Here is a 162,859-nt window from a genome sequence, read left to right as displayed (position 1 = left end):
GGGGGGGGGGGGGATTGTTGGGCCCCCGCGGGGGGGGGGGGCCGCCGGGCGGGCGGGCGGGGCGACCCGAGGGTTCGAGCGACCAGGTTCAGTAGCCGTAGCGGCTCTTCAGGTGCCGCCACCAGTCCCGGAACATCCAGCGGTCGAACTCGGTGATCGACCGGGCGCTGCCGGCCTTCATGATGAAGCTGCTGACTCCGGTGGGGGTCCAGTCGTAGAAGTCGTCCAGCCCGTAGGTATGGCCGATCTCGTGCAGCAGGATGGTCATGTCCGCGGTGTTGAGGTTGTTCATGTAGTACTCGCGGCCCATCCGCTGGCCCCAGTCGCCGCCGGCACCGCCGCCGAAGCCGTCGGTCAGCCAGAGCGAGTGGTCGTAGTGCCGGGCCGCGCCGCCGGGACAGTTCGGGTACTGGCCGTTCTGGTTGAAGAACCGGCCACACGGGGCCGCGCACTGCGGGGCGTTCTCCCGGATGTCGTTGACGTAGATGTCCACCGAGTTGTCCGACCACTGCAACTGGGACCGGTTGCGGACCGCCCAGCCCACCACCCGGACCGGGACGTCCTGGTACGGGAAGGCGTTGTGCCCGACCATCACGTCCATCCACTTCTTGTACTGCCGGGCCAGGGTGGCGTGGATCTGGTCCCGCTGGGCGGCGGTGACGGTGGCCGAGGAGTCCCAGCGGACGCAGTAGTTGATGTAGCCCCGGTTGGCGAAGAGCTGGTCCCAGCCGTAGTTGCGGAACCCGTACAGGTTGCCGTTGTTGTAGGTCTGCTCCTGGTGCCGCCAGACCTGGTCCAGCGGGGTGACCAGGTTGGCCGGCGGATTCCAGGTGTCCAGGACGGTCGGGCCGGTCCCCTCGCGGTTCGCCGCCCCGTCGGCCAAGGGTGCGGTGTCGAACGCGCCGGCGCTCGCGTCCCGGGCCGGATCTCCGGCCGGCGCGGCCTGTGCGACCCCGACGCCGCTCACCAGCATGACCGCCGTGAGCAGTGGCACCAGGGCCTGCCACCATCGCCTCATCTTCGGTTCCTCCTTCGCTCAAGGGATTGATGATGATCAATTTCTTGGCGCCGGGTCCGCCGGAAGGGATCGGCGGGGTGGTGGGTTTCGGCGTTCAGCACACGATGGCGTACGAAAAGGTTTTCGGCAAGGTGTTGCGCATATTACGAGGACGTAACGCCAAGCCGGAAGGATCGCTGGGAGCAGCGTTTGATCTTCGCGGTTGTTCCGAAAAGGTTCTCGAAACAGTTTCGGAAAGGGCGTACCGGCAGGTGCCTCGGGCGTGGACACCGGCGGGTTGGGTAACCGGTGGACACCGGCGACCGGACGGGGCGGAGGAGGCACGGATGCCGACCGGAAAAAGCGGGCCGCCACCGCACCCGCCGGTCGTACTGACCGCCAACGCGGGCTCCGCCAGCCTCCGGCTCGACTACGTCCGGGCCGGCGAGGTCGCCGACGGCCTGGCCCGACCCGAGCCGCCGGGATCGACCGAGGCGGACCGGGCGGTACGCGACTTCCTCGCCGCCCACCCGCCGCCCGACGCCGTCGGCCACCGGCTGGTGCACGGCGGCGACCTGGTCCGCACCCCGACCCGGGTGGACGACACGCTCCGGACCCAACTCGACGGGCTGGCCACGCTGGCCCCGCTGCACCTGCCGCCCGCACTGCACCTGCTGGACCGGATCGCCGAACAGCTCCCCGAGGTGCCGCACGTGCTCTGCCCGGACACCGCCTTCCACGCCCACCTACCGGCGGCCGCCGCGACCTATCCACTGCCCGACCAGTGGCGCCGCCGGTGGGGGCTGCGCCGGTACGGCTTCCACGGCCTGTCGTACGCCTACGCCCTGCGCCGCTGCGCCGAACTGCTCGGCCGGCCCGTCGACGGCCTCCAGCTCCTGCTGGCCCACCTCGGCGGCGGCGCCTCGGTCTGCGCGGTCCGGGACGGCCGCAGCGTCGACACCTCGATGGGTTTCACCCCGCTGGACGGCATCCCGATGTCGAAACGCTCCGGGGCGGTCGACCCGGGCATGCTGCTCTGGCTGCTCGGCGACGACCGGCTCAGCCTGACCGAGCTGTCCGAGGGGCTCAACTCGCAATCCGGGCTGCTCGGTCTCTCCGGCGGCCTCTCCTCCGACACCCGCGATCTGGTCGCCGCCGCCCCGGACAACCCGGTCGCGGCCCTGGCGCTCGAGGTCTACGCCCACCGGGTACGCCGGGAACTGGCCGCCGCCGCCACCAGCCTGGACCGGCTGGACGCCCTGGTCTTCACCGGCGAGATCGGCTGGGACCAGCCCGAGGTGCGGCACGACATCTGCGCCGGGCTCGGCCTGCTCGGCGTCACGCCGCCGCAGGGCGGCAACCGGGAGGCCGACGCCGTGGTCTCGCCCCCGGGCGCCGAGGTGCCGGTGCTGGTCGTCGAGCCCCGGGAGGACCTCCAGGTCGCCGCCGAAACCCTAGCCGCACTGCGCTGACCCCGGCCCGGCCCCGGAGCAGCCGCGCCGAGACGCGGACGCGGGGGCGAACCATCCAGCGGAGTTCCCGCCGGTTGGCGGCCACGTCCCGGTGGATCGAGGGCTCCGCCCACCGGAGGGCCGGTCAGGCCATCAGTCGGGTCAGGAAGTCGCCGATCCCCTGGGCGATCGCCATCAGCACCGCCCCGATCGTCTCGACCAGCTCGGCGGCGCCGTCCGGCCGGAACGCGATGAAGAAGATCAGGAAACCCACGAACAGCCAGGTGAGGACCTTCTTGGCAAGTACCGGCATGTCTCCTCCGCTGGGGCATCCCCCGTCTCGTACGACCTCGGAAGTCTCGGTGTCACGAGAGCTGGCGCACTCCGGCGATCGAGTGCTTCGCATCCCCGTCCGGACCGGCCCGCAAACGACCCCGCCGGGCCGACCCGGCGCCCCCGGTCGGGTCCGGCGACCGCGCGCCACCCATCCGGATCACGCCGCTAGCCGGATACAGCAGTATTACAGCATCAAGCGGCATAAGGTGGTGATTATCCCTCATCATCCGCTTGCTGCCCGTAACGGCGGGCCGGCCGACCCCGGGTGGAGGCAGCGTGACCAGCCCTGGCGGGCGACCGGACGTGCTGCGCGGGCCGGAGGACTCCCGGGTCACCACCATCGAACTCTTCTTCGACGTGGTCTACGTGCTGGCCGTGACCCAGTTGACCGAGCTGTTGCTGCACCGGTTGCACCCGACCGGCGCGGCCGGGGCCGCGGTGCTGCTGCTCGCCGTCTGGTGGGCCTGGGTGGACACCGCCTGGATCACCAACTGGTTCGACCCGGACCAGCCCCGGGTACGGGTGCTGCTGATCGCGCTGATGGGGATCAGCCTGGTGATGTCCTCCGCGCTGCCCGAGGCGTACGGGGACCGTGGGCTCTGGTTCGCCGTGGCGTACGTGGCCCTGTCGGTGGGCCGCTCGCTCTTCGTCGCCACTGCCCTGGCCGCCCGCTCGGACCTGCACCGCAACTTCCAGCGCCTGGCCGTCTGGCGGGCCGCCTCCGCACCGCTCTGGCTGGCCGGCGGGTTCGCCTCCGGCCCGCTCCGGCTGGGCCTGTGGGTGGCAGCGGTGGCCCTGGACAGCTCCGCGGCCGCCTGCGGCTTCTACGTGCCCGGGTGGGGTCGGTCGAATCCGGCGGAGTGGGCCATCAACGGAGCGCACCTGGCCGAGCGGGCCCGACTCTTCGTGATCATCGCGCTCGGCGAGTCCATCCTGGTCACCGGCACCGTCTTCGGCGCCCTGGGACACGGTTGGACGACCCTCGCCGCGCTGGCCAGCGCCTTCCTGGGCAGCGTGGCGCTGTGGTGGATCTACTTCGACCGCAGCGCCGAGGCCGCCCGGCAGGTGCTCGTCGAGGCCGAGGAACCGGGCCGGCTCGGCCGGTCGGCGTACACCTATCTGCACATCCCGATGGTGGCCGGCGTCATCGTCACCGCGGTCGGGGACGACCTCGTGCTGCACCACCCGAACGGTGCGGCCGGTCCGGCGGTGACCAGTGCCGTACTCGGCGGCCCGGTGCTCTTCCTCGCCGGGTTCCTGCTGTTCAAGAACGCGGTCCTCGGCGTACGCTCCCGGACCCATCTCGGCGCCGTCGTCGTGCTCGTCGCGCTCGGCCCACTCGGGTTGGTGCTGAGCCCGCTGGCGCTCTCCGCCCTCTCGACCGGGGTGGTGGCGACCGCGGCGGCCCGCAGCACTCTGCTGGTGGCCCGGCGCGGTCGATTCCCGCCGGTTCCGCCGGCCGAGGAGCCGACCCGGTGAAAGTTCCGGAACTCCGCGCCCCGACGTGAGCCGCGGTCGCCCGGACCCACCGTCGCTCCACCCGGGGCGAGAGCGCCGGCGTAACTGGTCAGCGACGGAGTTTTGGTGACAGCAGAGCTGACGACGCGCACCGAAAGTGTTCCGGAAGCGTTGACCCCCGACGGCGGTGATGCAACACTATCCATCCATTAGGGTCGATTGGCGCCACGCCGCCCGTCCGCGATCGACGCTGGCGGATCAGGGTGACCCTCGACCGTTCCCGCACCGTGACGCCCGGACGGACCACCACCATGCGCCCGTCCGGCAATCCCGCCAGAAGGGGCAGAGATGATCAGGAGTTCCACCGACGGCGCCAGGGGTCCGAAACCGCGGTACCGGACCCGACTCGCGCTCGTCCTCGGCGCCGTGGGCATGCTCGCCACCGCCGGTGCCATCGCGCTGCCCAACACCGCCAGTGCGGCGAGCACCCTGGGTGCCTCCGCCGCCGAGCGAGGCGGCCGCTACTTCGGCACCGCCGTGGCGGCGAGCAGGCTGGGCGACAGCGCGTACACCACCATTCTGAACCGCGAGTTCAACCAGGTCACACCCGAGAACGAAATGAAGATCGACGCGACCGAGCCGCAGCAGGGCCAGTTCTCGTACGGCAACGCGGACCGGATCGTGCAGCACGCCCGCAGCCGGGGCATGCAGGTGCGCGGCCACACCCTGGCCTGGCACTCCCAGCAGCCCGGCTGGATGCAGAACATGTCCGGCAGCACGCTGCGGCAGGCCATGCTCAACCACGTCACCCAGGTCGCCACCCACTTCCGGGGCCAGATCGCCTGGTGGGACGTGGTGAACGAGGCGTTCGCGGACGGCAGCAGCGGAGCCCGGCGCGACTCCAACCTCCAGCGCACCGGCAACGACTGGATCGAGGCCGCCTTCCGGGCCGCCGACGCCGCCGACCCGAACGCGCAGCTCTGCTACAACGACTACAACATCGACAACTGGAACGACGCCAAGACCCAGGCCGTCTACCGGATGGTCCAGGACTTCAAGTCCCGGGGCGTACCGATCGACTGCGTCGGCCTCCAGTCGCACTTCACCGGCGGCTCGAACTACCCGAGCAACTACCGCACCACACTGTCCAGCTTCGCCGCCCTCGGCGTCGACGTGCACATCACCGAGCTGGACATCCGCAACGCACCCGCCGACGCGTACCGCAACGTGACCAACGACTGTCTCGCGGTGGCCCGCTGCAAGGGAATCACGGTCTGGGGCATCCGCGACTCGGACTCGTGGCGGTCCGGGGAGAGCCCGCTGCTGTTCAACGGCAGCGGACAGAAGAAGCCGGCGTACGACGCCGTACTCACCGCGCTGAACAACGGCAGCCCCGGCGGCAACCCGACGACCCCGCCGCCCGGCGGCAACCCCACCACCCCACCCCCGGGCAGCGGCGGCTGCACCACGTCGACCACGGCCGGTACGGTCTGGGGCGACCGCTACAACACCACGGTGACGGTCAGCGGCGCCAGCAACTGGACCGTGGTCGTCGCCGTCACCTCACCACAGTCGATCAGCAGCACCTGGAGCGGCAGCGCCAGCCTGAGCAGCAACAACACCGTACTGACGATGCGCTCCAACGGCAGCGGCAACAGCTTCGGCTTCACCACCATGATGAACGGCAACTCCAGCGCCCGACCACAGGTCAGGTCCTGCACCGCCGGCTGACCGGGTAACCCGGTTCCCCCGCCGGCCGCGTGGTGTCCCGCACCGCGTGGCCGGCGGCGTCGTTCGGCCGCGGCGCCCGCCGGGCCCGGTGGCAGCGGTCAGTCGGTGGTCAGTCGGGCCCGCCACGGGTGGGCCGGGTGCACCAGCGCCAGCGCGTCGTCGAGCCAGCGTCGCGCAGCGCCGTCCAGCAGCGGCAGCGCGGTGCCGAAGTCCGCCTCGTCCTTCGCCCGGGTGGCCTTCGCCTTGAACAGCAGCACCACCTCCGGCAGCAGGTACGGAACGCCGTCCGGGTCGTGCCGGACGATGTCGGCGTACGGGCGGCGGATCCGTGCGTCGCGCCGGCAGATCCAGACGTCCCTGTCGTGCGGCTCCCGGAACACGTCCAGCCGCCACCGTCCGACGGCCCGCTCGTACGCCCACGTCTGATGGCTGGTCCGCATCGACTCCGGCGTCGGTGGCAGGAGCCGCCCGTCGTGCGGTACGGCGAAGTCACAATCGCCGAGGCGCTCCCGTACCTCGTCGAACCGCTGGGCCGGGACGGCGATCTCCAGGTCGTCGTGCCGCCGGGAGGGTGCGCCCCGGAACAGGTCGATCGCCCAGCCGGCCGCCACGCACCAGGGCAGGTCGAGCCCGGCCAGCCGTTCGGCGACCACCGACGGCGGCCACGGGTCCCAGGCATCGAGGTCCGGAATCACCGACCGACGGTAGCCGACCCGGTACGCCGGCCGGAACCGGTGACTCAGGTCCCGATGCCCGGCCCGGACCGTCGGCGCCGGACTCAGGCCGACTGCCGGCGGACCAGGTGGGTGTCCAGGAAGACTGCCGGTGAGGGGATCTCGTCACCCCGGATCTGCGCGACCAGCAGCCGGGCCATCTCCGTCCCCATCGTGATCACCGGTTGGTGCACCGAGGTCAGCGGTGGATTGGCGTGCAGCGCGAGCGACGAGTCCTCGTACCCGACCACCGCCACGTCCGCCGGGATGCGCCGGCCGGCCTCGTGCAGCGCCTGCATGGCCCCCAACGCCATCAGGTCCGAGGCGGCGAAGACCGCGTCGATGTCGCCGCGCCGGGCCAGCAGCCGGCGCATCGCCTCGATGCCGCTGTTCGCGCTGAAGTCGCCGTAGTCGATCAGGTCCTCGGACGCCGGCCGGCCGTGTGCGGCGAGCGCCTCGCGGTAGCCGACCAGCCGAGTCACCCCGGCGCCCATGTCCTGCGGCCCGGCGACCGTGGCGACCGTCCGCCGGCCGATCCCGATCAGGTACTCGACCGCCTGCCGGGCGCCGCCCGCGTTGTCCACGTCGACGAAGTACGCCGGCTGCGCGCCCAGCCCCAGCATCCGGGCCGGCCGTCCACCGAGGACGGTCGGCAGGCCCCGCTCCATCAGCAGTCCCGGCAGCGGATCCGCGTCGTGCAGCGAGATCAGCATCACCCCGTCGACGTGCTGGTCGGTGAGCTGGTGCTCCATCTTCTCCCGCCCGCCCGGCGACTGGATCCAGGACAGCCACAGCTGCAGCGGGGTGTCGGCGAGTCCGGCGCTGACCCCCCGGGCGATGCCGGCGAAGAACGGTTCACCGAACGCCCGCTCGCCGGACTCCGAGATGACCAGCGCGACCGAGTCGGTCCGCTGGGTGACCAGGGCCCGGGCGGCACGGTTCGGCACGTACCCCAGCTCCCGGACCGCCGCCCACACCGCGGCCCGGACCGTCGGGCTGACCTGCGAGGAGTTGTTCACCACCCGCGAGGCGGTGCCGCGCCCGACGCCCGCTCGGGCCGCGACCTCGCTCAACGTGGGCCTGCCGAGGTCGCGGCGCTGAGATCTCATGATCTGCTCCCGGGACTTGCGTTGATCGACGGTGGATCCAGGGTAGGCGGGTGCCGAACGGACCCGTGCCTGGCCGGTGCGCCACGCCGAGGCGCCACTCGACGAGGTTGTTACATCGATGATGATATGGTTTCTGGCCGGCTTTCGGCCCCGGCCGTCTGGTCCGTCCCGCCACCGGTTCGACCGTCTGCCCGTCGGTGCCGCCGCCGGCACGGTCGGCTCGCCGAGCGGCAGCGGCCCCGGAGCGGTCCGCTCGTCGGACGGCCGGAGCGGCGTCGTCGGAGCCCGAGACGGCACCACCCAGAGCGGAGGAGCCCGGTGACGCGGTTCGGTTGGTTCCTCGGTCACGAGGAGTGGCAGCCCGAGCTGCTGGTGGCCCAGGCCCGCCGGGCCGAACAGGCCGGCTTCGACGCGATACTCGTCTCCGACCATCTCCAGCCCTGGGTGGACGACGCCGGTGCGGCCGGCCACGGCTGGGCCACGCTGGGCGCCGTCGCCACGGCGACCCGGAGCGCCACGCTGGTCTCGGCGGTGGCCTGCCCGCTGTTCCGCCAGCATCCGGTGCTGGTGGCGCAGGCCGCGGCCACCCTCGACCGGCTCTCCGGCGGCCGGTTCGAACTCGGGGTCGGCACCGGGGAGGGCATCAACGAGGCACCGCTGGGCCGGTTTCCGCCGTACCCCGAGCGGCTGGCCCGGATGACGGAGGCGCTCGGGCTGCTCCGGCCGCTGCTGGCCGGCGAGACCGTCGAACAGCCGGACGCGGCGTACTATCCGGTCTCCTCGATCCGGCTGCACAGTCCGCCGTCGACCGGCGTACCGGTGCACCTGGCGGCGGCCGGTCCCCGCTCGGCGGCCACCGCCGGTCGGCTCGCCGACGGGGTGGTCAGCTCGGTCAAGGACCCCGAACGGACCGGCCGGGAGGTGGTGGACGTGGCCCGGGCGGCAGCCTCGGCCGCCGGGCGTACGCCACCGAGGGTGGTGCTGAGCAGCTTTGTGGTAGTCGCCGACAGCGACGACGAGGCACTGCGGGCGCTGCGGCCGTGGCGCGGGCTGCGTACGCCCGGCCGGCTGGTGGCGGCGAGCCCGACCCGGTTGCGCCAGCGGGCCGACCGGCTCGGCCCGGCGGCGATCCTCGCCCGGTATCGGCGGGTCGGCGAGCCCCGGCAACTCCTGGATTTCTGCCAACTGGTGATCGACCGGCTCCGCCCGGACGTGCTCGCCCTACAGGTGGCCGCCACCGACGGCACCGCCGCACTCGAACGCTTCGCCGGACTCGCCGAACGGCTGCGCCAACGCGGCTGAGCTGCGAATCAACCCGGACGGCTACCACTGTGGACGACGGCCGACACCGCCACCCCGGGCACACGATTCGAACACTTGTACGATAGAATATCGAGGTGTACGACAGCCGAGACCAGGCCGGCGGCCGCGCCCGCCTCGCCGCCCAGCAGCCCACCGACCGCCGACTCGTCCTCGCCCGGGTGCACCGGATCGCCGCGGACTATGCCGGCGGCTATCGCGAGGGGTTGGTCCGGGCCACCGCCCTTGCCGAGCTCGCCGATCTCGCCGCCGATCCCGACCTGCTCGCCCAGGCCGCCGCCATGCACGCCGTCGCCGACAACTGGTATGCGATCAACGCCGTCGACCTGCTGCTCGAAGCCGGCGCCCCGCCGGAACTCCTGCACTCCTACCTGGACGCGCCCGCCTGCCCCGCCGAGCCGGCCCCGGCCGACCCGGAGACCGGTGCCCGGTAAATCGATCTTGAATTCGGTCGCCGGGCAGGGCTACATTCACTGCACCGTAACCCCGTGTTCCCGCACCGCGACCACGTTCTTTCGACGGTGACAATCCCCGCGGTCCGCACGCCGGTGATGTCGGCCCGGACCGGCGCAACCAGGAGGACCACATTGGAGAGCCGCCCTGAATCCCCCGCCGCCGAGGCCGAGGCTCCGGAGAAGTTCGCGGTCAGCCGACGCCGGGCGCTCGCGCTCGGTCTGGGCGGTGCGGCCGCCCTCGCCACCGCCAGCCCGGCCTGGGCGGTGACCGACCAGCGTCCGGGTGCGGTCCGTCCACCGAGCCTGGGCGTGCACGACCGGCTGGTCGCCGGCCGCGTCTCGGCCAGGCGGGCGCTGCACCACCTACGGCATCTCTCCGAGCGGATCGGCCCACGCATCGGCGGCACCTCCTCCGAGCGGACCGCCGCGAAATACCTCGCCGACGAACTCGACGACCTCGGCTACCGGACGACCCTTCAGCCGTTCACCGTCGCCGACAAGTTCCTCGGCCAGCTCAGCTCCCGTCCCGGCCTGCCCGACGACCTCAACTGGCAGGTCGGGGCGTCGCCACACGCCGCCCTCGACACCCGGGTCACCGGCCGGGTGGTGGACGTCGGCGCCGGCGCACCGGAAAACTACCCGGCGGACGTCGCCGGCAAGGTCGTCCTCGTCGACTACGTCGCCGCGCAGCGCGAGGCCCTGGTCGCCACCGCCGTGGCCAAGCGGGTGGCGGCGGTGGTCTTCCTGCCGGCCGACCTCGCGGAGCCGCGCCGCGCGCAGGCCTTCTCGCCCACCCTGCCCGGCTCGGCCAGCTCGCCGGTGCCGATCCCGGTGGTCGGCGTCGCCCAGGCGCAGAAGCACCGGCTGCGGGAGCGGCTCGCCGCCCGTTCGCTGACCCTGACCGTCGCCACCTCGGCGCACCGGGGTCTCACCTCGCACAACGTGCTCGCCGAGCGGGCGCCCAGGTGGGGTGGCCAGAACAGCCCGGTGGTGATGGTGACCGCGCACTACGACACCGTGATCGGCGCACCGGGCGCCAACGACGACGGCTCGGGTACGGTGCTCTGCCTCGAACTGGCCCGGGTGCTGCGCAGCCTGCCCGTCGACGCGACCGTCCGATTCGGACTGTGGGGCTCGGAGGAGCAGGGGCTGCTCGGCTCCCGCTACTACGTCGCCCAACTGCCGCAGGCCGAGCGGGACCGGATCGTCGCCGTCTACCAGAACGACATGGTGGCGACGAGCTGGGACCCGGCGACCCGGTACTGGCTGCTCTCCTTCGACGGCCTGGCGAACCGGGCCACCGACGAGGTGGCCGCCGCAGCGACCCGGCTCGGCTACCAGCCCCGGATCTCCCCGGTCACCCAGCGCGGTTCCAGCGACCACCAGTCGTTCCAGGAGGTCGGCATCGCCAGCGCCAACTTCTCCTGGCGGGGCGAGGAGTCTCCGGCGCTGCTGGAGCCGCCGTACCACAGCCCGGAGGACACCATCGAGAAAAACATCAGCCTGTCCCGGCTCCAGGTGTCGCTGGAGCTGATCGGCACCGCCGCGTACGCCACCGCCCGGCGCCCCTGACCGAGCCGCCGGCCCGGGTCGAGGACCGGGCCGGCGTTCCCGGCTGCCGGCCGCGCCGCACGGTCCAGCCATGCGATCCGCATGGTCGAACCGTGTGGCGCGCGCCTGCCGGTCGACCGGCAACGCCGACAGCCTTGAGCCATGACAGCCACGACCCCGGACACCACGGTCCGGAACACCGAATCCGCCGGCGTACCGCAGACCCGCCCCCGCGCCTCCGGTACGCCCCGGCACCGCCCCGTCCGGCACTTCCTGCGGCACTTCGCCGAGATGACCGTCGCGATGGTCGTCGGGATGTTCCTCTTCGGCCCGGTGTGGGAGGTGCTGGCCACCGCCGTCGACGCCGCCACCGGGCTCGACCTGACCCGCGTGCTCGACCGCCCCGACGTCGGCGCGCTGGTGATGGCCACCAACATGACGCTGGCGATGACCATCTGGATGCGTTACCGCGGACACGGCTGGGCTCCGGTCGCCGAGATGGGCGCGGCGATGTACCTGCCGTTCCTGCTCTTCCTTCCGCCGTACTGGCTCGGGGCGGTGAACGGGGAGTTCCTGATGACGGCCGGTCACGTGCTGATGCTTCCGGCGATGCTGCTCGTGATGCTCCGCCGGGTGGCCGAGTACAGCGGTGCGCATCCGGTCGGCGGTCACCCGACCTCGGCCGGCACCGCCCCGGACAGTGGGGCCGGCCGGGTGGTCGGGTTGCTGAAGCGGCGCTGGCCGACCTGGCTGGCCCTGGTGATGACCATCGACAACTGGACGAACCCACTGGTCCTGGATGCCTGGGTGATGCTGATCCTCCCCCTCGCCTACCTGGGGATCGGCGCGGTACGCCGGGAGTTCGGCGACCGGCGCATCCTCGCGGTGCAACTCGCCGGACTGGCCGGCTATCTGCTCCTGATCGGTGCCGCCCTGATGGTGCCGGACGATCTGGGCCACTACCTGGTCGGATTCGGCTGGCTGGCCCACTCGGTCTGGGACTACGCCCACCACCGGGCCAACCGGGTGGTTCCGCGCGCCTTCTCCGAATGGTGCGGGATCATCGACGTGGTCGCCGGGATCACGATCATCTTCCTGGCGTAGGGCGGTCGGTCCCGGCAGGGCTGCCGGGACCGACCTGCCGCGATGGTAGGTTAGCCTAACCTTCAGTTCGACCAGCGAGGGAGCCCGCGCGTGCCGACCGGCAGTCCCACGGCACGTACCGTGCTGACCGGCGCGATCACCGGCCAGCTCCGGCACGTACTGGCCAGCGCCGGGCTCAGCGCCAGTCACCAGGCCGGCGAGGCACTCGTACCGGTGCTGATCGGAGTCGTCATCGACCGGGCCGTCGGCCGGGGCGGGGCGGTCGACCTGATCGGCTGGATCGGCGTACTGGCCGTGTGCTTCGCGGTGCTGTCGACGAGCTTCCGGTTCAGCGCCCGTACCGGTGAACGCGCCGTCGAGCAGGCCGCACACCAGCTCCGGCTCTCGCTCACCCGGCGGATCCTGGACCATCGGGGCGGGGCGGAGACGGGTCGGCTGCCCGGTGCCCTGGTCGCCACCGCCACCGGAGACGCCGACCGGGTCGGTGCGGTGAACCGGGCCCTGGCCACCGCGATCGGGGCCTCCACCGGCCTGCTGGTCGGCGGCGTCGCCCTGCTGGTGGTCTCGGTGCCGCTCGGACTGTTGGTGCTGGTCGGCGCACCGCTGCTGCTCTGGCTGGCCCATCGACTCGGCCGCCCGCTGGAGCGGCGCAGCCACGCCGAGCAGGAGCGGGCGGCGTACGCCTCCGGGGTGGCCGCCGACCTCGTCGCCGGCCTGCGCGTGCTCAAGGGTCTCGGCGCGTCCCCGGCCGCCGCCCAGCGCTACCGGCGGACCAGCCGGGAGTCGCTGGCTGCCACGGTCCGGGCGGCCCAGGCCCAGGCCTGGTACGACGGCACCCTGCTCATCATCACCGGGCTCTTCGTCGCCGCCGTCGGCCTGCTCGGCGGCCGGCTGGCGGCGCAGGGCGACCTGACCGTCGGGCAACTCGTCGCCGCCGTCGGCCTGGCGCTCTTCCTGCTCGGACCGCTCTCCATCTTCGGCTGGGTGAACGCCGAGTTCGCCCAGGGTCGTGCCTCTGCCGACCGGATCGCCTCGGTGCTCGGCGCGGCACCGGCGACGCCCACCGGAGGCGGCTCCCCCGCCACCCCGGTACGCGGTCGCCTCGACGTGCGGGACGTCCGGCACGGCGCGCTGGACGGGGTCAGCCTGCACGTCGGCGCGGGTGAACTGGTCGGTGTCGTGGCGACCGATCCGGCCGTCGCCGACGATTTGCTGCGCTGCCTCGGCCGCGACGTGGACCCGGAGGGCGGCAGCGTCGAGCTGGACGGCGTCGGGCTGCACACCCTGGACCCCGAGCGGCTGCGCGCCGCGATCCTGGTCGCCCCGCACGACGCCGACCTGTTCGAGGGGACCCTGCGGGAGAACGTCGACGCGGCGACGAGCGCCGGCACCGACGTACGCCGGGCGCTGGCCGCCGCCGACGTGGACGAGGTGGCCCGGACGCTGCCGCAGGGGATCGACACGCTGTTGACCGAACGCGGACGGTCGCTCTCCGGCGGGCAGCGCCAGCGGGTGGCCCTGGCCCGGGCGCTCGCCGCCGGGCCTCCGGTGCTGGTCCTGCACGATCCGACCACCGCGGTCGACGCGGCCACCGAGGCCCGGATCGCGGTCGGTCTGCGGGAACTCCGGCAGGGCCGGACCACGGTGCTGGTGACGACCAGTCCGGCGCTGCTCGCCGTCACCGACCGGGTGGTGCTGCTCGACGACGGCGCGGTGCGGGCCGAGGGCAGCCATTCCGACCTGGTCCGGCGGGACGCCACCTATCGGTCGTCGGTGCTGCGGTGACCACCGGCCGCGGAATCCGGCAGCCTCCCCCGAGGATCGACGCCGGACTGGACGCCGACCGGGAGATCCGGGAGCCTTCCCCGCACGTCGACGGCGGCCGGGGAACCAGGACGCGAGGAGTTCCCCGATGAGCGAGTTCGGCGGCGCCGACCAGCCGGTCCGTGAGCTGCTGCCGACCGCGACCGGGCGGCAGGTCCGGGAGACCCTGGCCGCGTTGCTGCGGCCGCGCCGCTGGCTCGCCGGCCGCGCCCTCGGCCTGCTCGTCGGCTCGACCGCGGTCGGGCTGCTCACCGCGCCGCTGCTCGGGTACATCGTGGACCTGGTCGTCGAGGGGCGGCCGCCCGCCGCGATCACCACCCCGACGGTGCTGCTCGGGCTGGTCGCGGTCGTCCAGGGCGTCTCGCTGGCGCTGGGCCTGTCCCAGGTCGCCCGGCTGGGCGAGGGAATGCTCGCGGACCTGCGGGAAAGGTTCATCGACCGGGTACTGGACCTGCCGCTGGAGCAGGTCGAGCGGGCCGGGTCGGGTGACCTGACCGCGCGGGTCACCGGGGACGTGACCGTGATCGCCGAGGCGGTCCGGACCGCGCTGCCGCAGCTCGCCCGCTCCGGCCTGACCATCGTCCTGACCCTGGTCGGGCTCGCCGTCCTCGATTGGCGGTTCCTGCTCGCCGCGCTGCTCGCGGTGCCGATCCAGCTGCACACCGCCCGGTGGTACGCCCGCCGGGCCCAGCCGCTCTACGCCAGCCAGCGGGTGGCGCACGGCGCCCAGCAGCAGCAGTTGCTCGACACGGTCGGAGGTGCCCGGACGGTGCGCGCGTTCCGGCTCACCGAGCCGCACCTGCACCGGGTCTCCGGCAGTTCCGTCGCGGCGGTGGAGCTGACGCTGCGCGGAATCCGGCTGATGACCCGGTTCTTCGGGCGGCTCAACCTGGCCGAGTTCGTCGGACTCACCGCCGTGCTGGTGACCGGCTTCCTGCTGGTGCGCGCGGACGCGGTGTCGGTCGGTACGGCCTCCGCCGCCGCCCTCTACTTCCACAACCTCTTCGGCCCGCTCAACGCCGCGCTGAGCCTGGTCGACGACGCGCAGTCGGCCGTCGCCAGCCTGGTCCGGCTGGTCGGCGTCACCGGGTTGCCGGTGCGGCGGCAGCCGGAACACCGGCCCGTGCCGGTGGACGGCGGCGTCGAGGCGAAGGAGTTGCGGCACGCGTACGTGCCGGGGCACGACGTACTGCACGACGTGACGTTGACCGTGGCGCCGAACGAACGGGTCGCCCTGGTCGGGACGAGCGGTGCCGGCAAGACCACGCTGGCCAAGTTGATCGCCGGGATCCACCGGCCCAGCGGTGGCGGCATCCGGCTCGGTGGGGTACCGATCGAGGATCTCGGCGTCGTGGCCGGGCGGACCGTGGCGCTGGTCAGCCAGGAGGTGCACGTCTTCGCCGGGCCGCTCGCCGAGGACCTGCGGCTGGCCGGGCCGGACGCCACCGACGAGGAACTGCTCGCCGCGCTGGACCGGGTCGACGCGCTGGGCTGGGTACGTGCGCTGCCGGACGGGCTGGCGACGGTGGTCGGCGACGGCGGGCACCGGTTGACGGCGGCACAGGCGCAGCAGTTGGCCCTGGCCCGGCTGGTACTCGCCGCGCCGCCGGTGGCGATCCTGGACGAGGCGACCGCCGAGGCCGGCAGCGCGGGCGCCCGGCAGTTGGAGACGGCGGCGGCGCGGGCGCTGGATGGGCGTACCGGACTGGTGGTGGCACACCGGCTGACCCAGGCCGCCGCCGCGGACCGGATCATCGTGCTGGACGCCGGTCGGGTGGCGGAGACCGGTACCCACGACGAACTCGTCGCGGCCGGCGGACGGTACGCGGCGCTCTGGGCGGCCTGGACCGGCACCCGGGAGACGCCCCGGCCGGAGCCGGTGCCGGGGCAGCGGCAACCGGAGTCGGCGCCCAGCACCGACGGCTGAGACCCGGCACCCGAGGGCTGGCTCGGCGCCGGGTACCGGTTGAAACGATAGGAAGCCACCGGGTCAGGTGACCCCGCCCCGGGCCTGTCCGCCGGCTGGGCGCCGAGGGCCGACCGCGCCGGTTCTGCGCAGGAAAACGGCGAGCAACGATTGACGACACCCATACGACCGGCAACAATCTGCACCAGTGTGATCGCTAACATCGGCCGCTCCGGTAGGCGACCACCGGTACGGCGTCGTGTCGCCGTACTCACCGGAGCCCCGGATTGGTGCCTGAAACGGTTCATCGACTACTCCGGTCAGGAGGGGAACCATGCAAGGTCCGCCACCCGTCCCCCGGTCCCCGGGGCCGGCACTGAGCCGGCGCGGCGTACTGCTCGGCGCGCTCGCCGGTGCCGGCGCCGCGACCCTCGCCGGCTGCGCCACCCCGGTCGGCGCGGGACTGCTGAAGACCGACGCGGCGCCGGGCGCCGTCGAGTACTGGAATCTCTTCGGTGGCGGGGACGGCGTCCGGATGCAGCAGATCCAGGACGCCTACCGCCGGGCGAACCCCGACATCCCGCTCAAGGCCATCACGCTGGCCTGGGGCGACCCGTACTACACCAAGCTCTCCCTGGCCACCGTCGGGGAGGAGCCGCCGGACGTGGCCATCTCGCACCTCACCCGGATGAAAACCCTGGTCGACGCGGGACTGCTCCAGGAATTGCACCCCGAGGACCTGGCCCGGCACGGCATGGCGCCGGAGAAGTTCAACCAGCGGGCCTGGCAGGCCGGGCTGGTCGACGGCCGGGCGTACGCGGTCCCGCTGGACACCCACCCGTTCGTCCTCTTCTACAACACCGACATCTGCCAGCAGGCCGGACTGCTCGACTCCGACGGCCAGCTCAAACCGATCGTCGGCGAGGCGGCATTCGTCGACGCGCTCACCCGGGTCAAGCAGGTGACCGGCGGGTACGCCGCCACGCACGGCATCAACTCCGACCCGGCGTCGCCGTTCCGGTTCTTCCAGACCCTCTACTCCCAGCTCGAAGGCGAGATCCTGGCCGACGACGGCGCCCGGGTGGTGCTCGACGACGCCAAGGCGGGCCGGGTGCTCGACTACCTGCGCGCCCTCACCGTCGAACAGGGGCTGATTCCGGGCGGCGCCGACTACCCGGGCGCGATCGCGATGTTCGCCACCGGGCAGGTCGGCTTCCACCTGAACGGCGAATGGGAGATCAGCACCTTCCAGACCGCCAAGATGCCGTTCGGGATGACGCTGGTGCCCAACATCTTCGGTGGGCCGCACGCCGTACAGGCCGATTCGCACACCCTCGTCCTGCCGGCCCGCCCCGACTCCGACCGGGCCCGGCTGGACCGGGCGCTGCACTTCGTCCGGTTCGTTCTCGACCAGAGCCTCACCTGGGCGGAGGGCGGACACGTCCCGACCTGGCTGCCGTTCGCCGAGAGCGACGCCTACCGCCAGCTCAGTCCACAGTCGAGCTACGCGGCGGCGGCGGACACCGCCGTCTACGACCCGCCCGCCTGGTACTCCGGCTCCGGCTCCAACTTCGAGAACGTGATCGGCTCGGCGGTCGGTGCGGTGGAGGGCGGGCAGCTCAGCCCCCAGGCCGCGATCGCGCAGATCCGCACGCAGCTCTCCGTCCTCGCCCAGACCCCGTCACCGGTGTGACCTGACCTCATCGAGGAGGTATGCCGTGGCCACCACCACCCACGCCCCCGACCGGACGGATACCGGATCCGGCTCGCCACCGCCGATCGCCGAGCAGCGGCCCGGGCACGGCCGGCCGGCGCTGCTCTTCCTGGCCCCGTTCCTCGTGCTCTACCTGCTCTTCATCATCGGCCCCGCGCTCTACGGGCTGGTGATGAGCTTCTTCCACACGAGCCTGGTCCGACCCGGGCTCGGCGACTTCGCCGGCCTGCACAACTACGCCGAGGCGCTGAGCAGTCCCGACTTCTGGTGGGCGCTCTGGCACACCGCCTGGTTCACCCTGCTGACCACCCCGCCGCTGGTCCTGCTGGCCCTGGTCTTCGCGCTGCTGGCCGAGCGCGCCCGCCGGGGACGCTGGTTCTTCCGGCTGGCCTTCTTCCTGCCGTACGTGCTGCCCTCCGCCGTGGTGGCGTTGATCTGGCTGTGGATGTACACGCCGGAACTCGGCCTGTTCAGCCGGACCGTCGACGCGCTCGGCTTCACCGCGCCGAACTGGCTCGGCGACCCCTCCTGGGCGATGGTCTCGCTGGCGATCACCACCGTCTGGTGGACGCTCGGCTTCAACTTCGTGCTCTACCTCGCCGGCCTCCAGGACGTACCCCGGGACCTCTACGAGGCGTCCGCGATCGACGGCGCCGGGCCGTGGCAGCAGATCCGCCGGATCACCCTGCCGCTGCTGGCCCGCACCACCACGCTGGTGGTGGTGCTCCAGGTGATCGCCTCGCTGAAGGTCTTCGACCAGATGTACCTGATGACCAGCGGCGGCCCGAACTTCAGCACCCGCTCGGCGCTCCAGTACGTCTACGAGGTCGGCTTCACCGACTACCGGACCGGCTACGCCGCCGCCGCGTCCACCCTGTTCTTCCTGCTGGTACTGGCGGTCTCCACGGTCTGGCTGGTCATGACCCGCCGCCAGGAATCGGGGGTGTGAGGATGACGCTGCTCGAATCGACCCGCGACACCGACCGGGACCGCCGCACCGACGCGGGTAGCGCGGCCCTGGCCAACTCGGTCGACCGGCGACTCAGGCTCTTCAACCGCTGCTGCGTCGGAATCCTGGTCGCGTTCGCACTGCTCTGGCTGGTACCGCTGGCCTGGGCGGTGGACACCTCGCTGAAACCGAACGGGGAGACCACCGACCCGACCTGGTGGATCGAGAACCCGACGCTGGCCGCCTACCACACGGTGCTGACGCAGAGCGACATCCTCAGCTGGTACCTCTCCAGCTTCGTCACCTCGACCCTGGCCGCCGCCGGTACGGTACTCACCGCGAGCATGGCGGCGTACGCGCTGTCCCGGCTGCGGTTCCGGTACCGCCGGCTCGTCTACTGGTTCGTGCTCTGCGGCCTCCTGATCCCGAGCCAGGTGCTGATCGTGCCGCAGTTCCGGGAACTCGGCAGCGTGCACCTGCTGAACACCTGGTGGGCGGTGTTCCTGCCGCAGATTCCCACCGCCATCGCGATCTTCATCTTCAAGCAGTTCTTCGACGGGATCCCCCGGGACCTCGACGAGGCCGCCCGGATGGACGGCGCCGGCTTCTTCCGGACGTACCGTCGGGTCGTCATGCCGCTGTCCCGGCCCGCGGTCTCCGCCGTGACGATCTTCACCTTCGTCTGGAGCTGGAACAACCTGCTCTGGCCGCTGCTCGCCGTCACCGACCCGGAGCTGATGACCATCCCGGTCGGCCTCGCTGCCATCCAGGGCACCTACGGCATCCGCTACGCGGACACGATGGCGTCGGCGGTCCTCGGCGCGCTGCCGCTGGTCCTGGTCTTCCTGCTCTTCCAGCGCCGGATCGTCGAGGGCATCGCCGGCACCGGTCTGAAAGGCTGAACACCGTACCGAAGATCGACCGTTGGAGGTTTTGTGCACCAGGCCGCGTTGACCATCGATCCCGCGTTCCGGATCGCCGAGGTCGACCCGAGGGTCTACGGCTCGTTCGTGGAGCACCTCGGGCGCTGCGTCTACACCGGGATCTACGAGCCGGGACATCCGACCGCCGACGAGCACGGGTTCCGCCGGGACGTGGCCGAGCTGGTCCGCCAGCTCGGCGTCCCCGTACTGCGCTATCCGGGCGGCAACTTCGTCTCGGGCTACAACTGGGAGGACGGCATCGGCCCGCGCGAGTCCCGGCCCCGCCGGCTCGACCTGGCCTGGCGCTCCATCGAGACGAACGAGGTCGGGGTCGACGAGTTCGTCGGCTGGACCCGCCGGGTCGGGAGTGAGCCGATGATGGCGGTCAACCTCGGTACCCGGGGGGTGGACGCCGCCCGGAACCTGCTGGAATACACCAACCATCCGGGCGGGACGTACTGGTCCGACCTGCGGCGGCAGCACGGCAGCCCCGACCCGTACGACATCAAGTTGTGGTGTCTCGGCAACGAGATGGACGGCCCGTGGCAGACCGGGTTCGCCACGGCCCGGGAGTACGGCCGGCTGGCGGCGCAGACCGCACAGGCGATGCGCCGGGTCGACCCCTCGATCGAACTCGTCGCCTGCGGCAGCTCCGGCAGCGGGATGCCGACCTTCGGCAGTTGGGAGGCGACCGTACTGGAGGAGACCTACGACCTGGTCGACTACGTCTCGGTACACAGCTACTACCAGGAGCACGACGGCGACCGGGACAGCTTCCTGGCCAGCGCGGTCGACCTGGACCGGTTCATGGAGTCGGTGGTGGCCACCTGCGACCACGTCCGGGCGGTCGGCAAGCACCGCAAGCGGATCAACCTCTCGGTCGACGAGTGGAACGTCTGGTACCAGAGCCGGTTCGTCGGTGAGGAAAAGCTCGACTGGGCGGAGGCGCCCCGGCTGATCGAGGACGTCTACTCGGTGGTCGACGCGGTGGTCGTCGGCGATCTGCTGATCTCGCTGCTCCGGCAGGCCGACCGAGTCAAGATCGCTTGTCTGGCGCAGCTCGTCAACGTCATCGCGCCGATCCGCAGCGAGCCGGGCGGCCCGGCCTGGGTGCAGCCGACGTACCACCCGTTCGCGCTCACCTCCCGGCACGGTCGCGGTACCGTGCTCCGGGTCGAGCCGACCGGGCCGCAGCACGACACCGCCCGGCACGGCGAGGTGTCGACGGTCACCGCGACCGCCGTCCGGGACGACGAGTCCGGCGCGGTCACGCTGTTCGCGGTGAACCGCGACCAGCGGGAACCGCTCGCCCTCGACGTCGACCTGCGGGCCTGTTCCGGCCTCGTCGCCGGGGAGCATGTGGTGCTGACCGACACGGACCCGGAGGCGACGAACAGCGCGGAGGCGCCCGAGCGGGTGACGCCGAGCCGGCTCGCCGACCTCAAGGTCGAGGGCGGACGGGTCAGCGTGGTCCTGCCGGCACTTTCCTGGAACATGATCCGGTTGACCGCCGCCGGCTGAAGCGGGGTGGCGTCGGTGGCCCGGGGACGGGCCGCCGACGCCACAGGTTGCATAGTTTGGGTAGTTCCCATTGCCGATCCGACACAGTAAGGGCACCTATGCCCGTCAGCCCGGCTGATCCATCACCTGAAGTCTCGAATGTTGTACCGGATTGACGAGCCGACACTTGAGCAGTAGGCGTATGACCACGCCCAGTTGTTCCTCCAGGGACCATAAACCGTCTGATCGTTCACACACTCCGCGCCCGCGCGGTAACCGTTGTGAGCGGGGTTGTTTGCACAAGCCAGGCCGAAGGTGTTCACATCCCACCAGCTTTGACAGGGGATCGCGGCCGCCGTGGCCCCGGTCATCGTGGTAGTCCTCACCAGGGTGGACGATGCGGATGCGGACGCAAGTGGACTCCTGCCTCTTGTCTCCACCCTGAAGCTCTGCAAAAAGGAGCCGTAGGTGGAGCAGTAGGCGTACGACCAGCCCGACCGCTTCCACGGCCCCAGCGCGGTCGCTCCGTTCGCGCAGAGTGCCCGCGCGCGGTAGTCCAGGGCAAAGTCGTGACAGGCCACGCCGTACGTGAATGCGTCGAACCAGTCCTGGCACCACTGATCGGCGGCGACTGAATTGCCGCCCGCAGGGCCGGGACTGTCTGCGATGGCGGCCGATGGGGTCGCGAGGCCGAGCATAAGCACCAGGCTGAATCCTAGCGCCAGCAGGGCCGATCGGAGATTCTTCATAGCACCTCCCTTGAATTCGGTCGAAGAGCGCAGGCTGCCCTCTCGACTTCCGTCGATCCGCAGTGCGCTGCCTCTGCCTTGTCAGTATCGACAAACGTCGTGCAAGGAGCGTGCAAGGAGCGTGGAAGGAACATCCGTCAGCCCCAGCCCTTCGGCAACGGCCACGGTAGCCACAGAGTGGCCCGCAAACGCTGAAGTGTCATCACGTTGCGGGCGATGATCACAGGATGCAGGCTACTTCAATCTCCGACAGTCGTAGTAATCGCACAGTTACTTGGCGATCGGCAGTCGAAACTCGATCCGGCCGGCCGCCGATCAGCGATCCGGCTCCACGGTGGCACCGGCCATCCGCTCCTGGAGGCTGCGCGGGCGCAGGTCGGTCCAGTTCTCCTCCACGTACGCGAGGCAGGCGTCCCGGGACTGCGGGCCGTCCGCGCCGAACGCCACCGCCCAGCCGGCCGGTACGTCCACGAAGGACGGCCAGAGCGAGTGCTGCCCCTCGTCGTTGACGAGCACCAGGTACTGCCCGTCCGGGTCCTCGAACGGATTCGTGGTCATGAGCTGGTCCTTAGGTTCGTAGGGTCAACAGGTGGTGCTGCCGGCCCGAGCGGGTCGGGTCCGAGTGCCGAGAGCGGCAGTCCCGGCCGGGCGAGGGCCGAGGCGAGCAGCCCGAGCAGCTCGTCGGTGAGCCGGCGTGCGGTCGCCGGCTCGAAGAGCTCGACCGCGTACTCCAGTTCGCCGTGCACCGGGCCGTCGCCGAGCGGCTCGTAGAAGCTGACCGTCAGCTCGGCCCGGGTCGTCCCGGTCGGCACCGGCGCGAACCGCAGCGCCGCCACATCGTCCGGACCGTCCAGCCCGGCCTCCTCGTGGTGCACCAGCATCACCTGCGGCAGCGTCGCACCGGCCGGCAGGAGGCGGCGGACCGCGTGGAACGGGACGTCCTGGCGGTCGAAGGCGCTCAGGTCCGCCTCGCGGATCCGGCCGAGCAGCTCGGTGAAGGTCGGGTCGCCACCGGTGTCGGTGCGCAGCACCAGCGGGTTGACGAAGCAGCCGACCAGGTCGCCGAGGGCCGCCTCGGTCCGGCCGGCGACCAGGGTGCCGATCGGGACGTCCGGGCCCGCGCCGACCCGGTGCAGCAGCGCCGCCAGGGCGGCCTGGAACACCATGAACATGCTGGTCCCGGTCTGCCGGGCCAGCTCGTCGACGGCCCGGTGCGTCGCCGCGTCGAGGGTGAACTCGACCCGGCCGCCGCGCCCGGCCAGCGCCGCCGGTCGCGGCCGGTCGGTCGGCAGCGCCAGCCGATCGGGTACGCCGGAGAGCGCATCCCGCCACCAGTCGAGTTGCCGGGCCTGCCGGCTGCCGGGGTCGGCCGGATCGCCGAGCAGGGTACCCGCCCAGCGGGCGTAGTCCGGATAACCGACCGGCAGCGGCGCCCACTCCGGTGTCCGACCGGCGAGCCGGGCCGCGTACGCGGTGCCGAGATCCCGGGCCAGTGGCACCACCGACCATTCGTCGACGCCGAGATAGTGCATGGTCAGCAGCAGTACCCGATCGTCGCCCGGACCGGTCAGCAGCCGGGCCCGCAGCGGCGGCTCCCGGGTCGGGTCCACGCCGTCGCCGACCAGTTCGGCGACCCGGTCGTCGAGCGGCACTCCGGTCTCCGGCAGCACCTCCAGCAGTTCGCGGTCGACCACCGGCACCGGCACGGGTTCGCCGGCCGCACCCGCCGCGAGCGCGGTACGCAGTGGCTCGTGCCGCTGCGCCAGATCGGCCAGCGCCGCCTTCAGCGCCGGTACGTCCAGCCGCGCCGCCCCACCCGTTCCGTCGCCCGGTCCGCTGGCCGCGCGGACCGCCAGGGCGAGGTCCCAGCCGGTCCGGCCGGACGGCTGCCGTTCGGCTCCCGCCCGGTGCAGGTCCCACCAGGTCTGTTGCACCGGCGCCGCGACCGGAGCGGCCCCGTCGCCCACCGGGCGCAGTGCCGGCCGTTCCGCCACCGCCCCGGCGAGCCGGTCCGCCAGCCCGGCCACCGTCGGCGCCTCGAAGATGTCCCGGACCGCCAGGTCGACGCCGAGCACCGCCCGGATCCGGCCGAGCAGCCGCATCGCCGCCATCGAGTGCCCGCCGAGGGCGAAGAAGTTGTCCGAGGTCCCGACGCTCGGCAACCGGAGCACCTCGGCGACCAGGTCGGCGATGCGCTGCTCTGCCGGGCTGACCGGTGCGTCGTCGCCGGTCAGCGCCGCCCAGTCCGGCGCCGGCAGGGCACGCCGGTCCAGTTTGCCGTTGGCGGTCAGCGGCAGCGGACCGTCGAGGACCAGTACGGCGGACGGCACCATGTAGTCGGGGAGCGCTTCGGCGGCGTGCGCGCGTACCTCGGCGGGGTCGAGCGGGCCGCCGGCCGGCACGACGTGCCCGGCGAGTCGGGTCAGGTCGGCGTCGCGGTGCACCACCACCGCCGCCTGGCGTACCCCCGGGTGCCGGGCGAGCACCGCCTCGACCTCGCCCAACTCGATCCGGAAGCCCCGGATCTTCACCTGGTCGTCGACCCGGCCGAGGAAGTCCAGGATGCCGTCGGCCCGCCACCGCGCCCGGTCACCGGTGCGGTACATCCGGGCCCCGGCCGGGCCGTACGGGTCGGCGACGAAGCGCTCCGACGTCAGCCCGGGACGGCCCAGGTAGCCCCGGGCGAGTCCTCGGCCACCGACGTACAGCTCGCCGGCCACCCCGGGCGGTACCGGGCGGAGCCGCTCGTCCAGCACGTACGCCCGGGTGTTCGGGTCGGGCTGGCCGATCGGCACCGCGGCGGACCAGTCCGGCTCGGCCCGCCAGAGCGTGGAGTTCACCGTCGCCTCGGTCAGCCCGTACGCGGCGAAGAGCCGCAGCCGCCGGGCCCACCGCCCGATCACGTCCGGCGGCACCGTCTCGGTACCGACCAGCACGACCAGTCCGGCCGGCAGTTGGCAGTCCGGTGGCAGCGCGGAGACCAGGCTCGGCGGCAGGATCGCGTGGCTGACCCGCTCCCGCTCCAGCAGGTCCACCAGCGCCCGGCCGGGTGCCCGGGTCTCGTCCGGGGCGATCACCAGCCGGCCACCGACCCCGAGTGCCATGGCCAGCTCGAAGACGAAGACGTCGAAGCCGGTCGAGGCGAACTGGAGTACCCGGGAGGAGTCGTCGACCCCCATCCGGTCGACGGCGGTCGCGACCAGGCTGCCGAGACCCTCGTGCGACACCACCACGCCCTTCGGCCGGCCGGTGCTGCCCGAGGTGTAGATGACGTACGCGCAGTGGTCCAGTCCGGCCGGCACCGTCGGCCCGGTCACGTCCGGCACCGCCGGTACCGGCTCGGGCTGGACCGGCTCGACCAGCAGTCGGTCCACCCCGGACAGCTCCGGCAGCCGCTCGGCGACCTCCGACGTCGTCACCACGATCCGGGCGCCGGAGTCCTCGACCATGTATCCCAGCCGGTCCGCCGGGTGGCCGAGGTCCAGCGGCAGGAACGCGGCGCCGAGCCGGAGCACCCCGAGCACCACCGCCACGGTCTCCGCCGAGCGGGGTACCGCCACCCCGACCACCGTCTCCGGGCCGACCCCGTACCCGGCGAGCAGCCGGGCCATCCGGGCCGCCTCGGCGTCCAGTTGGGCGTAGGACAGGGTCCGCTGCCGGTCGACCACGGCGACCGCCTCCGGGGTCTGCGCCACCCGCCCGGCGAACATGGCCGGCAGGGTTTCCTCCGGCACCGCCCGGCCGGTGGCGTTGAAGTCGCGCAGCACCCGGTCCCGCTCGTCGCCGACGAAGACGTCGATCCTGCCCAGCGGCGCGTCGGGGTCGACGACGACCGCCCCGGCCAGCCGGCGCAGCCGCTCGCCGAGCAGCGCCACGGTTTCCCGGTCGAACAGGTCGGTCCGGTACTTCAGCAGGCAGCTCAGCGCCGCACCACCGACGCCGCCGGGCGGGTCGACGGACCCGACGCCGCCCGGCTGGTCGACGGACCCGACGGGAGGCTCGCCGGACTCGGCGAAGTCGAAGACCAGGTCGAACTTCGCGGCCGGGGTGTCGACCGGCTCGTCGGTGACGGTCAGTCCGGCGAGACCGCTCCACTCGGCGGTCCGGTTGCGGTGCACCACCATCACCTGGAAGAGCGGGTTCCGGGAGACCGAACGGGCCGGGTTGACCGCCTCGACCACGGCCTCGAACGGCACGTCCTGGGCGGAGAAGGCGGCCAGGTCGGTCTGGCGTACCCGGGACAGCAACTCGGTGAAGGTCGGCTCACCGGACAGGTCGGTCCGGAGTACCAGGGTGTTGACGAAGAACCCGACCAGGTCGTCGAGGGCCGCGTCGTCCCGCCCCGCGATCGGCGCGCCGAGCGGGATGTCGGTGCCGGCACCGAGCCGGTGCAGCAGAGCGGCGACCAGCGCGTGCGCCACCATGAACAGGCTGGTGCCGGTGCGGGAGGCGAGTCGGCGCAGCCCCGCGCCGACCTCGGCGGGCAGCGGCACGGAGAGCTCGGCACCGGCCGGATCCGGGCGCCCCGAGCGGGCCCGGTCGGTGGGCAGCGCCAGCTCCTCGGGCGCGCCGGCCAACGCGGTACGCCAGTAGTCGAGCTGCCGGGCCGCCCGGCTCCCCGGGTCCGCCGGGTCGCCGAGGAGCCGGCGCTGCCACAGGGTGTAGTCGGCGTACTGGACCGGCAGCGGTGCCCAGTCCGGCGCCCGTCCCGCCCGCCGGGCCGCGTACGCGGTGCCGAGGTCGCGCAGGAACGGCCCGTCCGACCACTCGTCGGTGGCGACGTGGTGCAACACCAGTACCAGGACGTGTTCCGGCGCCCCATCCGTGGCCGGGTCGACCGCGACGAGGGTGGCCCGCAGCGGCGGTTCGGTGGTCAGGTCGAAAGGGCTGCGTACCGCCTCCCGGACGATCCCGGCCACCTGGGCCGGAGTGGCGGCGACGGTCTCCAGCACCGGCCGGGCGTCGGCCGCCGGCAGCACCCGCTGGTACGGCTGGCCGTCCCGCTCGCCGAGCAGGGTACGCAGCGGCTCGTGCCGGCCGGTCAGGTCGGCCAGCGCGGCACGCAGCGCCGCGACGTCCAGCGCCCCGCGCAGCCGTACCGCGATCGGGAAGTTGTAGGCCGCCGACTCCGGCGCGAGCTGCTGGATCATCCAGAGCCGCTGCTGCGCGAAGGAGAGCGGCAGCACGGCGGGGCGCTCGGCCGGGACCAGCGCGATCCGGCCGGCGCCCTCACCGGCCGCGCCACCGGGCCCGGCGGCGTCGCCTCGGGTCGCGTCGCCCCGGGCCGCGTCGTTGCCGGCCGCCGCCTCGATCCGGGCGGCCAGCTCGGCGACCGTCGGCGCCTCGAAGAGGTCCCGGATCGCCAGCTCGGCGCCGAGCGCCACCCGGGCCCGGCTGACCAGCCGGATCGCCAGCAGGGAGTGTCCGCCGAGGTCGAAGAAGTTCTCCTCGACACCGATCTGCGGCACTCCGAGCAGGTCGGCGAAGAGGTCACGCAGCGCCTGCTCGGCGGGGGTGGCCGGCGGACGGGAGGCCGCACCGGCCCGGACCGTCGGGGCGGGCAGCGCCGCCACGTCGAGCTTGCCGTTCACGGTCAGCGGCAGCCGGTCCAGCGGTACCAGCGCGGCCGGCACCATGTAGTCCGGCAGCCGCCGCTTCAGCTCCGCCCGGACGTCGGCCAGCACCGTGTCGTCGTCCGACTCCGGCCACTGGGCAGCCCGGACGAGGTAGCCGGCGAGCCGGCGTACCCCGGGATCGGTGCTGGCGTCGACGACCACGGCGGCGTGCGCCACCAGCGGATGTTCGGCGAGCGCGCTCTCGACCTCGCCCAGCTCGATCCGGTACCCCCGGATCTTCACCTGGTCGTCGGTGCGCCCGAGGAAGTCCAGGTTCCCGTCCGGCCGGCGCCGGACCAGGTCACCGGTGCGGTACATCCGCTCCCCCGGCGCACCGTACGGGTCGGCGACGAACCGCTGCGCGGTCAGTCCGAGCCGCCGGTGGTAGCCGCGGGCCAGCCCGATCCCGCCGATGTACAGCTCACCGGGGGCACCGGGCGGGACGAGCCGCAGGTACGCGTCGAGCACGTACGCCCGGGTGTTCCAGATCGCCCGCCCGACGGTCGGGGTGGCGCTGTCCCCGGTCCCGCCGCCGAGGGTGTTGATCGTGTACTCGGTCGGCCCGTAGAGGTTGTAGCCGGCGGTACCCTCGGTGTCCCGCAGCCGGTTCCAGACCGCCTCGGAAACCGCCTCGCCGCCGAGCAGCACCAGTACCGGCCGGTGCCGACCGCGCCCGACCTCGGTCGACTCGGACCGGTCGAGCAGGCCCTCCTCGATCAGGTGGTGCGCGTAGCTCGGGGTGACGTTGACGACGTCGATCCGGTGCCGGTCACAGTAGCCGACCAGCGCCTGGGCGTCCCGGCGCAGCTCCTCGTCGCAGACGTGCACCTCGTGCCCCTCGACCAGCCAGAGCAGCTCCTCCCAGGACATGTCGAAGGCGAACGAGACGGTGTGCGCGATCCGCAGCCGCCGGCCACCGGCCGCCGCCACGGTCGGGTCGAAGATCGCCTCGCGGTGGTTGAGCTGCATGTTCGTCAACCCCCGGTACGGCGTCACCACCCCCTTCGGTCGCCCGGTGGAGCCGGAGGTGTAGATCAGGTACGCCGGGTGTTCCAGCCGGTCGGGATCGGTCCGGGCGAACCCGGCCGGGAGTTCGGCGTCGGTGAGCGCGGCACCGGAGAGTCCGGCCAGCTCGGCCACGACCGCCGGATCGTCGAGCGGAACGGTCGGGGTGTCGGTCGCCGGCAGCCCGGACCGGACCGGGGTCACCGTCAACAGGCACATCGGCGCGGTGTCGGCGAGCACGAAGGCCAGCCGTTCGGCCGGGTGGTCCAGCTCCAGCGGCAGGTACGCGGCTCCGGTGCGCAGTACCGCGAAGAGCGCCACCACCATCTCGATGGAGCGGGGCAGCGCCAGCGCGACCACCCGCTCGGGTCCGGCGCCCCGGGCGACCAGCAGCCGGGCCAGCCGATTGACCCGGGCGTCGAACTCGGCGTACGTCAGGGTGCGGCCGGCGAAGACCAGGGCGACCTCGTCCGGGGTCCGGGCGGCCTGCTCGGCGAGCAGGTCGGCGACGGAATCGGTGCCGATCGGATGCCGGGTGGCGGTCCACTCCGCCGCCAGCTCGGCCCGTTCCGCCCCGGTGAGCAGGTCGAGCCGGCCGACCGGCAGCTCCGGCTCGGCGACCAGCCGGGCCAGCAGCGCGACGAACCGGTCCAGCAGGCTCTGGGCCGCCGAGCCGGGTACGACGTCGGGGCGGTGGTCCAGGGCCACCCGGAGCCGCTGCGCCGGGGTGACCACCAGGGTCAGCGGATAGTGGGTGGCGTCCACCCCGTCGACGGCGGTGATCCCGTGCCGGTCCCGCAGCCGGGCCGACTCCCCCTCGTCGACGAAGTTCTGCAACACGTAGAGCGTGTCGAAGAGCCGGGCGTGCCCGCTGGCCCGCTGCACGGCGCCGAGCCCGAGGTGGTCGTGCGGCATCAGTTCGATCCGCTGCTCCCCCAGCCGGCGCAGCAGGCGCAGCACCGGTTCGCCGGGTTCGGCGGTGACGCGTACCGGCACGGTGTTCAGGAAGAGCCCGATGACGTTCTCCACGTGCGGCACGTCCGCGTGCCGGCCGGCGACCGTCATCCCGAAGACCACGTCGGTGCGGCCGAGGTGACCGCCGAGGACCAGTCCCCAGGCGGCGGTGAGCACGGTGTTGAGGGTCAGCCCGTGCCGGCGGGCCAGCCCGCGCAGCCGGTCGCCGAGCGCGGTCGGCAGTTCGGTCCGGACCCGGTGCGGGACCACCGGGGTCAGGCTCGCCTCCGGGGCGACCAGGGTCGGCTCGGCGAGTCCGGCGAGCGCGTCCCGCCAGGCCCGACCGGCCAGCTCGGTGTCCTGGGCGGCCAGCCATTCGAGATGGTCGCGGTAGGAGCCGGCCGGCGCCAGGTCCCGGTCGTCGCCGTCGCGCTCGTAGAGGGTGAAGAGCTGCTCGACGAAGAGTTCCTCGGACCAGCCGTCCCAGAGCACCAGGTGGTGGCTGACGACCAACCGGTCCCGGTCGTCGCCGAGCCGGAGCAGCAGCAGCCGGCACAGCGGCGGCCGGGTCAGGTCGAACCGGGTACGCCGGTCCTCCGCCATCAGCTCGGCCATCCGGGCCCGCTGGGTCTGCGGGTCGAGGCCGGTCAGGTCGACCTCGGTCACCGGCAGTTCGGGGCCCACCCCGACGACCTGTACCGGCTGGGGCAGTCCCTCGCTGACGAACCCGGCCCGCATGCCGGGGTTGCGGGCCAGCAGCGCGGCGCCGGCCCGGCGCAGCCGGTCGGAGTCCAGCCGGTACCCGAGGTCGAAGGCGTCCTGTGCGGTGTAGACGTCCAGCGCCGAGGTGTCGTAACTGGCGTGGAAGTAGAGGCCCTCCTGCAACGGCGAGAGCGGCCAGATCTCCGCCACCGGTACCGGGCTGGTCCGGATGATCCGGTCGACCTCGTCCGGGCCGAGCGGCAGCCCGGCCGCGATCACGGGCCGGTGCTCCGTCGGGTCGGGGCCGGTGCTGGCGGGCGGCTGTCCCACGGCGTCGCGGGGCGGCTGGCTCACGGCGTCGGTGAGGGCGCGTAGCGCGTCGAGCCACTCGGCGGCCAGCCCGGTCACCTCGGGCTCGTCGAGCACGCCGTCCGGCCACGTCCAGGTCGCGGTCAGCACCGGCCCGGCCGGGGTCTCGGTGGCGACCGCGTCGACCTGGAGCAGATGGGACAGGCCCAGCCCGCCGTTGACCACGCTGATCGCGTCGGACTCGGCGGCCGGCGTCCAGTCCTGGTCGGTGCCGCCGGGGAACCGGCCGTAGTAGTGGAAGAGGAGCTGGGCCGGGGAGAGTCCGGCCAGGATCGGCGCCGCCTGGGCGTTCAGGTACCGCAGCAGCCCGTGGCCGAGGCCGCCGTCCGGTACGGCCCGGATCCGCTCGCCGACCGTACGCAGCAGCTCGGCCGGGTCGGTGCCGGCCGGCAGGCGTACCGGGGCGACGCTGGTGAACCAGCCGACCGTGCGGGAGAGGTCGAGGTCCGGTTCGATCTCCTCCCGGCCGTGCCGCTCGAGGTCGACCAGCAGGTCGGCGTTACCGTCGCGGCCGTGCCGGTGCTGCCACCGGGTCACCGCGAGCCGCAGCGCCGCGAGGAGTACTCCGGTGACCTCGCCACCGACCGCCGGCGGTACGGCGGTGAGCAGCGGCAACGTCTGCACCGGGTCGAGGCGTACGACGTGCTGGCGGGCCGTTCCCGTCGGCCGGGTCCGCCCCGGCAGCAGTTCCGCGCCCGGGGCGAGCGTCTCGACCCAGTGCGGCAGCTCCGCCAGCCGCTCGGGGCGGTGCGCGTGTTCGCCGAGTACCCGGGCGTAGCGCCGCAGCGAGGTGCCGACCGGGGCGAGCCGGGGCGGCTGGCCGGCCCGGACCGAGGCCCAGGCGGTGGCGAGGTCCGTCAGGAGGATCCGCCAGGAGACGCCGTCGACCACCAGGTGGTGAGCGGCCAGCAGCAGTCGGCCGGGCCGGTCGCCGGAGTCAAACCAGACCGCCTGGAGCATTCTCCCCTCGTCCGGGGCGAGCCGGTCGGTGGCGGCGGCGGACTCGGCGGCCAGCACGGCACGCAGCCCGGCCCCGTCCAGTCCGGCGACGTCGACCCGGCGTACCAGGTCGCTCGCCCGGACGGTGCCGACCGGGGACGTCTGGAGCGACCAGAGCACCGAGGCGATCCGGTGCAGCCGCAGCCGCAGGCCGGCGTGCCGGTCCAGCACCGCCTGGAGTACGGCGACCAGTGAGCCGAGTTCCAGTTCGGCCGGTACGACCAGCAGGGTGCTCAGGGTGAACCGGTCGATCGGCAGACCGGTCTCCCGGAGCCAGTGCACGATCGGCAGCAGCGGTACCTCACCCGGCTCGTCCGGGTCCACAGCGGTTCCGGCGGTGGCGGCGGCCGGAGCCGGGACCGTCGCCGTCGGGGTGTCGGCCGGGGCGAGTGCGGCGTCGCCGCCGCCGACCTCGGCCAGCGCCCGTGGGGTGCGGTGTCGGAAGACGTCGCGCGGCGCGAGCGCCAGCCCGTGCCGGCGGGCCCGGCTGGAGACCGCGATCGAGAGGATGCTGTCGCCGCCGAGGGCGAAGAAGTCCCCGTCGGCGCCGACCTCGGCCAGGCCGAGCACCTCGGCGAAGACCTCCCGGAGCAGCCGCTCGGCCGCGCCGCCCCCGGCGGACCGCTCCGGACCGTCCACACCGGACGCCCCGGCCGGCACCTGCACGGCGGCCGGTGTGGCGGGGGCCGGCGTACCGGTGCGCTCCGGGGCGGGCAGGGCGGCGCGGTCGAGCTTGCCGCTGGGGGTCAACGGCAGCGCGTCGAGCACCGCGAGCCGGCCCGGCACCATCGACTCGGGGAGCCCGGCCCGGGCCGCCGCGCGGACCGTCTCGACGTCGAGCCGCCGCCCGGCGACCGGCACCAGGTAACCGACCAGACCGGTCCGGCCCCGACCGTCGACCCGGGCGGCGGCGACCGCCTGCGCCACCCCCGGCGCGGCCCGGAGCACCGCCTCCACCTCGCCGAGGTCCACCCGGTGCCCCCGGATCTTGACCTGGTCGTCGCTGCGGCCGACGTATTCGAGTACGCCGTCCGTACGCCACCGCACCAGGTCACCGGTGCGGTACATGCGCTGCCCCGCCGGCCCGTACGGGTCGGCGACGAAACGCTGCGCGGTCAGCCCGTACCGGGCGTGGTAGCCGTACCCGAGCTGGGTTCCGGCGACGTACAGCTCACCGGGTACGCCGGGCGGCACCGGCCGGAGGCAGTCGTCGAGCACGTACAGCCGGGTGTTGGCCACCGGGCGGCCGATCGGCACCGTCCGCTCCGCGCCGCCGTCGTTAGCCCACCAGGTGACCTGCACCGCCGTCTCGGTGGGTCCGTAGAAGTTGTCCAGCGCCGTGCCGGTGCGCTCCTGCCAGCGTCGGGCCAGTTCCGGGGCGAGTGCCTCGCCGCCGCAGGAGACCCAGCGCAGGCCGGCCGCCCAGCCGGGGTCGGCGGTCGGTTCGTCGGCGAGCAGGAACGCCTCGACCAGCGACGGTACGAAGGTGACCGCGGTGACCCGGTGCCGGCGGACCAGCTCGGCGAGCCGGCTGGGGTCACCGGCCTCGTCCTCGCCGGGCAGCACCACGGCGGCACCGGTGGAGAGCGGCCAGAAGATCTCCCAGACCGAGGTGTCGAAGCCGGCCGGGGCGAGTTGCAGCATCCGGTCGTCGGTGCCGAGCCCGAACCGCCGCTGTGACCAGGCGAGCTGGCTGACGATCGCCCGGTGGCCGACGAGTACCCCCTTGGGGCGGCCCGTGGATCCGGAGGTGTAGATCAGGTACGCCGGTGCTTCCGGGTCGCCGCCGGCACCGACCGCGCTCGACGGCCCCTCCGGTTCCGCCGTCGCGGAGACCAGCAGCTGCGGCACGCCGGCCGGCCGGGGAAGCCGGCCCAGCACGTCCACGGTGGACACCACGGCGCGGGCGCCGGAGTCGGCGAGGACCATCGAGAGCCGTTCCCGGGGATGCGTCACGTCCAGCGGCAGGTAGGCGGCGCCCGCCTTCATGACGCCGAGCAGCGCCACCACCAGCTCGGCCGACCGGGGTACCGCCACCGCGACGACGTCGCCGGCCCGGATGCCACGGGCGGCCAGCCGCCGGGCCAGTGCACCGGCCCGGCGGTCCAGCTCGGCGTAGTCGATCCGCCGCTCGCCGTCGATCAGCGCGACCGCGTCCGGTGTCCGGTGCGCCTGCGCGGCGACCAGGCCGGGCAGGGTCTGCGGCGGCACCGGGGCGACCGGGCCGGTGAGCCGGGTCAGCGCGGTGTCGCGGTCGGCGGCCGGCAGCAGGTCGATCCGCCCGACCGGTCGGTCCGGCTCGGCGACGAACGCGCCGAGGATCTCGGCCAGGCCGGTACGGAGCTGGCGTACGGTGGCGGCGTCGATCCGGTCCGGGTCGTACTCCACGGTCAGCTGAAGCGATCCGCCGGCCGCCGAGACCAGCAGGGTGACCGGATAGTGGGTCGCCTCCCGGAACTCGACCCCGGCCAGTTCCAGCCCGCCGGGATGGCGCGGGACCGCGTCGACCGGATAGTTCTCCAGCACCACCAGGGTGTCGAAGAGTTCCCCACCGCCGGCCAGCCGCTGGATCGCCGGCAGCCCGAGGTGCTGCGTGTCGAGGAGTTCGGCCTGCTCCCGCTGGAGCCGGCCGGCCAGCTCGGCCAGCGGTTCGGCCGGAGTCCAGCGCAGCCGCACCGGCAGGGTGTTGATGAAGAGCCCGACCATCGCCTCGACGCCGTCGAGTTCGGCCGGCCGGCCGGAGACCGTACTGCCGAAGACGACGTCGCGCCGGCCGAGGCGCCGGCCGAGCAGCACCGCCCAGGCGGCGTGCAGCACGCTGCCCAGGGTCAGCCCGGCGGCCCGGACCCGTCCGGCCAGTGCGCCGGCCACCTCCGGCGACAGCGCCACCCGGGCCCGTTCGGGCTGGAACATCCCGTCGAAGTCCTCGTCGGCCTCGGCGGCCAGCCGGGTGGGGCCGTCGAGGCCGGCCAGCGCGGTCCGCCAGGCGTGCTCGGCAGCCACCCGGTCCCGGCCGGCCAGCCACTCGAGGTACCGCCGGTACGGGGTGACCGGGGGCAACCGGTCCGGCTCGCCGTCCGGGGCGTACCGGGCGAGCAGGTCCCGCAGGGTCACCCCGGCCGACCAGCCGTCGGTGACGATGTGGTGGTGGGTGAGCAGCAGGCTGTGCCGCTGTGCGGTCCAGCGGACCAGTACGCAGCGCAGCAGCGGCGGTCGGGTCAGGTCGAACGGGGCGGCCCGCTCCGCCTCGGCCAGCGCCTCGAACTCGGCCGCCCGCTCCGGTTCGGGGTACCCGGTCAGGTCGACCTCGCGCCACGGCAGCCTGATGCCCTCCGCGACGAGTTGCACCGGTCGCCCGTCGGCGAGCTGCGGGAACGCGGCCCGCAGCGGGGCGTGCCGGTCGAGCACGTCCTGCCCGGCCCGGCGCAGCGCGGCGGCGTCCAGCGGCCCGCGCAGCTCGATCACCTGCTGCACCCGGTACGGGTCCCGCTCCGCGCCGGCAGCGACCGCGTGGAAGTAGAAGCCCTCCTGCAACGGGGTCAGCGGCAGCACGTCGGCGACCGCCGGTACGGCGGCGGCCAGGTCGTCCACTTCGTCCTGCCGCAGCGCCAGCAGCGGGAAGTCCGACGGGCTCGGCCCGCCGGCTCCCGGTCGGGCGGCGTGCCGGACCAGCGCCTCCAGCGCGGCGAACCAGCCCTGCGCCAGCTCGGTGACGTCCTCTTCGGACAGTAGCGCCGCCGGCCAGGCCCAGGTCACCCCGAGCCCGGGGCCGTCCGGCCGGTCCTCGGTGAAGGCGTTCACCTCCAGCGGGTACGGCGCCACCGGCATGGCCGCGTCGAAGCCACCGGCGAGCAGGCCGAGCCCGGGCAGCGCGGTCCAGCAGCCGTCCGGCGACGACTCCACGCCGAACCGGCCGAGGTAGTTGAAGCTGATCTGCGGCTGCGGCAGTCCGGCCAGTACGGCGGCGGTCTCCGGGTTGAGGTGCCGCAGCAGCCCGTACCCGAGCCCGTGGTCGGGGATGGCCCGCAGCCCCTCCTTGATCCGCTTCAGCGCCCGGCCGGCGTCCTCGCCACCGGCCAGCGCCTCGTCGAGGTCGATCGGTCCGGTGTCGAGCCGGACCGGGAAGATGCTGGTGAACCAGCCGAGGGTGCGGGACAGGTCGACGCTGTCGGCGAGCTGCTCCTCCCGGCCGTGCCCCTCCAACGCCACCAGCGCGGGTCCGGGCAGACCGGTCCCCCGTCGCCGGCGCCAGTCGGCGAGCGCCATGGCGAGCGCGGTGAGGAGTACGTCGTTGACCCCGGCGGAGAAGGCCGCCGGAATGCTGGTGAGCAGCGGTGCGGTCTGCTCGGCCGGTAGCCGCAGGGTGAGCCGGCGGACGCTGTCGAGGTCGCCGACCGGGTCGAGGGGGCGGTCCGCCAGCGCCGGGTCGTCGCCGCGGAGCAGCTCCGTCCAGAGGGGAAGTTCGGCGGTCCGCTGTGCCGACTCGGCGTCGGCGTGCACCAGCTCGGCCCAGCGGCGCAGCGGGGTGCCGACCGGCTCCAGCCGGGGCGGCCGGCCGGCCAGCACGTCGGTCCAGGCGGCGGCGAGGTCGGGCAGCAGGATCCGCCAGGAGACGCCGTCGACCACCACGTGGTGCACCACCACGACCAGCCGGCCGGCCCGGCCCGGTCCGGCGTCCAGCCAGACCGCCTGGAGCATCACGCCGGCCTCCGGGGCCAGCCGCCGGCCCGCCTCGTCCGCCTCGGCGGCGATCCGGTCGCGCAGCGCCTCCTCGGTCAGTCCCGTGACGTCGACCCGGTGCAGCCGGTCCGCCGCCGGCACCGTGCCGGGCGGTGGTACCACCAGCCGGCCCGGGCGCTCCGGCGTGGCCCGGTGAAGCCGGGACCGGAGTACGTCGTGCCGGTCCAGCACCGCCTGGAGCGCGGCGGTCAGCCGCTCGACGCTCGCCTCGGCCGGTACCCGGACCGCCAGCCACTGCGCGAAGGCGTCGATCGGCCCGCCGCACTCGTCCAGCCAGCGCATGATCGGGGTGAGCGGGAACTCCCCGACCCCCGCCTCCGGGTCGTCCTCGACATCCCGGGAGAGCGACTCGACCACCGGCGCCAGCTCGGCGACGGTACGGCGCTGGAAGACCTGGCGCGGCGTGACGACCAGCCCCGCCTGCCGGGCCCGGATCACGAGCTGGATCGAGACGATGCTGTCCCCGCCGAGGGCGAAGAAGTCGTCCTCCACCCCGACCTCCGGCAGCCCGAGCACCTCGGCGTAGAGGGCACAGAGCACCTCCTCGCGGGCGTCCCGGGGCCGGGCTCCGGTGCTCGCCGCCGCGAAGTCCGGCGCCGGGAGCGCGGCCCGGTCCAGCTTGCCGCTCGGCAGCACCGGCAGCTCGTGCAGCGGTACGAAGGCGGCCGGCACCATGTGCTCGGGCAGCCAGCTACGGGCGTACGTGCGCAGTTCAGCCACGAGCGCGGCGACGTCCCGGAACGGCGCCGGCCGGTTGGCGTACCGCTGCGGCGGGGCCGGCTCCGCCGGCAGGGCGGGCCGGTACGCCGGTCCGGCGGGCAGCGCGTCCGGGCGGCAGAAGAGCAGGTCGAGGCGGCCGTCTTCGCCGGTACCGGACCAGGTGACCTCGGCCCGGTAGCCGTGCCGCCGCGCCAGCTCGTACACCGCCTCGGGATCGACGGCCGACCCGGTCCCGCCCGCCGACCCGGTCCCGCCGGTCAGCTCCCGGTACGCGGCGAGGTCGGCGTCCAGCCGGGCGTTCGGTACCCCGGTCACCCGCAGCACGGCCGGCCGCGCCGGGTCGAGCCGCCCGGCCAGCCCGGCCAGCCCGTCGGGGTTGTCGTCCCAGGACAGCTCGACAGCGTCGTCCACGGTGGACTCCGTGCCGGCGGCGGTGCGCAGCACGGCGTCGTACCGGTAGCGGGTGAGTTCGTTGTGCGCCTGGCCGCGCCTGACCCAGCAGTCGACGCGGGTGATCGCCGGCACCTGTCGGGCCAGCGCCGGGAAGAGGTCGGGGTCGAGCAGCAGTTCGCCCTCCCAGTGCAGGGCCTGCTCGACGGCGGCGAGCGCGGCCCGCCGGTCGTCGGGGTCCGGGCGGCGGCGGCCCGCCTCGATCGCCGCGCGCAGGATGCGGTGCAGCCGCAGGTTGCGCACGTCGCCGACGAAGACGCTGCCGCCGGGGGCGAGCAGTTCGACGGCCCGGCGGAGCACGTCGGCCAGGTAGTCGACGCTCGGGAAGTACTGGACGACGGAGTTCAGCACGACGGTGTCGAAGAAGCCGGTCGGCAGCCCGTCGGTGACGTCGGCCGGCTGGGCGCGCAGCTCGACCCGACCCGCCAGCGCCGGCACCGCCGCCACCTGGTCGCGCAGCGCCTCGATCGCCGCCGGGGACAGGTCGGTGCCCCAGTACGACTCCACCTCCGGCGCCACCCGGGCCAGCAGCAGCCCGCTGCCGACACCGATCTCCAGCACCCGGCGCGGGCGCAGCGCGAGGATCCGTTCCACCGTCCGGTCCCGCCACTGGCGCATCTCGGCAAGCGGGATCGGCAGTCCGTCATAGCTGCTGTTCCAGCCGGTGAAGTTCTCCCCGAACCGCTCGGTACGCCCGGCGGTGTAGAGGAGTTCGTGCAGCCGCTGCCAGTCGGCCACCCGGGCCGACTCGGTGTCCCGGTCCGCCGGCCGGTCCAGCGCCGGTACGACGTACGCGGCGAGCCGCTGCTGACCGTCGCGCCCCGGCCGGGCCTGTACGGCGACCTGACCCACCGCCGGATGCTGGGCGAGTACCGACTCGATCTCGCCCGGCTCGATCCGGTACCCGCGGATCTTCACCTGGTCGTCGGCGCGGCCGAGGAACTCCAGCCGCCCGTCCGGCAGCCAGCGCACCAGGTCACCGGTGCGGTAGAGCCGCCCGCCCGCCGGCCCGTACGGGTCGGCGACGAAGCGCTGCGCGGTCAGCCCCGGCTGGCCGAGGTAGCCCCGGGCCAGCCCGGTGCCGCCGAGGTAGAGCTCGCCGGTGGCGCCGACCGGCACCGGTTGGAGGGCGGCGTCCAGCACGTAGCACCGGGTGCCGGGGTCGGGGCGGCCGATCGGCACCACGCCACCGGGCGGGGTGGCCGGGTCGCACTCCCCCAGCGTCGAGTTGACCGTCGCCTCGGTCGGCCCGTACGCGTTGAACATCGGCCGGTCCCGCGCCCACCGGGCGACCAGTTCCTGCGAGACCCGCTCGGTACCGGCCAGCAGGGTCGCCCCGGCCGGCAGGGTCAGTTCCCGGGGCATCGCGGCGAGCAGCGCGGGCGGCAGGATCATGAAGGTCACGCCGTGCCGGTGGGCGTACTCGGTCAGCGCCGGGCCGGGCACCCGGCGTTCGGCCGGTACCACCACCAGCCGGCCGCCGGAGAGCAGCCCGAGGCAGAGGTCCCAGAACGCCACGTCGAAGCTGGGCGAGGCGAACTGGAGTACCCGGCTGCGCGGCCCGACGCCGAGCCGGGCGCTCTGGGTGGCGACGAGTTTGGCCACCCCGGCGTGCGAGACGACGACCCCCTTGGGCCGGCCGGTCGACCCGGAGGTGTAGATGACGTAGGCGGCGTTCTCCGGGGCCAGTGCCGGCAATCCCGCCGTCGGGCCGGTCTCGACCTGATCGGTGTCGGTCAGCTCGTCGAGCAGCAGTCTCGGCAGGCCCGGTGTCTCCGGCAGCTCGCCGACCAGCGCGGTCGTGCTGACCAGGCATACCGGCCGGGCGTCGGCGAGCATGAAGCCGATCCGCTCGGCCGGGTAGTCCTGGTCCACCGGCAGGTAGGCGCCGCCGGCCTTGAGCACCGCCACCTCGGCCACGATCATGTCCACCGAGCGGGGCAGGCAGAGCGCCACCACCCGCTCCGGCCCGACTCCCCTGGCGCGCAGCGCCCGCGCCAGCCGGTCCGCCCGGGCGTCGAGTTCGGCGTAGGTCAGCTCGACGTCCTCGCAGACCACCGCGATCGCGCCGGGCGCCCGGCGTACCTGCCCGGCGAAGAGTTCCGGCCAGGTCGCCGGGGGTGCCGGCCGGACCGTGTCGTTCCACTCGACGAGAATCCGGTGCCGTTCCACCGTCGTCGGCCCGCCCTGCGTCGTCGGCCCGGCCTCTGCCGTCGGCCCGGCCTCGGCACGGTTCAGGTCACTTGTGGGCACGACGAGGTACCGCCTCTCGCGAGCGGGTGGGAACGGTCCGGGACGAAGGTGGTGTCGGGGATCGGCCGGCGGTCAGCCGTCGCCGAGCAGCGGCAGGATCTGGTCCAGCGCGTACGGGACGCTGAGTACGGTGCTGAACGAGAGGGCGCCACCGATCGGCGGGTTCTCGTACGGCAGGAAGACCGCCCGGTTCTGCTTCGCCACCTCGAGGGTGGCGTAGACCTTGTCCGCCTTGACCCGGGGCTCGGCGCTGGCGTCGGAGGTGAGGAAGAGCAGCTTGTCGACGTCGACCAGGTCGAGCCGCTCGGAGCCGATCTCGGCGGCGTACTCCTTGCCGACCGCCTGCACGATGCTCTCCGGCACCTTGAAGCCGAGCTGGGTCATGAAGACCACCTTCGGGTCGCTCGGCGCGAAGACCGCGTACTTGCCGGCCTCGTACGGGTCGACCACCGCGACGGTCTTGCCGGCGAAGCCGGGGTGCTCCTGCCGGGCCTTGGCGAACCGGGCGTCGACGTCGGCGATCAGCTTGTCGGCCTGCTCGGGCTTGCCGAGCGCGCGGCCGGCCTGCCGGGTCATCTCCTGCCAGGGTGCGGCGTAGTCGGCGAAGCCCTTCGGCTGGGCGACGGTCGGGGCGAGCTGGGAGAGCTTCTGGTACTGCTCCTGGGTCATCCCGGAGTAGAGCCCGATGATCAGATCCGGTCGCAGTGCCGCGATCTTTTCGAGGTTGTAGTCGTCCCGCTCACCGACGATCTCCGGCGGGGTGCTGCCCCAGAGCGGCTGCGCCCAGGGCCACTTGCCGTACGGCCGCTCCAGGAACCAGTCGATCGCGCCGACCGGTACGACGCCGAGGGCGAGCACCGGGTCCTGGTCGCTGAGCCCGAGCGTGACCACCCGGGTCGGCGCCTTGGTGATCTCGGTGCTGCCGTACTTGTGCTCGACCGTCACCGGGAAGGTGCCGGCGGCGCTCGCGGAGGGCGCGGGTTCGGCGCCGTCGTCGCCACCGCCGCAACCGGCCAGGCCGACCACGAGGACGGTCAGCGCCGCCGTGAGTCGGGCCAGCGGCCGTGGACGCGTCGTGCGGGCAGGTGTCGTGGACATCGGCTCCTCTTCGGGCTCTCTCGGGTCCCGTCGCGCCTTCGGCGGCCGGGCGGAATCGGTCTCGGTAGGGGTCCGGCGCTCCGCGCCGGCTCGGAATGTGGTCGCGCGACGTCGGGCGACGACTGCCCGGACCTGGGGCACGGCACCTTCGGCGGTTCCGATGACCGTGATAGTAAGGTAATCCTTACCTAACCTCAACAGGCTCGCCGGATCGGACCTCCCCATCCATCGAAGCCGTGAACTAAGGTATACCTACCCTAAGAAGCGAAGCCCCCGACACACTTCGGCGGAAGAAACCCGAGGACCGCGTGACAACCGACCAGGCAACACCGGTTAGCCGACCCGCGCCCGCCCGGGCGACGGGTCACCGATCCAGGCGTCCGGTCGGGCTCTTCCTGGTCGCCACGACCGTCCTGATCGTCCTCTCCGTGCTCTCCGTCGCGGTGGGCAGCCGGCAGATCCCGCTGGACCAGGTGGTGCAGACCCTGCTCGACCGGGCCGGCGCGCGCACCGCCGACCCGCAGATCGAGGCGATCGTCTGGGGCGTACGCCTGCCGCGCACCGTGCTCGGCCTGCTGGTCGGGATGGCACTGGGCCTCTCCGGTGCGCTGATGCAGGGGCTGACCCGCAACCCGCTCGCCGATCCGGGCCTGCTCGGCGTAACCGCCGGTGCCGCGCTCGGCATCGTCCTCGCGATCGCCTGGTTCGGCATCGCCACGCTCTACGGCTACATCTGGTTCGCCTTCGCCGGTGCCCTGCTGGCCAGCGTGGTGGTCTACCTGCTCGGCGGGCTCGGCCGGGGCGGTTCCACCCCGGTCAAGGTGGCGCTGGCCGGGGTGGCGATGACCTTCCTGCTCAACTCGGTGACCAGCGCCGTCGTGCTGCGCGACCCGGACGCGCTCAACCGCTACCGGTTCTGGGCGGCCGGCTCGCTCTCCGGACCGGACTTCGGCACCATCGGGCAACTGCTGCCGTTCCTGGCCGTCGGCACCGTACTCGCGCTGGCCTCCGCCCCGGCGCTGAACAGCCTCGCCCTCGGCGACGACGTCGCGGCCGCGCTCGGCCGCCGGGTCGGACTGATACGCCTCCAGGGCACCCTGGCGGTGACCCTGCTCGCCGGAGCCGCGGTCGCGGTCGCCGGCTCGATCGTCTTCGTCGGCCTGGTGGTGCCGCACGTGGCCCGGCTGATCACCGGACCGAACCACCGCTGGCTGCTGCCGTTCACCATGGTGCTCGCGCCGAGCCTGCTGCTGCTGGCCGACATCCTCGGTCGGGTCATCGCCCGGCCGAGCGAGGTCGGCGTCGGCATCATCGCCGCGTTCATCGGCGGCCCGTTCTTCATCATGCTGGTCCGGCGCCGCCGGCTCGCGGAGCTCTGACCCGATGACCCTCCTCGACCTGCGCCGCACCGGCGGCCGTACCCCGTTCCGGATCAGCCGGCCACCGGTCTCCGGCGTACTGCGGTGGCGGGTGCTGATCTGCTGCCTCGGGCTCGCCGTACTGGCGTTCGTGGTCTTCTGTGTCGGCATCGCCACCGGCGACTACCCGGTCAGCCCGCTGCGGGTGGTCCCCGCGCTCTGGGGTTCCGGCGATCCGGGTCAGGTCTTCATCGTCCGGGAGCTGCGGCTGCCCCGGGCGCTGACCGCCGTACTCGCCGGTGCCGCGTTCGCGGTATCCGGGGCGATCTTCCAGACCATCACCCGCAACCCGCTGGCCAGCCCGGACATGATCGGCATCAACGCCGGTGCCACCACCGCCGTCGTCGCCGCCATCGTGCTCGGCGGCGCCGGGCTGAGCCTGCCGGCGCTGGGCCTGGCCGGCGGGCTGGTCACCGCCGCGCTGATCTACCTGCTGGCCTGGCGGCGGGGCGCCACCGGCTACCGGATCGTGCTGGTCGGCATCGCCATCTCCTGGATGTGCGCCAGCGCCACCGACTACCTGCTGACCCGGGCCCAGCTCGCCGAGGCACAGGCGGCGCTCGGCTGGCTGGTCGGCAACCTCAGCGGTCGTGGCTGGGAGACGGTCGGTCCACTCTCCGTCGCCGTACTGCTACTGCTCCCCGCCGGGATGCTGCTCGGGCGGTGGACCCGGACCCTGCACCTCGGCGACGAGGTGGCCCAGGGGCTGGGCACGCCCGTGCAACTGGCCCGGCTCTGCCTGGTGGTGGTCGGCGTCGCGATGGTCGCGTTCGCCACCGCCGCCACCGGGCCGGTGCTCTTCGTGGCACTGGCCGCACCACAGATCGCCCAGCGGCTGTCGGGGCTCTCCGCCCCGCCGCTGCTGGTGTCCGCGCTGACCGGGGCGTTGATGGTCTCGGCCAGCGACCTGGTGGCCCGCTGGATCATCCCGGACGTCGACCTGCCGGTCGGCGTGGTCACCGGGGCGCTCGGCGCGGCGTTCCTGCTCTGGCTGCTCGTCCGGGCCAACCGCGCCGGTTCTGGAGGCTGACGTGACCGTGGATCTGACCATCGCCGACACCGTGTTCGACGCCCCGCCGCGCCGCGCCGCCGACCAGCCCGAACTGCGGGCCGAACGGCTGCGCCTGGCGTACGGCGAACGGGTGGTCGTCGACGACCTCGACCTGGTGATACCGGCGGGCCGGATCAGTGTGATCGTCGGCGCCAACGCCTGCGGCAAGTCCACCCTGCTGCGGGCGCTGGCCCGGCTGCTCAACCCGACGGCCGGCAGCGTCCAGCTCGACGGCCGGGCGATCCACTCCATGCCCACCCGGCAGGTGGCCCGGCAGGTCGGGATCCTGCCGCAGGCACCGGTCGCCCCGGACGGCCTGACCGTGCTCGACCTGGTGGGCCGGGGCCGCTCGCCGCACCAGACCTGGTGGCGGCAGTGGTCGCCGGAGGACGAACGGGCGGTGACCGAAGCGCTCGCCGCGACCGGGGTCACCGAGCTGGCCGACCGGCCGGTGGACGAACTCTCCGGCGGGCAGCGGCAACGGGCCTGGATCGCCATGGCGGTGGCCCAGCAGACCCCGGTACTGCTGCTGGACGAGCCGACCACCTTCCTCGACCTGTCGCACCAGATCGACGTACTCGACCTGGTGGTGGACCTGAACCGGCGGGACGGCCGGACCGTGGTGATGGTGCTGCACGACCTCAACCAGGCGTGCCGGTACGCCGACCACGTGATCGCGATGAAGGGTGGCCGGATCGTCGCCCAGGGCGCCCCGTCGAGCGTGGTCACCGCCGAGGTGGTCGACGAGGTCTTCGACGTGCGCTGCGAGGTGAGCCTCGACCCGCTGACCGGCACCCCGCTGGTGATCCCGACCAGCCGGCACCACCCCCGCCCACTGGTACCGGTGGCCGCCGGCGCCTGACCGGTCCTCCGTCGACCGGTGACGGACCTCCGGCGGCCACCGCCCTGGTCAGCCGGAGACGGTCACCCGCTGACGCAGGTCGTCGTCGCGAGGTACGGCCCGGTGCTGCTGCCCGGGTAGTACGGCGTGAGCGTGGTCGCCGGCCGGGTACCCGCCGGGCAGGTCTCGGAGAGCACCCAGCGCGGGGTGAACGGGTCCGGCGCGCACTGGTAGATCCGTTGGTCGTGCTCGACGGGATAGCGGCCGTACAGGCTGAGACCGTCCGCGCTGCACGGCCGGGCCTGCGCCGCCTGTGCCGGTGCGGCACCGACCCCGACCGCCGCCCCTGCCCCGACGAGCACCAGCACCGCCATCCTGGTGGCGAAACTCCTCATTGATCCTCCCCTTTCCCCGTCCCACCGATGGTGAGATCGTTGGGTAATTAAACAAAGTCGGTCGGGGTGAGCACAATGGACGGGGGCGGCATGGGACGAGGCACTGGCGTAGCCGGGCCAGCAGCGCCCGCCGGGCCGCACGACGGGCGCCGGATCGCCCGCAGCGGCGCGGCGGCACTGCTGGCGGTGCTGCTCGGCGTACTGGTCACCGCCGGCACCTCCGGCGCGGACCCGGTCGAAAGGTTCCCCTTCCAGGACCCCCGGCTGCCCGCCGGGCAACGGATCGACGACCTCCTCGGCCGGCTGACCCTGGACGAGAAGCTCTCCCTGCTGCACCAGTCCCAGCCGGCGATCCCCCGGCTGGGCGTCGACTACTTCAAGACCGGCACCGAGGCGCTGCACGGGGTGGCCTGGTCCAACGACGTCGACGACAACTGGAACGTGGTGACCGCCACCGGAGCCACCGTCTTCCCGCAGGCGCTCGGGCTGGCCAGCACCTGGGACCCGGAGCTGGTCCGGCGGGTCGGCGCCGCCGTCGGCGACGAGGTACGCGGCCACCACGCCGCCGACCCGACGGTCTGGGGGCTCCAGGTCTGGGCGCCGGTGGTGAACCTGCTCCGCGACCCCCGGTGGGGCAAGAACGAGGAGGGCTACTCCGAGGACCCGCTGCTGACCGGCGCGATCTCCACCGCCTACGGCCGGGGCCTGAGCGGGGACGACCCCGAGCGGCTGAAGACCGCGCCGGTACTCAAGCACTACGCGGCCTACAACCGGGAGGCGGACCGGAGCCTCACCTCGGCGAACCTGCGACCCCGGCTGCGCCACGAATACGAGGGCGCCGCCTTCCGGCCGGCGATCGCGGCCGGCGCCGCCACCGGGGTGATGGCCGGCTACAACCTGGTCAACGGACGGCCGAGCCACGTCAACCCGGACTTCACCGAGGTGATCCGGTCCTGGACCGACCGCGACCTCTACCACGTCAGCGACGCCTGGGCGCCGCACGCGCTGACCCAGCTCCAGGGCTACTACGCCGACGAGACCGAGGCGTACGCGGCGATGCTCAGGGCGGGACTGGACAGCTTCACCGTGGACGACGGCCAGCCCGCACCGATGATGGCGACCCTGCGTGCCGCGCTCGACCGGGGACTGCTCACCGTCGCCGACCTGGACGCCTCGGTCCGGCGGGTGCTGTCGATCCGGCTCCGGCTCGGGCACTTCGACCCGGACGGCGGCCCGTACGCCCGGATCGGTCCGGAGGTGATCGGCAGTCCCGCGCACCGGCGACTGAACCGGGAGGCGGCGGAGCGGGCGATGGTGCTGCTGCGCAACTCGGCCGGTACCCTGCCGCTCGATCCGAACCGGGTCCGGAACGTCGCCGTGATCGGGCCGCTGCACGACGCGCTGCACGGCGACTGGTACGGCGGCGCCCTGCCGTACCGGGTGACACCGTTGGACGGGATCCGGGAACGGCTCGGCGACCGGGCCAGGGTGACCGCCGTCGAGGCGCTCGACCGGGTGGCGCTGCGGGACCGGGCGACCGGGCGGTACCTGACCGCCACCGGCACCGCCCCGGGGCAGAACGTCGTCGCGGCGCCCGGTCCGGCCACGGCCGCCGCGCGGTGGGACCAGAACGACTGGGCCGGTGACGTCAGCACGCTGCGCAACGCCGGCAACGGGCGCTACCTCGCCGGCAACTGGGGGCCGTACCACACCGCGGAGACGGAGATCGGCGGCTGGTTCGTACCGCAGCAGTTCGCGCTGGAACGGCAGCCGGACGGGGCGTACCTCATCCGGTACGCGGGTTACGAGACCAACGAGAGCTGGTGGCCGTACCCGGGCCGGTACCTGACGGTCTCCCCGGACGGCGCGGTCGGCACCGGAGACCGCGCCGCCGCCGCCCGGTTCGACCGGGAGGTGGTGGAAAGCGGCGCCGCCACCGCCGCCGAGGCGGCCGCCCGGGCCGACGCGGTGGTGGTCGTGGTCGGCAGCCATCCGCTGGTCTACGGCCGGGAGAACTCCGACCGGCGCAGCCTGGCGCTCGGTGCCGGCCAGTCCGCGCTGGTCGAGGCGGTCAGCTCGGTCAACCCGGCCACGGCGGTGGTGCTGGAGACCAGCTATCCGGTGACCCTGGCGGCCGAGCCGGCGACGCTGCTCTGGACCACCCACGCCGGCCCGGAGACCGGGCACGCCCTGGCAGCCACGCTCTTCGGCGACCGCAACCCGGGCGGGCGGCTCAGCCAGACCTGGCCACGCACCGACGCCGACCTGCCGGCGGACCTGCTCGACTACGACATCATCCGGTCCGGGCAGACCTACCTCTACCGGCGGGGCGATCCGCTCTTCCCGTTCGGGCACGGCCTCTCCTACACCCGTTTCCGCCACGCGGACCTGCGGGTGAGCGCGCCGTCGGTCGAGCCGGAGGACGCCGTGACGGTGACGGTCGCGGTGACCAACACCGGCCGGCGGACCGGGGACGAGGTGGTGCAGCTCTACACCCGGCAACGCACGTCCCGGGACCGGATGCCGCTGCGGCAGCTCCGCGCCTTCGACCGGCTCACCCTCGCCCCCGGCCAGACCCGGCGGGTGACGTTCACCCTCCGGGCCGCCGACCTGGGCCACTGGGACGTGACCCGGAACCGCTGGGTGGTCGAGTCCGCCGAGCACGACCTGCTGGTCGGCGCCTCCGCGACCGACATCCGGCAGCGCGGCACGCTGCGGGTGCACGGCGAGACGATCCCGGCCCGGGACCTGTCCCGGCCGACCCGGGCGGAGAACTTCGACGACCACTCCGGCATCCTGCTGGTGGACGAGTCGAAGCCGCGCGGCACCGCCGTCGAGGGCGGGGCCGGCTCCGGCGGCTGGCTCGCGTTCACCGGCACCGCCCTCGACGCCCGGTCCGGCACCCTCACCGTCCGGGCCGCCAGCTCCGCGCCGGGCGACGCGACCGTCGAGGTACGCCTCGACTCGCCGACCGGTCCGCTGCTCGGCCGGGCCACCGTGCCGAGTACCGGCGACCGGTACGCGTACACCACCGTCGACGCGGCGCTGGCGGCCACGACCGGGGTCCGGGACGTGTACCTGCGGCTCGACGCCGGCCTGCGGCTCAGCGAGTTCAGCATCGGCCCGGCCACCGGTCGAGCCGGTCAGGGCATCGGGTGCAGCCCCTCGTGCCGGACCGTCCAACTTCCGTCGTCCGGGAAGCCGGGCGTCGACCGGCCGGCGTCCGCGTCCGAGCCCCGGGCCATCAGCGCGACGGCGGCCAGCAGCCCACCGTTGCCGGGCAGATAGACCGGCAGTGCGGCCGTCTGCCGGTTGTGCCCGTTGGGCAGGTAGCCGTTCTTCGCCTCGGGTCGCAGCAGCGCCTCGACGGCGGTACGCGGCTCGCCCAGCCGGGTCGCGGTCATCGCGATGGCCGGATAGTCCCAGCCCCAGGTCGACGGCCAGTCCCAGTCGGCCAGTACCCCGTGCAGGGTGGCCCGCATGACCTCCGGGTCGACCAGTTCGGTGGGCGGGACGAGGCCGAGCGCGTACAGCATCGAGGGATGGTCGTCCCGCACCGTGTACGGCGGCACGTCGACGGCGGTGTAGACCCCGTCCCGGACGTGTGGCCGGACCAGGTTGGCGGCGACCCGCTCCCAGGACGGCTCCGGAGGCAGGCCGAGCCGGGCCCGCCAGCGCTGCGCGATCCGCAGCCCCCAGCACCAGTACGCCAGCTCGAAGGTGGGATTGGTCAGGTTCTCCCGGGCGTCGGCGTACGACTCCTGGGCCGGGACCAGCGGCGGGCCGAGCTGGTAGCCGCGCTCACCTGGGACCGGGTGGTCGGCCATGAACGCCGCCGTGTCGAGGACGACGTCGGCGTACCGGCGCAGCGCCGCCTCGGGGTCGGTGGTGGTCCGCCGGACCAGCTCGGCGAGGAAGATCGGATGCGGCTGCTGCCAGAGCAGGAACGGCCCGATCGGGCTCGGACTCTCCCGCCCGTCCGGGCCGACCTGCTTGGGCCAGCGGGCCCCGGCACAGCCCTGCCGGCGGGCGGTCTCCCTGGCCCGCGGCAGGATGCCGGCGTACCAGCCGAGGCTGCGCTCCAGCAGGCCGGGCCGGCCCCAGAGCGGGAAGTGCGCCCCGTGCCACCAGTGCATCTCCAGATGGAACCGGCCGCGCCAGGAGTTCACCATCAGGCCGGTCTCCTGCGGGGGAAGCGTCCCGGCGCAGTGCACCGCGGTCAGGTACTGGGAGAGCACCACCCGCCGTTCCAGTTCGACCCCCCGGCCGTCCCGGCTGTCGGCCAGCTCGACCGCGCCGCCGCCGCGCCAGAACTCCGGCCAGTGCCGGGCGGACGCGGCCGCCACCTCGGGATACGACGGCAGCGCGGCGCCGGCCGCCGAACCGGCGCCGGGCGCGAAGGCGACGACCAGCTCGACGGCGGGCAGCCCGGCCCCGACGACCAGGAACTCGTGCCGGCCGACGTGCAGGATCCGGGCGCCGTCCGGCAGTCCGATCCCGACCGAGTACGCCGTGTCGTCGAGTACCCGGCGCAGCAGCGCCCCGTCCGGGGTCGGACGCAGGACGGACGAGTGCGCCTCCGGCCGGGACCAGTCGGCGGCGTTGCTCCACTCCGCCGAGCCGTACGGGAAGGCGATCCGGATCGCGAGGCCCTCGGCGAGCAGCGCCGAGCGGACGCGTACGGCGAGGACGTCGCGGTCCGGGTGGCAGACCGTGTCGACCTCCACCGGGGTGCCGGCCAGGCGGAACCGGCTGGTGATGGTGCCGGTCCACAGGTCGAGCCGCTGGTGCGGGTGGGTCACCTCGGCCGGCTCCGGTGCCCGGGCGCTGATTCCGGAGCCGGCCGGGCGGGTGGTCCAGACCAGCCCGATCCGGCCCAGGTCGAGCCGGTGCGGATTGCCGCGCAGCCACGACTCCGCCGGCGACTGCGGGGCCTCGGCGGTGCCGGAGAGCGCGCCGCGCATGTCGACGTACTCGACGGGGCCGCGCGGCGTCGGATAGGCCCGGCGGGTCTCCGCCAGGTCGTACGCCCGCTCGCCCGGCATGCTGTGCCAGCCCCACTGTGCCTGGGTGCCGAGCAGGGTGCCGGGCGTGCCGGTGCCGCCGGGATTGCGCACCGGGTGGTGCTCCGGAAAGGTCTGCAACCCGGTGACGTCGACGGTGTAGCAGAACTCGCCGTTGCCGACCGAGAGCGGGGACTCCGGCAGGATGCCGGTCAGCTCGACCGCGTGCCGGTCGACGAGGGCCTGCCGGTCGATCCCCGGCCCGGTCTGCTCCGCCCGCCGGCCGTCGTCCCCGCCCCGGTCGGAGGTCACTTGCCGATCGCCGCCTCGACCTGCTTGACGAACTCGTCCGCCGCGTCGGCCGGGGACTTCCGGTCGAAGAGCACCTCGGCGTTGAGCCGTTGCAGGATCAGCCGGGTGTCGGTCGAGCCGGTCGGGCCGATCACCAGCGGCGGACCCACCTGCGGGGTGACCTTCTCGATGAACTTGGCCTGGGCGGACTGGTCGGGGTTGAGCGCCGGCAGCACCGCCGTCAGCACCTCGGAGTTCGCCGGGATGCCCCGGTCGGTCAGGATGATCTTTCCGGCCTCCGGGCTGTTCACCAGGAAGTCGACGAACTTCGCCGCCTCCTTCGGGTGTTCGGTCCGGGCGTTGACGGTGTAGATCTGCGACGCCTGCAACCACATCCCGGCCCGGCCGCTCTCCCCCGGTGCCCGCAGCAGTTCCAGCGGCTGCCCGGAGGCCTTGCGCAGGGCGCCGAGCTGGTTGCTCCAGTCGAACTGCATCCCGGCCAGGCCCCGGCCCATCAGCGTCTGCTCCGGGGCCGGCTGGCCCTCCAGTTCGGTGGTGACCGAGGCCGGCGGGGTCGCTCCGGCATCGCGCAGCCCGGTGGTCATCGTCCACCACTCGGTGATGGTGTTCCGGCTGATCGCGACCTTGCCGTCCGGGGTGTAGAGCCCTTCGCCGCGCTGCCGGGAGTAGAGGTCGAACATGTCGGCGGTGGTCGGGTCGGCCACCCCGTAGGTGCCCTTCGGCGACTTCGCCGAGATCTCCCGGGCGATTCGGGCGAAGTCGTCCCAGGTCCAGCTGCTGTCGTCGGGCAGCGGCACGCCCGCCTTGGCGAAGACCGCCGGGTTGACCACCAGGGCGAAGGTGTTGACCCCGGTCGGTACGCCGTACTGCTTCTCCTCGAACCGCCCGTTGCCGAGCGCGGCGGCATCGATCTTGTCGGTCTTCAGTTCGTTCTTCACCCGGGCCAGGTCGAGCAGTGCGCCGCGGTCGCCGTACTCCCGGGGGTAGGCCCCGCCCAGCGTGATGACATCCGGCGCGTCGCCGGCCGCGACCTCGGTGGCGAGCTTGTCGAAGTACGCGTTGAAGTCGGACGACGAACCGGTGACCTTGATGTCCGGGTTCTGCGCCTGGAAGGCGTCGATCACCTTCTGGGTGGCCTGGGCCCGGTCGTTGTTCCCCCACCAGGAGAACCTCAACTCCACGGGCCCGCCGTCGCCGCCGGAGTCGCCGCAGGCGGCGACCGAGAGCAGCAGGGTGGCGGAGACGGCGACGGTGCCCAGGCGGGTCCGGATGGATCTGACTCTCATCGGAACTCCTTCGCGAACGGTGGGTGTGACGCGACGGGTGCTTCGGTTGCCGGCGACGGTGCCGGGACTGGTGGGTTGGAACGGTTCACTTGAGGCCGGTCGTAGCCAACCCCTGGGTCAGATAACGCTGCCCGGCGAGGAAAAAGCCGAAGATCGGCGCCAGTCCGACGATGGACATGGCGAAGAGCTGGCCCCACGCGGTCTCGCCCTGGCCGTCCATGAAGGACCGCAGCGCCACCGGCACGGTGTAGAGGTCGGGATTGGTCAGGAAGATGAGCTGGCTGAAGAAGTCGTTCCAGGTCCAGATGAAGGTGAACAGCGCCGAGGTGGCCAGCGCCGGCACGGAGAGCGGCATGATGATCCGCCAGTAGATCCGTACGTGCCCGCAGCCGTCCATCCGGGCCGCCTCGTCGAGTTCGCGGGGCAGCGAGCGGATGAACTGGACCATCAGGAAGATGAAGAAGGCGTCCGTGGCGAGGAACTTCGGCACGATCAGCGGCAGCGTGGTGTTGATCCAGTCGAGCTGCGAGAAGAGGACGTACTGCGGCACGATCAGCACGTGGATCGGCAGCATCATCGTGGCGAGCATCGCGGCGAAGAGGATCCGCCGACCCGGGAACTCCAGCCGGGCGAACGCGTACGCCGCCAGCGAGCAGGAGAGCAGGTTGCCGACGATCGAGGCGACCGCGATCACCGCCGAGTTCCACAGGTAGTGCTGGAACGGATGCTCCAGCGCGGTCCAGCCGCCGGTGTAGTTGCCGAGGTCGAACTCGCGCGGCCAGATCGACGGATCCCGGAAGATGACCTCGGTCGGCTTGACCGAACTGGAGACCATCCAGAGCAGCGGATAGATCATCACCACGCCGAAGACGATCAGCAGGGTGTGTTTGGTGATCCGCCGGGCCGGCGGGTCGGCCCGGTCGGTCGGGCGCACCGGGGCGCTGGTCGTCAGGTCAGTCACCGTAGAACACCCATCGCTTGGCGAAGAGGAAGTTGAGGCCGGTCAGTACGGCGATGATCACCAGCAGCGTCCAGGCCAGCGCGGACGCGTAGCCCATCTCGAACGAGCCGAAGCCGCGCTCGTAGAGGTAGAGCGTGTAGAGCAGGGTGGAGTCGGCCGGGCCGCCGCTGCCGCCGCTGACCACGAACGCCTGGGTGAAGCTCTGGAAGGCGCCGATCATCTGGAGGATCAGGTTGAAGAAGATGATCGGGGTGAGCAGCGGGATGGTGATCCGGAAGAACTGCGAGACCGCGCCGGCGCCGTCGACCGAGGCCGCCTCGTAGTACATGCTCGGAATCTGGCGGAGCCCGGCCAGGAAGATCACCATCGGTGCGCCGAAGGTCCAGGCGTTCAGCACGACCAGGGTGCCGAGCGCGTAGTCCGGGTGGGACACCCAGCTCACGCCCTCGATGCCGACCCTCGCCAGCAACTGGTTGACCAGCCCTTCGCTGCCGAAGATCTGCCGCCAGAGGATCGCGATGGAGACGCTTCCGGCCAGCAGCGACGGCAGGTAGTAGACCGAGCGGTAGATGGGCAGTCCGCGTACGCCCCGGTTGAGCAGCATGGCCAGGCCGAGGGCGAGGGCGAGCTGCAACGGTACGGAGACGAAGACGTACTGGAAGGTGACCAGCAGCGACTTGTGCAGCCGGGAATCCTCCAGCATCCGCTGGTAGTTCTCCAGTCCCCGCCACTGCGGCGGGCTGAGCAGGGTGTAGTCGGTGAAGGAGAGGTAGAGCGAGGCCAGGATCGGCCCGATGGTGAAGACGACCATCCCGACGATCCACGGCGCGAGGAAACCGTACGCCACCCGGGTCTCCCGGCGGCGCGGCCCGGACCGTGTGGTCGCGGTGGGTCTGCCCGTGCGATCGCTCATCGGAGCACCCTTCGGCGGAGATTCGTCGCGGGTGGAGCCTCGGTGCCTACCCGTCCTGCCCGTCACGCCCACCATGCCCGCAGGGCCCCAGATCCGGGCTGAGTAACCAGTTTCTAACAAAGCCAACATCAACTGTCAACGCATCGAACTCTCCCTAACTAGCTGTGCGAACGTGCTGGCGCGGATCGGCGGCAGATCGAAGAAACCGGTTGCTTCCAAGATCGAGCAACCGGTATCTTCGGGCCCACCAGATGGCCACCCCGGCGTCGACGGACGACTCGGCGCGATGTCCTGGATGGACGGCCGCCACCGCGGCCACCTTGGGAGATTCGAGATGAGCCTGACCGGAGACCGCCGTGCCGGGCAGCCGGCCGACGAGCCGACCGGCGGAGCGCGAGCGGGTCGCCGCAGAGCCGGCCGCTCCGACCGGCCCGCCGCCACGATCGGCCGGGTCGCCGAGGCCGCCGGAGTCTCCCGGGCGACCGTCTCCCGGGTGATGAACGGCAGCCCGACCGTCGCGGCCGACCTCGCCGCCCGGGTCCGCGCCGCCGCCGAGGAGCTGAACTACGAGCCGAGCCTGGTCGCCCGCAGCCTGGCGCTGGGCCGCACCAGCACGGTGTCGCTGATCGTGCCGGACCTGTCCAACCCGATGTTCCAGGACGTGCTGCGCGGGCTCAGCCACGCCGCTGCCGGTCGGGGGTACCGACTACTGGTCGCCGAGTCCAACGAGAACGTCGCCGAGGAGGCGATCCTGGCGGTGGAGGCGCGCCGCCGCTCCGACGGACTGGTCCTCGCCTCACCCCGGGTGCCGGAGGTCGAACTGCGTACCCTCAGCGACCGGCTCGCCCCGCTCGTCCTGCTCAACCGGGACCTGCCGGGCAGCAGCGTCCCGTCGCTCTCGGTCGACTACGCGGCGGGGATAACCGCGATCGTGGGCCACCTGCGGTCCCTCGGTCACCGCCGGATCGTCTACCTGGCCGGGCCGGCGGCCAGCACCTCCAACCGGGAACGCCGGGCCGCGCTGCGGGCGAGCTGCGCCGCCGAACCGGTCTGCGCGTTGACCGAACTGACCTGCGGTGCCACCTTCGACGACGGGCACGGCGCCGCCCGCGCGGTGTTGCGCAGCGGCGCGACCGCTGTGGTGGCCTTCAACGACATGGTGGCGTTCGGTGCGCTCAGCGGTCTGCACGAACTCGGCATCGGGGTGCCCAGGGACCTGTCGGTGGCCGGCTTCGACGACATCCCGTTCGCCCGCTACACCACCCCGCCGCTGACCACCGCCTCGATCCCGCGCAACGAACTCGGCCGGCAGGCGTGGGACCGGCTCTGGTCGCTGCTGGGTGGCGGGCCGGCCGGACACAACGTGCACTTCCAACCCCGACTGCTGGTCCGGGAGAGCACCGGACCCGTACCGGCCGGGCGGGCGTAGCCGGGTGGCAACGCGGCCATCGGTCCGGTTTGCACATTCGCGGCGCCCACGAAGCGGGACGGTCAGCGAGATTCTCGGCGCCCTGTGGTTTCCCGCGAACCGTGAATCTCCAAGAATCTCGGGAATGCGTCACCGCCGGGTGGCAGCCCAGCGTACGCCCACTCCCCCAGCGCCGACCGGTCCACCAGCCCGATCCCCAGCTCACGAGCCAGCCGCACCCCGTCACCGGCGGCGAAGAACCCGTTGGTGACGATCACGCAGATCTCGCCCCGGTGGATGCTCCGACAGGTGCCGGCGAAGCGCTGGATCGCCGCACTGCCGACCCGGTTCGTCGGGCTGTGCCGCTTGCACTGCACGACCACCCGGCGACCGTCCGGGGAAATGGCGGTGATGTCCGCGCCCCGGTCGGCAGCACCACCGCAGACCGTCACCCGGGAGAAGCCCGAGCGGCTCAGCAGGGCGGCCACCCACCGCTCGAACTCCGCCCCGGTCATCGTGTCGGTCGTCTCGACGTGCCGGGCGCGTACCGCCGACTCGGTCTCCTCGCGCAGTCGCGCCCGGATCAGCAGGGCCAGCACGCCGGCACCGACCGCCACCAGGCCGATCGCGATGACGACCGCCCGGACCGGGTGCCGCTGGACGAAGTCGACGACCACCCAGGCCAGCACCAGCGCGCCGACCACCGCGCCGAGCCACCGGCCCGACCGGTCCGGCGCCGGGTTGCCGCCGCGACGTCGGCGCGGGTAGGAGCGGCGGGGGCGCGACCGTCGGGTACGGGAGCGGTAGTGCCCCCGGACCCGGGTGCCGTCCCGGCGGGTGTACGAGTGCACTCGCGGCATCAGCTCTCCTGGCAACGGCGCGACGAAGGCCGACCCGTCACTCGCGGGATCAACTGCGGAACATCGGGTCGCCGAACGGCGACCTCGGCCCGCCACCCGAGACCGCAGCCTCGATGCGGGTGAGCCGGCCCCTGATCTCTTCGAGTTGGGCGAGGATCGCGACCTGCGGCTCGGTCCCCGCTCCGGCCGGTGTCACGGCTGGCGCGACGGTAGATGTCGGTTGCCCGCGCAGCGCCGTCAACTCTTTCATCAGTGCCGAGATGGTGCCCTCGACCCTGTTTAGGAACTCGTCGACGTCCTGCTCGTCGTACCCGCGTCGACCGAGGGCGGGCTTCCGGAAGGAGACGTTACGGATATCCGACGGAGTCAGGTGGGGCATCGACCGGCCTCCCGCTTGCGAGCTGGAACGTTGCCGAACTGGACCGTTCCGATCTGGACCTCCGAGGGTATCGACGTCGGACAAGGTCGCCCGGTCGACGGCACCCGCCAGCGGCTCCCCCGACGCTCCGGATAGGTGAAGGTTCACCACTAGACTGGGCCGGCCGCAGCTCGTCGACCGGTGAGGACGCAATGACCTACTACGTGCAGATCCCGGTCGACGACCACAGCACGGTGCTGGTCGAGGTGACCCACCAGGTCACCGGGGTCGCCCCGGCGGGTCGCTCCCGGGAGGTGGTGGCCCGGCTGTCGGAGACCTTCGGCGAGGCGTTCGACCGGTTCCACCGGCTGGCCCAGAGCGCGGCCGCGCGGGCCCGCGACGCGGGCGGGGCCGACCGGGTGGCGATCGAGTTCGGTCTCAAGGTCGCCGCGAAGGGTGGCTTCGTGGTCGCCGAGACCACCGGCGAGGCCCACATGAAGGTGACCTTCGAGTGGAATCGCGGAACCGCGCCGACCCCGACCACCGCCGACCCCGACGGGGGCGTGGCCGCGGAACGGAACACCGAACCGGATTCGGGGTCGACGGATGCGACCGAACCGGGCAGCACCGGCTGACCGGCCGCCGAACCGGCCCTCGCCGCCGCGCGTGTCCGCCCGCCTGGGCCTGCAGCGGGTGGTCGGGAACATCGCCCGGTTACAGGTGAAGGTCCTGCCGACTCCCCGAGCGGCCGGCCGGCATCCGGGAGGGTCGGACCGGCTGCCTCGACCTCCGCACTGCCCGGCGGGCCAGCAGCCAGCCGACCAGGGCCAGGTCGAGCAGGGCGCCCGGGACCTTGGTCTTGGTGACCAGGCCGAGGCTGTCCGGCAGGGTGAGGAAGACCAGCCCGGCGGAGCCGGCGTCGAGCAGCGTACCCAGCCGTCCCCGGGGTGCGGCGGTGGCGGCCAGCACGGCGATCCCGGCGAGGGCGTACCAGGGGTAGAAGACCGGGCCGAGCAGCGCGGTGGCGAGCAGCGCCACCCCGGCCGCCGGTACGGCGACCGCGACGCCGCCGTGCAGCGCCCGGCGCCAGGCGAGCAGCAGTACGCCGCCGAGCGCCGCCAACCCCGCCAACCGGGCGACCTCGACGGCGGTACCGAACGCCTCGGGCCGGCCCGCCGCGCGCAGCCCGTAGCCGACCGCCATGCCGATCCCGGTCGGGATCGACGACCACTGCACGCTGCCGGCGGTCGCCGGCCAGCTCCGGACGAAACCGAGACCGTGCCCGGTCACGCCGGCCAGCAGCAGGACGGTGCCGAACGTGGCGCCGGCCAGGATCGCTCCGGCCGCGATCCGGCGCCGGCCGGTGCGGGCCCACGGCACGACCGCGAGCGCGAACGGCACCACCACCAGCGCGGTGGCCTTGACCGAGGCCGCGGCCCCGAACGCGACTCCGGCCACGGCCAGCCGGCCGAGCACGGTACGCAGCTCGGCGGCGGCCAGCAGTCCGAGTACGACCAGCCCGGCGAGCAGCGCGTCGTTGTGCGCCCCGGAGACGACGTGTACCAGCGGCAGCGGGCCGATCGCGCCGAGCCAGACCACCCGGGCCGGGTTGCCGGCACAGTGCCGGGCCAGCCAGGCAGCCGCGGCGGTGGCCAGCAGGATGCCGCCGATCGCCACCAGCCGCAGCACGGTCACCGCGAGCGGCAGGTGGCCGGCCGACACCCTCGCGGCGAACTCCTCGACGAGCAGCCAGAGGGAGCCGTACGGTGCGGGCGTGTCCCGCCAACTCGGCGCGACCCGGTCCAGCCACCGGCAGGGCAGCGCGTCCGGCCCGACGGCGTACGGGTCGAACCCGGCGGCGGCGGTTTCGCCCTGGCAGGCGTACGCGTAGACGTCGGCGCTGCCCAGCGGCGGCGCCAGCAGCAGCGGCACCGCCCAGAGCGCGCCGGTGGCCAGCAGCCAACCCGGCGCGGTGACGGTGCGCAGCCGCCACCAGACGGCGACCAGCCCACCGGCGCCGAGCAGCCACAACCCGACCCCGACCAGCCAGCCCGGCCCCCGGTCGATGGCCGGACCGGCGAGGTGGGCGCTGGCCGCCGTCAGCGCGCTGCCGAGCAGTCCCAGCCAGCGCAGCCGGGCCGGTGAGAGGCTCTCCCGCATCCGGGCAGGGTTGCCGGGGCAGGTGAACCTCCGCCCCGCTCCCGGCTACCTGCCGGCGAACATCCGCCGACCGTCCGCCGCCCCGCAGACCGCGACCGTCCGCCGCCCCGCAGACCGCGACCGTCCGCCGTCCGCCGACCGCAGACGCGCCGAGCGGCCGGCCACAAGCAGCCGGGCGGGAACCGACGACGAGAACGGCCGGCGGAAGCGACTGGCCAGTCAGTGGAGTCAGACGGAGCCGGGCGCGCCGGCGTATTCGGGTTCGCGGTCGAGTGCCGGGGCGGCGGCGCGGGCGCGGATCGAGCCGAGGATCTCGGCGGCCCGGACGGCGGTGTTGGAGAGCAGCGAGGACGAGATGCCGTGGCTGTGCTCGGTGCCGCCCTGGAGGTAGATGCCGGGCCGGACCTCCGGGCCGGTCCGCAGCCGGTAGTCGCGGTCGACCACGGCCCGCCCGGCGTCGTCCCGCAGGCAGACCTGCGCCGCCTCACCGAGCAGGTCGAACGGGTCGACCGGCCGGTATCCGGTGGCGAAGACCACCACGTCGGCGTCGAGCACGGTCTTCTCGTTGGTGACCAGGGACTCGACCACCATCCGCACCCCGTCCGGGGTACGGACCGTCTCGACCGGCCGGGTCAGGTTGAAGATCCGGAGCCGCTCGACGCCGCGTACCTTCTCCTGGTAGACCCGCCGGTAGAGCTCGTCGATCAGTTCGGAGTCGACCACCGAGTAGTTGGTGTTGCCGTGGTAGGCGAGCATCATCTGCTTCACCTCCGGCGGTGCCGTGAAGTACTCCTGCACGGCCGCCGGGTCGAAGATCCGGTTGGCGAAGGAGCTGTCGTCGGCCGGGCTGTAGCCGTACCGGGAGAAGACCGCGCAGACCTCGGCGGCGGGGAACTCGCGGTGCAGGTGGTCGACGGCCTCGGCCGCGCTCTGCCCGGCACCGACCACGACGAACCGGGTCGGCTCCGACGGCACCAGATTGCGCAGGTTGGGCAGCAGGTCGCGGCTGTGCCAGACCCGGGTGTCCAGGGTGATCCCGGCCGGCAGGTACGGCCGCAGCCCCACCCCCAGCACCAGGTTGCGGGCCCGGTAGCTGACCGGGGCGGCGGAGCAGGGGCCGGCCTGGGCGAGCACCTCGAAGTGGTCGAGTTCGCCCTGCTGCCAGACCGGACGCACGTCGACCACGTCGTGCCCGTACCGGACCATGTCGTCGACCTGCGCCGCCGCCCACTCCAGGTAGTCGTGGAACTCGACCCGGGACGGGAAGAGGTTCTTGTGGTTGATGAAGTCGATCAGCCGATCCCGGCTCTGCAGATAGCAGAGGAAGCTGAAGCCGCTGGCCGGGTTCCGCAGCGTCACCAGGTCCTTCAGGAACGACACCTGCATGGTGGCGTCGTCGAGCAGCATCCCCCGGTGCCAGCCGAAGCTGGGCTGGCGCTCCAGGAAGACGGCGCTGCCGATCCCGCCAGGGCTGGCGGTGCCCTCCCGGACGGCGATGGCCAGGGCGAGGTTCGAGGGACCGAATCCGATGCCGAGGAGATCGTGGACCTGGGGGTCGTCGCTGCGATTGGTTCGTGACATACCTGTCCCATCAGTCTGCCGGCCGGTCGGCGGCGTGGTGGAGGACTGGATCCCGTACGGACCCGGTGCGGCTGGCGCGGACGGTCGACCATCCGTGGCATTTAGGTTAGGCTAACCTACACCAAGGTCAAGAACAATATGGACCACCTGACCGGTACGGCCGCGAAAAGTTCACCCACCCGACGGGGCGAACCGACGTGTAAACCGGGGCGAGACGAACCGACCGAAGAGGAGACCGTCGATGCGGGTTGTGATGTTCGGCTACCAGACCTGGGGGCACCGCACCCTACAGGCGCTGCTGGACTCCGAGCACGAGGTGACCCTGGTCGTCACGCATCCGAAGAGTGAACACGCGTACGAGAAGATCTGGGACGACTCCGTCGCCGAACTGGCCGAGAAGCACGAGGTACCGGTGCTGCTGCGCAAGCGCCCCGGCGACCCCGAGCTGATGGAGCGGCTCCGGCAGGCCGCGCCCGACGTGATCGTGGCGACCAACTGGCGTACCTGGATCCCGCCGGAGATCTTCGACCTGCCGCCGTACGGGACGCTGAACGTGCACGACTCGCTGCTGCCCGCGTACGCCGGGTTCAGCCCGCTGATCTGGGCGCTGCTCAACGGCGAACGCGAGGTCGGGGTCACCGCCCATCTGATGGACGAGACCCTCGACGCCGGTGACATCGTGCTGCAACGCGCGGTACCGGTCGGCCCGACCGACACCACCACCGACCTGTTCCACCGCACGCTGGAGCTGTTCGGCCCGATCACGGTGGACGGACTGGCGCTGATCGCCTCCGGCCGCACCGACTGGACCCCGCAGGACCGGTCGAAGGCGAGCTTCTTCCACAAGCGTTCGATCGAGGAGAGCCGGATCGACTGGAACTGGCCGGCCGACGAGATCGAGCGGCTGGTCCGGGCGCAGTCCGACCCGTACCCGAACGCCTTCACCCACCACGACGGCGCGCGACTGCGGATCCTGGCCGCCCGGGTCTCCGAGGGCCGCTACGGCGGCACGCCCGGCCGGATCTTCTACCGGGAGGGCGACGGCGTGGTGATCGTGGCCGGCGCCGACGCGCGCCGCGGGCACCGCCCCGGCCTGGCCGTCACCCGGGTACGCACCGACGACGGCCGGGAACACGCCGCCACCGACTACTTCCGGACCATGGGCGGCTACCTGACCCGCTACCCGGACGGTCGGCTCTAGCGGCCGATCCGCAGACCGCACCGCCGGTGGTGGCCGTCCTCGCGAGGCTCGCGCCCTCCGGCGAGCACGACCACCACCGGCCGGCCGAGGTCGGCTACCGCACGCCGGCCTCGACGGTCAGGGTCCCGGCGGCGGCGTCGATGGTGGCCCGGGCCCCCAGCGGGATGGTGAGCTGCCCGTCGCCGTGCCCGAGGCGGAGCCCGCCCAGCACCGGTACCCCGAGGTCGTAGAGGCGGTCCCTGAGCACCGCCGCCGCGTCCCAGTCGCCCGGGTTGCCGACGCTGTTGGTGAGCTGCCCGACCACCACCCCGGCGACCCGGCCCAGCACCCCCACCCGGCGCAGCTCGGTCAACATCCGGTCGTAGCTGTACGGTGGCTCGTCCACGTCCTCGAAGAAGAGGATCGCGTCGTCGAGGTCCGGGAAGTCCTTGGCGCCGAGCGAGGTGGAGAGCAGGGTCAGGCAGCCACCGAGCAGCCGGCCGGAGGCCCGGCCCGGCACCATGACCGAGGCGGCGGTCTCGGCCGGATCCCGGGAGATGGTGACCGGGGCGGTGGTCATCACCGCCCGGCGCAGCGCCTCGGCCGACTCCGGGCCGGTGCGGGCGTCCGACCAGTTGACCATCGGACCGTAGAAGCTGACCAGGCCCGCCTCCCGCCACAGCCGGCCGTGGATGCTGGTGATGTCGCTGAACCCGACGACCACCTTCGGGTCGCGGCGCAGCCGGGAGAGGTCGATCCGGTCCACGATCCGCTGCGTGCCGTAGCCGCCCCGGGCGGCGAAGACGGCCCGCACCCCCGGGTCGGTCAGGGCGTCGTTCAGGTCCGACAGCCGTTGCGCGTCGGTGCCGGCGAGGTAGCCGTGCCGGGCGTACACGTGCTCGCCCAGCTCCACCCGCAGGCCCCAGCCGGTCAGGATCTCGATGCCCCGGGCCATCAGGGCCGGGTTCGGGGTGCCGCCGGGCGACACCACCCGGACCCGGTCGCCGGGGGCCAGCGCCCGGGCCCGGACCGGGGTACGGTTCCCACGCGGTGCCGCCTGTGCCGGCCCGACGGCGGTGCCGGCCAGTGCGGCGCCACTGCCCAGCACCGTGCCACCGGCCGCGACCGCCCCTGCGCGGAGCATGTTCCGGCGGGACAGCGCCGCACCGCCGGGTCTCGGAAGCCTCGTGTCGACGAACTCGGGATCTCGCATCGGCGTCCTCTCCGTCGAGACGGGACCGGCGTCCGTCCCCGGTACCCGTCGAATGGCACCGATGCTATTGATCGTCCACAAGCGATCCCTCCGCTCGCTGCCCCGGCCGGGGCAGGCACCCCGGTCAGCCGTAGGCCGGTCAGTGGCATGCCCTACCGGTCAGCGACCCGCCGTATCCGTCGGCGGCACCACTCCCCCGCCCCGCGGGCGACCCGCCGGTACGGGTCGGCACGGCCGCCGAATTTCCCCCTTCCGGTACCGGACCGGACAGGCCGAGGAGCTTCTTCCCGCGTTCGGCACCGGTGCCGCCCCGGCCCTGCCTAGGCTGGCGTCGACAGGATGGCCACGCTTCTCGTGCGGACGTAGGGGGCTGCCGTGACGAATGTTGTCCGGCGTCCCACTCCGGCCGACCCGACCCCCGGGCTGGTGACGAGCGCCAACGCCCCGAGTTCGGTGGTGCGTACCCAGCCGCCGGAGTTGGGTCCGGACGCGGTCGCGGTGGTGGAGGGCCGGTCGTTCATGGTGAGCAACGCCGCCGGGGACGTACCGGTGGGCACCATCGGCGGGCTGGTGCACGACGACACCCGGCTGCTCAGCCAGTGGGAGCTGACCCTGGGCGGGGCGCCGCTGCTGATCCTCAGCTCGGGGCTGGTCGACGACGACTCGGCGGCCTTCTTCCTGACCAACTCGGATTTGCCGCACGTGCCGACCAACAGCGTCGGGGTCCGCCGGCAGCGGTTCATCAGCGACGCGATGCAGGAGCGGATCGAGCTGGAGTGCTTCGCCAACGACCTGCAGTCGGTGCAGCTCCGGCTGCGGGTCGGCACCGACTTCGCGGACCTGTTCGAGATCAAGCAACGGGTACGCGACCGCTCGGCGAGCATCACCCGGGACTACTCGACCGACGGCTCCCGGCTCTGCTTCACCTACCGCAACGCGGACTTCACTGCCGTCACCGACATCCGGGTGTCGCCGCCGGCCGACCGGGTGGAGGAGAACGACCTGATCTGGGACCTGAGCCTGGAACCGGGGCTCAAGTGGCAGGCTGAGCTGTCGGTGGCGCTGCCCCGCCGGCCGACCGAGCTGCCCTCGCTGCACCGCCGCTTCGGTCAGGGCTTCGACCTGGTGGGCGAGGATCCCACGCACACCTGGCGGGACGAGTGTCCCTCGCAGGATCTCGACTCCGACCTGCTGAGCCGGGTGATGGAGAAGTCCAAGATGGACCTGGTGGCGCTGCGGATCGAGCAGACCATCGGTGGCGAGACGATCGTGCTGCCGGCCGCCGGCCTGCCCTGGTTCCTCACCGTCTTCGGCCGCGACTCGCTGGTCACGGCGTACCAGTCGCTGTCCTTCGGGCCACGGCTCGCCCGGGGCACCATCCGGTCGCTCGCCAACTACCAGGGCACCAAGCTCGACGACTTCCGGGACGAGGAGCCGGGGAAGATCCTGCACGAGGTACGCAGCGGCGAGCTGACCCGGACCGGCGAGAAGCCGCACAACCCCTACTACGGGACCTCCGACGCCACCCAGCTCTGGCTGATCCTGCTCTCCGAGTACTGGCGCTGGACGTTGGACGAGGACTTCGTCCGGCGCTTCCGGGACAACGTGCACGCCGCGCTGGGTTGGATCGACCGCTACGGCGACCTCGACGAGGACGGGTACGTCGAGTACGCCACCCGCTCGCCGCAGGGGCTGGGCAACCACTCCTGGCGGGACTCCCCCGACGGCATCGCCTGCTCCGACGGCTCGATTCCGGTGCTGCCGATCGCGACCTGTGAGATCCAGGGCTACACCTACGACGCGAAACTCCGGGTCGCCGAACTCGCCGACGGCCCGCTGCGGGATCCGGAGCTGGCCGAGCGGCTGCGCGCCGAGGCGTACCAGCTCCGGGAGCGGTTCAACCGGGACTTCTGGATCGACGACCGGGGCGGCTACTACGCGGTCGGCCTCGACGGGGACAAGCGGCCGATCGACTCGATGACCTCCAACATGGGGCAACTGCTCTGGAGCGGCATCGTGCCGCCGGATCGGGCCCGGGTGCTCGCCGGCCAACTCCTCTCCACGCACATGTTCTCCGGCTGGGGCATCCGGACCACCTCCACCAGCGACCGGTGCTACAACCCGATCGGCTACCACAGCGGCACGGTCTGGCCGCACGACAACTCGCTGATCGCGCACGGGCTGGCCCGGTACGGGTTCCGCGACGAGGCGGCCCGGGTGATCGTGGCGATGCTGGAGGCGGCGGACTTCTCCGCCCACCGGCTGCCGGAGGCGTTCGCCGGGTACGACCGCTCGTACGGGCGCAAGCCGGTGCCGTACCCGACCGCGTGCACCCCGCAGGCCTGGGCCAGCGCGGCGCCGCTGCTGTTCGTCCGTACCCTGCTCGGCCTGGACGTCCGCGACGGTCAGTTGCTGATCGACCCGCACCTTCCGGCGGACTTCGGCCGGATCAGGTTCGGCCGGTTGCAGGCCTTCGGCAAGCGCTGGGACCTGGAGGCGGCCGGCGACCAGGGTCACGTCCACCTCTCCCGGTGACCCGGGCGCACCAGGCGCACCGGGCGCACCGGGGAAGGGCAGATGCGGAGCGTACCTGCGGATCACCGTTCGGTGATGAGAGAGTGACCTCATGACCGGAACGAATGCCCGGGGCGGCCGCGCCGGCCTGCTCGGTGACAAGGTCGCGCTGCTGATGGGCGCTGGTCGCGGCATCGGCGCCGCCGCCGCCCGGCTGTTCGCCCGTGAGGGTGCCAAGGTGGTGCTGGCCGCCCGGACCGAGTCCGAACTCGCCGAGGTGGCCGGGGAGATCCGCGACGCGGGCGGTACCGCGGACTACGTCCTCGCGGACCTGACCGACGGTGCCAGCGTCCAGGCGGCGGTGGAGAGCGTGATCCGGCTGCACGCCCGGCTGGACGTGGCGTTCAACAACGGTGGCATCTCGATCCCGCACACCCCGATGGTGAACGCGACGGAGCGGGACTTCGACCTGGTCACCTCCGTCAACTACCGGGGGCTGTTCCTCTCGATGACCGCGGAGATCCGGGCGATCCGGGCCACCGCCGGCTCGGGGGCGATCGTCAACGTCAGCAGCGTCGGCAGCCTCCGCGGGGCTCCGGGACTGGGCCCGTACGCGGCGACGAAGCGGGCCGTGAACAGCCTCACCGAAACCGCCGCCGTCGAGTACGGTCCGGAGGGCATCCGGGTGAACGCCATCGCCCCGGGCACCACGATGACCGGGGTGATCCGGCAGTGGGCCGACGACGAGCCGGCCGCCGTGGAGCGGTTGAACGAACTCACCCCGCTGCGCCGGGCCGCCGAGCCGGACGAGATCGCCCAGGTCGCCGCCTGGCTGCTCAGTGACCGCGCCTCCTTCGTCACCGGCGTCTGCCTGCCGGTCGACGGCGGCCTCCGCGCCTGACCGCACCCGCCAGGCCCGCCGGCTCAGCCCGCCGCCTCAGCCCGCCGGCTCAGCCCGCCGGCCGCAGGTGGCCGCCGATCTGCTGGTGTCCGTTCAGCGCAGCGGCAGCACGGAGTCGGTGAGCCGGCCACGCGGCCGGTAGACCACGCACATCACCGTCCGGTCGCCATCCGCCCAGGTCTGCTCGGTCGGCAGGACCGGATAGAAGTCGAGGGTTCCGCCGTCGCCGTCCGGCCAGCGCCGGTCGAAGTACCCCCGGCAACCCTGCCAGGCGAAGTCGGCCAGCCCGGCGCGATCCCACGGCCCGTCGACGGCGCGCAGGAAGCCGTACGACTGGTTGTCGGCGCCGGACTCGCAGGGCTCGTACCGGACGACCACCTCGGCGGCCTCCCGGGAGTACACCGGGTCGGAGAAGCACTCGCCGCCCTCGATGTTGAGCAGGCCACCGGTCTGGGCGGTGACGAAGCTGTCCCCCTTGACGATCGGCGGCGCGACCATCGGTTCGATCGCGGCGAGCGCCGCCAGGGTGCCGACGGTGGCGACCACCGCCCAGCGGCGGGACGGCAGTTTCATCGTCGTGCTCCGTACGGTCGGCGATCGGGCGGGCTGCCGGCAGGTGGCGACGCGGGCCGACCTGCCGCCGGCATGGTAGGTGGACCGGGGTGAACGGCCGGTTCCCGGCCGATGGCCGCAGGGTCGCCGCAGGATGAAGCCCGGCACCGGGCACCACATGTTGATCATGAATTAATCCGCTGGTCAGGCCCGTTCACCCGGCGGCCAGTCGACGGTCGACCGCCCGTCGCCCACCTCTGGATGAATGCCCTTGGCCACCGGCTGCGGGCCGGCGGCAGTACCCACTTTCACCCGAAAGGTGATCCCTGTAGTGACTGACGTCAAGAGACCCTGGATCCTGGGCTCCCGGCGGGCCCGGCTCGCCGCCATCGGCGCCGCCGCCATGCTGGTCGGCGGTTTCGCGGTCAGCCCGGTGGCGTTCGGTGACGCCGCTCCGGGCAAGTACCCGGCCGCCGAGATCCACCGGCCGTCCCCGATGCCCGACCGCATCATCCTCACCCCGACCACCACCCCGGCCATCTCACAGCGGGTGACCTGGCGGGCCGAGACCACCCCCGAGTGGGCCCAGGCCGAGATCCTGGAGGCGCCCGCCGCGCTCGGCCAGGTGACGCCCGCCGCCGGCACGGTCTCGGTGGTCAAGGCGATGTCGACCAAGTCGGTCAACACCTCCCTCGGGTACGCCTCGACCTACCACACCGTGGAGTTCGCCGGCCTCAAGCCGGGCACCCGGTACACCTACCGGGTCGGCGACGGCACCAACTGGAGCGCCTGGACCGACTTCACCACGGCGACCGCGGACGCCAAGCCGTTCTCGTTCATCTACTACGGCGACGCGCAGAACTACCTCGACTCGGCGCTGCCCCGGGTGTTCCGGCAGGCGTTCGCGGACCGTCCGCAGGCCAAGCTGATCGTCAACGCCGGTGACCTCATCGACTCCGCGAACAGCGAGGAGCAGTGGGGGCAGTGGTACCAGGCAGGCGGCTTCATCGACAGCCAGATCAACAACATCTCGATCCCCGGTAACCACGAGTACAGCGGCAGCGCGCTCTCGTCGTTCTGGACGCCGCAGTTCCCGTACCCCGACAACGGGCCGGCGGGCTGGCCGGCGGAGCTGGCCAAGACCGCGTACACCGTCGACTACCAGGGTGTCCGGTTCATCGGCCTGAACACCAACGTGCAGGGCATCCCGGACGTGATGGCCGCGCAGACGGCGTGGCTGGAGGGGCTGCTCAAGAACAACCCGAACAAGTGGACCGTGGTCACCTTCCACCACCCGGTCTACTCCACGGCGGAGGGCCGGAACAACCCGGTGGTCCGGGCACAGTGGGGCCCGCTGTTCGAGAAGTACGGCGTCGACCTGGTGCTCCAGGGCCACGACCACACGTACGGCCGGGGCAGCGTGACCTCGTCGCGCCGGTCGCTTACCGTGCACGACAGCACCGTCTACGCGGTGTCGGTCTCCGGCGGCAAGATGTACGACGTCGACGGCTCGGTCTGGACCGACAACAACGCCGACATCATGAGCCAGGCCGAGGACAAGCAGCTCTACCAGCTCATCGATGTCACCGGCGACAGCATCCGGTACGAGGCCCGGTACGCCAACGGCCAGCACCACGACGGAGTCGTGATCCGGAAGAACGCGGCCGGCGAGCGTACCGTCAACGAGCTGCGCACCCCGGAGAACACCGTCGGCGAGCAGGCCAGGGTCAACAGGACCATCGTCGAGGCCAAGGGCAAGGTCAGGGTCAACGCCTACGGCTACGACCCCGGCGAGGAGGTCACCGTCTACCTGCGCAACGCCAAGGACGGCGCGGGCAGGAAGGGTGTCTTCATCGGCTACAGGAAGGCCGACGAGCTGGGTCGACTCGAGTACAGCTTCGCGCTGCCGCCGTCGGCGAAGAAGAACAGCAGCCAGGTGGTCTACCTGGAGAGCGAGAACCAGCAGATCACCACTCCGGCCATCACCGTGACGAAGTAGTTCCCGCCCGGCCCGGACCGTCGCCGCGTGGCGGTGGTCCGGGCCCGGTTCGTACGTCAGGAGACTCCTTGAACGCCCGCTTCCCGTCGCCGGCCGTCGCGCTCGGCCTGACCGGCCTGGCCGTGCTCGCCGCGCTCGCCGTCCCGGCCACCCCGGCCGCCGCGCACCCGTTCGGCCCGCCCTCCACCGCACGGATCAGCGTGCACGGCTCCCGCGTCGACATCGCCTGGCTCGCCGCCGAGGACGACTGGGTGGCGCTCGGCCAGTCCCTCGGCGCCTTCGAGGACCCGGCGCTCGGCGCCGTCGCGACCGACCTGACCGGGGAGCAGAAGCTCCAGCGCTCGCCCCGGGTGCACGACTACCTGCTGGAGCGGATCGCGGTGCGGCAGGGCGGCGTCCCGTGCCCGGGCCGGCTCGACACCCTCGACCGGCTGCTCGACGAGGGCGCCCGGCTCGTCTTCGACTGCCCGGCGGAGGTGGTCGACCTCGACGTCACCGTCGGCGCGCTGACCGACCTCAACGAGGCGTACCGGACGATGCTCACCAGCCAGACCCCGGCGGCGCCGGACCGGACGCTCTTCACCGCCGCCGAGCAGACCCGTCGGGTACGGTTCACGCCCGGCGCGGGCGGGCTGCCGACCAGCACCGTAACCACCCTGGCCGGTGTCGCCGCCGCCCTGCTCGTCGGGGTCGCCGGGCTGGTCGCGGTACGGCTGCGTCGGCGCGCCCGGAGCCGGTCGTGACCGGTTTCGAGGGCCGGTTGGTCGCCCTCTTCGACGGCCGGGGAGTCTTCTGGCTCGCCCTGGTGGTGGCGCTCGGGGTCGGCGCCGCCCACGCGGTCGCCCCGGGCCACGGCAAGAGCGTGACGGCGGCGTACCTGGTCGGCACCCGGGGACGCTATCGCGACGCCGTCCGGCTCGGCGTGATCGTGGCGGCGATGCACACCCTCTCGGTCCTGGTGCTGGCGCTCGCCTGGGTGGGACTCAGCGGCGCCGCGAGCCTCGGCACCAAGACACTGACGGCGTGGATGCAGGTGGCGGCCGGACTGCTGGTGATCGGCGTCGGCGCACACCTGAGCTGGCGACACCTGCGCGGCGGCGGTATGCCGCACAGCCACGGCCACGGCCACAGCCACGACCACAGCCACAGTCAGGTCCTCGTCGGGCACGGGCACGGAACCGTCCCGGCACCCGATCATGCGCACGGGCACGGGCACGGGCACGGGCACGGGCACGGGCATCGGCACGACGTACCGGCGCCGACCGATCCGTGGTCCCGGCGCGGGCTGACCCTGCTGGCGCTCTCCGGCGGGCTGCTGCCCTCGCCCTCCGCGTTCCTGGTGCTGGTCAGCGGCCTGCTGACCGGTCGGGCCCTGGACGCACTCGTCCTGGTGCTCGCGTTCGGCATCGGGATGGCCGGCACCCTGACCGGGGTCGGAGTGCTCACCATCCGCGGCGTCGCACTGCTGACCGGTACGGTCCGGCGCTGGCCGGTGGCGGCGACCGCCGCAGCCTGGCTGCCGGCGGTCGCCGGGATCGCGGTGGGTCTCGGCGGCTGCCTCTACCTGGTCGCCGCCCTCTCGGTGCTGACCGGCTGATCCGACGTGTACGCCGCACTTCCGCCGGCGATCGCGCTCTGGGACGCCGGTGGCCGGGTGCGCGCCTTTCCGGGTACCGGCGCACGCCGGTACGCGAGGTCGACGTCGCCAGCGTGACCACCGACGGGCGGTCGGACGGCCGGATCACGGTTGTGCGAGCGGGCGGCGGACCGCGCCGGGACAGGTCACCCGGCCGCGTGCGCGAGGATGGCGGCGGCCAACTCCTCGTGCACCTCGGGCGGCAGCGTGTGTCCCATGCCCGCCACGACCATCAGCCGGGCATCCGGGATCTGCTCGGCGATGACCGCGCCGTGGCCCGGTTTGACCGGCTCGTGGCTGCCCTCGATGACCAGCGTGGGCGCCTTCACCTGGTCCAGCACCCCCACCGGCTCGAAGTCGGGATTGGCCATCGCGGCCAGCCGGTGGTTGGCCACTGCCGACAGGTCGCGGGCCCGGTCGTAGATCCGCTCCTGTAGCAGGCGCGCCGCGTCCTCGTCGAACGGCAGTCCGGTGCCGTGCAGTACCCGTTGCTCGGCGATCATGCCGTCGATCCGCGCGCGCCGGTCCTCCGGCGGCGGGGCGGCCATCAGCGCGCGGTAGAAGGCCACGAACTCCGGCGCCGGCCCGGGCAGGCTCCCCGCCGGCTGCGGTTGCCCGGTCAGGGCCCGGACGAGCACCTGGCCCTCGCCGCCGCCGAGTGGCGAGGAAGCGATGACGGTCAGCGACCGTACCCGCTCCGGCCGCTCCACGGCGACGAGTTGGCCGAGCAGCCCGCCCGCCGAGTGGCCGACCAGGTGCGCGCTCTCCACGCCGTGGGCGTCCATGACCCGGTACACGTCGTTCTTGATGTCGTCCCAGGTGTACGGCTCCGCCGCGAAGTCGACGGTGCCGGACATGCCGGTATCACGGTGGTCGTACCGGATCACCCGGCGGCCTCCGGCGGTCAGGCGGCCGACGAACTCGTCCTGCCACAGGATGCCCTGGGACATCGAGCCCATGATCAACAGGATCGGCGCGTCCGTCTCGGCGCCGAACTCCTCGCTCCAGATGTTTACGTCATGCATGCTCACAGCATGTCGTCTTCCGCTACGGGCGCCTTCTGTAGAACTACTAGTCGCACCAGGTCCGTACGGGAGCTGATGCCCAGCTTCGGATAGATCTTGTACAGGTGGTACTCGACCGTACGCGGGCTGAGGAAGAGCGCAGCGGCGATCTGCTTGCTCGACAGCCCGTCGGCGACCAGGTCCGCGATGCGCAGCTCCTGCGGCGTCAGCACGTCGAGCACGGCCGAGGGCGGGGCCTGCCCGCTCTCGCCCGCCGCCCGCAGTTCGTCCTGCGCGCGCCGCGCCCACGGTCGCGCGCCCGCCCGTTCGAACGTCTCCCACGCCATCCGCAGGTGCGCCCGCGCCTCGGTTGGTCGCTGCGCGCGACGCAGGCGTTCACCGAGCAGCAGAGCCGTCCTGGCCGCCTCGAACGGGTTGGTGTGCAGCCGTAGCGCCTCGCCGAAGGCGTCCTCGGACGAGGTGGCCAGGCCCCGGCAGCGGGCCAGCAGCGCGCGTGACTCGGGAGTCGCGGCGTGCGCCGACCACCGCTCGTACCCGGCCAGCGCCGCCCGCGCGCCCGCCTCGTCACCCGCGCCGACGGCGGCCTCGACGCGGTCCGGCGCCGTCCGCCACACCACTGTCGGATGCCCGGCACCCGGCCCCGCCGCGGCGATGGCGGTGAAACGGTCGTGTGCCGCGGCGTAGCGGCCCAGGCAGAGGTCGAGCAGCGCCAGCGCGTACGCGGCCACTCCCGCGCGCAGACCCACCCGGTGCGGGATGGCGATGGCCAGCGCCTCCCGGGCATGCCGGTCGCAGGATTCCTCCTCGCCACGCAGCGCCGCCAGTACCGCCAGGTTGGCCAGGTGCGCGGCGACCGTGTTGTCGTACCCGGCCTCCCGGGCCAGCGTCAGGCCCTCCTCGGAGATGGCCTGACTGCGTGCGAGCTGCCCGGCGATGCGCTCGGCCGTTGCCACGAACTCCAGTACGACGGGAAGCTGCCCGGTCATTCCCGACGTCCTGGCCACCTGTCCGGCCCGGGTGGCCAGCTCGGTAGCCAGGTCCGACTCCCCCAGGTAGCTGGCCGCGGCCGTCGCCCACAGGTACCCCGCCGCGTCCTCCAGTTCGCCGACCCGCGCCAGCGCCCGCCGCAGCAGGCCCGGCCCGGCGGCATCGCCGTCCAGCGTCAGCCCGATCCCGGCCACCGCGTCCCGCAGGAAGCCCTCGGGGTGCGCCGCTGCCCTCCGGCCGAGCTGCACGATCGCCGACGTGTCGCCGACGTACGAAGCCGCCTCCGTGGCGTCCGCCAGCATGTCCAGACTCTCACCAGCCGCCAGGATCCGTACGGCTTCGGCGGCGTTGCCCGAGTTCAGCTCGAACCGGCCCCGAAGCTGGGCGATCTCCATGGCGAGGACGGCGTCCCCGCCGGCCTGCTCGCGCGCCTCGGCCAGCAGCGACTCCGCCTGGCCCGCGCGACCGCCGAGCCAGGCCGCGACGGCGGCGTCCTTCAGCCGGGCGGCACGGGCGCGCGGCTCGGGGGTCAGCTCGGCGGCTCTGGCGAGGGCCGTGGCGGCGCTGCCGTACCCGCCGCGGTCGCGCGCCCGATCCGCCGCGACCACCAGTGCGGCGGCGGCCCGCTCGTCCCGGCCCAGGGCGGCTCCGGCCAGGTGCCAGGCGCGACGGTCACTCTCGGTCAGCTCCGCGAGTACGGCGTGCACCCGGCGGACGTCGGCGGGAGCGGCCTCCTCGTGCACCGCGGACCGGATGAGCGGGTGCCGGAAGCGCACGCTCGTGCCCGACATCCCGGCCAGCCCGGTCGCCTCCAGCTCAGCCAACGCCGCCCGCGCGGCCCACGCCTCCGTTTCGCCGGACCGCAGCGCTTCCTCGGCGAACAACCGGTCGGCGGCGCGCAGGATCTGATCGAGGTCGGCCTCCACGGCGGCGATCAGGGCGACCAGCCGAGCGGGGCCGGACAACGCGGCCACCCGGTCACCGAAGAGTCGGGCGCCGCCGGGCAGCGGGTCGGGCAGCGGTTCGCGCCCGGCAAGCTGCGCGGACGTCAGGCGGGCGGCTATCTCACCCAGGGCGAGCGGGTTCCCGCCGGTCAGCGTGCCGAGTTCCCGCGCCACCCGGGCGGGCAGCAGGCCGTAGCGGGACTCCAGCAGCTCGGCCGCTGCGGGCTCGGGCAGGCCGGGTACGTCCACGGTCAGCGGCACGCCCCTGACCGGAACGTCGCCGCGCACGGCGAACAACATCGCGATCCGTTCCGTCCCCAGCCGCCTCGCGGCGAACAGCAGCGCGTCGGCCGAGGCCCGGTCGACCCACTGGAAGTCGTCGACCACGCAGATCAGCCCGTCCGGCGCGGCGGCCTCGGCCAGCAGCGAGAGGACGCCCGCGCCAAGGAGGAACCGGTCCCCGACACCGCCTGCGGCTAGGCCCAGGGCCGCGCTCACCGCGTCGCGCTGCGGTTCGGGCAGCGCGTCGAGGGAGTCGGCCACCGGCCACAGCACCTGGTGCAGCGCCGCGAACGCGAGGTCGGACTCGGGCTCGATCCCGGTGGTCCGCAGCACGCGCATCGCGCCAGCTCGCGCGGCCGCCGCGTCGAGCAGGGCGGTCTTGCCCACGCCCGCCTCGCCCCGCAACACCACCGCGCCGCCGGAGCCGTCGCGAGCCCGCACGATCACCTCGTCGAGCCTGCTCAGCTCGGCAGATCTTCCGTAAAGCACAAGCACCCACTGTAGGACCCGCAGGTCAGCTCGCCTCGGCGCGACCGTGGCGACCGGCTCGTGATGGTGACGGGTCCACGCCCGCACCGGTGCGCCGTCGCCCACCTCGCCGGCCCGTGGGCTCGGTCGCGGACGAGCCGTGCTGGGACGCCCTCGTGGTGAAGGCGTCCCAGCGGGTCGTGCTGGCGGTTACGAGTCGCCGGAGGGCCCGGCGATCGTGGTGCCGGTGCGGACCGGGACGCCGGGGTTGGGGGTGCCGTCGGAGTTCCAGCCGATCTTCTGCGCCCGGGTGGTGCGGGTGGTGCCGCAGCCCTGGCTGGCCGAGGAGTTGGCGTGGTAGACGATCCAGGTCTCCGCGCCATCCGGTGACCTGGTGAAGGAGGCGTGGCCCGGGCCGTAGACGCCGTTGGCGTCGCTGCGCTGGAAGATCGGGGTCGACCGCTTCGTCCACGAGCTGGCCGACATCGGGTCGCCGCCGGTCCAGGTCAGCGTGCCGAGCTTGTAGTCGGGCGTGTTGCAGGAACTCGCCGAGTACGTCAGGAATGTCCTGCCGCCGTTGTACACGGCGTACGGGCCCTCGTTGACCGCGCCGCCCTGCCGCTCCCAGGACAGCGTCGGGGACGAGATCCGTACGCCGTTGCGGGAGACCTGGGTCGGCGACGACATCGGGGCGATGAACAACCCCTGTTCCCCGCCCCGGAACGCGGAGTAGACGAAGTGGTTCACGTAGCCGTTGAACCGGACCACGCTGCCGTCGATCGCCCACCCGTTGTTGGGCTCCAGGTTCAGGATGCCCCGATAGGTGTACGGCCCGAGCGGGTCGGTGCCGTTGCTCTCCAGCACGCCGGTCCGGCGCTCGCCCTGGCCCGGGGAGGCCTCGGCGGAGAAGTAGATGTACCACCGGTTGTCGATCCACTGGATGTCCGGCGCCCACATCGTGCAGCAGCCGGGCCCGGGGGCGAGGGTGAACACCGTCCGCTCGGGCGCGTTCTTCAACCCGGCCATCGTGGAGGAGGTGCGCATGACGATTCGCGAGGACCAGGTCGTGGCGATGTAGTACCAGTTGCCGTTGGTGTAGACGATCGACGGGTCCGCGCTGTTGGGCGCCCCGACGAGGGGGTTGGTGAACGACGGTCCGGGCGCGGCGAGCGCCGGGGAGGCGGGGACGGTCGCGCCCAGGGCCGACACGAGCACGGCGACGACGGCGGTGGTCAGCAGCCGTCGCGCCGTCTTCCGTCTGTGGATCGTGATCATCGCGGTTCCTTCCTTGGGGCCTGCGTCCAGGAACGAGTGGGCTGCCGCACCAGACCGACCCGGGCGCGCGCTGACGGTGTCTCCACCGACGGTCGACGTGCCCGGTGACTGCCACGGGTCAGCCTACTGTGAGCGCTCACATGGATTCATGTCAAGGTTTCGATTCTCTGTCTTACCGGTTACCCGAGGAGTCTCAGCAGGTAAAACGTATGACGACCGCTTCGGTTAGCGACGGACGTCGGCGGCATCTGGACCGACCTTTGTGAACGCTCACACGAAATTCTGATCCGCCGGCCGGAACCATGTCGCCCGTCGGGCGGCCGCGACCGTGCCAGCGGCAGGACGAGTCGGCCCGATTCCGGGTCGACGGCGCCGCGCGGTCGCCTACGCTGCCGCACGGGGACAGTTGTAACCGGGGGGAAGCACCGATGGCGCAGACGCAGCGGGTGGCCGTACTCGGGCTGGGCGGCATGGGTCAGCCGATGGCGGCCAACCTCGTCCGGGCCGGCCTGCCGACCGTCGTCTGGAACCGCCGGCCGGGACCGGCCCAGCACCTCGGCGAGCAGGGGGCCGAGGTCGCCGACAGCCCCGCCGACGCGGCACGCGGGGCCGACGTGGTGATCACGATGGTGACGGACGCGGACGCCGTCCGATCCGTCGCGATCGACCAGGGCATGCTGGCCGCGATGGCCGAGGGCGCGATCTGGGCCCAGATGAGCACCATCGGAGTCTCCGACACCGAGCGGATCGCCGGGCTGGTCCGCGAGCAGCGTCCGGACGTGATCCTGCTGGACGCACCGGTGGCCGGCAGCCGTGGCCCGGCGCAGCGGCGTCAACTGGTGGTCCTCGCCTCCGGCCCGGAGCCGGCCCGGGAGCGGATCGCCCCGGTCTTCGACGCGCTCGGGCAGCGGACCGTCTGGGCCGGCCCGGTCGGCGCCGGCTCCCGGCTCAAGCTGGTCAACAACATGCTGCTCGCCTTCCTGGCCGAGGGAATCGCCGAAGCGTTGGCGCTCGGACACTCTCTCGGCCTGGACCGGGCGGCGGTGCTCGGCGCGTTACAGGGCAGCCCGCTGGTCTCGCCCTGGGCGGCGGAGAAGCTCGAACGGATCGGCCGGGACGAGTACTCGGCGCAGTACTCGCTCTCCCTCGGGCTCAAGGACGTCAACCTGGCGCTCCACGAGGTCGACATCGACCGGTTCCCGGTGGCGAACAGCCTGGCCGCACAGTGGCAGCGGGCCGTCGAGCACGGGCTCGGCGACGAGGACGTCACGGTACTGGCCCGGGCACTCCAGCACTGAGCGGCCGCCACGATCCGCTGCCGGGCACTGCCTCCGGGCGGGTCCACCCTCCGCTCGGCAGGTGGTGCCGATGGCATCGATTCGTGTCTTGACGCTCTACAGGGGTGACTCTAGGTTTACCCGGATGTAACAGCCGACTTCCGGAACTGTCGCGATCCATCGTGTTCACGCGTCGCCTCCGGCGGTACTGAATGGGGTGGGCCGGCTTGTCGTGGTGGGAACGGATACGGCGGGACCGCGTCCTGCTGCTCGCCGCACTTCCCGGGGTCGCGCTCCTGCTGACGTTCCACTATCTACCGTGGCTCGGCAACGTCATCGCGTTCAAGGACTACCAGCCGTACGTCGGGATTCTCGACAGCCCGTGGACCGGGCTGGCGAACTTCCAGATCATCGTCAACGGCGACCCGGCATTCCTGAACGCGCTGACCAACACCCTGATCATCACCCTGCTCCAGGTGCTGGTCGTCTTCCCCGCCCCGATCGCCCTCGCGCTGCTGCTGGACAGCCTGATGTCCGAGCGGCTCAAGCGGACCGTGCAGAGCGTCCTCTATCTGCCGCACTTCCTCTCCTGGGTCATCGTGGTGGCGATCTTCATGCAGCTGCTCGGCGACGGCGGCCTGCTCAACAACTTCCTCCGGGACCACGACCTCGGCACGGTCAGCATCGTCAGCAATCCGGACGCCTTCTTCGCCCTGGTCACCGGCCAGGTGCTCTGGAAGGACGCCGGCTGGGCGACGATCCTCTTCCTGGCCGCACTGTCCCGGATCGACGGCACGCTCTACGAGGCGTCCGCGGTGGACGGTGCGACCCGCTGGCGGCAACTGTGGCACATCACCCTGCCCGGCCTGCGCGGGCTGATCGTGCTGCTGCTGATCCTGCGGCTCGGTGACGCGCTCACCGTCGGCTTCGAGCAGATCGTGCTCCAGCAGGCGGCGGTCGGAGCGGACGCCAGCGAGGTGCTCGACACGTACGTCTACAACAACGGCATCCTCGCCGGTGACTGGGGAGTCAGCGCCGCCGTCGGGCTGGTCAAGGGCATGGTCGGGCTGCTCCTGGTGCTCGGTGCCAACCGGCTCGCGCACCGCTTCGGAGAGCAGGGGGTCTACCAGCGATGAGCAACCGGGCCACCACCGCGGGTGTCCCCGCCGCGTCCCGGCCGGTACGCGCGTTGAAGGGCGTCGTGCTGGCGGTCTGCTGTGCGGCGGTGGTCGTACCCTTCCTGGGGATCGTCTCGACCAGCCTCGCCACGCACGAGCAGATCACCCGGGACGGCGGTTTCGTGCTCGTCCCGGACGAGGTCAGCTTCGCCGCGTACTCCGCGATCCTCTCCGGTGGGGTGGTGACCCGGGCGACCCTGGTCAGCGTCTTCGTCACCGTCGCCGGTACGGCGTTGAGCATGGCCACCACGATCCTGCTGGCGTACGGCCTCAGCCGTCCCCGGTCGGTGGCGCACCGGCCGCTGCTGATGGTCGTGCTCTTCGCCCTGCTCTTCGCCCCGGGAATCATCCCGAGCTATCTGGTGGTGAAGAGTCTCGGGTTGCTGGACAGCTACTGGGCGCTGATCCTGCCGGTCGCGGTCAACGCGTTCAACGTGATCATCCTGCGGGCCTTCTTCATGGACCTGCCCAGGGAGGTGATCGACAGTGCCCGGATGGACGGTGCCGGTGACGTCGCCATCCTGTTCCGGATCGTCCTGCCGCTGAGCAGGGCCGTGCTGGCGGTCATCGGCCTCTTCTACGCGGTGGCGTACTGGAACGCGTTCTTCAGCGCCCTGCTCTACCTGAACGACACCGCGAAGTGGCCGTTGCAGCTCGTGCTGCGGACGTACGTGGTCAACCAGACCCAGCTCGGCGTCGACCAGCTCGGCGCGGCCGGCGCGGCGCTGCCGCCCCAGGAGGCGATCCAGATGGCCATCCTGGTGCTCTCCATCGTCCCTGTCCTCGTCGTCTATCCCTTCGTGCAGCGGCATTTCACGAAGGGTGTGCTGATCGGCGCGGTCAAGGGCTGAAAAACCGCTCCTCCTCCCCCGATTCCCGCAGGCGTTACGCCAAGGAGCAACGATGACCAGTCAACCGGCGATTGGACGCCGACAATTTCTCACCGGCGCGCTCGGTACCGCCGCCATGGTCGCCACCCCCGGCCTGCTCGCCGGCTGCGGCGAGGGCGGCACCGCCACCGGCGGCGACCGGAACAGGGCCAGCGGCTCGGCCAGACTGCCGAACTACCTTCCGTACACCGGGGTCACCCCGGACCTGAAGGGCAACCGGCAGGGTCTGCTGGACGCCTTCCTGAAGTATCCGGAGCCGCCGGTGAAGGCGACCGACGGTCCGCCCGGCGACGGCGGCGAGTTCTCCGCCTTCGTCCTGACCAACTCGCCGGTGCCGCCGGCGGTCGGACAGAACCCGTTCTGGCAGGAGATGAACCGCCGGCTCGGCGTGGACCTGCGGTTGACCATCGTGCCGAACCCGGACATGCCGACCAAGTTCGCCACCCTGGTCGCCGGGGACGACCTGCCGGACGTCATCGTGCCGGCGCTGTTCACCCCGAACGGGCTCCCCGCCGGTACCGCCAACCTGCCGGCCTGGCTCGCCGCCAAGTGCCAGGACCTCAGCCCGTACCTCTCCGGCGAAGCGGTGCAGGAGTACCCGTTCCTGGCCAACCTGCCCACCGAGGCGTGGCGGGACTGCCGTTACAACGGCGGCATCTACGGCCTGCCGGTACCCCGAGGCATCGGCGGCACCCTGCTGATGCGCCGGGACGACCTGTTCAAGCAGCTCGGCGCCGACCTCCAGCCGGGCAGCTTCGCCGAGTTCCGGGACGTCTGCCGCAAGGTCACCGACGCCCGGGCGAACCGCTGGGCGCTGGCCCAGGCACCGCTCGACTTCGTCCGGCAGATGCTCGGCAACCCGTGGCGGTGGAAGCTGGAGGGCGGCGGGCTGGTCAGCGCGTACGAGAGCGAGGAGTTCACCCAGGCGCTCGCCGACACCGCCCGGCTGGTCAAGGACGGCGTGGTGCATCCGGACAGCTTCACCAACAACGCGCCGACGAAGAAGTGGTTCAACGCGGGCAGCGCGCTGATGATCACGGACCGGTACACCGCCTGGCCGCAGTTCTACGCGGAGAACATCGCCGGGCCGGATTTCGACATCGGCGGGATGCGGCCGCCCCTGCACGGCGGCGGCGGGTTCGCGGCCACCTGGCAGGCTCCGGCGACCAACAACTTCACCGCGTTCAAGAAGGCCGACGAGGGGCGGATCCGGGCGCTGCTGAAGGTCTGCAACTGGCTGGCCGCGCCGTTCGGCACCGAGGAGTGGCTGCTGCGCCGGTACGGCGTCGCCGGGGTGCACTACCGGATGACCGGCGGCGGGCCGGAGCTGACCCAGGCCGGGGTGACCCAGACGGTACTCGGGATCCGCTACATCGTGGACGCCCCCGACGTGATCTTCGTACCCGGTGAGGCGGCGGCCACCCGGAAGTCGTACGAGTACCAGAAGTCGATCATCCCGACCGCGGTCAAGGACCCGACCCTCGGGCTCTTCTCCGACGCCTGGTCCCGGCGGTCCGGGCAGCTCGGCACGATCGTCAACGACGCCCAGATGGACATCCTCAGCGGGCGCAAGCCCGTCTCGGCCTGGGGCGAGGTCGTCAAGCAGTGGCGCAGCACCGGCGGCGACAAGGTGCGGGGCGAGTTCGAGGAGGCGATCGCCAACAGCAGCGACTAGGGTCGGCGAAGCGGTGGTCAGGGGTTGACCGGGCGGTCGCGCAGAGCCCGTCGGACGAGCACCGGAAGCAGCGCCGCGGCGATCAGGAAGATCGCGGCGACGAGGAGCCAGCCGACGGTGCCGTACGTGCCGACGGCGAGGGTGAACAGGGCGGGTCCGAAGATCTGCACCGTCGCCGTGGCCGCCTCGGCCAACCCCTGGTACGCGCCGAGTGCCCGCTCCCGGGCCAGCCCCAGCGACAGGGTCCAGCTCGACGCGACGTACCCGAGTTCACCGGCGAGGTGCGCCACCGCCGCGACCACCACGACGGCGACCGCCACCGGTCCGGCCCCGCCGGCCGTGGTGGCCAGCAGCAGGCAGCTCGCCGCCAGCGCGACGCCCGAGCAGACGGCCGTCCGGGTGGCCGAGGCCGGTGTGCGGGCGAGCCGGGTCGCCGGCACCTGTCCGACGGCGATGCCGACGGAGCTGATCACCACCACGATGCCGCTGAGCGCGAGCGGCAGTCGGGTCGACTCCGCGATCCAGATCGGCAGCCCGGTGGAGAGCATCGCCCAGCAGAGCGAGAAGAGCGCGACGGCGGTGCTGACGCCGACGTACGGCAGGTCGCCGACGGCGGCCCGGACGTTCGCCCGGACCGGACGGGTCGGGCCGCCGGCCCGTCGGCCGGGGACGGTGGCGGCGACGATCCCGAAGACCGCGAAGGTGACCGCGTTGACGGCGATGGCGGCCGTGTAGCCGACGGGTCGGTCCACCGCGAGTACGGCGGCGCCGAGACCGGCACCGGCGGCGTACCCGACGTGCTGGGCGACCCGTTGCCGGGCCAGTTCCCGCACCCGTGCCCGGTTGTCGCGCACCAGCGCCGCCACCAGGGCGGTACGGACCGCGCTGCCGCCGTTGGCGAGCGCCACGAAGGCGACGGTGACGACGAGGAAGCTCCAGACCCCGTCCACCAGGAGGTAGCCGGCCATGCCGACGGTCCGGACCGCCGCGATCGCCACCAGTACCCGGCGCGGGTCGTGCCGGTCGGCGAGGGCGCCGAGCGGTACGGCCGCCGCGAGGCCGAAGGCGGCGGCGACCGCCATGCCGACGCCGACGGTCCCGGTGGGGATCCCGACGATCCGGGTGAGATAGAGCGCCCAGATGGTGAACCACATGCCGTCGCCGAGCGCCGCGACGCCCCGGCCCCAGAGCAGCCTGCGCAGCCCGCTGGCGGTCACCTCGTCCGTCCCTGGGCCGCTCGCGACCACGGTAGCCGACACGTTAACCACCCTTCAGCCAATCCTGAAAGGTGAAGGTAGCCAGGGTCGAGCTGGCCCGCAACCGGAGTTCAGGAGATCATGAATGGTGTTAGACTGCCGCTACGGAGCGGAGGAGGGGACGCGGCATGACCGGCTGGGTGGATCCCGACGACCCGACGCTGGCCGCCGCCACCTCGCTGGCCCGCGAACTCGCCGACCCGGTCCGGCTGACCGCCCTGCAACTGCTGGCCGTCGAGGGTCCACACACGATGACCCAGCTCGCCGACGCGCTGCGGGTCAGCCCGCCACGGCTCGGCAACCACCTGGCCCGGCTGCGCGCCCGGGGACTGGTCGCCGTGCAGCAGCGCGGCCGGCACGTGGTCTACCGGCTGGCCAGCCCGGACACCGCCGAGGTGCTCACCGCGCTGGCCCGGCACGGCCGCGGGGACATCCCCGGCCCGCGACCCGCCCGGCCGCCGTCGCCGGCCGAGACCGCCCGCACCTGCTACGACCACTGCGCCGGCCGGCTGGGCGTCGCGGTCTTCGCCGCCCTGGTCCGGCGGGGCGCCCTGCTGCCGCCGGACGGGCAGCACGACGAGTTGCGGCTCGGCCCGGACCCGAGCGCCTTTCGTGACCTCGGCGTCGACCTCGACGCCGTACGGCCAGGGCGTCGCAAACTCGCCACCGCCTGCCTCGACCGGAACCACCGGCTGCCGCACCTCGGCGGGGTACTCGGCGCCGAGGTGCTCGACGCGCTCGTCGCCGACGGACTGGTACGCCGCCAGGACGGCGAGCGCGTCCTGACACTCACCGGCAGGGGTGCCCGGAGACTCCCCGCCCTGCTACCCGACTTCCCCGCTCCACCTGCCGACAGCCAGCCCGGGCGCTGACCCACCGACGCGGGCGGCGGCAGCGGACGGCTCGCCGGAGGGTCCGGACACCCCCGTGCGGTGCCCGGACCCCTCCCCCGCCCCGGTGCGGAGCCCGGCTCAGGCGTCCCGGTACCGGAACAGCAGCGCACCGGCGAGCAGGGCGGCACCGGCCCAGACCGCCAGTACGCCAAGCCCGGCCCACGGCCCGATCGGCTGCCGCTCCAGCGCGGTGGTGGCCTGCACGGCCAGCCCGGACGTCATCGGCGCCGCCTTCTCCAGCCGGTGCTGCCACTTCGGGTCGCCGATCAACTGCACCAGCACCGGAGCGCTGAACAGCAGGACGAGTACGGCCACGATCGCCCCGGCAGTGTCCCGCAGCGCCGTGCCGACGCCGACCGCGAGCAGGGCGACCAGGCCGAGGTAGAGCACGGTACCGGTCACGGCGCGCAGCGTCGGCTCGTCGAGCAGCGAGGGCGGCGGATAGCCGTTGGCCGCGCTGAACCCGTTGCCCGGCAGGATCAACCGGCCGACCAGCAGCGAGCCGAGCACCCCCGGCACGGCGGCGGCCAGCACCAGGGCGGTGACCACGCCCGCCTTGGCCGCCAGCACCGCGCCGCGGCGTGGGTTCGCGGCCAGCGTCGTGGCGATCAGGCCGCTGGCGTACTCGTTCGTCACCGCCAGCACGGCGAGCACCACCACCGCGAGCTGAGCCACCCGGACCCCCCACAGGCTGACCCGGGTGGTGTCCTCGAAGCACTCGGCCGGCGACGGGCACCGGGCGGTGTCGACCGCCGACACCGAGAGCGCGCTGAACAGCACTGTGGCGACCACCAGCGCCAGCAGCAGCCAGGCGGTGCTCGGCAGGGTACGCAGCTTCGTCCACTCCGCCCGGGCCGTCACGTCCGCTCCCGGCGACGTACGTCGTGTCCGGTCGCGCATCCCGGCGCTGTCCTGTCCTGCCCGGTCACCCGCCGGCCCGCCGCCCCGTGCCGCCCGGTCATGCGTCCCGCCTCCGGACGAGCCAGCATGCGGCGGCCACCGCCACCGCGACGTATCCGGCGAGCACGGCCAGGCCCAGCCAGGGGCTGTCCGGCAGGCAGCCGGTTTCCGGCAGGCAGACCGTGGAGACGTGCGCGTACCGGGGGTTCGTCTGCTGGATCGAGAAGCCGGCGGAGGGCAGCAGCCGCATCATCCACCGCGCGGCGGTCAGCGGCAGCGCACCGGCGACCATCTGCGGCAGCACCATCAGCAGGACGACCAGGGTGATCGCTCCGGCGCTGCGCCGCAGGATCGCGCCGAGCGCCAGGCTGAAGGCCGCGACCAGGGCCAGCACCAGCGCGGTGCCGACCACCGCCCGGGCCACCGGCCAGTCCGTCAGCGACCGGTCCGGGAAGAGCGGCGGCACGAACCCGCTGTCCCGCTGGCTGGGCTGGGTGACCAGGAACGCGGTGACACAGGTGACGAGGCCGACCAGGAACGTCACCCCGGCCACCACCACGGCTTTCGCCAGCACCACCCGGCTCCGCCGAGGGCTCGCCGCGAACGTCGTCCGGATCATGCCCCGGCGGTACTCGGCGGTGATGAACAGCGCGCCGAGGGCGACGATCGGCATGAGCCCGATCAGCGCCCCGCTCAGGCTCATCCGGGTCAGGTCCTCGTCGACGGCGCGCGGCGCGACGTCACCGGTGCCGGTCACCGTACTGGCCCCGGCGGCGTCCGGCACACCGCTGACCAGGGCGGCCGGCGGGATCGCCGGGCCGTCGAGCCCGGCGGGTGTGTCGGGTCCTTCGGGTCCTTCGGGCGCTTCGGGCGCGACCCGACCGCCGCCGGGCACGCCGGGCTTGCGCTGCTCGGCCATCCCGATCGCCTCGTCGGTCCAGTTCGCCGGCTGCTGCCCGGTGGCCGACCGGACGCCGACGTTGTCGAACCGGGCCGTGCTCCAGGTCGGGGTGGAACTCACCGACGTGCCGTTGAACTGCCGCTCGACCCGGTCCGCGTGCGGTGAGGCGACGAAGATCCCCACCTCGGCCGTGGCCGGCAGTCCGGCCAGTTCGACGCTGCCGACCTCGCGCCAGGCGGTGCCGTCCGTCGACTCGTACCCGGTGACGGTGCCGCCCGCGCGGGTCAGCCGGAGCCACGGCTCACCACCGGTGATACCGCCGGCGGAGTCCACCACGAAGTTGGTCTGCCAGCGGACCCCGTGCCCGGGGGTGTAGAGCATCGCCGCGTACCGGGCGCCGGGGGTGGTGCCGTCCTTGACCATGACGCCGGCCTTGGCCCACGGATGGCGCGGACCCTCGACCGCGGTCAGCCCGCGTACCCGGGCGGTGATCGTGCCGTCACCGGTCAGCGGCTGGTGCACGAACCGGAACGTGTCCATCACCTGCCCGCCGTCCGGCCCGATCGGCGGCGAAGCCGCCGGGCTCGCCTGGAAGGAACTGCTCGACGCGCTCAGCAGCGAGACGAGGATCGTCAGGCCGACCGCCGCCAGCATGATCAGCCCCCACCGGGGTACCGACCGCAGCTTGGTCCACTCGGCCCGGACCAGCCGGCCGAAGCCGACGCCGGGAGCGCCGAGGCGGCTGCCGGAGGTGCCCGGGTCGGTTCCGGGCGGTGCCGTCACGGTCATCTCACGCCTCCCGACCGGTGGCGGCGAACTCGGCCGGACCGGTCGCGGCGGTGAACTCCGCCGCGTTGCCGGTGAGTTCGAGGTACGCCTCCTCCAGCGAGGCCCGGTGCGCGACCACCTCGGAGAAGGCCAGTGCGCGGGCGGTGAGCAGCGCGACGACCCGCTCCGCGGACAGCCCGGAGACGGTGACGGTCTCGGCGTCGATCGCCGCCACCGTGGCCCCGGCGTTGGCGAGCACCTCCATCGCCTCGGCGCGCCGACTGGTACGCAGCGCCACCCGGTCGCCGGAGGCGGCGGCGAGCAGGGCCGCCACGCTGGTGTCGGCGATCAGCCGTCCCCGCCCGATCACCAGCAGGTGGTCGGCGCTGCCCTCCAGCTCGCCCATCAGGTGGCTGGAGACGAGTACGGCCCGCCCCTGGGCGGCCAGCGACCGGAGCAGGCCACGGATCCACCGGATGCCCTCCGGGTCGAGCCCGTTGACCGGCTCGTCGAAGAGCAGCACCGGCGGGTCGCCGAGCAGCGCCGCGGCGATGCCCAGCCGCTGCCGCATGCCGAGGGAGAATCCGCCGGCCCGGCGCCGGGCCGCACCGCCCAGCCCGACCTGCTCGATCACCTCGTCGACCCGCCGGGTCGGCAGGCCGTTCGAGTGCGCCATCCAGAGCAGGTGGTCCCGCGCCCGCCGGCCGGGGTGTACCGCGCCCGCGTCCAGCAACGCGCCGACCTCGCGCAGCGGCGTACGCAGCGAGTGGTAGGGACGTCCGCCGACCAGCGCGGTACCCCCGTCCGGGGCGTCCAGCCCCAGGATCATCCGCATCGTGGTGGACTTGCCGGCACCGTTGGGCCCGACGAAACCGGTGACCCGTCCGGCTGGGACGGTGAACGACAGATCGTGCACGGCGACCGTGGAGCCGTACCGCTTGCGCAGGCCCCGGGCCTCGATGGTTGCTTCCATGCCGCGAGGCTACGGAGACGGCGGCCCGGCGGTCGTCACGCCGCGGAGCAGTCTTCGCCGCCCCCGGCACGGGTGACGGACCGGCTCGGGGTAGCTCCTGCGGGGGAGGCGGCAACGGCCGACCGGGTGGACGCCCGACCCGCCCGGCTCCGGGGACAATGACCTGGTGGGCCAGCCGAGCGTCATGATCGAACGGGCGGTCGCCGCCGGCCGGCGGCTGACCGGGGCGCCCGAGTGGCCGACCGCCGCCGGTCTGCTGCTCGGGCTGCTGGCGATGGTCGAGGTGGCCCTGCGACCGGCCGCTTCCGGGCCGACCGTGTCGATGGCACTGCTGCTCGGCCTCTGCGGAACCGTGCCGCTGGCGCTGGCGCGGACCCATCTGGTGACCGGGGCGGTGACCACGACGGTGGCCACCTCGCTGACCCTGGCCGGCGTCGGGCGGCCGACCGGCGCCGCGCTGGTCGCCCAGCTCGCGGTCCTGTACCTGGTCGGCCGGGGACGGTCCCGGTGGATCGCCGTGCCGATGGCGCTGCCGTTCGCCGGCTATCCGCTGCTCGGCCCGCTCTGGTCGTTCAGCCGCCAGGCCGACGGCGCGCCCGGCGGGGGCCGGCTCTTCGCCGTGCTGCTGGCCGCCGCCGCCGCGATCGCGCTCGGCGCCGGGATCGCCCGCCGGGTGCGCGGCGAGGCGGCCGCGCGGGCCGCCTCCCGCCGCGTCATCGAGGACACCCTGCTCGAACACGTCGCCCGGGGCGAGCGGGCCCGGATCGCCCGGGAGCTGCACGACGTGGTCGCGCACCACATCTCGATGATCGCGGTACAGGCGGAGACCGCCCGGCTGACCACGCCCGGCCTCCCGGCCGAGGGCGCCCGTCGACTGGTCGCGATCGCGGAGACCGCCCGCACGGCGCTGACCGAGATGCGCCGGCTGCTCGGAGTGCTCCGGTCGGATGTGGACGGGGCACCGACGCGCCGTCCACAGCCGGGGCTGCACCAGCTCAACGACCTGCTGGACGAGGCCCGCGCGTCGACCGGGGCCGCCGCCCGGTTGATCGTGCACGGCCGGGTGGTCCCGCTGGACCCGGGGATCGAGCTGACCGCGTACCGGATCACCCAGGAGGCGCTGACCAACGCCCGTCGGCACGCGCCCGGTGCCGCCGTCGACGTCGTCCTGCACTACACCGACGACGCGCTGCGGCTCAGCATCCGGGACAACGGTCCGGGGCCGGCCGGCGGCGGTCCGAACGGGCACGGCCTGGTCGGGATGCGCGAGCGGGCGGCGATGGTCGGCGGCACGCTGACCGTCGGACCGGCCCCGGTCAGCGGATTTCTGGTATGCGCCACCCTGCCCTTTCCGGACCCGCACGCGGAAGTTCCCGCCGCCTCCCGCCCGGTACCGAGATCGCCCACCACCGCGGCACCGAACCCGGGTCCGCGACCGGACCCGGACGCGGACCCGCGGCCGCCCACCGCTGCCGCGCCGGCGCCGAGGAGCCCGGCATGACCGGCCCCCGGGTGGCTCCGGAGGGGGCCGGGCGGATCCGGGTGCTCGTCGTGGACGACCAGGAGGTGGTCCGGGCCGGCTTCGGCGCGCTCCTCGGCACACAGCCGGACTTCGCCGTGGTGGGCAGCGCGGCGGACGGTGCCGAGGCGGTCCGGATCTGCCGGCAGAGCCGCCCCGACGTGGTGCTGATGGACGTCCGGATGCCGGTGCTGGACGGCATCGAGGCGACCCGGCTGATCGCGGACAGCGCCGAGTCCGCCCGAGCGACGGGGGTAACCGGGGTTACCGGCCCGGCCGGCGGCGCCGCCGAGCCGGCCGGCCGACCGCCCCGGATCATCATGCTCACCACCTTCGACCTCGACGAGTACGTCTACGACGCGCTCTGCGCCGGTGCCAGCGGCTTCCTGCTCAAGGAGGTGACCGCCGAACGGCTCTTCGACGCCGTACGGGTGGTCGCGGCCGGTGACGCGCTGCTCGCACCGGCCGTGACCCGGCGACTCATCGGCGAGTTCGCCCGGCTGCGCCCCCGGCCACCACAGCGGGCCACCCTGCTCGACGCGCTGACCCCACGGGAGACCGCCGTGCTCCGGCTGGTCGCCGAGGGACTCTCCAACACCGAGATCGCCGAGCGGCTGGTGATCAGCGAGGAGACGGTGAAGACGCACGTCAGCCGGGTACTCGGCAAGCTGCGGCTGCGGGACCGTACCCAGGCGGTGGTCACCGCGTACGAGTCGGGGCTGGTGGTGCCGAGGGGTACCCGCTGAGTGGCCGGCACCGGTCCGGCACGGCGGCGGTGCGCCGGACCGCCGCCGCCCGGGCGCTGCCACCACTCCGGCGGGGGCCTGTCTTCGGACATCTGCCGGAACCCCCGGCGCTGGCGGCGGTACGCCCGTAGGACTTTTCGACCCGCCCTTGCGGTCCGGCCGGACGCCCGCAAAAGTGAGATCCGGTACGCGAAGTGCCGCCTCCATCGGTGAAAGGCCACGGATGTCGGAGCCTGCCCCCGCCACCAGTAGTCACGACCTGCCGGTGCCTCCGGCGCTCGCGGAGTTCATGCTCGGTGGTTGGGCGCCGAGCCAGGCGCCGGTCCGGGCGGATCCGGGGGTGGCCGCCTGGGCGGCGAAGCGGCGGGCCCGACTGACCGGGATGTTCCCCGGCGAACACCTGGTGGTCCCGGCGGGCGGGCCACCGGTACGCAGCAACGACCAGTACTTCCGGTTCCGGCCCGGTTCGGACTACACCTGGTTGACCGGTGACGGTGACCGGGGCGGGGTGCTGGTGCTGGATCCGACGGGTGAGGCGACGCTCTACACCGACGAGCCGCCCCGGCCCGGCACGGCCGCGTACTGGACGGACCGGAACGCCGGCATCGTCTGGAACGGGCCCCGGGCCGACCTGGCCACCCTGGGCGAGGCGTTGGAGATCCGCTGCCGCCCGATCGGCGAACTGGCCGAGGCTCTCGGTGCGGCCGGCCGGCTCCGGCTGCGGCGTAGGGTCGATCCGGCCGTGGACGCCCTGGTGCCGGTGACGGATCCGGTCGCCGACGCCGACCTGGTGGTGGCCCTGGCGGACCTGCGGCTGGTCAAGGACGAGTGGGAGGTCGGGCAGCTCCAGCACGCCGTCGACGTGACCGTGCGCGGCTTCGAGGACGTGGTACGCGCCCTGCCGGAGGCGCTGGCCGGCGGTGGTGAACGGTGGCTGGAGGGCACCTTCGCCCGGCGGGCCCGCACCGACGGCGAGGAGGTCGGCTACCAGCCGATCGTCGCGGCCGGTTCGCACGCGGCGGTGCTGCACTGGAACCGCAACACCGGCCCGGTGCGCCCCGGCCAGTTGCTGCTGCTGGACGCCGGGGTGGAGGTCGGCACCCGGTACACCGCCGACGTCACCCGGGTGCTTCCGGTCGACGGCCGGTTCACCCCGTTGCAGCGGGACGTCTACGAGCTGGTCCGCCAGGCGAACGACGCGGCGATCGGGCAGTTGCGGCCGGGGGCGATGTTCCGGGACTACCACTGGGCGGCGATGGCGGTCTTCGCCGCCGGTCTGGTCGACCTCGGTCTGCTGCGTTGCTCGGTGGAGGAGGCGCTGGACCCGCAACGGCAGCTCTACCGCCGCTGGACGCTCTGCGGCTCGGGGCACATGCTCGGGCTGGACGTGCACGACTGCTCTCCGGCCACCGCCGCCCGGTACGTCGAGGGCGAGTTGCAGGCCGGCATGGTGCTGACCGTCGAGCCGGGCCTGTACTTCCAGCCGAACGACGAGCTGGTGCCGGCGGAGCTGCGCGGGCTGGGAATGCGGATCGAGGAGGATCTGCTGGTCACCTCCGACGGCAGCCAGAACCTCTCTGCCGCGCTGCCGCGTACCGCCGACGACGTGGAGAGCTGGATGTCCCGGCTGGTCGGCTGAGCGGAATCACCGGCGAATTGCACTGTGGACCGAACGCCGCTGAAACAAGTCGCTGCCATTCACGGAATTTTTCGACGCGCCCGCCCGGGGAATCAACCCATTGTCTAGCGGCGGCTTCGCTCCGTACCCGAATTCGCCGCCGCCCCGGATCGCGGGCACTTGACCCTGCATCGATACCTGTTTAGATTTCCTTTCCGGAACTCTTCCGAAAATTTCGCAACCACTCTCCCGGTCATGCCCACCTCCTTACGCTCCGGAGCGCGGAATGAGCAGGTCCATCACCCCCGCCGGTCCGCCGGCAGCCGTCCCCCGCCGATTCGTCGGCCCGAAGGCCTGCCGGATGCTGTTGTCGCTGACCCTCGCCGTCACGGCCGCACCGGCACTCGTCTCCTCCTCCGCCGCCGCCTCCCCCGGCGGGCGCGGCGTCGACGTCGGGCACGATCCCGCCGGCTTCATCTCCACCCGCTGGAAGCCGAGCAGCCTGCCGCTGGTCGAGCGCGGTCGGGCCGCGACGCTGGTGGTCAGCGCCAGCGACCATCCGGGCGTGGTCCGGGCAACCGGTGACCTGCGCGCCGACGTCGAACGGGTCACCGGGGTGCGCCCGGCGGTCGTCACCGACCAGGTGCCGCGACAGGGCGAGGTCGTGCTCGTCGGCACCATCGGGAAGAGTCCGCTGATCGACCGGCTGATCGCCACCGGCAAGCTCGACGTACGCGGCATCACCGGCAGGTGGGAGACCTCGCTCCAGCAGATCGTCGCCAACCCGCTGCCCGGGGTACGCCGGGCCTTCGTGATCGCCGGCAGTGACCAGCGCGGCACGATCTTCGGGACGTACGAGGTGTCGAAGCAGATCGGCGTCTCCCCCTGGTACTGGTGGGACGACGTGCCGGCCCGGCACAGCGACGAGTTGTACGTGTTGCCCGGCCGGCACAGCCAGGGCACCCCGGCGGTGAAGTACCGGGGCTTCTTCATCAACGACGAGAACCCGGCGCTCGGGACCTGGGCACCGAACTTCTTCGGCCCCGGCCTGGCCCCCGGCTACCCGGGCGGCTTCAACCGGCACTTCTACGCCAAGGTCTTCGAGACGATGCTCCGGCTGAAGGCGAACTACCTCTGGCCGGCGGTCTGGGGCCGCGCCTTCGCCGAGGACGACCCGGCCAACCACGCCACCGCCAAGGAGTACGGCGTGGTGATGGGTACCTCGCACGAGGCGCCGATGATGCGCGGCATCGAGGAGTGGAACCGGCACGACGACGGCGGCACCGACCCGTACGGCGGGACCGGCGAGTGGAGCTTCCGGCGCAACTCGGCGGCGCTGAAGGAGTACTGGCGGGACGGGATCGAGCGGATGGAGGAGCAGGACTTCGAGGGTGTGGTCACCCTCGGCATGCGCGGCAACGGCGACGTGAGCCTGCCCGACGGCGACGGCATCGAGTTGATGGAGAGCATCATCGCCGCCCAGCGGCAGATCCTCGCCGAGGAAAGCGACCGCGCACTGCCGGACATCCCGCAGGTCTTCACCCTCTACAAGGAGGTCCAGCGCTACTGGGACCGGGGCATGCGCCCGCCGGACGACGTCACCGTGGTCTTCTGCGACGACAACTGGGGCAACATGCGGAAGCTGCCGGACCAGAGCCTGCCGGCCCGTCCCGGCGGCTACGGCATGTACTACCACTTCGACTACGTCGGCGGCGGCCGCAACTACAAGTGGGTCGACACGATCAACCTGGCCAGCACCTGGGAGCAGCTCAACCTGACCTACCGCTACGGGGTGGACCGGCTCTGGGTGGTCAACGTCGGCGACATGAAGAACGAGGAACTCCCGCTGCAACTCTTCCTCGACTACGCCTGGGATCCGGACAGCATCCCGATCGAGAAGCTCGACGACTGGCAGCGGGAGTACGCGGCGCAGAACTTCCCCGACCGGTACGCCGGGGAGATCGGCGAGATCCTGCACGAGTACGGCCAGCTCCAGGCACGGCGCAAGCCGGAGCTGCTGAACCGCCGGATCACAGTGGACCCGGCGAAGGATCCGGCCACCGACTCCTCGGCGGTGGTCTACACCGACGACAACCCGTACAGCCTGACCGCCTACCAGGAGATGCGCCGGGTGGTGCGGGAGTGGGCGGAGCTGGCGCAGCGGGCCGAGCGGGTCCGGGCGCGGCTGCCGGAGGGCTACGACGACGCCTACTACCAGCTCGTCCACTACCAGGTGGCGGCGACGGCGAACCTCTACGCGCTGCGCGAGGCGCAGTTCACCAACCTGCTCTACGCCGCGCAGGGCCGGGCCGCCACCAACGCGATGGCCGACCTCGCGCAGCGTCACTTCGACACCGACCAGGCGATGTCCGACTACTACAACAACACGCTGGCCGGCGGGAAGTGGCGGGGCTTCCAGACCCAACCCAAGATCGGGTACGGCGACGTCGCGCGCTACGGCCCGAACGCGCCGTGGCAGCAGCCGGAACTCAACAACCAGGCGCTGCCGGACGCGTTCTATCCGCACCTGCGCCGGATCGAGCTGCCGGCCGTCGCCGAGTTGGGTGTGGCGATCGACGGCTCGGAGAAGTACTGGCCGGCCGAGCCCGGCCCGGCGGTACTGCCGACGTTCAGCCCGTACCAGAGCCAGCCGGGGCAGTACCTGGAGATCTTCAACCGGGGCTCGGTGCCGTTCGACTACACGGTCCGGGCGGGCGCGCCCTGGCTGAAGCTCAGCCGTACCGGCGGTCGGGTCACCGACCAGGTCCGGGTCGAGGTCCGGGTCGACTGGCGGCACGCCCCGCGCGGCGCCACGACGGTGCCGATCACGGTCACCGGCCCGGACGGCGCCAGCGTGCTGGTGCAGGCCAGGGTGGAGAACCCGCAGGGTCTGCGCCCCCGGGGCCACGTCGAGGCGAACGGCTACGTCTCGATCCCGGCCGAACACCACACCCGGGCGGTCAACACCGACGGGGTGTACTGGAAGCGGATCCCGGACCTCGGCCGGACCGGTGACGGGCTGACGCCGTTCCCGGTCACCGCGCCGAGCCGGACACCCGGGGGGAACAGCCCGCGCCTGGAGTACGAGCTGACGCTGACCTCCCCCGGCCCGGTGAAGGTCTCGGCCTACCTGTCGCCGCGCAACAACGTGTTGCCGACCGAGGGGCTGCGCTACGCCGTCTCGATCGACGGCGCCGCTCCGCAGGTCGTCAACGTCACCGCCGCCACCGGGGCGAACGACACCTCGATGAACCGGCAGTGGGAGCGGAACACCTCGCAGAACGTCAACGTCACGACGACCACGCACAGCGTCGACGGGCCGGGCGTACACACCCTGAAGTTCTGGATGGTCGACCCGACCGTGGTGGTGCAGCAGCTCGTGGTGCAGACCGCCGAGTTGCCGTACAGCTATCTCGGTCCGCCGGAGAGCCGGCGGATCGGCCACTGAGGACCCGCGCTCGTCGCGCGGCGCCGTGTCTCATCGGCGGTCCGCCCCGGCCCGGACGGGTCGGGGCGGACCGCCGGCACATTGAACCTTTTCAACCCCGACCGCACGGCACCCGCACCCCGACCTTCCCCTGCGGCCACGATGGGCCGGCGGGGAGGGTTGAAAAGTTTCACAGCGGCGCCAGAAACGACGCGCGACAGCATAGGATCGCCGAACCGAGAGAGAGGAATGCCCATGCGTCGAAGCCAACGCCGGCTGTTCGCCGCCACGGCCCTGACCGCGCTGAGCCTGGTCGCCGCCGGCTGCGGTGCGCCGGAGACCGCCGCGCCCGGACCGACCGGCGGCGCGGTGCCGGACAAGCCCGGCTCGCCGGTCGTACTGAACATCCTCGACGTCGCCGGCAACCTGCAACTCACCCAGTCGATGATCGACGACTTCGTCGCGAAGAATTCGGACACGGTGTCGAGGGTGACGTACTCGAAGTCGCCGTCGCCGGAGCTGGTCGGCAAGGTCAAGGCCCAGCAGGCGGCGAACCGGGTCGAGATCGACCTGGTGCTGACCGGGGTGGACGGGCTCGCCGCCGGCATCGACCAGGAACTCTGGACCCCACTGCTGCCGGCCCACGCCGACCGGCTGCCGGGGATGGCGAACTACCTGCCGGGCGCGGCCGCGATGCAGAAGCTGGCCGGCGACCACGGGGTGACCGTCACCTACTACCCGTCCGGGCCGCTGATCGAGTACCTGCCGTCGAAGGTGCCGAACCCGCCGACGACGGCGCAGGGGCTGCTCGAGTACGCCAAGGCCAACCCCAACGCGGTGCAGTACGCCCGCCCGTCCAACTCCGGCCCCGGCCGCACCTTCCTGATGGGCCTGCCGTACCTGCTCGGCGACTCGAACCCGAAGGACCCGGTCAACGGCTGGGCGAAGACCTGGGCCTACCTCGCCGAGCTGAACAAGTACGTCCGGCTCTACCCGTCCGGCACCGGCGAGACGATGAAGAACCTGGCCAACGGGTCGGCAAAGATCATCGTTTCGACCACCGGCTGGGACATCAACCCCCGGGTGCTGGGCACCGTGCCCGAAGAGGCGAAGATCGGCACGCTGGAGGGCTTCCACTGGGTCACCGACGCGCACTACGCGGTCGTGCCGAAGGGTGTCTCGACGGACAAGCAGGCCGCGATCCTGGCCCTGCTGAACCACATGCTGACGCCGGAACAGCAGGCGAAGGCGTACGACCAGGGGTACTTCTACCCCGGTCCGGCGATCAAGGACGTGCCGCTGTCGATGGCGCCGCAGGCCAGCCGGGATGCGATCGAGAAGTACGGCCGCCCGGAGTACGAGCAGCTCATCGCGAACAATCCGCTGGAGGTACCCCTCGACGCCAAGGCGCTGGTCGAGGCGTTCAGCCGCTGGGACCGGGAGATCGGCGGCGCCAAGGTGAGCAAGTGAGTGCGAGGAGTTTCACGGAACTGCGGTTGGAGGGCGTGAGCCGGAGCTTCGCCGGGCGCGACGCGCTGACCGACCTGCACCTGACGGTCCGGCGGGGCGAGTTCATCGCCCTGCTCGGACCGTCCGGCTGCGGCAAGTCCACCGCGCTGAACTGTCTCGCCGGCCTGCTCCCGCTGACCCGGGGCAGCATCTGGTCCGACGAGACCCGGCTCGACACGATGCCGGCCGAGAAGCGCGGCTTCGGCATGGTCTTCCAGAACTACGCCCTCTTCCCGCACATGTCGGTACGCCGCAACGTCGCGTTCGGCCTCCAGATGCGCCGGCTGCCCCGGGCCGAGGTCCGGCGACGCACCGAGGAGGCGATCCGGCTGGTCCGGCTGGAGGAGCACGCGAACAAGCTGCCCGGGCAGCTCTCCGGCGGCCAGCAGCAGCGGGTCGCCATCGCCCGGGCGGTGGTGCTGGAACCGACCCTGGTGCTGATGGACGAGCCGCTGTCCAACCTGGACGCGAAGTTGCGGCTGGAGATGCGTACCGAGATCCGCCGGCTACACCAGTCACTCGGGCTCACCACGGTCTACGTCACGCACGACCAGGAGGAGGCGCTCTCCCTGGCCGACCGGCTGGTGGTGCTGCGCGAGGGGCGGGTGCAGCAGATCGGTACCCCGGAGGAGCTGCACACCCGGCCGGCGAACTGGCACGTCGCCGACTTCATGGGCTACCGCAACCTGCTGCGGCTGCGGGTCGAGTCCGGTGGCGACGCCGAGGTGGTGGTGACCGGTCAGGGCATCCGGCTGGTCGGCACCGCGGTCGGGCCGGTCACCGCCGGAGCCGAGGTGATCGCCGGAGTCCGTCCCGAGGACCTGCGGATCACCGGGCCGGAGTCGGGCGTGCCGGCCACCGTGGAGGTGGTCGAGTACCAGGGCCGGGAGGTGGCGGTCGAGGCGCGTACCGCCGAGGGGGTGCAGTTCAACCTGCGTACCGACCAGCGTCCGGCGCTCGGCGACCGGATCGGGATCGCGGTGGATCCCGTGCGGCTGCTGGTCTTCCCGCTGACCGAGCCGGCCGGGCAGCCCGGCACCGACTCGGCACCGGACGGGGCGGCCGGACCAGCGGTGGACGGAGCCGCCGAGGCGGCGGCACCGGACGATCCGGCCGACGCGCCGGTGGACGAACCGGCCACCGGAGGCTCCCGGTGAGCGCCACCGCCACCCCACCCCGGACCGGCGAGCGACCGGCCGAGCCGCGTGCGCCGGCCGGGACCCGGGTGGCGTTGCGGCACCGGCTGGCCGAGCGCGGCATCGACCGGCAACTCCTGCTGCTCGTCCCGGCCGCGCTCTTCGTCCTGGTGCTCTTCATCTATCCGTTCGCCTACGGCGTCGGCCTGTCGTTCCAGCCGACCCAGGGCGGGCCGTTCGCCGCGTACCAGGAATTCTTCTCGGACCCGTACCAGCGGGACACCATCTGGACGACGCTGAAACTGTCGCTGCCGGCGGCACTGCTCAACGTCGCCGCCTCGGTGCCGATCGCCTACCGGATGCGGGGACGGTTCCGGGGGAAGCGGCTGCTCACCACCGTACTGGTGGTGCCGATCACCCTCGGCACGGTGCTCACCGCGCAGGGGCTGCTCAACTTCCTCGGCCCCACCGGCTGGTTCAACCGGATCCTGCTGAACGTCGGGCTCGCCGACGAGCCGGTCCGGCTGACCAACAACTACTGGGGGGTGTTCTTCTCGATCGTCATCACCGGCTTCCCGTTCGCCTTCCTGCTGGTGCTGTCGTACCTGTCCGGCATCGACCCGACGCTGGAGCGGGCCGCCGCGACCCTCGGCGCCGGCTGGTGGCAGCGGTTCCGCCGGATCACCCTGCCGCTGCTGGCGCCCGGCCTGGCCACCACGTTCTGCCTCACCTTCGTACTGGCGTTCAGCGTCTTCCCGTCGGCGATCCTGGTCGGTGACCCGGCCGGTACGACGAGGGTGATCTCGATCGCCGCGTACGAGGCGGCGTACGTCCAGTACGACTATCCGCTGGCGGCCACCATCGCGGTGCTGATGGGGCTGGTCGAACTGCTGGTGATCGCCGCTGTGCTCGGCTGGCGGGCGCTGCTCTACACCGGGTCGACGGCGGGAGGGAAGGGCTGATGAGTTCCGTGACGGCCCCGGCGCCCCGCCGCCGACGCCTGGTCGCCCGGCCGGCGGCCTGGCTCATCTGGGGCGTGGTGGCGTTCTTCTTCGTCAACCTGGCCGGTGTGATCGGCTCGGTGCTGGTCAGCTCCTTCGGCGACCGCTGGTACGACACCTGGCTGCCGCAGGGCTACACCACCCGCTGGTACGGGCAGGCGTGGCAGGAGTTCGGCCTCTTCCAGGTGCTGCTGGTGACCCTGGAGGTGTCGCTGCTGGTGGTCGGCATCTCGGTGCTGGTCGGGGTGCCCGCGGCGTACGTGCTGGCCCGCCGTTCCTTCCCGGGCCGGCGGCTGCTCTACCTGCTCTTCCTGCTGCCGATCCTGATGCCGCCGATCACCTACGGCATCCCGTTGGCCACGGTGCTCTACAAGTACGGCTTCGCCGGGCATCTCTCCGGGGTGGTACTGGCCAACCTGGTGCCGTCGGTGCCGTTCGTCATCCTCACGATGACGCCGTTCATCGAGCAGATCGACCCGGCGGTGGAGCGGGCGGCCCGGATGTGCGGGGCCGGCACCCGGCAGATCTTCGTGCGGATCCTCGCCCCGCTGCTCACCCCGGGAATCCTGGCCGCCTCCATCCTGGTGCTGGTGCGCACGGTCGGGATGTTCGAGTTGACCTTCCTCACCGCCGGGCCGGACTCGCAGACCCTGGTGGTGGCGCTGTACTACTCGATGTCGGCGGCGGGCATCCGGGCCCAACAGTCCATCGACGCGATGGCGGTCATGTACACCACGATGATGCTGGTGCTGCTGGTGATCGCACTGCGGTACGTCAATCCGACCCAGCTGGTCGCCCGGGTCCGGGAGGACATCGACTGATGTCGGGTCGCGGCCCAGGGCCGGCAGCTCCGTCCCCGGGCCGCGGCACCGCCGGCCATTTTCGCGATAACCCAGAAAGCGGGGCGAATCACCTAGTAGACAGGAGTCCTAGCTGCCTCGCCCGCCAGGAGTATCCGTGTCGCACCATCTCGACTCCCCGCTCGCCCTCCAGGACACCCGGCTCGATCTGACCGACCAGTTCGTCTTCCCGGGCGAGAACGGCACGGTACTGATCATGAACCTGAACAGCTCGGCGGCCGGCAAGGACGCCAAGCAGGGTTTCCACCCCGAGGCCCGGTACGAGTTCAAAATCCACCTCGACGGTGCGACGGTGGAGAACCTCACCTACCGGATCAGCTTCGACGAGGCCGACCAGGATGCCGAACAGGCGGTCCGGCTGCACGTGCTCACCGGTGCCGACGCGCCGGACGACTCGGCGACCGGCGAGTTGGTGGCGCAGGGGCGTACCCACACCATGATCTCCGGTCCGGCCGGGCTGCGGCTCTGGGCGGGCCGGGCGATGGATCCGTTCTACATCGACCTGACGCTGCTCGCCGCCGTCGACTCGGCGGTGAAGGACGGCGCCCGGCTGAACCTGACCGGCTGGCGCTCGGACGCCGCCAAGAACAGCTTCGCCGACACCACGATCCACTCCATCGTGCTGGAGATTCCCGACGACGATCCGCGGATCGGCATCGGACGCGACATCTGCACCTGGATCACCAGCAAGCTCGCCACCGACGCGGGCGGCTGGCGCCAGGTCAACCGCTTCGGCCACCCGATGGTCTGGCCGATCCTGCGCCAGCCGGTCGACACCGAGTGGGCCAGCAGCGCCAACCTGGGCCATCCGGAGACCGACGCCCGAGCCGACGGAGACCGGATCGCCCAACTCGTCGCCGGGGTGGTCGCCGCGAACGGCACCTCGCTCGACCCGTCCGGGTACGGCGAGCAGGTGGCCCGGCGGCTGCTGCCGGACCTGCTGCCGTACCGGACCGGGACTGCGGCGAACTACGGCTTCAACGGTTTCAACGGCCGCACCCTGGCCTGCAACGCGCCGGAGACGATGTTCTCGCTGATCCTGAACCGGGCGACCACCGCCGGACTGACCGCGCAGCAGAACGCGGGCGCCCGCAGCGACCACTTCCCGTACGTCGTCGCGGCGCGCTGACCACCGACCGCCACACCCCCGACGACCGTCACCGGCCGCCGGGGGCGTCAGTCCCGGAACATCCCGGCGAGCACCTCGGCGGTCCGGGCCGGGTTGGTGGCGACGAAGTAGTGGTCCCCGGGCACCATGTGCAGGCTGGCGATCCGGTCGACCGGGATCCGGGCGGTGACCGCGTCCCGGGTGCAGAGCCCGTCGTCGGTGCCGAGCAGCACGTGCACGGCCCTGGACCCCACCCCCTGGAAGCCCTCCGGGGCCAGCGCGATGTCCCGGCGGAACCGGGGCAGCAGCAGTCGGGTCACCTCCTCCGGGGTGAGTCCGCTGGTCGGCAGCAGACCGGTGCTGCGCAGCCCGGCCAGCAGGGTCTCGTCGTCGTCGGAGACCAGCGCCGGTCGCTGCGTGCCGGGCAGCACCGGCGGAGCGGAGAGGACCACCGGGGTCGCGCCCAGCCCGTCCCCGGCGGCGTCGGCGACCGCGGCGGCCAGCACCGCGCCGAGGCTGTGCCCGAAGAGCACCGCCTGGTCCGACAGGTACGGCGTACTCGCCCGCCACCAGGCGCGGGCGGCGTCGGCGATGGTGGCACCGTCGGAGTAGGTCGCCTCGCCGGCCACCACCCGCCAGGATCCCGGCAGGTGCCGGGCCAGCCGGGTGAACGCCCCGCAGGAGCCGCCCGCGTACGGGATGCAGACCAGGGTCCGGCCGGGGCCGTCCCGCAGTACCCGCATCCGGACCGTCACCGGCTCGCCGGCCCGGCCGCGCAACTGGAACCGGGCGAGCTTGCCGGTCGAGGTGGTCGGCAGCGCCTCCACCACCTCGACGACGGCGGGCCGCTTGTGCGGCGGGAGCCCGGCCCGGAACGCGGCCCGGGCCGCCCGGCGCAGCGCGCCCGGGTCGACGCCGGGAGCCGGCACCAGATAGGCGACCGCCTGCTCCAGTCCGGATCCGTCCCGGGCGCCGACCACCGCGCACTGGGCCAGCCCGGCGAGGTCCCGGACCGCCGCCTCGACGTCGAGCGGCGAGACCTTGTAACCACCGATGTTGATCAGGTCGTCGTGCCGGCACAGGTACCGCAGTTCCCCGTCCGGGTCCTGCCGGACGATGTCGCCGGTGTAGGCCCCGCCGTCTGCGAAGGTCCGCACCGCCGAGTCGGGCCGGTCCAGGTAGCCGGCGGCCACCGACGGGCCGGCCACGTGCAGCCGGCCCTCCGTCCCGTCCGGGACGACCCGGCCGGCGTCGTCCCGGACGGTCACCGTCGTGCCCGGTACCGGCCGGCCGGTCGAGCCGGGCTGGCTGCCCCGGGTCGCCAGCACGATGTGCAGCACCTCGGTCGCGCCGAGCCCGTTGACCAGCGGCACGCCGAAGGTGCCGGTGAAGTCGGCGCAGAGCGACGCCGGCAGGTGCTCCCCGGCCGAGACGGCCAGCCGCAGCGAACCGAGGTCGGGGATGCCGGTCGGATCCGTCGGGTCGCCCTGACCGGCCCGGTCCAGCAGCGCGGCGTAGATCCGGGGTACCGCGCAGAGCACGGTCGGGCGGTGCCGGGCGATCGTCGCGGCCAGCCGGTAGACGTCGGGTGGCCCCTGGTTGAGCAGTACCCCGGCTCCGGCGGCGAGCGGGAAGAGCAGCGAGTTGCCGAAGCCGTACCCGAAGGAGAGCTTGGCGGTGGAGAGCACCAGGTCGTCGGGGTGCAGGTCGAGGATCCGGCCGAAGCCGTCCAGCACCCCGGTCACGCCGGCCCCGGTGTGCAGTACCCCCTTCGGCTTGCCGGTGCTGCCCGAGGTGTACTGGATCAGCAGCACCTCGGACGGCGGGTGGGTAACCGGCGGCGGTGACGGCGGCGCGCCCGGCGCCAGCCAGTCCGCACCTCCTCGGGGCAGTCCGGTCAGGCCGGCCTGGTCCGCCCGCGCGGCGCCCGCCTCGTCGGCGTGCAGGAAGCCGGCCCGGCAGTCCCCGGCGATGAACCCGAGTTCCGCCCCGGTCAGCATCGGGCTCACCGGCACCGCCGCGGCGCCCCGCCACCACAGTGCCAGGATCGCCACCGCGGTCGGCAGGTCGTCGTCGGCCACCACCAGGCCCCGGGTGCCGGGGCCGATCCCGGCCTCGGCCAGCCGCGCCGCGTAGCCGCGCACCGCGCGGTACAGCTCCGCGTAGCCGAGCCGCTCGCCGGCACCGGTCAGGTACGCGAGCCGCTCGCCCCGACCGGACGCGAACGCTCTCCCCACCAGCCGCTCGACGAGGTTGGCGCTCCCCATGATGAGACCTCCAGGATGGCTGCGTTGCCGGACGGTTCGATCGCCACCGCGAGCAGGCTCGTCGGTGCCGGTGCGCTGGCGCAGTACGCGACGGCACAGGCCGCCGCCAGCAGGCCGCCGGCCGCCCCGAAGTCGCCGAGGGCCCGTTCCAGGTGCCAGACCGGGCGGTGCGCCTCCTGCGCGAGTGCCTCGACCAGCTCGGTGTCGACGGTGGAGACGATGGTGCCGACCGGTCCGGCCGGTGCACCGCCGACCGGCGCGTCGGGCGCGGGGGCGGGGGGGGCGGGGGGGGGGGGGGGGGGGGGGCCCCCGGCGGATGGTCCGGCCGCCCTGCCCGATCCCGCGGGGCGGGCGGCGCGGACCAGGGCGCGGCACCGTGCCGCCAGGTCGGCCCGGTCGAGGCTGGTCCGGCGGAACCGTCCCAGCCGGATGCCCGGCTCGTCGTCCGGGCACGGCGACACCGCCAGGCAGGCGGCGCCCTCGGCCGCGACGAATTCGTCGGCGAGGCCGGCCAGGCTCCACCGGCTCACCGTCGCCGAGCCGCCGACCAGGGCCCGGGCCGCCATGCCGTCGGCGAGCAGCCGGGCCGCCTCGACCAGTGCGGTCAGCCCGGCCGTGGTGCCGCCGGTCGTCGTCTCGTTCGGACCGTCCAGGCCGAGCCGGATGGAGACGGTCGCGGCCGGCCCGTTGAACGCCGAGGCGGGACCGATGATCGGGCTGCTCAGCCCCGGATCGAGGGTCGCGGCCTCGACACAGACCCGGGCGTACTCGGCCAGCCCCGCGGTCGAGCTGGCCCAGAGTACGGCGGCCGGGCCGGCCTCGACGGGGTCGACCAGCGAGGTCACGTGCCACGGGTCGGGCGGGGCGTCGGGCGGGACCGTAGCGGCCTCGGCCGCCACGGCGAGCGCGAGCAGGGATTCGGGCGGTACGGCCCGCAGTCCCCGCCCGGCGACGGCGGCCGGGAGTCGGGGCGCGACCGGGGCGTGCGTGCGCCGGTCGAGTGGGGCGAGGTCGGTTTCCGGGGCGGTGAAGCGGCGTACCGGTGCCGGCGGTACGGGTGCCCCGTCGACCAGTCGGGCCAGCTCCGCCGCGTCGGCCACGCCGGGCAGCCGCAGCCCGAGGCCGCGTACGGCCAGACAGTCGTCAACCGGCGGCACGGTCGTCCTTCCCGAGCAGTACGGTCGAGACCCCGCCGCCGAAGCCGAAGGCCTGGCTCAGCACGGCCCCGACCGGGGCCCGCCGGCCGGCCGGCTCGACCAGGTCGATGCCGCCGCAGGCCGGGTCGGGTTCGATCAGCGTGACGTTGCCCGGCACCTGGTCGGCGGCGAGGGCCTGCACCGCGAGGATCGCCTCCAGCGCGGCGGCGGCCCCCTCGGCGTGCCCGAACTGTCCCTTGACCGAGGAGACCACCGGGCGGCGTCGGCCGGCGAGCGCCTTGGCCACCGCCCGGGCCTCGATGCCGTCACTGGCCTGGGTGCCGGTGCCGTGCGCGCAGACCCAGTCCACGTCGTCGCTGGTCAGTCGGGCCCGGTCGAGGCAGCCGTGGATGGTCGAGACCAGACCGTTGCCGTCCGGGTGCGGCTGGGTGGGGTTGTGCGCGTCGGCCGCGGCGGCGCAGGCGAGCAGTCGGGCCAGCGGGCGCCCGCCCCGCGCCGCGACCCGGTCGGCCCGTTCCAGGACCAGGACTCCGGCGCCCTCGCCCGGGATGGTGCCGCGCCGGTTGACGTCGAACGGCCGCACGGTGTCGACCGCGAGAGCGCGCAGCGAGGTGAACATGGCGAGGATCTCCAGGGAGAGTTCGGAGACGCCGCCGCAGACCGCGACGTCGACCTCGCCGGCCGCGACCGCCCGGGCGCCGGCCGCGACGGCGCTGTTCCCGGCCGCACAGCCGGGCGCGAAGAGCACCGTCGGGCCGCTGACCGCGACCGTCTCGCGGAGGGTGTCCAGCAGGGTGTCCGGCCGGGCCCAGGTCCGGCCGGGCACGTCGAGCCGGCCGGTCCCGATCCCCCGGTCCAGGATGGGCCGGGTGGCCATCACGGTGCCGGCGAAGACGCCGAGCCGGTGTGTCCGGTCCCGTTCCGGAACTCCGGCGTGCCGGAGCGCCTCCAGCGCGGCCACCGCGAGGAACCGGGCGGCCAGGGACCGGTGGCCGGGCACCATCGCGTCGAGGTCCGCGACCGCGCCGGCCGGCACCTCGGCGGCGCACCGGGCCGGGTAGCGGGACATGTCGAACCTGGTCACCGGTCCGGTCAGCACCCGGCGCCCGGTGACCGCCGTCCAGAGCGCGTCGGCGCCGAGGCCGGCGGCGGAGACCGCGCCGACTCCGGAGATCACCACCGCGGGGCGGCCGGCCCGGCTCCGGTCACGGTCCAACGGAGATGCCCCGATCCCGGAGTACGGCGAGGGTGTCGCCGAAGTCCTGGAGTCCGGCCGCTTCCTCGTCGGTCAGCCGTACCCCGAGCTGCCGTTCGATCCGGACGACGAATTCGACCTTCTGCACCGAGTCGATCCCGAGGTCCTCGTAGAAGGCCGCCCCCTCGGTGATCTCGTCCGGGTTGACCTCGAAGATCTCCGCCGCCAGGTCCCGGAGGACGGCGGCCGACACCCTGTCTCGCTCTGCCAAGTCCGGCTCCCTTCCCGATCACCGCTGGCCACGTTTCGTGGAACTTGCGGGTGGGCTCACAGTGAAGTTTTCCAGGAAGGAAACGACGCGGGAATCGCTGGAGATGCGACCAAAGAGCTTGTTCGCGCCGACCGAACAGCTCGTTACCGCAACCCGATCAGGTCGGTCCGGAACGGAAAACTCCGTATCGGCACCGGACGATCTGTCGCTGTCGGATGATGGTCGGTTCCGGTAAAGACATTGTCGTTGATCACTCGCCGGTGCACGGGTTCACACCGGAGTGGGCAGCAGCGCCACGGGGCCGGCGTCGATACCGATCCGGAACAGCACGTACGGGCGGCGTCGCCGGTCCACCCCGCCGGTGTAGTCGGGCTGCCGGTGGAGTTGGTTGGCGGTGACGTAGAGGTGCCCGTCGGCGGCGACGGACATGGTGTCCGGCCAGAGTAGCCGCGGGTCGCGTACCAGGGTCTCGAACCGCCCGTCCGGGTGCCGGCGCAGCACGGCGTTCTGCTCGTACGCGGTGAGGTAGATCCGGCCGGCGTCGTCGCTCTCCAGCCCGTCGGAGCCGGAGCCCTTGTCGCCCTCGTCCCGGACCGTCGCCGCCACCTCGGCCTCGTCCACCGACCGGTCGACCAGCGCGTCCACCGAGACGCTGTAGAGCCGGCGGGAGGCGAGCGGGCAGTAGTAGAGGCGACTGCCGTCGGCCGAGATCGCGATCCCGTCGGAGCCCATGGAGACCGGGCTCGGCGGCCCGTCGGGCGGGCAGACCAGGAAGGGTCGTCCCTCGACCAGTGGCCGGAACGTGGCCAGCGGTTCGGCCTTGGTGGACGGATGGTCGTGCAGCCGCCGCCAGGCCGTCCCGCTGGCCAGGTCCACCACGACGATCCCGTTCGGCCCGGCCATGGACGAGTCGGTGAGGAAGGCGACCCCGGCCGAGCGGCGGCGCAGGTCGAACCGGACGTCGTTCAGGTAGGAGGTGGGCAGCGCGACGTCGGCGGGGAAGACGATGGTCTGGGTGACCAGGTTGGTGTCGAGGTCGACGCAGACCAGTTTGGGGCCGCCGGGGCGGGTCGGCTGGAACTTCGGGCTGCCGGTGTCGAGCACCCAGAGCCGGTCGGTCGGGTCGACGACGACGCTCTGCACCGAGACGAAGGCGCCGGCGTCGTCGTCGCCGGACGGCTGGTTCCAGTCGTGGTCCGGATAGGGCACGCAGGTCCCGTCGCGCAGCTCGGCGACGGTGGCGTCGACCTGGTCTCCCCAGCGCGGGAAGTTGACGAAGATCCGCCCCTGCCGGGAGACGGTCACCCCGGTCGGCATGGCGCCGGAGAAGGTGTGCACGGTCTCCAGCCGGCCGAACGGCTCGTCGCTGGTCAGTTCGTCGCTCATCCGGCCCCCCGTGGCCCGTCCGCACACCGACCGGTCGAGCCGGCGACCGGCTCGACCACCACGCCACTGTAAGCCGCGCAACGCCGCGCAATACCCCAATAGCCAGATTTACCGCAATATCCCGCCGTCGCGTCTGCCGGCGATCAAAGGCACAGTCGGGCGTCTATGTAGAAGTCTTTCCAAGAGCGGCTGCGATTGGTTAAATACCTTCAACTTTTCGCCTCGCACCGCCTGCGCCGAAGGGCCTTAGATGAAGACCGGATACGCACGTAGCCTGGCCATCCTCGCCGCGGCCGCCATCGCCGCCCCGATCCTGCTCACGGCCACCCCGGCCAGCGCCGCGACGGTGACCGTCGACAACGCCACCGCCGGCCGCTTCACCGCCAGCGCCAACTGGGGTACGTCCACCTGGTCCGCCGACCGGCAGGGACCCGACTACCGGTACGCCACCCCCGACACCACCGCCAGCGACGTCGCCTGGTTCAAGGTCGACGTCCCCGCCGCCGGCAGTTACCTGGTGGAGGTCTTCTACCCGGCCGACTCCGGCTACAACAGCGCCACCCCGTTCATCGTCGCCACCACCAGCGGCAACCAGAGCATCCCGGTCGACCAGCGGGCCAACGGTGGCCGGTGGGTCAGCCTCGGCACCTTCCCGCTCGCCGCCGGCGACTACAACGCGGTCGGGGTCAGCCGGTGGACCGGCGGCACCGGCTACGTCGTCGCCGACGCCGTCCGGATCACCACCGCCACCGGCGGCGGCACCAGCTTCTCGATGCCGCTGCCCCGCACCGCGCTGCCGCGCAGCGAGTACGACGACCCGCACCACGACTATCCGGCGATCGACCTGCCGGTGCCGACCGGCACGGCCGCGTACGCCGTCCGGGCCGGGACCGTCGTCCGGGTCAACGACAGCAGTTGCGGCCAGGGCATCAACCTGACCGGCACCGACGGGGCGATCTACACGTACTGCCACTTCTCCGCCTGGTCGGTGGCCTCCGGCGCCACCGTCACGGCCGGGCAGCGGATCGGCTCGACCGGCAACACCGGCAACTCGACCGGCCCGCACCTGCACTTCGGCATCCGTACCGGCAGCACCCGCCGCTGCCCGCAGAACTTCCTGCTCGCCCTCTACGACGGCGTCACCCCGCCCGCCGCCAGCACCCTGCCCACCAGCGGTTGCAGCTACTGAGCTGTAAGGAAGGGCCCCTTCTTATCGTTTTCTGTTGTAGAAGGGGCCCTTCCTTACACACGTTCAGGGTTTTTGGGCGATCAGGATGTCCCGGACGATCGCCTGGTCGACCCGGTGGGCGAACTCCAGGTACGGGCCGTCGGCCAGCACCTCCAGGCCAGCGTCGGCGAGAACGCCGGCCGCCTCGTCCCGGCGGGCCACCTGGGTGTTCCAGGCGACGCCGAGCGCGCCACCGGGCCGGAGCAGACCGGCCCAGACCGGCACCGCCTCGGCGAGCAGGGCGAGCGGGCTGCGGGCCAGCCGCTGCCCGCTGCTGCGGCTGCCGTGCTGTACGCCGTACGGGGCGTCCGCCACCAGCAGGTCCTGGGTGCCGGGCCGGAAGAACTCGGCACTGCGGACCGTGTCCACCTGCACCACGTCCAGCCGCTGGGTCCGGCCCGCCCGGTAGGACTCCTTGTCGGCGGCGAGTTCGACCTGCAACCGCCGCGCCACCACCTGCCGGTTGCGGCGTACCGGCCCCGACTCGGCCCGGTGCTTCAGCCGCTTGCGTTTCAACCACGTCTGGATGTACGTCGCGTACGCGTCGAAGTCCGCCCGGTCGTGGTCCACCCCGGCCGCGTCGTACCCGTACATCAGCGCCTGGTTGAGCGTGGTGCCCCGGCCGCAGAGCGGGTCGAGCACCCGGAACGTCCGGTCCAGCATCTCCGGGGCGAACGCCGAGGAGAGCAGGGTCACGTTGAGCAGCAACTTGGTGAACTGCTCGTTCGTCTTTCCGGGATACTTCGGGATGGTCAGCAGGTCGTCGTCGAACCGGTCCAGCCGACGCAGCTCGACCGGCCGGAGCAGCCCGCCGGTGACCTCGAACAGCACGTAGATCGACGACAGGTTGGCCAGGTAGGCGACGTCGCGTTCGTCGAGCCGGTCGGCGGTGAAGGTGACGTAGCGGGCGCCCCCGAGCACGGTCTCGGTGATGTCGCCGAGCCGGCCGCCGAGCACCGCCCGGTCGAAGACGGCCAACTCGGCCCGGGTGAGCGCCACCGACGCGTCGGCGTAGACACGGTTCGACGACGGGGAAATCAACAACGCGTACTGGCTCATCTGTCCTTCCGGGGGTCGCGCGTCTGCGACCGGTCGATGTTAGTCGGCGGCCCTCCGCAGGCTTTCGCCGAGGTCAACCGGGGTGTCGGTCCGGCGGCGAATACTTGCGGCAGTTGATGGATGACCGGCGCCGACGCAGCGGGTTAGCCTGCCCCGATGATCTGTGCCGACCGTCGTCGTTCCGGGTCCGCTCCCGGAACCGACCACCCCCGATCCGGCAGGTGACATCGATGAGACCGACCGCGTCGAGAGGGCGGACATTCGCCACCCTCGCTGCCCTGGCCCTGGTGGCCGGAACACTGAGCCTGGCCGAGCCCGGTCGGGCCGCCGCCGAGCCCGAGGTGGGCAGCGCCCGGCTCGTCCCGCTCCAGGTCACCGGCCCGGCCAGCGAGCGGCTCAACCTGATCCTGCTCGGCGACGGCTACACCGCGGCCGAGCTGCCGAAGTTCCACGCCGACGTGGACCGGCACATGAACGTGCAGTGGAGCATCGAGCCCTACCGCAGCTACCGCAACTACTTCAACGTCTACGTGATCGAGATCGTCTCCGGTGAGTCCGGCATCCGGTGCGACCCGGACGACGACCCGCCGGACCCGGACCGGATCACCCCGCTCGGGCTGCACTACGCGGACGGCTGCACCAACCCGCTCGCCCGGGGCATCACCTTCCAGCCGTACGGCACGCAGGCGCTGAACCGCTATCTCCAGCAGCTCGTCGCGCCGCTCGGAGTGACCGCCAGCAACCGGCAGATCCTGGCGATCGCCAACACCGACACCTACGGCGGGATCGGCGGCACCAACGCCACCACCTCCGGCGGCGCCCCGCAGGGGCCCCTGATCAGCCCGCACGAGCTGGGGCACTCGTTGGGGCAGCTCCAGGACGAGTACCCGTACTCGAACCGGCCCGACCCCGGCGGGCCGTACTGCACGGACGACTGCGCCGAGCCGGCCTCGCGGCACCACACCCGGCTCACCGAGCAGCAGATGGTCGACCAGCAGGCGAAGTGGTGGCGCTGGCTCGGCGAGGAGAGCGAGTCCGGCGGCACGATCGGCCGCTACGAGAGCGGCATGTACGCCACCTCCGGCGTCTGGCGACCCAGCGAGCACTCCATCATGCGCTGGATCGGTTTCCACTACGACCAGGTCAGCCGGGAGATCATGACGCAGCGGATCTCCGGTCGCCGCGACACCAACGCGATGGCGCTCTCCGCCACCCCCACCGACCGGGCGGTCGGGCGCACCGACGTGCTGTGGGTGGAGACCCAGCACCCGGTCTACCACGAGCTGGACGTGCGCTGGACGGTCAACGGGGTGGCGGTGCCGGAGACCCGCAACAGCCGCAACCTCGAACTCGCCGACCTGGACGTGGCGCCCGGCGACGTCGTACGGGTGACGGTCTCGGATCCGACCGGGTTCGTCCGGGACCCGGCGATCCGGAACGGGCCGGCGCTGACCCAGTCCCGGCAGTGGACGGTCGGCGCCGAGCCGAGCCCGCCGTCGCAGGTGGCGGTGGCGTTCACCGCCTCGACCCCGACCGGCGAGCGCGCGGTCGGCGGCCAGGACGTGGTGTACGTCGAGACGACCCACCCGGTCGACCGGGTACTGGACGTCACCTGGCGGCTGGACGGCACGGTGCTGCCGAACCCGTACAACAGCCGCAACCTCGACCTGGGGGCACTGCGGCTGGCCCCGGGCAGCTACCGGCTCACCGCCACGGTCACCGACCCGGCCGCCCCGGACGGCGGCTCGGAGACCCGCACCTGGACGGTCGACAACGTCGGGGCGGGCACCACGGCGACGCTCTCCACGCCGGTCGCCACGCTGCCGGGCAGCGCCCCGCACCATGTCTACTTCGAGCGCTTCACCATGGGGCTGGATCCGACCGACGACCGGCCCGGGTTCACCGTCGGCGAGTTCCGGCTCGACCGGGACGGCTGGTTCAACTACTTCGGCTGGCCGGACGCTCCGGCCGGTACGCCGTTCCTGTTCACCCCGACCGGCACGGTGGTGAAGTCCCTGGTCTACGGCAACCTCGGCTCGGGCGGCCTCTCCAGGGCGGTCTTCGAGGAGACCGAACCGGGCTACGGCACGCACACCGTGGAGCACCGGGCGATCGACGCCGCCGGCAACATCGGCTCGGCGGACGAGTTCCGGGCCACGGTGCTGCCGGGTTCCGCGCCGGCCTGCACCCGGACGATCTCCGGCGCCCAGGCCGGCAACCTGACCGTCGCCACCGGGGTGACCTGCCTGCGGGACGCCCGGATGGCGGGCCGGATCACGGTACGCCCGGGTGCCTCGCTGGTCGTCTCCGGCGGGACGGTCGCGGGTGGGATCAGCGCCGACCGGGCCGCGGTGGTGCAGTTGCTCGGTACCACCGTCAGCGGTTCGGTCCAGGTCAGCGGGACCACCGGGTCGGTGACGAGCGCCGGCAGCAGCTTGCGCGGTGCGGTCCGGCTGACCGGCAACGCGGCCGGGGAACACGGGCTGGCGCTGGCCGGCAACCGGATCACCGGGGCGCTCACCTGCACCGGCAACGGCCGGGTGGCCGACTTCGGAGCCCGGAACGAGATCCGTGGTCAGCGGTCGGGCGACTGCGCCCGGCTCTGATCCGGCCGGGTGACGCCTGTGGTGGGACGGTGCCCCGGCATCGTCCCACCACACCCGAGCCGGTCTGTCAGGGCCGGCGCAGCACGCCGCCGTACTCGTAGAACCGGGTCTCCTCCGCGCCCTTGCCCAGGTAGGGCCGGAGCGCCTCGTCGACCGGCGCCAGCGGCGGCTGGGTCGGGTCCGGGCGCCAGGTCTTGACGTCGACCAGCCCCGGCTCGACCGGCTCGAAGTCGCGGACGAACTCGGCCACCTCGTCGACCATGCGGTTCTTCCAGGTGATGCCCATCTTCTTCACCATCGCGTTGCCGGCGTCCACCCCGGCCTGGTCCGTGCCGGCCAGCTGCGAGTAGCCCAGGTAGCTGTCCGGGGCCATCGCCTCGCGCAGCACCGCGAGCATGTGGCGGATCTTGTCGTCGTCGACGATGGAGTGGGTCACCGAGAAGAGCAGCACGGCGACCGGCCGGGAGAAGTCGATCATCTCGCGGACGTCCGCGTCGGCCAGGATCTTCTCCGGCTCGGTGACGTCGGCGGCGATCACCCGGGTCGTCTCGTCGTCGGCCAGCAGCGCGCGCCCGTGCGCCAGCACGATCGGGTCGACGTCGACGTAGACCACCCGGGCGTCGGGCTGGAACTCCTGCGCCACCTGGTGCACGTTCGCCTGGGTCGGCAGCCCGCTGCCCAGGTCGAGGAACTGCCGGATGCCGAGGTCGCGGGCGAGGAACCGGACGGCCCGGTAGAGGAAGAGCCGGTTCTCCCGGGTCACGTCCAGACTGGCCGGGTACTGCGAGTTGACGAACTGCACGGCCGCCCGGTCCGCCGGGAAGTTGTCCTTGCCGCCCAGCGAGTAGTCGTACATCCGGGCCGAGGTCGGGACGTCGATCGGGAAGGCGGGGTAGCCTCCGTCGTTTGGCGCGGTCACGAGATCAGCTCCGTACGGATCGAGGGGACGGAACACCAGGGTAGCGGTTCCGTCGACCCTCCCTTTGCGAGTGTCGGCCAGAGTGCGTGTCGCGCTCAGCGACCGCAGCCCACCCGCTGTGACCCGAGCGCGATGTCGTCGAGCCACAGGTCGAAGTGGTCCGGGGTGGGGCCGCCCTGGTAGAGCTGCCAGCCGATCTTCACCGTGTCGGCCTGCGGCAGGACGAAGTCGACCGGGTTGCCGCCGTGCTCGGTGGTGGTGACCGTCATCTCCGGCTGGGCGACGCCGCCGATCCAGACCGCGACCCGGTTGTCGGCGGCGTCCCACTGCCACTCGAAGCACTGCCAGCGGTCCTCGACGGTGGGCGCGGACTCCCGCCAGTTGGTCCAGTCACCGGTCGGGCCGCCGTCGGCACCGACGCCCCAGTAGGAGCCGCCCAGCGGTGGCGCCCACTGGCCGCCGATCGGCCGTACCACCTCGGCACTGCCCGAACCGGTCGCCTCGACCAGGGTGAAGTGTGCCCAGTCGGGTGCGGTCGGGAAGGCGTCCACCTTCAACCGGATCCGGCCGTAGAAGCTGTTGCCCGGTGCGGCGAAGTCGTCCACCTTGAGGAAGGCCCGGCCGTTGCCCTCGGTGTGCACCCGCAGCACCTTGTCGTGCCGCTGCCGCTCCACCGTCAGGGTGCCGTCCTTGGTGTCGATGCCCCAGGCCAGCGAGGCGGCGCCACCGGTGGGCAGCCGTTCGAAGTCCTCGCAGAAGAGCAGCGTACGGGGACCGCAGCCGCCGTGGCCGCCACCGTGCCCGGCCGGGCCGCCGCCGGCCTGCGCGGCGCCGCCGCTGGCCAGCACCGCGGCGGCGGTGAGGAGGATGAGGGGAAACCGTTTCGTCAGCCCGACCATGGCGCAAGAGCATGACAGATATCGATGGAGTACGCCACCCGGTGCGACCAACTCCCCACCGACCGCATCGACATCGACGATGTTCTTTGATTCACTGGGAGGTCCCCGGCCGTGGTCCGGTGCCCACCCGCACCGCGCGTACCCGTACGTGCCCGCACCGGCCGGCGGCACGTGGCGGAGGTGTGTCTCATGAGCAGTGAGTCCGGATCGGACTCGCCCCCGGTCGACGTCCCCACCCCGGGCGTGTCCCGGCGCGGAGTGCTGCACCGGACGGCGGTCGCGTCGGCCGGGCTGGCCGTCGGCGCGACCGCCGGGCCGGCGATCGGCACCGGGCTGGCCGACCCCGCCGGGCCGGCGATCGGCACCGGGCTGGCCGAACCCGCCGTGGCGGCGCCGGCACCGGAGCCGGCCGCCGCCGCGACCGTCGAGATCACCCTGGTGGTCAACGGCCGCACCGAGCGGCTGCGGATCGACTCCCGGGTGACCCTGCTCGACGCGCTGCGCGAGCGGCTCGGGCTGACCGGGTCGAAGAAGGGCTGCGACCGGGGCCAGTGCGGCGCCTGCACGGTGCTCGTCGACGGCCGCCGGGTGCTCGGCTGCCTGACCCTGGCCGCGACCACCGCCGGCCGTCGGGTCACCACCGTCGAGGGGCTGGCCGACGGCGACCAACTGCACCCGGTGCAGCAGGCCTTCATCGACTGCGACGCCTTCCAGTGCGGGTTCTGCACCTCCGGGCAGATCATGTCGGCGGTCGCCCTGCTCGACGAGGGGCACACCGGCTCCGACGACGAGATCCGCGAACACATGTCCGGCAACATCTGCCGCTGCGGGGCGTACGAGAACATCGTGGTCGCCGTCCGGACGGCCCGGCGAAGCGGGGTGGACCGATGAGGCCCTTCGACTACACGACCGCGCAGGACGTGTCGCAGGCGCTGGCCGGCGGCGGTGCCGGCACGGCGTACCTGGCCGGCGGGACCACGCTGGTGGACCTGATGAAGCTCGAGGTGATGACCCCGCGCCAGGTGGTGGACATCAACCGGCTGCCGCTGCGCGGCGTCTCCGCCGACCGGGACGGGCTGCACATCGGTGCGCTGGAACGGATGAGCGACGTCGCCGGGCACGGGCTGGTGACCGCCGGATATCCGGTGCTCGCCCAGGCCCTGCTGCGCAGCGCCTCCCCGCAGTTGCGCAACATGGCGAGCATCGGCGGCAACCTGCTGCAACGGGTCCGCTGCGGCTACTTCCGGGACACCAGCACCGGCTGCAACAAGCGCCAGCCCGGCTCCGGCTGCCCGGCGATCGACGGCGAGAACCGCGGCCACGCCATCCTCGGCACCAGCGACTCCTGCGTCGCCACCCACCCCAGTGACCTGGCGGTGGCCCTGGTCGCGCTGGACGCACGCGTCCGGCTGGTCGGCCGGGGCGGGACCCGGGACGTCCGGCTCGCCGACTTCTACCTGCTGCCCGGCGACACCCCGCAGCGGGAGCACGACCTGCGCCCGGGCGAACTGGTCACCCGGGTCACCGTGCCGCCGCTGCCCTGGGCCACCCGATCGGCGTACCTGAAGATCCGGGACCGGCAGTCGTACGAGTTCGCCCTCGCCTCGGCGGCGGTGGCGCTCGACCTGCGCGGTGGCGTGGTCCGGGACGTACGGGTGGCGGTGGGCGGGGTCGGCACCCGGCCCTGGCGGCTGCCAGCGGTGGAGGACGCGCTGCGCGGCAGGGCAGCCCGGCCGGAGGTGTTCGAGGCGGCCGCCGCCCTGGCGGTCGAGGCGGCCCGGCCGCTGGCACACAACCGGTTCAAGACGACGCTGGTCCGGCGCACCATCGTGCGCGCCCTGACGAACCTGGTGGGGTCGAAATGAGCGGCGCTGCACGGACCGTCTCGGTCAACCGGGTCGACGGCCGGCTCAAGGTCACCGGCGGTGCCCGGTACGCCGCCGACCAGCCGGCCGAACGGCTCGCCCACGGCTACCTGCTGGTCAGTACGATCGCCCGGGGCACCATCCGGGCGATGGACGTGGCCGCCGCCGAGGCCGCCCCGGGGGTACTCGCCGTCTACACCCCGTTCCGCTCGCTGGCACTGCTCGGCAGCGGCACCCCGTTCAGCGTCGGGCACAGTTGGCTGCCGTTGCAGGACGCCGAGGTGCACTATCACGGCCAGGCGATCGGGCTGGTGGTGGCGGAGACGTTCGAGCAGGCCCGGGACGCGGCGGCACTGGTCCGGGCCGACTACGACGTACGGCCACCGGCGGCCTCCCTCGTCGACGGCATCCCCGGGGCCACCGACCCCGGCCCGATCACGGGCGAGCCGGCCCGGCTCGAGTTCCTGGCCGACGGGGTCGGTTCGATCGACGAGGCGCTGGCGGCCAGCGAGGTGACCGTCTCCGGCACCTACCAGCAGCCGGGCAAGCACCACAGCGCGATGGAGCCGCACGCCTGCGTGGCCGCCTGGCAGGACGGCGCGCTCACCCTCTACACCGGTACCCAGAGCGCGTCGCTGACCGTCGGCGCGATGGCGGCGGCGCTCGGCGTCGAGGCGGCCAAGGTCCGGGTGGTCAGCCCGCACGTCGGGGGCGGCTTCGGCAACAAGATCGCCACCTGGGCGCATCCGCTGCTCGCCGCGGCTGCCGCGCGGACGCTGGACCGGCCGGTGAAGGTGGTACTCACCCGGGAGCAGACCTTCACGGTCAGCGGAAACCGTTCCGCCGTACGCCAGACGGTGTCCCTGGGCGCCCGCCGGGACGGCACCCTGGTCGCGATCAAGCACCAGGTCTGGTCCAGCCAGTCCGCCTCGGGCGGCATCTTCGAGAACTCGGCGCACACCACCTCGCGCTACCTCTACAAAACTGAGAACCTGCACCTCGACCAGAAGATCGTGACGCTGGACGTACCGCCGCCGACCTGGATGCGGGCGCCCGGCCAGGAGTCCGGCTCCTTCGCGCTGGAGACCGCGCTCGACGAACTCGCCACCGAGCTGCGGCTGGACCCGGTCGAGCTGCGGCTGCGCAACAACGCAACGGTCTATCCGGGCCGGAACGTGCCGTGGTCCAGCAAGCACCTGGACGAGTGCTACCGGATCGGCGCGCAGCGGTTCGGCTGGGCCCGGCGCAACCCGACGCCCGGTGCCGTCGTACGCGGCGAGTGGCTGGTCGGGATGGGGGTGGCCACCGCCAACTATCCCGGCGAGCGGTTCCCCGCCTCGGTGCAGGTGCGGTTCCGGCCCGACGGCGACGTCTCGGTCGCCAGCGCCACCGCCGACCTCGGCACCGGAATGTGGACGGTGCTGGCCGTGCTCGGCGCGGAGGCGCTCGGCCTGCCGGTCTCCCGGATCCGCAGCGATCTCGGCGACTCCACCCTGGCCGCGAACATCGGCTCGTTCGGCTCGGCCTCCACCGCGAGTACCGGCCCGGCGGTGGCCGCCGCCGCCGAGGCGGCGAAGACCGCGCTGATCACCCTGGCCGTGACCGACGAGCGGTCGCCGCTGCACGGGGTGCCCGCCGCCGACGTCCGGTACGACCGGGGTGATCTCGTCGCCCCCGACCGGCGGATCGGCTTTCCGGAGCTGCTCCGGGCGGTCGGGTCGGAGGGTGTCGAGGCGACCGGCAGCGCGGCTCCCGGCCCGGAGCACGGGCAGCACGCCTTCACCTCGTTCGGCGCGCACTTCTGCGAGGTCCGGGTCAACCGGTGGACCGGTGAACCCCGGCTGAGCCGGATGACCACGGTGATCGACGGCGGCGCGATCATCAACGCCAAGACCGCCCGCAGCCAGATCATCGGTGGTGTCATCTTCGGCATCGGCCAGGCGCTGCTGGAGGGCGCCGCCGTCGAGCCGGAGACCGGCCGGATCGCCAACGGCAACTTCGCGGACTACCTGCTGCCGGTCAACGCCGACGTACCCCCGATCGACGTGCATTTCCTCGACCACCCGGACCTGCTGTTCAACCCGCTCGGCGCGCGGGGGATCGGCGAGATCGGCACGGTCGGGGTCGCCGCCGCGATCGGCAACGCCGTCTACAACGCCACCGGGCGGCGGATCCGGGAGCTGCCGATCAGCCTGGACAAGCTGCTCGACTGAGTACGGCACGTCGAACCGACGCGAACCGGGAGGGCGCTGGCTCCCCGGAGACCCCACCGGGGCCGGGTCGTCTGCCAAGATGGGCGGATCATGCCTGATCCACCCGCGGGGAGGAGACCGGTGACCTGGGTCGAGATGCTCGCCTACTGCCTGGCGAAGCCGGGTGCCTGGCAGGACGAGCCGTGGGAGGGCGACGTGGTGGTGAAGGTCGGGCCGAAGGTCTTCGCCTTCCTCGGCCAGGAGTCGCGGTCCAGCGTCGGGGTCAAGTGCGGTCCGAACCGGGAGGTGGCCGACGAGTGGCTGCACCGGTTTCCGGACGACGCCTCGGTGATGGCCTACCTCGGGCGGTCCGGTTGGAACACCCTGCGGCTCGGTGCCGGGATCCCCGACGACGAGTTGCGGGAGGCGGTGGACGCCTCCTATTCGGCGGTCCTCGCCAAGCTGCCCAGACGCGACCGCCCGACGGCCTGACCCGCCGCAGCGGGAGGCCGCCGGACGGGCCGGGATGGCCCACGGTCGGGCGGATCGCGGCGGGCCGGCCGTCGGGCGGGTCGCGGCGGATCAGCCGCCGGACGGGCCGGGGCGGGTCAGCCGTTGGCGGGTGCGGGCAGCGCCGGCCCGGGGAACCCGGTGGGCACCGGAGCGTCGACCGGTACCGGCTGCTCGGCTTCCGCCCGGCGGCGTTCGCGGGCGGCACGGCGTCCGGAGGGCACCAGCAGTGCCGCCACCATCGCGGCCAGGGAGAGCACGGTGAGCATCGCGAAGCCGTGGGTGAAGCCGGCTTCTCGGGGCAGCCCGCTCGGCTGCGGGTTCGCGGTGACGACGCTGCTCATCACCGCCGCGCCGATCGCGCCGCCGATGGTGCGGATGTTGGCGTTCATCCCGGTCGCCGCCCCGGTCTGGCTGGCCGGGACGTTCCGGACCACCAGGTTGGTCATCGAGGAGAAGGCGAGCCCGATGCCGAGGCCGAAGAGGCCGGCGGCGAAGCCGATCTGCCAGCGCGCGTCGTGGGCGACCACCAGGGAGGCACCGGAGAGGGTACTGAGTGCGGTGCCGGTGGCGAGCTGGGCCCGGGCGCTGAACCTCGGCTCCAGCCGTCCGCTGACCAGCCCGGCCACGAACATGGTGACCAGCATCGGCAGCATCAGCAGGCCGGCGGCGGTGATGCTGGCGCCGAAGCCGTACCCGGCGCTCGTCGGCGCCTGCACGAACTGCGGCAGGAAGGCGTAGATGGCGAACATGGCCGCGCCGTAGAGCAGCGCCACGAGGTTGGTGGTCCAGACGCCGGGGTGGCGCATCATCCGCATGTCGATCAGCGGGTTGGCCGAGCGGCTCTCCAGCACGACCCAGCCGAGCAGGCCGGCGACGGCCAGGGCCAGCAGGGCGAGTACCCGGCCGGAGCCCCAGCCCCACTCGGGGGCCTTGCTGACCCCGAGCAGCAGCGCGACCAGCCAGCCGGCCAGGAGTACGGTGCCGGGCCAGTTGATCCGTCCGGCGGTGCGCACCGGTGACCGCGGTATGAACAGGTACGCCGCCAGCGCGGTCGCCGAGACGACGATCAGTGGAATCCAGAACAGCCAGCGGTAGTCGAGCGCGGCGACGATCGGCCCGGCCGTCACCACGCCGAGCCCGCCACCCACGGCGATGATCGCTGACATCGCGCCGATGGCCGAGGACATCCGGCTGGCCGGGAACTCGTCCCGGATGATCCCGAACGAGAGCGGGAAGACGGCACCACCGACGCCCTGCACCACCCGGGCCACCAGCAGTACGCCGATGTTCGGGGCGAGCGCGGCGACCAGCGAGCCGGCGGCGATGGCGGCCAGCGAGACGACCAGCATGCGTTCCTTGCCGACCATGTCCCCGATCCGGCCGAGGATCGGCGTGAAGATCGACGCCGACAGCAGGTACGCGGTCAGCACCCAGGTGACGGTGTTCGGCGAGGTGTGCAGGTCGTGCTGGATCGTCGGGAGTACCGGGCTGATCAGCGACTGCAACATCGCGAAGAAGCCGGCGCCGGCGGCGAGGACGGCGAAGGTCGCCCGCCGGGAGGCGGGACGGATGAACCGGGTCACGGATGGATCTCCCATGTGTTGGTGCTTCGAGTTCCGATCGGGGATCGGGAGCCGGCCGGGTGCACCGGTCGACGGCCCGCCCGTCGGTCACGTGTGGGTCCGTGCGCTCTGGGTGGCTCGGCCCGGGTGTGCGCGTCGTCCGGTCGATCGCGTTGCCGGGTCGGCCCGAGGTAGGCGCCGTCGGACCCTCCGCCCGAGGTACGGTATACGGAGGCACGACTCCGGTATTTAGCTTCCGGAGGGGTGCCTCCGCATAAACGTAGCGGAGGGATGCCTCCGCTTGCAACCGGGACGGGGTGACGTGTGCCATGACCAGCTCCGGTTCCACGCCCGCCAACCTCGCCGGCCGACCCAAACGGGCGGATGCGCGGCGAAACCGCCAGGCCCTGGTCTCGGCCGCCCAGGAGGTGTTCGCGGAGTACGGTGCGGCCGGCTCGCTGGAGGAGGTCGCCCGGCGGGCGGGAGTCGGCATCGGCACCCTCTACCGGCACTTCCCCACCCGGCGGGATCTCTTCGAGAGCCTCTATCTCGACGAGGTCGAGGCGCTCGCCCGCACCGCCACCGAACTGGCCGACCAGCCGCCCTGGGAGGCGCTCACCGGCTGGCTGCGGCGGTTCGTCGGGTACACGGTGACGAAACGGGCGCTCGCCGAGGAGCTGTCACACGATTCGGAGTTCTTCCAGAGCTGCCGGATCGAGATCTACACGGCCGGCGAGCCGCTGCTGGCCCGGGCCCAGGCCGCCGGGGTCGTCCGGGCGGACGTGAGTTTCGACGACACGGTGCGGCTGCTCAGCGGGATCACCAAGGTTCAGTACACCGACCCGGAGCAGTTGGAGCGGGTGCTCGGGGTCGCCCTCGACGGCCTGCGCGCTCCCGGCTCCGACCGGCGCGGCCGATAGCGGTCTGGCGGTCAATGCGCCATCCCCCCGCCCACGTTGAGCACCACCACCCCGGCGACGATGAGGCCGATTCCGGCGATCTTGGTCAGGGTGACCGGCTCGCCGAGGAAGGTGGCGCCGATCGCGACGATCGCCGCCGTACCGAGGCCGGACCAGATCGCGTAGGCGACGCCGACCGGCACCTGCCGGACCGCCTGGGAGAGCGCCACGAAGGAGACCAGGTAGCCAGCCAGGCAGGCCACCGTCGGCCAGAGCCGGGTGAACCCGTGGGTCGCCTTGAGGGTACTGGTCGCGAAGACCTCGGCACCGATCGCCACGAACAGGAACAGGTAGGCCAGCATGACACTCCTCCCGACCGGTCTGGCACAAGGTACTAACCAGGCAGGTGTCGGAGTGGGCTAGGGCGGGTCAGGTTGGACTGCGGGTAGAGGTCGTCTCCCGGCTGGCAGCCCGGCAAAGACCGAAGCCGCTGGCTATCGTCTGTTCCATGATCCTCCGCCACATCACCGTCGACTCTGCCGACCCGTACCAACTGGCGACGTTTTGGAGCAGCGCGACTGGATGGCCCATATCGGACGTGGATGAGCCGGGTGACGACGAGGTCCTCATCGAGGCTCCCTCTGCCGTACCCGGGATCCTGTTCGTCAAAGTGCCCGAGGGCAAGACGGTGAAGAACCGGATCCACTTCGACTGGGAGCCGACGGAGCGAACCCGCGACGACGAGGTTGACCGGGTCATCGCCCTCGGCGCCAGACTGCACGAGGACCACCGAACCGCAGATGGACGCGGCTGGGTCACACTCCTCGACCCCGAAGGTAACGAGTTCTGCATTGAGCAGGGCAGAGTCGAGAACCGCGGCTAGGGCGCGCCCGACTCCTCCTCGGCGTAGAGCCGGGTGACGGTCTCGGCGACGCAGCAGGGCTTGCCGCCCCGCTCCGACTCGACGGTGACCCGGAGGACCACCTGCGCCCCGCCGCCGGAGACCGGGTCGGCCTGGAGCAGTTCCGCGCCGACCCGGACCGCGTCCCCGGTACGCAGCGGCGCGGGGAAGCGCACCCGGTTCAGCCCGTAGTTGATCGCCAGCCGGATCCCCTCGACCCGGTAGAGCTGGCCGACCAGCACCGGCAGCAGGGAGAGGGTGAGGAACCCGTGCGCCACCGTCGTCCCGTACGGGCCGGTGGCCGCCCGCTCCGGGTCGACGTGGATCCACTGGTGGTCGCCGGTGGCCTCGGCGAACGCGTTCACCCGGTCCTGCTCGATCCGGTGCCACGGCCCGGGGCCGAGCTGCTCGCCGACCGCTCCGGCGAGTTCGGTGAGGGAGGCGAAGGTCCTCATTCCAGATGCCCTCCGAGCTTGGTGTAACCGCGGAGCAGGTCCCGCGAGATGATGAGTCGTTGCATCTCGTCCGTGCCCTCGAAGATGCGCAGCAGCCGGACCTGCCGGTACCAGCGCTCGATCGGCAGTTCCCGGGTGTAGCCCATGCCGCCGTGGATCTGCATGACCCGGTCGACCACCCGGTTGACCATGCCGGCGCCGTAGAGCTTGGCCATCGAGGTGGCGTGTCGGGGGTCGCGCCCGGTGTCGACCGTCCAGGCGGCCCGGAGCACCAGCCAGCGGGCCGCCTCCAGCTCGGTCTCCGAGTCCGCGATCATCCACTGGATCGCCTGGTTGGCGCCGATCGGCCGGCCGAAGGTCTGCCGGGTGTTGGCGTACTCGATCGCCATCCCCAGGGCGCGTTCGGCGATGCCCAGCGCGTGCGACGGGATCAGGTAGCGCCCCTTGCCGATCCAGCGCATGCCGAGGCTGAAGCCCTGGCCCAGCTCGCCGAGGATGTTGCGGTGCGGCACGCGTACGTCGTCGAAGACCAGCGACGCCGGCCCGCCCTCCCCCATCGTCTGGATGGGTTCGGAGGTCCAGCCCATCGTCCGGTCCACCAGGAACGCGGTCGCGCCGCCGTCGTGCACCTTGCGGTCCGGGTCGGTCACCGCGACGACGATGGCGAAGTCCGCCTCGTTGCCGTTGGTGATGAAGGTCTTCTCGCCGCGCAGCACCCAGTCGTCGCCGTCGCGCCGGGCCCGCAGCCGGATGTTGGCCACGTCCGAGCCGGCGCCCGGTTCGGTGATCGCGAAGCAGGAGATCCGGTCGCCCTCGATGGTGGGGATCAGGAACTCCTCGCGCTGCTCCGCGTCGGCCTCGAAGAGGATGTTGTCCGCCTCGCCGCCGAACCGGAACGGTACGAAGCTGCGCCCGATCTCGGTCCAGATCAGCGACTGGGTGACGGCGGGCAGGGCCATCCCGCCGTACTCCTCGGGGGTGTCCAGGCCCCAGAAGCCGAACGCCTTCGCCTTGAGCTGGAGTTCCCGCAGCTCGTCGTGGCGCAGACCGGGCTGGTGGGCGCGTTCCCGGCGCAGCACCTCCGACTCCAGCGGCATCACCTCGTTGCGGATGAAGGCGCGGGCGGTGTCCCGGATGGCCCGTTCCTCGTCACCGAGGGAGAAGTCCATGTTGTCGTCCTCTCGGGTTAGCGCGCACCGCCGTTGACGTAGAGCGTCTGGCCGCTGACGTAGGAGGCGTCGTCGCTGGCCAGGAAGGCGATCACCGCGGCGACCTCCTCCGGCTGGCCGACCCGGCGCAGCGGGGTCTGCTCGGCCGCGTACTTCTGGTGCTCGGCGGGGGTGGCACCGACCCGCTCGGCGGTGGCGGCGGTCATCGCGGTGGCGATGTAGCCGGGTGCGACGGCGTTGACGTTGATGTTGAAGGGGCCGAGTTCGATCGCGAGGGTGGCGGTGAGGCCCTGCACCCCGGCCTTGGCCGCCGCGTAGTTGACCTGGCCCCGGTTGCCGAGCGCGGAGCGGCTGCTGAGGTTGACGATCCTGCCGTACTTCGCCTTCACCATGTGCCGCTGCGCCGCCTGGCAGCAGTGGAACATGCTGGTCAGGTTGGTGGTGATTACGGCGTCCCACTCGTCGGCCGGCATCTTGAACAGCAGGTTGTCCCGGGTGATCCCGGCGTTGTTCACCAGCACGTCGAGCCGGCCGTACGCCGCGACGACCTCGTCGAAGGTGGCCGACACCGCCGCGCCGTCGGTGACGTCGCAGCCGTACCCGCTGGCTTGTCCGCCGGCCTGGACGATTTCGTCGGCGGCCTGCCGCGCCCGCTCGGCAGCCAGGTCGACGACGGCCACGGTGGCGCCCTCGGCGGCCAGCCGCCGCGCGGTGGCCGCACCGATCCCCTGGGCCGCCCCGGTGACGACGGCGACCCGGTCGGCGAATCTGCCCACGTTGCACTCCTCGCTGGTGGATTCGGGTGACCGGGAGAGCGTCTCCGAGCGGAGCGCCGCGCTGCCGGCATCCCGGGCCGGCGGTGTCCCGGCCGTTGCCCGTTAAGCTAGCGCTGGAAGTTTTTCCGCGCCAGTCCCCCATCGTTCCCCGAACCCGAACACGGACCCGCGCAGAACCCCGAGCAGGAGGGCGACCGAGCATGCCGCGACCTCGTCAGGCCCTGTTGAGCCGGCAGCGGATCGTCGAGGCCGCCGCCGCGCTGATCGACGCCGAAGGGCTGGCGGCGCTCTCCACCCGCCGCCTGGCGACCGCACTCGGGGTACGCGGCCCGTCGCTCTACAACCACTTCGCCACCAAGGACGAGATCCTCGACGCGGTCGCCGACGCCATCACGGCAGAGGTCGACGTCTCCTACTTCGGCAGCCACGACTGGCGGGACGCGCTGCGGCTCTGGGGGCACTCCTACCGGCAGGCGCTGGTCGCGCACAGCAACATCGTGCCGTACCTGGCCCAGGGGCCGGGGCGGCGGCCGGCGGCGCTGGCGATGGCGGACGCCGTCTACGGCGGGCTGGTCAGGGCCGGCTGGCCGCCCGCCCGGGCTACCCACATCGGCGCGCTGATGCGCTATTTCGTCGCCGGTTCGGCGCTCGGCTCGTTCGCCCGGGGCTTCGTCGAGGACCCGCAGCTCTACGCCGCGCATCCGCACCTGGGTCAGGCACACCGGCTCGCCGAGCACCAGCGCAGCGTCGACGAGGGCGCCTTCGCGCTCGGCCTGGACGCCCTGATCGACGGGCTGGCCCGGACCTACGAGCGGATCGTCGGCCCGCTGCCACCGCTGCGGGAGAGCTGACCGGTGTACCCGTCGCGGCCGGGGGCTCGCCGCGACGGGTACACCGATCCGGTCAGCTCTCAGGTGTTGTTGGCCAGGGCCAGCAGTCGGTCCCGGGCGCCGTTGAACCAGTCCCGGTCCACCGCGCCGGAGATCCCCGGCACGCTGCCGGTCGAGGTGTACTGCCACATCGTGTAGAAGCCCCAGCCGGCCGGCAGGGCGCCCGGCGCGCTCGCCCAGCGGGCGATCCAGAGCGGACTCGTACCGGCGAAGCCGGAGTAGTTGCCGGTGCAGCTGCTCCACCAGCTCGTCGTGGTGTAGATGACGGCGTGCCGGCCGGTACGCGCCCGGTAGGTGTTCAGGAAGTCGCGGATCCAGGCGACCATGCCGCTCTGGGACAGCCCGTGGCAGCCGGCCTCCAGGTCGAGCGCGCCGGGCAGGGTGAGGTTGTCCGCCGACCAGGCGCCGCCGTTGCTGGCGAAGTAGTTGGCCTGGGCGGCACCGCTGGAGGCGGCCGGGCGGGCGAAGTGGTAGGCGCCCCGGATCACCCCGGCGGCGTGCGCGGCCGGATAGTTGGTGTTGAACCGCGAGTCCTTGAAGGTGGTGCCCTCGGTGGCCTTGATGTAGGCCCACTGGATGCCGGCGTTGCGCACGCTGGTCCAGTTGATCGCGCCCTGGTAGTGCGACACGTCGATGCCGGGGGTCGTCGCCGCCTGGGCGGGGCCGGCGGTGACCGCGAGTGTGGCGGCGACCAGCGCGGCCACGGTGAGCACGGAGCTGAGCAGGTGGCCCGGGCGGGTGGCCCGGCGTCCGGAGTCGCTCATCGATCCTCCCGATGGGGGGTGTGGAGGGTATCGACGCCCATAGTTGAAGATATCTGTCTATGATCACAAGTGTTTGCGTAGTTAATTTTCTCCATCAGTCCGCCGGCTCGGCGGCGCAGGACCCGTCGTGGTCGGCCCGCGACGCGCAGCGACGACCACCGGGCAACCGCCGGTCACAGCAGACCCGATGGTGTACGTGCGGCGCGTCCGCCGCGCAGACCGTGGCCTGCCCCGCCTCGATCTCCGGCAGGAAGCCGATCGACCGGGCGAGCGCGTACGCCAGCTCGACCGCCCCGGCGAGGTCGGCACTGGTCGCCGGAAGGCGGATCAGATACCGGGGTCCCACCCCGTCCCGCCCACCGGCTGCCGGTGCCGCGTCCCGGGGCGACGGATCGAGGACCCGGTCGGCGATCTGGTTCGGCGGTGTACGTCGCCGCCCCGGAACCGGGCCGCCGATCGTTCTCAGCAGACGCATCGGACTCACGCTGTTTCCTCTCCGAAGAACTGAAACGGGCCGCCGAATTCCTGGAGCGCCAGTTCTCCTCGGTCGCCCGCTGGGAACGGGCCGAGTGGCCGTTCCGGCGTGGCGTGGTCGTCTCGCTGCTCGACCTCTATGGCGAGCACGACCCGCGTACCCGGGCGCACCTCATCCAGCTCGCCGAGGACGCCTGGCGGACCGACCGGTGGGACGACGACTACGACGAGATCGTCGACGCCTCGTTCATCGACTTTCCCTGGCTGGAGACCCGGGCCGAGCAGATCTGCTCCTTCGACGCGATGCTGATGCCGGGGCTGATGCAGACCCCGGAGTACGCCGAGGCGGTGATTCGCAACGCCGAGGGAAAGCGGGCCACGCCGTTCTCGGTGGCGAAGTGGATGCAGTTGCGGCTGGATCGGCAGCGGGTGCTGGAGCCCGACTTCGGGGTCACCGTCTCGGCGGTACTCGACGAGAGCGTGCTGCGCCGCCCGGTCGGCGGCCCGGCCCTGATGCGCGGCCAGTTGACGCACCTCGGCGAGCTGCTGCGCCGGCCCAACGTGCAGCTCCGGGTCCTCCCCGCCACCGTCGGCCTAAACCCCGGCCTCGACGGCTCGTTCGTTCTGTTCAGAATGCCGAAGCCCTATCCCGAAGTCGCGTATGCGGAGACGCTCGGCGGCCGACTCTTCATGGAAGCACCGAAATCCAAGCGGTAGGCGGAGGCGTACGCTCGGTTGCAGCAGATGGCGCTCGACCCGACCGGGTCGGCGAGGCTGATCGCGACGATCGCGGAGGAGTTGTGATGCGCGAGTCCCTGCCGGCGGTTGCCTGGCACATCAGCACGAAAAGCGCGAGCAACGGCGGAAGCTGTGTCGAGGCCGGCCCGCTGCTGGACGGCTCCGGCCGGGTCGCCGTACGGCACAGCAAGGCACCGGACGCTGCGGTGATCGTCTACACCCGACCGGAGTGGGACGCCTTCCTGGCCGGCGCCAAGGACGGCGAGTTCGACTTCCCGCCCGCCTGATCCCGGCACCCGCCAGCCTCCACTCAGCGACCCGACGGCGCGGCCGGGTCAGAGCGGGACGGCGCCGGGCCGCCCATCCTCCACCACGTACGACGCGAGCGTACGGACGTCCGCGTCGGGACTGGTCACCTGACCACGCCAGCCCTCGGTGCGCACCGCTCGGACGTCGGTACGCCACCGCCGGCGGTCGAGCTGGCAGAGCAGGTAGCCACGGTCGTACCCGGCGAAGTAGCGGACGTGCGGCATCTCGGCGGCGATCAGAGCCCGGGTCCCCGCCTCCTCCTCGGCGGTCGTACCGCGACTGCTGATCGCGGCACCGGTGAACTCGGTCGCCACGGTGGGCGACCCGGGATCGTCGAAGTCGACCCTCAGGTCGCTGAAGATGTTGACGTGGATGTCGCCGGAGAGCATCACCGGGTTGCGGACGCCCCGAACGGCGAGCGTGTCGAGCAGCCGCGCCCGGCTCTCCGGGTAGCCGTCCCACTTGTCCGTTGAGAACGTCTGACCGGGGCCGGGCTGGTAGTCGAAGCGGGCCATCAGCACCTGCGCGGTGGTGACGTTCCACCGGGTCCCGGCGTTGGCGAGGCTTCCGGTCAGCCATGCCTCCTGCGCGGCGCCGAGCATGTCTCCCGGAGTGCGGTAACTGCGGGTGTCGGTGATGTTGAGCCGGAGCAGGTCGCCCACGGTGAGGCTGCGGTAGAGGCGGAACTGCGGGCCGGGGCGGGCGGCGGGGCGCAGCGGCAGGTGTTCGTAGTACGCCTGCCGGGCTGCGGCCAGCCGGGCGGCGAAGGCGGGATCGGCAGCCTGGCCACCGCCCCAGTTCGGGGCAACCTCGTGGTCGTCCCAGGTGAGTGCCCAGGGCACCGCCGCGTGCGCCTGCTGCAACTGCGGGTCCGTCTTGTAGAGGGCGTGCCGCAGCCGGTACTGCTCCAGCGTGTGCGGCTCGGCGCGGACCGGTTCCGGCGGCAGCGCGGCGCGGGCATAGCCGGGGGTGTCCTCGGTACCCTGCGGGGTGATCTCGCCCCCGTAGAGGTAGTCGCCGAGGTGCAGGACGAGGTCGATCTCCTCCTCGGCGATGTGCCGGTAGCCGGCGTAGTAGCCGTTCTGCCAGTCCTGGCAGGACGCCACCGCGAAGCGGTACGCCGAGGGTGCCGAGCCGTACGCCGGAAGGGTGCGGGCACGTCCCGCCGGGCTGATCCGGCTGCCGACCCGGAACCGGTAGTGGTACGGCCGGCGCGGTGCCAGTCCGGTGACCTCGACATGTACCGAATGCGCCCACTCCGCGACCGCGGTCGTGGCGCCACTGTGGACGATCCGGCGGAATCCGGCGTCCTCGGCGACCTGCCACCGCACCTGCACCGGTCTCGCCGGCATGCCGCCGCCCGGTTCCAGAGGCTGGGGCGCGAGCCGGGTCCAGATCACGAACCCGTCCGGCGCGGGGTCCCCGGAGGCGACGCCGAGGGTGAACAGCTCCGCCGGCAGGGCCGGCCGCACCCGGTGGGTCGATGCCACCGCCGGTCGTCCCGCCGCCACCAGACCGACCGCCGCACCCGCGACGAGTACGCCCCGCCGGGTCATCTTCGAAGTCATGGCGGCAGGGTAGCCGCGCCACCTAGATGGCACAACCAGCTAGTGCCCAGTGCCCTGTCGGACCGTTGGCGTCGATGTCGAGGGGTTGGCGTTGATGTCGAGGGGTCAGGCCCGAGCATCGGGTCGCGGTTCGGCCATACGGGTTCGTGCCGCCGCCGCACCCCGGCACATGATCGACGGCGGCGGCCCGTGCCAACGCCGCATCAGCCGCCCGTCGGGGCCGCTGGTCAGCCTCGGATTCGGAATGGGGCGAGGGTGGCCCGGATCTGGTCGCCCGCGCCCCAGTCGTCGTCGAACTGGGCCAGTACGGCGAGGTGTTGGCGCAGCTGGACGATCGGCATCCGGGCCCGCCAGTCGGCGTCGAGGGAGGTCAGCTCCGGATAGACCTCGAAGAACCGTTGCGCCTCGGGTGGCGGCGAGGTGGACCAGACGTGGGCGAGGTCGACCTCGGCCCACATGTAGGAGACCGCCGGGTCGATCAGCGCCGGCCGCCCGTCCGCCGTGGCCAGGACGTTCTGTGCCCACAGGTCGCCGTGGGTCAGGCACGCCGGCCGGTCCGGCAGCAGGTCGGGCAGCCGGTGGCAGAGCCGCTCCAGCGCCGCCCGGTCGCCGTGGTCGAGTGCCGCCTCGACGCGGGGCTGCCCGAGCCACCGGAGCAGCCGGTGCTCCGCGAAGAACGCGAAGCCGTCGTCGGTCCAGGTGTTGGTCTGCCGGCGGCGGCCCAGCCAGTTGTCGCGGTGCCATCCGAAGCGCGGATGGACGGTGCTCGTGTGCAGCCGGGCGAGCATGTGCGCGAACTGCTCCCAGAAGGTCTCGCTGCGCGGCCTCGGCCGCAGCGCCGACAACACGAGCAGTTCCCGGTCCGCCCGGATCACCTCGGGGGTCACCACGCCGCCGAGTTCGCGCAGCGCGGCCAGCCCTTCGGCCTCCGCGACGAAAACGTCGTCGGCCGGCGCCTCGGCGAACGCCTTGACGAAGACCGGCGGCGCGTCCCGGCGGGTGGCTATGCCCGCCAGCGCCGCCACTCCGCCCGTCGCCGGCTCCACCGTGACGACGTCGCGCATCCCGGCCCCGAGCATGCGCTCCAGCAGGAACGTCGCCGAGCGCATCACCGACAGCTTCCTCCTCGTCCGGGTGCGGTCAGCGGCGTCGCATGGCGTACCAGGCCGCGCCGGCCACCACGACGGCCAGCGGCACGAGGCAGCAGACGAGGGTCAGGAGATGCCACGGCTTGATAGCGCCCATGGCGGGTGACCCTAGTCCACGGATCGACGTCGGGTGCGGCGGCTACCGCCGGCCCACCCGACGCGCACGGTGCTCCGACGCTCAACGGGCCCCGGCACCCGATTCCTGGTGGGCGGTACGCAGCGCGGAGAGGAACGCCTCGACCGGCTGCGCGCCGGAAATGCCGTACCTGCGGTCCAGCACGAAGAAGGGTACGCCGTTCGCACCGAACGCCCGGGCCTGCGCGATGTCGGCCTCGACGTCCTTGGCGTACTCGTCGCCGGCCAGTACCCGGCGGGCCGCGTCGGCCGGTACTCCGACCTCGGTGCCGAGCCGGACCAGGGTCTCGGTGTCGTCGACGTTCTCCGCCTCGATCAGGTTGGCTCGCATCAGCCGCTCGTGCAGCTCGGTGCCGAGCCCGTACTCCCGGGCGAGGTGGGTCAGCCGGTGCGCGTCGAAGGTGTTGGCCATGATCGACCGGTCGAGGTGGTAGTCCAGCCCCTCCTCGGCGGCGAGCGCGGTCACGTGCCCCTGCATCGCGGCGACCTGGGCCGGCGACGCGCCGAGCTTCTCCCGCAGCGCCTCCGGGACGGGCCGGGGCTCCCCCTTCGGGTAGGACGGGTCGAGCTGGAAGCTGCGCCAGACGACCTCGACCTCGTCGGCGTGCTCGAACCTCCCGAGTGCCGTCTCCAGCCGCCGCTTCCCGAGATAGCACCACGGGCAGACGATGTCGGACCACACTTCGAGTTGCACTGATCTTCTCCTCGGTTCTACCGGCAGGTTCCGTCCGAGCACACCGGGGCGTCCTCACCGGCGGTGAGCATCACCAGGCCCGGTACCGCCGGAAGCGGTGCCGGCTCTGTCGGCTCGTCACCTGGTACGTCCGGTTCGGCGGCCGGTCGGGCAGCCGACCCGGCTGCCGCCAATTCCGCCTCCGACCTGGTCAGACTCATCATGGCTCCCTTGTCACTCCTTCTCGGTAACCTGATGCGCGTCAGGTTCATTCCAGCGGTGCGGCTCGGGACGGTAGGCCACATCCGTGACGTCGAGTTCGCGCAACTGCTCCGGGTCGGCGACCGCGTCCACGGCGATGATCCGGCCGTTCCCGACGACGAAGCTGATGGCGATCCGGATCCGGCCGCCGGCCACCACCACCGCACCCGGCGCGCCGTCGATGACGGCGGCCCGCGCGCCCTGGGCCCGGCCGGCGAAGAAGCCGGCGACCTGCTCCGCGCCGCGCAACTCGGCGCGGCCGCCGAGCCGGACGGCGACGCGGTCGGCCCGGATCACCACGTCCGGGTCGAGCAGGGTGAGCAGCGTGCTGACCTCGCCGCCGCGTGCGGCGGTGAGGAAGGCGTCCACGATCTCGCGCTGGCGTGGCAGGTCCGCCTCCGGAGTGGCGGCCTCCGCCTGGATCCGGCGGCGGGCCCGGCTGGCGAGCTGCCGGGACGCGGCAGGGCTGCGCCCGACGATCGGGGCGATCTCGTCGTAGGAGACCGCGAAGAGGTCGTGCAGGACGAAGGCGAGCCGCTCGGCCGGGGTCAGGGTCTCCAGCACCACCAGCAGGGCCAGCCCGACCGAGTCGGCCAGCATCGCCTCGCGCTCCGGATCGGCCTGCTCGGAGGTGGCGACCGGTTCGACGGTACGGGCGTCGAGCGGGTCCTCCCGGCGGGAGCCGCGCGACCGGAGCATGTCCAGGCAGATCCGGCCGACCACGGTGGTCAACCAGGCGCCGAGGTTGTCGACTCCGCTGGTGTCGGTCCGGCTCAGCCGCAGCCACGCCTCCTGGACCGCGTCGTCCGCCTCGGCCGACGACCCGAGCATCCGGTACGCCACGGCGCGCAACTGTGCCCGGTTCCGCTCGAACCGTTCGGCCAGCAGGTCCTTGTCACTCACGGTAGAGCCCTCACTTCGTCGTCCATGCCCGCATTGTGAGCTATGCCACTTTCGTCACAGCATCTCCATCGGGGCCGTCACTACAGCGACGGACGGGAACGGGCCGGCGTGACAACGACACACCGGCCCGACCTCAAAATCGTAAGGGAGACAGTCATGCAGGCACGGATCAACAACCCCGCCGCGCTCCTGCCGGAGGCGGTCAAGGCGATCAACCTGCTCTACAAGGAGAGCCACTCGGTCGGACTGCCGGCGTCCACGCTGGAACTCGTACACCTGCGGGCCAGCCAGATCAACGGGTGCGGTCCGTGCGTGGACAGCGGCGCCCGGGCCGCGAAGAAGAACGGTGAGACCGACGAGCGGCTCTTCGCGGTGGCGGCCTGGCGGGAGACGCCCTACTTCACCGACGCCGAGCGCGCGGCGTTGGCCCTCGCCGAGTCGGCCACCCGGCTGGCCGACCAGGCCGACGCCGTACCGGACGAGATCTGGGCGGACGCGGCCAAGCACTTCGACGAGCGGGAGCTGGCGGCCCTCGTCCTCTGGATCGCCACCACCAATCTCTTCAACCGGATCAACGTCACCACCCGGCAGCCGGCCCCGCAGAACTGGGGCTGACCGCGCATCGCCCGGTGCCGACCAGCGCTCGCGGGTGGCGGCCCGGCCGCCACCCGCGAGCTGCTCCCGCCCAGCCCGCTCCCACCACCGCCCGACCGCGACATGGACCGGAAGTTCTCCGTAACTTTCGGTCACGCCCTTCCGGATCTCGGGTACCCGACTGTCGTTCCGGCCGACGAGCCGCCGTCCCGATCGGTCAGTCAACACACTGACCTGCTGAAACAACCTCGGAGCGAATCGCTACCAGCAGAGGGTTTCCGCAATATTTCCGGGAAGCGTTGACATGTGACCGGAACCCGACCAATACTGTCGCCATCAACAGACCTCCATATCTGTCGATGGCTCACCACCACGGCTCGCTCTCCGGTCATCGGCCGCGCGACGACCGGTCCACCACCACCGCGCCGTACGACTCCGACGTCCCATGCCCGTCACGGGCCACCGGCGGCCCCGCCGGGGCGTACCGCGCTGCTGGCCTCGCGCCAGCCGTCCGAGGAGGATGCAAAGTACATGAACGACCTGAACCACACCCCCACCAGATCTAGAGGGCGCGGCCGCATGCGGCTGCTCCTCGGTGCCACCTGCGCCGCAGCGATGGCCGTCGCCGGCACGGTGGCGGTCAGCACTCCGGCACATGCCGAGGCCGACCGGACCCTGACCTCGAACGCCACCGGCACGCACAACGGGTTCTACTTCTCGTTCTGGAAGGACAGCGGCAACGCCAGCATGACGCTGCGCGAGAACGGCCGGTACTCCAGCTCGTGGAGCAACAGCACCAACAACTGGGTCGGCGGCAAGGGCTGGTCCAGCGGTGGCCGGCGGACGGTCAGCTACTCCGGCACCTACAACCCGGGCAACAACAACACCTACCTTGCGCTGTACGGGTGGACGCGCAGCCCGCTCATCGAGTACTACGTCGTGGAGAACTTCGGCAGCTACAACCCGAGCAGCGGCGCCACCCGGATGGGCACGGTGACCACCGACGGTGGCACCTACGACATCCTCCGCAGCCAGCGGGTGAACCAGCCGTCGATCGACGGTACCGCCACGTTCTACCAGTTCTGGAGCGTCCGCCAGCAGAAGCGCAGCAGCGGTACGATCACCTTCGGCAACCACATGGACGCCTGGGCCCGCGCCGGCCTGAACCTCGGCAGCAGCTGGGCCTACCAGGTGATGGCGACCGAGGGCTACCAGAGCAACGGTAGCTCCGACATCACCGTCCGGGAGGGTGGTGGCGGCAACCCGGGCCCCAACCCGACCACCCCGCCGCCGGGTAACGGCAACTGCTCGGTCAGCGTGAGCCGCGCCGACGAGTGGAGCGACCGGTTCAATGTGAACTTCTCGGTCAGCGGCGCCAGCAACTGGGTCGTCAGCATCCGCACGAACGGCAGCCAGAGCCTGCAGAGCAGCTGGAACGCCTCGGTCAGCGGCAGCAGTGGCACCCTGACGGCACGCCCGAACGGCAACGGCAACAACTTCGGGATCACGCTCTACAAGAACGGCAACAACACCACACCCACCGCGAGCTGCTCGACCGGCTGACCCCTGGGTGGGGTGGGATGCGGTGCCGCCGGTGACTCGCGGCGCGGACTGACCCGAACGCCGGAACACCGCTCCTGTGGCGGGGGGGGGGGGGGGGGGGGGGCCCCCCCCCCCCCCCCCCCCCCGCCACACTGCTGCTTCCGGTTAGGCTCCCGACGTGACGAGGATCAGTCAGATCTCGCTCGGGGTGACCGACGACAAGCGGGCCGGGGAATTCTGGCGGCAGGCACTCGGCTACCTACGCCGGCCACCCCGGTATGCCGGTGACGACTGGATCGTCCTCGAACCGCCACCCGGTGTCCCCGGCAGCGCCGTCGCGATGGACGTCAGCGAGAGTCCCGCCGAACGGTTCCCCCGGATCCACCTCGACCTCACCGCCGACGACCGCGACCTGGACGAGGAGGTCGACCGGCTCGTCGCACTCGGCGCCCGGCGGGTCGACTGGCCCCACTACCCCAGCGACGCCGACCCGGAACCACCGGGGACCCGCCTCCGGTACGTCGTACTGGCGGACACCGAGGGCAACGTCTTCTGTGTGGAGGAAGGCGGCCGCTGACTCCGACCGCGGCACGTCGGTCGGTCAGTCGTCGGGTGGGCAGAGCAGCACGCAGCCGCTGGGCAGCAGCGGCAGTCCGGACGGCAGCAGCGACGGCAGTACGGGCGGTACCGGCAGCGGCAGCAACTGCCGGCCCGACGGGCTCGCCGGGGGTGGCTGCGCCGGACCGGACCGCACCGTCGGCGGTGCGGCGCCGCCAGGAGTACGCCCCGGGGCCGGGGTACGCCCCGCAGCGGGCGTCGTCGGTGCCGGGCGGGCCGGAGTCGACCGCTCGCCGGCAGGCGCCTCGGAGTGGTCCGCCGCCCCGGGCAGCCCGAGCCGGACCCGCTCGATCTCGGTACGCAGCCGCCCGGCCTCCGCCGGGTCACGGATCTCCGTCACCTGCACGGCCGCCCGATCCAGTTCGGCCCGCGCCCGCGCGTAGCGGTGCTCCGCCAGCGCCTCCCGGGCGAGTTGGATGGTGTGCTCGGCGGCGCGGACCGCGGACCGGTCCGGATAGACCGCCGCCGCGACCGGCCAGAGCGGGCTGGCCGGCCCCGCGTGGTTGACACCGAGGCCGAGCAGGGCGGTCACGACGACGCCGACCACACCGGAGAGGACGAGCCGGCGGACGAGCCGGCCGGGGCGCACAGGTGGGCGGAACGGGCGCGGTCGCCCGGCGGCTGTGCGCGCGGTGTCCGGACCGGCACCGGGGCGACGTTCGGCCGGTGACCGGCTCGCGGAAGCACCGGGACGGGGTCGGCGGGCGGGGACTGCGGGACGGGGCGGGTGGATGCCGTCCGGGCCCTCCCCCACCCGGTGCGGGGTTGCCAGGGCGAGCGCGCCGTCGAGGTCGAAGGCGGGCAGGTCGGCGTCGAGTTCCGCGCGCCAGGCGGCGAGCGCCCCGGCCAGCGGGTCGCCGCCGGGCACCGCTCCGCCCCGGCCCAGCGCGTCGAGCAACAACTCGTCGGCGTCGACCACGGCCGGATCGGGGTCGGGCGTCGGATCGAGGTGCGGGTCCTCCCGGCCGGTCAACGTCCCATCCCGCCCCGGCACGGCGTCGCTGCGCGCGCCCGTACCGTCGTCTCGCTCTGCTCCGCTTCGCAGCGTACTCATGCGGCGACCTCGTCCAGGGCGGTGCCGGCCAGCGCGCGGAGCCGGGCCAGCGCGCGGGACTGGGTCACCCGCACCGCGGCGGCCGACATTCCCACGATGAGACCGACCTCGTCGGCGGTGAGGCCGACCGCCACCCGGAGCAGGACGATCTCCCGGTGCACCTCGGGGAGCCGGGCCAGCAGCGCGGAGAGCCGACGGGCGAGGTCGGTGGCGACGGCCCGCTGCTCGGGGCCGGGTTCGGCGTCCGGCTCGTCCGGCAGCGGAGCGTCCGTGGTGACCGCCGAGTCGCGGATGGCGGCCCGCTGCGCGTCGGCGACCTTGTGCGCGGCGATGGTGTAGAGGAACGCGGAGAAGGGCCGGCCCTGGTCCCGGTAGCGGGGCAGCGCCCGGAGCACCGCCAGGCAGACCTCCTGGGCCACGTCGTCGGCGGTGGCGTACGCGCCGCCGATCCGGCCGAGCTTGGCCCGGCAGTACCGGACCAGGCCGGGGCGGACCTCGGTGAGCAGTGCCGCCGTCGCCTCGGGGTCACGTCGAGCCGCGCGTGCGACGAGATCTGTCTCGGGTGCTGCGGTCATGTATGCGGTCGCACCTTCGTCGGGGCCACACCTTCGTCCGGCACCACGCCTGGAGTTACCGGCGGGTCAACCGCACCGTATCGGGAGCCGCCGGATCGCACCACCGCCGGGGTGCGCTCCGCCGCCCGGCGGTTTCGACGGCTCGACGTCGTACCCACGGAAAGTGGTCGAAGAATTACCGACCATCGCTGTTACGCGCGGCGTGCCCGGCGCGATGTCCACCAGAGACGGCGGTGGACGGACGGTCCACCGGGAGCTGCGGCGGGCGGGTGCGCGGATGGGCGTCGAGGTACGGGTCGAGGGGCTGACGAAGTCCTTCGGCGGGCAACCGGTCTGGTCCGACGTCAGCCTGACCCTGCCGGCGGGCGAGATCTCCGTGCTGCTCGGCCCCTCCGGCACCGGCAAGTCGGTCTTCCTCAAGACGCTGGTCGGGCTGTTGAAGCCGGACCGTGGGGCGATCTGGATCGAGGGCCGGGACCTCCCCCGGCTCTCCGAGCGCGCCCTCTACGAGGTCCGCAAGCTCTTCGGCGTGCTGTTCCAGGACGGCGCGCTGTTCGGCTCGATGAACATCTACGACAACGTCGCCTTCCCGCTGCGCGAGCACACCCGCAAGTCGGAGGCCGAGGTCAGGGCGGTGGTGCACGAGAAGCTGGAGATGGTCGGGCTGCTCGGCGCGGAACGGAAGCTGCCCGGTGAGATCTCCGGCGGCATGCGCAAGCGCGCCGGGCTGGCCCGGGCGCTGGTGCTGGATCCGCAGATCATCCTCTTCGACGAGCCGGACTCCGGGCTCGACCCGGTGCGCACCGCCTATCTCAACCAGCTCATCATCGACCTCAACCAGCGGACCGGTGCGACGTTCCTGATCGTCACGCACGACATCAACACCGCCCGTACGGTGCCGGACAACATCGGGCTTATCTACCACGGTCACCTCGCCATGTTCGGGCCGCGCGAGATGCTGCTCTCCAGTACCGAGCCGGTGGTGCGGCAGTTCCTGAACGCCCAGCGGATCGGCCCGATCGGGATGGCCGAGGAGAAGGACTCCGACGAGTTGCGGGCCGAGGCCGAGGCGGGAGCCGAGCTGCCGCCGCTGCCGCCGATACCGCTGCAACTCGCCCCCTCCGACGGGCGGCCCCGCCCGGCCGAGCAGCCGCCCGGCCGGTGGTGCGCGGAGCACGGCGTCACACCACCGGCCGGCTCGTTCCAGGGCGTGCAGGGCAGCGTCTGGCAGCCGACCGAGGCGCTGCGATGAGCCCGCCGGCCGGCACCGGGCAGACCGGCCCGGCCCGGGCCACCGCCGGGCTGCGCGGTGCCGGGCACTTCTTCGCCTTCTGCCTGGACGCGCTGCGCGGGCTGGTCCGGCGGCCGTTCCAGGTCCGCGAGTTCGTGCAGCAGGCCTGGTTCATCAGCTCGGTGTCGATCCTGCCGGCCGCGCTGGTGGCGATCCCGTTCGGCGCGGTGATCGCGCTACAGCTCGGTTCCCTGGTACGCCAGCTCGGCGCCCAGTCGTTCACCGGCGCCACCTCCGTACTGGCGGTGGTGCGCGAGGCCAGCCCCATCGTGACCGCGCTGATCATCGCCGGGGCGGGTGGCTCGGCGATCTGCGCCGACCTCGGTGCCCGGAAGATCCGCGAGGAGCTGGACGCGATGCAGGTGCTCGGCATCGACCCGGTGCACCGGCTGGTGGCACCGCGCATCGTCGCCGCCGCACTGGTCGCGGCGCTGCTCAACGGTCTGGTCAGCGTGGTCGGGGTGGCCGGCGGCTACTTCTTCAACGTGGTGATGCAGGGTGGCACCCCGGGGGCGTATCTGGCCAGTTTCCAGGCGCTGGGTCAACTCTCCGATCTCGCCGTCGGCGAGGTGAAGGCGCTGCTCTTCGGTGCGGTGGCCGCGCTGGTGGCGTCGTACCACGGGATGACGGCACGGGGTGGGCCGAAGGGGGTCGGTGAGGCGGTCAACCAGAGCGTCGTACTCACCTTCATGCTGCTCTTCGCGCTGAACTTCGTGATCACCGCGGTCTACTTCCAGCTCGTGCCGCAGCGGGGGATGTGAGGTGCCGATGAGAAGCACCCTGGACAACCTCGGCGGCCAGCTCGCCTTCTACCTGCGGGCGTTCGCCTGGACCCCGCGGGCCCTGCACCGCTACCGCCGCGAGGTCGTGCGACTCCTCGCCGAGATCAGCTTCGGTCGCGGCGGGCTCGCGGTCGCCGGTGGCACGGTGGGGGTGATCTGCTTCCTGACCTTCTTCACCGGCACCGAGGTCGGCCTCCAGGGCTACCAGGCGCTCGACCAGCTCGGCAGCAGCGCCTTCACCGGGTTCGTCTCGGCCTACTTCAACACCCGGGAGATCGCGCCGCTGGTCGCCGGGCTGGCGTTGTCGGCGACGGTCGGCTCCGGCTTCACCGCCCAGCTCGGCGCGATGCGGATCTCCGAGGAGGTCGACGCCCTGGAGGTGATGGGGGTGCCGTCGCTGCCGTTCCTGGTCACCACCCGGATGATCGCCGGCTTCGTCGCGGTCGTCCCGCTCTACGTGGTCGGCCTGCTCTCCAGCTATCTGGCGACCAGAGCCATCGCGGTCTTCTACTTCGGACAGTCGGCCGGCACCTACGACTACTACTTCCACCTCTTCCTGCCCCCGGTGGACGTGCTCTGGTCGTTCGGCAAGGTGCTGGTGTTCAGCGTGATCGTCGTCCTCGTGCACTGCCACTACGGCTACCACGCCAGCGGCGGGCCGGCCGGGGTCGGCATCGCGGTCGGCCGGGCGGTGCGTACCGCCATCGTGGCGATCAACATCGTCGACTTCTTCCTGTCGCTGGCCATCTGGGGCGCGACCACGACCGTACGGATCGCGGGGTGAGAAGGTGAACACGCGAGGGTCGGCACTGGGCCGGCGCTTCCTCGGCATCGTCTTCGTCGTGGTGCTCGTCGCCGCGCTGACGCTGGCCGTGTTGCAGTACCGCAAGGTCTTCACCCCGGTCGCCTGGGTGACCCTCTACACGGCGCAGACCGGGATGCAGCTCAGTCCCGGGGCCGAGGTGAAGCTGCGCGGCGTGCCGGTCGGCGAGGTACGCGAGATCGGCAGCGACGGGGCGCGGGCCCGGCTGCGGCTCGCGCTCGACCCGGACCTGGTCGGGCAGGTACCGTCCGACGTCACCGCCCGGCTGCTCCCGAAGACCCTCTTCGGCGAGCGGTACGTGGCCCTGGTCGCCCCGGCCGGCTCCACCGCCGCTCCGCTGCGCGACGGTGCCGTGATCAGCCAGGACCGCAGCCGTAACGGCGTCGAGCTGGAACGGGTCCTCGACGAGGCGCTGCCGCTGCTCCAGTCGATCCGCCCGGACAAGCTGGCCAGCACCCTGGCCGCGCTCGCCACCGCGCTGGACGGTCGCGGCGAGCAGCTCGGGCAGACCCTGGAAGCCCTCGACGGCTACCTCAGCGAACTCAACCGCGAGCTGCCGGCACTCACCGAGGACGTCCGGCGGCTCGCGGCGGTACTGGACTCCTACGACGCGGCCCTGCCGGACCTGCTGGCCATCCTCCGCGACGTCACCCCGACCGCGTGGACCGTCGCAGACCAGCGGACCCAGCTCGCGGCCTTCCTCGCCGAGGCGACCGACGCCGCCGACGTGGGCCGGCTCTTCCTGGACCGGCACGGTGACCAGGTGGTCCGACTCGGCGAGCTGGGCCGACCGGTACTCGAACTGCTGGCCGCGTACGCCCCGGAATATCCGTGCCTGATGCAGGGGCTGGTGCGGGCGCAGCCGCGCGCCGAGGAGGTGTTCCGGAACGGCCGGATGCACGTGACGCTGGAGGTGACCCGGGACAACGGCGCCTACCAGCCCGGCCGGGACGCCCCGGTGTACGCCGCCTCGACCGGCCCGCAGTGCCGGGAACTGCCCAATCCGACGCCACCGGCACCCGAGGTGCGGATCGAGGACGGCTACGACCACGGCGGCTCCCGCCCCGGCCCGGTGAAGCTGCCGGTCGGCAGGCCACCGGCCGGCACCGCCGCCAGTACCGGTGCTGCCCCGACTGCCGGCAACCCGCCGGCGATGGGCACCGCCGGCACGAAGGAGGAACAGAACCTGCTCAAGCCGATCATCGGAGCCGCCACCGACACCCTGCCGGTGCAGGTGCCCGACATCGCGGTGCTGCTCTGGGGCCCGCTGCTGCGCGGAGCGGTGGTGAACGTCAAATGAGGCGGGTACCGGTCGGACCGCTGGTCAAGCTGGTCGCGTTCGCCGCGGTGACGCTGCTGCTCACCGGGGTGCTCGGCCAGGCGCTCGGCTCCCTCTCCTTCGGCGGCACCAGCTATCGGGCCCGGTTCACCGACGTCACCGGCCTGCTGCCCGGCGACGACGTCCGGATCGCCGGGGTCCGGGTCGGCCAGGTCGACGAGATCCGGGTGGTGCAGGACACCGTCGCCGAGGTCACCCTGAGGCTGACCGAGGAGGTGCCGCTCCGCAGCACCGTGCGGGCGAAGATCCGGTACCGCAACCTGATCGGCCAGCGCTACGTCGCGCTCGCCGAGGGCCCCGGCAACGGACCGCCGCTGCGCCCGGACGGGCTGATCCCGATCGGCCAGACCACCCCGGCCCTCGACCTGACCACCCTCTTCAACGGGTTCCGGCCACTCTTCACCGCGCTGAGCCCGCAGGACGTCAACAAGCTGGCGTACGAGATCATCCAGGTGCTCCAGGGCGAGGGCGGTACCGTCTCCAGCCTGCTGGCGCACACCGCCTCGCTGACCAACACCCTCGCCGACCGGGACGCGGTGATCGGCCGGGTGGTGACCAACCTCAACTCGGTGCTGGCGACCCTCGCCGACCGGGACGCCGAACTCGACCAGACCATCCGCTCGTTGCAGCAGTTCGTCTCCGGGCTGGCCGGCGACCGCGAGGCGATCGGCGCGGCCCTGGTCAACCTCGGCAAGCTCACCGGCAGCACCGCCGCGCTGCTCGCCGACGCCCGGCCGGCGCTCGCCGCCGACGTGACCGAACTCGGCGAACTCGCCGGCACCCTCAACCGGAACGCGGCGGTGATCGACGGCACCCTCGGCCGGCTGCCCGACCGGTACGAGCGGCTGACCCGGGTCGCCTCGGACGGCTCCTGGCTCAACCTCTTCGTCTGCGACTTCGACGGCCGGCTGGCGCTCGGCGGGCAGAGCGTCAACCCGGCGACGTTCAGTTCCCAGGCCGCCCGCTGCGCCGGATCAGGAGGTGCCCGGTGAAACCGTTCCGGGAACGCAATCCCGTCGTCGTCGGCGCGATCGGGCTGCTGGTGCTGACCGGCCTGCTGCTGACCGCGTTCCGGCTGGACGACATCGCCGCGCTCGGCAACCGGGCGTACGCGGCGGCGTTCTCCGACGCCAGCGGGCTGGCCGAGGGGAGCGAGGTCCGGGTCGCCGGGGTACGCGTCGGCGAGGTGACCGAGGTGGACCTGGCCCGGGGCGGCACCGGCCCGTACGTCCGGGTCCGGTTCCGGATCGACGACGGCGAGCTGCGGCTCGGCAGCCAGACCGGTGCGACCATCCGGATCAAGACCGTGCTCGGCCAGAAATATCTGGCGCTGGCTCCGGCCGGGCCGGGCCGGCTGGCCGAGGACGCCGAGATCCCGCTCTCCCGCACCGCGTCGCCGTTCGACGTGATGCAGGCGGTCACCGGCCTGGCCGGCACGCTCGACGAGATCGACAGCGCCCAGTTGGCGACCGCGTTCACCACCCTCGCCGAGACCTTCGCCGACACGCCCGGCAGCGTCCGCTCCTCGCTGGACGGGCTCTCCCGGCTCTCCCGCACGGTCGCCAGCCGGGACGCCGAGCTGCGCGAGCTGCTGGAGCGGGCCCGGGGCGTCACCGACGTGCTGGCGAACCGGGACGAGGAGTTCCGCCGGCTGGTCGCGGACGGGACACTGCTGCTCGACGAGGTGCACCGGCGGCGGGACGCCATCCACGAGCTGCTGGTCGGCACCCGCGACCTGGCGACCCAGCTCTCCGGGCTGGTCGCCGACAACCGCGCCACGCTGGAGCCGACGCTGCGCCAGTTGCGCGGTGTGGTGGCGACGCTGCAACGCAACCGCGACGACCTGGAGCGGACGTTGCAGACGATGGGGCCGTTCCTGGACGCCTTCACCAACGTGCTCGGCAACGGCCGGTGGTTCGACTCCTATCTTCGCGGGCTGCTCCAGCCGTACGTGCCGACGGGAGGTCGCTGATGCGCCGGCTGCTCGCCCCGCCGAACCGGCGCCGGGCCATGCTCGCCGCCGGGATGACCGTGGTGGTGGCCGCCGCCGCCACGTTCGTGCTGCTGCACCAGGGCACCCCGCAGCGGCGGCTCGTCGCGCACTTCACCCGGGCGGTCGGCATCCACCCCGGCTCCGACGTACGGGTGCTCGGGGTGCGGGTCGGCGAGGTCGTCTCGATCGAGCCGGTCGGGCGTACCGTCCGGATGGAGCTGCGCTACGACGCCGAGCAGGACATCCCGGCCGACGCGTCGGCGGTGATCGTGCCACCGAGCCTGGTCAGCGACCGGTACGTCCAGCTCACCCCGGCCTACTCCGGCGGCGCCCGGCTGCCCGACGGTGCCGAGCTGCCGGTGGACCGGACGATGGCGCCGATGGAGATCGACGACATCTACCGGTCACTCGACGAGTTCAACCGGGCGCTCGGCCCGGACGGCGCCAACGCCGACGGCGCGCTGGACGAGCTGCTCGGCACCGCCCGGGCCAACCTGGCCGGCAACGGTGAGAACCTGCACGACACCCTGGACGGGCTCTCCCAGGCCCTGGACACCCTCGCCGAGGGGCGGCAGGACCTCTTCGGCACGGTGGCGAACCTGCAACGGTTCACCACCGCGCTGGCCCGCAGCGACCAGCAGGTGCGGGCGTTCAACTCCCGACTCGCCGACGTGGCCGGGCAGCTCGCCGCCGAACGCGGTGACCTGGCCGCGGCGCTGCGCAACCTGGCGACCGCGCTCGGCGAGGTGACCCGGTTCGTCCGGGAGAACCGGGCGCTGCTGAAATCCAATGTGGAGGGACTGGCGGACGTGACGAACGTGCTGGTCCGGCAGCAGAGGGCGCTGATCAAGATCCTGGACGTGGCACCGCTGACCCTCTCCAACCTGAATCTGGGCTACAACGCCCGCTCCGGCACCCTGGACACCCGGGACAACCTGCTCGGGCCGTACGACCCGGCCGCGTACGTCTGCGCGACGCTGGCCGACGCGCTGCCGGTGCCGAAGGTGCCGAAGCGCTGCTTCGAGCTGGCCGAGACCCTCAACCTGAAGCGGCTGCCGCTGCCGGAGGAGCTGCGCAAGCTGCTCAACCTGCCGCCCTCCGCCAAGCCCGCCCCCGCGACGCCGCGGCCGCCGGCCGCCGATACCGGCGAGCCCGCACCGGGTGCGCCGGGACCGGAGGTGTCGCTCGACCGCACGCTCGGCGGCATCCTGCGAGGTCTGCGATGAACCGGCCCGACTCCCCCGCCGTTCGTCCGGCGACCGGGTTCCGAGGCGCTCGTCCGGCGACCGGATCCCGGGGAGGACGGTCGGCGAGCCGGGCGGTGGCGACGCTGCTGGCGGCGGCGGTCGGGGTGACCGGCTGCACCATCCCGGACCTGGCCGACCTGCCGCTGCCCGGCGGCGCGCCGAGGGGGCCGGCCTACCAGGTCACGGCCGAGTTCGCCGACGTGCTCGACCTGGTGCCGCAGGCCGCCGTCAAGGTCAACGACGTCACCGTGGGCAGCGTGCAGGCGATCTCGCTGCGCGGCTGGACCGCCCTGGTCCGGCTCCGGATCGACCGCACCGTGCAGCTGCCCGGCAACGCCACCGCCGCCGTCCGGCAGACCAGCCTGCTCGGCGAGAAGTACGTCGCCCTGGCCGCCCCGGTCACCGAGCCACCCGCCGGGCAGCTCGGCGACGACGCCGTGATCCCGCTGGCCCGGACGAAGCGGTCGGCCGAGGTCGAGGAGGTGCTCGCCGCGCTCGGGCTGCTGCTCAACGGCGGCGGGCTGGCCCAGCTCAAGACGATCAACCAGGAACTCGCCGCCGCGTTGCAGGGCCGGGAGCCGGCCGCCCGGGACGCGCTGCGCCAGCTGGACACCTTCGTGACCGGGCTCGACCGGCAGAAGGCGGACCTGGTCCGCGCGGTGGACGCGCTGGACCGGCTGACGGCTCGGCTGGCCCGGCAGCGGGCCGTGATCGGGGACGCGCTCTCCGCCCTCGACCCCGGGCTCACCGTACTGGCCGAGCAGCGGGAGCAGCTCAGCGCGGCGGTCACCGCCCTCGGCGAACTGGGCCGGGTGGGCGCCCGGGTGGTCACCGAGAGCCGCGAGGACCTGGTGGCGAGCGTACGGGCCCTGCAACCGACCCTCGAACAGCTCGTCCGGGCCGGTGACGCGCTGCCGAAGTCGCTCGACTTCATGCTGTCGTACCCGTTCCCGCCGAACGTCACCGGGGCGATCGTCGGCGACTACATCAACCTGTCGGTCACCGCCGACCTGGACGCCGCGGCGATCCTGGCCAACCTCTTCTCGGCCAAGCCGGTGGCGAAACCGCCGTCGAAGAACCCGACCCGGCCCGGCGGCAGCAGCACCGGCGGCAACCGGCCCGGTGCGAACGGCGGCGGGCAGCGCCCCGGCGGTGGCGGTGACGACGACGAGCGGCCGGGCGGTGGGGTGGGCCCGCTGCTGCCCGGCGTACTGCCACCGATCTGCCTGCCGGTCGGCGGGCTGCTGCCGATCGACTGGTTGCCGCCACTGCTGCCCGAGTGCGAGTTGCCGCCCGGCTGTGAACTGCTCCGGCCCGGGTCGCTGCTGCCGCCGGGCGGGTTGCTGCCACCCGGCGGGGTGGTGCCGCCGGGCACCGTCTTCCCGCCCGGCACCAAACTGCCGCTGGGCACCATCCTCTCCCCCGGCTGCCTGCTGCCGCCGCCGGACGGGGCGACGAACGGGCGGACCGGCGGGCTGCTCGACGTACTCGGCGGGGGGTTGCTGCGATGATCGGACGTACCGCCCGACTCCAGGTGTTGGCGTTCCTGCTGGTCAGCGTGCTCGGGATCAGCTACGTCGCGGTCCGTTACGTCGGGCTCGGCGACCGGCTGCTCGGGCACGGCTACCTGCTGCACGCCGACTTCGCCGACGCCGGGGGCATCTTTCCGAACGCGTCGGTCAGCTATCGGGGCGTCCCGGTCGGCCGAGTCGAGGCGGTCGACCTGCACGACGGGGCGGTCCGGGTCACCCTCCGGCTCGACGAGGGAGTACGCGTACCCGACGCGCTGCGCGCGGTGGTCTCGCAGCGTTCCGCCGTCGGCGAGCAGTACGTAGACCTGCGCCCCGAGCGCGACGGCGGGCCGTACCTGCCGGAGGGTGCGGTGATCCCCCGGGACCGTACCGGCACCCCGCTGGCCCCGGAGACCCTGCTGGCGAACCTGGACGCGCTGGTCCGCTCCATCGACCCGGACGACCTGGCGGTGGTGATCGACGAGCTGGGCGTCGCCTTCGAGGGCAACGAGGCGGCGCTGCGCCGGATCCTCGACGCGAGCGGCGCGCTGCTGGCCGAGGCGACCCTGCGGCTGCCGGAGACGGTGACGCTGATCCGGGACGGGCGCACCGTGCTGCGTACCCAGCAGGAGTCCGCCGAAGCGTTGCGGCGCTGGGCGGACGGGCTGGCCCGGCTCGCCGAGACGGTCCGGGCGGCCGATCCGGACCTGCGGCGGATCCTCGCCGACGGGCCGCCCGCCGCCACCGAACTCGTCGGCCTGCTCCGCGACCTGGACCCGTCGATCGGCACCCTGCTGGGGAACCTGGTCGCGGTGAACGGGGTGGCCGCCCGGCGGCTGCCCGGCATCGAGCAACTGCTGGTGGTCTATCCGCTGGTGGTCGACGGCGCGTTCACCGTCACCCCCGGCGACGGCACCGTGCACTTCGGACTCGTGGTGAACATCGCCGACCCGCCCGCCTGCGTCTACCACGGGTCCACCCGCTGCACGTCGGCGGAGGCGGCCCGAGGTTCCAGCGTCCGGGGCAACGCGGCGGCGCCCCGCCCCGGCGGCACGGACCCGGCGCCGTCCCGGCCCGGCGGGCCGGCGCTGCCGGAGCCGGACGAGCCGGCCGGGGACGCCCCGCCGGTCTCCCCGGCCACGGTCGCCGGCTACGACCCCGCGACCGGGGTCGCGCTGGGTCCGGCCGGCGGCCCGCTCTCCTTCGGCTCGACCGGCGGGCAGTACCAGCTCGCCGGCGACCAGTCCTGGAAGCAACTCCTACTCGCCGGCCTCGCGCCGTGACCGATTCGAGGAGCCGACCGATGCGCAGCGGTGAGGAACGCAGGTTGAAACTGGTGAAGGGCACGGCAGCGGCCGATCCGAGCACTCCGGAGGTACCCCGGCAGCCGACCGGCGAGGGACGGGGCCCGACCGGCGGGGCACGCCGGTCGGGTGACGGGACGCGGCAGCCGGCCCGGGGCGGGCGAGCGGCGACCCGGCGTACGGTGACCCGCCGGGTGCCCGCAGCCAAGGACCCGGTGGAGGAGATCCTCGAACGGCTCGACCAGGAACCGGTGGAGAAGCCGGAGACCGAGGAGCGCGTCGCGACGGACGAGCCGGCCGGCACCGCCGAGGGGGACTCGACGGACGAGGCGGCCGGCACCGCCGAGGCGGCGTCGACGGGCGACCCGGGCTCGACCGTGGCGGCGGCGGGTCCCGGGCGGAGGGGGTCGAGGCGGCGGCTCGGCACCACGGTCGGACTGGTCGTCGCGCTCTGTGCGGCACTCGCCCTGGCCGGGGTCTTCGGCTATCGGTGCTGGGAGGACCGGGCGGTCGAGCGGGCCCACGGGCAGGCCCTGGCCGCCGCCCGGCAGACCACCGTCAACTTCGTCTCGGTCAGCGCCTCCAGTGTGGACAGCGACCTCCAGCGGATCACGGCCGGCGCGACCGGGGAGTTCAAGGAGGAGTTCGTCCGGGGCCAGGCCAAGGTCCGGGCGGCGGTGCTGGAGAACAAGGTCGAATCCAGGGGTACGGTGCTGCGCGCCGGCCTGCTCTCCGGCGACCGGCGCCACGCGGTGGTACTGGTGGCGATGGACGCGACCGTCAAGAACGTGAACGCCCCGGACGGGCGGCCCGCGCACTACCGGATCCAGGTCGACCTGACCAGGGATGGCGACTCCGACACCTGGCTGGTCTCCCGGCTCCAGTTCGTCGGCTGAGAGGAGTTCTCCGATGCGATCGTCCATCGCCACACTCGCCCGCCGGCTGCGCCCCGGGCGTCGTACCAGCGGGGAGCCGGCGGACGACGGCGCGGAACGGGGCGCCGAGGCTGCCCCGGCGCGGCGCCGCTACACCGGCAGCCGCCTGCACCTCGCCCTCGCGGTCGCCACCGTGCTCGCCGCCACGGCGGCCGGCACCGCCTGGTACGCCCACCATCGGGCCGAACAGCGCGACTCGGCGGTACGCCAGGCGCTGGCCACCGCCGGTCCGGCCGCCAAGGCGATCTTCTCCTACGACTACCGCAGCTTCGACGCCAGCGTGGCGAACGGGCGGGCCTTCGTGACCGGCCCGTTCGCCGACGAGTACGCCGAGACGACCTCGGCGCTGAAGGCGACGGCCGTCTCCGAGCAGGCGGTGGTGCTCGCGGAGGTTTCCGCCAGCGGGGTGATCCGGGCGGAGTCGGCCGAGGTGGAGCTGCTGGTCTATCTGAACCAGTACCGGCGCAACGCCAACACCGACGGGGAGAAGGTCGACCAGAACCGGGTGGTCCTCGAACTGAAGCGGGTCGGCGGCGAGTGGAAGGTGGCCCGGGCCACCGCCATCTGACCCGGGCGGGAATGTCGGTGGGGTGGTGCATCATCCCGAGGGTGTACTTCGGGTACCGCTCCCACTACGAGGGGCCGCTGAGCAAGCACGTCCGCCACCTGCCGGGGACAGGGGTGCTGGACTGGTTCCGCCGGGGCTGGACCGTCGAGGACCCGGAGAAGTGGGTCGAGGACCAGCTCGGCGTCGACGTCTACGGACTGGATTCGATCTTCGAGGAGGCGGTGCGGCGGCAGCTCGCCCCGCCGCGCGACTGGCGGGAACTCCACGACCTGTTGCGCGAGCACCTCTACCTCGAAGGTGAACCGGAGACCCACCTGCGGGTCACCGAGCACTCCGTGCGGGCGTACACCGACGACGACGAGGTCGAGTTGGCGTACTTCTTCCTCGACGACGAGGTGCTGGCCGCCGCGCCGGACCGGCTGGCCTACCTGTTCCAGTCGTGGCCGCTGCCCGCCGAGGTCACCGCGCCGGAGAGCCCCGGCGCCGCCTTCGTACCAGCGGTTGCCGCCCAGCCGGCGCTGCCGCCCGCCGGAGGCGTCGGCGCCACCTATGCGGTGCTGCTGACCTTCTACGACGGCGCGTCGATCGCCACCACCCCGCCACAGGTGTTTCCCGGGGTGCGCCTGCCGGGGCTCGCCGCCCGGCTCCGGGACGGGCTCGCCGCGCCGGGGCGGCCCGACCCGGACTGGCCGCCGGAGTTGAAGGTGCTCTCGGTGCTGCTCGACCCGGCGGACGAGTCGATCGAGCCGGCGCTGCGCCGGGCCGTCGAGTGGCCGGGCTTCCACGGGCCGATCTGGGAGCCCTGGCCCGAGCTGCCCGACGGCGCCGACGACTCCGATCCGGTTGCCGCGCGCCGTTCGGCGCTGCCGCCGATGCCCGCCGACGCGCATCCGGACCGGTCGCTGCTGCTCGTCTCCGCCCACCTGGCCCAACTGGCGATGTACACCGACGAGGTGTTCGGCTTCCAGCAGTGGTTCCTCTTCGACGACCTGTGGGCCGGCAGCCACCCGCACCTCGCCCAGTCCCTGCTCCGCTACGCGAGCCACTGGGACCCGCTCGGCTGACCCCATGGTTGACTGTCCGCGATGACGGAAGATCACGTGCGATGACGGAGTACTCCGCACCGCTGCTCTGCGAGCCGTATCTGCTGGATCCGGGCCGGGACGCTGTCTGGGTCGCCTGGCACACCGAGGAGCCCGGCACCGGCGGGTTCGTGCTGGCCGGCCCGGAGGTGGCCGGGATGTCGCCCCGGCAGGCCCGGGACGCCGCCTCCGGCGACCGGTCGTCCGGCCCCGGATGGCGGCGGTTCGCGGCGCGGGTCCACCCGCTCTCCCGTACCCGGGAGGACGCCGGGTCCCGGGTGCCGGGCCGCAGCTATCCGACGGTGACCCGCCGTCCGGTGTACCGGCATCTGGCCCGGGTCACCGGGCTGGCATCCGGCCGTACGCCGTACCGGGTGGTCGCGCCGCACGGTCCGGACCGGGTCACCGTCACCGCGGCGTACTCGCTGGCTCCGGCGGCACCCGCCGGGGCGGGGGTACGGCTGCTGCTGAGCAGCGACCACCAGCTCAAGGCGATGACGGCGGCCAACCTGGAGAAGGTGGCCGAAACCGTCGGCGTCCGGCTGGACGGGGTACTGATGGCCGGCGACATGGTCAACGTCGGCGACCGGGCCAGCGACTGGTTCGACGCGGCCACCGGTCCCGCCTTCTTCACCGGGATGACGGGGCGGGCGGAGACACCGATCGCCGGCCGGACCTACCGGGGTGCGCCGCTGTTGCAGCACACCCCGATCTTCCCGGCGATCGGCAACCACGAGGTGATGGGCCGGTGGTCGGAGACGGCCAGCCTGGACAGCCAGTTCAACGACCCGCAGCCCAGCGACGTGGCCGGCGAGCGATCTCCGGCGGACGACTCGAACGAGTTGGACGAGGCGGAACTGCGCCGGCTGTCCTGGGACGTCACGACGTACGAGGAACTCTTCCCGTACCCGCGCAGTGCGGCGGGCGGTCCCCGCTGGTGGTCCCGGACGATCGGCGACGTGCACCTGGTGACGCTCTTCGTCACCTCGATCTGGCGCCCGCACGTGCCGGTCGGGCGGGGCAAGTTCCAGGAGGATCCGGCCGACCTGGCCCACCCCGAGCGGTGGGGGCACGGCCAGTTCATCTTCGAGCCGGTGCACCGGGACTCCGCGCAGTACCGCTGGCTGGCGCGGGAGCTGACCTCGGCCGAGGCCCGCGCGGCCCGGTACCGGGTGGTGATGTTCCACCATCCCAGCCACGGGCTCGGCGACAACTCGACACCGCCGTTCACCGATCCGGTGCGGACGGTCGAGCGGGACCCGGACACCGGTGCGGTCAGCGCCGTCCGGTACGCGTACCCGCTGGCCGAGGACCACATCCTGCGCGACCTCGAACCGCTCTTCTGCGCCACCGGAGTGCACCTGGTGCACAACGGGCATGCGCACCTGTGGAACCGGTTCCGGAATCCGGCCGGGGTCAACTGGCTGGAGACTTCGAACGTCGGCAACAGCTACGGCGCGTACGACGTGTCGTCCGGTGCCGTCCGGAACCTGCCGGCGGGGCCGGACCACGTCCGGCAGGGTGATCCGGGCGGTCTGGCGCCGGTCGTCCCGACGATCGCGCCGTTGACCGGGCCGACCGGTGCCCCGCTGCCGTACGTGGCGAGCGACGACATCACGGTCTTCTCGGTCCTCGACTCGACCGCCGGGGTGGTCCGGTCCTACCGGTTCGACACCCGGGACCCGGACGCCCCGGTGCTGCTCTTCGACGAGTTCGCGCTGGCCTGATCCCGGTACGCCGTCAGTCCGGCGGCTCCGGGGTCGCCGCCTGCCCGGAGGCGGCGGTCTGCTCCGGGGCCACCGTCCGCTCCGGGGTCACCGTCTGCTCCGAGGTGCGCCGTTCCAGGAACGAGTCCGGCGCGGCTGCCGCCTCGGCGATGCGGCGTTCCGCCTCCGTCGTCCTCGGGTCGGACTCGGCCAGCACCGCCGCTCCCGCCTCGCGCCGGTCCGAGTCGGCCAGCACCGCGGCGGCCTGCGCCTCCGGGTCGTCGCTGCCCACGGAGCGTTCCTCCGGAAGCAGGTGGGCGGCCCGGTTCTCGACCCGGTCACTCGTCTCTTCGCTCATGCCGCGATCCATACCCGAACCGTTGCTCCGCTACTCGTCGGACCCGTCCGGGGCCGCCGGGCGCACCTCCCCGCAGCCGGCGGCCGCGCCCGGCGGCCGATGTCCGGGTCTGCGACGCCCTGTGCCGAATATGGTGCTTCGGCGGTGAACAGGAGGAGCGAGCGGCCGCCGAGCCGCGGCGCCGTAAAAGCGGATGTGTGCTCCGGTTGCCGGGCACTAGCGTGACGGCGTGACGGCAGAGACCTCGGCGGAGGATCGGCTCGACGCCGACTGGCGGGCCGAGAGCGACGCCTGGATCACGGACCGGCTGGCCGAGCAGGGCGTCGCCGCCACCGCTGCGGTCCGGTCGGTCCGGGTCCGGGCCTGGTCGATCGTGCGGCGGGTGGAGACCAGCGCCGGGCGGATGTGGTTCAAGGCGAACGTGCCGACCAACGCCTTCGAGGCGGGGGTGGTCGAGGCCCTGGCCGAGTTGGTCCCGGAGCTGGTCGTGACACCGCTGGCGGTGGACCGGGGCCGGGGCTGGTTCCTCGGGCCGGACGGCGGGACGATCCTGCGGGAGCTGACCGAGCGGCCCGATCCGGCCCGCTGGGCGGAGCTGCTGCGGACGTATGCCGGTCTGCAGCGTGCGGTGGCCCCGCACGCCGACCGGCTGGTCGGGCTCGGCGTGCCGGACCTGCGGCCGGCCCGGATGCCGGCCGCGCTGGCCGGGCTGCTGGCCGATCCGACGGTCCGGCTCGCCGAATCGCACCGGGCCGCCCTGGTCGCGCTGCTGCCCGAGTACGACCGCTGGTGCGCCGACCTTGACGCCGACGGGCTGCCGGCGTCGATCCAGCACGACGACCTGCACGACGGCAACGTCTTCGTCGGCACCGCCGGAATGCGCTTCTTCGACTGGGGCGACGCCTGCCTGGCGCACCCGTTCGGCAGCCTGCTCGTGGCGTTGAACGTCGCCGCCGACCAGCTCGGCGTGGACCCGGCCGGTCCGGAGCTGTCCCGACTCCGCGACGCCTACCTGGAACCCTGGACCGAGTTGCGGGACCGCGCCGACCTGCGCCGCTCGGTCCGGCTGGCGCTGCGGGTGGCGAAGGTCGGCCGGGCGGTCTCCTGGCAGCGGGCACTGCGCGGCGCGACCGCGCCCGACTGGCGGCGGGCCCTGGGCGGGCCGGCGCTGATCGCCCCCGAGCACGAGACGGCGCCGGCCGCCTGGCTGGCGGCGCTCCTCCCGGAGCCGGATCCGGTCAGGCTGCGCATCGACTGATCCGGGTCACGGCGGGGCGTTCAGTGGAACAGCCGGGCCGGTACGGCGTCGGCGAGCAGCCGGTAGCCGGTCGGGTTGAGGTGCAGGTGGTCGCCGGTGTCGGCGGCCGGCAGCAGTCGCCGGGGGTCCGTCGGATCCCGTACGGCACGATCGAAGTCGATCACCGCGTCGAACCGGCCACTGGTGCGGATCCACCGGTTGACCGCCTGTCGGGTGGCTTCCCGGATCCCGGCCGGATCGTCGTAGTCGTTGCCGCCGAACGGGGTCAGTGTGGCGCCGTACACCCGGATGTCCTGCGTGTGCGCCCGGGTGACGATCTGGTCGTACGCGGTGACCAGGTCGTCGGTGACCGTCCGCTGGGCGGCCTCGGTGGCCTCGGCGGTGCCGATGTCGTTGACCCCCTCGAACACCACCAGCCAGGCGACGCCACTCTGCGCGAGTACGTCCCGGTCCAGCCGGGCCAGCGCGTTCGGCCCGAGCCCGTCGGCGAGTACCCGGTTGCCGCCGGCCGCCTGGTTCGCCACCGCGACGTCCCGGGTCCGGTCGTGCCCGTGCAGCCGGTCCACGAGTTGGTCCGGCCAGCGGTCGTTCCTGTTGGTGGTGGAGCCGCGCCCGTCGGTCAGCGAGTCGCCGAGCAGTACCGCGACCCTGGTGCCGGGTCCGGCCGGCACCTCCAGCGCGCTGAGCAGGTACCAGTGGTCGACCGGGGTGGCACCGGGCAGCGTCGGCGCCGCGACGTGGTTGCCGCGCAGCAGGTGGGAGGTGGTCCGGGAGCCGGGGTGCGAGGTGATCCGGTCCGATGCCTGTCCCGGCCCGAGATAGAGCGTCACGGTGAGGTTGGCGCGGGCCGGTACGGCGATGTCGACCGGGTCGGAGACGAGGTGCGCACCGACCGGGACGGTCACCGACGCCCGGCCGCTGAAGGTCACCGGACGGGCGCTGCCGGGCCGGATCGCGCTGACCCCGGCCCTGCCCTCCGCCGGCAGCGCGACCGTGGCGGCGGTGACCGGCAGCGGCGCCCCGCCGAAGGCGTTGGAGAGGCGCAGCCGGATCCGCGACCCGGCCACCGACAGCCGGACGGTCTGCCGGAGCGTGGTGTCGGCGAGCATCCGGCCGTGCCCGGTGAAGGGTGGCGGCGGCATGTTCTCCGGCTCGGCGAGCTGCGGCATCGACGCCCAACTCGTCGCCCAGCGCTGCCGGGCCGGGGCAGCGTCGGCGGCGGCGGCGCGACCGGCCTGCTCTGCGGCGACGAACTCGCCCGGCTCCTCCGGCTCGGGCGGCTCCTGGTTGGCGGCGCTCACCGCGCCGGCCAGTTCCGCAGCACGACGTCGACGGCATCCACCGTCCTGGCCCAGGAGTCGTCGACCGGGCGGGGGTGGTGCCGGAATCCACCGCTCCGCTCAAGGCTCACGTAGCCGTGGAAGGTGCTGTTCAGCATGCGTACCGCGTCGGTCTGGTCGGGTTCGGCCAGCTGGTAGCCCCGGAGGATCGCCCGGGTCAGCTCGGCGTGCCGGCGGGCCGCGTCGGCGGCGACGGTGTCCGTCTGCGGGTCGAGTTCGAGCTGCGCCGCCGCGTACCTGCCCGGATGTTGTTTCGCGTAGGACCGGTAGGCGTCGGCGAAGGCCGCCAGCGCGTCCCGGCCGGCGCGGCCGGCGAGCGCGGCGGAGGCCCGGTCGGCGAGTTCCGTCAGGGCCAGTGCTGCCACCCTGACCCGCAGGTCGCGGGCGTTGCGGAGGTGGGAGTAGAGGCTGGCGTCCTTGACGCCGAAGTGGCGGGCGAGCGCCGAGATGGTCAGGTTCTCGAAGCCGACCTCGTCGGCCAGCTCCGCCGCCGCCACTGTCAGCCGTTCGGCGGTGAGCCCCGCGCGCGTCATGTGCCACACCTCACGCCTAGGATCGTTATTTGCTTGCCTAGAGGTATTAGGCTGGCTCCTATGGTACCCCTGACCGAGTCCGCCATCCGCGCCTCCTTCGTCAACTGCACCAAGGGTGAGGCGAAGCGTCTCACGGTGCCGAGGGACCTCGACGAGCGAGCCTGGGCCGATCTCGAGTTCCTCGGCTGGCGGGACCCCGCCGCCGACGAGCGGGCCTACCTGGTAGCCGAGTCCGGCGGCGGGCTCGTCGGCGTGGCGCTGCGGGTGGCGCCGCAGACCGGGCGGGTCCGGCGCAGCATGTGCTCGATCTGCCTGACCACCCACACCGGGAACGGCGTCTCGCTGATGACCGCCCGCAAGGCCGGGCGAGAGGGCCGGCAGGGCAACTCCGTCGGCGCCTACCTCTGCACCGACCTGGCCTGCTCGCTCTATCTGCGCGGGAAGAAGGACGCCGGGCGGCGCCTCGACGAGACGATCACGCTGGCGGAGAAGATCGAACGCACCACCGCCAGCCTCGCCGCCTTCCTGGCCCGGGTCAACGGCTGACCCGGCCGACTGCTCAGCCGACCCCGGCCGACGCCCGGCGGAACCCGACCGACGCCGAGCTGGCCACCGTCGATGCCGAGCCGACCTCGGTCGACGCCGGTCGGTCGGGGGCTGCGGGTCAGGAGTGCCCGGTCGCCCGGTGCCGCTGGGAGATGCCCTTGAGGTGCCGCCCCAACTCCCGGGCGATCTCCCGGTTGGCGTCCCGCTCGGCCAGCGCCTGGCGCTTGTCGTAGGACCGCTTGCCGCGTGCGACGCCGAGTTCGACCTTGGCCCAGCCGTTGGAGAAATACAGTGCCAACGGCACCAGGGTCAGCCCGGGATCGCGGATCCGGTCCAGGATCTTGTTGATCTCCACGCGCCGCAGCAGCAGTTTCCGCATCCGCTTCGGCTGGTGGTTCGTCCAGGTCCCGTAGGCGTACTCCGCGATGTGCAGCCCGTAGAGCCAGAGTTCGCCGTCGCGCTCCTGGGCGAACGCGTCGACCAGCGACGCCTGCCCGGCCCGCAGCGACTTGACCTCGGTGCCGCGCAGCACGATCCCCGCCTCGTACGTCTTCAGGACGGCGTACTCGTGCCGCGCCTTCTTGTTCGAGGCGATGAGCCTGCGCTCGGCTTCCCTGGACGCGACGACCTCCCCAGCGTCTATCCCCAGCCTCTCGACCCGGCACCTCGGGCCGCCCGGCCGCACCGGGCAGCCAGACTATACGCACCAGGTCAGCACCGGATCGACGGATTTTCCCGACGTCGCCGAGGCTCGGCGTCGGGGCCGGATGGAATAATTCGCCGATGCCCGCCGCCGGCCCCACCCATATCCTCTTCGACTTCTTCGGCACCCTGGTCGCCTACTCGGCCAGCCGCACCGAACAGGGCTATCCGGGCTCACACGCACTGCTCCGGCGGCTCGGCGCCGACCTGGACTACGCCGAATTCCTGACCGCCTGGTCGGGGGCCTTCGCCGAGTTCGACCGACGCAGCGAGGAGAACGACTCCGAGTTCTCCATGATCGAGGTCGGCACGGTCTTCCTGACCGACCTCCTCGGCCGGTCGCCGGCACCGGAGGACGCCGACGCGTTCGTCCGGGAGTACGTCCGGGAGTGGAACACCGGCGTGCGCTACCTCCCCGGCGTCCCCGAACTGGTACGCGACCTGCACCGCGACCACCGGCTCGCGGTCGTCACCAACACCCACCAGCCGGGCCTGGTCCCCGACCACCTCGCGGCGATGGGGCTGGCGGAGTACTTCGACGCCGTCGTCGCCTCGGTGGAACTGGGCTGGTGCAAGCCGCACCCCCGGATCTACGCCACCGCGCTGGAGACCCTCGGCATCGACGCCGGTTCGGCGGTCTTCGTCGGCGACAGCTACCGGCCCGATTTCGTCGGTCCCGAGCGGGCCGGCATCCGGGCCTACCTGATCGACCCCGAGCGGCGCACCCCGGTGCCGGAGGCCCGCCGGCTCGACTCCATCCTCGACCTGCCCGCCCGGCTGCGCGGCCGGCAGGCCGACGACGACCGGCTCGCCGGCTCCGCCCACTGACCCGGGCGCGGCCGGTCGGGGGTCAGGACTCCTCCTCCGGTACGCAGACCGTCAGCGCGCCGGGGGCGACCCGGGCCTTCAGCCGGGTGACCCGGTCGCGGGCGCCGCCGTCCAGCTCGTAGGTCATCGGCTCGGCGAACCGGACGTTGATCTTCCGGCCCCGGGTGATCCGGACGAACGGCGAGGAGTCGGACCGGCCGACCGCCATCTGACCGAGGGTGCGGACCCAGTCCAGTACCCCGCTGGCGGTCGCCACGCCGACCTCCAGACAGCCGTCGTCGGGGCGGGCGTCGTCGAAGGCCGGGATGCCGCCGGTGATCGTGCCGACGTTGCCGAAGAGTACGCAGCTCGCCTCCCCCTCGAACCAGTCCGCGCCGTCCACCCGGATCCGCATCCGGGTCGTCTCGCTGCGGACGTGCCGCAGCCCGGTCCAGACGTACGCCAGCCGGCCCAGCCGGTCCTTCAGGTCGCGGTCGGCGTCCCGGATCATCTCCCCGTCGAAACCCGCGCCGGCCATCACCGCGAAGTGTTCGCCGCCGAGCCGTCCCAGGTCGAGCCGTCGGCGCGGCCCGGTCAGCCCGATCCGGACCGCCTCGGCCAGATCCTCCGGGATGCCGAGGTTGGTGGCGAGCAGGTTCGCCGTACCGGCGGGCAGGATCGCCAGGGCCGCGTCCGAGCCGGCCAGCGCGTCGGAACAGCGCTGCACCATGCCGTCCCCGCCCCAGACGAAGATCAGCTCGGCGCCCTTGTCGAGCGCCTTGCGTACCTTCTTCGGCGCCTTGCGGCTCTTCGGCACCTCGTACCAGAGCAGGTCTTCGACTCCGGCGCCACGCAGCCGGGAGCGGAGTTCGTCGAGTCCGCCGCCGAGGGACTTCTTCCGGTGCGCGACGACCGCGACCCGGGCCACCTGGGCCGGGGTCACGGCCGGTCCGGGCGGCGGGGCGGCGGCGGGCTCAGCGGTCATCGTCGTACTCATGGCGCTGGTCTTACCCAGCGGCCCGGGTCGCCAAGCGGGTCGCCTGGCGCCCCGGGCCGTCGGGCGTGCCGCGTGCTCAGAGGGTACGCGCGAGCCGCTCGGCGAGCAGCCGGGTGAACCGGGCCGGGTCGCCGAGTTCGCCGCCCTCGGCGAGCAGCGCCATCCCGTAGAGCAGTTCGGCGGTTTCGGCCACGGTCGGGTCCTCCTTGCGCTGCCCGTACGCCTCGCGCAGCCCGGTCACCAGCGGGTGCGTCGGGTTGAGTTCCAGGATCCGCTTCACCACCGGCATCTCCTGCCCCATCGCCCGGTACATCTTCTCCAGGGTCGGGGTCATGTCCTGGGCGTCGCCGACGATGCAGGCCGGTGAGGTGGTCAGCCGGGACGAGAGCCGCACCTCCTTGACGTTCTCCGCGAGCTGGGTGCTCAGCCAGCCGAGCAGGTCGGCGAAGTCCTTCTCCTGCTGCTCCCGCTCCGCACCGGCGTTCTCCTTCTCCTCGTCGGTGTCGAGGTCGACCTGCCCCTTGGCGATCGACTGGAACTTCTTCCCGTCGAACTCCGGCACCGAGGAGACCCACATCTCGTCGATCGGGTCGGTGAGCAGCAACACCTCGTAGCCCCTGGCCCGGAACGCCTCCATGTGCGGCGAGTTCTCGATCATGGTGCGGGACTCGCCGGTGGAGTAGTAGATGTCGGTCTGCCCCTCCTTCATCCGCTCGACGTACTCGGCGAGGGTGGTCAACTGCTCCGGGTCGTGGGTGGAGGCGAACGAGGCGATCTCCAGGATCGTCTTCTGGTTGTCGAAGTCGTCGAGCAGGCCCTCCTTGACCGCCCGACCGAACTCCGACCAGAAGGTCCGGTAGCGCTCGGCGTCGTTCGTCTGCATCTCCTTGACCGTGGAGAGCACCTTCTTGACCAGGCGGCGGCGCATCAACTGGATGTGCCGGTCCTTCTGGAGGATCTCCCGGGAGATGTTCAGCGACAGGTCCTGCGCGTCCACCACACCCTTGACGAAGCGCAGGTATTCCGGCATCAGCTCCTGGCAGTCGTCCATGATGAAGACCCGCTTGACGTAGAGCTGCACGCCGCGCTTGGCGCCCCGCATGAAGAGGTCGAACGGTGCGCGGGACGGGATGAAGAGCAGCGACTCGTACTCGAAGGTCCCCTCGGCCCGCATGTGGATGGTCTCCAGCGGGTCGGTCCAGTCGTGGCTGAGGTGCCGGTAGAACTCCTTGTACTCGTCTTCCTTGACGTCGTCCTTCGACCGCGCCCAGAGCGCCTTCATCGAGTTGAGCGTCTCGGTCTCGGTGGTGGTCTTGCCGTCGTTGTCGGTCCGCTCGACCGACATCCGGATCGGCCAGGCGATGAAGTCCGAGTAGCGCTTGACGATTTCCCGGATCTTCCACTCGGCGGTGTAGTCGAAGAGCTGGTCCTCGGCGTCCTCCGGCCGGAGGTGCAGGGTCACCGAGGTGCCCTGCGGCGCCTCGTCGACGGTCTCGACGACGTAGGTGGCGCCGCCGTCGGATTCCCAGCGCGTCGCGGTGGACTCACCGGCCCGCCGGGTCAGCAGGGTCACCTTGTCGGCGACCATGAAGCTGGAGTAGAAACCGACGCCGAACTGTCCGATCAGGTCCTGCGAGCCGGCCGCGTCCCTGGACTCCTTGATCTTTTCCAGGAGTTCCGCCGTGCCGGACTTGGCGATGGTGCCGATGAGGATGACGACCTCGTCCCGGGACATCCCGATGCCGTTGTCCCGGACGGTGAGGGTACGCGCCTCCCGGTCGACCTCGATGGTGATGTGCAGGTCGGAGGTGTCGACCGCCAGATCCTTGTCGGCGAATGCCGCCAGCCGCAGTTTGTCCAGCGCGTCCGAGGCGTTGGAGATGAGTTCCCGCAGGAAGATGTCCTTGTTCGAATAGATCGAATGGACCATCAGCTGGAGTAGCTGACGCGCCTCGGCCTGGAACTCGAAAGTCTCGGTCCCGGTGCTCATGTGATCCTCCACGAAATGCCCGCTGCGGTGGTCACGGAGCGACGCCGGTGATCGGTGATCATTACCGGGTTACGCTCCGGATAGCCGGCGCCATCGTAAATGACTCCGACCCGGTGGCCGCGAACGCCCGGTCAGACGGTGACGCCGAGGGCTTCGGCGAGGCGGGCGACCGACGGTTCGGGACGATCCGCCGCGCGCAGCACCGCGCCGAGCAGCTCCCGGGCGGCGGGCCGCGCCCGTACCTCCGCCGCCGCGGTCCGCTCCGCCGCCAGCACCGTCCGCCCGGCCGCGACCGGATCACCGCTTGCAGGTGGGCGCGGGCCAAATCGAGCAGGTACGCCGCGCGTACGGCGATCGGCAGCCGCTGGTGATCCCGGTCGGCGGCCCGTTCCGCCGTTCCGGCGCGGGTCTGCTCGCCGTCGCCCAACTCGACGGCGACCGCCACCCCCACGATGCCGACCAGGGCCGGTCCGAAGCAGGTCCGGTAGTGGTCGCGTCCCGGCCCCACGTGGCGCGCCACCGCCTTGGCCTGGTCGAGCAGTTCGATCGTGCTGGCCCGGTCACCGAGGGCCGCCGCGCTCAGCGCCGCGTGCAACAGCAGCGTCCCGTACACCGAGAGGTGTTCGGCGGCGCCGCGCGGCGGATTCGGTCCGACGACGCCGGCTGGCGGGTTCGGCCTGGCTGCGGGCTTCAGGGTCAGACCGGCGATGCCGGCGAGGCGGTGCGCGGTCACGATGCAGAGCTCGTACGCGTGCCGGGGCCGACCGCTCTCGCGCACCACGTCGGCCAGGGGGATCGCGGCGCGCGCAGCCCACCAGGGGTCGCCGGAGTCCGCGCCCAGCGCCATGGCCCGGTCGGCGGCCAGCCACGCAAGATCGGGCACGTCGAGCCGACGCAGCACCTCGGCGGCGATCTGATAGACCTGCCCGAGCAGTACGTCCGGCCGCCGATCCGGGCCGTCGGCCCGGTCCCCGGTCCGCGCGTCGGCGCAACGCCACTGGGCGGCGCAGATCAGCGCCGGCAGGCTGCGCAGCAGCGGCGGGTAGTCCGCTCGGCCGAGGGAGAGCCAGGCGTGCGCCACCGCCTGCTCCAGTTCGGGCACGCTCGGCACGCGTATCGGCCGCTGGCCGAGCCGCACCTCGTGCCGGGTCAACGCCGCGCGCAGCGCCGCCACCTCCGGCGCCGGGCATGACCGGTCGCGGCCGGCGTCGGCAGCGTCGATGAGCTGGGCGGCGGAGATCCGCAGTACGTCGGCGATCTCGCGCAGCACGGAGAGCTTGTCGAGGTTGCGTACGCCCCGCTCGACCTTGTCGACCCACGACTTGGACTTGCCGAGCCGGTCGGCGAGGACCTGCTGCGACATCCGGCGCTGGCCACGCCAGTACGCCACCCGGCGCCCCACCGGCAGGTCGTCGGGAAGTCCCCGGCCGGTCAGCCGGTCCATTGCCACCGCTCGCAGTGCCACCCGGGCCGGGACGGCGGATGCGGTGGCTCCGACGCCGGCTCCGGCTTGTGCCGAGTCATCGCCACCTGGGCGGATAGCCCCGCCGGCCCTGCCCACTCCAACGACCCACACCTACCTCCCAGCGGCTGGGGTGGGGGCCCACACGGGGAAATGAGCCCCCACCCGACCTCGGCGTGCCGCCCATTACGGGACTGCACAGGAGTCGCCACTACCCTCGGGCAGCAATAGCGCTGAGTAGTCGGCCCACGCCTTTGACAACACATGCCAGGGGGATTCATGGAGACCTTCGGAGTGCTGCTCCGGCGCCTGCGAACCGCCGCCGGGCTGTCCCTGCGGGACCTCTCCCGAAGGGTCAACTACGACCACAGCTACCTGTCGCAGATCGAACGCGGCGCCAAGCGCCCGACACCGGTGATCGCCGCGGCTTGCGACCGGGCACTGGACAGCGGTGGCATGCTGGTAGAGGCATACGAACGCCACGCTGGTGAGGTCGATATGCAAAGGCGAACTGTTCTACGCGCACTCAGCGGACTCGCCGCTTCCGCGCCCGTCCTGACCCAACTGGAAGCCCTCCGGCACGGCATGGGCGCCGCGATCGGGGCCGACGCCGACGAGTGGGAGCAGGTGGTGGCCGACTACGGCTACGCCTTCTACCGGCAGCCGCACGCCCTACTCATGGAGCAGTTGACGTCGGATCTGACCGTGCTCCAGACGCTGATCGCCAACACCACCGGGGCACGACGAGCACGGCTGTCGGACACGGCGGCACATCTCTCCGTCGTCGCCGCGGCGCTGCTCTTCGCTGGCGGACAAGCCGCATTGTCCCAACGCTGGCGACGGACGGCCCGCCAAGCCGCCGCCGACTCCCACGACAGCGAAACGGCGGTGAGGGTGCGGGCGTGGGAGGTCGTCAACGGCTGCTATGCCGGCCAGGATCCCCAGGCGGTGTTGCGATTGTCTGAGGAAGCGGTCAGTCTCGCCGCCGGCCGGGTCTCCCCCGCCGTCGCGGGGTTGCACGCCGGACGGGCGCAACTCCTGGCCATGCAGGGCCGAACTGAGGAGGCGCGAGCCGAGATGCGCCGGGTCGTCGACATCACCGGGCAGCTCCCCGCCGTCCCTGCCAGAGAGGACGATTCGCTCTGGGCGTGGCCCGAGCAGCGGCTTCGCCACACCGAGTCGTTCGTCTACACCCACATCGGGGATACTCCGGCCGCTTCAGCGGCACAGGACCGGGCCGTGGCGCTCTACCCGAGCAGCCAGGCGCGGCTGCGTACCCAGGTGGAGTTGCACCGGGCCTGCGGCCTGATCCGCGACGGCCACATCCCCGACGGGCTCCGACACGCCGCAGACGTACTGGACCGCCTCCCCACCGAACAGCGCACCGACACCCTGCGCAGCGTGGCCCACCAGGTGCTGGCCGCCGTACCCGAACGAGAGATGAACCGCCCAGCCGTCACCGACCTGCGGGCACGAATCACCACCACCTCGTAGCCGCCCAGCGTGCTCGCCTGCCGTCGCTGGACCGGTCCCGCACTTCCAATCACCGGTTGGCCGTCGAGGGTATCCGCCACCGGGCTTATGGCATGCCGGTCTCGTGATGCGCGATGATGTCCTACGACGCACCGACTGCGACAGAATGTGCGACGCCACCTGCTCGGACGGCACGCGCGGCTTTGCGCTGGCTGTCCAGCATCTGTCGTTGACTGATCAAGGAGCCTTGTGAGCACCCTCGGTAGTTTTATTTGGTCGATCGCCGACCAGCTTCGGGGCCCCTACCGCCCCAACCAGTACGGCAATGTAATTCTCCCGCTCACAATCCTGCGACGCCTCGACTGCATCCTTGAGCCCGACCGGGAGACTGTGCGCGCGCTGGCGGCGAAGTACGACAACCCTGTGCGGCTCAAGATCGAGGTCAAGAAGGCGACCGGCAGGCCGTTCTACAACACCTCGAACTACTCCTTCGCCAACCTGCTGGCTGACGCCGATGGGCTGGCGGACAACCTGGCCGATTACATCGACCGGTTCTCGCCCGATGTCGACGTGTTCCAATACTTCGACTTCAAGAAGGAAATTCTCGCCCTAGAGAAGGCGGAGTTGCTGCGCGAGGTCATCAAGTCCTTCCAGGCTGTCGACCTGCATCCAGACGTCGTCTCCAACGCCGACATGGGCGATGCGTTCGAGTACATCATCCGCAAGTTCAACGAGGCCGCGAACGAGACCTCCGGTGACCACTACACCCCGAGGGACGCGATCCGGCTGCTGGTCGACCTGCTCTTCGCCGAGAAGGACGCCGAGCTGACCGAGGCCGGCATCGTCCGCTCGCTGTACGACCCCACCGCGGGCACCGGCGGCATGCTCGCCCTGGCCGAGGAGCACCTGCTCGCACACAACCCCGGCGCGAAGCTGAGCCTGTACGGCCAGGAGTACAACCCGCAGTCGTACGCGATCTGCAAGTCCGACCTGCTGGCCAAGGGGCACGACGCGACCAACATCGCCTTCGGCAACACCCTCACCGACGACGCGTTCAGGGGCCGCCAGTTCGACTTCTGCATGTCCAACCCGCCGTACGGCGTCGACTGGAAGCAGTACGCCAAGGCGGTCACGAAGGAGCGCGACGAAGCCGGCCCCTACGGTCGGTTCGCCCCTGGCCTCCCGGCGACCTCGGACGGGCAGATGCTCTTCCTGCTCCACCTGGCCCACAAAATGCGAAGGCCGGAGGACGGCGGCGGCCGGGCCGGCATCGTGATGAACGGCTCGCCGCTCTTCAACGGCGCCGCCGACTCCGGCCCCTCCAACATCCGCAAGTGGCTGCTGGAGAACGACCTGGTCGATGCCATCGTCGCGCTGTCGACGAACATGTTCTTCAACACCGGCATCGCCACCTACATCTGGATCCTCGACAACACCAAGCACCCGGACCGCAAGGGCCTGGTCCAGCTCATCGACGGCACGTCGTTCTGGACCAAGATGCGCAAGAACCTCGGTGCCAAGGGCCGCGAGATCAGCGATGCCGACCGCGCCAAGGTGGTGAAGTTGTACGCCGACTTCACCGACGCCGATCCGGACTACTCCAAGGTGCTGCGCACCGACGAGTTCGGCTACTGGACCGTCACCGTCGAACGCCCTCTTCTCGACGAGGACGGCAAGCCCGTCGTCGACCGCAAGGGCAATCCCAAGCCGGACACCAAGAAGCGCGACACCGAGAACGTGCCATTCACCTACGGCGGCTCGACCGCCGGTGCGGCCGGAAAAATCGAGGTCATCCGCGCCTACTTCGAGGCCGAGGTGAAGCCGCACGTCCCCGACGCCTGGATCGACTGGACAAAGGTCAAAACCGGCTACGAGATCCCCTTCACCCGCCACTTCTACAAGTACGTCCCACCCCGCCCCCTCGCCGAGATCGATGCAGACCTAGAAAAGCAGGTCGCCAAGATCCTCGATCTGCTGCGGGAGGTCGAGCAGTGAAGTCGGATCGGTGGCCGAGCGCTCCTGTCCGCCGCATGGGCACCTTGGTAGGCGGCGGAACACCGACGGCAGACTCGAAAAACTGGGACGGTGACGTCCCGTTCGTGACCCCGCCTGATCTCCGACCGGTAGTTGGAAGCGTTGTGCACACCACGCAACGGACTCTCACTGCTGAGGGTGCCGCTGCTGGTTCTTCGACTGTCCCGGAAGGATCGGTGCTTCTGTCGATCCGAGCTCCTATCGGATATGTTGCGAAAACCTCAAGCGCGATGGCTTTCAACCAGGGTTGTCGAGCCATCGTCCCGTACAACGGAACATCGGCGCGCTACCTCACTTACGCACTTGTTGCGGCTGGAGCCGAGTTGGACTCGCTCGGTCGGGGGACGACCTTCATGGAACTCTCCGCCGCGCAGATGGCTGCCCTTGAACTGCCCGTACCGCCGCTGGAGGAGCAGCGCGCCATCGCCGACTACCTCGACCGCGAGACCGCCCGCATCGACACGCTCATCAAGGAACAGCAGCGCCTGATCGAGATGCTCCGCGAGCGCCGTCAGGCTGTCATCGATGATGCGTTCTCAACTCTCGGTGAACCCAGCGTACAACTACGCCGATACATCGACTTCCTGACGAGCGGCTCCCGTGGCTGGGGCGACTACTACGCCGATCAGGGGGAGCGTTTCCTCCGGATCGGGAATCTGCCGCGCGCCAACCTCGAAATCCGCGGTGAAATCCAGTTTGTGAACCTTCCGGCTGACGTGACAGAGGGCTCACGAACAATGCTCCAAAAAAGCGATTTACTCTTCTCTATTACCGCGTATCTAGGATCTGTGGCCGTAGTCGAGGGCGATTGGCTTGGCGCGTATGTAAGTCAACACGTCGCACTTTGCCGCTTAGATTGTGATCGGGTGGACTCAAGGTTCATCGGTTGGTTTATGCTCAGCACAATAGGCCAGAACCAGCTAAACGAAGGCGCAGCGGGTGGCACGAAGATGCAGTTGGCGCTCGATGATATTCGAGAGCTTCGGGTGCCGACGGCTCCCGTTGAGCAGCAACGCCGCATTGCTGCGCATCTAGACAGGCAGACCGCCAAGATCGATGCTCTGGTCACCGAGACTGAGCGTTTTATCGAATACGCCCACGAGCGGCGGGCGGCGTTGATTACGGCGGCGGTGACGGGGCAGATCGACGTACGAGAGATGGTGTGATGGCCGACCACCACGAGGTCGTCTTCGAGTCCGAGATCTGCGCGTACCTGGAAGCCCACGGGTGGCTCTACTCGGCGAGCGACACCGGCTACGACCGGGAGCGGGCGCTCTTCCCCGAGGACCTGTTCGCGTGGCTGGAGGACACCCAGGCGGCGGCGTACGCGAAGGCTTTGAAGGCTGCGGGGTCGCAGGCG

At 72.4% G+C, this 162,859-nt stretch carries 126 protein-coding genes (1 of these 126 only partly in view); 73 read left to right on the top strand and 53 right to left on the bottom strand.

Annotation, left to right across the window (positions count from 1 at the left end):
- Positions 1-88 precede the first annotated feature (88 nt).
- Positions 89-1,018, bottom strand: coding sequence for a hypothetical protein (locus V1634_RS16015; protein WP_331208608.1), 930 nt, complete (start codon positions 1,016-1,018; stop codon positions 89-91).
- Positions 1,019-1,344: 326 nt separating this feature from the next.
- Between V1634_RS16015 and V1634_RS16010 the strand changes: the two genes are divergently transcribed.
- On the top strand, positions 1,345-2,469 hold the full coding sequence (locus V1634_RS16010; protein ID WP_331208607.1) for an acetate/propionate family kinase: 1,125 nt from the start codon (positions 1,345-1,347) through the stop codon (positions 2,467-2,469).
- Positions 2,470-2,593: 124 nt separating this feature from the next.
- On the opposite strand, the gene V1634_RS16005 is transcribed toward V1634_RS16010, so the two are convergent.
- Entirely contained in the window at positions 2,594-2,761 is a 168-nt protein-coding gene (locus tag V1634_RS16005; protein WP_165436734.1) for a hypothetical protein, read from the bottom strand.
- A gap of 299 nt (positions 2,762-3,060) precedes the next feature.
- Between V1634_RS16005 and V1634_RS16000 the strand changes: the two genes are divergently transcribed.
- A complete protein-coding gene (locus V1634_RS16000; RefSeq protein ID WP_331208606.1) occupies positions 3,061-4,263 on the top strand; it encodes a low temperature requirement protein A in 1,203 nt (400 codons plus the stop codon).
- A 327-nt stretch (positions 4,264-4,590) separates the two neighbouring features.
- Positions 4,591-5,973 (top strand): endo-1,4-beta-xylanase, encoded by a 1,383-nt coding sequence (locus V1634_RS15995; RefSeq protein WP_407951795.1) that lies wholly within the window; start codon positions 4,591-4,593, stop codon positions 5,971-5,973.
- A 98-nt stretch (positions 5,974-6,071) separates the two neighbouring features.
- On the opposite strand, the gene V1634_RS15990 is transcribed toward V1634_RS15995, so the two are convergent.
- On the bottom strand, positions 6,072-6,668 hold the full coding sequence (locus V1634_RS15990; protein WP_331208605.1) for a nucleotidyltransferase domain-containing protein: 597 nt from the start codon (positions 6,666-6,668) through the stop codon (positions 6,072-6,074).
- An 83-nt stretch (positions 6,669-6,751) separates the two neighbouring features.
- A complete protein-coding gene (locus V1634_RS15985) occupies positions 6,752-7,795 on the bottom strand; it encodes a LacI family DNA-binding transcriptional regulator (protein WP_331208604.1) in 1,044 nt (347 codons plus the stop codon).
- Between the two features lie 318 nt (positions 7,796-8,113).
- On the opposite strand from V1634_RS15985, the gene V1634_RS15980 reads away from it, so the two are divergent.
- The 10 genes from V1634_RS15980 to arfA all read left to right on the top strand — a co-directional run bounded on the left by V1634_RS15980 (position 8,114) and on the right by arfA (position 21,062).
- On the top strand, positions 8,114-9,097 hold the full coding sequence (locus V1634_RS15980; RefSeq protein ID WP_331208603.1) for an LLM class flavin-dependent oxidoreductase: 984 nt from the start codon (positions 8,114-8,116) through the stop codon (positions 9,095-9,097).
- Between the two features lie 95 nt (positions 9,098-9,192).
- The gene (locus tag V1634_RS15975) at positions 9,193-9,549 is read left to right on the top strand and encodes a hypothetical protein (RefSeq protein ID WP_331208602.1); all 357 of its coding nucleotides are present in this window, start codon (positions 9,193-9,195) and stop codon (positions 9,547-9,549) included.
- Between the two features lie 153 nt (positions 9,550-9,702).
- Positions 9,703-11,142, top strand: coding sequence for a M28 family peptidase (locus V1634_RS15970; protein WP_331208601.1), 1,440 nt, complete (start codon positions 9,703-9,705; stop codon positions 11,140-11,142).
- Between the two features lie 141 nt (positions 11,143-11,283).
- A complete protein-coding gene (locus V1634_RS15965) occupies positions 11,284-12,225 on the top strand; it encodes a hypothetical protein (protein ID WP_331208600.1) in 942 nt (313 codons plus the stop codon).
- A 90-nt stretch (positions 12,226-12,315) separates the two neighbouring features.
- Positions 12,316-14,010, top strand: a complete 1,695-nt coding sequence (locus V1634_RS15960; RefSeq protein ID WP_331208599.1) for an ABC transporter ATP-binding protein — start codon at positions 12,316-12,318, stop codon at positions 14,008-14,010.
- Positions 14,011-14,137: 127 nt separating this feature from the next.
- Complete coding sequence (locus V1634_RS15955; protein WP_331208598.1) at positions 14,138-15,976, top strand: ABC transporter ATP-binding protein; 1,839 nt, start codon at positions 14,138-14,140, stop codon at positions 15,974-15,976.
- Positions 15,977-16,289: 313 nt separating this feature from the next.
- Positions 16,290-17,648, top strand: a complete 1,359-nt coding sequence (locus V1634_RS15950) for an extracellular solute-binding protein (protein WP_331208597.1) — start codon at positions 16,290-16,292, stop codon at positions 17,646-17,648.
- Positions 17,649-17,673: 25 nt separating this feature from the next.
- Positions 17,674-18,618, top strand: a complete 945-nt coding sequence (locus V1634_RS15945; RefSeq protein WP_331208596.1) for a carbohydrate ABC transporter permease — start codon at positions 17,674-17,676, stop codon at positions 18,616-18,618.
- Positions 18,619-18,620: 2 nt separating this feature from the next.
- Positions 18,621-19,520 (top strand): carbohydrate ABC transporter permease, encoded by a 900-nt coding sequence (locus tag V1634_RS15940; protein ID WP_331208595.1) that lies wholly within the window; start codon positions 18,621-18,623, stop codon positions 19,518-19,520.
- A gap of 33 nt (positions 19,521-19,553) precedes the next feature.
- On the top strand, positions 19,554-21,062 hold the full coding sequence (gene arfA / locus V1634_RS15935; RefSeq protein ID WP_331208594.1) for an arabinosylfuranosidase ArfA: 1,509 nt from the start codon (positions 19,554-19,556) through the stop codon (positions 21,060-21,062).
- A gap of 122 nt (positions 21,063-21,184) precedes the next feature.
- Here the strand turns inward: arfA and V1634_RS15930 are convergent, their stop codons facing one another.
- From V1634_RS15930 to V1634_RS15915, 4 genes are all read right to left on the bottom strand, one after another.
- Complete coding sequence (locus V1634_RS15930) at positions 21,185-21,790, bottom strand: hypothetical protein (protein WP_331208593.1); 606 nt, start codon at positions 21,788-21,790, stop codon at positions 21,185-21,187.
- A 315-nt stretch (positions 21,791-22,105) separates the two neighbouring features.
- Complete coding sequence (locus tag V1634_RS15925) at positions 22,106-22,348, bottom strand: MbtH family protein (protein WP_331208592.1); 243 nt, start codon at positions 22,346-22,348, stop codon at positions 22,106-22,108.
- Positions 22,345-39,597: an amino acid adenylation domain-containing protein gene (locus tag V1634_RS15920; protein ID WP_331208591.1), complete on the bottom strand. Its 17,253-nt coding sequence runs from the start codon at positions 39,595-39,597 to the stop codon at positions 22,345-22,347. The genes V1634_RS15925 and V1634_RS15920 overlap by 4 nt, the downstream gene beginning before the upstream one ends.
- A 72-nt stretch (positions 39,598-39,669) precedes the next feature.
- Positions 39,670-40,695 carry an iron-siderophore ABC transporter substrate-binding protein gene (locus V1634_RS15915; protein WP_331208590.1) on the bottom strand — a complete coding sequence of 342 codons (1,026 nt, stop codon included), beginning with the start codon at positions 40,693-40,695 and terminating at the stop codon, positions 39,670-39,672.
- 248 nt (positions 40,696-40,943) lie between these two features.
- Between V1634_RS15915 and V1634_RS15910 the strand changes: the two genes are divergently transcribed.
- From V1634_RS15910 to V1634_RS15900, 3 genes are all read left to right on the top strand, one after another.
- The gene (locus tag V1634_RS15910; protein ID WP_407951800.1) at positions 40,944-42,074 is read left to right on the top strand and encodes a FecCD family ABC transporter permease; all 1,131 of its coding nucleotides are present in this window, start codon (positions 40,944-40,946) and stop codon (positions 42,072-42,074) included.
- Between the two features lie 4 nt (positions 42,075-42,078).
- The gene (locus V1634_RS15905; protein WP_331208588.1) at positions 42,079-43,143 is read left to right on the top strand and encodes a FecCD family ABC transporter permease; all 1,065 of its coding nucleotides are present in this window, start codon (positions 42,079-42,081) and stop codon (positions 43,141-43,143) included.
- Between the two features lie 73 nt (positions 43,144-43,216).
- On the top strand, positions 43,217-44,026 hold the full coding sequence (locus V1634_RS15900; RefSeq protein WP_331208621.1) for an ABC transporter ATP-binding protein: 810 nt from the start codon (positions 43,217-43,219) through the stop codon (positions 44,024-44,026).
- Positions 44,027-44,088: 62 nt separating this feature from the next.
- On the opposite strand, the gene V1634_RS15895 is transcribed toward V1634_RS15900, so the two are convergent.
- On the bottom strand, positions 44,089-44,400 hold the full coding sequence (locus V1634_RS15895; RefSeq protein ID WP_331208587.1) for a hypothetical protein: 312 nt from the start codon (positions 44,398-44,400) through the stop codon (positions 44,089-44,091).
- A 90-nt stretch (positions 44,401-44,490) separates the two neighbouring features.
- Between V1634_RS15895 and V1634_RS15890 the strand changes: the two genes are divergently transcribed.
- Positions 44,491-47,688 (top strand): glycoside hydrolase family 3 C-terminal domain-containing protein, encoded by a 3,198-nt coding sequence (locus V1634_RS15890; protein ID WP_331208586.1) that lies wholly within the window; start codon positions 44,491-44,493, stop codon positions 47,686-47,688.
- Positions 47,689-49,711: 2,023 nt separating this feature from the next.
- Here V1634_RS15890 and V1634_RS15885 read toward each other — a convergent pair.
- From V1634_RS15885 to V1634_RS15875, 3 genes are all read right to left on the bottom strand, one after another.
- Positions 49,712-51,001, bottom strand: a complete 1,290-nt coding sequence (locus V1634_RS15885) for an ABC transporter substrate-binding protein (protein ID WP_331208585.1) — start codon at positions 50,999-51,001, stop codon at positions 49,712-49,714.
- Positions 51,002-51,086: 85 nt separating this feature from the next.
- Complete coding sequence (locus V1634_RS15880) at positions 51,087-51,962, bottom strand: carbohydrate ABC transporter permease (RefSeq protein WP_331208584.1); 876 nt, start codon at positions 51,960-51,962, stop codon at positions 51,087-51,089.
- Positions 51,955-52,875 carry a carbohydrate ABC transporter permease gene (locus V1634_RS15875; RefSeq protein WP_331208583.1) on the bottom strand — a complete coding sequence of 307 codons (921 nt, stop codon included), beginning with the start codon at positions 52,873-52,875 and terminating at the stop codon, positions 51,955-51,957. The genes V1634_RS15880 and V1634_RS15875 overlap by 8 nt, the downstream gene beginning before the upstream one ends.
- Positions 52,876-53,209: 334 nt before the next feature.
- Between V1634_RS15875 and V1634_RS15870 the strand changes: the two genes are divergently transcribed.
- Positions 53,210-54,304: a LacI family DNA-binding transcriptional regulator gene (locus V1634_RS15870; protein WP_331208582.1), complete on the top strand. Its 1,095-nt coding sequence runs from the start codon at positions 53,210-53,212 to the stop codon at positions 54,302-54,304.
- A gap of 62 nt (positions 54,305-54,366) precedes the next feature.
- Here V1634_RS15870 and V1634_RS15865 read toward each other — a convergent pair whose 3' ends face one another.
- The gene (locus tag V1634_RS15865) at positions 54,367-55,143 is read right to left on the bottom strand and encodes a restriction endonuclease (protein ID WP_331208581.1); all 777 of its coding nucleotides are present in this window, start codon (positions 55,141-55,143) and stop codon (positions 54,367-54,369) included.
- Positions 55,144-55,192: 49 nt separating this feature from the next.
- Positions 55,193-55,522: a DivIVA domain-containing protein gene (locus tag V1634_RS15860; protein WP_331208580.1), complete on the bottom strand. Its 330-nt coding sequence runs from the start codon at positions 55,520-55,522 to the stop codon at positions 55,193-55,195.
- 191 nt (positions 55,523-55,713) lie between these two features.
- Between V1634_RS15860 and V1634_RS15855 the strand changes: the two genes are divergently transcribed.
- A complete protein-coding gene (locus tag V1634_RS15855; protein ID WP_331208579.1) occupies positions 55,714-56,136 on the top strand; it encodes a CU044_2847 family protein in 423 nt (140 codons plus the stop codon).
- Positions 56,137-56,215: 79 nt separating this feature from the next.
- Here the strand turns inward: V1634_RS15855 and mptB are convergent, their stop codons facing one another.
- Both mptB and V1634_RS15845 read right to left on the bottom strand, forming a co-directional pair.
- Entirely contained in the window at positions 56,216-57,661 is a 1,446-nt protein-coding gene (gene mptB / locus V1634_RS15850) for a polyprenol phosphomannose-dependent alpha 1,6 mannosyltransferase MptB (protein WP_331208578.1), read from the bottom strand.
- Between the two features lie 228 nt (positions 57,662-57,889).
- Complete coding sequence (locus tag V1634_RS15845; RefSeq protein WP_331208577.1) at positions 57,890-59,242, bottom strand: lysine N(6)-hydroxylase/L-ornithine N(5)-oxygenase family protein; 1,353 nt, start codon at positions 59,240-59,242, stop codon at positions 57,890-57,892.
- A gap of 241 nt (positions 59,243-59,483) precedes the next feature.
- On the opposite strand from V1634_RS15845, the gene V1634_RS15840 reads away from it, so the two are divergent.
- Positions 59,484-60,443, top strand: a complete 960-nt coding sequence (locus V1634_RS15840; protein ID WP_331208576.1) for a methionyl-tRNA formyltransferase — start codon at positions 59,484-59,486, stop codon at positions 60,441-60,443.
- A gap of 94 nt (positions 60,444-60,537) precedes the next feature.
- Here V1634_RS15840 and V1634_RS15835 read toward each other — a convergent pair whose 3' ends face one another.
- Positions 60,538-61,635 (bottom strand): S66 peptidase family protein, encoded by a 1,098-nt coding sequence (locus V1634_RS15835; RefSeq protein WP_331208575.1) that lies wholly within the window; start codon positions 61,633-61,635, stop codon positions 60,538-60,540.
- 375 nt (positions 61,636-62,010) lie between these two features.
- Between V1634_RS15835 and V1634_RS15830 the strand changes: the two genes are divergently transcribed.
- Entirely contained in the window at positions 62,011-64,170 is a 2,160-nt protein-coding gene (locus V1634_RS15830) for an amylo-alpha-1,6-glucosidase (protein ID WP_331208574.1), read from the top strand.
- Positions 64,171-64,261: 91 nt separating this feature from the next.
- Positions 64,262-65,050 (top strand): SDR family NAD(P)-dependent oxidoreductase, encoded by a 789-nt coding sequence (locus V1634_RS15825; RefSeq protein ID WP_331208573.1) that lies wholly within the window; start codon positions 64,262-64,264, stop codon positions 65,048-65,050.
- 93 nt (positions 65,051-65,143) lie between these two features.
- On the opposite strand, the gene V1634_RS15820 is transcribed toward V1634_RS15825, so the two are convergent.
- A complete protein-coding gene (locus V1634_RS15820; protein WP_331208572.1) occupies positions 65,144-65,623 on the bottom strand; it encodes a hypothetical protein in 480 nt (159 codons plus the stop codon).
- Positions 65,624-65,933: 310 nt separating this feature from the next.
- Here V1634_RS15820 and V1634_RS15815 point away from each other — a divergent pair, with 310 nt between their 5' ends.
- From V1634_RS15815 to V1634_RS15805, 3 genes are all read left to right on the top strand, one after another.
- Positions 65,934-67,601, top strand: a complete 1,668-nt coding sequence (locus tag V1634_RS15815; protein WP_331208571.1) for a metallophosphoesterase family protein — start codon at positions 65,934-65,936, stop codon at positions 67,599-67,601.
- A gap of 68 nt (positions 67,602-67,669) precedes the next feature.
- Positions 67,670-68,344, top strand: coding sequence for a hypothetical protein (locus V1634_RS15810; RefSeq protein WP_331208570.1), 675 nt, complete (start codon positions 67,670-67,672; stop codon positions 68,342-68,344).
- On the top strand, positions 68,341-69,198 hold the full coding sequence (locus tag V1634_RS15805; protein WP_331208569.1) for a nickel/cobalt transporter: 858 nt from the start codon (positions 68,341-68,343) through the stop codon (positions 69,196-69,198). The genes V1634_RS15810 and V1634_RS15805 overlap by 4 nt, the downstream gene beginning before the upstream one ends.
- A 185-nt stretch (positions 69,199-69,383) precedes the next feature.
- On the opposite strand, the gene V1634_RS15800 is transcribed toward V1634_RS15805, so the two are convergent.
- The 3 genes from V1634_RS15800 to V1634_RS15790 form a co-directional block, all read right to left on the bottom strand.
- A complete protein-coding gene (locus V1634_RS15800; RefSeq protein WP_331208568.1) occupies positions 69,384-70,262 on the bottom strand; it encodes an alpha/beta fold hydrolase in 879 nt (292 codons plus the stop codon).
- Positions 70,263-70,264: 2 nt separating this feature from the next.
- Positions 70,265-72,964, bottom strand: coding sequence for a helix-turn-helix transcriptional regulator (locus tag V1634_RS15795; RefSeq protein WP_331208567.1), 2,700 nt, complete (start codon positions 72,962-72,964; stop codon positions 70,265-70,267).
- 189 nt (positions 72,965-73,153) lie between these two features.
- Positions 73,154-74,218, bottom strand: coding sequence for a glycoside hydrolase family 43 protein (locus V1634_RS15790; RefSeq protein WP_331208566.1), 1,065 nt, complete (start codon positions 74,216-74,218; stop codon positions 73,154-73,156).
- Between the two features lie 428 nt (positions 74,219-74,646).
- Here V1634_RS15790 and V1634_RS15785 point away from each other — a divergent pair, with 428 nt between their 5' ends.
- From V1634_RS15785 to V1634_RS15770, 4 genes are all read left to right on the top strand, one after another.
- The gene (locus V1634_RS15785; protein ID WP_331208565.1) at positions 74,647-75,516 is read left to right on the top strand and encodes an NAD(P)-dependent oxidoreductase; all 870 of its coding nucleotides are present in this window, start codon (positions 74,647-74,649) and stop codon (positions 75,514-75,516) included.
- A 206-nt stretch (positions 75,517-75,722) separates the two neighbouring features.
- Positions 75,723-76,631 carry an ABC transporter permease gene (locus V1634_RS15780; RefSeq protein ID WP_331208564.1) on the top strand — a complete coding sequence of 303 codons (909 nt, stop codon included), beginning with the start codon at positions 75,723-75,725 and terminating at the stop codon, positions 76,629-76,631.
- Positions 76,628-77,524, top strand: coding sequence for a carbohydrate ABC transporter permease (locus V1634_RS15775; RefSeq protein ID WP_331208563.1), 897 nt, complete (start codon positions 76,628-76,630; stop codon positions 77,522-77,524). The genes V1634_RS15780 and V1634_RS15775 overlap by 4 nt, the downstream gene beginning before the upstream one ends.
- 52 nt (positions 77,525-77,576) lie before the next feature.
- A complete protein-coding gene (locus V1634_RS15770; RefSeq protein WP_331208562.1) occupies positions 77,577-79,238 on the top strand; it encodes an extracellular solute-binding protein in 1,662 nt (553 codons plus the stop codon).
- 17 nt (positions 79,239-79,255) lie between these two features.
- Here the strand turns inward: V1634_RS15770 and V1634_RS15765 are convergent, their stop codons facing one another.
- On the bottom strand, positions 79,256-80,497 hold the full coding sequence (locus V1634_RS15765; protein ID WP_331208561.1) for an MFS transporter: 1,242 nt from the start codon (positions 80,495-80,497) through the stop codon (positions 79,256-79,258).
- Positions 80,498-80,622: 125 nt separating this feature from the next.
- On the opposite strand from V1634_RS15765, the gene V1634_RS15760 reads away from it, so the two are divergent.
- On the top strand, positions 80,623-81,366 hold the full coding sequence (locus tag V1634_RS15760; protein ID WP_331208560.1) for an ArsR/SmtB family transcription factor: 744 nt from the start codon (positions 80,623-80,625) through the stop codon (positions 81,364-81,366).
- A 99-nt stretch (positions 81,367-81,465) separates the two neighbouring features.
- Here the strand turns inward: V1634_RS15760 and V1634_RS15755 are convergent, their stop codons facing one another.
- The 3 genes from V1634_RS15755 to V1634_RS15745 all read right to left on the bottom strand — a co-directional run bounded on the left by V1634_RS15755 (position 81,466) and on the right by V1634_RS15745 (position 84,929).
- Positions 81,466-82,248 (bottom strand): ABC transporter permease, encoded by a 783-nt coding sequence (locus V1634_RS15755; RefSeq protein WP_331208559.1) that lies wholly within the window; start codon positions 82,246-82,248, stop codon positions 81,466-81,468.
- A 97-nt stretch (positions 82,249-82,345) separates the two neighbouring features.
- On the bottom strand, positions 82,346-83,977 hold the full coding sequence (locus V1634_RS15750; RefSeq protein ID WP_331208558.1) for an ABC transporter permease subunit: 1,632 nt from the start codon (positions 83,975-83,977) through the stop codon (positions 82,346-82,348).
- A 1-nt stretch (position 83,978) separates the two neighbouring features.
- Positions 83,979-84,929: an ABC transporter ATP-binding protein gene (locus tag V1634_RS15745; RefSeq protein WP_331208557.1), complete on the bottom strand. Its 951-nt coding sequence runs from the start codon at positions 84,927-84,929 to the stop codon at positions 83,979-83,981.
- Between the two features lie 166 nt (positions 84,930-85,095).
- Here V1634_RS15745 and V1634_RS15740 point away from each other — a divergent pair, with 166 nt between their 5' ends.
- From V1634_RS15740 to V1634_RS15700, 9 genes are all read left to right on the top strand, one after another.
- On the top strand, positions 85,096-86,430 hold the full coding sequence (locus V1634_RS15740; protein WP_331208556.1) for a sensor histidine kinase: 1,335 nt from the start codon (positions 85,096-85,098) through the stop codon (positions 86,428-86,430).
- The gene (locus V1634_RS15735) at positions 86,427-87,194 is read left to right on the top strand and encodes a response regulator transcription factor (protein WP_331208555.1); all 768 of its coding nucleotides are present in this window, start codon (positions 86,427-86,429) and stop codon (positions 87,192-87,194) included. The genes V1634_RS15740 and V1634_RS15735 overlap by 4 nt, the downstream gene beginning before the upstream one ends.
- Before the next feature lie 223 nt (positions 87,195-87,417).
- Positions 87,418-88,833: an aminopeptidase P family protein gene (locus V1634_RS15730; RefSeq protein WP_331208554.1), complete on the top strand. Its 1,416-nt coding sequence runs from the start codon at positions 87,418-87,420 to the stop codon at positions 88,831-88,833.
- Between the two features lie 265 nt (positions 88,834-89,098).
- Positions 89,099-92,260, top strand: a complete 3,162-nt coding sequence (locus V1634_RS15725; protein ID WP_331208553.1) for a glycosyl hydrolase 115 family protein — start codon at positions 89,099-89,101, stop codon at positions 92,258-92,260.
- 234 nt (positions 92,261-92,494) lie between these two features.
- A complete protein-coding gene (locus V1634_RS15720; protein WP_331208552.1) occupies positions 92,495-93,709 on the top strand; it encodes an ABC transporter substrate-binding protein in 1,215 nt (404 codons plus the stop codon).
- Positions 93,706-94,905 (top strand): ABC transporter ATP-binding protein, encoded by a 1,200-nt coding sequence (locus tag V1634_RS15715; protein WP_331208551.1) that lies wholly within the window; start codon positions 93,706-93,708, stop codon positions 94,903-94,905. Before V1634_RS15720 ends, V1634_RS15715 begins: the two co-directional genes overlap by 4 nt.
- The gene (locus V1634_RS15710) at positions 94,902-95,846 is read left to right on the top strand and encodes an ABC transporter permease (protein WP_331208550.1); all 945 of its coding nucleotides are present in this window, start codon (positions 94,902-94,904) and stop codon (positions 95,844-95,846) included. Before V1634_RS15715 ends, V1634_RS15710 begins: the two co-directional genes overlap by 4 nt.
- Positions 95,846-96,706: an ABC transporter permease gene (locus V1634_RS15705; RefSeq protein WP_331208549.1), complete on the top strand. Its 861-nt coding sequence runs from the start codon at positions 95,846-95,848 to the stop codon at positions 96,704-96,706. The genes V1634_RS15710 and V1634_RS15705 overlap by 1 nt, the downstream gene beginning before the upstream one ends.
- Positions 96,707-96,842: 136 nt before the next feature.
- Positions 96,843-97,874, top strand: coding sequence for a DUF4331 family protein (locus tag V1634_RS15700; protein ID WP_331208548.1), 1,032 nt, complete (start codon positions 96,843-96,845; stop codon positions 97,872-97,874).
- A gap of 47 nt (positions 97,875-97,921) precedes the next feature.
- On the opposite strand, the gene V1634_RS15695 is transcribed toward V1634_RS15700, so the two are convergent.
- The 5 genes from V1634_RS15695 to V1634_RS15675 all read right to left on the bottom strand — a co-directional run bounded on the left by V1634_RS15695 (position 97,922) and on the right by V1634_RS15675 (position 104,129).
- Complete coding sequence (locus tag V1634_RS15695; protein ID WP_331208547.1) at positions 97,922-100,120, bottom strand: AMP-binding protein; 2,199 nt, start codon at positions 100,118-100,120, stop codon at positions 97,922-97,924.
- Positions 100,042-101,277 (bottom strand): beta-ketoacyl synthase N-terminal-like domain-containing protein, encoded by a 1,236-nt coding sequence (locus V1634_RS15690; protein ID WP_331208546.1) that lies wholly within the window; start codon positions 101,275-101,277, stop codon positions 100,042-100,044. Before V1634_RS15690 ends, V1634_RS15695 begins: the two co-directional genes overlap by 79 nt.
- Positions 101,264-102,493 (bottom strand): beta-ketoacyl synthase N-terminal-like domain-containing protein, encoded by a 1,230-nt coding sequence (locus V1634_RS15685; RefSeq protein ID WP_331208545.1) that lies wholly within the window; start codon positions 102,491-102,493, stop codon positions 101,264-101,266. The genes V1634_RS15690 and V1634_RS15685 overlap by 14 nt, the downstream gene beginning before the upstream one ends.
- On the bottom strand, positions 102,483-102,743 hold the full coding sequence (locus V1634_RS15680; protein ID WP_107256054.1) for an acyl carrier protein: 261 nt from the start codon (positions 102,741-102,743) through the stop codon (positions 102,483-102,485). Before V1634_RS15680 ends, V1634_RS15685 begins: the two co-directional genes overlap by 11 nt.
- A gap of 270 nt (positions 102,744-103,013) precedes the next feature.
- On the bottom strand, positions 103,014-104,129 hold the full coding sequence (locus tag V1634_RS15675) for an L-dopachrome tautomerase-related protein (RefSeq protein ID WP_331208544.1): 1,116 nt from the start codon (positions 104,127-104,129) through the stop codon (positions 103,014-103,016).
- A 250-nt stretch (positions 104,130-104,379) separates the two neighbouring features.
- Between V1634_RS15675 and V1634_RS35470 the strand changes: the two genes are divergently transcribed.
- Complete coding sequence (locus V1634_RS35470; RefSeq protein WP_407951794.1) at positions 104,380-105,318, top strand: golvesin C-terminal-like domain-containing protein; 939 nt, start codon at positions 104,380-104,382, stop codon at positions 105,316-105,318.
- 63 nt (positions 105,319-105,381) lie between these two features.
- Here V1634_RS35470 and V1634_RS15660 read toward each other — a convergent pair whose 3' ends face one another.
- Entirely contained in the window at positions 105,382-106,416 is a 1,035-nt protein-coding gene (locus tag V1634_RS15660) for a TRM11 family SAM-dependent methyltransferase (protein ID WP_331208543.1), read from the bottom strand.
- A gap of 230 nt (positions 106,417-106,646) precedes the next feature.
- Between V1634_RS15660 and V1634_RS15655 the strand changes: the two genes are divergently transcribed.
- Positions 106,647-109,022: a M64 family metallopeptidase gene (locus tag V1634_RS15655; protein ID WP_331208542.1), complete on the top strand. Its 2,376-nt coding sequence runs from the start codon at positions 106,647-106,649 to the stop codon at positions 109,020-109,022.
- Between the two features lie 67 nt (positions 109,023-109,089).
- Here V1634_RS15655 and V1634_RS15650 read toward each other — a convergent pair whose 3' ends face one another.
- Both V1634_RS15650 and V1634_RS15645 read right to left on the bottom strand, forming a co-directional pair.
- Complete coding sequence (locus V1634_RS15650; protein ID WP_331208541.1) at positions 109,090-109,941, bottom strand: SAM-dependent methyltransferase; 852 nt, start codon at positions 109,939-109,941, stop codon at positions 109,090-109,092.
- Positions 109,942-110,036: 95 nt separating this feature from the next.
- Positions 110,037-110,840, bottom strand: a complete 804-nt coding sequence (locus tag V1634_RS15645; protein WP_331208540.1) for a hypothetical protein — start codon at positions 110,838-110,840, stop codon at positions 110,037-110,039.
- Between the two features lie 384 nt (positions 110,841-111,224).
- Between V1634_RS15645 and V1634_RS15640 the strand changes: the two genes are divergently transcribed.
- The 4 genes from V1634_RS15640 (at position 111,225) to V1634_RS15625 (ending at position 115,389) form a co-directional block, all read left to right on the top strand.
- Positions 111,225-111,731 carry a (2Fe-2S)-binding protein gene (locus tag V1634_RS15640; protein ID WP_407951799.1) on the top strand — a complete coding sequence of 169 codons (507 nt, stop codon included), beginning with the start codon at positions 111,225-111,227 and terminating at the stop codon, positions 111,729-111,731.
- The gene (locus V1634_RS15635) at positions 111,728-112,705 is read left to right on the top strand and encodes an FAD binding domain-containing protein (protein WP_331208539.1); all 978 of its coding nucleotides are present in this window, start codon (positions 111,728-111,730) and stop codon (positions 112,703-112,705) included. The genes V1634_RS15640 and V1634_RS15635 overlap by 4 nt, the downstream gene beginning before the upstream one ends.
- The gene (locus V1634_RS15630) at positions 112,702-114,918 is read left to right on the top strand and encodes a xanthine dehydrogenase family protein molybdopterin-binding subunit (RefSeq protein WP_331208538.1); all 2,217 of its coding nucleotides are present in this window, start codon (positions 112,702-112,704) and stop codon (positions 114,916-114,918) included. The genes V1634_RS15635 and V1634_RS15630 overlap by 4 nt, the downstream gene beginning before the upstream one ends.
- Positions 114,919-115,038: 120 nt before the next feature.
- On the top strand, positions 115,039-115,389 hold the full coding sequence (locus tag V1634_RS15625; RefSeq protein WP_331208537.1) for an MmcQ/YjbR family DNA-binding protein: 351 nt from the start codon (positions 115,039-115,041) through the stop codon (positions 115,387-115,389).
- A 116-nt stretch (positions 115,390-115,505) separates the two neighbouring features.
- Here the strand turns inward: V1634_RS15625 and V1634_RS15620 are convergent, their stop codons facing one another.
- The gene (locus V1634_RS15620; protein WP_331208536.1) at positions 115,506-116,993 is read right to left on the bottom strand and encodes an MFS transporter; all 1,488 of its coding nucleotides are present in this window, start codon (positions 116,991-116,993) and stop codon (positions 115,506-115,508) included.
- Positions 116,994-117,301: 308 nt separating this feature from the next.
- On the opposite strand from V1634_RS15620, the gene V1634_RS15615 reads away from it, so the two are divergent.
- Complete coding sequence (locus V1634_RS15615) at positions 117,302-117,892, top strand: TetR/AcrR family transcriptional regulator (RefSeq protein ID WP_331208535.1); 591 nt, start codon at positions 117,302-117,304, stop codon at positions 117,890-117,892.
- Between the two features lie 11 nt (positions 117,893-117,903).
- Here the strand turns inward: V1634_RS15615 and V1634_RS15610 are convergent, their stop codons facing one another.
- Positions 117,904-118,233, bottom strand: a complete 330-nt coding sequence (locus tag V1634_RS15610; RefSeq protein WP_407951793.1) for a DMT family transporter — start codon at positions 118,231-118,233, stop codon at positions 117,904-117,906.
- Between the two features lie 146 nt (positions 118,234-118,379).
- Here V1634_RS15610 and V1634_RS15605 point away from each other — a divergent pair, with 146 nt between their 5' ends.
- Positions 118,380-118,754 carry a VOC family protein gene (locus V1634_RS15605; protein ID WP_331208534.1) on the top strand — a complete coding sequence of 125 codons (375 nt, stop codon included), beginning with the start codon at positions 118,380-118,382 and terminating at the stop codon, positions 118,752-118,754.
- Here V1634_RS15605 and V1634_RS15600 read toward each other — a convergent pair.
- From V1634_RS15600 to fabG, 3 genes are read right to left on the bottom strand one after another with little or no spacing between them, the layout of a single operon-like run.
- On the bottom strand, positions 118,751-119,227 hold the full coding sequence (locus V1634_RS15600) for a MaoC family dehydratase (protein ID WP_331208533.1): 477 nt from the start codon (positions 119,225-119,227) through the stop codon (positions 118,751-118,753). The genes V1634_RS15605 and V1634_RS15600 overlap by 4 nt on opposite strands.
- Entirely contained in the window at positions 119,224-120,396 is a 1,173-nt protein-coding gene (locus tag V1634_RS15595) for an acyl-CoA dehydrogenase family protein (protein WP_331208532.1), read from the bottom strand. The genes V1634_RS15600 and V1634_RS15595 overlap by 4 nt, the downstream gene beginning before the upstream one ends.
- 17 nt (positions 120,397-120,413) lie before the next feature.
- Positions 120,414-121,172: a 3-oxoacyl-ACP reductase FabG gene (fabG, locus tag V1634_RS15590; RefSeq protein ID WP_331208531.1), complete on the bottom strand. Its 759-nt coding sequence runs from the start codon at positions 121,170-121,172 to the stop codon at positions 120,414-120,416.
- A gap of 200 nt (positions 121,173-121,372) precedes the next feature.
- Here fabG and V1634_RS15585 point away from each other — a divergent pair, with 200 nt between their 5' ends.
- Positions 121,373-122,023 (top strand): TetR/AcrR family transcriptional regulator, encoded by a 651-nt coding sequence (locus V1634_RS15585; RefSeq protein WP_331208530.1) that lies wholly within the window; start codon positions 121,373-121,375, stop codon positions 122,021-122,023.
- Positions 122,024-122,082: 59 nt separating this feature from the next.
- On the opposite strand, the gene V1634_RS15580 is transcribed toward V1634_RS15585, so the two are convergent.
- Together V1634_RS15580 and V1634_RS15575 are read right to left on the bottom strand one after the other, a co-directional pair.
- Positions 122,083-122,826, bottom strand: a complete 744-nt coding sequence (locus V1634_RS15580) for a GH25 family lysozyme (protein ID WP_107256070.1) — start codon at positions 122,824-122,826, stop codon at positions 122,083-122,085.
- Positions 122,827-122,920: 94 nt separating this feature from the next.
- The gene (locus V1634_RS15575) at positions 122,921-123,301 is read right to left on the bottom strand and encodes a hypothetical protein (protein ID WP_331208529.1); all 381 of its coding nucleotides are present in this window, start codon (positions 123,299-123,301) and stop codon (positions 122,921-122,923) included.
- Between the two features lie 113 nt (positions 123,302-123,414).
- On the opposite strand from V1634_RS15575, the gene V1634_RS15570 reads away from it, so the two are divergent.
- Both V1634_RS15570 and V1634_RS15565 read left to right on the top strand, forming a co-directional pair.
- Positions 123,415-124,017, top strand: coding sequence for a DUF5753 domain-containing protein (locus V1634_RS15570; protein ID WP_331208528.1), 603 nt, complete (start codon positions 123,415-123,417; stop codon positions 124,015-124,017).
- A gap of 86 nt (positions 124,018-124,103) precedes the next feature.
- A complete protein-coding gene (locus V1634_RS15565) occupies positions 124,104-124,325 on the top strand; it encodes a DUF397 domain-containing protein (protein ID WP_331208527.1) in 222 nt (73 codons plus the stop codon).
- A gap of 48 nt (positions 124,326-124,373) precedes the next feature.
- Here the strand turns inward: V1634_RS15565 and V1634_RS15560 are convergent, their stop codons facing one another.
- The 4 genes from V1634_RS15560 to V1634_RS15545 form a co-directional block, all read right to left on the bottom strand.
- Complete coding sequence (locus V1634_RS15560) at positions 124,374-125,915, bottom strand: alkaline phosphatase D family protein (RefSeq protein WP_331208526.1); 1,542 nt, start codon at positions 125,913-125,915, stop codon at positions 124,374-124,376.
- Positions 125,916-126,142: 227 nt separating this feature from the next.
- Complete coding sequence (locus V1634_RS15555; protein ID WP_331208525.1) at positions 126,143-127,024, bottom strand: fructosamine kinase family protein; 882 nt, start codon at positions 127,022-127,024, stop codon at positions 126,143-126,145.
- 217 nt (positions 127,025-127,241) lie between these two features.
- A complete protein-coding gene (locus V1634_RS15550; RefSeq protein ID WP_331208524.1) occupies positions 127,242-127,892 on the bottom strand; it encodes a DsbA family oxidoreductase in 651 nt (216 codons plus the stop codon).
- 213 nt (positions 127,893-128,105) lie between these two features.
- On the bottom strand, positions 128,106-129,035 hold the full coding sequence (locus V1634_RS15545; protein ID WP_331208523.1) for a sigma-70 family RNA polymerase sigma factor: 930 nt from the start codon (positions 129,033-129,035) through the stop codon (positions 128,106-128,108).
- A gap of 156 nt (positions 129,036-129,191) precedes the next feature.
- Between V1634_RS15545 and V1634_RS15540 the strand changes: the two genes are divergently transcribed.
- The 3 genes from V1634_RS15540 (at position 129,192) to V1634_RS15530 (ending at position 131,748) form a co-directional block, all read left to right on the top strand.
- Entirely contained in the window at positions 129,192-129,650 is a 459-nt protein-coding gene (locus V1634_RS15540) for a carboxymuconolactone decarboxylase family protein (protein WP_331208522.1), read from the top strand.
- 510 nt (positions 129,651-130,160) lie between these two features.
- Positions 130,161-131,192: a glycoside hydrolase family 11 protein gene (locus V1634_RS15535; protein WP_331208521.1), complete on the top strand. Its 1,032-nt coding sequence runs from the start codon at positions 130,161-130,163 to the stop codon at positions 131,190-131,192.
- 157 nt (positions 131,193-131,349) lie between these two features.
- Positions 131,350-131,748, top strand: a complete 399-nt coding sequence (locus V1634_RS15530; RefSeq protein WP_331208520.1) for a VOC family protein — start codon at positions 131,350-131,352, stop codon at positions 131,746-131,748.
- 24 nt (positions 131,749-131,772) lie between these two features.
- Here the strand turns inward: V1634_RS15530 and V1634_RS15525 are convergent, their stop codons facing one another.
- Positions 131,773-132,843, bottom strand: a complete 1,071-nt coding sequence (locus V1634_RS15525; protein ID WP_331208519.1) for a hypothetical protein — start codon at positions 132,841-132,843, stop codon at positions 131,773-131,775.
- Positions 132,840-133,418 (bottom strand): RNA polymerase sigma factor ShbA, encoded by a 579-nt coding sequence (gene shbA, locus V1634_RS15520; RefSeq protein WP_331208518.1) that lies wholly within the window; start codon positions 133,416-133,418, stop codon positions 132,840-132,842. Before shbA ends, V1634_RS15525 begins: the two co-directional genes overlap by 4 nt.
- Before the next feature lie 214 nt (positions 133,419-133,632).
- On the opposite strand from shbA, the gene V1634_RS15515 reads away from it, so the two are divergent.
- The 13 genes from V1634_RS15515 to V1634_RS15455 all read left to right on the top strand — a co-directional run bounded on the left by V1634_RS15515 (position 133,633) and on the right by V1634_RS15455 (position 148,020).
- Complete coding sequence (locus tag V1634_RS15515; protein ID WP_331208517.1) at positions 133,633-134,670, top strand: ABC transporter ATP-binding protein; 1,038 nt, start codon at positions 133,633-133,635, stop codon at positions 134,668-134,670.
- On the top strand, positions 134,667-135,470 hold the full coding sequence (locus V1634_RS15510) for an MlaE family ABC transporter permease (RefSeq protein ID WP_331208516.1): 804 nt from the start codon (positions 134,667-134,669) through the stop codon (positions 135,468-135,470). Before V1634_RS15515 ends, V1634_RS15510 begins: the two co-directional genes overlap by 4 nt.
- A gap of 7 nt (positions 135,471-135,477) precedes the next feature.
- Positions 135,478-136,275, top strand: a complete 798-nt coding sequence (locus V1634_RS15505) for an MlaE family ABC transporter permease (protein WP_331208515.1) — start codon at positions 135,478-135,480, stop codon at positions 136,273-136,275.
- A 4-nt stretch (positions 136,276-136,279) separates the two neighbouring features.
- Complete coding sequence (locus V1634_RS15500; RefSeq protein WP_331208514.1) at positions 136,280-137,614, top strand: MCE family protein; 1,335 nt, start codon at positions 136,280-136,282, stop codon at positions 137,612-137,614.
- Entirely contained in the window at positions 137,611-138,645 is a 1,035-nt protein-coding gene (locus V1634_RS15495) for an MCE family protein (RefSeq protein WP_331208513.1), read from the top strand. The genes V1634_RS15500 and V1634_RS15495 overlap by 4 nt, the downstream gene beginning before the upstream one ends.
- The gene (locus V1634_RS15490) at positions 138,642-139,625 is read left to right on the top strand and encodes an MCE family protein (RefSeq protein WP_331208512.1); all 984 of its coding nucleotides are present in this window, start codon (positions 138,642-138,644) and stop codon (positions 139,623-139,625) included. Before V1634_RS15495 ends, V1634_RS15490 begins: the two co-directional genes overlap by 4 nt.
- Positions 139,625-140,872: an MCE family protein gene (locus V1634_RS15485; RefSeq protein ID WP_331208511.1), complete on the top strand. Its 1,248-nt coding sequence runs from the start codon at positions 139,625-139,627 to the stop codon at positions 140,870-140,872. The genes V1634_RS15490 and V1634_RS15485 overlap by 1 nt, the downstream gene beginning before the upstream one ends.
- Positions 140,873-140,967: 95 nt before the next feature.
- Positions 140,968-142,404, top strand: a complete 1,437-nt coding sequence (locus V1634_RS15480; protein ID WP_331208510.1) for an MCE family protein — start codon at positions 140,968-140,970, stop codon at positions 142,402-142,404.
- Positions 142,401-143,687 carry an MCE family protein gene (locus V1634_RS15475; protein WP_331208509.1) on the top strand — a complete coding sequence of 429 codons (1,287 nt, stop codon included), beginning with the start codon at positions 142,401-142,403 and terminating at the stop codon, positions 143,685-143,687. Before V1634_RS15480 ends, V1634_RS15475 begins: the two co-directional genes overlap by 4 nt.
- Positions 143,688-143,707: 20 nt before the next feature.
- On the top strand, positions 143,708-144,604 hold the full coding sequence (locus V1634_RS15470; RefSeq protein WP_331208508.1) for a hypothetical protein: 897 nt from the start codon (positions 143,708-143,710) through the stop codon (positions 144,602-144,604).
- Positions 144,605-144,617: 13 nt separating this feature from the next.
- Complete coding sequence (locus V1634_RS15465) at positions 144,618-145,211, top strand: hypothetical protein (RefSeq protein WP_331208507.1); 594 nt, start codon at positions 144,618-144,620, stop codon at positions 145,209-145,211.
- Positions 145,212-145,252: 41 nt separating this feature from the next.
- Complete coding sequence (locus V1634_RS15460) at positions 145,253-146,275, top strand: serine/threonine-protein kinase (RefSeq protein ID WP_331208506.1); 1,023 nt, start codon at positions 145,253-145,255, stop codon at positions 146,273-146,275.
- 41 nt (positions 146,276-146,316) lie between these two features.
- Positions 146,317-148,020, top strand: coding sequence for a metallophosphoesterase family protein (locus V1634_RS15455; RefSeq protein ID WP_331208505.1), 1,704 nt, complete (start codon positions 146,317-146,319; stop codon positions 148,018-148,020).
- A 13-nt stretch (positions 148,021-148,033) separates the two neighbouring features.
- On the opposite strand, the gene V1634_RS15450 is transcribed toward V1634_RS15455, so the two are convergent.
- Positions 148,034-148,357 carry a hypothetical protein gene (locus V1634_RS15450; protein ID WP_331208504.1) on the bottom strand — a complete coding sequence of 108 codons (324 nt, stop codon included), beginning with the start codon at positions 148,355-148,357 and terminating at the stop codon, positions 148,034-148,036.
- 229 nt (positions 148,358-148,586) lie between these two features.
- Here V1634_RS15450 and V1634_RS15445 point away from each other — a divergent pair, with 229 nt between their 5' ends.
- Positions 148,587-149,615, top strand: coding sequence for a phosphotransferase family protein (locus V1634_RS15445; protein ID WP_331208503.1), 1,029 nt, complete (start codon positions 148,587-148,589; stop codon positions 149,613-149,615).
- Between the two features lie 20 nt (positions 149,616-149,635).
- On the opposite strand, the gene V1634_RS15440 is transcribed toward V1634_RS15445, so the two are convergent.
- A complete protein-coding gene (locus tag V1634_RS15440; protein ID WP_331208502.1) occupies positions 149,636-150,916 on the bottom strand; it encodes an SGNH/GDSL hydrolase family protein in 1,281 nt (426 codons plus the stop codon).
- On the bottom strand, positions 150,913-151,488 hold the full coding sequence (locus tag V1634_RS15435; protein WP_331208501.1) for a TetR/AcrR family transcriptional regulator: 576 nt from the start codon (positions 151,486-151,488) through the stop codon (positions 150,913-150,915). Before V1634_RS15435 ends, V1634_RS15440 begins: the two co-directional genes overlap by 4 nt.
- Positions 151,489-151,548: 60 nt before the next feature.
- Between V1634_RS15435 and V1634_RS15430 the strand changes: the two genes are divergently transcribed.
- Positions 151,549-152,034 carry an FBP domain-containing protein gene (locus V1634_RS15430; RefSeq protein ID WP_331208500.1) on the top strand — a complete coding sequence of 162 codons (486 nt, stop codon included), beginning with the start codon at positions 151,549-151,551 and terminating at the stop codon, positions 152,032-152,034.
- Positions 152,035-152,152: 118 nt separating this feature from the next.
- Here V1634_RS15430 and smpB read toward each other — a convergent pair whose 3' ends face one another.
- Entirely contained in the window at positions 152,153-152,677 is a 525-nt protein-coding gene (gene smpB, locus V1634_RS15425) for an SsrA-binding protein SmpB (RefSeq protein ID WP_331208617.1), read from the bottom strand.
- 140 nt (positions 152,678-152,817) lie between these two features.
- Here smpB and V1634_RS15420 point away from each other — a divergent pair, with 140 nt between their 5' ends.
- Entirely contained in the window at positions 152,818-153,564 is a 747-nt protein-coding gene (locus V1634_RS15420) for an HAD family hydrolase (RefSeq protein ID WP_331208499.1), read from the top strand.
- 22 nt (positions 153,565-153,586) lie between these two features.
- Here the strand turns inward: V1634_RS15420 and V1634_RS15415 are convergent, their stop codons facing one another.
- The 3 genes from V1634_RS15415 to V1634_RS15405 all read right to left on the bottom strand — a co-directional run bounded on the left by V1634_RS15415 (position 153,587) and on the right by V1634_RS15405 (position 157,974).
- Positions 153,587-154,528 (bottom strand): diacylglycerol/lipid kinase family protein, encoded by a 942-nt coding sequence (locus tag V1634_RS15415; protein WP_331208498.1) that lies wholly within the window; start codon positions 154,526-154,528, stop codon positions 153,587-153,589.
- Positions 154,529-154,616: 88 nt separating this feature from the next.
- Positions 154,617-156,530, bottom strand: coding sequence for a molecular chaperone HtpG (gene htpG / locus V1634_RS15410; protein ID WP_331208497.1), 1,914 nt, complete (start codon positions 156,528-156,530; stop codon positions 154,617-154,619).
- A 61-nt stretch (positions 156,531-156,591) separates the two neighbouring features.
- Entirely contained in the window at positions 156,592-157,974 is a 1,383-nt protein-coding gene (locus V1634_RS15405; protein WP_331208616.1) for a helix-turn-helix domain-containing protein, read from the bottom strand.
- Positions 157,975-158,271: 297 nt separating this feature from the next.
- Between V1634_RS15405 and V1634_RS15400 the strand changes: the two genes are divergently transcribed.
- The 4 genes from V1634_RS15400 to V1634_RS15385 form a co-directional block, all read left to right on the top strand.
- Entirely contained in the window at positions 158,272-159,486 is a 1,215-nt protein-coding gene (locus V1634_RS15400) for a helix-turn-helix domain-containing protein (protein WP_331208496.1), read from the top strand.
- Between the two features lie 228 nt (positions 159,487-159,714).
- Positions 159,715-161,460 (top strand): class I SAM-dependent DNA methyltransferase, encoded by a 1,746-nt coding sequence (locus tag V1634_RS15395; protein ID WP_331208495.1) that lies wholly within the window; start codon positions 159,715-159,717, stop codon positions 161,458-161,460.
- A gap of 35 nt (positions 161,461-161,495) precedes the next feature.
- Positions 161,496-162,665, top strand: coding sequence for a restriction endonuclease subunit S (locus V1634_RS15390; RefSeq protein WP_331208494.1), 1,170 nt, complete (start codon positions 161,496-161,498; stop codon positions 162,663-162,665).
- Positions 162,665-162,859 carry the start of a type I restriction endonuclease subunit R gene (locus V1634_RS15385; protein WP_331208493.1) on the top strand. It continues 2,943 nt past the right edge of the window, so only the first 195 of its 3,138 coding nucleotides appear in the window; the start codon lies at positions 162,665-162,667; its stop codon lies off the right edge, out of view. Before V1634_RS15390 ends, V1634_RS15385 begins: the two co-directional genes overlap by 1 nt.

The sequence above is a fragment of the Plantactinospora veratri genome (genome assembly GCF_036421995.1).
Classification (GTDB): domain Bacteria; phylum Actinomycetota; class Actinomycetes; order Mycobacteriales; family Micromonosporaceae; genus Plantactinospora; species Plantactinospora veratri.
Note: the sequence above shows the minus strand (reverse complement) of the source record. Positions and strands in the feature narration are given on the sequence as shown.

Bases quoted from the DNA above. Each gene is read 5' to 3' on its own strand.
- V1634_RS16015 (WP_331208608.1), bottom strand. From the start codon at position 1,018: ATGAGGCGATGGTGGCAGGCCCTGGTGCCACTGCTCACGGCGGTCATG.
- V1634_RS16010 (WP_331208607.1), top strand. From the start codon at position 1,345: ATGCCGACCGGAAAAAGCGGGCCGCCACCGCACCCGCCGGTCGTACTG.
- V1634_RS16005 (WP_165436734.1), bottom strand. From the start codon at position 2,761: ATGCCGGTACTTGCCAAGAAGGTCCTCACCTGGCTGTTCGTGGGTTTC.
- V1634_RS15995 (WP_407951795.1), top strand. From the start codon at position 4,591: ATGATCAGGAGTTCCACCGACGGCGCCAGGGGTCCGAAACCGCGGTAC.
- V1634_RS15985 (WP_331208604.1), bottom strand. From the start codon at position 7,795: ATGAGATCTCAGCGCCGCGACCTCGGCAGGCCCACGTTGAGCGAGGTC.
- V1634_RS15965 (WP_331208600.1), top strand. From the start codon at position 11,284: ATGACAGCCACGACCCCGGACACCACGGTCCGGAACACCGAATCCGCC.
- V1634_RS15955 (WP_331208598.1), top strand. From the start codon at position 14,138: ATGAGCGAGTTCGGCGGCGCCGACCAGCCGGTCCGTGAGCTGCTGCCG.
- V1634_RS15950 (WP_331208597.1), top strand. From the start codon at position 16,290: ATGCAAGGTCCGCCACCCGTCCCCCGGTCCCCGGGGCCGGCACTGAGC.
- V1634_RS15940 (WP_331208595.1), top strand. From the start codon at position 18,621: ATGACGCTGCTCGAATCGACCCGCGACACCGACCGGGACCGCCGCACC.
- V1634_RS15930 (WP_331208593.1), bottom strand. From the start codon at position 21,790: ATGAAGAATCTCCGATCGGCCCTGCTGGCGCTAGGATTCAGCCTGGTG.
- V1634_RS15925 (WP_331208592.1), bottom strand. From the start codon at position 22,348: ATGACCACGAATCCGTTCGAGGACCCGGACGGGCAGTACCTGGTGCTC.
- V1634_RS15915 (WP_331208590.1), bottom strand. From the start codon at position 40,695: ATGTCCACGACACCTGCCCGCACGACGCGTCCACGGCCGCTGGCCCGA.
- V1634_RS15905 (WP_331208588.1), top strand. From the start codon at position 42,079: ATGACCCTCCTCGACCTGCGCCGCACCGGCGGCCGTACCCCGTTCCGG.
- V1634_RS15895 (WP_331208587.1), bottom strand. From the start codon at position 44,400: ATGAGGAGTTTCGCCACCAGGATGGCGGTGCTGGTGCTCGTCGGGGCA.
- V1634_RS15890 (WP_331208586.1), top strand. From the start codon at position 44,491: ATGGGACGAGGCACTGGCGTAGCCGGGCCAGCAGCGCCCGCCGGGCCG.
- V1634_RS15885 (WP_331208585.1), bottom strand. From the start codon at position 51,001: ATGAGAGTCAGATCCATCCGGACCCGCCTGGGCACCGTCGCCGTCTCC.
- V1634_RS15875 (WP_331208583.1), bottom strand. From the start codon at position 52,875: ATGAGCGATCGCACGGGCAGACCCACCGCGACCACACGGTCCGGGCCG.
- V1634_RS15870 (WP_331208582.1), top strand. From the start codon at position 53,210: ATGAGCCTGACCGGAGACCGCCGTGCCGGGCAGCCGGCCGACGAGCCG.
- V1634_RS15865 (WP_331208581.1), bottom strand. From the start codon at position 55,143: ATGCCGCGAGTGCACTCGTACACCCGCCGGGACGGCACCCGGGTCCGG.
- V1634_RS15860 (WP_331208580.1), bottom strand. From the start codon at position 55,522: ATGCCCCACCTGACTCCGTCGGATATCCGTAACGTCTCCTTCCGGAAG.
- V1634_RS15855 (WP_331208579.1), top strand. From the start codon at position 55,714: ATGACCTACTACGTGCAGATCCCGGTCGACGACCACAGCACGGTGCTG.
- mptB (WP_331208578.1), bottom strand. From the start codon at position 57,661: ATGCGGGAGAGCCTCTCACCGGCCCGGCTGCGCTGGCTGGGACTGCTC.
- V1634_RS15845 (WP_331208577.1), bottom strand. From the start codon at position 59,242: ATGTCACGAACCAATCGCAGCGACGACCCCCAGGTCCACGATCTCCTC.
- V1634_RS15840 (WP_331208576.1), top strand. From the start codon at position 59,484: ATGCGGGTTGTGATGTTCGGCTACCAGACCTGGGGGCACCGCACCCTA.
- V1634_RS15835 (WP_331208575.1), bottom strand. From the start codon at position 61,635: ATGCGAGATCCCGAGTTCGTCGACACGAGGCTTCCGAGACCCGGCGGT.
- V1634_RS15825 (WP_331208573.1), top strand. From the start codon at position 64,262: ATGACCGGAACGAATGCCCGGGGCGGCCGCGCCGGCCTGCTCGGTGAC.
- V1634_RS15820 (WP_331208572.1), bottom strand. From the start codon at position 65,623: ATGAAACTGCCGTCCCGCCGCTGGGCGGTGGTCGCCACCGTCGGCACC.
- V1634_RS15800 (WP_331208568.1), bottom strand. From the start codon at position 70,262: ATGCATGACGTAAACATCTGGAGCGAGGAGTTCGGCGCCGAGACGGAC.
- V1634_RS15790 (WP_331208566.1), bottom strand. From the start codon at position 74,218: ATGATCACGATCCACAGACGGAAGACGGCGCGACGGCTGCTGACCACC.
- V1634_RS15785 (WP_331208565.1), top strand. From the start codon at position 74,647: ATGGCGCAGACGCAGCGGGTGGCCGTACTCGGGCTGGGCGGCATGGGT.
- V1634_RS15775 (WP_331208563.1), top strand. From the start codon at position 76,628: ATGAGCAACCGGGCCACCACCGCGGGTGTCCCCGCCGCGTCCCGGCCG.
- V1634_RS15770 (WP_331208562.1), top strand. From the start codon at position 77,577: ATGACCAGTCAACCGGCGATTGGACGCCGACAATTTCTCACCGGCGCG.
- V1634_RS15760 (WP_331208560.1), top strand. From the start codon at position 80,623: ATGACCGGCTGGGTGGATCCCGACGACCCGACGCTGGCCGCCGCCACC.
- V1634_RS15750 (WP_331208558.1), bottom strand. From the start codon at position 83,977: ATGACCGTGACGGCACCGCCCGGAACCGACCCGGGCACCTCCGGCAGC.
- V1634_RS15745 (WP_331208557.1), bottom strand. From the start codon at position 84,929: ATGGAAGCAACCATCGAGGCCCGGGGCCTGCGCAAGCGGTACGGCTCC.
- V1634_RS15735 (WP_331208555.1), top strand. From the start codon at position 86,427: ATGACCGGCCCCCGGGTGGCTCCGGAGGGGGCCGGGCGGATCCGGGTG.
- V1634_RS15730 (WP_331208554.1), top strand. From the start codon at position 87,418: ATGTCGGAGCCTGCCCCCGCCACCAGTAGTCACGACCTGCCGGTGCCT.
- V1634_RS15725 (WP_331208553.1), top strand. From the start codon at position 89,099: ATGAGCAGGTCCATCACCCCCGCCGGTCCGCCGGCAGCCGTCCCCCGC.
- V1634_RS15720 (WP_331208552.1), top strand. From the start codon at position 92,495: ATGCGTCGAAGCCAACGCCGGCTGTTCGCCGCCACGGCCCTGACCGCG.
- V1634_RS15705 (WP_331208549.1), top strand. From the start codon at position 95,846: ATGAGTTCCGTGACGGCCCCGGCGCCCCGCCGCCGACGCCTGGTCGCC.
- V1634_RS15695 (WP_331208547.1), bottom strand. From the start codon at position 100,120: ATGGGGAGCGCCAACCTCGTCGAGCGGCTGGTGGGGAGAGCGTTCGCG.
- V1634_RS15675 (WP_331208544.1), bottom strand. From the start codon at position 104,129: ATGAGCGACGAACTGACCAGCGACGAGCCGTTCGGCCGGCTGGAGACC.
- V1634_RS35470 (WP_407951794.1), top strand. From the start codon at position 104,380: ATGAAGACCGGATACGCACGTAGCCTGGCCATCCTCGCCGCGGCCGCC.
- V1634_RS15660 (WP_331208543.1), bottom strand. From the start codon at position 106,416: ATGAGCCAGTACGCGTTGTTGATTTCCCCGTCGTCGAACCGTGTCTAC.
- V1634_RS15655 (WP_331208542.1), top strand. From the start codon at position 106,647: ATGAGACCGACCGCGTCGAGAGGGCGGACATTCGCCACCCTCGCTGCC.
- V1634_RS15645 (WP_331208540.1), bottom strand. From the start codon at position 110,840: ATGGTCGGGCTGACGAAACGGTTTCCCCTCATCCTCCTCACCGCCGCC.
- V1634_RS15635 (WP_331208539.1), top strand. From the start codon at position 111,728: ATGAGGCCCTTCGACTACACGACCGCGCAGGACGTGTCGCAGGCGCTG.
- V1634_RS15630 (WP_331208538.1), top strand. From the start codon at position 112,702: ATGAGCGGCGCTGCACGGACCGTCTCGGTCAACCGGGTCGACGGCCGG.
- V1634_RS15615 (WP_331208535.1), top strand. From the start codon at position 117,302: ATGACCAGCTCCGGTTCCACGCCCGCCAACCTCGCCGGCCGACCCAAA.
- V1634_RS15610 (WP_407951793.1), bottom strand. From the start codon at position 118,233: ATGCTGGCCTACCTGTTCCTGTTCGTGGCGATCGGTGCCGAGGTCTTC.
- V1634_RS15605 (WP_331208534.1), top strand. From the start codon at position 118,380: ATGATCCTCCGCCACATCACCGTCGACTCTGCCGACCCGTACCAACTG.
- V1634_RS15600 (WP_331208533.1), bottom strand. From the start codon at position 119,227: ATGAGGACCTTCGCCTCCCTCACCGAACTCGCCGGAGCGGTCGGCGAG.
- V1634_RS15595 (WP_331208532.1), bottom strand. From the start codon at position 120,396: ATGGACTTCTCCCTCGGTGACGAGGAACGGGCCATCCGGGACACCGCC.
- V1634_RS15585 (WP_331208530.1), top strand. From the start codon at position 121,373: ATGCCGCGACCTCGTCAGGCCCTGTTGAGCCGGCAGCGGATCGTCGAG.
- V1634_RS15580 (WP_107256070.1), bottom strand. From the start codon at position 122,826: ATGAGCGACTCCGGACGCCGGGCCACCCGCCCGGGCCACCTGCTCAGC.
- V1634_RS15575 (WP_331208529.1), bottom strand. From the start codon at position 123,301: ATGCGTCTGCTGAGAACGATCGGCGGCCCGGTTCCGGGGCGGCGACGT.
- V1634_RS15565 (WP_331208527.1), top strand. From the start codon at position 124,104: ATGCGCGAGTCCCTGCCGGCGGTTGCCTGGCACATCAGCACGAAAAGC.
- V1634_RS15560 (WP_331208526.1), bottom strand. From the start codon at position 125,915: ATGACTTCGAAGATGACCCGGCGGGGCGTACTCGTCGCGGGTGCGGCG.
- V1634_RS15555 (WP_331208525.1), bottom strand. From the start codon at position 127,024: ATGCGCTCGGCGACGTTCCTGCTGGAGCGCATGCTCGGGGCCGGGATG.
- V1634_RS15540 (WP_331208522.1), top strand. From the start codon at position 129,192: ATGCAGGCACGGATCAACAACCCCGCCGCGCTCCTGCCGGAGGCGGTC.
- V1634_RS15535 (WP_331208521.1), top strand. From the start codon at position 130,161: ATGAACGACCTGAACCACACCCCCACCAGATCTAGAGGGCGCGGCCGC.
- V1634_RS15525 (WP_331208519.1), bottom strand. From the start codon at position 132,843: ATGAGTACGCTGCGAAGCGGAGCAGAGCGAGACGACGGTACGGGCGCG.
- shbA (WP_331208518.1), bottom strand. From the start codon at position 133,418: ATGACCGCAGCACCCGAGACAGATCTCGTCGCACGCGCGGCTCGACGT.
- V1634_RS15515 (WP_331208517.1), top strand. From the start codon at position 133,633: ATGTCCACCAGAGACGGCGGTGGACGGACGGTCCACCGGGAGCTGCGG.
- V1634_RS15510 (WP_331208516.1), top strand. From the start codon at position 134,667: ATGAGCCCGCCGGCCGGCACCGGGCAGACCGGCCCGGCCCGGGCCACC.
- V1634_RS15505 (WP_331208515.1), top strand. From the start codon at position 135,478: ATGAGAAGCACCCTGGACAACCTCGGCGGCCAGCTCGCCTTCTACCTG.
- V1634_RS15495 (WP_331208513.1), top strand. From the start codon at position 137,611: ATGAGGCGGGTACCGGTCGGACCGCTGGTCAAGCTGGTCGCGTTCGCC.
- V1634_RS15485 (WP_331208511.1), top strand. From the start codon at position 139,625: ATGCGCCGGCTGCTCGCCCCGCCGAACCGGCGCCGGGCCATGCTCGCC.
- V1634_RS15475 (WP_331208509.1), top strand. From the start codon at position 142,401: ATGATCGGACGTACCGCCCGACTCCAGGTGTTGGCGTTCCTGCTGGTC.
- V1634_RS15470 (WP_331208508.1), top strand. From the start codon at position 143,708: ATGCGCAGCGGTGAGGAACGCAGGTTGAAACTGGTGAAGGGCACGGCA.
- V1634_RS15465 (WP_331208507.1), top strand. From the start codon at position 144,618: ATGCGATCGTCCATCGCCACACTCGCCCGCCGGCTGCGCCCCGGGCGT.
- V1634_RS15455 (WP_331208505.1), top strand. From the start codon at position 146,317: ATGACGGAGTACTCCGCACCGCTGCTCTGCGAGCCGTATCTGCTGGAT.
- V1634_RS15450 (WP_331208504.1), bottom strand. From the start codon at position 148,357: ATGAGCGAAGAGACGAGTGACCGGGTCGAGAACCGGGCCGCCCACCTG.
- V1634_RS15435 (WP_331208501.1), bottom strand. From the start codon at position 151,488: ATGACGCGCGCGGGGCTCACCGCCGAACGGCTGACAGTGGCGGCGGCG.
- V1634_RS15430 (WP_331208500.1), top strand. From the start codon at position 151,549: ATGGTACCCCTGACCGAGTCCGCCATCCGCGCCTCCTTCGTCAACTGC.
- V1634_RS15420 (WP_331208499.1), top strand. From the start codon at position 152,818: ATGCCCGCCGCCGGCCCCACCCATATCCTCTTCGACTTCTTCGGCACC.
- V1634_RS15415 (WP_331208498.1), bottom strand. From the start codon at position 154,528: ATGACCGCTGAGCCCGCCGCCGCCCCGCCGCCCGGACCGGCCGTGACC.
- htpG (WP_331208497.1), bottom strand. From the start codon at position 156,530: ATGAGCACCGGGACCGAGACTTTCGAGTTCCAGGCCGAGGCGCGTCAG.
- V1634_RS15405 (WP_331208616.1), bottom strand. From the start codon at position 157,974: ATGGACCGGCTGACCGGCCGGGGACTTCCCGACGACCTGCCGGTGGGG.
- V1634_RS15400 (WP_331208496.1), top strand. From the start codon at position 158,272: ATGGAGACCTTCGGAGTGCTGCTCCGGCGCCTGCGAACCGCCGCCGGG.
- V1634_RS15390 (WP_331208494.1), top strand. From the start codon at position 161,496: ATGGGCACCTTGGTAGGCGGCGGAACACCGACGGCAGACTCGAAAAAC.